Genomic DNA, 230686 nt, shown 5'->3' on the forward strand with positions numbered 1-230686 from the left:
GCAAAATAGAAAGGCGCTGTCGCCACTACCCCGTCCAGCCTCAGCCCCCGCAGCCGCTCGATCCGATCTTGCACACGGGCAATCGAATTATCCATCACGCCGACATATACCGAACGCTGCCCTTTTACCGCTTGCACCCCGATTTCAGCTACTTTGCCATATTGCTCATCCTTAATATTCGGCTGAATGCCCATCGACCCCATAATTAACAAGCCTTCAGCCTTGTGATTCATCTGATCCTCAATATGTTGAACAAAGCTGTTAACGAGCAAATTCCCTTCCTGATCAAGCGGCGTACCCAGCGCCGGATAAAAGCTGTGGCTCATGCTTTTTTCCTCCCTAATTGTAATTGACCTGTTCTATACATCCATCCGAATCGGACGTCCCTCATCACAGGAACGAATGATCGCCGCAGCGACGCGAATAACATTGAGCGCATCCTCAGGCCGCAAAATCGCGGAAGGCTCGCCTGTGCGCACACAATCGATAAAATGGCTCAGCTCCGACACAAGCGGTCCTTCCATCCGGTCATAGACATTGCGCACCGCATATAAGAAAGGATGATCATGCCTAGTTTCCGTACAAATGCTGACCGAATCAGGCGTCTGCATCCGCAATGCTCCCGCATCACCCATAATTTGCGTGAACTGATCCTGCGCTGCCGGCCAGCCTGCCGGGGTAAGCCAGTTGCAGTCGATCATCGCTACAGCTCCGTCCCGGAAGATGAGCATGGCGCAGACCATATCTTCCCCTTCCGCAGAGGAGGAGCTGCGAGCGTATACCTCCACTGGCAGCTCATTCATGACCCACAAAATTTGATCAATATCATGAACACCCAGAATCATAACGACAGGAGAACGCTTGTATAATCCAAAATACTCCCTCCGGTCGCTGCGCCGTGCATAGATCGAACGGATCTTGCCGATTTCCCCGCGCTCGATCGCCCGCTTCATCTCCATATGCCGCGGATCAAACCGGGTCACATGCCCGACCATCAGCAGCCGTCCGCATGCCGCAGCCGCCTGAACCATTTGCTCGGCCTGCTCAAGTCCGCTATCCAGCGGCTTTTCGACAAACACATGGCAGCCTGCCTGCAATCCTGCCATGACAGCCGCATAATGATGCTGCTCCGGTGTCAGCACATCAAGCGCATCCAGCTGCTCGCCTTTCAGCATCGCTTCCACATTCGTATAGCCGCTGCAGCTCAATTCCCGCTTGCACGTCTCTACCCGCTCCCGGTCAATATCGCATACGGCAACAATTTGCACGCCCGGCATTTGCTGCAAGCAAGCAATATGCAGCTGGGCAAACCGGCCAAGGCCGACAATCCCGATCCTTATCATCCTGTCTCCCCCGTCCCTCCGAATACTTACAGCTCGTCAACCGTCTTCAGCGGCACTTCCGCCGCTTTTTTGACGATCGCGCTCATCCGGTCGGCATCCTTGTAGCCAGCCCCGGACACGAGGCAGACAATTTGCTCATCAGCAGCAATGCGTCCCGCCTTTAATGCTTGCACAGCAGACGCCAAAGCAATCGCCCCGGCAGGCTCGCAGAAAATGCCCTCTTTGACCGCCAGCTGCTCCTGCCAATACCATGTATCCTCATCCGGCACCGCTTCGGCAAACCCGCCGCTTGCTCGCAGCGCCTGCAGCGCCTGCGCGCCATCCGGCGGATTAGGCACTTGAATGCCGGAAATTTTGGCCGTAGACGCCCCCGCTGCCGGCTCCGTCAGCCCTTGCTTCCATGCATTCGCCACATTGGCGCATCCGGTTGATTGGCAAGCGATCAATTTGGGCAGCTGCTTCATGGCCGTTTCTTGTACTAAATCGGCATAGCCCTTATAAATTCCCGTCAACAGGCCGCCTCCGCCGACCGGTATAAATACCGCATCCGCTGTCAGCCTTTCCGCCACCTCATAGGCAATCGTCTTGACCGCCTCCATGGCCAGCGGGGCAAAGGCATAAGCGGTAATCGCCAGTTCCCAGTTATGCTGCTCGGCATTTTCCAGCACTTTGCGGAAAACGCGATTGCCGACCTCCGGCTCGAAGCCGAAGTCCTTAACCCGAATAATGTCCGCCTGATGGACAATCATCGGCTCAAGCTTGGAAGCGACAATGTTTTCCTGCACATAGACATGATATTTTACCCCTGCCCGCGCGGCGTAAGCGGCAATCGATCCGCCGGCATTGCCTGAAGTCGTGCCGACACACCCCTTGCTGCCATGCTCCTTCGCAAGCGATACCGCCATCGCCGAAATCCGATCCTTGTACGAGCCCGTCGGATTAAGCGACTCCAATTTAAAATAAAGATTTGGCAAGCCCAGCTCCTGCCCGATCCGAACGCTTTTTACAAGCGGCGATTGTCCTTCACCAAGCGAAACCCGATTATGCTCTGCCACTGCGGGCAAATGATCGCTATATGCCCAGATTCCGTCTGTATTTATGGAACGCAACATCTGCAGCACCTCATTAATATATTATGGTATTACCAATATAATGGCTGGAAGGCCACATAACCTTCCCCGCTCAATACTTTCCTTGTTCAATAATTTTCTGCAAGGGACTTATATGGCGGATCATCGCTTCCTTCGCCTTGTCCAGCTGCCGCTCCTGCAAGCAGCGAACGATCTCAGCATGGTCATTCACAGTGCCGCCGTAGCCTTCCGGAGCGGATAGTCTGCTTTTGCGCACCTCGTCAAAAAACTGCACGATCACCTCACTCAGCTCATAAAAGGTCTGGTTGCCCGTCAGCTTGAACAGTAAACGGTGGAATTCAACGTCCAGCCCGATAATGGATTGCTTTCGTTCTATGGCTGCACGCATCTGCGCCATATTGGCTTCCAGTTGCTGAATACCCGCCGCCAGCTTTGCCGAATCAGCATTCCCTATAATTATCTCCAGCGCTGCCAGCTCCAGCATTGTGCGCGTTTCCAGCAGCTCCTCCATCCGCGACGGGTCCCGCAGCCAACGCAGCGAAAACTGGTTAACCAGATGCTCCACCGAAGCCTCACTTACAAAAATGCCATCCCCGGGCTTTACATGCAGCACGCCGACTGCCTCCAGCGCCTTGATCGCTTCCCGTACGACAGTACGACTCACGCCAGTCAATTGGATCATTTCCTTCTCATTCAGGAACCGGTCCCCCGGCTGCAGCTGATGTTCCGTCATATACTGCTGCAGCTTCTGAATGACGACATCCTTCAGGCTCATTCGCTTCAGCGGCTTCATCATCAGCCCTCCCTCGTCAAGTGTTGTTTGATCCATTCCGCCGCGAGCTCCTTGTCTTGCGATTGCAGTGATTGCACAATTAGCCGATGCTGACGAATCGTCTCTTGCACGCCTGGCATGACGCCCTCTTGCAAATTGCTTGTCTCCACCCAGTGGAAATAGCGATTCACTTCATCCGTTAATTGGACAAATAAGGGGTTGCCAGTGAGCCGCAGCAGCTCCTGATGAAACAAATAATCGAGCCGGATAAACTCGCTTGCCGTCGTCCCTGCCTGTTCAGACCGATCGATGAGCGCCGTTAATCGCTCATAGTCCTCCGCCTTCGCATGCTCAATAATCGGCGCTACCGCAGCCTGCTCCAGCAATACGCGAAATTGCAGCACCTGCTCGAAGCTTTGCTCATCCTGCTGCCATACCCCCATCATCTCATGAAACAATGCGGTAAAATTCGGATCCTGCACAAAGATCCCCTTACCCTGGCGCTTGACAATAAGTCCTAGCCCCTCAAGCGTGCCGAGCGCTTCACGAATGACAGGCCGGCTCACTTCCAACTGCTCAGCCAAATCCCGCTCGGTCGGGAGCCGATCCCCGGCTTTCAATTGATGCTCGGCAATATAGCTTTTAATTTTATCGCAAGCCATGCGGCTTAACATCTGGTATTCATCTTGAACAAACAGTTTCATCGTCCTCCATCACTCTTATGGTATGACCAATTCAGGTTATCATATGGCAGCCAAATGCGCAATGAAGTCCGACCGCAGATTACCAGCTGCTCCAGCCGCCGTCCAGCACCAGGTTATGTCCAGTCACATACTTGGATGCTGCCGAGGCCAAATAGACGATCGCCCCTTGAATATCGGTCTCATCGGCCATTCTGCCCAGCGGCGTCCGCTCCAAGTAACGCTGCAGAAACCCGCCTGCTTTAATCTCCTGCTCCGTATTTTCCGGATTGTAGCCCCCCGGAGAAATGCAATTAACGCGTATGTTGTATTTACCGTAGTAGTTCGCCAGCCATTTCGTTATGCCGACCATCCCCCACTTCGCATACGTGTACTCGATGCCGCTCGTCATCCCGCTATCCCCATAAACCGGAAAATGCGGCCCCAAAATACCTTGGATCGATGAAATATTAATGATGTTGCCCGTCTGCCGTTCACGCATCGTACTGACGACCGCTTTCGTCAGCAGCATCAGGCCGAGCCCGTTCACCTGCTCAGCGGCAAGCCACCCTTCTGCAGTCGTCTGCTCAATATCGGCAAGCCCTATACGCGATACCGAATTGTTGATCAAAATATCAATTTGCTGAAACTCATTTACAATTTGTGCCGTGAAATGTTGAATGCTGTGCTCATCAGCCAAGTCAAGCTGTCTTGCTACTGCGCTCAGCCCTCTCGAACGGAGCGTTTCCGCCTGCCGCTCGCAATTGTCCAGGCTGCGTGAAGCAATGACGACAAGCGCTCCCGTTTCAGCCAAAGCAGTAGAAATATGCGTACCATACAGCCCTGAACCTCCTGTGACGATGGCTACCTTTCCTTCCAAGCGAAATGAATCCATAACATTCATTGTTTTACCCCTTTATAGGTAATATGGTAATACCAATTTTCGTATATAGCGTATTCCTTTTTGTGTCATCTGTCAATAACTATGAGTTATCTGGACACACATACCGCTACATTGACGGCCGCTTCATACAGCAGAGTCTCGCTGCCGTTCGGATGGAACATGATAGTCGACGCTGTCGTATCCGCTTCCACACTCCATTCTACTGCTATTTACTTAAAATCGTTTGGCGAAGCCTTTTGATTAATTCCTCGTCATCAATTTCTAAAGCCCTTAATAAAATAATCATATAGACATCGGTTACAATACCCGTGTCAAACGTTTAAGCCCAAGATCCATCGGGAGATCGGTCTTTTCGAAGGGTTTTATGATCCACTCTATCCCTTTCACAGTATCCATCGTTCCGGCACCCTTCCTCCCGGTAAAAGCATCTTTAGGCTATACATATTCGGCTCCGCTATAGAGAATTCACAAGGGAGGGGGTAGATATCTTTTTTACAAGAAAACGCCAAATAACACCACTTGAAACGATTTGCAAGGAATTAAAGAAAAAAATGAAACACTCCCCTGTTGTCTCGAAAGAGCTAACTTTTTCAGAGCAAGAGCTTTTGAATAGAATTAGACGGATGACCCAAGAGCACAACCTAAATAATGTGACCCGAACAAAAGCCTATCTCGAGTTTTATCTTCGGCATCCTGAAATCCACTGGGCATTTTTAGGCCATATGGTATCACGGAACGGCGGATGGAATATGACCGATCTCAAGGCAATGAACAAAGCTACCTGGAACAAAGGGTCGTTCAAAATCCCCATTATCAAAAAGAAGTATTCAACAAAATCGAATTTCACCTTCAGAACTGGCTCTCATTTAATCAAATTGTTTTTCCTTCGGAAGGTAACCATCTAAAGGGGCAGACTCTTCATCAATTCCAGTCTCTCCATGAGCGAATTTTACTTGGAAAAAGGCTGTATGCCGTTTTATTTAAAAATACGGATTTTCATAGACAGGCCCTGGATTGGGCGAAATGTCATCCGCATACCGGATCAAGGAAAGATTACTGGCCGCATTTATTCAATGATGTAAAAGAAAGTATACCGGGAATTACTTATCCATTAAGGTTAAAATCGTGCCGGCTTCGCAAAGGAGCAAGGAGAATTTACAGCCCAAAACTTGAGTATGCTTGGAAAAATGTCAGCCAGCCGGAAGCAGAACCGGGGGATTGGTTTCATGATGTAACCGTGGTGGGTTATTTAGAGGATGACCTAGAAATGATAGACGGAGAGATTAAGAATGAATACTGTAAAACATTGGAGCGGCTCGAGGTTGCCGCACTTGCCAAAAAAACGATTGACTTTTTTGAACAAAGATAGTTTCGTATGTGCAGTGCTGGCATCATTGCTTGGCACGTATTCGGATCTATATTTTGTCGGTAAAGGGCTATATCATTTTCCTCACAGGCTGCTTCCGGACATCTTTTCGATTCATATCGTCTTCACTTTAATCGGATTGCCGATATTGACGATGGTTGTTCTGTACTGCCTTTCACAAGTGAATAAATGGTGGAGGGCAGGCCTTATCCTGTTGGTTAGCTTGTTGATGCCGATTTTGGAAAAATTAGCAGAGCGATTAGGGATGTTTGCCCATTCCGATCAGTGGATGCACGAATACAGTTTCTTTGGTTATTTACTGTTTTGCACGATCATTTGGGGAGGTTATTCTTGGTTATCCTCGGATCGCCTCCCTTACTAGATCGTCATTTATTGGTGATAACCCGACAACTCAGTAAGCCCGCTTCGGATCGAATCTTTCAATTCCGCTGCTTCCTGCAGAATGGCTTCATTTCCCAGGGCAATCATTCTATGTCACTGAAATCAGCAAAAAAATCAGGCTTCTAAAAATATTGTACGCTTTTAGTACGCCTGATTTCACCTATACTCATGCTATTTTTATTAGCAAAATCGTTTATTTAAGCTGCTTGGTTATGTCCATCTTAGCATACAAAATTCTGTGGATTTCCACAACCCATTCCTTCACAATGTAAAAGACCAGGTACTTATCAATCATACTGCTTCAGGGCTGTTTCTGGACTATATTCGGACAGGCAATCAATCATACCGCCCAAATCAATTCGAGCTGTGGGAGGCAGCTTAATTTTATAGCTTTTCAAGGAGTTTGTTCCTCATTTCAGATGCCACTTCATCAAAATCATACCGAACATCAGTTGTTTGGGCTTCAACAGCTGCTTGTTTCAGTTTCTCATAAATCATAACATCCAACTGCATCTTTTCATACGCTTCAATGCTCATCACAACCATATCGCCATATCCGTTCTTCGTCAGGAATACGGGTTCGGCGGTTTCATGCACCACTTTGGAAATGTCAGCAAAGTTGTTCCTTAAATCAGACACTGGTCTTATATGTGGCATGTTCTCACCCTCTCATGCGTTTATCATAATTTTGTCATAATCACGATAAATGTTCAATTAGATGGAAGCACTATACTTTAACTCTCTCCTTGTTCTACAGCTGCACCCAGACCATAGTCATGCATATCGATATCGGGCTCCATGCCGATTGCCAGCTTGGCAAGCTGATACCCGATATAAGGTCCCATCGTTAAGCCGGAAGCCCCGAGGCCATTGGCCGTAATAAGGCCTTCCCAGCCGGGGAAAGCGCCGATCACCGGAAGAAAACCGGGGGTAAAGGGACGGAAGCCAACTCTTACCTCGTGAAAGGTGCTATCTGCCAATCCCGGCGCCAAGGCCAGGCCCTTATTGAGAATTTCCTGCATGCCGCCTGGAGTTATCCTCGTATCATAGCCTGTGATTTCATCCTCATGAGTTGCTCCTATAACGATCCTTTGATTATCGAATGCGAGCAAATATTGATCGGAAGGAGGCATAATTACAGGCCATGCACCGGTGTCCGACCGATCGTCGACATGTAAATGCATAATTTGCGCTTTTTGAAAACGAACATTAAAGCGAATGCCTAAAGGCCGCAGCAGTTCACCTGCCCAAGCTCCCGCGCAAACAACAGTTTTGTCGGCTGAGTAGCTGTTTCCATTCACAATTACCCCGGTTACGCGGTTGGTGTGAAACTGAATGGAGGCTTCGCCGCTAATAAGGGATGCTCCATTTCTTTGAGCGGAGCGAAGCAGCGCATCGCGCAGAGCACGGCCGTCTACCCGGGCAGCGCCGCTAATTTGAACGGAATGATATCCCTCCCCCAAGAGTGGGAAGAGCGCTCTCGTCGCGCTCTCATTAAGCCGATTAATTTCTCCTATTTCCGGAGCATCCTCCCTGCGCTGCAAAGCTCGCTCCTCCATTTTGCTGAGCTTCCCAAGGTCGTGATGAATACTGAGTGCGCCTACTCTGGCATAGCCTGTCTCCGTCTCCCCCTCTTTGGTGAGCTCCTCGATCAAGCCGGGATAAAAACGCGCCCCCGCTTTAGCCAGCCGATACCAGGCTTGATTGCGCCGCTGTGATACCCAAGGGCAAATAATGCCTGCAGCGGCATCCGTAGCCTGCCCTGTATGTTTACGATCTATAATAAGGACATCTGCCCCCAGCCTCGCCAACTGATAAGCCGTTGACGCTCCTAAAATGCCGGCCCCGATAATTATAAACTTCTTCATCCTTAATCCTTTCTATATCAGCTATTTCTGTCATGCCGGATTAGCCGCATGCAGGGATGGCTGTATTTCTTAGCTTCTTTTCATACAGCTTATGGCGCTCCCGCTCTATTTTTTCACATGCTAGCTTTTCGCAATCTTAACGGCCGTCCCTTTGAACCAGCTTCATCTGCTCCTTGTTCGCCAAAAAATCCCGGTATTCGCCAGGCGAAAGCCCGGTTACCTTTTTGAACAGACGGCTAAAATAATGCGGATTGTCGTATCCGGCCATCTGGGATATTTGGTATACCTTGGCGTTCGTTGTGTGCAGCAGCTCCTTGGCGTAATCAATCCGCAGCTCGATCAAGTAATCGATAAACGTTTGCTCCGTCTCCTGGCTGAACATACGGCTAAAGTAGCTCGGGGAAAGCGCCAAATGATCCGCGACGGATTTCAGCGAAATATCTTCCAGAAAATGCGCCCTCATATACTTTTTTGCCTTTAAAATGACCAGCTTGTCGTCCTTGCGCAGCTCCACCAAGAGCAGTAGATGCTTGCGCAACCCATCGATCCACGTAATAAAGGACGACTTGGACTCAATCTCGCTTACCTGCTGGTATGGATCGCCGAAGCCTTCCCAAATATCGTCTCCCATAAAACGATTGCCGTTGCCGAACGCATTCATAATAAAAATAAGAACATGCCCAATGCCGATCATGCTTTGCAGCGGCAGCTCGTCCATCTGCTCAATACCGGCCGTAAACTGCGCAAGCAGCATATCCGCACGCTCAAGCTGACAGGAGCGAAGCATATCCTCCAATTGAGAGAGTTCCTTTTCGAGCGGCAAGCCGGTCATGACGATCCGCCGCGGCTCCTCCTGCTGCGAAATCATCTCTTTCTGGGCTGTCTGATCCAGCTTGCGCAAAGCTTGCCGATAGGCGGCGCCTGCTTCTGCATAACGATTAAAAACCCCGCTAATGCCAATTGTAATTTGCACGTTCAACACATTTTTGAGCAGTTCCCGAATGTTCGCAGCAAGCCGCGGCAGCATTTGCTCAGGCGCCCCATTATCCAGTGACAAAATGGCGGCAAACAGCCCGGTCCGCATGCTGCATGCCGCCCCCCGGCCAATATGCTGAATAGCATCCTCAACCATATTGATGACCGACTGCTCTCTCAATCCCCCGTCAAGCTCTCCCTCTTCCTCACTCTCCTGCTCTGCCTCTTCGCCTGTCCCTCTGTGAAAAGCGAGACAAGCCAGCACCTGGCCTTCAAACGGCAGCTGAAACAGCCGGCATTCCCTCTCCAGCTCGCCCGGATCGGGCAAATGCCCGAGCAGGACAGACTGGATAAAGCGGCGTTTGAACGAGGATAAATTCGCTTGCCAATTATGCTCCAATTGACGGTGCCGCTCCCGTTCTTCCCGTTCCTCTCTTAGCTTCGCGGCAATGCTGTTCAACATCTGCAGCAGCTTGTCCGGCTCTACCTCCATTTTCAGCAGGTAATCCTCCGCACCCAGCTTCATCGCTTCTTTTACATAATGAAAATCATCATATGAGCTCATAATAATAAATTTGATATCCTGGCCGCTTGCCCGCAACTCCCGCATCAAGTCAATACCGCCCAGCACAGGCATTTTGACATCTGTAATAATAATGTCCGGCTTAAGCTCTTTCGCCGCTTCGAGTGCTTTCCGCCCATTATCGAACTCGCCAACGAGGTGAAAGCCGTTCTCTTCCCAAGGAATCAGCACTTTCATTCCTACTCGGGCCAGCATCTCGTCATCTACTATCATCACCCGATGCATGCCTGGATCAGCTCCCATCATTCATTAATGCTGCCCTTTTCAAGCGGCAGCCGCGCGGTTACGACTGTGTAGATGCCTTCAATACTCTCAGCTGTTAATCCGTACTCTTCGCCGTACGCATGTTTGATTCGTTCATTCACATTGTAAATACCCATTCCGCCAAATCCTCTGCCGCTTCCATCTTTAGGCAGCAGCAGCTGCCCGAGTTGCTCCTGACTCATGCCAATGCCGTCGTCAATTACAGATAATAGACAATAGTGCTGTTCGCTCCGGACTTCAATCGTAATCGTACCCAGCCCTTCCTTAGGCTCGATTCCATGAAAAATCGCATTCTCCACCAACGGCTGCAGCAAAAACTGGATGCAAGAACAGTCCCTCATTTGCTCGTCAATCTGCCAGTTCACTTCAAACTTGTGGCCATATGCCAGCTTCTGTATATAAACGTAATCCTCAATGCTCTTTAATTCATCCTGGACCGTTACTGGCGACTCCTTCCTGCCTGTGCTATACCGCAGCAAGCGGGCCAGAGCATCCACAACCTGCTTAATATTGTCCGCCTTATGAATAATCGCCATCCATCTCACTGTATTTAACGTATTGAACAAAAAATGAGGATGGATTTGCGCCTGCAGCGCTCGATATTCCGCATCTTTCTTTTTAGAATGCTCGGCAATGACCGCAGCGAACAAGGCATTGATGCGTTCCAGCATATAATTGAACGATTTACCCAACCGGCCGATCTCATCATTGCCGACATAGCCTGCCTTTACATCCAGCCTCCCTTCCTGGACGACAGCCATTGTCTGCATCAGCCCTCTAATGGGACGCACCAGCCGGCCGGAAATGATATACCAGACGATACAGGCGAGCAAGATCCCAATGATCACAGCCTCGACCGTGATCGTAATAATATTATGATTGTCCCGGGTCAGCTCGTTAAGCGGAATTAAACCAACGACGCTCCAATCCCAGTCAGCCAGCTTATATTTCAAAATGAGATTTTTCCCTTCCGAATCTTCGATATAGGGACTGGCGCCACTGCTGGAATCAAAAGAGGCAAGCAGCGGCTTTACCCGGTCATAATCAGCCTGCTGCTCTGGCTTGTTGACGATTTCCCCATAATTGTTAATAATAAAAAGCTCACTCTTATACGTATCATCCAGCTTATCTAGCAAATACGTAAAAAACTTGCGGTCGTATTCAATATAAAGCATACCAATCTGCGCGCTATAGTCCGCATCCTTAATTGCGCGATAGACAGAAAGCGTGCTTCCATAGGTTCTTCCCGTCTCTACGCTGTGCGAATCCTTTAGCGAGGCCCACAGCGGTTTGCCATCATAAGCTATCGCTTTACGATAGACAGGCAGCTCCATCATTTGCGTATCGTTAAGAGACAACGTATTCTCATCGACCGCATAGCTGTATACTTCACGCTCATTTGAAAATAACTTTAAAGCAATGACGCTCCGGAACATATTCGATACCGAATAGCCCTGCAGTACCTGATCGACCGCCTCCCAATCCTTCAGCTGTTTATATTTCCCTTGCTTGCTATAATCAGTAATCAGCACCTTCTTTATATCCTTATTTACAAATAAATACTCGCTAAACTGCTTGACATGATTCAGCTCCTTCTCCACACTGCTGCTAATATACCTGACGGTCTGCGAAAAAGAATTGCTCACCTTATCCTTTAGTATGCCAAGCGACAAAAAATACGCGCTTAGCCCGATAATGATCGATGGTACGAACACAACGATTACAAAGGAGTAAAACAGTTTGGCACGTATACTTTCATTCCACCGCAATCGCTTTTGTTCTCCCATGTACGGCCCCCCATCTATAAATAAAGTAATTTTATCGAATCTCGACCGGAAAATCAACAAATTTTTGGAAATCCCGTTTCCAGAAATTGAGTGAGAAGAAGCCCTGTCCGCAATCAGCAGACAGAGCTTTTTCAGCTGTTATAAAGTTTGGAACCATGGCTGATCCTTCGCAATGCCATGCTTCAGCAATAAATGGATTTTCAGCAGCGCTCTCGGCAAATGGAAGCCTGCTTTTTGAAACCCGCCTTTATTGGTCAGCCGCGGCAGGCCCTCCCGATGCAGAACATAATACCATTCGCCATATACCTTATCATGGAACCTGTTCCAGCACCAGTCACTTAACTGGACAAATTTTGCTCCCAATCGCTCATTGCCGGTCGCGGTGGAGGCGAGCAGCACTGCATACAGCGCTTCTGCATGCGTCCACCATACCTTCTCATTACTTTGCAGCTCCCTGCCGGGCACCCAATCCTGGAACGAAGGTTTGCCGCCGCGCGCATCAAGCATATAGTAAATGCCGCCGTATTGCTCATCCCAGCTCCGTTCCAGCATTTTGCACACGACCTGGGCAGCCAATTGTACAATAGCAGGCTTGCCTGCGCGAATGCCTTCCTCCATACAAAACCACATCGACTCAAAGGTATGACCTGGATTAATCAGCATTCCTTCAGCCGAGTCTTCCACATTGCCCGCAAGATCAACCGCCTCATACAAGAGCAGCGAATCTTTCTTCACAAACGTCTCCATAATCGCATCCAGGCAATGATCCCTTAACGGAGCGACCCTTTCCTCGCCTAGCACCTTGCGGACGGCAGCAATCATATTGAGGCAGATCATATAGATACCATGCTTTTTCAGCTTCGGATTCCAGCTCATCGGCGCAACATTCTTCAATTCTCCGGCGAGCACCTTCCGCTCGATATGCCCGAAGGTTTCAATAATGTTCGCAAAATCCTCCGTCGTATTTGCCGCGATCGCAAACTCGCTTAAGCCGAGCAATACAAACATATCGGCAAAAATCGATACCGGTCCTTGAATAACTTCACCTTGACGCGTTAAAATGTAATGCCATTTTCCACCGCCGGCATCGCCGTACCGTTTTATAAATTCCCTCCCCCATATCGCAAGATTCAGCCACTCGGCCCTCTTCTCCACATAATTGTACAGCGCGGAGAACATCCATACCTGCCTGCCGTGCAGCCACATGTTTTTGTCCGTAGACGTCAACTGCCCCTCCCGGTCAAAATCTGTCAAAAAGCCGACAAACCTGGGATCCTTTGTCCGCAATTCCCAGAACGGCATGACATCTTCCAGCAAGTAACGACGGTAACCGGCAGCTAGCTGCTGCTGCACAGACCTGTCATGGATCATAAAGTCCAACTCTTCATTTCGCATATTAGCCCCTTCCTCCTTCGCTAATTGGATGATGAGCGCGCCCGAATTACCCTTTAACAGCACCGGAAGTAAGTCCGGCTATCATATACTTTTGCATAAACATAAAGACAAGCACTACTGGCATAGAGGCCAGCACCGACAATGTCATCATCCCTGCATAATCATGTACATACTCCCCCATAAAGCTTTGGGCGATACCGACCGGCAGCGTCTTCATTTCCTCGCTCCTCATAATGAGCAGGCCGAACATAAAGTCATCCCAGGAAGTTAAAAAGGCATAAATTCCGATCGCCGCCATCCCCGGCTTAATAAGCGGCACGACAATCTCGAACATCGTCCGCAATCTTCCGCAGCCGTCAATTTGGGCCGATTCGTCAAGTGTAACAGGCACAGTATCGAAAAAAGATTTAATAAACCAGATCGTAAACGGCAGTGAATACACAATGTCTGCAAGAATAAGGCCGGCAAACGTGTTGAGCAGACCTAAATCACGGTAAAAAGTAAACAATGATATCATAATGACCGTAACCGGGAATATTTGCACGGAGATAATCGCTGTCATTAAGGTGCTCTTAAACCGAAAGCGATAGCGCGAAAAGGCATATCCGGCAAAAATCGAAATGAACAGCGCGATTGCTACTGTCCCGCCAGCTACGATCACACTGTTTCTAAAGTAAATCAAATGCTTCGTTTCACCGAACAGCTTCAAGTAATTATCCCATGTACCGTCCAAAGGCAAAAAGCTGGGCGGGTAGCTCATTAATGCTGCATTGTCCCGAAAAGAAGAAACGACCATCCAATAGATCGGAAACATAAAGATTGCAATAATAACAGCAATGAGAAGGTACAAGAGCAAACGCTCCATGCGCTGCCTGACCGACTTATCCATCCCTCTCCTCCTCTATTGATCCGCCACATTTCGCTCTGCGTATCGCTTGTACATCCAGGTGACTGTTCCGAGTATAAGCAGCCACACGACGCCAATCGCCGCTCCGCCGCCGAAATCGAATGCTGTGAATGACTTTTGATAAGCTGCAATCGAAAAGGTCGTCGTCCTGTTCATCGGCCCACCGGCCGTCATATTGTAAATAATGGCGAACATTTGAGAATTCGTGATGACCGACACTAGAATAGCTGAGTCAATTACCGGACGAATCGATGGAAGCAGAATATGGCGGAAAAGCTGAAAGCGATTCGCGCCATCCATTTTCCCTGCTTCAAGCAGATCGCTAGGGACCGCCTGCAAGCCGGCAAGCAGCATGACCATCATATACGGCGTCTGCCGCCACAGCGCAGCAATAATAACAGACGCCATCGCAAGCTGCGGGTCCTGGACCCACAGCTGGTTCTCGTTGCTGATCAGACCCAGATGATAAAAAATATAGTTCAGCACGCCATATTGCGGCTGCAGCAGCCATACCCAAAGCAAAGCGGTAACGACCGACGGGATCGTCCATGGCATAAAAAGCAGGGAGCGCATCGCATTGCGCCCCTTTATGTTGCTGTTCAGCAGAAGCGCCACTATAATGGCCAGCATAAACTGAATGGTTACCGTAAAAAAAATATAAATAAATGTATTTTTCAAAAACACAAGCCAATCGCCGCTTGCAAACAAATCGATATAGTTTTCAAAATTGTTCCAGACGGGTGGATTTACATTGGTAAACTTATAATCGAATAAACTTATCCATGCCGCCTTTGCAATCGGGAAAAACACGACAATCGCCAGACAAAGAAATGCAGGGAGCAGGCAAAAGGCTACGAAAATCGCATCCTTCTGCGTTTTTCTGAGCCGCCTGCGTTCGGGCGGCTGTGAAGTGGAAGCCGTGTACTGCATTTTCACCGTCAATCACTCATTTGCCGTATATTTTTGCTACTTTCTTCTGCAGGTCTTTCACGACATTTGCCGGATCTTCTTTGTTAATGCCTACGCGCTGCACCGCCTCGGCCACTTCCTCCATCGCTTTCACAAATCCAGGGTGGCGCACCGGCAATGGCCGCGCTTGCTGAATGGCGTCGATGTAAAATTGCATATGCGCATTTTCCGGTTTTTTATAAAACTCGATTTCCGCTACTGAATCGCGCGCAGGCGAGCGGTTGCCGCCATTGGCATTATAGATCGCCATCCCTTCAGAGCTGCTCAAGTATTCAACAAATTGTGCCGCCGCTTCCTTATGTTCCGATTTTGGCGAAACGCCTAGTGCGTACTCCAGGAAGAAGGCTTCCGGAATGCGTACCATCCCAAAATCTTCGGCGAACTTTTCCTTTTTCGGACTCAAATCGAGCAGGATGCCGTACGCATCGATATCGATATGGAAGCCAAGTCTGCCTTGCGAAAACAGACTGCGCAAATCTTTAATTTCCAGTCCGGCAGGAGTCACCTCGTTGTCGAACAGCTTCCTCGTCTCGGTCAGCGCCTTCACAACTTCTGGCGTATCCAAAGTGACATTGCCGTCCGCATCCGTCAAGTCGCCGCCCTGCTCCCAAATATACGGCAAATAATAAAAGCCGGCATTGAATAACCGCTTACTCTGGATGCCCATGCCATAAATCGTATTGCCGCTCTCATCCTTGCCTTGCTTGGCAATTGCCGCCGCTTGCTCACGCAGCTCGGCAAGCGTAGCAGGCGGCTTGCTGATGCCGGCCTTTTTCAGCAATTCTTTATTGTAATAAATGACACTGGGAGCCGGCGTCCATGGCGCTGCTACAAGCTTGCCGTCATAGGTGACGTTCTGAATAATATTTTGATAGAAGTCCTTCTTGATGTCTTCAGACAGCAAATTATCCAGCGGCTCCAGCGCCCCGGCTTCATACATCGTGCTTGTCCATGTCCCGTGCAGCACCGATACATCCGGCGGCGACCCTCCCGCATTCATGACAAGCAACTGGTCAAGCATTTGATTAAACGGCACCCCGATGCTCTTGATTTTAATATTCGGATGCTTGTCCTCAAAGCCCTTAATCATTGCCTCGTAACCGGCTTTGGTTGCGGCTTCAACAGTGCCCCAGTTGACGAAAGTAAGCTCGATTTGCCCGTCATTCTGTTTTACAGCCGTTCCGTTGTTGCCTTCAGCCGGCGCAGGACTTTGGGAACAAGCTGCAAGCATCAGCGCCATTACACTAATACCGGCTGTAATCTTCACTTTTCCAAGCGTCTTTAACATCAAATTCCCCCTATCGTCTCTCAATATCTACCATTATATCAATCTGATGGCAATGGCAAAATAAAGCGATCCCGTCATTCCGTTCACTTTATTTGGAAAACAACTACGCTCACCCATATGGAGAATGATTGTCCAGGTATCAAAATTACTTTTTTTGACTTTTGCTGCACTATTATGACAAAATCGCAAAAAGATAGTCCACATCAAAGATAACCAAACATACGCCCAACTACAAATGGAACGAATGTTTGGTTATAAGTGACGAAACTTATTATTTATTGAGCTGTTCCTCTCATGCGTCTTGCGTTCCGCCAATGTGAATGCCAACTTTGCCGCCGAATCCGGCCAGGTTGCCGCCAAGGTCAAGGCCGGCGCCGTTGGCTCCAGCGTAAGCGCCTGTCTGCAAACCTGCCCCATACTTTCCGCCTACCTGCCCGCCAACATGGGCACCGATGCCATGTTCGCCGCCGATTTGTCCGCCGGCATGAACGCCTGCTCCATAATCGCCACCGAATTGTCCGCCAGTATGAAAGCCTATTCCGTTGCCTCCACCTATGTGCCCTCCTGCATGAAATCCGGGCCCATAGGCGCCTCCTACCTGACCGCCTGTCTGGAAGCCCAGGCCATTACCGCCGCCAAGATGACCCCCTAAATGATAACCTGGTCCATAATTGCCGAAAAGCTGACCGCCAAAATGAAAGCCGGGACTATTATTGATCGGCTGACTTTCCAGCGGGTAGATACCATTGTACGGCTGTGGATATGGATAACCATAATAGTAGCTTGGCTGTGCAAAGCGGTGACATGTACACATACAACTATTGAACATATTTTAGCCTCCATTCACTTCGTTGATAACAGACTATTCAGCACTCCCCCATCATGACACTCGCCCTATCAAGAAACTTGCTCAAAACGGATAAATCAATTATGCTACGTGAAAAGGAGGGATTACATAATGAAATATCGCACACTAGGCAGTACAGGCATGAACGTTTCTGTTATCGGCGTCGGCACCTGGCAATTCGGCGGAGAGTGGGGCAAATCATACAGTCAAGCGGAAGTAAACAGCATACTGGATACAGCCAAATCAGCGGGCATTAATCTGATTGATACCGCCGAATGCTACGGCGATCATTTATCCGAATCGCTGATCGGCGGTTACTTGAAAACGGCAAATCGGCAGGATTGGATTGTCGCCACCAAATTCGGCCATAAATTCCACAGCCACCTGAACCGAACCCAGCACTGGTCGGCGCAAGAGGTGCTCAAGCAGTTGGAAAGCTCGCTGCAAGCATTGCAGACCGACTATATCGACCTGTACCAGTTCCATTCCGGCACAGATGAAGTTTTCAATAATGACGAATTGTGGACGATGCTGGACAAGCAAGTGCAAGCGGGCAAAATCCGTCATCTCGGCCTGTCTGTCGGGATAAAAAATAATCAGCACCAAACGGATACGGCTTCGCAGGTAGGCGCCGAAACGATCCAGGTCGTCTACAACCGGCTCGACCGCCAACCCGAGGAAGGCGTCTTTCCCTCCTGCCTGCGGCAAAATCTCGGCGTACTGGCTCGCGTTCCGCTGGCCAGCGGCTATTTGAGCGGCAAATACAAACCAGGCGCCGTATTCGGCGAAAACGATGTGCGCAAAAGCCACGATCAGGAGGCGGCAGCCGCGCGGCTGCGTCAAGTGGAGGAGATTCAGCGGCAGGAAGTGCCGGCCGGAGTCGATATGGCGCAATGGGCGCTTGCCTGGTGCTTGCGGCACGAGGCAGTAACCTGCGTCATCCCGGGCTGCAAGGACGAAGCCCAGGTGCTCGCCAATGCCGCCGCGTCCGAGCTCGTCTCCGCCGAGCACCGGCAAGCTGCGGAATAGCACTTAGCCGGAAGACGGAAGTGCCGTTTCGGCTGCCGCTCGCTATGGCGCTTGGTTTCGGCAAGCGCGGGCCAAGCAGCCCCGAGCGGACCGGGCATGAGCGGACCGTAGATCCGTTATCTGTGAACAAATGCGCCCAACGGCTGGTCCGCGGACCGTGGTTCCGTTATTAGCCTCAAATCGCCCCATTAACCCGGTAAAATCAACGAATAACGGATCCTATGTCCGCGAGAGCTCCGAATGGACACGTTTTCGGCAAAATAACGGATCGTATGTCCGCATGACTCAAAGTTGGCCGCTCCCGCGACAAAAAATCGTTGTCCACAGAAAATCGACAGCCTTCGTAGACCCGTTATTGGCCGCAAATCGCCGCGAAAACCTGCAAAATCCACAAATTACGGATCCTATGTCCGCATACCTCAAGGCCTCTGCCTGGCTAACCAGCAGCGTTTTTTTCTTCAGACTAGCAGATTGCGCTGTGCTAGTGCAAGGCCAGCTTAATATCGCTCACTTCCGGGCTTGCCTGCCCGTTCTTCGTGTAGAGGCCAATGGCATATTGCACATGGTCAAAATCACCTGTAATTGCCTGTTCAGACGACACTTCGGCCCAATCGTTCCATGATTCTGCGCCCATCGATCGTGTTCGTAACCACGCCTTCACATCTGTCTGCTTTGGTTTAATTTCATTCCACTGCAATACCACAGAAGTAGTTCCCTGCTCCACTTCTATTTGATCGGATAACAAATAACCATGCGGAATTTTCGGCTGATAGACCTTCTGCGAGTAAGTGAAAGCTTCCGCCAGCTGACTCTCGGCATCAAGCTTGACAGGCGCAATTAACGTTCCATAATGGGACGCTGTTTCTTCATTAAACATGTAAAGCCGGATGTCCTTTGACTTTAACCCTCCAAGTGTACTTTTCCTTATTTTGAATTCAATCTCATCACCTGTTGGCGCTTTTTTATAGCTGACCTTTGAAGTGCCTACCCATTCCCATCCTGCCTCATCCTTGTCATCTGCTGCAGACTCGTTCCAGCGGTAAAGTCCATTATTCAGCAGCCGATATTTCGCCCCAAAGCTTGTATTCCACCAAGAACCTTTATAGCCGCTCGCATTGCTGGTATCCGAATCGATATAAACATTGTAGAAGTTATTGGAAACTATATTTTCGTAGTCGCTGTAATCCAGCTGCCCAGCCACTTTATATCTAATATATAAATACTTACTGTCGTCTGTCACCCAAATTCCTTGAGTGTTAACATCATCGCTAAGCTGCAGCCTCCATAGATGTGATGAGCCCCAAAAAGCAACTCCCTGCTGCAAGTTGCCGGCTCCGTCTGCCGCTGATGCTTTGCCGCTCAAGACAAGCTTGACTTGAAAAGCTTTAAATTGCTGTCCGCCTGATCCAGAAGGAGCTGCAGACCACTCGGACCAGCTGCCGTCATCATGCTGATATTTGATATAGTATTCTGCTTTCCCGTCACCGCTACTATTCCAGACCGTCTCATCCATGCGGTTGCTATAGTGATATTGATCTGCTCCAACAACCGGCCCTACCCAAGTGCCAGTTCCATCCTGCTCCAGCTCGATCCACTCTTGATCATCATGTGCAACAAGCTTGAGATTGTCGGCGGTACCGCTTGCAAACGAGCCGGACGTCAGCCCCCAATATTGCTGATAAGCTCCATATGCACCTTCCGAATTGGCGTATAATTGATCTGCATCCGCCCAATCGGACATATCTCCGTCGATCGTAACCGGCCTGCTATAGTAGTAGGCTGGTTCATCTCTAATGAGCGAAGCGGTATGGGAGCGATCATTAATTTTGGCAGTTGCTCCGGTAAAATAGCCGGTAGTCTCATTGCCATTCTGCTCTTTTTTTAGCAGCATCCCCAGCGGCTCTTCCAAAATCTCATAATGAGTCACTTCCTGCATCATCGGCTGGGCATAGTTCCAAGCATAGAAATCATGGATAAGCGAGCTAAAATAAGTGTATCTCATTTTTTCCAGGTCTGTTTTCTCCCCATAACTATGGGCAAGAATGTTGACTGGGCGATCAGCAGCCGTATTTTTCTTCGCAAGGAGATATTGGAGCTGGCTATTATTGTTGTTCCACATATATGGATTGTCATCCGCAGCGCCGTTTGACCGCTTCATGTCCCAGTAAGGATACACGTAGTCGAAGGATAACAGGATGCGATCAATCCGCAGCTTGAGTGCTCCGTCGAACTCAAATCTCAGCTTCAAATATTTTGATTTCTGTCCGATCCCGTCCCAGCTCTCCGGCTCCCCCTTCCACAGCTTCGGCAGCTGTTTCCAGGACAGTTCACTCCAATCCGCCTCAATAAATGGCAATGAATCTCCAATCCAAGCGTGAATGCTGACCGTTTCGTCATTTCCGCCTTCACCAAACCATTCTGTATATACCCAATCATACTGACCCCGCATATCTGCCGGACTGACGATTTCATCCAACTCAATGATCTTCTCGATCGCTCCCTTGCTTCCGCCTTCGATATGGTCGCCAGCATTGACCGCCGTCCCTTCAAAGGTCCAATCGTCAAATCTTCTACCATATGTAACTGCGCCATCCTCGCTTTCCTGCCTGGCGGCAGGCGTCGACGCATCCCAGCTGATTTGTTTCGTTCCCCAATAGCTCTGAAAACTTTCCCACAGATAATAATCGCCCAGCCCGGCGAACGCTCTTGTACCATTAATGACACTCTCCATACCTAGCGAGCGAATATAATCGGTCAATTCCTGCAATCTCGTATAGAAACGCTGCTGCTTGGCTTCATCCTGCGAGTATGACGGATCCCAATAGGCGATATCGCATTCATCGAGAAAGACACCGTCCGCCAATCCCTGCTCCTTGAACTGCTTTACTTGCTCTTTCGTCTCCGCCATAAATTGATCGGTATCTGCAAAACGGCTGCCAAAATAAATATATTGAAAAATTTTCGTGCCTTGCGCCCGCGCCTTCGCGACACTATCCGGATTGCGATCAAATACGATCATAAAATCGTAGACCGAATAGTCAGGTATGCCGCTATATTGCAACTCCCCATAGTAAACGGCAAACTGATGCAGCGGTTTATAGGCAGTATCAAGCGTGTAGCGCTCTTCCCTGCTTGCAGTTAACCCATGAAGCGTCACATTGCCCGCAAGCCTGTCCTCCTGACCAGGACGCTGCGCTTGCTTTTCAAGCTCCCGCTGCGGATTATTGATCAAAAGTATAATTCCGATGCTGGCCGTTACTGCCAACAAAACTGTCAGCGAAATCAAAACATTTCGTTTCACAAATGGACCTCCTATGGATGATTACCCACATTATATACATATAACCACAATATACCAACCCCTTTTTCACAAAAAAATTGGCCCAGCTTGTCCATACGCAGTTACGTATCCACAGCTGAACCCATTTTAGTTACACTTCAAAACCTACCTCTGCTGTCAGCTTTCGCTCCCATTCTTCAGCCATATCCTCATAATAGCGTTGAATAAATAAAACTTCATCCTCAGTATATCGCTCCAAAAAACGATAAAAGCGCTCCTCCTCCTGCTTGTGCAGCTTTTCATGCAAAATAAACAGCTTCTGCCCTTTTAAGCTTAAACGGTAATAAATCTCTTTGCGGTTGTTGTTCAAACGAATCCGCTTAATAAAGCCGTCCTCCAAAAGCTTGGTACTAATTTTTGTAATACTCGCTTTGGACAGCTCCATCTTCTCCGCGATTGCTGTATTGTTGATCGGCTCATTGTTGCCAATGCAATCGATGACGTGAATGCTCGTTATATTGCGGGGGCAGTTCTCAATTCCGGCTTCATCCGCACGCTGCAGAAAGGTTGTAATTTCCCTGCTCTCATATTGCTCCCGCAAATGTGAAATTTTCCAATAAAGGCTGTAAATATGCCGTCTTGTAGCCTCCGCTTGTTTCATAAGATGAACAAACTCCTCTCCTGTGAATAATGTTTACCAGTAAACATTATTGCGACAACATTAATGATAACGATTATCAACATCGTTTAAAATAAAACGAATAAGCTCCTTTGCCTCGATAGAGCCCTGAAGAACCCCGTCATTCTCAACCAGCACAATATTGGATTGTGTTCTTCCCAGCAAAGTGACCACTTCCTCCAATTCGTCATCCATCTGTACAATGATGACCTTTGGATTAATCAGATCGCTTGCTTGGCAAGCAAATAATCGGTCGACTTTAAAATGCAGCGCCTCCTGATCCATCCATACACCCGAAAAATATATAAAATCGCATATGGTATGATGCTTGCCCACCCAGCGTAAAATATCGGCAACGCCAATCATACCGCGGATCTCGTTCCTTTCATTCACGACGGGAATGACATTCATTTGATGTTCGAGCAGCTTGCTCAACACAGCACTTAACGGCTCATCTTCTTTCACTCTAACGACCTGCCTGTTCATAATATCCGCTGCTTGCATTTCCATCCCCTCCTTTTCTTATTTTAAATGATAACGATAACCATTATCAATAACTTCTTTTGATAAAATTCGATTCGTCACCACTTTATAAATTTCTACTTGTTTTAAATATATGTATGCGATATATTACATATTAATAATTCAAACTACTACTGTCAACGACATGAAAGGAGCTTTGCACGATGTCTTCTTCCAAAGATCTTCGTATTCGCAGTAAAGTTATCAGTGAAGGTGTCAATCGCGTCCCTAACCGCGCCATGCTCAGAGCGGTCGGCTTTAAGGATGAGGATTTTAAAAAACCGATGATTGGCGTAGCCAGCACATGGAGCGAGGTAACGCCTTGCAATATGCATATTGATCAATTAGCCGTTCAAGTCAAGCGAGGCGCGGAGCAGCATGGCGGGGCACCGCTCATTTTCAACACGATCACCGTATCCGATGGCATTGCCATGGGACATGAAGGGATGAGCTACTCGCTGCCCAGCCGCGAAATCATCGCCGATTCGATCGAGACGGTAGCTAATGCCGAACGCTTCGACGGCCTTGTCGCTATCGGCGGCTGCGACAAAAATACACCGGCCTGTCTAATGGCGATCGGCAGGCTGAATATTCCTGCGGTGTACGTATATGGCGGCACGATTCAACCCGGCAAGCTGGATGGCCAGGATTTGAACATCGTCTCTGCCTTCGAAGCCGTTGGGCAATATCATGAGGGCATCATCGACGAAAAACAGCTGCACCGCGTGGAATGCCATGCTTGCCCGGGCGCCGGCGCATGCGGCGGCATGTATACGGCCAATACGATGGCTGCTGCTGCAGAAGCGCTGGGCATGACGCTGCCGGGCTCCTCCTCCATCCCGGCGATTTCGCCGGAGAAAGCTGGGGAGTGCGCCGCTGCCGGACAGGCTGTCGTCGAGCTTTTGCGAAAAGAGCTGTATCCGCGCGACATCATGACCTTGAAGGCGTTCGAAAATGCAATAACCGTCGTCATGGCGCTTGGCGGATCGACCAATGCCCTGCTGCATTTGATCGCAATTGCCCATTCCGTGCAGGTCAAGCTTACACTGGACGATTTTGAACGTATTCGGATGCGCGTTCCTCACATCGCCGATTTGAAGCCGAGCGGGAAATATGTGATGCAGGATTTGAACGATGCCGGCGGTGTGCCCGGCGTTATGAAGCTGCTGCTTGAGCATGGATTGCTGCATGGCGATTGCCTCACTGTAACCGGCAAAACGCTTGCTGAAAATTTGCTGTCCTGCCCGCCATTGCAGGAAGGACAGCAGGTCATTATGCCGCTGGAGAAGCCGCTTAAGGAAACAGGACCGCTCGTCGTCCTCAAAGGGAATTTGGCACCCGACGGCGCTGTAGCCAAAATGTCCGGACTAAGCGTGCATCAGTTTTCCGGTCCTGCCCGCGTTTTTGACAGTGAGGAAGAAGCGACTGCGGCCATCACGGGAAATCAAATTCACAAGGGCGATGTTGTTGTCATTCGTTATGTCGGCCCTAAGGGCGGCCCGGGTATGCCCGAGATGCTGTCCGTCACAGCGATGATTACAGGCAAAGGGCTCGGCGGCGAAGTCGCATTAATTACCGATGGCCGTTTTTCCGGAGGCTCTCACGGCTTCGTTATTGGCCATGTCGCACCTGAAGCGCAGGATGGCGGTCCCATCGCCCTTCTGCAGGAAGGCGACCGCATTACCATTGACAGCGATACGCAGCAAATTACGTTTCACGTTTCGCCGGAACAGCTTGAAACGCGGCGCAGAAGCTGGAGCGCACCGCCGCTCAAAGCAACGGCCGGCGTGCTGCGCAAATATTCCCGGCTCGTCTCCTCTGCCTCGACCGGTGCAGTAACGGACGCTTAAAGTCAAAAGGCCGAATCCTGACTCGTATAGTCCTGGATTCGGCCTTTTTATTATTCCGCCACTAACCCTAGCGCTTTATTTTTCTCCTTGAATACTTCATTATGGGAAGAGACAAACGCCACCTCAAACGCTTCGGGATCCATAAACAGCTTGGCGCTGTTGAGCGCCAGCACGCCATCGGTAAAGGCACCGGCAATCAGCCGAACCTTGCTTGTAAAGTTCGCAAAATCGCCTGCGCCAAAAATGCCCGGTATGTTGGTCTCCATCTTCTCACTAACATAAACATTCCATTCGCCCATATTAAAGCCCCAATCGCGGATCGGCCCGTAATCGCTGCGCATGCCATGATTGACAACGACGGCCTCAACCTGCAGGCGCTCCTCTGCCTCCGTCTCCATATGCGCAATGGTCACCTCATTGATCCGCTTGCCGTCCTGGCTGTGCAATGCCCGCAGCCGATATGGCGTACGCACCGTTACCGACGATTCCTTCATGCGGGTCACATTTCGTTCCAAGCCGCCAAAGCTGTCCCGGCGATGAACAACCGTTACGCTGGCAGCGATTGGCTCCAGCTCGTTGGCCCAATCCACCGCCGAATCGCCACCGCCGGAAATCAGCACATGTTTTCCGCGGAAAACTTCAAGCTCCTGTACCGTATAATACAGGTTCGTTACTTCGTAACGATCCGCGCCTTCAATATCGAGCTTCGCCATTTTGCGAATGCCGTAGCCAATTGCCATGATGACCGTTTTGGTATAATGCTTTTCACCGCTGGCGGCTGTTAGCATGATCGTACCGTCCTCCAGCCGCTCGTAGCCGACAACCTGCTGGCCAAGCACGATTGTCGGATCAAATGTTTTCGCCTGCTCAATCAGCTGCTCGACCAGCTTCTCACATCGGATGGGCGTCATGCCGCCCACATCCCAAATGATCTTCTCAGGGTAAGTGAGCAGCTTCCCGCCCAATGCATCATGAGCTTCAATAATTTTGGTCTTCAATTCACGCATGCCGCTATAAAAGGCTGTGTATAAACCTGCGGGTCCTCCACCGATAATCGTTACATCATACAGCTCAATTTTCTCCATCCCTGTCTGCCTCCAATATACCAAGCCGCCGGAATGATCCCGAACACGGCAATGTAAATGATATTAATTCTCATTATCATCAAAGTATAGTGGAAAAGCTGCCCAATAGCAATGGATTTTTTATAACTTTTTATTGGACAAACCGCACAAGTATTTCAAGTGTCTTCCAGGCGGGCTCCATACATAGCAAAACACCCCTTGCACCATAAGGCGCAAGGGGTGTTTTCATTTGTCATGGATTACGACTGCTGCATTCCGCCGTGACCCAGGTTGAATTGCCAATGGATGCCGAACTTATCGACTAAGCTGCCGTAGCATTTGCTCCAGAATGTCTCTTGAAGCTCCATGCCAACTTTGCCGCCCTCTTTCAATTGGTCGAAGGCAGATTGAATCTCCTCTTGATTATCTGTAACAATGGAAAGGCTGACATTATTGCCTACTGTAAAAGGCATGCCGGGAAATACATCCGAAAACATCACATTGCTGCCGCTAATTTGCAGGCGTGTGTGCATGACAAGCGCTTTTGCCTCCTCCGGCAAAGTAAAATCAGGACTTGGAGGTACGTCGCCAAATGTCGTGATATGAGGCTTGTCTGTCTTGAATACTTGCGCATAAAACTCAGCGGCTTCTCGGCAATTCCCATTAAAATTCAGATAAACATCAACTGACATGTCGCTTCACTCCTCAATTTAGGGGTAGCATGTTCTGGCTTTTGTAGTATAGCATAAGCAAGCCGCAAAAAGCAAACATAAGTTCGCTTACGCCTGCAACCTGGCAATGAGCCGCTCTGCAGCATCCCGTAATTGATCATTTTCCGTGCCAATAGCCTTAAAGACAGGCACGGCCTCCAACAGCATTTGATAGCTGTAGTAATAATAGCTGGAGAAGTTCAGCTCATCGTAGCCCGGAGGCTCTTCCTCCGACCACCGCTCCTCGTCGGCCTCTTCATCGCTATCGCTCGGCCACAAACATTCTTCCCGCAGCAGGTCCCTCATATACTCGACATGCAGAGCATTTGCCACATCTTTGCCTACAAAGCTCGATGCTACAGCATCGTACAAGTCCAGCTCCGCCAAACTCACCTCTGGCGGCCGCTTCGTACGCAGCTCCTGCAGCAGGCGCAGCAGTACCCAGGGTGTCACCTGCCACAAAGTGCTCTGATGATCGATAAGCGAGGCGATCTCCGGATAGTTTTGCTGATCCATCAAGACTGGGAGCGCCGTTCCTCTCCCATACGGCGTCGTCATTCTATCCCAAGGGATATCGATACCTCTAGCTGTTTCCATTATTCCCGCCTCCCTTATACTAGAAACGTCCCGATTTCATAATGGCATAAATAAGCCATACAACCAATGCTCCCGCAATGCCCAAACCAACCTTGATCACCGGGAAATTCCACAAATCGGACTCCTGATTGCCGATCGACGATCCTATAATCAATCCGGCCATTATAATGCTAAGCGACAGCAATACAATGCTGAGCGACATTTTGTTGCTGATACGATCCATCTTATGCAAAAAAGCGTTCAATTCCGGGGCCGTAATCTCGACCCGCACCTTGCCGCGCTGCAGCAGCGTGCTCAAGCTTTTGAGACTGAGCGGCACTTGCGTCAGCAAATCCATATAGTCCGGCATCTCTTCCAGCCACTTCCGGCCGATCCGCACAGGATTGAACTGCTCGCGAAACAGCTTGCGGCCATAAGGCTCCGCAATGTCGATAATGCTGAAATTGGGATCAAGCTCCGTGACGACTCCTTCCATCGTCAGCAGCGTTTTCCCGAGCAAAGTAAGCTCGGCCGGCATGCGGATCCGATGGCGGAAGGCGACGGAGAACAGATCATTCACCGCCTCGCCAATGCTTACCTCGCTAAGCGGCACATCGTAATATTTGTCGCGCAGCTCATCCACTTCGGCGCGCAGCGCAGCTTCATCCACATCATCGGGGACGATGCCCATTTTGAATACCGCCCGCAGAATCGTTTTGGAGCTTTGATTGCGCAGACCAATGACGAGCAGGGCAAAATGCTGCTTCATTTCCGAGGATAGCCGCCCAACCATCCCAAAATCCATCAAGCCCAAATCGCCGTTTTCAAGTACCATGACATTGCCTGGATGAGGATCGCCATGAAATAATCCCTCAATCAGCACTTGATGCAAAATGACCGAAGCGAGTTGCTGCGCCAGTGCGGTGCGGTCATAGCCGGCTTCAACCAGCCGTCCATGCTCCGACAATTTGATGCCGGACATAAACTCCATTGTCAGCACTTTGCGAGAGCAATAATCCGGGTAGAGCGCAGGCACTCTGACATGATTCAGCTTGGCGCACTGCGCGGCGAACTTGACGCCGTTGCGCGCCTCTGCCGTGTAGTCAAGCTCCGCCTGCAAGGAGCGGGCCAGTTCCTCCACTATTTCCTGGAGACGGTAATTGCGCGCCCATTCCAGCCGCTTCTCGGCCAGACGGGCCAATTCCGCCAGCATATCAAGATCGGTCTCGATGACTGCAGCTATGCGCGGACGCTGCACCTTGACAGCCACAACGGTCCCATCGTGCAATTGTGCGCGGTGAACCTGGCCGATCGAAGCTGAGGCCATCGGGGTTTGATCGAAGGTAAGGTATAATTGCTCAATCGGAACGCCCAGCTCATCCTCAACGATCTGCTTCACTTCTTCATAGGAAAAGGGCACTACCTGATCCTGCAGATGCTTGAGCTCGGCAATCATATCTGCCGGAAGCAAGTCAGGCCGCGTGCTGGCGATCTGCCCCAACTTTACAAAGGTCGGGCCCAATTCCTCCAATATAAGACGGATCCGTTCGCTAATTGTCTTTTTGTGGATATCCTGCTGTTCATTGCTGCGGAACAGAGGGAGCGCATCCGGCAAGCCGAGCTCATGGACCAGGTAACCGAACCCGTTGCGCATGAGCGCCGTAGCAATTTTGCGGTAACGCTGCAAATGCCGAAATCCTTTTCTTACATTCATCGCCGCCTGCCCCCTCTTCTTGCATAATCCCTATTCCCCAAAATGCAATTTTTAGCTTTTGTCCTGCAGCAGCTCCTCCAGCTTGGCAATTCTTGCTTCGAGCCGCTGCACATCTTCCCTGGTCGCTGCGCCGCTCTCCTTGACGGCGAGCTGCACCTTCTCACGGACAACGGCTTCAATCTTCGATTTCAGCTCATCGCCCTTTTGCACCAGTCCGTTTACTACATCGGACGATTCTGCGCGGCTGACCTCTCCTTTCTTCACTAGCTCCTCTACCATTTTCTCAATTTGCTCCTTGCTTTCCGATACGACGCCAAAGCCAAGCGAAATAGCACGATTGACAAAATCCTTCATCATGATCAGCTCCTTTGTTTAGAGATTAGTTTAGTTTTCCGCATTTTTCAAGTGAAATACATCATCATTCGCTATCCTTTTTCAGGCTTCTGACCGAATGAATCGCAACCCGGATCAAGAGAAGCGCACTGATTAAAATAGCTGCATAACCGTCTCTACCAATTCGACATCTCTGTCGAATTTCCTGTTCTTGCCGCTTAGCTTTCGTCGATTCGCCTTAATCTATCCAGAAACGCCGTCCATGCGCAAAGCGGTTCCATCTTACGGAAGCCACGGACCTTATTTCGTCAATTACCTTCCTTTTTGAAATCTAACGGAAGTGGGCGATCTTAATTCGACGTTTTCTTGCGAAATCGGGCTCATCATCATCAAATAGGGGCTCGCAGTTCCGTTACAATTTCAAATCGGTCGAATTTTCGCAAATAGCGGCTGTGGTATCCGTTAGATTAGGCCACACCTAATTAATCGGCTGACGCCGTCCTCGAAAAAAAAGGCAATCCATACACCGGCTGCAGCGATAGCCGGTATAGGGATTGCCTTCCAAGCAGCCACTATTTAAGCGGTACCCGATAATACGAAATAATCCGGACGGGCCCCAGCAGGCCGAATGGAAAACGGATTGCGCTGTAAGGATCGCGCATTTCGCTATGAAGCGTGTTTGTAACGCGAATTTCCAGCTCATTACTGCCGGGGCGGATCGAATCTGACACGTGGTAACGATAGGGCGGGCATAATTTAACGCCAAGCTCTTTGCCGTTAAGGATCACTTGCACTGTCTCGCCTGCCTCGCCCAAATCCAGCTCCACATGCAGCCCTTCCGTTTCATGCGGAAAATGAAAGTTTTGCCGGTAAGCAGCCGTACCAGAGAAGGAATCGAATATTAGCGGGGCAATTTTGTTCAAATCACCTGCTCCATACAGTCCTGCGACCTCGGTAAACTGCGGGTATTCCTTGGCGGATGCCTTCGCTATTCGCCATGGAGCGTCAAGCGCCACCGGCGCTAATGCCGGTCCCTCTACTGTAAATATAGCAGGCTCTGTACGATCCGACCATTGCACCTCATACTGTCCCGGCTCCGCGGCGAGCCCTTGAACGGGCTGCGACAGATCAACAGCCAGCAGTTCAGGAAAGGTGGCCGCTTCAATATAAGCGCCCGCACCGGCCCTTTCCTCATGAACAACGATAAACAGCGATTGATAAGGCGCAAGACGAAGCTTTACATGGACCGCCCCTTCCTCCGAGCGATACATCGCCGCAGGCCGGATCGAGCCGTCGAGCGGCTGCCACAATTCCGGCGCACCATCGCACCGCAAGGTCACCCAGCCGTCGAACGTATCCTCCAGATGCTCATTATTTATGAAAAACGCCGTCAATCCTTTGTGCTCGACCGCATAGTATTGCAGCAGCGGAAACCGGCTCGGGCCTTCCGTTACGGCCAAATCCCAATGCCCCATCGCCCGCAGCCAATCTGCCGCCGCGGAAAGCTGGCAGACGGTGGCATTAGCCAGCCCGCTGCCCCATATGCGCTGCACCCATTCGCACGCCTTGTTGTGTTCGCCGCCGGTATCACCGGATGGCAGCTTATCCAGCACAATAACCGATACGCCGGCGAGAACCAGCTCATGCAGCTTGGCCAGCACAGCAACTGGCAGCAGCTTTACCGCTGGCACGACAATCGCCTCCAGTTCAAGCTGCCGGATACGCGCCGTCCCATGGCGATCGGGAGCAGCCTCGGCATGCAGCAGCTCATCGTAAGGGATAAACTCAAAATCGATTTGCCCCTGCAGCAGTTGGCGCGCCGCCGCATCCAGCGGCATGACGCTCGCGGTTCCGCCGGCCCATTCCGATTCGGCATGATACAGCAGCCCGACACGCGCCTTATGCCTTCCTCCTTGCAGCATGAGTGTGGAGCGATTAACATAATCCGACCATGCGCGCCAGAAGCGCCACTGCGGATTATGGCCTTGCGCATAAAAATGCGGCGGGCAATCTCGGTCAGGGAACAGCGGATCGAAAGCATGCGGCACAAAATAATCCGTCCCGCGCACAATTTGCCAATCGGACAGCCACTTCATCCAGCGCAAGCCCAAGCACCAGCCATAAGCGCCGAAGTTTTCGCACATGGTACGGCTTTCGGGGTTATAAAGATTGGTAGCCGAATCGGCCAGCTTGGCCATTGTCCAGTAGAAGAAACCGGCATTCCACTGCTTCCACGGCCCCCAGTCAAAGAAGCCCTCCGTCTGCCCGCCGGGAATAACCTGGGCGACAAGGTCGTAGCCCCCCATATCAAAATGCTGCAACGCCCGGAAGAAATGTCCCGGCCCGTAGCCATGATGGGCATGCGCCCCGTTGTCTTCAACAATGTGGCCGATAAACTGGACGCCATGATCATGACACCACTTCTGGATTCGGCCAAAGAAATTGGCGGCAAACAAGGTCGTCAGCACATCCATATAGTCATGGCGCACTTTCTCCGTATCTTCACCGAGCTGATGCCATAGGGCGGGCAGTTTCCGCTTCAAGCTATACCCTTTTTGCTCCTCGAAGAGCTGCAGCATCCGTGCCGTCCACGGCAAAGAAGGCACTGTCTCCCCGAACAACAGGTCATAGGAGGCGTAATTTTCAAAGCCGGTCTCGTCGCCGAAGAAGCCTTTGATGACGCCGCCAAATTCATCGCCAAAGCGGCGGTAGGTTTCTTCATAAGTGATTTCAATGAAAGCATCGGTCACTTCCGGGCGCAATAAATCGACGAATATTTCATGCGAGCGGCCTGAGAAGGAAGGGACGGCCGCATAATGCATAATGCGCCACTGCCCCTGTGCGGCTCCGGTTATCCGCAGCGTCTTCCCCTCTGCCGGATCCGCCGTCAAATCGAGCATCTGCGCTTCATGCAGCGTGCCATCCTCCTTTATTTTACAGGCTAAGATCGCAATCGTCGTATCGCCTTCAAGCACTAACCCTTCCAAAGGAATCGTCACTTCGCCATCGGCGCAGCAGACATCGATCCGCCGTTCAACGAGCACATGCTGACGGTAATCGGCATTGGCCGCAAGCACCCGCCCGCCGGCGATGCCCGACGGGAAAAACTCCTCGTCGAATATCCAGACCTCCATGCCGCGCCGTTTTGCCTCCGCGATCGATACTTGGAGATCGTCCCACCATTGTTTGCCAAGATAGTCGCGATGCGGCCGGGATTCGATCACAAAGCCACCGCAGCCCATTTCATCCATCCGGGCAATCTCTTCGAGAATGAGCGACTGCTCCTCGCCATGGTACCATAAGAGCGGCGCAATGCTGCGCGGCGGCTCCTTCGAGGAAAAAGCCGCTTTTAACGTGTTGTACATGACTGACTACACTCCTTTTTTAGCTCCCGCTTGCTGTCCGTTCAAGCACCAGCACCCAATCCTGAAACGCCGGCGTGCTGCCGGAGCGCCATTTGCCCTCTTCATTGGCAGCCGCTTGACCGAGATCGTATCTCCTGCCTGTAATCGGATCATAATAATAGGCCGTATAGGTTATATCCGGCTCCATATGATGAATGATCACGCCGCCCCACAGCAGCCCCTCCAAAAATGGGAGAAAAATGACGCGCGACTCACCGGGAATGCCAGCTGCATATGGAGCGATGATGCGCTCTTCGTCCGCGTGATTGCCCAGCCATTCCGGATGCGGCTCGAACCGCCACCACTCCAGACGCTCCAGCAGCTTTTTGCCAAGGCCGACATGCAATGAGCCAAGCAGTTGACTGGCCTCGCGCCAGGACGTATCCCCCCAGCTTTTTCCGTAGGGCGACTTGCCATACGGCTCATCGAGGCCATTAATCTGCCAAATGCCGTTTGCCCCATAAGAATGGCCGCAGGCGCCGCTCAGCACGCAGGACCAGAACAGAAAGCGCTGTACGTCATGGTAGCTGCTGCCGCCGATTCCTTCATAGCAAACCTCGGAGTTAATGACCGGCAGACGCGGCTCCCTCGCCACAGTCTCCCTGATCATACGTACCGTATCCGGGATGCTGGTAAAGCTGCTGTGTCCGGTTTGCAGCATATTCAGATCAAGCAGTGCGCTGTCGTCCACCATCTCATGGCCGTACTTCGTCGGATGAATCGTCAACAGCCGGCCGTAAGGATCCTCCCGGGCGATCATGCGGGCGATTTCCGTCCAACTGCTGCGGGCGGCAGCTTCAAAGCGCGCCATTTCATCCGGCTTGCCGACAGCAGGGTTGTTGTAGAAGGGCATAATTGCTTCACCGGCCACGCACCATACGATCGGGAGTGCGCCGTAACGGGCCAGCAAGTAACGCCAGTGCCGCTTGATGACCTCCTCTCCGGCGATCCCGAGATGAAAGCCCCAGCAGCCTACCAGACATGGCAGCAGTCCGCAATCGGCTAAAGCAAACATTTTTTCATCCATTTTATGGAAATAGCTTGGATTTATGCTCGTATAGTCCTTATCCCACGGAAAACCGGCTTCATTCGCTCCGCGCTCATCGAACGGCTCCATATCCGGATATAAACCGGCTACGATTTGGATGACCGAAAACCCTTTGTCAACCCGATCCGCTGCCAGCTCCATAAAATGATCCGGCCAGCTTAAGCGCTTCGTCAGTCCCATCCACCACGTATCGGCCAGCCAAAAAAACGGTGTCCCGTCGGCATGCTCCATATAACGGCTGTCAGCGCTTTTACGTATGGCGCCGTGGCGGTACAACGGATTATCCCCTTCGTATGGTGCAATTTCGATCTCTCCCGTGCGGTGATGCAAGACACTGTTTTCTTCGTCCGAGCACACTGTTTCATAGCGGTAGCGCCCGGCCTCAGCGGATGAAAATCGTATTTTCCAGACATTTCCGCCATCCCAGAAGCCAGGGTAGAGCCGTTCTTGCCCCTCCCCGCTCACCTTCATCGCCAATTGCACATCATGGAACGGATCGGCGTAGCTTTTTTCAGATTGGAATTGCAGCTCGATAACCCGGTTTTGCACCCCTTGCGCATTTCCGTCACGGCCGGCTTCTGCCTTCATGTTCTCCACCTCATCTCTATTCCTTCACGCTGCCAAGCACAATCCCTTTCACGAAGAAACGCTGCAAAAACGGATAGACCAGCAAAATGGGCAAAGTGCCCAAAAAGATTTGCGCCGATTTGGCCGTACGGTCGGACACCTCGGTCAATGTCTTCAAATCAGTCGTCGATACGACAGAAATATCCCTTTGAATAACAACCGTTTGCAAATAGCTTTGCAGCGGGTAATGATCCGGCGAATTCATCAAAATAAGCCCATCAAACCAGCTGTTCCAATGCCCTACCATCGCGAACAGAAGAATCGTCGCCAGCGCCGGCATAGAAAGCGGCACATAAATCCTCCACATCGTCGTCCAATGACCGGCTCCGTCAATAAATGCCGATTCCGCCAGTTCCTTCGGCAAGCCTCTAAAGAAGTTCAGCAGCAGGATAATATTGAATACCGGCACTGCACCAGGAATGATCATCGCCCAGATTGTATCAAGCAGCCCTGTAGCCTGAATGGTCAGATACCAGGGAACCAGACCGCCGCTGAACAAAATGGTAATGACAAAAATCCAGACATAAAATCCGCGCCAGCGAAAGCTGCGCGAATCGCGCGATAGCGGATAGGCCAGCATGATCGTAAGCAGCATGTTGATCCCCGTGCCGAGCGCGACACGCTCCAATGTAATGGCAAACGAACGCAAAAACTCCGGCTTTTTCAACACAAATTCATAGGAGCTTGTCGTAAAATCGACCGGCCAGAACGTAACGAGCCCGGCCGTAGCTGCACCGCTTGAGCTGAAGGAGACCGCCAAAACATGGACGATCGGGAAGAAACAAAGCGCTGCGAGCAATATTAGAAACGTATAGTTGCATGCGATAAAAATTCGTCTGCCTGCACTTAGTTGTTGGACCATGGTTCCTCCCCCCTTCCCTTGTTAGAAAATGCGATAATTGGCTAACCGATAAGCCAGCAAATAGGAAACAGATATAAACAGCAGTGAAACGAGCGATTTGAACAAGCCCACCGCTGTCGCCACCCCGTATTGGTAATCGATCATCCCGATCCGATAGACGAACGTATCGATAATATCGCCGCTCTCATACACTTGCGCACTGTACAGATTAAATACCTGGTCAAACCCGGCATTGAGCACATTGCCAAGGCTCAGCGTCATCATAAGAATAACAATCGGCAGCATTCCGGGCAGCGTAATATGCCAAGTCTGGCGCCAGCGGTTAGCTCCGTCCATGATGGCGGCTTCATACAGCGCCGGATTGATACTCGTCAGCGCCGCTAAATAAATAATGGTGCCGAATCCGAATTCCTTCCAAATATCCGAAATGACCAGCACATACGGAAACCATGCGTTATCTCCCAAAAAATAAATGGCATCAATGCCAAACAGGCCGAGAAATTGATTGACGATCCCTTTCAAGGATAAAATATCGATCAAAATACCGCCGAGAATAATCCAGGACAAAAAATGGGGCAAATAGATCAGCGTCTGCACACCGCGCTTGATCCAATGCTTGGCAACCTCATTGAGCAGCAGCGCCACTGTAATGGGAACGAACAAGCCTGCCGCAATTTTCATCGAGGCAATATAAACGGTATTCCAGATCACGTGGGGAACGTCGGGCAGACTGGCCACATATTCAAAATTTCCCAAGCCTGCCCATTCGGATTTGAAAAAACCAAGCGCCGGCATAAATTTCTGGAACGCGATTACTATCCCCAGCATCGGGCCATAGCTGTAAATTAAAACAAGCACCAGGCCGGGCAGCACCATCAAGTGCAGCGGAAGCTCGCCTGATCCTGACCATTTCCATTTCGCCATCTTTCCCGTCTCCCTTCTGCAATAATCAAGAAGAAACGGCTGACGCCGTCCTTGTGCTAAGGTGAAACTTATACTTTCTTATATTTCAAGAAAAGGAAAAGGGCGACGTATTGACTGAGCGCCCTTCTCCCTTGAACATTAAAGCCGCTTATTTGGAACTAGCCCATTCATTCACTTCATTTGTCCAGTCGTCTCCGCCAAGCCGTTTCCAATCCTCCACAAATTTATCGAAGTTCTCAATTTTGTCGCCCATAATGATTTTCGTGAACGTTTCGATCTCCATCTTCGACAGGGTAGAGCCTTTCTCAACCGCCGTCTTCGTTGGCGCCCCGTAGAACTCATCCATCATCGCCAGGTTTTGCTCGGCATACTTGTCATTGAGATCCAGTCCGGCACCCTTGGTGAAAATGCGTTCATACGCCCAGAAGCTTTTGTCGCCGGCACGGTATTTTTTAATCATTTCATAGTTGCTCTTCTCATCCGGGCTGAGCTTTGAGGTGTCATCCGTCTTCAGCGCCTCATCGATCCGGTCCGCAATACCCGGGACGGAAGGGAACAGCTGGAATGGCGCATATTTGAATTTCTCCACACCGTCGACATTGAAATATTTGGTAGGTTCCGCCGTCTTGCCATATCCTTTTTCCGGGAACATATTGAGCAGCTTTAGCAGCGCTTCCGGATTTTTCGCGTTCTTGTTTACCGCATAATAGTCGCTGATCGAGAGATGAATTTGCGGACGGGCCGGCTGATCATCGATCGAAACGATAGGGAAAGCTTGCCAGTCGGCATTCGGGTCATTGTCGATATTGGCCTGAATCGGCCAGATCGGTGTCCACAGCGGGCCGTAATACATGCCTGCCTTGCCGGCCGTGGCCATCTCGGCAGCTTTGCCGCCGTCCTTAACGCCGAACTCGCGGTCGATTTCGCCCGCTTTATACATTTCCTGCAGCTTGAGCAGCGCCTCGCGCGTCTCCGGCTGAATGGAGCCGTACACCAGCTTGCCGGAGGCATCCTTGATCCATGAGCCAGGATAAGCGTGGAAGCCATTGAAAAACCCGTCCAGACCGGCAAAGGAGCCCATCATGTTTTTATGAATAACTAGTCCGATTGAATCCGCCTTGCCATTACCGTCCGGATCGTTCTTCGTGAACGCTTCGGAAATTTTGAATACATCCTCCATCGTCTTCGGCTCCGGCAGGTTCAGCTTTTTCAGCCAGTCGGTCCGCACCCACAGCAGCGGGGCTTCCGATATGGCTGTAACCGAACCGGGGATAGCCATCAGCTTGCCATTGAAGGTCGCCGACTGCAGCACGCCCGGACCATTCGCATTCAAGGCATCCTTGGTAAAAGGTGCGGCAAACTTCTCGTAAATTTCCGTCAGATCCATCACCTTGCCGGCATCTACGAGCTGTTTCAGCTGGGTAGCGTCCACCGGAATAAAATCAGGCAGGTCGCCGGACATGATCGTCATATTCATCTTTTGCGCGCCTTGGCCGCCCGTATTGTTGACGACCCACATATTTTTCACTTTGACGCCCAACTCGTCCATATACAATTTGGTCCACACATTGTCATCGATCGTCTCGCCCTCGGCAAATTTGAGCGTATCGTTGACAATCCGCACAGTGGAAACTTCAATCGGCGGATCATATTTGCCGAACGGATCGGCTGGAACATCAGCAGTCCCTTCGGTCTTGTCTCCTTCCTGCTGCGCCGGCGGGGGCGTTCCTTTATTGTCAGTGGTCGAGCCGGAACTGCAGGCAGATGCAGTGAGCATAACAGCCATTAAGGCATTGATAAGCATTAATTTCCTTTTCATATTCATCTTTATGCAACCTCCCTTTTACGTTTCGAATGCGCTTACATGTTGATTATAGAAGGCTGACGCCTTGATGGTATAGCATAACTATTGTAGATTCCTTGCCCGATTTTTACTTTTTTGCCTCGTCGCGATACTCTTGCGGCGTTACTCCGCACTCCCGCTTGAACAGGCGGGCAAAATAAGCCGGCGAGTCAAAGCCAACCGCATGCGCAATCTCATGCACCTTCATAAAAGTTTGCGTCAGCAGCTTTTTGGCTGTCCCCATTCTTGCCGCAACGATATATTCCGTCAGTCCGCCTCCTGTAATTTGCTTATATAATCTCGATAAATAATAAGGATTTAGGTAAACCAGCTCCGACAGCGTCGTCAGCGACAAATCGCCATCCAGATTGTTATCGATATACTGGTGAATTTTTGTCACGACCTGATTGGTCCGTTCATTTTGCTCGTTTCTCTGCAGGGCAAAAAACTGCCCGGCGGCTTGCCGCAAATATTCAATCGCTTCAGCCGGAGATGAATAGCCTCTCGCATTCGACAGCCGCTCCAGATCGAGCGCCGGCTGCTTGCCCCGATTGCCCAGCCGGTTGAACTGCCTAATAATTTGTGCAGCCAGCGCATAATAAGCTTCCAAATACAAGCTGGCCTTATATCCTGTCGCTTCCAGCTGCTGCTGCAGCTGATCGAACAATTGCATGAAAGCCTCCTGCTGGCCGCCTTCAATTAACCGTTCGGCATCATCAAGCGTGTTGAGCCGGAGCAGACATTTCTCCTCCTCATCTGCTGCCTGACTGGCCGCCCTGTTCGCAGCGAGCAGGGCATCCGCCCCTGTAATCAGCATCTCCTGACTATAGCCGAGCCCAATGCCCAGCACCTGCCGCAGATCCGTACAGCCCTTGGGCAGCTCCTTCCAATCTGCCGGCATCGTGCCTGCGGCCAGCGAGACCGGCAGCCGCAGCAGCTGCTTGCTGGCCGATTGCACCGATTCCAGCAGCCCATGCACATATTTCGCCGTTTTCATCCAGGCTGACGAAGCGGGCTCTTTATAGTCAAACCCACCCTCTCTCACGGCTTGCGGCTGAACGAGCCAAATAAAGCGCCCGAGATCAAGCACCACCGGCTGAATCGTACAGGCAGCCATCACTTCGTCGGCAATATTATGCAGGGCATACAGCAGCAGCATTTTATCCGATACGTGCAGCTCTCCCTCCCACTGATCGACTCTGCCAATGATCGGCAGCACCGGGTGCTCGGCAGAAAGCGGAATATGCAAATCAGCAAAGCGCTGACTCAGCGTTTCGCGCGTCCAGTGCACCCCTTCGCATATGCCGAGCAAATATTCGCGCTGCAAAGTCGGAATCGCCCGGTCAAGCTGCCGCTTCGCTTTTTCAAGCGCATGATGATTGTATTTTTCCCATGAAATCGCCGCTATCGCTTTTTCTACGCTTGCGATAATCCGCTCATCATCCTCGGTTTTCAATACATAATCGACACTTTTATTGCGCATCGCCGTTTGAATATATTCAAAATTGCTGAAGCCTGTAAGAAACACTACCTTGCAATCCGGCCAGTGGGCGAGAATCGTCTCATGCATCTCCAGCCCACTCATCCCGGGCATGCGAATATCGGTCAGCACAATATCAAATTTGCTGCGCGCCAGCCAGTCCAGTGCATCATCCGCAGAGTAGGCATGATAGACGTCCAGCTCCAGATGCTCGCAATCCTCAAACAATTCGACTAAACCATTGACGATTACCGGCTCGTCATCTACGATCAATAATCGATACATCGATTTTCCCTCCCAGTAAACTATTGTATCGGGATAACCAGCTGCGCCTTCAAACCGCCAAGCTCACTGCGCGACAGCTGTAAGCCGCCCCTGTCGCCGAACTTGATCCGCAGCCTGCGGTGGACATTATACATGCCTGTGCTTTCCGGCGGCTCCTCCTGACTGTGCACCATGCGCTGCAGCTGCTGAAGCAAGCTGTCGGTCAGTTCCTCGCCGTTATCCTCGACCGCAATCAGGGCCAAACCGCCCGCAAGCTCAAAATGAATCCGGATAAGTCCTGCTTTTTTCTTGTTTTCCAAGCCGTAATGGTAAGCATTTTCAATCAAAGGCTGCAGCACTAGCCTTGGCACTTTGAGCTGCTGCAGTTCCTGATCCATTTCCCCAAACTGCACCTGTACCCGGTGAGCGAAACGGACACTCTGAATTTCGACATAGGTGCGGGCAAAGTCGGCCTCCGTTGCCAGCGGTATCTCCTGCTGGCCGTCACGCGTTATGAACTGAAAATAGTCGCCAAGGTGGCGGGAAAAGCGGATAACGCCCTGGAGATCGTCCGATTTGGCCATGCGATAGATGCTGAATAAACTATTGTACAAGAAATGAGGATTAATTTGCGACTGCAGCTGCCTCAGCTCGGCAAGCTGCGCGCGGTACTTCTGCTCGTACACTTCATGAATCAAAACCTTCAGCTGTTCCACCATAGCATTATACTGCACGAACAGGTAAGCAAATTCATCCTTGAAGCGATAGCGTTCCACAAGCGCCAGATTGCCCATCTCAACCTTTTTGAACGCTCTTACCAGCGTTTTGAGCGGCCGGTGAATAAAACGGTAAATAAGCGATGAAAAGAAAACAATGACGACTAACGAAACGAAAGAGAGCAGCCAAAACCAGCGCTTGTATTGATCCAATGGCCCAAGCACAACATGTTCCGGCAAATAAGTAAACAGCGTTGCGCCGATCTTCGCCGATCGCTCCATCGTCATCAAATATTCCTGACCGGACAGCCGTATGGAACGGATTCCTTCCGTGACGGCCGCATCCTCCTTCATCATCATGCGGTCCAGCGCCGCCTTCACTTCATCGGCCTCTGTATTTGACAGCTCATCGCTGCGTATCGACCACTGCTCCCCGTCGCCTATCAGCACAGCCCCTCCTTGCGGATTGCCGGCAATCTGCTGCAGCATGCTGCGAATCTCCGCAGTATTGATTTCAAGCGCGATGAGAAAAAGCGGCTGCGAACCTTCCGAGAGGAGCGCCGGCTCCGGGAAAGGGACCGTCGTATACATTTTGCCATCATACATAATAAAAGGAGCTTCATGCCGGTTGACCGACACAGCAAGCGCGGAAAAATCCTGTTGATCCATTTCTGTTATTAATTGATTGCTGGATATCGTGCGGTCAATAGCCGGAATAAGCAGGCTTGCATTGCTGACGTACGGGCTGGAATCCCGCAGCAGCACCAGTCTTCGCTGCAAGCGCAAAATCGCCTGCATCCGTTCGATATCATTCAAAGAATCGGCGGCTACGGCCAGCTTGCCCAGATCGTCATCATTCACATACTCCTGCTGCAGCTTAATAATCCGGGCAAATTCCAGCTCCAGAGCATTCATGTAAAACTGCACGCTCGACATCGTCGACTTGGAGATTTCGTTACGCACCGTATCTGAACTGGAATTGTTCATGCTCATGCTTAATGCATAGAGCGGCGCGACGGCCATTAGCAACGTAAGAACCAGCTTCGTGTAAATTGAAAATGTCAAATTAGCAGCAGCGACATTCACATTCATAGCCCTGTATCCCCTTTTACTTCAAATGTGCAGCGCCAAATCGCCAGCATAACAAAATTCGACATCTTCTTTCTTCATCCTTTCTTATAACAGCAAAAAGACGAGCCACCTGAGATGGCGGCAGTGCTCTGCACACCATACTCGTGACTCGCCTATTGCTTTAGCGCCTGACGATCAGTTCCCAGCTTCAGAAAAACTTTCGCCTGGACAACTGGAATGATTTTCACCAAGGAAAATTAATTTACCTAATGCAACATTTGATTCTGCCAATTAACTTAGATGAAGAATAATTTTCGCGATCGTAAAATAAATAATCAGCCCCGTACCGTCAACAAGCGTCGTAATAAACGGGCCGGAAACGACTGCCGGGTCCGCTTTAAGCTTATGCAGCACGAGCGGCAAAATTGCTCCGACAAACGAAGCCCAAATGACGATCGTCATCGCTGTTATGCCGACAACGAGGCCGATATTCGGCTCTACGCCCAGCATCCAAGCTCTTGCATAAGCAATGATTGAAATCGACGCCCCAGTCATCAGCCCTGTCGCAACTTCGCGGCGAATAACCTTAAAAATGTCGCGGAATTGGACTTCGCCAATCGCCAGTGCACGTACCAGCATGGAAACGGTCTGTGTGCCGGTATTCCCGCCCGTTCCGATCAGAAGCGGTATAAAGAAGGCCAGTGAAATGACCTCTGACAAAGTGTCCTCATAATGGCGAAGTACCGTTCCTGTATAAGCCTCAGCCACAAATAAAATAAGCAGCCATACGATCCGTTTGCGATACAGCTGAAAAATGGACGATTTAAAATAAGTGTCCGTCAGCGGCTGGCTGCCCCCGAGCTTTTGAATATCCTCGGTCGCTTCCTCATGGATAACGTCAATAAGGTCATCAACGGAAATAACGCCGACGAGCCGATTGTGATCGTCGATGACGGGCAATGCCACCAGGTCATATCGGGAGAGCAGTACCGCTACTTCCTCCTGCTCCATCAATGCCGGAACGGAAATGACTTCCCCGCTCAGCAGTTCCGAGAGCCGCGCATTCGGTTCAGCGAGAATGATTTGCCGCAGCGACACGGCTCCGATAAGTTCTCCTTTCGTGTCGATGACATACACATAGGATGTGATTTCAGCAGCCCGCCCCACCTTGCGGATATGACGCAGCGTTCGTTCAATCGTCCAGGAGCTTTGGGCGGCGATATAGTCGGCAGTAGCCAAGCTCCCGGCCGTATCCTCCGGGTACGTCATCAGCTTTTGCACGGTACGCCGGTAATCTTCAGGCAAAATATCAAGCAATTGGTCGGCCTGGTAACGATGAATGGCCAGCATCATATCTGCAACGACGTCACTGGCCATGCCGCTCAGCAGTTGAACCCTCATCTCCCGCTCCAGACGGTTCAAAATCCGGTATTGCAGCAGCGGCTCAAAATATTCAAGCATTTCGGCAGCATTGACAGTCGGCAATATACGAACGAGTCTCAACTGTTCGCTGCTGCTTAACTGCTCGGCGGCTTCTGCAAGGTCGTACGGCCTGTATGATTCGCAAAAAGCAACGATCGCCGCATCGTCATCGCTCTGCAGCAGCTGCTTCAACTCTTCGATCTCAATCATACCGGCTCACTCCTCACTTGCGGGATTCAATACTATTAATATTCATCTTGATGGATTTTGACACTTAGCACTAAACCGATGGCAATCATATTCGTCAATAACGAGCTTCCGCCGTAGCTTATAAAGGGCAGCGATATTCCCGTTAGCGGCAATAGCCCAATATGCATCCCTATATTAACAAATACTTGAAACACAAACATGCTGATGACGCCGACAACGAGAAAAGATCCGCCGATTGCCCCCTGATTTTCGACAGCGATCATAACCATCCGATACACTAACAAAAAATACAACACCAGCAATACGGCTGAGCCCAAAAAGCCATAAAACTCGCCAATTACGACATAAATCGAATCGGAATAAGCGTACGGGATATAGCCTTGGCGGGAGTAAAAGCCATCGCCGTCGCCGCTAAACCCGCCGACTCCAATCGCGCTCATCGCATTTTTGACATGCCACGCCTTGTCGGGATCGCTGGTCGGATCAAGAAAGGTCTCGATCCGCGACAACTGGTGCGGCTTAACGAACTTGGAAAGCAGATCAAGGTTTTCATAAAATAAATAGATGACTGCGACGACAGCCAATGTAACTGCGCCCAGACAGAGCATCATATAGATAGCCCGGATATTGCCGATCCACAGCATGCCAATCAAAATACCGACGAAAACGAGCGCGGTGCCCAGATCGGGCTGCTTGACGACAAATAACATCGGAACAGCAAATACAATCAAAATCGGCAAAACATCCTGAATAAGCCGCAATCGTTCGCCTGCCCGCCGCTGCAGCAAATGAGCGACAAGCAGCACAGTAAAGAGCTTCGCCATCTCAGAGGGCTGAATTTGAAAGCTGCCGATCGACAGCCAGCGCACCGCGCCATTCGCATCCTCGCCGCGAAATTGGACAAGGACGAGCAGACCGACACCAAATGCATACAATAAGTAAGAAATACGGCCCAGCAGCAGCCGGTAGTCAAACAATGCCACAAACAGCATCAGCACTGAAAATGCGCCAATCCAGATTAAATTGCTAATGTGGAGACCATCCAGTTTGGTTCCGTGTGTCGCCCCATATATAGCCACAGTGCCAATCGCCAGAAGACAGGCCACAATCAATAAGGTCACCCGGTCGACTTTATTAAGCTTGTGTAAAAAAATCATGTTTTCAGAACCTCTATTTTCCGTTGCGATTTTTTGGCGGGACTGACCGTTTTCCTTTTATTGTCCCGTGAAATGCTTAATAAAATACCTGAGCTAGCCATACATAGCACTAGAGAAGAACCGCCATAACTTATAAATGGGAGAGGAACGCCGGTAATCGGAAGCGTGCCCGTCACTGCACCGATGTTCAAAATAAGCTGAACGGCGATCATAATAACAATACCGATCCCGAGCAGCATACCGAATGAATTATCGCACCGGACAGCAGCCAAAAAGCCGCGCCAAATAAACAGAAGGAAGATCATCAGCAGCGCCGCGGTACCGAGAAATCCGAACTCCTCGCCGATAACCGCAAATATAAAGTCCGTATGCGCCTCCGGAAGATAAAACAGCTTCTGCACGCTGCGTCCGAGCCCGGTGCCGGTAAACCCGCCATGCCCCAAGGCATAAAAAGAATTGATGAGCTGAAAGCCGGAATCGGTCGGATCGTCAAAAGGATTCAAAAACGACGTTATCCGCTCCATCCGATAGCTCTTGCTGATTCCAACATAAACAATCGCCGGAAGAAGGCAGATGCTAATCAACAGCAAATGACGCCAGTCCGCGCCGCCTACCATAATAATCGTGCCGGAAATCGCAAACAAGATCAGCATTGTACCGAAATCGGGCTGCTTCATGACAAGCGCCAAAATAATGCCGATAATAATTAGCAGCGGCAGCAGTCCTTTACTGAAATTGCGCAGCCGTTCTCCCTTGCGGCTAATTAACGTCGACAGGTACACAATGATTGACAGCTTCGTAAATTCTGACGGCTGGAAGTTGAATCCGCCTAATCCGAACCAGCGCTTTGCCCCATTAGCATCTTTTCCGATAAACAGAACTAGAACAAGTGTAACAAGTGAAAACAGCAGCAGAAACGGCGCCGCTTTCTTCCAGGCCTGATAGGGCAAGCCCATAAAAAACAGCAGGGCTCCTCCGCCGATAACGGCAAATATGCCTTGTTTAATGACAAAATACCACGAGCTGTTATGCTTAAGTATGCCTAGCGGCGAGCTCGAGCTATATACCATAATCATCCCGATACAGACCAGCATCAAGGTTACAAATAACAATAGAAAATCGGGGCGGCCTCTTCTCTCCATCTTCAAAGACACCTCCCTCTATGTGGCATAGCATCTACTACCAGTAGACGCTGCAGCTGGAAAAAAAGTTCTATTTCACCCTACCTGTAGATCGTTTCTTTGTCAACTATTATAGTAAATCTTCATTTCTTTTTATAGGCTGCGGCTATTTTAAATAGAAACCAGGTCAATAGGATCGCACAAAGCATAAGCGCAACATTGATCCAGCCGCACACTTTTAACCACAGGTTATCCTCCATCCGGCTCGCAAGCACAAACTGAACGACAGCGGGAATAGCAAAAACAAGCCAACCAAGCACGATATATTTTTCCTTCTCTATCATCCGCCAAAACAACAAGACTGAAACCGGCAGTAAGGGCCATGTTGCAGCAACCGTCCAATCCCCATGCCGAATCATCTCCCTTATATGCCGGACCGCCACTTCGCGACCATGGTTCCGTTATCTGTGAACAAAATAGGAAAACGTCTCGCTCGCGGACCGTAGATCCGCTTAGTTACTTGGCCCCTCCAGCTGTTGTACTTTTCAATTGCTTTGTCAAATAATAATGCGTATGTCCGCCTGCATTCTCGATTTGGCCAAATACTTCATAGCCATGCTTCTTATAAAAGTCGAGCGCCTGAAAACTTAATGTATCCAGCTTGCTGAAATCGCAGCCCTTTTCTTTGGCAACTTGCTCTGCCTGCTGCAATAGCCGTGTGCCGTAGCCGCCATGGCGCAACGATTCGTCCACATACAGGATGTGAACCTCCAGCCAGTTCCAGCAAATTTCGCAAAGGATGCCGCCGCGCACCTCGCCCTGGCTGTCCTTGAGGAAAAAATGAACTTCCTCATAATTGCCGCTCAGCCTCTCCGGAAAATGCTTATGATTAAAAGCAATCAAGCCGCTGCGTACTTTACTCTTCAGCGCGTCGTCAACATCTCTTACAATTTGAATAGACAATATAAGCTCACCTTTCAGTTAAAGTATGGAGCAATCGCTCCCCTGCTGATTCGAACTTGCGGTTTTCCGTCAAAAAACACTCCACTTCATTCAAGCGCGAAGGCCGGTAACCGGGCCCGTTACAGCCGCAGGAATGATAGGCAAATCCCTTTTGATAAAGAATTTCAACCTTTTTCCACTGCTTCACATCGGACTGCTTTGGCGCTTTGAAATCATGGCCCATGTCATTCATAAGCTTGCCGCATTGCGGACAACTGTAGCAGACCTTGTCTCTTTCCATTTTGTCCAGCTCAAATTTTGAAGTTTGCTTATATACTTTACGGCATGAGAAACAGGCGTAAATATCTTTATAAGGGCCATACATAGCATACCGGCACATCGTTATCCACTTCCTTCTAGTCATCACACATTAGAAAACAAAGAGGACGTCTGCACCTTAATTTGGCGCTGCGTCCTCTTCATTATATTACTAGTTAATCGCTTGCCTCAACCGCTAACGAATAAATTGTCCCAAATACCGCTTCATCGTCCCGTAGGTCGTTTCAAATGTCTCATAAACATTAACCGTCAGCGGGTTTTGCACCTCCAGCAAATTCACTCCGCTGAAAGTGACATCGCGAATGCCGTCCGTCGTCTGTCTCGTCGTCGCCAAATTCAGCGTCTGCGTCCCGAGCAGCTTGCCGCTGCGATCCGTCAGCTCGAATTGAAGGTTGGCCAGCTCCGGCGCGGCCAGCAGCTCCGCCGTTTTCTCCAGCGCCGTTTCCAAACGCAAGCGCAATCTCATTGAGGATAACAACGTATAGACCGTTTCCTGAGTTACTGGCGATTCATAAAAAGTGTCAAACTCCGCTTTTTTGACTGTAAGCTGATATGGATACAAGGAAAATTGCTGCTCCCCTTGCCGGACAGACGGAACTTCCGCCGGTGCCGGCGGTTCGCCCCGCTCTGCGGTATGCAGCGGCAGCTTGTAGGAGGCCGCTGTCGATGTATACGGCGCCATCCGTTCGCCGTCGATAATGTTCAGCACCAAGCCTTCTGTCGGCGTCCCCTTAGGCAGAGCATAAGTAAACACCAGCATCCCGCCCATGCCTGGCGGCAGCTGTTCAAATGGCGCCGTGTGGCGCATGCCGCTATAGCGCTTGCCGTCGCGGGCTACGAGCTCGGTCTGGAAGACGGGGAGCTGCGCTGTTTTGCGGCTCTTATTGTCGAGGCGGAATTTAAGCTGTACTGCGCTCATTCCGCTTGCCTTGTCTGCAGTTGCCACGCCTGTGACGACCGACATCGTCATGCCGTCCGGGAGCAATTTACTTACTGCATCCAGTACGATGGGCGCGCCCCAATTGTACGGGAGCGCCGCTCCAAAATAACTGCCCTGCGGCTGCTCCGGTAAAGCGAAGCCAATGCGGCCAACTGAGTAAGACAACGGATTATTCGGATCTCCGCCTTCCAGCATGAACGTTTCCGGCGTCAAAATATAAAATGTTTTCAACTGCGTATCTTCAGGCGTTTCCATGACATAGCGGACAGTACGTTTCTCTCCCGGCAGCAGCGACAGCGCGCCTTGCTCCATGCGCGATCCGCTGAAGCTTAGATCCGACGTCCTTCCCTGCACCACCAGGTCCGGAATCATCTCTTTTCCGCTGCCGCGGTTTACAATTTGCATCGTTACAATGTGGGCGACCCTGACCTCCTTGCTCCTGCTCTCCCCTTCCTCCGGCGCTAAAGGAGCCGTAAACCGCTCGAACGAAAGCGGGGTATAGGAAAGCTGCGCTTTACGCCCCGGCAGCTGAAAGGTTTTTCCCCATTGAAGCGGCTGCTGTTCCCAAATGCTTTGCTTCGGGAGCGGTACAGACAGACGAACCGTTTCCTTCTTCGGGTAGACGTACTCATCGATGGCAATCCATAGCAGCTTCGCAGGGCGAATGGTCCGCTCTGTCTTGACTGCACAGCTGAATTGCAAGTTAACCGTACTTTGCGGCGGCACTGCCTTCACATTGCCAGTCGCTGGCAGCACATTGTACTCCGTACCGTCATTCATCCGCATACGCACTGTATCGCCAGGCAATCGCACTGTATGGCCGGATGGATTTTTCACATTGATGGCAACAACCATGCGGCGGCCCTGTCCCGTGTCTTCATTCCATACATGATCAAGCTCCGTTTGCAGTGAACGCACTAGCTGATTATTAGACGCCGTTGTAGCAGCCGCTGCAGCGTTTGCCGCACCGTCTCTCGCTGCATCAAGCGGCCATGCCGCCGCAACCAGCGCGCCCGCAACCAGCGCGGCAGTCAGGCGCGCTGCCTTGCGCCGTTTTGCGCCGCTGCCCCGGTACCCGGGCTTCTGTCCGGTCCATTTCATCGCAGATCCCTCCCTGCTTTATTGTTCATCCGCCTCTACCTTCTGCTTATCCTTCATGCGGTGCAAGCCGGAGACGATTACGCGCTCGCCCTCTTTCAGCCCGCTAACAATTTCCTGGTCATTGTCCTTAACCCGGCCCAGCTTGATCACACGGCGCTCAGCCGCTCCGTTATTCAGCACAAAGACGAAAGCGGTATTTTCCTCCCGCATAATGGCTGTTGACGGAATTGTCAGCGCTGTCTGCTCCGCTTCATCAGAGAGGCGGAGCTGAACCTTCATGCCAGGACGCAGCTCCCGCTGCGGATTGCTCGCCGCCAGCTCCAGCGTATAAGTTCTGGTCTGCGTATTCATAATTTCCGCCAAATAGTGCACCTTTGCAGCAACTAGCTGCTCCGGTTTGTCAGCCGTGTAGAAATACAAGCTGCTCTTCTTGTCCACGAGCTGCAGCGCCTGCTCGCTAAGCTCCGCCTTCACCGTAATCGGATCGATCCGCTGCACTTGTCCGCTTTTGCCACCTCTGCCGACCGGCATCCCTTTTTCCACTTCCAGCTCGGTAATGATGCCGTCCACAGGCGCTGTTACGACATAATGGCCAAGCGACCGCTCCAGCTCCTCCAGACCGATTTTGGCAGAGGCAATTTCGTTATCGGACGCAGTAAGCGAATTGGCTGCATCAAAGCCGGCCAGCTTCTCGCGCAGCAGCTCCGCTTCTTCCTGCAGGCCGGCCAGCTGCTGCTCCGCCTTCTCAACCTCACGGCCTTCGACGCTGCCTTCATCATAGCCGTTTCTCAGCTTGTTCAGTTCGCGCGCCTGATCATAGATTTGCTGCTCCATTTTAGTTATCGACCGTTTTAATTCCACTTTGCCTTCCTTCAGCTCCGTCTTTGCTTTCGCCCTCGCAGATTCCAGTGAACGCAAGGCCATCTCTGCTTTCTGTTGTTGAATCCGGACATCCCGCGTATCGAGCCGATAAATCGCCTCGCCGGCTTTTACCCGGTCTCCGCGGCGCTTCAGCACCTCCGTCACCTCGCCGTCGGTCTTCGGCACAATATCCATTTTGACCGATGCCGCCAGTTCGGCGACAATCTCATACGGCTCGCCAATCGCAGTTTTTTGCACGACGGCCGTCTTCACCTTCATCACGCTCGCCTCGCTTGCCTGCTGGCTGACATTGCCTGCGGCAGGCTCCGGCTGATTGCCGCCGCTGCAGCCTGTCGCCGTCAGGGCGAGGGCAGTGCCGATCGCGATCGCATACATCCGTTTATGCCAGACAGAATGCGGACAATGCCGCTTAAATCCGATCATCATTACGCTGACGCTCCCTTCCTTCTGAATAGCTGTGCCATGCGCTGCTTGAACGCTTCGATCCATTCATAGACAACCGGTACGACCACAAGCGTCAATAGCGTTGAGGTCGTCAGTCCTCCGATGACGACGACAGCCAGCCCTTTGGATATAATCGTGCCGTGCGCGAACCCGAGCGCAAGCGGCAACAGCGCCACTATAGTAGCCAAGGCCGTCATAATAATCGGCCGCAGACGGGACACCCCCGCCTCAATCAACGCATGCCGTACCGTATAGCCCTGCTGGCGAAGCTGCTGGGCGAGATCGATATAGACAATGGCATTGGTCACCACGATGCCGATCAGCATCATAAAGCCGATCATCGAGGTCACATTCAGCGACTCGCCCGTAAGCAGCAGCGCCAGGAAACCCCCGATAGCGGCAAGCGGAAGCGAGAACAAAATCGCAAATGGCGCGCTGGCGTTGCCGAATGCCAGCACCATAATCAAATAGACAATGAAGACGGCCGCTACCATAGCTACACCCAGCTGCATAAAGCTGTCATTCATGTCTTCCGCTACACCCGACACTTCTCTTTTTATACCTTCGGGCAGCGGAATTTGATCCAGCATTCCGGTCACCCGTTCCGTGATGCCGCCCGTATCGCTGCCGACTATTTTGGCCGATACCCGCACGACTTGCTCCTGCCGGTCACGCTCAATGGCGGCGGGAGCAGCTGCTTCGCGCAATTTCGCTACATCGCGCAGCAGCACCACTTCCCCCCCGCTTCCGGCAGCCCGCAGCTGAATGTCCGCCAGCTTGTCCAAGCTGTTCTTATCGTCATGCTCCACCGACAACGTCGTCCGGTACATGACATGATCAAGCTTAAGCTCGCCAAGCTCCTCCGCCGCAATAAAATTGCGCACAGCCGCGCGCACTTCGGCCACCGTATAGCCATATTGCCGCGCCTTTTGCGGATCGACGGCGATTTCAACCTCTTTCACCACATCGCTGAGCGAATCTTTGACATCCGTCAGCTCTTTTATCTCCAGCATTTTTTCCTTAATCATCGCTGCCGCCTGCTTTAATTGAAGCGGGTCGTCGCCTTTCAGCGCGTAAGCGAAGGCCGAGCCCGACGGGCCGTCGCCTGCCAGTGTGGACGTCTCTACCTCCGAGCCTGCCGGCAGCATCGCGAGCAGCTCCTCCTTGTACGCCCGGCGCACTTGTTCCACATCGCTGTCCGCGTTCACTTCGGTAAATATTTGCGCCCGGTATGGGAGCGCCTCACTTGACTGGCCATAGCCAACAAGCGACTCTACAAACAAAAACTGTTTATTCCCATGCTGATCCTTCGCATTTGACAGCACATCTTCAATTTCCTTCACCTTCAAATCTGTCGTGGCGAGTGAAGTTTCATACGGCAGCTTGACATTAAAATAAAACTGCGGCTGCGGCTTCCCTTCCGGCAAAAACGCCATTGCCAGCTGCGGAACGATCGTGACGATCGATCCGAAGAACAGCACGCCTGCCAGCAAAAGGGTGATAAAGCGGTGGGATAGCGACCATTCCAGCACTTTGCGGTACCATGCGGTTATCGCTCCTTGCTTCTCTTCATGGTGCTTGACCTTCCCGCCAAGAACGAGCAGCTTGGCCAGCATCGGAATGACGGTCAGCGCGACAAGCAGGGAAGCGAGCAGCGCAACCGACAGCGTAATGGCAAACGGCTGAAAGAACTGGCCGGCAATCCCGCTCACCATGCCAATCGGCGCAAATACGCCCACTGTTGTCAATGTCGACGAAGTAATCGCCGAGGCCACTTCCTTGGTAGCGAGCCTGATGACCGATTCATTGCGCTCCTGCGCCCGCTGCAGGTGGGAATAAATATTTTCAATGACGACGATGCTGTCATCGACTACTCGGCCGACGGCAATGAACATGCCGCCCAGCGTCATAATGTTGAGCGAAATATCCAAATAACGCATTACGAGCAAAGCAATCAGAATCGATAACGGGATCGACACGAGCACGATCAGCGTCATCCGGAAATTGCGCAAAAATAGCAGAATCATGAGCGAGGCGAGTAAAGCGCCGACGATCCCTTCGCGCAGCATGCCGGCAATCGACTCTTTGACTTCTACAGAAGTATCGAATATTGTTTTAAATTGCACCTCGGGCATCTCTGTCTTCCAGCGTTCAATCAATTGATCGACATCACTGGCAAAATTGACGGCATTTGCATGCTTCATTTTGAACAAGTTGATGCCCAGCGCCGGCTTATCGTCCAGACGGGCGATAAACTTGGACTGGCTCACCGCTTCCACTTTGGCCACTTGCATCAGCGGCACTTTTTCTCCTGTGCCGGTCTGCAGCTCCAACCGCTCCAGGTTGTAGACGCTGTTCGTTTCTCCTTTGACGCGCGCCATCATGCTATTGCCGTTGAAATCGACGCTCCCCGCCGGCCCTCCGGCAAATTCGGCACGCAGTGCACCTGCAACCGTCTCCGGGGAGAGGCCGTAGGCCGCCATCGCTGCCGCATCAAGTTTAATGTCCAGCGACGTCTTCCGGTCGCCGATCGCATCGAGATGATCAAGTCCTTTGACCGCTTGCAAGCCGGGCTTGATCGTCTCCGTGAAACGGTTGTCCAGCTCCGTCTGGCTCATGCCCTCCTCGGCATACAGCACCAAATAGTAGGCAGGAGTTGAGGCATTGCCGAACGTCGCTGCCTTCGGCCGGGTTGCCGCTTCCGGCAAATCAAGCTCCTGCAGCATACCGTCGATCTCCTGCTTTTTCTTCTCTGCGTCGGTACCCTCCTCAAATTCCAGCACCACGGTAGAGAAGCTGTCGCTCGACGTTGAAGTCATCGTCTTCAAGCGTTCCAGGCCGCTTACCTTTTTTTCAATCGGTGCGGATATTTCATCCATCACATCCTGTGGAGGAGCAGGGTAACCGGTTGTAATGACGACATAAGGCAGCGATATATCCGGCAAATTTTCCATCTTCAAGCCGCTTGTCGCCACCAGGCCGCCACCGAGCAGCATGGTCACAATAATGATGACCGCCGCTACATTTTTCATCGAAAATTGAATAAGCCTGTTCATTACTCCCCTCCTTCGGCAATCGTAATTCCGTTCATCCTTATCGTAAGGAATGAACATGAACGAGCGATGTACCGAATATGAACGGAATATGAACAGGCTAAATATTGTTGGTAACGCGCTAACCTTGCTTAGACCGCTCTGCCGCCGCCTGCCATGCTGCATGCCCCGGCAGCATAACCTTCACTGCAGTCCCCTTGCCCGGTTCACTGCTCACCTCGATTGTACCGCGATGCAGATCGACGATTTTTTTGACAATGGCCAGCCCCAACCCGCTGCCTGACTGCTTGCGATTGCGCGCACGGTCAACCTTGTAGAACCGTTCGAAGATATGCCCGATGCGGTCCGGCGCAATCCCGAGCCCCGTGTCTGCGAAACAGACGATAATTTCATCCAGATTCATTTTCATCCAAATGCGGATTTCCCCGCCCTCGGGCGTAAACTTGATGCTGTTGCCGAGCAAATTAAGCCATACCTGATTCAGCTGATCTTTATCAGCATTTATTTTGACGACCGGCAGCTGCTCCAGATCGATCCCGATTTGCTTTGCGGACCAAAGCGGCTCACAAGAGACGACAACATTGCGAATCTGCTCGTCCAGCCGGTAGGTGGTCGGATGAAACGGATGATGCTCCGATTCGAGCGATGCCAGCTTGAGCAAATTATCACCCAGCCGTGACAGCCGCTCGCTCTCGTTCATAATAATGTCCAAATAACGCTGCCGATGCTCCTCTGAAGCGACACCATTTTTGAGCGCCTTGGCAAAACCGGAAATCGAAGTAAGCGGCGACTGGATTTCATGCGAGACGTTGGACACGAAGTCCTGCCGCATCTGCTCAACCTGCTGCATCTCACGCGCCATATAGTTGAAGCTTTGTGCAAGCCCTCCGAGCTCATCTTTATGTTTAATATCCAGCTCAATCGAAAAATCGCCTTTGGCAAACCGTTTCGTTGCCGCTGTCATTTGGCGGACCGGCTTGGTCACGTAGCGGACAGCAATGACAAAGATGAGACTTCCCGTGACAAGCACAATGAGCAAAAAAAGGCCCAATATCTGATTCAGTGTCATACTGGCTTCCTCTGTCATCATCTGGAGAAACATCGCATACCGCTGTCCATCATACTCAAAGGGAAGTCCAACCATCGCATCCACGACGCGATCAATGTACACCCTGTCCGATCCTTCGCCTGAAAGCAGTGCCTGCAGCTTGTCCGCGGGAATATCGGCCATATTTTCGCCGGCAATAGCGGAAATAGCCGCTACTTCACCCGCTTCCGAGAAAACCCGCACCGAGTAATGCTTAATCGCCCTCACATTATTTTCGAATGCCCGGCTTCCATCTTTCGCTGTCTCCTTATAAATTGCAATCAATTCCTCACCCATCGCAACTGCATCCTCGCGCAGCTGCTCCGACAGCTTGTCGCTAAAGCTGATTGAAGTCACGATGAAAGCCACGACCAGCCCGGCTGTAACAGCGCCGAGAAACACCAGTACAAAACGGACATAAAGCGAACGGATCACCCGCCCACCTCCAAGCGATAGCCTAGCCCGCGCACCGTTTCAATGCGAAAATGCCGCTGGTCCTGAGCGAACCGCTCGCGCAGCCGTTTAATATGTACATCGACTGTACGATCGTCGCCGTCATAATCGATCCCCCAAATTTGCTCAATCAGCTGCTCTCTCGTAAAGATCTGTCCCGGATAGCTCGCCAGCTTATACAGCAGCTCAAACTCTTTCAGCGGCAGCGCAACCGAATCGTCGCCGCGGATGACCTTGTAGGTTTGTCTGCTCAGTTGCAGTCCGCCAAGCTGGACCGTCTGCGAAGCATGAATACGGTACCGTTTCAGCAGCGCCTTTACCCGCATTACTAGTTCCAGCGGGTCAAAGGGCTTGGTGACATAATCATCTGTGCCCAAACGGAAGCCTTTCACTTTATGCGCAGGTTCGCCATTTGCTGAAATCATCAGCAAAGGCAAATCGGGAAACTTCGCCCGCAAGGCGCTGCACAGCTCCCAGCCATCCATAAGCGGCATCATAATATCGAGAATGACGAGATCCGCCTGCTCCTTGATGACGGCCTCCAGCGCTTCCTCGCCATTTTCGGCTTCTATTACGTTGTAATGCTCATTGTGTAAAAACAATCCGATCAATTCCCGAATATGGGCATCATCATCTGCTACGACTATACTAGCCATCGATTGCTAAGCCTCCTATTCTCTTTCCTGAGCTGCAATATTTTCCCTCCAGCCGATTTCAAACTTCTTCAAAAGGAACCGAAATTCACCATGAGCCCTCCTATATTTCCGATGCTGGAGCATGATGCATACTAGTTCTATCATATCATAAAGAGCTGTGCCGGCGTCTAATAGAGGTCGTTTTAAAAAGTTGTCTTTTGATCATGAGGCAGGCCTCATAGTTCTCTATTATTGTTAACGAAAGAAGCCGGCACCGAAATACGATGCCAGCTTCTTCTTTTGCATTTATGCCTCAAATCTTACGTATTACGAAAATACCTATCTTACTTCCAGTTCATCTACAAAACTCCAGGCGCCGACGCTGTTCACTTCGATTTTCACATAGCGCCCAGTCACACCGCTCAAACCTTTCAGCTTGTACTCGATTGTTTGTGAATCACCGGATACATCAACAGGTTTCGCGACGTCGCCGATCTTCGTAAAGTTCACGTTATCGTCCGACACATAGTATGCCGTTCCTTGCGGCAGCATGACGCCTACGGGCAGATCCTGCAAAAAACCGGCGCTCACTTCCGTCAATGTCTGGCTGCTGCCCAGATCAACGGTCAACGTATACGGCTCTGACAAATAACGCCCTTGCCACGCCGTATCAGCATAGGTGTCAGATCCCCGCACACCGTCGGTCAGTTCCGATCCTCCCGTATCGGGGTAGTTGCTATGCGCCGGCACGCTGGCCGTGTACGGCTTGCCTGCCGCCAGATTCACCCGGAACGGCGGCGTTGTTGCCACTACATCCGCACTGCGCGCCGATTCATTACCGGCTGCATCCACCGCGCTAACCTGATACGTATAGCTCGTCTCCGCTTCTGCTGTCCGATCCACGTAATAGAGCGGCGCCACAAGAGAAGTGGTCAGCAGCACATCATCGCGATACACCCGATAGCCGACAACGCCCCTATTATCCTGCGACGGCGCCCAGTCAATCCTTACCGCAGAGTCGTTCTCCGCATCTGCCGTCACATTGCCCGGCACGGTCGGTGCCTCCGATTCCAGTTCTCCGGTACTCACATAGTCCACGTAGGCCCGATGATACGCTTCCTTCCCGACATTTGGGCTGTAGTAGTGGCTTTCATCCCCGGAATCCCTCTCTTTCAAAAGTTGATGACTCGTAAGGAAGGCAGCGTCTGTCTGTTAGCCGACGATTAACGGCAGCGCAGCCATTCGCTTCGCCAGTCTGGAAACCGAATCTTCAGTGAAGGTGCCCATGCTCGTAATGATTTTGTCATTGAACGGCGCCAGCCAGCGCGCTTCAAGATGGCCTGGCCCGAAATAAGCGCCAAGAATCGAACCGGAGGTGGCTCCGAAGCTGTCTGTATCATTGCCCTGGCATACCTGCTTGCAAATTCCATCTCCGATATTCTCTGCGAAGCGAAGCGTGTTGATCAGCGTCCCGACCTCCTGATAGATGTAGCAGGCAGCGTATTCCTTATATTTGTTATGAATCCGGTAATAGCCGTCAATCCAATCCGCAGCCCGGCTAATCTCCTCAAGCGAGTCTGCGACGATCCGGTAAAACCGGCTGCGGCGCGGAACGTACTTGAGCGCCGTATCGAAGATCGCAAGCCGGTCTTGCGCGACCGGCGCAACCGCAATGGCCGCCGCGATGAACATTGCGCCATAAATGCCTGTGCGGCGATGCGTCCAGCTCGCATCGCGCCAAGCCAGCTCAGCTGCCAGTTTCGGCTTGCCGAGACAGGCGTATCCATAGGCGTCGGCACGGATGAGCGCGCCGCAAAACTCTTCGCCAGGGTTAAGGAAGTCCGGCCACCCCCCAACATCAAGTCTCTCCTGCGGGACCAGCGACTCCAGCCCCGATTTCAGCAGCATATTGCGCTCCGGCCCCCAGGTTTGCTGAATCGGCAAGTAGTCGAGCCATAGCTTGCGAATATCGTCCCCGGCAAACGCAACGCCATGCTTTTCCAACAACAGCATGCCCATAATTGTGTACGTAATATCGTCATCCGGCGCCACGTAGCCAATCCGCTCGCGAACCGTTTCCCCCCAGCAAATATTGCGGCGGCCATAGACATCAAGCATCCGCTCCGTAATATAATCGTTCAAGGGCCAATCTCCGGTCGTCTGCAATGCGCTGCGAACATCATCGAGCGTGGCGAACGGGAATTCCTCTATAGGTTTTCCTAATACACAGCCGCACAACGATGAGAGAAAAGCCGTCTCGGCATGGGCTGCCTTCTCCTTCGCCGTCAGCGAGCCGACCTTAAGCGGCCGCGCCGGGTCGGACTCCGCCCGAATCTCCTCCAGGCCGCTCGGCTCTTCATACGGCCAGTCATCACGCATCGGCAGGCTAACCAGTTCATGAGCAAACGCATTCAGCGCATCGTAGCTGTCCGGCAAGGACGCCAGTCTTTCCTGCAAGCCGGCGACATCATGCCCTTGCTGCTCCTTATTTTTAATGACACTGCCTAATAGTCCTCGTAAAACGGGGTAAGACGGCAACATTTCCACATCTCCTCCTGCATGGTTCGTTTTAAACTCTTGCTTCTATTTCGCAAGCGCCCCATTAATTTCGCCCAGCACTGCGTTCACTTTGCCTTCGATCGACTTTTTCCACTCGGTCCACGACGTTTCGATCGACTTATTCTCCAAAATCATTTGTGAGATCGCATCGTCAATCACGACGTTAAATTTGTCTTTGTTCGGCGCAGACAGGAACATGACATCATAATCGGGCGGAACGAGATCCGTTATTTTTTCCTTCATGCGAAACATGTCTATAGCAGCTTTGCGGACGTTATCCGGCAGCGACGGGTCTTGCGCCGACCAGTTGTCCGGCAGAACGACCTTCGTATAGAAAAAGTAATAGGACGGGTACAAATCGCCAATATACTTGAAATTGCCTTGCTCATCCTTCTCGCGGGTAACGACAAGCTTGTCGCCTTCCATTTTGTAATCTTTGCCCTCGACGCCCGCATAGATGAGCCGCTGCCCTTCCGGTGAAGCAATGTGATCAAGTATGGACAATATCCGGTCGAACGTTTCGTCGTCGAGTTTCGGATTGAACAGTTCTCCCGCCCAATAGTTCAAAAGGTTTTGTTGCCCGTGATATTTGCCGTCCGGATCGACCACCGTTGCCAGCCCGATTGCTTCTTCCGGATTGACGCCAGGATTCGCTTTGGAAAAAGCCTGATAGCGCTCGTTGACATTCGCGGCGGACGCACCGTCGATAAACATACCGCTAATACCAGTGTTGAACTTGTCATAATGCTCCTTGCCTTTGAACGTGTAGTAATCTTTGTCGATAAAGCCTTGCTTGAAATATTCGGCAAAGCTCTTAATGCCTTCCAGCGTCGAGTCTTCTGTACCGCCCCAAATATATTTGCCGTCTTTCCCTTTATAGAACTGATTGTAAAATGAGTTATGCGTCTGAATAAATGCGCTATACAACTGATACGGCGATGAGGAGAGCCCTACCGTACGGCCCGCTCCATTCCCCCCCGGATCCTGCTTCACAAACGCCTTGCCGAGCTCCGCCAATTGCTCCGCTGTAATCGTTGCACCAACTTTAATGCCAACTTTGTCCGCCCAATCCTTGCGGTAATAGAGCACTTTGGAGTCCAGCACAAGATCGGTCGTCTCCGTAACAGGCGTATAGTAGATAACGTTCGGCACTATATAGATACGGCCGTCGGGATCGAGGCTTTTCAAGTAGTCCGCCAAGCCGGTTTTAGCCATCGCCTTCGCCAGATTCGGGTATTTCTGCTCATAGTCGTCCGGCAGCGCCTTGATCAAACCTTGCCTGGAATAGTTCATATAGTCCTTGAAATCGAAATTCCAGAACATCATGTCCGGCATATCGCCGGAGTTGATCCAGATGCGGTCCCGCTCGATCCAGTTATCCCAGCTAAGCGGAATGAGTTTATACTCGAAGTTGAACTTTTCATCGAACGCTTTGTAAATCTCGTCGTTCATATAATTCCCGTCATCGCTCAAATCGACGGACGTAGCCGAAAACGTAATCCGTTTCTCGAACCTGTTTTCCCGGACCTGGCCGTTGCCTGCATCCGTCGTCTCCGTACCCTTATTGCTCTGTCCGGTAGCTTTGTTCCCACCATTGCCATTGTTTCCAGAGCATCCCGTAATAACGGTGACGAGTGCTACGACGGCACAGCACCAAACGAACCATTTTCTCGACATGTTCATCTTGACTTCCTCCCCTTTTATATATATACACGAAACGATTGTCGCGCCTAACGCAAGCCCGATCAGGACTTTACCGAGCCAACCATAATCCCTTTCATAAAATATTTTTGCAGGAACGGATAGGTAAACATGATCGGCGCCATCGTAATGAAGACAGCAGCCATTTTTACGCCATCTTCAAACACCGTTTTGCGGATCGAGACGTTGCGGCTGCCGATATCGTCGATCGTGGACATGACGATGCTGCGCAGCACGAGCTGCAGCGGCCATTTCTCCCCTTCGCGGAGAAACAGCATCGCGTTGAACCATTCATTCCAGCGGTCGACGGAAAAAAAGAGTGTTATCGTGGCTACAATCGGCAATGAAAGCGGCAACATAATGCGGAGCAAAATGACCAGGTCATTGGCTCCGTCAATTTTGGCCGATTCCTCCAGGGCGGATGGGATCTCCATGAAATAGCTCCTCATCAGCAGCAGATAGAACGTATTGGCTCCATAGACAAGAATGACGGCGGCCAACTGATTCATCAGCCCGATATCGCGGACAAGCAAGTAAAGCGGAATGAGTCCGCCGCTGAAATACATCGTAAATACAACGAGCGCGGTGATGATCCGCTTGCCCGGAAACCGCTCGCGCGACAGCGCATAGGCGGTGAACGTCGTCGCCAACATATTGTAAGGGACGCCGATGAGCAAAATGAGCAGCGTATTGAAATAGCCGGTATAAATCCGTGAGCTGCTGAAAATGTACGTGTACGCGTCAAACGTGATGCGTTTCGGAAACAGCATGAATGGTGTTGTAACATATTCTTTTTGCGACACAAGCGATATCAGCACAGCATTGTAGAACGGGTACAATATTGTAACAGCCGCCAATGCCAGAATCGCAGCATTTACCGCATAAAACCAGTTGAACGACCGCTTTTGTCCGTCTGATCGCAGATGTTCGTCTTTCACTTCCCGCGCCTCCTTCCGTCAAAAAATGCCCCGTTCGCCCATCATTTTCGCCAATCGGTCGAACAGCACAAGCAGCGCAAAATTGATAAGCGCCTTGAATAAGCCGACAGCGGTGCTAAATCCGAAATCGCCGGAAGTCTGAAACGTAATGCGGTAAATATAGGTGTCCAAAATATCGGCGACTGGCAGGACGGCTGGATTGTACATATTGAAAATTTGGTCGAACCCGGCGTTCATCGTATTGCCGACCGACAGCAGCAGCATCAGTACAACAGCGGAACGAATGCCTGGCCAGGTAATGTACAGCATTCGCTGAAAGCGGTTCGCTCCGTCCATATAGGACGCTTCATACAGTTCCGGGCTGATCGAGGCGATGGTCGCCAAATAAATAATGGCCGTCCAGCCGGAACTTTTCCACGCATCCGAAATATAGAGCAATGGTCGAAATAATTCCTGGTTGGAGAGAAACATTTGCTCCTCGATACCGAACAGACTTAGAAAGTGATTGATTGCTCCTTGGGTGCCGAATACGTTTACAATCATCCCCGAGACGATAACCCAGGACAGAAAATGCGGGAATGTAAAAATCGTCTGGAGCGTTTTCTTGTACCTGCTTTCCCGCAGTTCATTCAGGAGAAGTGCCAGTACGATCGGGACTGGGAACTGGAACAGCAAGCGACTCAGGCTAATTACAATCGTATTGTTGAACGCCTGCCAAAACTCCTGATCCTGAAAAATGTACGTGTAGTGCTTCAAGCCGACGAACGGGCTGCCCCATATTCCCTCATTCGCGCGAAAGTCTTTGAACGCGAGCTGGATGCCGTACATCGGCGCATAATGGAATAGCGCGTAGTACAGAAGACCGGGCAAAAGAATCAAATAGATATACTTGTTTCGCATGATATCCCGAAGCAGCGTTCGTTTCGGCTGTGCGCCTGGCGCGGCGTCCGTCCTTATCAAACCTTTTCCTCCTTTCCTTAATGGCTTACCATCGACTATAGCCCGCTCCCGCATTACCCGGTAGTATCGATCTTTGCATCATATCCAGTCGCGATAAGGAAACAATGCTGAAAAAAAAGATAAGACACTAAAACTACCACCCTGCATGCCGCTTGCTATCAGCGCTGTGCGACGAAAAACGCCAGCCGGACAGCAACGGTCGGTCAATCGACCGGGGAATCCGATTTTTTGCCAAGTCTGAATTCGGTGCGATATTTGCCCGGCGGCATGCCGACAATTTGCTTGAACACGCGGGTAAAGTTTTGCGTCGTCGTATACCGGAGGCGATCTGAAATATCCTTGATGGTCATGTCCGTGTAAACGAGCCACTCCTTGGCCTTGGAGATCCGATAATGAATGACGTAATCAACGAAATTGACCTTTGTCGTCTGTTTGAAGAAACGGCTAAGCTGTGAGGAAGAAACCCCGAACACACCTGCAACCTGCTGCAATGAGAAATCGCTTTCAAAATGTTCATGAATGTAGTTCAGCGTCTCCTCGGCTATACGCCGGCTTTTATCCTGGGACATCCGCTCCAGTTGTTGCTTGACGGACGGGAAGAACACATGGCCAAACCATTCCCGCGTCTCGCCGAGCGACGGTTGACGGTACAGTTCCGTATAAGGGTTGCGGCCCAGCAAATCGTGCAGCGTGCGTCCTTGTATTTCGATCATCAATTGGTCGATCTCTTCCAGAAAATAACTTAGTATCCCTTTAATCATTCTAAAATCAGGCAGGTGCCTGGGCAACGCCGCAAACATCTGGTTGAATTGTTCCTCTGCCCTGCCGATATCCCCTTCTGACAGACTGGTCAAAATCTGTTTATACCATTGAGCCGTAATCCGGTCCGCCGGCTGAATGACCGCCGATTGTTCCACGTCATGTCGGGTTATCGTCATATCTGGGCCGAGCAAATAACGAAACCCGAGATATTCCTGAGCCGTCTGATAGCCTTGCCCGACCTCGTGCAAATGCTGCACTGCAGGCGCAACAGCTACAGATACGGTAAATTTGAACCGCTCGTGCGCTGTACGGCGAAGCTCCGAGGCGGTCTGCGCAATGCAATCATCGCTACCCGCATCGGAACGGCCGGATAACGTGATAAACGCGATTTGTCCCGGCTGCGGGCTGACAGTAACGCAAGAGAAGCGTTTGCCGCACACGGTGCGAATCATGGCCGCCAGTTCGTTCATCATCGACGTGCGGTCTTCTTGTTTATACATCTGAATAAATTCGTGCAGTGCGTCAATCTCGACGATGCCCGTGTAAAACCATTCCCCTTGAAACGTCAAATCCCAGCGCCGCATCCGCTCCAGAAGCTCATCCCCGGGCGCATTGCCGTACAGCAATTGGAGTATGACATTCTCCTGAACGAGCGGCAATTGTTCATATAATTGGGTGCTGAGCTGCTGGTTCTGCTTGATCATCTCGTTCATGAAGGTGTCGATAGCGCTGACGCTGTCCACCCCTTTGCTTGCCGCTGGCGAGAACTTGAGCAGTAAGCGCCGGATCGGCGAGTACATTTTCCAATAGACGAAAAGGGCAATGCCGCCCCAAACGGCGATGAGGATGCCGACAATTGACAAGGTCAGCTGTTCAATTTGCCCGGCTTTGCGGTTTAGCTCCTGTTTTGGCGTCATGGCCAAATACGTCCATGCCTTTTGCCCGGACTTGAATGAAGTGACGCTATAGGCGTCCCCACGCACTTCCGCACTGCCGGATTGCCCCGCTTCACTGTTCCAGTAAGTATACAACGCTGAAGCGCTCGACACCCGATCGCCAATTTCCTCCGATTGCGGGCTGAGGACAATCCGTCCGCGGTTGTCTATAACAAGCACTTTCGTACTGCCCATTTCAATCTGATTCAAATACTCATAGAAAATTTTGATATCGACATGCAGCACAACGATGCCGTCAATTGCATTTTCGATGGAAACAGGCTTGACGATAAGCAAATCTTTTTGGTTATGATATGTATTCGGCGAAATGACAGTAATCCCCATATATTTCGGCGTGACCGCCTTGACGAGGGAATCGTAATACCGATCCTTAATGGAACCCAGCCCCAATTGCGTAGAATACGCTCGATGGGAAAGCGGATACAAAAGTGTGACGCCGAAAGGAAAGCGAGTCACACTGCGATACTTTTGGAGCGTATTGATCATGTTCATCGTTACGCGGAAATGTTCGGGAGAAGGGCCAGCCATGAAGGATTCCCTCACGATCAAATCTTGGGCGATTTGCAGTGAAGACTCTTTCAAATCGAATAGAACGTTGTTGAGCTGATATTCAATTTGTTTGAGCATCATCCGCTGGTTTTTGTCTACCTCTTCCTGCACGCTCTGAACTGACAGGAAGGAGGAAACAAAGCCGAGCAAAGCAACGGGAAACAAGCTAAGAAACAACGTACATGCCAGCATCCGGGTCTGATATGTCATCCTGATCTCTCTACCTCCTATTCACATAAGATGACTGGATGCATTCGCAAATTCCGAGAATGTTTCGGCAAATGCGGATACATTACATTGTACAGGCTTGTTTTGTTGACGAGAAGGTTCAAAATTTCTCAAGCGGCCGCGCAAATGCGGAAACAATCCTGCAAACAAGGAAACAGGAATCACTTACAAGTTTGCAGCAGTAGTCCCCATAACAACATGGAGTATATACTTTCAAACACCCCGACTCCCGAAGCACACACCTACCTGTTTTTTAAATATTCCTTTACAGGAATATTCCTGGTATGGTATATTGGTTTTAAAGATAGACAAAGGGGCATGCTCACTATGAATAGCCAAACATTCAGCGCACTATCCGATCCGAGCCGTTTGCGAATCGTCGAGCTGCTGCTGAAAGGCTCCATGACGGTCGGCGATATAGCGAATCGTCTTCATATCCGCCAGCCTCAAGCTTCCAAACATCTTCGCACTTTGCTCGATTCCGGTCTCGTTGAGGTACAGGCGGCGGCCAATCGGCGCCACTACAAGCTTCGGCCGGAGCCGCTGCAGGAGCTCGACGCTTGGCTTGAGGATTATCGCGCCATGTGGAACGAAAGGTACGACAACTTGGACAATTACTTACAGCAGTTAAAGCAGCGGGATCGAGACCACAATGAACATTCAGGAGGAATATCGAATGGCAAACAAGATGACGTTTAAAACAGATGGCTCTATACTTTTTATGGAGCGGGAATTTGACGCTCCGCGCGAGCTTGTATTCGAGGCTTATTCTACTGCAGAGCATCTGAAGCATTGGTGGGGGCCGCGCGGATGGGTACTATCGTTCTGCACGGTTGACTTTCGGCCAGGCGGCGTTTGGCATTATTGCATGAAATGTGAGGATAAAAACCAGGGAGATTTCTACGGCTTTGAATCTTGGGGAAAGGCAGTATACAAGGAAATTGCCGCACCTGAAAGAATCGTCTATACAGACTACTTCTCGGATGCTGAAGGCAATGAAGCCGCAGGGATGCCGCCCTCGGAGATCGAACTGACCTTCGAACAGCTTGAAGGCAACAGAACGAAGCTGATCAGCAGAGCCAGATACGAATCGGAAGCAGCGCTGAAGCAAGTCGTCGAAATGGGCATGCAGCAAGGCATCAGCGAAACGATCGATCGCCTGGAGGAATACCTGCAGACGATTCGTTAAGACAAGAAGCTCTACTGAACTGCCGCGCGCTTCACGCTGGCGCGGCAGTTCAGTAGCTCCTTAGGAGTGCAGGCGAAGCTGACCTGAGCGGACCGTAGATCCGTTGATTTGTGAACAAAACAGCACATTGGCTTGCTTGCGGACCGTGGTTCCGTTATTTACCTCAAATCGCCGCGAAAACCCGCCAAAAGCGGCAAATAACGGATCGTATGTCCGCGGAACCTCACAATTAGCTGGGTTTCGACAAAATAACGCATCGTATGTCCGCACGACTCGCAGTTGCCCGCTTCTGCGGCAATAAATCGTTGTCCGCGCATAATCGACAGCCTCCTCAGGTTCGTTGCAGTTCCTCAGAATAAAAATGCATCCCCCATCCGCTGCAGCCATTGCTTGAGCTCTTGTTCCAGCCGCATCGCCTCCTCATGTTCATCTGCGGAAGCAAGATGAGCAGGCTGCAGCTGGAACGGATCGGCGCGCAAATCATAGAGCAAGCGCTGTACCGGTTCTTCCGGGGCATAACCCCGGTGAATCACGTACGTATGGTTGGCTGTCCGTATTGCCCGCCAGCCGTATGCCCGGTTATCCAGACCGCGGCTGCTGAACGCTTCGATCACTTCTTTTCTGCCCGGAAATGCCGCCAAAAAAGCAGCTGCAGCCCCAGCCGCCCCTTCTTCCCCTCTTACTGCAGCGGAATAGTCGCTGCCCTCCACCTGCTCAGGAATCGGCAGCTGCAGCAATCCAAGCAGTGTTGGCATAATATCTACGCTATTGAACAGCAGCTCGGTCTCCCCTCGCGGAATATGCCCTGGCCAGCGCATGAGACAGGGGATGCCGACCGACTCCTCATACCAGGCATGCTTGGCCATCAAGCCATGCGCCCCCATCAGCTCCCCATGATCAGCCGACAGCACGACTACCGTATCCTGCTCGAAACCGTGCTCCCGCAAGGCGGCCATCAAGCGGCCAAATTGTTCGTCCAAGCCGGAAATGGCCGCATAATAATCGCGCATATACTGCTCCAGCCGCTCCTTGCCGCCGGCAACCTTCTCGCCGGTATGGACATTCAGCTCCCCAGCCTGCACATTCGGCCGCAGCTGCAGCTCGCAACTGGCGTACAATTGCTTATACTTGTCCGGCACCAGCTCGAATGGACTGTGGGGCGGGTTCCACGATACAAATAACGCAAACGGCCGCTCATCGTCAGCGCTGCGCTGCAAAAAATCCAGCGCGACATCGGTCTCATGCTCAACCGACCACTGCTTCACTTCAATCATGCGCGGGCTGTCACGCCAGTAATGCGGCTCCAGATGGTGATCATAGGCGCCATAGGAATGCCAAAAATCAAAACCGTGGCGCTTCGGGCCAGGCGGGGTATAAGCATCCCATTCCCTTGCCCCTGACACAGGCCGCTCCGCCACGTTTTCCTCCGGCAGGTCGAGATGCCATTTGCCGATATATCCAGTGCGATAGCCGGCTGCCTTCAATACATCGCCAATGCAAATTTCATCCGGCCGCAGCATCACGTCCGCGCCAAGCTTGCAATTGGTATAGACCCCGTGGGACTGCGGATATTTCCCTGTCATAAGCGACGCGCGATGCGGCGAGCAAAGCGGCGTACAGCTTAGCGCCTGATTAAAGACGAGCCCTTCTTTGGCAAAAGCGTCGATATGCGGCGTCATAACCGGTTCCTCGCTGCGAAAGCCGACCGCCTGCCGTCGCCATTGATCGGCAAAGATATATAGTAGATTTGGTCGTTTGCTCATCGATGCATTACCCTTTTACCGCACCAGCAGTAATCCCTTTCACAAAATGATCCTGAGCCAAAAAGTAGACGATAATCGTCGGAATAACGGCCGATACTGCTGCAGCCATCAGCGGACCATATTCTGTGCTGTGCTCGGATTGAAAATGCTGCATACCAAGCTGCAGCGTAAACAGGCCGTCGGAGTTCAAATAAATAAGCGGCGCCAAAAAATCGTTCCAGGAATGCATGAAGGTAAAAATAATCAGGCTGGCAATTGCCGGACGCGAAAGCGGCAGCACGATGCGCGCGTAGATGCCGAACTCGCCCAAACCGTCAATGCGCGCCGCCTCCGACAGCTCCTCGGGCAGCGCCATATAAAATTGGCGGAATAGAAACACGCCGAACGGATTGAAGGCGCCAAGCAAAATTAAAGCCCAATGCGAATTTAGCAGATGGAGCTCCTTCATCAGCATAAATTGCGGAATCATCATCACTTGATACGGGATCATCATCGTCGCGACATAAAAGAAAAACAGCTTATCCCGCTCGGGAAATTTCACCTTGGCAAAGGCATATGCAGCCATCGAGCAGGTCACAATTTGCAGCAGTGTGGTCAGAACTGAGATTTTCACTGTATTAAGGTAATAAGTTGCAAAGGGCAGCTCTGTCCACACCTTCGCATAATTTGACCAGTGGAATGTTTCTGGAATCCATTGAATCGGAAAGCCGAAAATCTCCCCTTCAGATTTGAACGATGCCGACAGCATCCATAGAAACGGTATAATCATGGAGAGCGAGACAACGATCAAGATGATATAGAGCAGCAGCTGCGACCAAGAAGAACGGCGCCTGAGCCATTTGCCAACACGCCCGGGATCGCTGTGGATCGTCGTTTTCATTGCAGTATCCAAGCCGGTTCTCCCCCTTTCTGGCCGAATTAATAATTAACCCATTTTTTCTGTCCGCGGAATTGAATAAAGGTAATGATTAGAATCAGCACGAATAACACGTAAGCCATCGCCGAAGCGTAGCCGTATTCATAGCGCTGGAAGGCGGTGTTGTAAATATCGAATACGAGCACATGCGTCGCCCGCCCCGGGCCGCCTTGCGTCAGCACAAAGACGAGATCGAATACTTTGAAGGAATTGATAATGCCGATAATGACCGTAAAGAAAATGACCGGCGACAGCATGGGCAGCGTGACATGAACAAACTGCGATACTTTGCCGGCGCCATCGATTTCAGCCGCTTCGTACAAATCGCCGGGGATGCCCTGCAATCCTGCCAAATACAGCACCATGTAATAGCCGATTGAATGCCAGACGCTGACGATAATGACCGACACTAATGCCCAGTCCGCAGAAGCGAACCACCCTGGCGGCTGATCGATGCCGATGGCGCGCAGCATGCCGTTAATCGGCCCCATCGACGGATTGAACAGCAGCTGCCAGATGACAGCGACGGCAATCGTGGCCGTAATATGCGGCAAAAAAAGCGCCGTACGAAACCATTTTAGGCCGCGAATCCCTTTATTAAGGGCTACCGCTGCCAAGATCGCCAGCATGAGCGTTATCGGCACCGATACGAATGTCATGATTAAGCTGTTGAGCAATGAAATACGAAAGGTTTCATCCCCCAGCAGTCTTGTATAATTGTCCAGTCCAACCAGCTTGATTTCTCCAAAACCGTTCCATTCCGTAAAGCTCATTAAAAAAGAAGCGATGACCGGAAAGCAGATAAATAATGCGAACCCGACAATATTCGGCAGCAAAAAGCTATATCCGACCAATCGCCCTCTCCTTATGGTTCGGCTGGATGCCCGCTTGTTTTGCAAGATGTCCTCCTCCTATCTGTCTAACAGCGCTCACACTGATCAGGAATAGCAGTGCCCGCAGCAGGCTGAGTAGAGCTGCAGGCACTCGCGCGTCACAATTATTTCTCTTGTTCCGCGAACTCACCGTATTTGTCCGCCCATTCCAGACGAACGCGTTCGGCAATTTTCTGGATAGCCTGTTCAGCTGTCTGGCCGCCTGTCAAGGCAACCTCGCCCTCCTGTCTGTATACAGCGTCCACAAGCGCTTTCTTCGTTCCCGGCAGCAGCGGGTATTCCGGATATTCGCGCTGTTCCACCAAATAGTGAATGTTGGCCGGCTTTTTGCTCGCATCCCCCATATATATCTGCTTAATTTCATCGTTCATGTAGCCGGTCAAAAATCCGTTCGCAGCGAACTGCTTGGCGCCTTTTGGCCCCGTCATATATTCCAGCAGCTTGAAGGCTGCCTCCTTATGCTTCGATTTGCTGTTGATCATAATCGAGACCGGGGTCGCCATGCTCGTTCCGGCAGGCACGCCTTCCGGATGCGGGACAGGCACGATGTCCCAATCAAAATCAATCTTCTTCTCCTCTTCCGCCGTGCGCAGCTGTGCCACATGCCAATCCCCGATCAGGTTCATCGCCACATTGCCCTTTTGGAATGCCGCGTTGTAATGAGCGGAAGTTGTTATTTGCTCGCTCCAGGACATAATGGAGCCGTCCTTCTCCATATCCATCCGGAACTGCAAGGCATCCTTGAATGGAGACAAATCTTTGTCGATCACCGAGGCGCCGTGCTGCACCGCCTGCAAATACCAGGTTTGCGCCCAAGGCTGCAGAAACGCGCCATAAATTTTGTCTGCGCCTTCCCCTTTCGTCATCTGCTTCGCCAACTCGCGGAACTCCGCCCAGGTCATATCGTCTTTCGGGTACGGCACCTTCATTTGGTCAAACAGCGTTTTGTTGTAATATAAAATCCAGGTCGACTTCCGGTAAGGCAAGCTGAAGATCTGGCCATTTATTTTCATTTCGTCATAGAGCGGCCCGTAGCCCGATACATCGACATTGTTGCTTTTAATGTAGCTGTCCAGCGGTTCAATGATGCCCGTATCCAAAAAGACGTCCATATTGCCGCCGAACAGATCGATCGGTTCGCCTGAGGACAGCTGCAGCCGCAATTTTTCGTAATACTGCTTTTGCGGAATCGTATCGAATTTAACCTCAATATCCGGATTATCCTGCTTAAAGCTGCTGTAAACCTGCTGGAAGGTTTCGAGATCGTCGGGCAATACCGTCATGTTCAGCGTCACTTTTTCGCCTGCGGCAGACTCGCCGTCCGGCTTGCCCTCTTCCTTTCCGCCAGAGGAGCAGGCAGACAGCAGGCCGCCAAGCAAACCAACAACGAGTGCCAGAGGTAACATTTTTTTCATTTTACATTCCCCTTTAAGTTCAGTATGATTTGAATACGCTTTCTTGATTAACCTAGCACTCATTATAAGCAAAACATCACAACGAGCAGAAGGTGTATATTTTATACCCCCTCCTTGCTGCAATGATTGCCGAAAGCGAGGAACCGCATGATTTACGTCACATTGCTCTTTATTGTGCTTTCTTTTCTGCTGGGCTACAAACGGCTGAGCAGCGCCTCCATCCGCTTCATGTTCGGAATTATGATCGGCTGGGCGATGTCGTTTTTATTTTTCATTTTGTATTTGAGCAAATTCAACTATTACCACAACAGCATCAATGCCTTTTTCAATTTTAGCCCGGGCACCTGGAATCATCTTGTACTTACGAATTTTAATCCCATGCTCCTTATTCGTTTAATGAACGGCGGAGTGGCGCTTTTTCATTATTCGCTGCTTTGCTTTGCCGTTTCCTTTGTCGGGCTGCCAATCAAATGGCGCCATGCGAGAATTTATGTTGGCCTGGCAATCGTACCGGCCGCGCAGCTCATCTTTTTCGATCCGGCCTTTAATGTATGGCTGCAGCATGCCGCCGGCACTTCGCCTGACGGACTGCAACTTATGCTGCGGGCTCTGTCATGGGTGCTGCAAAATGCCAAATATGTCTATATGCTGCTCACCTTTGCGCTAATGATTCATTACTTGATCCGGTATCCGAAAATCCGTTTTTTAAAAAACTATACGGTTTATCATATCTCGATTTTGGCTTTCGTCGCGATTGTGCACACGATGCTGTTTGCTTGGGCGCCGCAAAATCTCGTAAGGGCAACCGTGCTGCCCTATTATCACAATTATTTGCAGCCGCCGATCAGCGCCTATCCGATGCTGCTTTCGATTTTCCCTTACGTCGTCTTTACAGCGCTCGCATTGCTCGTTTTTATGATTTACCGTTATAATTCGATCGAAGCTTATTATCGCAACAGAAACATCCATATCAATAAAAGCATCGATACCGCATCACTTGGCACGCGGGCATTCACCCATGCTTTGAAAAATCATCTGCTCGCCGTTCGTTCAGAAGCCGATTATTTGCAGGAACGCCATGCGGATGATCGCGAGACCTGCTACAGCCTGGAGCTTATCGATCGTTCCGTCGCTCAAGCGCTGCAAAGCATTGATCACGCTTCGCGCCAGCTTAGCGCGATCTCGCTCAGTCTCGTGCCGCTGCCGCTAAGCGGGCCCGTCAGGCAGGCGGTCTCGCGCATCCAGGCCGAGCATCCCGGCCTTCCGATTGCGCTGAGTGCGGACGCTGCCGAAATATACGCCTATGTGGACGAGAAGCAAATGACCGAGACGGTCTACAATTTGCTCCTTAACGCCGCGGAAGCGCTCGCCAAGCAGGACAACAAGCAAATTGCTGTCACCATCAGCCTTCATAATGGCTGGGGGATTATTACTGTCGCCGATAACGGCCCGGGAATTGCCGCAGAGCAGCTGGATACGATCTTTTCCCCTTTCTATTCCACCAAATCTTCGGTTAACAATTGGGGAATCGGCCTATCCTTCTGCCATAAAATTGTAAGCGGGCATGACGGGAAAATTTCCGTGGACAGCGGGGCCGGGCAAGGCACTGTCTTTAAAATTTATTTGCCGGTTCTTTAATATGAATGTGATTGCAGGGAGAGGGGATTGCGATGCAGGAGACGATAAATGTCCTGGTTGTGGACGATATGGAGGCACATCAGCGCAGATTACAACGCATCATTGCGGCCTGCGCGGATATGAACTGCGCAGGTACAGCAAGCTCCGGGACGGAAGCTGTGGCCCAAGCGGAAGCGCTGCGGCCTGACATTATTTTGATGGATATTGAGATGGAGGACAAGCTGGCTGGCGTAGAGGCCGCAAAAGCCATTCATGAGCGGTATCCGGATACGAAAATTATCGTGGTTACGGTGCACAAGGATGACAACATTATTTTTGCAGCGTTTCAGACGGGGATTATCGACTACGTGCTCAAATCAGCCGAAGCGGCTGAAATTGAAGAAGCGATCCGCCTTGCTGCCGCCGACCGTTCTCCAATCCGGCCGATGATTGCGCATAAAATTCGCGAAGAATTTGCCCGAATCAAAAAAACAGAGAGCAGCCTGCTCTATACGATCCAAATGATCGCCGGGCTAACCCCCAGCGAGCTGCAAGTGTTGAAGCTGCTCTGCGAGTTCAAGACGAGAAGGCAAATTGCCGAAGAGCGGATTGTCGAATATGAGACGGTAAAAAAGCAAATTCACAGCATTTTAAAAAAATTCAATATGAGCAGTACTGTTGACGTTGTCCGCATGGTCAATGAAGCAAAAATTTTCGATGTACTGAACAAGTTATAAAGCTGCATGCAAAAAGGCGGGCTGCTCGAGCGAACACGGGCAGCCCGTACTTTATCCGGCCCTTACATAAACTGAGGACAAGTGATGGATTAGCGGGCAGCCAGCCCGATCTCCTTTATCGCAAGACGGAATGACGCCACGCCATCTGTAAGCGATGCATTCACAATCGGTTCGCCGGCCGCCAGCCTATCCAGAAAATAACGCAACTCATACAAGTATCCGCCCAGGTCTGAAATATTGCCGCCTCGATCGGCGTTTGCTGTGCTCGCCTCTGTCTTTAAGTCCGGTACAATTTCACTGCCGTCATTGCCGTAAATTTTTAACGTTGGCGACTTTTGGCAGCTGAAGACGATGACAGCCTGCTCATATTTTACCCGAAACGACATTTCGAACGGGAAGTGAGCCGGACAGTCCCAAGTCGCCTCCAGTGATACGACTGCCTCTCCATAATGGTATTGGCTGAAAATATGCTCGATATTGGTGCCGGCATACACGGCTTGACTGCTGACTTCATCCGGCTCGCCAAGCAAATAGCGCACAAAATCCACATCATGAATATGCAGATCGAGCGCGACGGAGCCGCTGCGGCTTACATTATGAATCCAATCCTGCCAGCCCCAGGCTGGACGCGGACTTATCCGCGAGAAGACGCCGGATATAAATTTGCCGTAGCGCTGCCCGGTATGAATTTGTTTTAAGGCTGCGTATTCCGGCCAGAAACGCAGACAATGCCCTACCATGACGTTCGCCCCTGTACGCTTCTGCACCTCAAGCAGCTGAACAGCCTCCTCCTCCTCCAAGCAAACCGGCTTCTCGATAAATACATGGTAGCCGCGCTCCATCGCCAGCAAGGCATGGCGCGCATGCAGAAAGGTCGGCAGGCAAATATCAATCGTATTGACATCTGCCTGCTCAATCAACTGCGTACCGTCCGCAAACACTTTGGCGCCGAATTTGTCCGCGATTTTTTGCGCGCGTGCCGGATCGTCATCGGCAACAGCCGTAACTTGAAAATCGGCCGAACCCGCCAACGCTTCATAACAAAGCGCATGGGTCATTCCCATAAAGCCCGCGCCAATTAATCCGATTTTGATCATATTCATATTCCCCCTTTTTCTACTTTCGCCCCAAAATACAATCCATCGCCTTCGAAGTGTTGTATATGATTTGATCCGGATAATCGCGATAAGGGGGAATCATTTCGGCAGTCACATAGTCGTCATAGCCGATTGCCTGCAATTGTCCCATAACGGCCGGATAATCCACATCTCCTGCCAGCAAATCGACAAAGCCGTGCAATCCGCCCGCTGCCCGCCGATAATCCTTGAAGTGCACCTTGCGGATGCGCTTGTTCAAAATTTTGATCCAATGCTCGGGATAACCTGCATAGACGACATTGCCGACATCCAAATAAGCGCCGATATAATTGCTGTCAATCTTGTCGATAAAATCGCGGAATTCCAGCGGCGAGAGCAAAAATTTATTCCACACATTTTCCAGACCGATGTGCACCCGGTGCTGCTCGGCGATAGCGGCCAGCTTGACGAATGCTTCCAAGGCATAATGATAGGCGAGATCATAGTCCACCACTTCCGAGCCGGGAATAAAATCAACACCGACCGCTCCGGGCACGACCAATATCGTATCAACCCCCAGCGCCTCTGCATAAGCCAGCTGCCGCTTGGCAATTTCAAAGGCTTGATCGCGCTTTGCTTTGTCTTTACTCGTAAATGAATAATCCCAGTAAAGCCCGCATGCCAGACTGGCTACTTCAAGACCGATCTCCTCTGCCTCCCGCTTCGCATCGCGGAATGCCTGCTCGCTGCTTTCCAGACTTAATTCGCCGCATTCAGCCAAAGCCAGTTCGATCCCATCAAAGCCGGCCGCCTTCGCTAGCTGCATACATTCACGCACCGTCTTGCCTGAGCCGAATGACCATATATTAATTCCTTTTTTCATGCCTCCATGTCTCCTCCACTGCCAATTAATCCGCTTTCACAGTTCTATCTTAACGTCTCCGCTCAGCCGGATATTTAGCAAAAAGCGCAGATTATGTATCTAAAATGCTGACGTTCTATTCTCTCTAAAGCAAAATGCCGCTATAATAGAGAACACAATATCAACGACCCGGAGGCGAGGACAATGAACTTCGTCATGACGGAGCTGCAGCAAATTATCATCGTGGAGCGGCTAGTATCCCTTCATTATTTCGAGTTTTCCAAAGACTATATTTTCAAAGGCGAGAAGCATCACTTTTGGGAATTTTTGTATGTTGATAAAGGTGAAGTTGAGGTAATGGCCGATACGGAGGGCTATCAATTAAAGCAGGGGGATATCATTTTTCATCAGCCGGATGAATTTCATAGCGTGTGGGCCAACCGGCAAATTGCCCCCAACCTGATTGTCATCAGCTTTGAATGCCACTCGCCGGCGATGAATTTCTTCCGCAAAAAAATATTTCCGCTCGATCCGCAGCAGCGGGAGCTGCTGACGCAAATTGTCCGCAACGGGCTTTTGGCTTTCCAGCCGCCATTCGATGATCCCGGCGAGCATTCCTTGCACCGTCAGCCTGATGCCCCGCAAGGGACAGAGCAACTCATAAAAATCTATCTGGAGCTGCTGCTTATCAGCCTTATCCGGCATGGCGATGCCGCCCGGCCGGCACAGCGCCTGTCCTTTGCAGCAAAGGAGCGAAGCGAGCAGGATCTTATCGCTGAAATGCTTCGGTTTATGGAACAGCATGTCGAGGAGGAGGTTTCGCTGGAGCAAATTTGCAGACAATTCAATCTAAGCAGAAGTTATGCCAGCCAGCTCTTTCGCGAACGAACGGGGCTAAGTATTATGAAACAGTTCAAGCTGCTGAAAATAGCGAAGGCGAAGACATTAATTCGCGAAGAGCAGCACAACTTTTCGCAAATTGCCGAAATTTTAAACTACAGCAGTGTGCACAACTTCTCCCGCCATTTCAAAGCCGTCACCGATATGTCTCCATCTGAGTATGCCAAGTCGGTCAAGGCAATGCTCCAATAAAGCATCCGGCCACCGGTCGCATTATATAAATGCGACAACATCGTTTTGGAGGTTGTATCTCTATGATAAAAGGTATCCTGCACCCTGCCGAGGGAGAGACGAAGTACAAGATTAGCCGCCACGCCCCCTCCGCTCTTGCAGCGCGTTTCGTCCAGCATTATTGGGTCGTCGACTGGGATCTACGCGGTCAGCCAGCCTATATCCAGCAGGTACTGAGCCATCCGAATGTTAATCTCGTATTTGAGCCTGGCAATTCGCGAGTCTATGGCGTTTCGGAAGGAATAAGCACCCGGATCATCGAAGGCTGTGGGCGCGTTGTCGGCATTAAGTTCAAGCCTGGCGGCTTCCATCCCTTCCGGCCGTCCAATATGGCCGAGTTAACCGGACGCTCGCTTTCTTTTCAGGAAGTGTTCCAAATGGAACCGAAGCGGCTGGAGGACGAGCTGTTTGCGATTCCAGATCCGGACACTGCCGCGCGCTATGTCGACCGGTTTCTGCTGCCGCGCCTACCCGCTCCTGATAGCAATGCCGAGCTGGCCTGCAGCATCGTCTATCAAATACGCGATGATCGCACCATTATCAAGGTCGATGATATCGTCTGCCACAGCGGGCTGCATATCCGCTCCCTCCAGCGGCTCTTCGACCGTTATGTCGGCGTCAGTCCAAAATGGGTCATCCTGCGCTATCGGCTTCATGAAGCCGCTGAACGTATGCGGCAGCCTGAGCCGATCGACTGGCCTGCACTGGCGCTTGAACTCGGCTATTATGATCAATCCCATTTTATCCGCGATTTCAAATCGATTGTTGGCGTTACACCGGAAGAATACAGTCGTAGACAATGCGAAACACACCTGACGGCGTCGTTGGCAGAGGGGCCAAGGTAACGTTTTGCATCTCTCGTGGCCATTTGGCCCCCTTAGAAGAGCAGATTGATGCGTTTCGTACAACAAATGGCGGGCTTGCCGGCTCCCCCACCGTAGGTTTGTTGCACAAACTACAACATTTGAGCACGTTTTTCCGTTCGCCCGCCGGGCGGCTTCCCATTGAAAAACCGCTGGAGGATGCGTCAATAAACGCATCCTCCAGCGGTTTTTTACTTAGCCATGCTATTACTCTTTCGCCGGGTGGGCCGGCGGAAACTCTTCTTCCTTCGCCATATCCTGAGAAAGCACCGCGCCTACAATACTATCGAAGCCGTCTTTGCTTTCCAGTTCGGCAAGTTTGCTTTCCAAATGCTTGATCTCACGTTGGAGCTTGTACTGTCTGACAATGCCAAACAGCCCTACCGTCAAACCACCGAGCACTGTAGACACAAGAATGACGAGAATAAGCGGGCTTTGTGTTTCGCTGAATAAGAAGTTTACTTTGACGGAATCCATGTTGATAACTGCAAAAACCCCCGTCAGCAGCGCAAATAGCAGAGCTGCAATAATCGTCCACTGCACCCTCATGATGTTGACCCCTTTCAAGGATGGAAATAGCTATATTATAGCATAAAAAAGCTGTTTCAACCTGCAAAATTTGCAAGTTTGAAACAGCCTCTAAACCTATTTAGGTCGCAACCGCGTTGTATGTCATAATCCAGATTGAGCCTGCGACAATCGTCAACACGATGACGAGACCGAATATAAGGGTAATCAAGTTGTAGCGCGGCTTATCTTCCTCACGCAAATGCATAAAGAATAATAGCTGAACGACAAATTGCAGAACCGCTGTTACAAGCAGTACAACCATTGCGGCTGTGCCTTTGACCATATCATTCAAAATCGCTACCAAAGGAATGATCGTCAGCACGATAGAAAGTAAAAAGCCGATTGTGTAGGATTTCAGTGAACCGTGACCGCCATGGCTTCCCCCGCCATGAGCGTTGCCATGCGCGCCTTTTGCACTTTTCATTTGCTGTGCCATCCTACATCACCCCCATCATGTAAACGATCGTGAAGACGAAGATCCAGACAACATCGAGAAAGTGCCAGTACAAGCTGATGACATTGACTTTCCGTTTGGTTACGGGAGTCAGTCCGCGTTTGGCCAATTGGATCATTAGCGCAATCATCCAGACAAGGCCGATCGAAACGTGCAGACCGTGCGTCCCTACAAGCGTATAAAATGCGGATAAGAACGCGCTCGTGCTAATTGTCGCGCCTTCACCGACCATATGCACGAACTCCGTCACTTCAAGCGTAATAAACGAAGCGCCGAGCAGCACTGTAACGGCTAACCAGCCGATCAAGCCTTTCGTGTTGCCGCGATTCATCGCGAGCACCGCCAGACCGCTCGTATAGCTGCTGGTCAGCAAAATAAATGTTTCGGCAATGATGCCAGGCATTTGAAAAAGCTCTGCCGGTGTAGGCCCGCCATTCGTATTGCCGCGAAGTACAATATAGGTTGCAAACAGCGTCCCGAACAAAATGACGTCTGTAATAAGAAAGATCCAAAAACCGAAAGTTTTGAGCGCTTCATGCTCTTCTTCATGGTGCTCGTCATGGCCGCCGGCGCCGGCAGCGTGACCGCCATGGCTGGAGTCCGCATGCGCGGCTTCCAGCCTTTGGCGGATTAATGATTCTTTTAGCGATCCGAATGCCATTTTAGACAGACCCCCTTAACGCCGCTTCCGTTCGTTTCACTTCATCGACTGGAATATAGTAATCCGTATTGTACGAGAACGAGCGGGCCAGCATGCAAATCGCAACGCCGATCAAGCCCGGAATGGCAAGCCACAGCCAATTCTGCACGAAGCCGAAGCCCGCAAAGAACCAGCAGACCGACTTAATAAACGGAATACCCGAGTTGCGCGGCATATGAATAGGCTCGAGCTTCGGCTCCGCCGGCTTCTCGCCTTTCTCCATCCGCTGCTTTCTCTCCCACCAATCATCTTGAGAAGTCACTTGCGGCAAGGTAGCAAAGTTGTACATTGGCGCTGGTGAAGGAATCGACCATTCAAGCGTGCGGCCGTTCCATGGATCCCCGGTTGTATCGCGCTGCATAAATTTAATGCTGTGGGCAATTTGCCATACTTGGAACAGGAAGCCAAGCCCCATCAGGAAGCCGCCGATCGTCGACACTAAGTTGAGCGAAGTCCAGCCCAAATCCCAGCTGTATGTGTTCAGACGTCTGGTCATGCCGTCGAGTCCAAGGAAATATTGCGGCATAAAGCAGACATAGAAACCGATGTTCCACAGCCAGAATGCCCATTTGCCCAGCTTTTCATTCAGTGTAAAGCCGAATACTTTAGGCCACCAGTAGGCAAGACCGGCAAAGTAACCGAAAGCGACGCCGCCAATCAATACTTGGTGGAAGTGAGCGATCAAGAAGTAACTGTTATGGAACTGGAAGTCGGCCGGCGCGACCGATAACAGCACACCGGTCATACCGCCAACGATAAAGCACGGAATAAAGCCCATCGTCCACAGCATCGGCGTTTTGTAAGACACCCTGCCCCGGAACATCGTAAACAGCCAGTTAAAGACTTTAACCCCTGTCGGTATAGCAATAATCATCGTCGTTATCGCAAAGAATGTATTGACATTCGCTCCCGATCCCATCGTAAAGAAGTGATGGACCCAGGTAAAGAATGAGAAGAAGCTAATACTCATAAGCGCAAAGACCATCGATTTATAGCCAAACAGCTTTTTGCGGGAGAAGGTCGCCACGATTTCGGAGAAGATACCGAAGGCCGGCAGTATAACAATATACACTTCCGGGTGACCCCACATCCATATCAGGTTGATGTACATCATCGGGTTGCCCCCGCCATCAAGCGTAAAGAAGTGCGCGCCCAAATAGCGGTCGATAAATAACAGAGCGAGTGTGATCGTCAAAATCGGGAAAGCAAAAATAATGGTGACACAGCTCGACAAAGTCGACCAGGTGAACATCGGCATTTGCATCAGCTTCATGCCAGGAGCACGCATTTTCAAGATCGTTACGATAAAGTTAATACCGGTCATCAAGCTTCCGATCCCGGAAATTTGTATCCCCCATATATAGAAATCCTGACCGACGCCCGGGTTGTACATTGACCCTGACAGCGGAGGATAAGCAAGCCAGCCGGCATTCGGCGAGCCGCCAATGACGAAGGAGACGTTAAACAGCATTGCTCCCCAGAAAAACAGCCAAAAGCTTAACGAGTTAAGGAACGGAAACGCCACGTCGCGCGCCCCGATCTGCAGCGGCACTACAATATTGAACAGGCCGAACATGAGCGGCATCGCCATAAACAAGATCATAATGACGCCGTGTGTCGTAAAGACCTGGTTATAGTGGTCTGCATTTAAAAATTCCATTTCCGGCAGTGCCAGCTGAGCCCGCATTAGCAGCGCATCGACACCGCCGCGGAACAGCATCAGAATGGAGGCTATGACATACATAATACCGATTTTTTTGTGGTCAACGGTCGTCAGCCATTCGCGCCACAGCCATTTCCATTTTTTAAAATAGGTCAGTACAAATAGGATTGCAACCGATGTCAGCACAATTGCTGCGTCTGCTCCATAAATGAGCGGGTCGCCTGTTACAAAAAACTCTGAGGCGAAGTCTTTTATTTTATCCCACATGCGGTTATCCCTCTCTTTCCATCATTAATTGCCCGCATGATCCTGCGTCTGGACTGCTCCATCACCTGAATCCGGCTTAATCGGCATTGCATCGCTGCTCGTTCCTTCCGATTTTTGCGGTTTATTATTCGTTAAACCGTTGTCGCCATGCTGGTGAGAAGCAGCATATTTATGCACGATTTTGTTGAACAAGCCTTCCGGGATGGAGGAGAACGATTGTGTTTCCTCAACGCTCGGTTTGGCCAGCTCCAGATAGCCGTCCAATGTCAGCGGCTTGCTTTCGGACTTCGTCTTCACTGCCCATGCGTCGAAGTCCTCCTGCGACATCGCATTGACATTAAACTTCATCTTGGCAAAATCCAGACCGCTGAAGTTCGCGCCCGAGCCGTGATAGACCCCGACTTCATCAGCTTGCAGATGCAGCACCATTGCCATTCCGGACATCGTGTACATTTGCCCGCCCAGCTGCGGAATCCAGAAGGAGTTCATCGGTGCATCGGAGGTCAATTCAAACCGGATCGGCACATCGGCCGGAATATTAAGATAATTGACAGTGGCGATATCCTGCTCGGGATATTGGAACAGCCATTTCCAATCCAGCGAGGTGACCTGAATCGTCATCGGCTTCTTGTCCGATTCCAGCGGCTTGCTCGGCTCCGTAGCATAGGTGTACCGGGCCGTTATAGTCGCCAATATGATGATGATTACGATCGGAATGCCCCACCATGTCACTTCAAGCTTTGTACTATGCTCCCACTTGGGTGTATAGGCCGCCTTGTTGTTAGGTTTGTCACGATAGCGAATTGCGATAATTGCCGTCAAAATCAGAACCGGTACAATGATCACTGAGCAGAGCACTGTTGCAATAATAATCAAATCACGCTGCTGTGACCCGATTGGCCCCTTCGGATCCATGACCATCAGCTCGCCGCAGCCTGATAACAGTACTGTTACAAGCCCGAGCATCATTATAACCGTCATACGTTTCCATGATTTTGGCATTTTCAACTTTTTCATCTCCTTACGGCCATTCTAATGTTGAGACTGAACACTTGCGCATGCTAGCAAATTTCTCTCATGTCATTACCATACCAGAACTTGCCGCCATTTGAACCCTCGTTAACAAAGGAGACATTGAAAATTAGAATTTCTGTAATAATTCATTCACCATTTAGACGATAATGTAAACGCTATACCGAAAAAAGCCTCCTGCCGCGGCCCAAATAATAGCGAAAAAAGCCCATGATTGCTGGATTCGGGCAGCCTACTCCCGATTCCGTCATCATGGGCAAATATTAGACACAATTGATTCCAGCCAATCATTGAAGCTTTCGCGTTTCCACCATATTGATGGCGGTGGCAATTGTATAAATAAACACACTGCCGATCATAAAACCGATGCCCAGCATAAGCGGCAAATTAGCATCACTGAAGTAACTCAAATTGAACGCGCACATAACTACGCCAACTGCAAGACATATCCAGGCGATCACATTCATAAGTGAAAAAAGACGTTTTGTTTGTACTGCTTCATTTTGGTTCATGGTCAGGCTATTTTTCATCTTTGTCACATCCCCGTCACATTGTAAACGTTATTACAGTTATTATAACCGAAATGTGAACAAAAGTGTTCAAAAAATTTTCACTTTTTCTTAAAAAATCAGACAAATTTTATAAAAGGGGCTTATTTCTAATCCCCTTTCGCCCTATTATGCTGAAAAGGAATTGTAAACCAAATTACCGTTCCTTTTCCCAGCTCGCTTTCCGCGCCGATTTTTCCATGATGAGCCTCAACAATTTCTTTTACAATCGCCAGTCCCAGGCCGCTGCCTCCCCCGTAAACTTTGCGGGCCAGCTCCTTTTTATAGAACCGGTCAAAAATATAAGGCAGATGCTCCTCGGCTATGCCGCTTCCGGTATCGCATACCTTGATGACAACTTGCCCGCTGCTGTAATCCGCTCGATAAACGATCGTTATTTTCCCGCCTTCTGCTGTGTATTTAATCGCGTTAAAAACGAGATTGGCCATCACCCGCTCCATACGGTTCTGATCAATTTGCATGCTAATATTTTCAGCACTGGGAGCCCCCGCAGCGGCCCACTCCTCCTGATCCGATATGAACGAGTAATTAAAATCCAGCCGATGGTTGCGGATATCCAGCTCGAACAACTCGCGCATCCGCTCCATCCAATCCGCTAACAGCACCTCCGAATAATCAAACCGCATATCACCGGCTTCCAGCTTGGACAGCTCGAACAAATCCCGGATAAGCCGGTTGAGGCCGGCAACCTTGCCCAGCATCATGCGTATATATTTGCTTTGCTGCTCTTCCGTTTTGATCACGCCATCTTGCATCGCCTCCAAATACCCCTGCAGCAATGTGATCGGCGTACGCAAATCATGCGAGATGTTGGTCATTAAATGCCGGCGCGAATTTTCCACCTTGGCCAGCTCACGGTTTGTCCGCTCCAGCGTTTCATTTGCGGCCTGCAATGCCTCAGTCCGCTCGGCAATCCGTTCCTCCAAATGGGCGTTCAGCTCGCGCAATTCCTTCGTTACCAGCTCAACCCGATGAAGCGCATTGGAGAAGCGGCTGGATATAATAAATGATTGCATTAAAATGAAAAAGAACAAGCCCAACGGCACCAATTGATGACTGACACGCCATTCATTATAGAAGAGCATATCATTCATAATCGTCAGCACAAATACGGCTACACCAGCAAGGACAAAGCACGCTCCCTCCCGCTTTCTCCGCATGGCCATTACGAGTACGTATAGCGAATAAAAACATACCAGCAGGACAAAAATTTGAAAGAAAGGAAGCAGTCTGGAATATATCAGCGCCGGCAGTAGAAGCACCGGTATGCATGACAATATCCCGAGTGCGATGACCGCCCTCTTGATCTTCACTGAGGCATCGTGCGGAAAAAGGCCACAAATGTAAAGATAGCCCGTCACCGCGCTAAGCACAAAACTGATATATTCGATTTTCAGCCCGGTTTCCCAACCGATCGCGGGAAACATCTGCAGCAGATAGGCATCCCCTGTCACACTTGTCCGGGCCGCTACCAGCAGGCAGAGCAAACCGAAGTATAGCGTAAACTGCTCCTGACGGCGAAAGGCGTACAACCCCATATGATACAAGCCAATGATCACCAGACTGCCGAAAATGACCATTTCCTGCACCGCAGTCCGCATCTGAAATTTCACCATATCTTTGTTCGATCCAAGCGAGAATCCAATCCAGATTCCGCCTTTGCGGTGATGAAAGTTAGATACTTGCACAACTAGTTCCAGCCGCTCCTTATTGCCATCGAGAATAATCAGCCTCGGGTATTGCTCTGCTGAGCTGTTTTCCCTGCTCTTTCCGACAATCCCTGCGGACGCCATCAGTTTACCGTTAATCCAAAAATTATAGGCGCTGGAGATGCTCGGCACCCGCAATGCCAATCTTCGCTCGGACGGCGTCAACAGAATCGTCAGCTTATAGGTAGCAATGCCCTGCCCATCCTCAAACCCGTAATATTCGGGATAATTGTTCCAAGAGTGCGGCACTTCGGCAAACAATGCAGGTCCACTGGCAGCAGCTTCCTCTGGCGAAAGCAGCTCATGAGCGTAAAATAGCCATTCTCCATTCAGGTCGATGCGTCCATCCTTGTCAAAAGACCAGCCCCTTAAATCGAGAACACCCTTTTCAGCCGCCGGTTTGGCAGCAGCCTGGCCTCCGGCCAGCATCAGGCTATCAGCGGAGGAACTGGACGGAAACAGCAATGCGATCGGTATAAAAACAGCCATAAATGCAAGAAAACGATGCGTTTGACACAAAATAAGACTTCCCTTCAATATGTTATAAATCGCGCCATTGCCCATTCCTCCATACATTCGCTATAATATAGCGGAGAGAATGGCAGGCTGGATCGAATGTATAGCATCTGACAGCCCAGCTGCTGCGGGGGAGGAAATGTAATGAGCGGCACTACAATATTAGTCGTGGATGACGAGCCGGATATTACCGAGCTAATCGGGCTTTATTTGGAACGCGACGGCTTTGAGGTCCACGCTACAGATAATGGCGAAGATGCGCTGAAACTTGTTCAGCAGCTTCGCCCTGAGCTTATTTTGCTCGACATCCAGCTTAAAACGATGGACGGGATCGAAGTCTGCTCGCGTATTCGCGAGCAGTCCGACGTTCCCATTTTGTTCATCAGTTGTAAAAGCGATGATACCGATATTATACACGGTCTCGAAGTTGGCGGCGATGACTATATTACAAAACCGTTCAGTCCAAGCCAGCTCGTAGCAAGAGTCAAAGCGCATTTGCGGCGGCAAACTTCTGCAGGCAAGCGCATGGACCGCACGCCGCATGAGCTGCTGACCTTCGACGATCTCATCATTGATTTGGCCGGACGGACCGTCCATATTGGCGGACGCGAAATCGCGTTGTCAGTCAAGGAGTTTGAGCTGCTGCTATGCCTGGCTCAGTCGCCGAACCGCGCGTTTCCGCTTGACGTCTTGTACAATATTGTTTGGGGAGCGGAAAGTATGGGGGATACGCGCACCTTAATGGTGCACATTAGCAATCTGCGCAAAAAGATCGAGCCGGACCCGGCTAACCCGAGTTATATTGTGACTGTCCGCGGCGTAGGTTACAAATTTTTGTATAAGGAAGGACTTACTTATGTATAAAGCTGACCAATGGCAAGACTATGAATTAATCGACACAGGCAATGGAGAAAAGCTGGAGCGATGGGGCAGCTATGTGCTCCGCCGCCCGGACCCGCAAATTATTTGGCCGATTGCCAAGGAAAGCGGCCGCTGGACAACCGCTGACGGCCACTATCACCGGAGCTCCTCCGGAGGCGGGCAGTGGCAGTTCAGAACAAAAATGCCCGATCGTTGGACAATTGGCTTCAAGGAGCTGAAATTTCATATCCGCCCAACGAGCTTCAAGCATACCGGGCTTTTCCCGGAGCAAGCCGTCAATTGGGAATGGATGATGAACAAAATCCGGGGTGCAGGCAGGCCGATCAAAGTTTTGAATCTGTTTGCCTATACAGGCGGGGCTACAATTGCTGCCGCTGCCGCGGGAGCCGAGGTTTGTCACGTTGACGCCGCTAAAGGGATGGTGCAGTGGGCCAAAGAAAATGCCCAGCTGTCCGGTCTGGAAAACAAGCCGGTTCGTTATATTACTGATGATGTGTTTAAATTTGTTCAGCGCGAGCAGCGGCGGGGCCGGCAGTACGATGCCATCATTATGGATCCGCCCTCTTACGGACGCGGACCGAACGGTGAAATGTGGAAGCTGGAGGAGAACCTCTACCCTTTCCTTGAATCATGCACGACCATTTTATCCGATAATCCCTTATTCATCCTGATCAACTCCTATACTACCGGATTATCGCCATCTGTATTGCACAATTTGCTCCATCTTACGATCGGGCGCAAATTCGGCGGTTCCATAAACTGCGGGGAAATCGGGATACCAATTTCAGCCTCCGGTCTTTCTTTGCCTTGCGGAATGCTTGGCCGCTGGGAGGCGAACTGACGATGCTGACCGGCTATGGGGTAACAAGCGGCTCTCAGCCGCTTCCCATTTTGTATGAGGATAATCATTTGCTTGCTGTAATCAAGCCTCCAGGCATTCTGTCCCAAGCCGATCAGACAGGTGAGCCCGATATGGTCAACCTGCTCAAGGAAGACTTGAAATTTCGTTATCGCAAGCCCGGCAATGTATTCGTCGGGCTCGTCCATCGTCTGGACCGTCCTGTCGGAGGCGCGATGCTGTTCGCCAAAACCTCCAAAGCTGCCGGGCGCTTATCGGATTCCGTTCGCACCCGCAGCTTTGATAAAGTATATTTTGCTATCGTGCATGGCATGCCTGCGCCGTGCGCAGAGCCGCTGCGCCACTATTTGCGCAAGGATGCCGGGCGCAACCTTGTCACTGTGCACGATCATCCCGTTCCAGACGCCAAGGAAGCCCTGCTTTACTATGAAGTCGTCGCTTCCGCTCGTCATACATCGCTAGTTGCTGTCCGTTTGCTGACGGGAAGACCCCATCAAATTCGCGCGCAAATGTCCGCAATCGGTCATCCGCTATTATTTGACCGCAAATACGGAGCGCCAGCCGCAGAGGGGGCGCGCGATCTCGCCTTATGGTCTGCTGCCATCAGCGTGCCTCATCCGGTTACGAAGGAGCAGCTCATACTGCAAGCGCCGCTGCCCGCTGCCGAGCCTTGGCGGCAATGGCAGGATAGTCCGCATGAGGAAGCAATGTTCAGGCTGCTCGGAGCGCGCGCAAAGGAGAAACAATGAAGAGCCGTTACTGGGCACCTTTAAGTGTGCTTTTCGTTTGTCTGCTGCTTGGCGGCTGCCTCCCCTCCTTTACAGGGCAGCGGCCTGCCGGCGGGCCGAGTAAAACGCCCGCTGCCGTACCAACATCTCCTGGCGGCGTGACCGGTCAGCATAACGCGCCGGCACCCGAAGGAACAGAGCAGTATGAGCCGGAACCAGTACCAGAGCCCGAGCAGAACGAAGAGCAAGCATTGCCTGATAAAAAGGGGGAAAATAACGAGCAAGCCAAGCAAAAGCCGGCAAAAGCGGTAGTTACGAAAGCTGAGCTTATTGCTGTTGGCGATATTATGGTGCATATGCCGCAGCTTCCCGGCGCATATGACAGCAAGCACAAACGTTACCGCTTTGATCATTTTTTTAAAGAAGTTAAACCGGTTTTGGAGCAAGGGGACTGGTCAATGGCCAATCTTGAAGCGCCGATCGGCGGCAAAGCGCTTGGTTATTCCGGCTTTCCCCGCTTCAACGCGCCGTCAGAAATGGCCGAAGCTTTGAAAAAGGCCGGCTTCAACATCGTAACGAACGCCAACAATCATGCACTAGACCGCGGCTTTGCAGGTGTGGAGCGGACATTGGTTCATCTGCAAAAGCAGGGCTTGATTACAAAAGGAACCGCCCGCTCTGCCGCTGAAGCTGCAAAGCTGACGATCATTGAGCGACAAAAAATTAAAATGGGACTGCTTGCTTATACCTATGGAACGAACGGAATACCGCTCCCTAAAAACAAGCCCTACACCGTCTCCCTCATCAATGAAAACGCGATGATCAGCGATATAGCAAAGCTGCGCAAGGCGGGAGCGGACTTTATCACAATCGCACTGCACTTCGGCATTGAATACGAAACGAAACCCAATGAAGCGCAAAAACAGTTAGCCCGCAAGCTGATCGCCGCGGGAGCCGATATTGTGGCGGGTTCACACCCCCATGTCGTGCAGCCGTTCGAAATTTGCGAGGTTACTGCAGCTGACGGTACGACGAGACGCGGTGTGATTATTTATTCAATGGGCAATTTTATCTCCAACCAGCGGGGCGATCTGAAAGATTATGGTGTGATTTTCAAAGTCGCGATTGAAAAAAATCATACAGCAGGCCGAACCACAATCGGGAGCGTTACCGCCATTCCAACTTGGGTGCACCGTTACAAGCTGCATGGCCTATACCGCTATTCTATATTGCCGTTAGAGCAAAGCATCGCCAAGCGTTCAATACCGGCGTTCCCAAGCAGCGGCTATTCTACTTTGCAGCATCAATTGAACAGACTGAATAAACGGCTCCACTCCATGTCCGCGCAGCCTGTTCAACTTGCAGCACAATAATGAAGGGCTGCCTCGCAGATCGCTGAAAACAGCAGATCCGCCGGGGCAGCCCTTTCTTTCGCCGTTAATTTGCTACCTTTCCTAGCAAATAGACGAGCAATTGCTGATTATGTGAAGAGATTCGGTCAAGCGCCTCGCTTATGTAAGTATCACGTATTTCCATGCCGCGCCAGGCTTCAGCTTCACCAAGCTCCGTCAGATTGATCCATACAATGCGGCGGTCATGTTCATCACGCGTTCTAGTAACCAGCCCTCCGCGTTCCATGCGATCAAGCAGGGTTGTGATCGCCGCCGGTGTCGTCGACAAGTAAGCAAGCAGATTAGAAGGCTTCATCGGCTGGTGCTCTAATAGCAGTTCCAATACGTTAAGTTGCCCTTCCGTCAACGTCGGCGCAAGCGCCTCCTCCAGATGAACCTTCCAGTCTTTTGCAAATTTCATCCACAGTCGGGCAAATTCTGTAGATACAACCATTGTCCATCACCCGCTTTCTATCAATACTCTATTTTTATTATAACAATCGTTCATGTCGAATAAAAGATTAATGCAGTTAATATTTTGCGAGACGACTCGCGCTATCCGGACAATGCTAGACATAGACGGGGACAAATGCTGTTGGTAAAGCTCGAACTGTCGCCCCTCTCGACAAAATGGCGTGCAAAAATGGTTCATAATGGCCAGATCCTCCAGTGAATCTGTACCACTATGAACCATCTCTCTTCCCGTTCCCTTACATGCCGGAGCGAGGGAACATAATATGCAGGACATCTGCCTTATTAACGGCAGCAATCGCTTTTCCGACCGCTCTCCGATCCTCGATTGGCGCCTTCTCCGTGCTTGCCGTCAACTGCTCGCCTGACACTGTCAGCAATACGAGCTCGCGCTCTTCCTTCACATGCAGAGCCCCTACAAGCCGCTCGCCATTGGAGCGTACACGCTTGCCCTCCTTGAATTCGAAGCTTGCAACCCCCTTGCCGCCGCGTCCTTGAATCGGATAGTCCAGCAGCAGCGTCCGCTTCGCATAGCCGAGATCGGATACGACAAGCACTTCGCCCTCATCGCCGCTTACCCATTCCGCGGCAACGACCTCATCGTCATCCTTCAGCTGAATGCCGCGCACGCCGCCGGCGACCCGCCCCATCGTATTGACCTCATTCTCGGCAAAACGAATACTCATGCCTTGCTTCGTGACAAGCAGCAGTTCCTTGTCCCCTTCGCTTACCTCAACCTTGAGAATTTCATCGCCTTCATTCACTTTAGCCGCAGTTATCGCCGTCGAACGCGACGACTTGTAATCTTTCAACTCCGTCCGTTTCACTTGCCCTCGCTTCGTCACAAAAACTAGCGAACGGTTGTCCTCCTCAAAGCTGCTGACGGGAATCATGCTTACAATGGCATCGTCCTTCGGCAGCGGCACGACATTGACAATCGCCGTGCCTGTATCCTTCCATTTGAACTCCGGAATGAGATGCACCGGCAATTGATAATATTGTCCTTTGCGGGTAAAGAGCAGCAACTGATCAATTGTGCTTACTTCCAGCAAGGTGCGGATAACATCGCCTTCCTTGACGCCGGCATTGTTCAGTTCGCCGCCGGAGCGGGTGAACGACAGCATCGAGGTGCGCTTAATATATCCTTCATGGCTGAGTGTAAGGAGCACATCCTCGGCCGGAACCATCACTTCCAGATTCACCTTCAGCTCCTCGACCTCACCTTGGATATCAGAGCGGCGGTCAATTCCGTATTTGTTGCGTACTTCAAGCAGCTCGTCCTTAATGACCCCGATCAGCTTTTTCTCGCTGTTCAGAATGGAACGATAGAGCGCAATTTTTTTCTGTACGTCTTTTAGTTCCTTTTCGATCGAAGTAATTTCCAGATTCGTCAGCCGATATAGCTGCAGCGTCAAAATCGCATCCGCCTGCCGCTCGGTAAAGCTGAACAGCCGGATCAAGTTGTTTTGCGCATCCTGACGGTTTTTTGAGGCCTTTATCGCTGCAATTACTTCATCAAGCAGGTTGAGCGCCTTGGCTAGGCCTTCAAGGACGTGAGCGCGATCCTCGGCCTTCTCAAGCTCATATTGCGTCCGGTGGGTGACCACTTCTTTTTGGTGGTCAACATAGGCGGACAGCATTGCTTTCAATCCAAGCTGCACCGGTGTTTTATTAACGATCGCTACCATGTTGAAATTATAAGTCACTTGCAAATCGGTTTTTTTCAGCAGGAAAGCAAGAATTCCTTGCGCGTCTGCATCCTTCTTCAGCTCGATAACGATACGCAGACCAGCCCGGCCGCTCTCGTCGCGAACCTCGGCGATCCCTTCAACTTTCTTCTCCAGCCTTATATTTTCCATAGCTGTAACAAGCCGCGATTTGACAACCTGATACGGAATTTCCGTAATCACGATTTGCTGCTTGCCGCCTTTCAAATCTTCAATCGCCGTCTTGGAGCGCAAATATATTCGCCCCCTGCCGGACGTATAAGCGTCGCGAATGCCATCCTCGCCCATAATGAGGCCGCCGGTAGGGAAATCCGGCCCCTTCACTATTGCCATCAATTCATCCAGCCCGGTATCCGGCTTCGTCATTAGCGCAATGCAGGCATCGATTACCTCGCGCAAGTTATGAGGGGGAATCTCGGTAGCAAAGCCGGAAGAAATCCCGCTGACGCCGTTCACGAGCAAATTCGGATAGCGCGCCGGCAAGACGACCGGCTCTTTTGTCGTATTGTCAAAATTATCCTTGAACATCACGGTGCGCTTCTCAATGTCCCGCAGCAGCTCCATGGCAATCGGCGAAAGCCTGGCTTCGGTATAACGCATAGCCGCAGCCGGATCGTCGTCCTGCGAGCCCCAGTTGCCATGGCCATCGATCAGAACATGTCCCATCTTCCATGGCTGCGCCATCCGCACCATACCTTCATAAATCGACGAATCGCCATGCGGATGGTAATTGCCCATGACATCGCCGACTGTTTTCGCCGACTTGCGATAGGGCTTATCAGGCGTGTTGCCCGCATCGTACATTGCATACAAAATACGACGCTGCACCGGCTTTAGTCCGTCGCGAACGTCAGGAATGGCGCGGTCCTGAATAATATATTTGGAATAGCGTCCAAAGCGGTCGCCTACGACCTCTTCCAGAAACGCTGGCAAAAACTGTTCCAGGATTGTCATGCTTTTTTCGCTCCTATTCCTCGTATTCCGTAAAATCTACATTTTCTACAATCCATCGTTTACGCGGGTCCACTTTATCTCCCATCAGCGTCGATACCCGCTTCTCCGCTTTGGCCGCATCTTCGATTTGCACTTGCAGCAGGGTGCGCGATTCCGGATTCATCGTCGTTTCCCATAATTGGTCCGGATTCATCTCGCCAAGCCCTTTATAGCGCTGCAGCTCGAATTGCTTGCCGAATTCCTTCAAATAATTTTGCAGCTGCTCATCCGTCCAGGCGTAACGTATCGTCTCCAGCTTGCCGGATTTTCGCGATATTTTGTAGAGCGGCGGCTGGGCAATATAGACACGTCCGGTATCGATCAGCGGTTTCATGTACCGATAGAAGAAAGTAAGCAGCAGCACTTGAATATGCGCGCCGTCTGTATCCGCGTCGGTCATAATGATGATTTTATTATAGTTGCACGATTCCGCATCAAATTCAGGGCCGATCCCCGCCCCGATGGCCGCGATAATCGCTTTATATTCATCATTTTTCAAAATATCGATCAGCTTGGCCTTTTCCGGATTCATCGGCTTGCCTTTAAGCGGCAGGATCGCTTGGTATTTGGAATCCCGCCCTTGCTTGGCGGAACCGCCGGCCGAATCGCCTTCGACAATGAACAGCTCATTGCGGGTAAAATCTTTCGATTGCGCCGGCGTCAGCTTGCCGCCCAGATTCGAGCTTTCACTCTTTTTGCGGCCGCTGCGAATTTCTTCCCGCGCTTTGCGCGCCGCTTCTCTGGCCTTGGAGGCTTGCACCGCTTTTTTCAGCAGCATTTGGGCCACTTGCGGATTTTCCTCCAAAAAGACTTGCATTTTTTCCGTTACAATCGCATCTACCGCACTTCTTGCCGTCGCGCTTCCGAGCTGATCCTTCGTCTGGCCGACAAATTCCACGTCGCCCATTTTGACGTTAATGACCGCCATCATGCCTTCGCGCAGGTCGTTGCCGTCCAGGTTTTTGTCCTTTTCCTTGAGCATCGCAGCTTTGCGGGCATAATCGTTCATGACGCGCGTATAGGCCGTTTTAAAGCCGGTCTCGTGCGTACCGCCGCCGCGCGTAGGAATCGAGTTGACAAAGGAGGCGATCGTCTCTGTATAGCCATCATTATATTGCAGTGCAACCTCTACCTCGATATCCTCGCGTTCTCCTTGAAAGTGAACGACATCATGGAGCACCGTTTTGTCTTCGTTTAGAAACTGCACAAACTGCTTCGCTCCGCCTTCATAATGGAACACGTCCTGCTTGCCTGCCCGCTCGTCTTTTACCGTCACCTTCAGCCCGGAATTGAGAAAAGCGATCTCCTGCAGCCTTTCGGCAAGCGTCTCGTAGCTTAACGAAATATTGCCATGAAAGACGCGCTTATCCGGCTTGAACGTAACCTTCGTTCCGGTCCGGTTCGTATTGCCGATGACCTCCAGCCCCGTCACCGGCTCGCCAACATGCTCTTTACCCTGCTCGTCGACCCAATATTCAAACCGCTGCTTATGTATTTTTCCGTCGCGGGATATTTCGACCTCCAGCCACTCGGACAGCGCATTCGTAACCGAAGCACCGACGCCGTGAAGACCGCCGGATTTTTTGTAGCCGCCGCCGCCGAATTTTCCGCCCGCATGCAATATAGTAAAGACGACCTGCGGTGTCGGAATGCCTGTCTTATGCATCCCTGTCGGGATTCCTCGTCCATTGTCACGAACCGTTACCGACCCGTCGCTATGAATCGTTACATCAATGGCAGAACAATATTTTGCCAAATGCTCATCGACGGCGTTGTCGACGATCTCCCAGACGAGATGATGCAGTCCCGAGCTGCTCGTACTGCCAATATACATCCCGGGTCGTTTACGTACAGCGGTCAAACCCTCCAACACCTGTATGTCGCCTTCATCGTAATTGCGATTGTTTGTCGAAGAAGCGCCACCCGCAAACAGATCCAACTGCTCAGTCATACACGTCCTCCTAAAATTGATTGTAACTGTACCTTGACCATGCACGGCCTGGCCTGGCATGGCCTGGCCGGCATAACGTCAAAGCTGACAGCCATTTGTCCATTATACACGATGAACACATGTTCGGCGCAAGTTCTTTTGCACGCCGCTTCAAGCTATTTTAATTCAAGATGTCCTGTTTCGTAAAGACAGTGAACGAAACGATTAGCGCGGCAGCCGCCCAAACCGTCAGCGTCGCCAATGAAAAGCCGAGTGTCATCCCTTCGATCGGCGGCGGCGATCCGGCCAAATATCCTGTCATATTAATATTGACGGAAAATAAATATTTAGCACTTTGCCAAGAGGATGACATGTTGGCCAGTATAGTGCCGGCGATGACCGCCGCCATCATCGTCACGATGCTTGCGGAGGTGCTGCGGATGAGCACAGACACCATCAGCGCAATCGCCGCGACTACCATCTGGGCAAACCAGATCAGCCCTGCCTGCATCAAAATATAGAGCCACTGCGGAACTGCATGGACATAAGTGCTGTCCACATTAGATCCGCTTATTGAAAATCCGGTAAAGATCGGCATCTGCCATCCCCCATATCCAAAGATGGCGCCTGCAATAAGATAGCATAGAATGCCGCTCGCGACAATGATTAAGGATACATAAAATGTGAGTGCGATCCATTTACTTAATAAAATCTTCCATCTGCGCACCGGTCTGGTAAGCAGCATTTTGATCGTGCCTGTGGTGCGCTCGCCGGAAATCAAGTCGGAAGCGATCGCCAGTACGAGCAGCGGATAGAACAGCGTCACCGAATTGGCCATAAAGCCGCGCGTAAACGTTACACCGTCCGGCGTAGTCGGATTTACATCATGATCCAAATAATACTGCAGCTGCTGTACGGCAATTCTTCTGAATCGCTTCCACTCCTCCGGGACGCGGTCACTGGAAAGCGCATTCTGATAATCGTTAATTTGCTGCAAGGTTTGATTGCGCCAGTCGCTAAATTTCTCCCGGTTATTTTCAGCTACTTTCATTTGAGCGTATGTAAAAATCGGGATCAGCACCAACAGCACTAAAATGACGACATAAAACCGCTTTTTTCTCCAAATTTTCAACGTCTCGTTCTGAATGAGCGGCAGCAATCTATTCAATGCTTTCTCCCTCCGTCATGTTCAGAAATAATTGCTCCAGCGTCGGCGAAATATGCTGAACACTTCTTACCCCAATACTGGCCTGAACAGCCATCTTCACTACTTCTGGGATGCGCTGCTCGGGCATCACAGTGACGACCGGCTGCTCCATTGCCGCCAGCAGGCTCTCTTCAATTCTGTGTTCCCCATCTACAACAAATCGAATCTCTTTATCACTACTGAGCAGCTCGCGTCCCGCCTCCGGCTGATCGAATTGCCAGACTACATAATCCCCTGCCTGAGCGACAAGCTCCTCTACTGTACCGACTGCAAGCACTGTGCCACGGCTGATGATCGCTACCCGGTCGCACATTAATTGAATTTCACTAAGCAAGTGGCTGGAAATAAATACGCTCATCCCCTGATCGGCCAGCATGCGCACAAATTCGCGCAGCTCCTTGATCCCTTTCGGATCAAGGCCGTTGGTCGGCTCGTCCAAAATAAGCAGCCTTGGACGACCCAACAGCGCCTGCGCGATGCCAAGCCGCTGCCGCATGCCAAGCGAGTAAGTCTTCACCTTGTCATGGATCCGCTGATCAAGACCGACAATCTCCACCACTTCTTTAATCCGCGCCGTATCGATCCCTTCCTGCATCCGGGCAAATTGCTCAAGGTTTTCCCAGCCGGTCATATAGGTGTAGACCTCAGGGTTTTCTACGATACAGCCGATATGCCGCAAAGCTTGCTCCGGTTCCCGGTCAATGTTAAAGCCGCATACCTCAATCGTCCCGGCCGTCGGTTTGATGAGATCCACAAGCATCCGGATCGTCGTCGTCTTGCCAGAGCCGTTCGGCCCAAGAAAACCGAATATTTCACCCGCGTACACATCAAAAGAAACATCATGAATAATTGGCTTGCGGCGAATTTTCTTCTGCACGCCCTTGACATGCAATACAACATCCTTCATAACAACGTCCAGCCTCCCACATGCAAAATTCCTTGTCGCCTTCAATGAAGCGCTTGAACAATCCTTGCCGCAATTTGCGCATAGCCTTCATGATTCGGGTGAAAATGATCGGAAGACAAATAGTCGCTAATGGTCGCTTCGAATAAATCGAAGGTCGGCACCATCATCATATTCGGGTAGCGATGCACCATCGCGTAAGCTTGCTCATTCCATTGTTGAATAGTCAAGCTCCCTTCACGCAGCTCTTGCAAATCGTAAAACGGATTGTACAAGCCGACATAGACGATCTTTGCATCCGGATTAATTTCGGCCAGTTCCTGGGTTACCGTCTCAAATCGCTTGAGCCCGTCGGCCAGCCGCTCCTTCAGCTGCGCTAAATCAACCACTCCTGCAGCACTGCTGGCATTCGTCCCTGCAGCAAGCTGAAAGAGATCATTGCCGCCAATCGTAAACAAAATCAAATCGGACTGGGACAACGCATAATGGTACCCTTTGTCCCCCTTCAGCAGTTCGGCCAGCCGATCGGCGCGCATGCCGTTAATCGCCAGATTGTTCGTCAGCTGCACCTTCTTATCCAGCTTATCCGACAGCATCGCGATCACTTGTTTAACATAGCCTTCGCCGGTCGCATCGCCGGTTCCCTTCGTCAAGGAATCGCCGATAGCGGTTACGCGAATCGTATCGCTTGTTGCGAGCCGTCCCTGCTCCTCTGTCGTCGTGCTGCTCAAATCTCCGCTATAGCTGCTCGCTTGCGGCCATAGCATATCTTTGACCGCATAAGCAAAACCGGTCAGCATCAACAGTGTTGACAATACTGCCGCAATACTAACTCCCCTCCATAGCTTTGTCGATGTTTGCTTCATCCTGCCCCTTCTCCTCCTTTATCTAAACCCCCATGGCATCTTACCAATAAAATAATCGTTTCACAGGCAATTTGCAAATCAAGCGCGCTGAAAGTTCACTAATTGCAAAAGGCTGCCCGGAAGATTCCCTCCGGACAGCCCCATCATTTCCTAATATTTAATTGACAAGCATGCCGCCGCCTGGCGCGCCATCTCGCGCGCCTCCTCCGCGGACCCAGCAGTACTAAGCGCAACGGCCATCCTGCGTCCCGGCTTCGTAACCGGCTTGCCGAATATGCGCACCTGTGTGTACGGTATGGCCAGTGCTTCCTCTACCCCGCATATTTCAAATTGCTCCGACTCGCGATCCGCCTTCAAGGTGTGGGACGCTCCCGGCGCAAGCAGCCTGACCGCCGGAATCGGGAAGCCGAGGATCGCGCGGACATGCAGCGCAAATTCCGACAAATCCTGCGTAACCATCGTTACCATCCCCGTATCGTGCGGCCGTGGCGATACTTCGCTGAACAGTACGCCTGATGAAGTCAAAAACAGCTCTACCCCATAAATGCCGTAGCCGCCCAGTGCGTCTGTAATCGTCTTGGCAATCGCCTCCGCCTCGGAAATTTGCCGTTCCGACATTTGATGCGGCTGCCAGGACTCGATATAATCCCCGTCCTTCTGCACATGTCCAATAGGTGCGCAATAAGTCGTTCCGGAGACCGAGCGAACCGTCAGCAGCGTAATTTCCGATTCGAACTGGATAAACCCTTCCACGATAATTCGCTGTTTTTTCGCTCTGCCGCCTTCCATTGCATAATGCCAGCACGCCTCAATCTCGCTCTCTGTGCGGCATACGCTTTGTCCTTTGCCTGACGAGCTCATAATCGGCTTAATCACACAAGGCAGGCCAAGCTCGTCGACTGCCGCGCGCAGCTCGTCCAGCGAATCGGCAAAACGATACAGCGCAGTCGGCAGGCCAAGCGTCTCAGCAGCGAGACGGCGGATGCCTTCGCGATCCATTGTCAATCTCGCGGCACGGGCGGTCGGGATGATGCGGAACCCTTCACGCTCCAGCTCCACTAATGTATCCGTAGCAATCGCTTCAATTTCCGGAACGATCAAATCCGGCTGCTCCGCCAAAATAATCTGGCGCAGCGCAGCGCCGTCCAGCATATCAATAACATGGGCGCGATGCGCAACCTGCATCGCGGGCGCATGGGCGTAGCGGTCGACAGCAATCGTCTCTACCCCCAGCCGCTGTGCTTCGATAATGACTTCTTTGCCCAGCTCGCCCGAGCCGAGCAGCATTAATTTACGCAGCATAACAAGAAGAACCTCCAAGGAATGTTTTTCTTCCATTGTGGAGGTTCTTCCGCCAAATTGCAATCTAATTTTGTCAGGCGGTGCCGAGTCTGTCTTATGCGGACAGGAAGCGGTACTGCGCTTCAATAAGCCCGTTATAAGTGCCGCCGTAACGAATAAGCTCCTCATGCGTGCCTTGCTCGACAATTCGGCCATGGTCGAGCACGATAATGCGATCGGCATTGCGGATCGTCGACAGCCGGTGCGCTACGATGAAGGAAGTCCGGCCTGCAAGCAGCCTCTTGAGCGCTTCCTGGATTCTCAACTCCGTCTCGGTATCGATGCTTGCCGTCGCTTCGTCCAAAATAAGCACCTTCGGATCGGCGAGCAATGCCCGAGCGAAGGAAAGCAGCTGCCGCTGTCCCATCGACAAAATGTTGCCCCGCTCCTCAACCTGGGTGTCATAGCCATCCGGCAAATTCATAATAAAATCATGGGCATCGACGGCCTGAGCCGCCTTCACAACCTCATCATCCGTAGCGTCCAGACGGCCGAAGCGGATATTGTCCCGGATCGTTCCCGAGAAAATAAAGGTATCCTGCAAAACAACGCTGACTTGCGAGCGGAGGCTTTCCAGCGTGACGGTGCGAATATCAATGCCGTCCACCTTCACCGCTCCCTCTACCGGATCGTAAAACCGGCTGAGCAGGTTCATAATTGTACTTTTGCCCGAACCGGTATGGCCGACAAGCGCAATCGTCTGCCCTGCTTCAGCGTGCAAGGATATGCCCTTCAGCGCCTGGCGCCCCTTCTCGTATTCAAACACAATATTTTCAAAAGAGACATCGCCTTTAATCGGCGGCAGCACAATTGCTTCCTCCAGCTCGCCAACGGTCGGCTTTTCATCGATAAACTCAAAGATTCTCTCCGAGGACGCCATCGCAATCAACAATTGCGCGTACATCTGTCCCAAGCGGTTGATCGGGTCCCAGAAGTTGCCGACATAGTTGGCAAAGCCGACGAGTACTCCGACTGTAATAGCACTAGTCTGAATCAAATACGATCCATACCAGAACAAAATCAGTGTGCCGACTGCCGATGTTACTTCAATGATTGGACCGAAGGCCTGGTTTAGCGCAGATGCTCTATGCCAAGCTTTGACGTTAATGTTGTTCACATGATTAAAAAAGCTGAAATTCGCTTTTTCCTGTGTATAAGCTTGCGTTACGCGCATCCCTTGAATACATTCGTTCAAGTGCGCATTGATGCGGGATTGCTTCATCCGCACATCCTGCCAGGCGGAGCGGATCCGCTTGCGCAGCGCGGTCGAAACGACGAACATAAGCGGAACTGTAATCATAATCGCCAAACCGAGCTTGAAATTCCATACGAGCAAAATGATGACAATGCCGACCAATTGCACGCAATCCATCAGCAGGTTGACAACGCCATTCGTAAACAGATCCTGCAAGGCATTAACGTCGTTGGTAACCCGCACAAGCACCGATCCGGCCGGGCGCTTGTCAAAAAAACGGAAGGAAAGCTTCTGGATATGATTGAACAAATCTTTGCGCAAATCATAGATGACGCGCTGCCCGATAATATTTGTATACTTGATTCGGACCGTATTCGCGATCCATTGAATAATATAAAGCACGATCATCAGCCCGGCATACAGATACAGCTTGGTCAGGCTCGGGTCGACGCCTTTGGGCGGCGATATCGCCTGATCGATGGCCAGTATGATGAGTGCGGGGATCGCCAGCCGCGTAGCGGTCCCCACCACCATCATAAGCATAATCGGCAAAAGCTGCTTGTAATATGGCTTCATATAGTTGAACAAGCGGCCGATTTGCGCCCAGTTAAACGGTTTCTCAATAACCTCGTCGTCCTTGTAAATAAATCGTTCGCGATTGTCGGTGCGAACCGATTGCTGCTCACTCACTGTGCGACCCTTCTTTCCGCTCCGGTCCTGTCAGCAGCTGCTGCTACAGCCGGTCTGTCAGCGTATTGAATATTGTAGGTGTCCTGATACGGGCCTGGTACGTTAATTAGCACATCATGCTTGCCGCGCTGAACGACATGCCCTTTATCCAGCACTAAAATTTCATCCGCATGGCGCAAGGAGGAAATCCGGTGCGCAATGATGAACGTCGTCCGGCCTGCCATCACTTCCTTGAAGCCAGCCTGAATCTCATGCTCAGTCTCCATATCGACTGCGCTTGTAGCGTCATCCAGTATAAGAATACGCGGATTGATGATCAATGCCCGAGCGATCGCGATCCGCTGCTTTTGTCCGCCTGACAGCCCCATTCCCCGCTCGCCGACGACAGTCGCGTAGCCTTCAGGCATTTCCATAATAAAATCATGCGCCTTGGCGAGCTTTGCTGCGTGAATGATCTCTTCCATCGTTACATCTTTTTTGCCATAGGCAATGTTGTCGCGAATCGAACATGAGAACAGGAATGTTTCCTGAAAGACGGTAGCGATATGCGAACGCAGGCTTTCCAGCTTTATATCGCGAATATCGATGCCGTCGATTGAGATCGTGCCTTGCTGGACGTTGTAGGCGCGCATCAACAGTTGAATGACGGTTGATTTGCCCGAGCCAGTGCCCCCCAACAAGCCGATCACCGTTCCCGGAGGCGCATCCAGCGTCAAATCGGCGATAGCCGGCGACTTGTCGGCATAGTTAAAGGTAACTTTGTCAAAGCGCACATGGCCTTTCATATTGTTCTCATCCAGTTCGATTGCATCCGGCTTATCCTTGATGTGAATGTATTCATTAAGCAGTTCGGTCAAGCGTTCTCCCGACGCCTTTGATTGTGTATAGTTGTTGATATGGAAGCCGATTCCCCACATCGGTCCGATAATGTACCATATCATACTGAAGAAGGCTACCAGTTCGCCAAGTGTCAGCGATTTGTTAATGACGAGCGTGCCGCCGACAACGAGCAGAATAACGACACTGATGCTGGCCAGCAGTTCCATAACCGGGAAAAACTTGGCCCACAGGCCAGAAGCATGAATTTGATTCCGCTTGTACGCTTCGCTGCGAAGCGAAAACTTATCCATCTCGTAGGGCTCTCTCGCGAAAGATTTAACTGTACGCACGCCTGTAATATTTTCTTGGACGGATGTCGTCAGGTTGCTCATCGCCTGCCGCATTTCGCGGAAGGCCGGATGGATCAGCTTCTCGAAGCGCAGCGCTGTAATGACAAGGAGCGGCATTGCCACCAATGTAATTAAAGTCAGCTGCCAATGAATCGAGAACATCATTGCTGCACCGAACACAACCATCAGTATCATGTTCAAAATTTGGGCAAATCCAAAACCGATAAAGTTCCGAACCGCTTCCAAATCCGCCGTCAGGCGCGACATCAGGTCGCCTGTGCGCGCAGTATCGTAATACTGAAATGACAGCGTCTGCAGCTTCTCATAGCAAGCATTGCGCAGACGGAAGGCTACGCGGTTGCCGAGCTGGCCGCCAAAGAAGCCATGCAGAAATTGCATCGTGCCTTTCAACAAAACAACGCCAACGACGGTCAATGACAAAACAGGCACCAGATCGAAATTAAGCGGCAAAATGACTTTGTCGATCAGGTAGCGGAGCAAGTTAGGATACACAAGCCCCAGTGCGGTCGCGCATATTAAAAATAAGATCGATGCGACCAATCTTTTGCGTTCAGGCCAATAATACGGCTTCAATTGCCTAAAGACTTCCAAAGGTTCCCTCTCCCCAGTCGTGCCATATTGTGAACATGAATGAATATTAACAGCATCACTACACTTCGGCAAACAACGAACAATCGCGAATAGATGGCAATTAACGCTTACTTTCCCATCTTGACGAAAGGATGCGGGTTATTCTTCGTAATAGTCGAAATCGATGCCAAAAGATACGTTTTCCTCGGTTTTTGCACTTTTGACAATTAATTTTGCACGATATTTTTTCACTATTTTTTTGCTTATACGAAACATATTCCCCATACAAAAAAGGTGCCCTCAGGCTGCAAAATTCACCCCTGAAGACACCTTTCTTTTTACTTCTAAATTTCCGCCAACGCTGCACTTAACCGCTGCAGCTCAACCACATCAGCATCGCCGCTGAGCGATCGCACGCGCCCCTCTACAAAAACGGCAATATCGCTGCGCAATTGCGCACTGCTTTCGTCAACGGTCGCCTGCCATAATTGCGCATAACGCTGCTGCCACTGCTGCTCGGCATTCGCCAGCCAGCGCTGCAGCGGTTCCAGCAGCTCGGCTTCCAGCGCGCTGCGCAGCGCCGCCTTTCCTTCGCCTTCAAAGAAATGGCGCGGCGATTTGAAGCGGCTCCACAGCCATTTGGCATCAATGCGCTCCGCCTGCCATGCCGCAAAGCTTTCAGGTGCTTCCAGCCCCGAACGGCTGAATGGCGCCGCAGTAAAGCCCGGTAAGAGCTCAGCGACTTCTTGCAGCTGTTCGGCATATTTTTGAGCCGCCAGCTTGAGCAGCGCATTGTCCAGACGCAGTGAGGTGGCTTCCAGCTCCTGCGAGAGCTCGATCTGCAGCAGACGCTGCAATTCCAGCCATGCCGTCCACAACGCTTTACGCATATCGCGCCCGTCATCCTGCAATACAGACGGATTAAAAGCAAAATTGTAATGATCGCCAAACCGGTACTGCACCCGCTGAAGAACGTAGTGCAGCAGCTCCTTCAGCTCTTGCTCCAGCTGAGCATTGGCGCTTGCGGAGGTCATCTTGTCGAGCAGCTTGCTTGCATCATCCGCATACTTCAACAGGCGCTCCCGCTCCGCTTCGCGCGTGGCCGCATCGCCGGAGGCGGCGGCCAGCCAGCCGCTAATTGTCCCCCGTACCCGCTCCAGCTCCTGCTGAGCGGCTGAAACAGCCATTTGCCCCAAATCGCCCTGCGTAAAGGACATAAACGCCGACTCAAAGCCGTCAATGCCTGAACGCTCCCGCAGCGTTTGGTCCCCTGCAAGTTTGCCTTCTAAAGCTGCTAAACTGGAAACCGGGAACATCCGCGGAAAACGAATGCCGTGCTGCTGCAAATTGCGCTCCACGTGCGCAAGCACTCCCTGCAGCTCTTCCTCGTCTTCTGCCAAATCTGCCGCATTTACGATGAAGAACATTTTATCCAACTCAAATTGATCCTTCACGCGGCCAAGCTGCAGCAGAAACTGACGATCCGCCTGCGAAAAGGCATGGTTGTAATAGGTGACAAATAAAATGGCATCCGCATTTTTAATGTAATTGAACGCCACACCGGTATGGCGGGCATTGACCGAATCCGCTCCCGGCGTATCCACCAGAACGATTCCCTGGTCAGTCAGCGCATTTTTATGATGCAGCTCTATTTCACTGACAAAGCAAGAGCGCGACTCCTCTGCGACAAACCGGCGATACTCTTCCCCGTCAGTCGTCAGGCGCTGCCCCAGCTGAGCATGATGATCAGCCCAGCCTTGCGCGGCGGCCTTCAAAAAGCTGTAGTGCGGCCGCCCTCCTGCGTGAATGCCGTCCGGCGAGAGCTTGCCGATCGCCTGCAGCAGCTGCTGCTCATTCAGGCTATCCGCCTCTTCGCCTAACAGTTTCAGTGAATATTTCAGGTCGTCGATCATCGTTTCACGCGACTTCATAACGACTACTGCCGAATGATGCGGATGCTCCTCTGTCGGCGGCACGATGCGATTGACCGCTGCCGTTGTCGGATTCGGCGAAACTGGCAGCACGCCCTCCCCGAGCAGTGCATTGGCAAGCGACGATTTGCCGGCGCTAAAAGCGCCAAACAAGGCGATCGTAAAACGGCTGGCCTGCAAGCGCTCTGCCTTCTCCCGCATCGCTTGCACCGTCAGATCCAGCGCTTCATAGCCGGACAATAACGACGCAGCCCTCTGTAGGCGGGCTGCCGCCTCCCGCTGGGGCGCCAGCGCGTCTCCCTTCGCAAATGCATCCCGCTGTCCCGATGGCGGCGTATGACGCTGTGTTCCTTCCGCAACTGCAAGCGTAATCGGAACCGCTGCCGCCTGACCGTCTTGTATAGAAACTTCTGATGCTTGAGTTACTTGAGTTGCTTGAGTTGTTTCAGCTGCGCTGGAAGACTCCTTCTTCGGCGATACCGGCTTCGGCAGCTCAGGCCGCGGCACAGATGGCGGCATTAGCAGCTCAAACTGCGCTTTGTAAGCGATCATACGCTGATCGAGTGCAGCCAGCCGCTCTGAAGCCCCAGCCTGCGCACGGAGCGCGTTAAGCTCAGCTTGGGCAGGGGCGGCGGCAGTCTGTGCGGCTGCTGCGGCACGCTGCGCAAGCTGCTCGATCCAGCTTAAGGAACGCTTGCGGTACAGTTCCTTCAAGTCTGCAGACAGCTCCCGGCAATAATTCATTGTATATTCATTGCCGAACACGGCGCCTGCCTTTACATGGCTGAGAAACCAGTCGTCTTGGGCTTCCCAATGAATAGTCGCTTTGAGCTCCGCTTCCAGCGAGTCGTCTTTCCAGCCGACTGCAGCCGCCGCCTTGCGCAGCAAATCATTGAGGTGCCACTCGATCCCGGCAGCGGCCTGGGCTGCAAAATCATCGCCAAACAGCGCCAAACGCCGCTCCTGCTCGGCTAAAGTTTTAGCTCCGGCAAAAAACAGTCCCGCTTTAAAGCCCGGCTTGCGGCTCTCAAGAAAAGAGTGCGCCAGTTCCCGTGTCGTGGCCGGGATAATGTTCGCATTATCGAGCAGCTTGCGCGTCTCCCGCAGCAGCTCCTCCTGCAGCTGCTCGCCTTGCGATGAATAGGAGGCCAGCTGCGCTTCTAAATCAGCAATAGCAGTGCGCAGCCGCTGCAGCTCCTCTTCGCCGCCTGCTGCTGCGATGAGCTGCTCCCGTTCGTCCGCCGCCTGCTCCTCCTGCCATTTCAAATGCCGTTCGACCAAAAAACGGGCCGAATCATATACACTGCATATCGAGAGCGGCTTGCGGCGAACGGCCAGCTCCGTCAGCAGGCGCTCCAGCTTTCCCCATTCCGAGCCTGGGTGATGAGGTTGACGAAGAGATAAATAAATGATGCCTGCCGGCTCAAGATGCCAATTGGCGAAGCCTTCTTCCACGCTGGCGCGATATTGCTCAAGCGAAAGCTCGCCTTCGCGGTGCTTGTCGATTTGATTGACAATCAAATAGAGCGGTTTTCCCCAGTCCTTCAGCTGCTTGGCGAATGTGAAGTTGATTTCAGACTGGACATGGTTATAGTCCATAACATAGAAAACGACATCCGCCATATGAAGCGCAGACTCCGTTGCCGCGCGGTGGGCATCGTCAGTCGAATCAATGCCTGGCGTATCCAGCAGTACCGTATGGTTGCCGAGCCGCGGAATCGGATAAGTAATCGTAACAAAGCGAACAGATTCCCCATCCGCACAATATTCATCCAGACGATCAAGCGGAACTTCCTGCGACTCCATCTTTCCCGATTTTTGCCGGGCAATGACCGCCCGCGGCTCGCCATTTGCGATTGAGACAACATTGGCACTGGTCGGAATTGGGCTGGAAGGCAGCAGCTTCTCCCCGCACAGCCGATTGACCAATGTCGATTTTCCTGCTGAGAAATGTCCGCAAAAAGCAACCGTCAGCCGTCCTGCGGCCAGCTTCTCCCGCAGCTCGCCGAGTCGTCCTGCATTGTCTCCGTCGCCGGCCTGCTTCATTTGAGCAGCAAGCTTCTCCAGCGCGCCGTCAAGCGGGTGAACCAAGGTTTCCACTACAGACTTGCTCATTTCTACTCTCCCCATCTCTTCCCATTCATCGTACTGGCAGACAATGCGAATGAAGGCTGAACATAAACGTTCAGCCTGCACATTTTGTCCTATTTATGCCGTCTCTACTGACGGCAGGCAAATTTCAAATACTTCGCCATGCTGCAAAATCGTTACGTTGCGCTCTTTTTCACGCATGACTACAACCTCAGGCTTCAGACGCATGCGCTCGATATATTGTTCAGGCACGTCGCCTGCATCGCTTACCGTAACGCCCTCTACAACCTTTTCTTCATTATCGCTAGGCGGCGCTTCCATAACCTGCTCGTAAATATCCGAGAATAAACCAAAGTCCTTCGTGTAAACAGAAATACATCTCATCGATCGTTCATCCTTTTCGTTTTAATTTGGTGTCGTTTTCCTTAGACTTTCGAATTGAGGCTGGTTTCATTCGTCGCTGTCCTTCTTTGCAAATATCGAGCAGCGGACAAACCGGGCATGCCGGGTTTTGAGCCTTGCAGTGATATCGACCGAAAAAGATTAACCGATGGTGCGTTTCTGTCCACATGTCCTTCGGCACTAGCTTCATCAGCTTCTTCTCCACTTCAAGCACACTATCATCGGCTTTGGCCACGCCTAGGCGCTTGGAAACCCGATCCACATGGGTATCTACCGCGATGGCCGGAACGCCAAATGCATTCGATACGACGACATTAGCTGTTTTGCGGCCGACGCCGGGCAGTTTGGTCAATTCTTCATGCGTTCGGGGAATTTGACCCTCATATTCATCAATGAGTATGCGGCAAAGCTTCTGAATGTTCGCAGCTTTTGTGCGAAACAATCCGATGCGCCGTATATCCAGCTCCAATTCATCCAGCGGTACAGCCAAATAATCTTCCGGCGTGCGATATTTTTGAAATAATGTCGCCGTCACTTTATTTACTGTCTCATCCGTGCATTGTGCCGACAACAGCACTGCTATCGTCAGCTCAAAAGGATTACTGTGGTTTAATTCACAGTGCGCGTCTGGATACATGTCACCGATGACTTGCAAAATATGATCCATTCTTTCCTTTGCTTTCAACCGCACTCTCTCCCCTATATGGGCATTCGTTTCAAAGTGTAGCGAAAAATGTCACAATAATCAACAATATAAAGCGTTTACATTGTGATAAATAAATAAATTCTCGCTTTTTTTTTATTTCTTTTGCTGCAAGCGGCATTTGGCGCATAAATTTTTCCATTTTGAGCACTTTTTTATGCGTCTTAGATGCTATTGCGGACCGTATGAGGCTGTCGATTAATTATGGACATCTGTAAGCGCCGGCGAAGCGGGCATGAGCGGACCGAAGGAGGCTTTCGATTAATTGTGGACATCTATAATCGCGGGGGAAGCGGGCATGAGCGGACCGTAGATCCGTTATCTGTGAACAAATGTGCCCAAACGAGTGGTCCACGGACCGTGGTTCCGTTATTTGCCTCAAACCGCCGCGAAAACCTGGCAAAACCCGCAAATAACGGATCGTGTGTCCGCGAAACCTCCGAATGAGCCGGTTTTCGACCCAATAACGGATCGTATGTCCGCACGACTCTAGCCGCTGCTCAAAAACACGGGTTTGAAGCTGGAAAAAACCTGCCCCCGCAACAGCGGAAGCAGGCTGACTCATTTTAAGCGGTTTTTACAATCTCATAGATAACGCCTTGATACATATAAACCTGCAAAGCGTCGTTATCTTTTAATTGACTGATTGAGATCGATGCGCCATCGGCTGTCGTCACCTTCACATTCGGCGCAACCCGGAATTTATAGTTTTCATCGTTCAGGTTGCTTCGTTTGAAGGACAGCTCGCCAGCGGCTGCATCGTACTTCCAAAACTTGCGCGACTCGCCGTAGCTCACATTAATTTGCGTCTGGTTCGAACCTGTCCGCACTTCTACCCGGTCGCCAACTTTGAGAGTGCTTGCTGCCACGGTCGAATCGCCAATTTTAACTACTGTATTCAACTGGTTTAACGGAATCTCAACTGCTTCGCCGCTGTATGTCGTCACATTGAGCTTATCGGCAGTGACAGCAGTCACTTGGCCAGGCTTGACGATCACCTTTTTGATCGCAAATGGCGAGTTGCCGGCATAAATGACGCTGATGACTTGTCCGGCAGTCAAATTGCTCAGGTCGATTTTTTCTTCTTTTTCGTTATAGATCTCAAATGCAGCGACAGGAAGCTCGCTAATGACGGAATTAGCGCCCTTCACGCGCAGCTTTCGCGCGGCTGTATCAACCGAAGCAATTTCATACTGCTTGCTGGAGTGAACCTGCAGCATAACGACTTTATCCTGCTCGCCGTTCAATAAGGCGGAAATCGTATCGCCAATTTTCACATCGCTCAGGGTAGCGTTGGTCTTGCCTTGAATTTCAACACCCGGATATTGCAAGCCGATTGTAAATTTCGAGCCATTTGTCAGCGCCAGCGTCATTTGTCCGGACGTGCCGCCGGTAATCGCCGTCACTTGACCCGTATATTTGTAGACCAGCTCGAGGAATACCGCTTTATTGTCCGTATAGCCGACAGACACTCTGCGGTTTTTGATGAGCAGCGGCGCAGCTCCGTTAAGCGCTATTGTCGATCCCGAATTGGAGATCCGTGTATTGTCGGACAGCTGGACAGACAACGGAGCGTTTGTAGCTTCATCGTAGATGCTCAGCACCTTCAGCTTCTCATCATAATTGAGGATGACTGCGCCGTTGACGACTTTTATTTTCCGGTTCGTCGCCTTGACCGCTACAACTTGCTCTTTCTCGTTCAGCGTCACTTCGATTTCGTCGCCGGGAACAAGATCAGTCAGTGTAGCATTGCTCATGCCTTCAATCTGCACATTTACCTGGTCGGCAACATATTTGGCGATCAAATCGCCGTTCAGCTTAAATTGTATTGACTTGCCTACCACTGCCGATTCAAATTGACCGCGGACCGTCGTACTGGTACCGGTGGTAAGCTTTGTAATTTTGGTCACAATACTTTCCTTCACTTCAAAGGATATAGTATCGCCCACGACTAGCTGCTCCCAATTCGTCAATACTCGTCCTTGCCAAATAATATCGACGGCATTGGACATTTTATACGTTTCCTCGGCGCCCGCTTCATTCGTCACCTTTAATTCCGATGCGCTGATCGATTTAATTGTGCCTTTGGCCGATTTATTAACAGGGGCCGATTGCACATTAATCGATACAATCTCCGGCTTGTCACGATAAGTGTCGCGGACAATTTCCACCTTGCTGTTCACTTCGAGCGATGAGATCGGAACTGCGGCGCCCGCCGAATCTTTAATAACAAGCGATCCCCCGTAATTTAGTGTAATCGGATTCGGATCATTGTCTTTGGCAATCCAGATCACATTGGAGTCGGCAATGACGCGTGCGATCGTACCGTTCATCTTTTCGACTTTAGGCTGGTCGCCAAGCTGCTCGACATACAGCACTTTGCCCTCGCTGTCGCTGATAAGCATGATGTCCGTATGCGCATCCAGCTGGCTGAGACTCACTTGCTTCTCTGCATTGATCTTGTAAATAAAGGTATCCGGATTAATCGAATACTCGCGAACTTCCTTATCCTGATACACTGAAATGGATGAATCCTTAATAGCGGTAATGATACCCGTCGACTGCCCTGCATAAGCTACCGGGTAAATGCTCTCCGCCCGGCTAAAAATCGTGGCGATTGAGGCCCGCGTAATCAAGCCCTTCGGATCGAATTTTGTCGGTGTTACACCTTTGATCAAATCCAGCGAAACAGCAGCGTTAATATAGCCGCGATAAGCGTCGCCAATCGCCTGTGCATCTCCGAAATTCGTTACCGACTTCGCCATTTCTTCGGCCTTCTGCTGCTGGCCGATCGCTCTGACAATCAGCTTGGTCACCCATTCTCGCGATGCTTTGCGGGAACCCCACTCGGCATCGCCCGCCGCTTCAGCCGATTTGAACTCAACGTCGCTGTCGATCAATTTCAGCTTAATGGCCTCACCTACATAAGGCTTGGCATAGTTACTCACCTTAAAGGACTCCGGGAAAACATATTCCTGATTGCTTTCCCCCAGCTTGTCCTTGCCGATAAAACGAAGCGCCATAATGACGGCTTCTTGCTGGGAAATATTGTCATTCGGCTTGAATTGCCCGTTATTACCGAGCACAATCTTCTGTGCGCTCAGCTTGGCAATATGCTTCGCAGCCCAGTGCTCGGCAGACACATCAGAAAAGGAGGTAGCCGAGACAGTTGTCTCGGCTCCTGCGGCATGTTGTCCCCAGACAGCTGTACCTGAAAGCAATACAGCAGCGATTGTTACTGATGATAGAGTACGATTCCATTTATTCTGTATCGGCATGTCCGCCTGTTCCCCCTCATTGTTTCTTAAACGGATGCTCCAGCTCAACATGTCCCATCAAGCTTTCGACAGCTTCGCCGTCGACCAAAATATTCAGAGAGGTTACCTCTTCGAATTGGAACATTGTTTTTTGGATCGCATCCACAGCAAGCACCTCGCCAGAAGAGCCCAGCCTTGCCTCATCCGGCATATGGATGTTGAGCTCTGCTGCACCGTTGTCAAATTTGACATTGAGCAATTCAACATTATTCCAAAGTGACATTTTGCCTTCTTCTTTGCTTTGCGCCAAAGCTGCAAAAGCGGCTTTAAGCTTCGTCTCTTCGCTGTCGAAGGAAATTTCGGCATCCTGCTCGATCAGATCAATCAGCTCATCATCAGTGACATACACTTTGATTTGCTGCTTCTCCTGCTGGGCAGCCCCGGCATCCGGCTGCGCCTCAGGTTGTCCGGTTACGCCTGAATTCGTATTCGTCTCAGGCTGCTGCTCAGCATTGCCGGAATTCGCATCCGAATCAGGCTGTTCTTCGCCAGCCGGATTGTCCGGCGTTCCTTCAGCTCCATCTTCTACCTGGCCGCCCGAGCCGGTCACTGCATCCGGCTGAACGAGTTCCTTCTGACCGCATGCCGCAGTCAGCATCACCAACATCATAATAAGTGCGAACAACGTAGTTGAGGTGACATGTCTTTTCATCGAAGCCCTCCTAGCTCACCTTCAAATATTCCTTGATTCCGGCTACTATTTCGCGCGCGATTTCATTTTGCTTCTCTTCGCTGAACATGATTTCCACATCGGTTTTGTTGCTCAGGAAGCCTACTTCAAGCAGCACGGCAGGCATCTTTGTATACTTCGTTACAACGAAGCCCGCTGGCTTTACCTTGCGGTCCTTCAGCCCAGTCGCCTTCAGAAGATGCTTGTGCAGCACATCAGCCAACGCCTTGCTGTTGTCTCTTGTGTAATACGTTTCTGTCCCTGTAGCCGTCGGTGTAGCCTTGTTTCCGTGGACTGAGACAAAAATATCCGCGCCCAAATCGTTGGCGAATTTCGCCCGGTCCATCAACTCCACAAAGGTATCATCCTCGCGTGTAAAATAAGGTTGAATTTGCGGCTCCTGATCCAGCAGCGCTTTGATCTTCAATACAAGCGCCAGATTGAACTCCTTCTCAACTTTGCCATTTGCCGTAGCTCCCGAGTCATGGGCACCGTGCCCCGCATCAATGACAACCTTGAATTTGCCATTGGAAGGCTTGTCCTTTCCAGGAGTAGTTACAGGCGGCGGTACAACTACAGATCCCGGTTCGAGGACGTCCAGCCGGATATAGCCATCCTCCTGCACTATATTGACTGGCGTTTCGGCTGAGAAATCGAGCACGATGCGCACCGTAGTCGGCTTGTCCTTGAAATTGGAGTACCTGATCCCTGTAAACGAAGGATGAGTATCGATCGCAATGGATGATTGTCCGTTCTCCAAATTCGCTGTCAGGCCGCTGTCCATTACAGTATTACGCAAATCAACGACGAAACGTTCCGTATTATGTAATACTTGTGTCTCGATTTTGCTGATGTCACCACTGTATGGCAGGTACACGCTGCTAATGCCGTCAAAAGTAATGGAACTTAGCGTTCCAAGCGCGCCGGCATCATCTGGATTGTGCCCAGTCTCGCCGCTGCCGGTCGAACCTGATCCCTCTTCCGGACTTTTAGGCGACTCCTGCTGATACAAATGGACGGATTGGGTTTCCTTCTCCCAATACACACTCAGTCCCAGCTGCTGGCTTACAAAGCGCAGCGGTACAAGCGTCGTACTCTTGTCCGCAAATGGAGGTGCATCGAGTGTTACTTCCCGATCATTAACGACAGCAGTCTTGCTGTTAAGCGTCAATACAATCTTGTTGCTTCCATTGCTGATATTGACGTTTTTACCGGCCCACTCCACCTTAAATCCGAGACTCTCAGATACGATCCGCACCGGAACAAACGTGTACTGATCCACAAATCGCGGATCAACCGGTGTTTGCAGCCGCTCGCCGTTCAAAAACAGCTTGGGAACGGTTGTCGCGGCCGCCGCGGCTCCACTGCCGGTACCGATAATTAAAGAACATAGCAACGACAACAGCATTACAGCGGTTACAAACTTCTTCATCTTTCACCTCGATGACTGAATTTTTTCGCCTCCAAGAAGGCCTAAACAAGCCGATCCTTACAGACGATTAATTAGACGCTATTTGTCAGAAAAAGTTGCGTTCAGAGGAAAATTGTTCCCATATTTTTTCCCGCAGGCAAAAGGATCGGCACAAAATTCCGCTTTCCGGCAAAGTTCGCGTCTTGGGCAGCAGAGTGTCTCGCAACTCTATAAAACCTTCACCTTAAGAATTAGCCATCAATCGCCCAAATTCCTCTTTTTGTCACAAAAAGATGTATCGTATGGAAAGAAAAAGCCGTCTCGCTGCAGCTCTTTGCACTGCTTTTGAGACGGCTTCGATATTTTGTTGCACTTAAAACCGAAATTAGAATGCGATGCGGCTGGCTTCGTAAGCGGCGATTTTTTCCTCGTGCTTCAGCGTCAAGCCGATATCATCCAAGCCTTGCAGCAAAAATTGGCGGCGGTGCTCGTCAAGATCAAAGGCAATTTCAAGGCCGGCATTGTCCGTAATCTTCTTATTTTCCAAATCAACCGCCAATTGATAGCCTTCTGTTTGCTCAGTGCGCTCGAACAGCTCCTGCACTTGCTCCTCGCTCAGACGAATAGGCAGAATGCCGTTCTTGAAGCAGTTGTTATAGAAAATATCTGCAAAGGATGGGGCAATAACAACTTGGAAGCCATAATCGAGAATCGCCCACGGTGCATGCTCACGGGAGGAGCCGCAGCCAAAATTCGCACGGGAGAGCAAAATGGACGCGCCTTGGTAACGCGGCTGGTTCAGGCTGAAATCTTCGATTACATTGCCTTGCTCATCCCAGCGCCATTCGAAGAAAAGAAACTGGCCGAAGCCGCTGCGCTCGATGCGCTTCAGAAATTGTTTTGGAATAATGGCATCCGTGTCAACGTTAACGCGGTCTACCGGGGCCGTAAGGCCCGTCAATTTTGTGAATGCTTGCATATTGATGAACTCCTTTCAAATTGCCCTCGTTAGACTAGTTCAGCGCCTCGGATTTGACATTCCACTCGCGCACATCTGTAAATTTACCCATAATTGCTGCCGCTGCAGCCATTGCTGGAGATACAAGATGCGTACGTCCGCCGCGGCCTTGGCGTCCTTCAAAGTTGCGGTTCGATGTCGAGGCGCAGCGTTGGCCCGGCTGCAGAACGTCAGGGTTCATGGCCAGACACATCGAGCAGCCAGCATCGCGCCATTCAAATCCGGCTTCGACGAAGATTTTGTCCAGACCTTCTTGCTCCGCTTGGACTTTAACGCGGCCCGAGCCCGGAACTACGATCGCAGTAACGCCTTCGCTTACTTTGTAGCCTTTGGCAATTTCCGCCGCAGCCCGCAGGTCCTCAATACGGCCGTTCGTGCAAGAACCGATAAACACATAATCAACCGCGATTTCGCTCATTGGCGTACCTGGTTTAAGATCCATATATTCAAGCGCTTTTTCCGCTGCTTTACGCTCATTTTCCGTAGGAAGATCGGCCGGATTAGGCACGCTAGACGTAATGTCCGTACCCATGCCCGGGCTTGTGCCCCAAGTTACTTGCGGAATCAGAGAGTCAACGTCAAATTCAACTACAGTATCGTAAGCGGCGCCTTCGTCAGTGCGCAGATCGTTCCAGATCGCTACTGCGCGATCATAATCCGCACCTTTAGGCGCATATTCGCGGCCCTTCAAATAAGCAAAAGTCGTCTCATCCGGTGCGATCAGACCTGCGCGCGCGCCGCCTTCAATCGACATATTACATACGGTCATACGCTCTTCCATCGAAAGAGAACGGATAGCTTCACCGGTATATTCGATTACATAACCGGTAGCGAAGTCGGTGCCGTATTTAGCGATAACACCCAAAATCAAGTCCTTGGCCGTTACGCCCGGCTTGCGGCTGCCGTTAAAGCGGACTTCCATCGTTTTTGGCTTTGCCTGCTGCAGGCATTGCGTAGCCATTACGTGCTCAACTTCACTTGTACCAATACCGAAAGCCAGCGCACCGAATGCGCCGTGCGTAGAAGTATGGCTGTCGCCGCATACGATCGTTTTGCCCGGATGCGTCAGGCCAAGCTCAGGCCCCATAACGTGAACGACGCCTTGGTCAAGGCTGTCCAGGTCATACAAAGTAACGCCGAAGTCTTTACAGTTTTGCGTCAATGTGTCGATTTGCTGCTTGGAAATCGGATCCGAAATATTGTAACGGTCCTTCGTCGGCACGTTATGATCCATCGTAGCAAATGTCAGATCCGGACGGCGAACCTTGCGTCCAGCCATACGAAGCCCTTCGAATGCCTGAGGGGATGTTACCTCATGCACCAAATGCAGATCGATATACAAAATGCTTGGTTTGCCGCTTTCCGAATGAATGACGTGGTTGTCCCAAATCTTTTCAAACATTGTTCTTTTCGCCATTGCGATCACCTCGAAAATTTCATTAAAAATGAGTCAATAATCATTATAACAGCCGAGTCAACTATAAACTGTCTGCTTTCTTTTAATGAAGATAGCATAACATTTCTTTCTTCATTGAACCAAGATATAATATCTATAAGCGCAATAGGTTTAAACTATGGCAGACCATAGATGGTAAACTAGAGAACTAAGGAGTCGTTCATCATTGGAATTTCGTCAACTGCAGTATGTCATCCAAATTGCAAAAGAAAAAAACTTTTCACGCGCGGCTGAGAAGCTTCATATCGCTCAGCCTTCTCTTAGCCAGCAGCTGTCCAAGCTGGAAAAGGAAATTGGCGTACTGCTGTTTCGCCGCACCACCAATTCTGTGGAATTGACGCATGCCGGAAACGTATTTGTGCAAAAGGCGCAAACGATTATCGACAGCATTGAACAGCTGAAGCAGGAGCTCGATGATCTGGCCCATATGCGCAAAGGCAAGCTCGTCGTAGGCAGTCTGCCGATGACCGGCTCACATGTGCTGCCGCTTGTACTGCCGGTATTCGGCAGGCGTTACCCGGAAATCGAAATCGTCTTGGTCGAGGACAGCTCCTCACGGCTGGAGCAGCTAACTGCCAGCGGCCAAACCGACTTAAGCCTGCTGTCCCTCCCTTTAACCGACCCGACGCTGACCTGGGAACCGATTATTGAAGAAGAAATTTGCCTGGCTGTTCCGCCAACACATGCGCTCGCTGACCGCATAGACGCCATTCATATTTCCGAGCTTCAGGCCGAGCCTTTCATCGTCTTGAAAAAGGGGCAAGGCTTCCGCCAAATCGCGTTTGAATTGTGCTCAAAGCATGGCTTTGAGCCGCGAATCGTCTTTGAAAGCGGCAATATCGAGACTGTTCAGTCATTAGTCGCCGCAGGCATGGGAATCGCCTTTGTCCCTAAAATGGTGACCCGTGCAAAATGGAGCGAGTTTGCTCCCGTATATTTGCCGCTTGCCGAGCCCGCTCCTTCCAGAACGCTGGTTATTGCCAGCAAGCAGGGCCGTTACTTGTCCAAAGCCGCGGAGGCATTTATTGCGACGATGAAGACAACCTTGGAGCAGCATTATAACTAACTGCTGCTCTCCGCATCATTTTTAATATAGACCAGGCCGGCGATCCTCGAAAACCGGAATTTTACGGCGTACCTGTTCAACAAGCGACAAATCAATTTCCGCCCGGATAATCGTTTCGGAATCGCCGGCCTCAGCTATAATTTCTCCCCAAGGATCGATGATCATGGAATGGCCAAAAAAGACGCTATTGCCGCTCGTGCCGCAGCGGTTGCAGGCTACGACAAACATTTGATTCTCAATCGCCCGCGCCAGCAGCAGCGTCCGCCAATGATGCAAACGCGGATTCGGCCATTGCGCCGGCACGAACAGCAGCTCGGCTCCGGACAGGGCAAGCTTGCGCGACAGCTCCGGAAAGCGAATATCGTAGCAGATGACCGTTGCAGCTTCCCGCTCTCCTACCCGAAAACGTCCCAGCTTATCCCCTGCCTTCAAATGCTTTTCTTCATCCATCAGCCGGAACAAATGAATTTTGGAATAATCAGCTTGCAGCTCCCCCTGCTCATCAAATACATAAACTGTATTATATACGCCGTCATCGCGCCCTTCAGCTATCGAACCGCCAACAATTTGTACGCCATGCCTGCGGCTGAACGCAGACAGCAGTTCTTTGGCGCGCGCCCCGTTCGGATCTGCCAATTGTTCAATTTGCTCCAGCGCATAGCCGGTATTCCACATTTCCGGAAACATAATCAGATCCGGCTTATCTGCGACATTTACCGCTTCTTCCAGCATCTCCGCCAGACGTTCATAATTAGCAGACGGGTTGCCTGCATCGACATGCATTTGCAGCAAGGCAAGCCGCAATTTATCGTTGGACATGACAGTAACTGCCTCCCCTTAGTAGTAAACTACGTTTTTTCCTTATGATACCTTCTCATGCATTGATGTCAAGCTGGACAAATTAATATAAAGGCGACTGACATCATATAACCGGAGGCGAATTACCTTGTTCAAAACGAATACTGTCAAATGGCTGGCTGCTGTTTTGCTTGCCTTTTGCATACTGCTCCCTCAAGCCGGATTGGCTCAAGCTCAGCAAGATCCCCACGCTCCATCCGCCCTGCGCCCTGTTCAAGTTTTTGATGTAACTGCAGGCAAGGTTGTAAAGACTGTAGAAAATAACGTTAAATTCCAACGCATTGCCGGCGAATGGCTCCGTTCTGTGAGCGGCCCTGCGCCGCAAACGAAGATCGGCGACAAATGCGGCTATGTTTTTCGCCTTCCGCTTGCCACCCCTTCCGAAGTAAAGGTGGGCGACCATACAGTAACGGCAGCGGATCTTTTTATGTTCTATTGCCCGCAAAAGCCGCAGCTGCTGCTCGTTTTTGACCAAAACCGGAAGCCGTACCTATTGCAGTTTACAGCCGATATTAAGCCGTTCTTAAAAACGATGAACCTTTCACAATAATTCCGACCTCTCGACATGGGTTTAGAATCATGCTACATTGATTAGACATGATTCAGTTGCAAAGGACGGAGAGAAAAGCGATGAATAGCAAACCACCGATACAAGTTTCTATACACCCGGCAGATCGCATGAGCGGTCTGCCCGCTCAATTTTTTGCCGGTCTCGTGCGCAAAGCCAATGCCCAAACCGCCAAAGGCAGAGATGTCATCAATCTCGGCCAAGGCAATCCCGATCAGCCTACTCCAAGCCATATTGTACATAGGCTGCAAGCAGCGGCCGCCAACCCGCTTTATCACAAATATCCGCCTTTCAGCGGGTTTACCTTTCTCAAAGAAGCGGTAGCTAACCGCTATCAAGAGGACTACGGTGTAGAGCTCGATCCCGAGAAGGAAGTCGCCGTATTATTCGGGGGCAAAACCGGCCTTGTTGAAATCAGCCAATGCTTGCTGAACCCGGGCGACGTCTGCCTCGTCCCGGATCCGGGCTATCCGGATTATTGGTCTGGAGTCGCTTTGGCGGGAGGCGTCATGGAATATATGCCGCTTGTAGCGGATAACGGTTTTTTGCCTGATTACAGCGCTATTCCTGCTCCTATCGCCAATAAAGCCAAGCTGATGTTCATTAATTATCCCAACAATCCAACGGGAGCGGTCGCCGGGAGCGACTTTTATGCCCGGACGGTTGAATTCGCCGCCAAACATGGCATTGCCGTCGCCAGTGACTTCGCATACGGCGCCATCGGTTTCGACGGCCAGAAACCGGCCAGCTTTTTGCAGACACCTGGAGCAAAGGAAACGGGCGTAGAATTTTACACACTCTCCAAAACATATAATATGGCAGGCTGGCGCGTGGGCTTTGCCCTCGGCAATGCAGACATCGTCCATCTGATCAACCTTATTCAGGATCATTACTACTGCAGCTTATTCGGCGGCATACAGGAAGCAGCGGCGGAAGCGCTGAATGGCCCGCAAAATTGTGTTGCCGAGCTGAGCAGCATGTATGAAGCAAGGCGCAATACCGTATATAAAGCGCTGCAGCAGATTGGCTGGGAAGCGCAAAAGCCCGGCGGCTCTTTTTTCTGCTGGCTCCCTGTGCCATCAGACCACACTTCTGCTTCCTTTGCCGATCTTGTACTAGAGCAAGCTGATGTCGTCCTTGCTCCCGGAATCGGCTTTGGCAACCACGGCGAAGGTTATGTCCGCTTAGGCCTGCTGGCATCAGAGGCCAGGCTGGAGGAAGCCATTCATAGAATCGGGCGGCTGGGACTGTTCGGCTAAAGCTGCGGCGATGCTGCCCGAGGCCGCTTTACATGCGCTATTGCGGCATGATATGCTTAATAGAACAATTGAAAATGAAACGTAATGACGGGCCCAAGTAAGCAATGAAAGCCGCGCACAGAGAGTAATCCATTTGCTGGAAGGATTTACCGCGAGCCTGCTGAACCCCATCCCCGAGCGGCCGATGAAGAATCGGACAGTATGCCTGCTGTTATCAGGCTTATTAAGCAGGGCAGCTTTCAGGTGATATGAGATGCTGTCAACAAAGGTGGTACCGCGGAAGTGATCCTTTCGTCCTTTAATGATCTTTTATGATCGATTAAGGGGCGGAGGTTTTTTTATTATGTCCGAACAATTTTGCAGGCAGCAAGGGAAGGATCAGACCATGACGGAACGAATCGTAGTAAAAATAGGCAGCAGCTCGCTGACATCGGCTGAAGGCGGACTAAACCGCCAGCATATCGCGTACTTCGCAAGCGAACTGGCGGCGCTGCGTCAGCAAGGCTTAGATGTGCTGCTTGTCACATCCGGCGCTGTCGCCGCCGGCTTTCGGCCAATCGGGTATGAAGCGCGCCCCAAGCAGCTTCATGAGAAGCAGGCTGCAGCCGCTGTCGGCCAGGCTCTGCTTATGCAGGCTTATCAGGAAGCATTCTCCCGTTACGGCCATGTGACCGGTGTAGCGCAGATTTTGCTGACAAGAGCCGATTTTTCCAACCAGCGGCGCATTCAAAATGCGAAGATGACCATTGAGGAATTGCTGCGGCAAGGCATCATCCCGATCATCAATGAAAATGACACTGTTTCTACCGATGAATTAAAGTTTGGCGACAATGATATGCTGTCCGCGCTTGTCAGCAATCTGCTGCAGGCAAAACGGCTTATCATTTTGACCGACACCGACGGCCTTTATACAGATGATCCCCGCAAAAACCCGCTCGCCACCCACATCGCGCGCGTCGAGCAAATTTCGGAGGATATAATGAAGATTGCCGGCGGTGCGGGCTCTTCTGTCGGTACAGGCGGAATGCGCTCCAAGATTGAAGCCGCGCGCATCGCGATGCGCGGCGGGGTAACAGCATTCATCGGCCGCGCCACCGAGCCCGGCGATGTTTTGCTTGCGGCAGAAGGCAATGGCAGAGGCACTTATTTCGATACTCACTCGCATAATTTGACCGTAAAAAAACAGTGGCTCGGCTTCCACTCCCAGCCCAAAGGCGCAATCATCGTTGATGCCGGCGCGGAGGACGCCCTGCTGCACGGCGGCAAAAGCCTGCTGCCGGCAGGCATCAAAGCAATCGAGGGCGACTTCCATCCGGGCGATGTCGTGGAAGTAATCAATGCCGACCGGCAAACGCTTGGCCGCGGTGTCGTAAACTATGAGTCTTCACAGATTCAGGCTGTTTCCGGCCTGTCGACAGATGAAGTAAAACGGCGGATCGAAGTGAGCCGGATTGAGGTCATTCACCGCGATGAGTGGGTCACTTTAAAATCTTGAGGAGGAACTTGTATGAGTGAAGCAAAAGCAAAAGCCCAGCTGGCCAAGCAAGCCGCTGCGGCAATGAACCGGCTTTCAGTCGGACAAAAAAACACTGCTCTGCTAGTTATGGCTGACGCCTTGATCCAGTCGGCGGATGCTATTATCGCAGCCAATGCGATCGATATTAAAAATGGACGCGATAAAGGAACTAGCGAATCTCTGCTGGACCGGCTCGCATTGAACGAGTCGCGGATTGCGGCCATCGCGGAAGGTCTGCGGCAAATCGCAGAGCTGCCTGATCCTACCGGACAAACACTCGAATCCTTTGAGCGCCCTAACGGCCTTAAAGTCGAAAAAATCACCGTGCCGCTTGGCGTAATCGGCATCATTTATGAGGCAAGGCCGAATGTAACCGTCGATGCGGCCGGCCTCTGCCTGAAGACCGGCAATGCGGTCGTACTGCGCGGCGGCTCTGCCGCACTGGAATCAAACCGGCAAATCGTAGCCATTTTACGCGCCGCTCTTGAAACGGCTCAGCTTCCAAAAGATGCGCTGCAGCTCGTCGAGGATCCAAGCAGAGCGTCTGTCGATGAAATGCTCAAATTGAACGGCTTGCTTGATGTCGTCATTCCGCGGGGCGGTGCATCGCTCATTCGCAACGTGGTCGACAACGCTACCGTGCCTGTGATCGAGACCGGAGCCGGAATTTGCCATACTTATATCGATGCAAGTGCAAAGCCGGAAATGGCTTCCGATATTGCCTTCAACGCCAAAGTGCAGCGGCCTTCCGTCTGCAATTCAATGGAAACCTTGCTCGTTCATGAAGCGTTTGCGGCGCAGCATCTCGGGGCCATTGCAGACCGCCTGATGAGCGCTGGCGTGGAAATTCGCGGCTGTTCCCGCACGACAGTGCTCATTGCAGGGGCAAAAGCAGCAGCGGCTGAAGATTTCGCTACGGAATACAATGATTACATTTTAAACGTGCGTATCGTCGAAAGCCTTGACGAAGCGCTGGCTCATATTGCCCAATACGGAACGATGCATTCCGAGTGCATCGTAACCGAAACTGCCGAGCACGCTGCCCGTTTCCTGCAAGACGTTGATGCAGCGGCTGTCTACCATAACGCTTCCACTCGATTTACAGACGGATTCGAATTTGGCTTTGGCGCTGAAATTGGCATTAGTACACAAAAGCTTCACGCTCGCGGCCCGATGGGTCTGCCTGCGCTTACTTCTACCAAATATCGCATTTTGGGCAACGGACAAATTCGCGCCTAGTGCGCTTTATGAATGAAGGAGCTGGATAAAATGAGTGCATCGCCACAACGCCTCTGCTTCTACGGAGCTGGTTCCATGTCCGAAGCGATCGTCCGCGGGCTGCTTGACCGCGGCCTGACAGCTCCGGAACAAATTTCGATGTTTAATCGGCAAAATGCCGCGCGGCTTGCCGAGCTGAATAGCAGCTACGGTGTGCAAGTGTCGTCAGATGCCGCCCGGCAGCTGGATATGCTGCGCAATGCAGATGTTATTTTTCTCAGTATGAAGCCTAAGGATGCAGCCGCCGCTATCCGCAAGCTGGGAGAAATCGTCACAAGCAAGCAGCTGATCGTTTCGGTTATCGCCGGCCTTTCCATTCATACGATTGAGCAGCTGCTGGGACAGCCTGCCCCGATCGCGAGAACGATGCCTAACACATCAAGCACAATCGGATTAGGCGCAACTGGAATCAGCTTTTCCGCTGCGGTTACGCAAAAGCAGCAGCAAGCCGTTCAAGCGATGTTCCAGGCGATCGGCCTGACAGCGGTCGTCGAGGAACGGCAGCTCGACGCGGTCACCGGCGTTTCCGGAAGCGGGCCAGCATATATTTACTACATTATGGAAGCCTTAATTCAAGGCGGCATTCAATTGGGACTTTCCGCTGAGGATGCAAGAGCGCTCACAGTGCAGACAGTGCTCGGCGCCGCGCATATGGTGCAGCAGACCGGTGAAGCGCCTGAGCTATTACGTCAAAAAGTAACCTCGCCGAACGGTACAACAGAAGCGGCGCTGAAAGTATTGGCTGAGCAGCAGGTCGCTCCGGCTGTTATCCAAGCTGTTGCGACAGCGGCGGAGCGGGCGGCGCAATTAGGAGCCGAAATTGAAAGGAGCGCCTTGTCATGAATGAATCCGTATGTATTGCTACTTATCGCTGCTTTGACGATAAAGCAGATTTTTATAAAAAGGCGCAAGGGATCGCTGTTGGCCTGACGGTTGGCAGCTGGACAGATTTGCCCGAGGCGCGGAAGGCCGAGATGGAAAAGCATTTGGGCAAAGTCGTCGAGGTTACCGTTCACGAACCGGATCAAGCTCAGCCCGGAGAGCGGTATGCCGATTTAAAAATCGCCTACCCTGATGTGAATTTCAGCCGCGATTTGCCTGCTTTGCTCGTTACTGTATTCGGGAAGCTGTCTATGGATGGCCGGATCAAGCTGCTTGATCTTGATTTCTCCCCTGCTTTCTCCGCGGCGTTCGCCGGGCCCAAATTCGGCATTAGCGGGATTCGCGGCTTGCTCGGCGTACATGACCGGCCGCTGCTTATGAGTATTTTCAAGTCGGTGATCGGCCATGATCTTCCAAATTTGCGCGAGCAGTTTTACCGGCAGGCGCTTGGCGGAGTCGACCTTATAAAAGATGATGAAATTTTGTTCGAAAATCCGTTGACCCCATTGGAGAAGCGGGTTGAGGCATGTATGGAGGCCGCCAGAGCAGCCGAGCGGGAAACCGGGCAAAAGCTGCTTTATGCCGTAAATCTCACCGGCCCGACCTCTCAATTGGCCAAAAATGCCAAGCGGGCAATTGCCGCCGGCGCCAATGCACTGCTCTTCAATACATTAGCTTATGGCTATGACGTATTGCATGAACTAAGCAGCGATCCGGAGATTACAATCCCGATTGCCGCACATCCGGCCATGGCCGGCGCGTTCTACCCTTCACCGCATTATGGCATTAGCGCTTCATTATTGCTGGGCAAACTGATGCGGCTGGCAGGGGCGGATCTTGCGCTGTTCCCATCGCCTTACGGCTCGGTTGTCATGCCGAAGGAAGAAAATCTGGCCGTCAAGTCGGCGCTGCTGGACAGCAGCCTTGGGATTAAACCGAGCTTCCCGGTCCCTTCCGCCGGTATACATCCTGGACTTGTTTCGCTCATATTGCGGGATTTCGGTACAGAGGTTGTCGTAAATGCCGGGGGCGGCATCCACGGTCACCCGCAAGGAACCGAGGCCGGCGGACAGGCTTTCCGCCAAGCGATCACCGGCGTCATGCAAGGAATGTCTTTGCCTCAAATCGCCGAGCAGGCTGGGAACAGCGCTTTGAAGGCAGCTATTGAGTTGTGGGGGTACAAGGAATGATGACAGAAAGGCTAGGCGGGAGACGGAGGCAGCCTATCATTTTTTGTGATTTCGACGGAACAATTACACAAAATGATAACATCATCGCAATCATTCGCCATTTCAACCCTCCCGGCTGGGAAGCGCTCGTTGACGAAATTATTGGAGAACGCAAATCGATTAAAGAAGGCGTCGGGGAGCTGTTTCGGCTCCTCCCCGTTACGCTGAAGCAAGAAATGACCGACTTCGTGATCGGCAATGCTTCCATTCGTGCTGGTTTTCAAGAGCTGCTCGACTATTGCCGAAAACAAGAGATCGAGTTTTATGTCACGAGCGGCGGCATCGACTTTTTCGTATACCCGCTGCTTGCTCCCTATGGTATTCCACAAAACCATATTTACTGCAACGGCAGCGATTTTAGCGGGCCGCAGGTTGAGATCACCTGGCCGCATGCCTGCGACGACCACTGCCATAACAACTGCGGAATGTGCAAATCGACCATTATTCGCCGGTTTCCGAAAGAGCAGTACAAGCGGATATTGATCGGCGACAGCGTAACGGACTTTGAAGGCGCCAAGCTGGCTGATCTTGTGTTTGCCCGCTCGCACTTGACAACCAAGTGCACGCAGCTGGGGCTGCCGCATTTTGAATATATAACATTCCATGATGTCATTGCGATTTTAAAGCAGGAGGAGAACAACGACTGATGAATTTTTCACAACTTCCACTCGAGGAAAAGCAGCGCGCTTTAGCAGAATTGGCCGATATTAAAAGTCTTTTCGCTGCACGCGGCTGGTTCCCGGGTACGAGCGGCAATTTATCGATTCGTGTCGGCGGCTTTGCAGAGGATGACTTCCAATTTGCGATTACAGCAAGCGGCAAAGACAAGTCGCTCTCTACTCCGGAAGACTTTCTGTTCGTCGATCAGAGCGGCCAGCCCTGTGAGCCAACCCGTTTGAAGCCGTCCGCCGAAACGTTGATCCATTGCGAAATTTACCGTATGACAGGCTGCGGCGCGATATTCCATATCCATTCTGTCTTTAACAATATCGTGTCTGAACTGTTTTGGGAGCGGAAATCTGTGCCCGTCGACGGCGTCGAATTAATTAAAGGATTCAATATTTGGGATGAGGAAGCGCATATTGAAATTCCGATCGTTTCGAATTTCGCTCATATCCCGAGCATCGTGCCGGAAGTAACGGAACGGCTTGACGGCCGCATCCCGGGCATACTGCTGCGCAAGCACGGAATTTACGCTTGGGGGGCGAATGCTTTCGAAGCGAAGCGTCATCTGGAGGCATTTGAATTTATTTTTGAATATGTCTATCGCTGGGAGCTGCTGAACGGCTCGGCCCGCAGATAGCATAACAAGGGCGCTCACCAGCGCCCTTTAATTTATCGGCCTGTTCCGCTCACGCTCGGCTGCCTGCACGGCAAGCTCCAATTTTCTGAGGAGGCTGCAATGCTCTTGAAATACTTCGGAGCGCTCCGGCGCCGGCAGCCGGCGAAAATACGGGCATACCTCCTCCACACTGACAAACCAGTCCTCTTTGCCCCCTTCATCGCTTCCCTTGTATTCTGTATCCGGCCAAGCCTCTTCCAGACGCGGGCTATAGAGTGCTCGGCGCCCTTGAATGATGCTGCTCCCGATCAATTTTTGCTTATACCGCCCAAAGGTAATCGCCGATTTGTGAGCTGTAAACAAATCCGGCGCATAATCTGCACGCGAGCCGCTATGCGGAACGCCGCGCACGAAGGACAGTACCCCCTCATGTATATCCGCTAAGCCGAATAAAATGACATACAGCCGCTTCATGGCCTCAATTCGCACTTCCTCATGATAAGGCTGCTTAAACATTACGCCGGCCAGCTTCATCCCGCCGTCGAGCGAAGCGCCATACGGCAAAATGACGGAGAATGTTTCCGGCAGCAGCGGCCGGTTTGCCTCCTTTTTTAGCTCCCTGCTCATAATCCGCTGTTCATTGACAATTAACGCAGTTGTTAAAGCAGCGCGATCGAGCTTGTGCCAAAACAAATTCCATACTGGCTGCATAAATCGCGATATGCCAAAGAACGGCAGCAAATGTGTCAATTCCTTGCCTTCCTTCTTCCCTGCCTCGTACAGCAGCAACTGCGGATATGTATGCTTAAAAGCAGCTGCATCGAGACGCTCCAGCAAAAGAAACCATCGTTTCCGCTTCTCGGCATCGATCAGCCTTGGCAGCAGCTCTCCCTGCAGATCCGTCATGTAATAACCGATATTGCGCGTCATAATATGGGCGAGCAGCGCCCCATGCAGCTCCGGCCGGCGAAAATACAATACGCGGTAAGCCTCTGCACGCAATAAATTGCTGCGTATCGCTCCATTCGTCTCCGCTTGAATTCGCTCCACAATTGCCCGATCCTGTATCGTTATAGATGGGCAAACATTAGCCGGCTGCTGCTCCAAGGCGCACCAAGCGGTTGATAAATATCGTACTGAAACTTCCCGCAGCCGCGGCGGCTTTATTACGAGCGGCTCCTTCACTCCTGTTTGCTTGGGGCGCCATTTGGCGGCTACCGGCCGTATTTTCTGGAACGGAGCGCTTAGCAAGTGTTTAAAGCTCATAACTGTCGACTCCCTTTAACCATCTTAATACTTTCAGTATTGTCAATCTTGCAGCCGCTTAGCCGTCACTGCCATTCGTCAGTGCGGGACGATTCATTGTATAATGAAAGAAATACGCGAAAGGAGCCTGCATCATGTGCGGAAGATACACGCTGACTGTAACGCTGGAGGAATTGATGCTGCGCTATATGATTGGAGAAACTGCGATCCCGTTTCACAAACCGCAATATAATATCGCACCCCGGCAAATGATCGCCGCAGTCGTGCATGACGGAGCCAACAACCGCCTCGGACAATTGCAATGGGGACTTGTACCCTCCTGGAGCGACAGCCCGCAGCAAGGCCATAAAATGATAAATGCGCGCTCGGAGTCCGTCTTTGACAAACCGGCCTTCAAATCGCTCATTCGACGCCGCCGCTGCATCATTCCTGCCGATGGCTTTTATGAATGGAAGCTGGCCGCTGGCGGCAAACAGCCGATGCGCATCGTGATGCGCGACCGCAGCTTGTTTAGCCTGGCAGGTCTTTATGATATTTGGCAATCGCCGGATGGCAGCCGCCTAAGCACTTGTACGATTTTAACAACCGAGCCTAATGAGCTGATGGCACCCATTCACAACCGGATGCCTGTCATTTTGCAGCCTGAGGACGAACAGCTATGGCTCGACCGGAAACTCCACTCCTCAAAGCCGATCGAGCCGCTTTTGCGCCCTTTTCCGGCCGAACTGCTTGAAGCTTATCCCGTCACAGCCGCTGTCGGCAACGTCAAATTCGACACCGCCGTATGCATTGAGCCGGCTCTCATTATGGACGAGTTGTTTTCGGACGGCTAGCAAAAAAAAACGCCAACCAGACGGTCAGCGAAACGTTGCCCATAATTTCAATAGATGCATGGTGTTGTTGGGATCGATCTTCTGGCTCAGCACAAACGAAATTAATTGCTCCTCCTGCGCCTCTGTCAGCTTTTCATGCAAAATAGAAGCTGAAGAGCGTATAAGCCGCCGCACCTTGGCGCGGTCTTGCAAATCCGCCTTCGTTACGCCGTCCAATACCTGCTTTACACGATCCTTTACAGCCTTATTTTTCATTTTTTGCTTAACGCGCTCCACAAAGTCAGGGCGAATTCCATATTTCGTATAACTCATTTGCCTGCTAGCACCTCCGTCCGGCTTATTCAGCCATTCGTCCTACTATATGCCGGCAAATGCCCAAAATTATCTAGTCCAACAAATCCCCTTGAAAAATTTGATCTTTTTTTAAATGCTCATGCAGTCTGGACAAGACAGGATTTTTCCAAAAATCATCCCTTCTGGTCAGTTCGGCCGCATCGTCGCGCGCCTGCTCCAGCACTGCAAAATCAGCCGCCATATCGGCCAGTTTGAAATCCGGCACCCCGCTTTGCTTCGTGCCAAAAAAATCTCCCGGCCCGCGCAGCTCCAAATCTCGGCGCGCCACTTCAAAGCCGTCATCCGTTTCGGTCATCACCTTCATCCGTTCACGGCCGATTTCCGATTTGGGGTCGGCAATCAGGATACAATGCGACTGATGCTCGCCGCGTCCAACCCGGCCCCGCAGCTGATGGAGCTGCGATAAGCCAAAACGCTCCGCATCCATTACAATCATTAAGGTAGCATTTGGAACGTCTACCCCTACCTCAACGACCGTCGTCGCAACCAGCACGGGAACATCATTGGCGGCAAACGCAGACATCACCTCGTCCTTTTCGGCGGCAGTCAATCTGCCGTGCAAAAGCCCGATTCCGATATGAGGCAACGCCTGCTGCAGCTGAACATGCATATCGATCGCATTTTGCACATCCAGCTTTTCTGACTCCTCAATTAACGGGCAAATAAAATACGCCTGCCGTCCCTGCCCTACCTCGCGATTTATAAAGCCTAGCACACGGTCAAGCATGCTATGCTTTACCCAGTAGGTCTTGATCGGCTTGCGCCCCCTCGGGCGCTCTCGCAGCGTGGACACATCCATATCCCCGAATGCTGTAATGGCCAGCGTACGCGGGATTGGAGTCGCGGTCATCGTCAGCACATCGGGATTAATGCCTTTGTGGCGAAGGATACTGCGCTGGTTGACGCCAAAACGGTGCTGCTCATCCGTCACGACCAGCCCGAGACTGTGAAAGTGCACGCCTTCCTGAATAATCGCTTGTGTCCCGACGACGATATGGACGAGCCCCATCTGCAGGCCGCCCAAAACATCGCGCCGCTTGCGTTCCGTCATACTGCCAGTCAATAAACCGACCTCATAGCCCGTACCGGCAAACAGCTTCTGCAATGACCGCATATGCTGATCGGCCAAAATTTCCGTCGGTACCATAAGCGCCCCCTGATGCCCCGCACATACAGCGGCAAACAAGGCGATCGCCGCGACAACCGTCTTTCCCGAGCCCACATCGCCTTGCAGCAGCCGATTCATACAGTATGGCTGCCGCATGTCAATCAATATTTCATTTACAACCTGCTTTTGCGAATCGGTAAGCTCAAAGGGCAAAGTACGGACGAAAGCGCGTATCGATTCAGCATCGACGACATGCGCCACACCGTCCAACCGGTTGCGGTTCAAGGAACGATATGCCTGCAATTTAAGTTGGAACAAAAATAATTCCTCGTATACAAGGCGATAGCGCGCCGCCTGGCCCTCTTTCGTATTTTCCGGATGGTGGATCCGGGTAATCGCCTCATGCCGGGCCATCAAGCGATGCTTGTCCAGCAGCTCAAGCGGCAAAATCTCTTCAATCATCGAGCCGTATTGCATTAAGGCCTGGTTTATTATTTTTCGTATCCAGTTTTGCGTAATACTTCCGCCTATTGAGTAGACAGGCTGCACCGAGCCCGTCCGGCCGGCGCCGCGATCAGGAAACTCCGATTCCGCAACAGTCAGCTGCAGCCTGCGCTGTTCCCACTTTCCGCTCAGTACAATCTCGCGCCCAACCTCCAGCTGCTCCTTCAAAAACGGGCGATTGAACCAAACGGCCGTCAGCAGCACGCCGTCTACCGCAACTTTGCAGGATAACCGCGACTTTCCTTTGCCATAGCGCTGCAGTATTGCAGCACCGATGATTTTCCCTTGAATGGTAATCTTTTCTCCGTCCTTTGTCTCGCCAAGACTACGAATGCGGTAATCTTCATAACGAAACGGAAAATAGTCCAGCAAATCAGCAATTGTATGGACGCCAAAGGCGTGGAGCTCTTGTTCCTTCTGAGCACTCACGCCTTTAATTTGCCGGACCGGTAGTTGCTCCAGCTTCATTGTGACTATCCTTTCACGCGATGGACGAATATTGCCGACGTACCTGGGCCGACATGGGTGCCGATTACAGCCCCGATATGGGTATGGGAGGTGCTCCGGACATCCAGCCGTTCGGAGGCCAATCTGCCCAGCTCCAACGCCGCCTCGCTGCTTGTCGTCCAGGCAAGCGTCATCTCAACCGGATCATTGCCAAACTCGCTTGTCAGCAAGTCCAATATCCGTCCCATCGCTTTCTTTTGTCCGCGTACTTTCTCGATTGCGGTTACGACACCTTCTGAATCTAATGACAAAATCGGCTTAATATTTAAAATTGAACCGAATAACGCTGCCGCTTTGCCGATACGTCCGCCTTTTTGCAAATATTCCAATGTATCCACCAGAAAATACAGCTTCATATCGGCTTTCAACTGTTCGATCGCCTGCAAAATCTCATCTTTGGTGCAGCCGGCTTCCGCCATTTCCGCTGCCTTTACGACCAGCATTCCGATCCCGTACGAGGCCGATTTGGAATCGTAGACCGAAACATCGCACTCCCGCTCCAGCATCGAACTTCCCAGTATAGCCGACTGATAGGTGCCGCTTAGGGCAGCCGACAAATGAATGGAAATAATAGCTACGCCCGGTTCTGCATCGAGAATTCTCTCGTACATCTCCATAAAATCAACCGGGGAAGGCTGCGAGGTAGTCGGCAGAGCCGGCTCTTTCGTCAATTTGTCATAAAATTGCTCCTGACTGATCGTAACCGCATCCAAGTAAGATTGCTCCCCGAAAATCACTTTCAACGGAATCATCTCAATACCTAACCGTTCTCTGATTTCTTGCGGGATATCAGACGTACTATCCGCCACAATCCGAACCTTGCGCATGACCAGCCTCCTAAAAGTTTTGTTGAAGTACCGCTTTGCTTTACTGCTTAAACGTCACTATTCTACCGCAAACAAGTACGGGTACAACGGCTGTCCGCCCGCATGCACCTCTAGCTCAACATCCGGATACGTCTCTTCGATCCATTCCATCAATTGTGCCGTATCATCCTCTGCCGCCTGTTCGCCGGTCAGAATCGTAACGAGCTCCCCGCCATTATCCAACATCCGTGTCAGCAGATGCTGGCATGTCTCCTGCAAATTCGGCGTTGCGGCGATAATGCTCTTGCCGACAATGCCAATATAGTCGCCCTCGCGAATATCCACCCCGTCGATTGAAGTGTCGCGCACCGCATGAGTCACCTGCCCGGACTGAACCTGGCCTGCCGCCCGCTCCATCGCTTCCGTATTCACTTCCAGAGACTCGTCCTCTCTAAAAGCTAGCGCGGCTGCCAATCCTTGCGGAATGGTACGCGTCTCAATAACATTGACTGTACGCTCCGACAGCTCGGCAGCCTGCTGCGCCGCCAAAATAATATTGCTGTTGTTCGGCAGTATAAAAATTTTCTCCGCGGACAAAGTTTCGATCGCCTTTACAAAATCCTCCGTGCTCGGATTCATTGTCTGGCCGCCGGCCAATACAACATCGACATTGTTATCCTTGAAAATATTGCCGATACCAGGCCCCATCGAAACGGCTATAATGCCATATGGCGCCCATTCATGCGCCTGCTCGCCGGATACCTCGTCTACAGGCACCCCTGTAAGCAGCTCGGGCACTGCGGTCTCTAATCCTGCAGCATTCTGCTCCGATATCCCTGCCGTCTCTTCCCCATCAAGCAGCCCGCGATGCTGCTCGCGCATGTTCAAAATACAAATATCCGTCAGCTCGCCATATGGCAATGCCAAGTTCAATACATCTCCGGGTTTGCGTGAATGAACATGAACTTTGATGATGTCGTCGTCAACAATGACTAGAATAGAGTCTCCGTCTTTGGAAAGCGCACGTTTAAAAAACGATTCATCAAATGGTACAGCTTTACCGCCGGCCAATTTGCGATTTATAAAAAATTCCATATCATAGAGAAATTCGATATGCTCGGTCGACAGCTTCGCCTGGGCGCGCCCTTGCGGACGAGCTGCAGGCGCCGGTTTCACCGTTGTCAGGGGTGCCCCTACGTCCTCAGGCAGTGCCGCTTCACTGGCTCCCCAAGCATGCTGCTGCTCGCTTTGGCCGGTCAGCGCCTCAACAAAGCCCTCATAAATATGAACAAGACCTTGTCCGCCGGAGTCAACTACCCCAACCTGCTTCAATACCGGCAGCATATCCGGCGTTCTCTGCAAAGCTTCATTCGCCTTCTCATATACAGCGCGCATAAGCTCAGTCACATCGGTCGTTCTCCTGGCGATCGCGACAGCGTGCCGGGCCGCCTCCTTGGCGACTGTCAGAATCGTACCCTCTACCGGCTTGACAACCGCTTTGTAAGCCATGTCTACACCGTGCTGAAATGCTGTAGCGAGCTGAACGGCATCGACTTCCCGCTGCCCTGCCATACTTTTGGCAAATCCTCTGAACAGTTGGGACAGAATAACGCCCGAATTACCGCGCGCACCCATAAGCAGTCCTTTGGAAAGCGCTTCCGCAGCTTTGCCAATCTCCGTCGAAGGCTTGGCGCGCAATTCTGCCACCCCTGACCCCATTGTCAGATTCATATTCGTTCCTGTATCGCCATCCGGCACAGGAAACACATTCAACGCATTGACCCGGTCAACATTGCGCTGCAAATATTCAGCTCCCAAATTTACCATGCCGGTAAAGTCTGCTCCATTAATAAAACGCTTGCTCAATATAAATTCCCCTTCCTACCGAGATACCCGCACGCCCTGGACAAAAATATTGACAAAGTCGACCTGCAAGCCAATCACTTTATTTAGTACATACTTGACCTTCGACTGAATGTTGTGCGCAACTTCTGATATTTTTGTACCGTAGCTTACTATAATGTATAAGTTGATCTGCAAGCGTTCGTTCTCTCGGCGCACTTCGACGCCACGAGACAAATTTTCCCGTCCGAGCAGCTCGGCAATTCCATCCTTCAGCTGCTTGCGTGAAGACATGCCGACCAGTCCATAACATTCCAACGCAGCAGAGCCGGCAATGACAGCAATAACCTCTTCTTCAATCCGTATGCTGCCATACTCTCCTTGCAGCTCCAATAACATAGAGATACACCCCTTTTGTGTGTAAATCGAGTTTATTATGGACTAAACCATATTGTACTATAAGTTAGCCAGATATTGAAGCATATTCGATCCATCACGCCGGATTTCTTCCATTTTCACCGATTTTCTTCGTCTTGATCACTACACATTCTTATGATATTATATTTAAGTGTGTTTATTTTGCACGGACTTCCAAGGGAGGTGTATTTCATGTCTCGCAAATGCTATATTACAGGTAAAGGACCTGGCACTGGCAACCACGTATCTCATGCTAACAACAAAAACCGCCGTACTTGGGGCGTTAACGTTCAAAAAGTTCGCATTCTGGTAGACGGTAAGCCAAAACGCGTTTATGTCAGCACTCGTGCTCTGAAGGCTGGTAAAGTGACTCGCGTATAATTGCGCACAACCGTAATACCCGCTGGATGAACGCGTTTCGCCAATGTGGCGTTCGCAATCGCTGCACGCCATGGACAAAGAGCACCTGAAGCTTATCAGGTGCTTTTTTTGCTATAAGCGGATCATTTTATGCTTACACTGGTAGAATACAACCGGACAACGCATAGCCCTCCAAGCCGATGAACAGCCAAGCGTTAGCCCGCTGTTTTCCGGCTATGGATCAAAAGCGTGCTATTGTCCGATTGCGCTAAGGACGGCGTCAGCCGTTTCTTCTCACTTGCTTCGCCCAACGCAGATGAGGGCGGATGCGGACGGGCATCGCCATCCTGCGTAAACGGGCAGAATTTTAGTTTTTTTGAAAGGTATTCAAAATTGCTTTTACAAATCCGCCCAAAAATTTTGGCAGTTTAATCGTATAAAATTTCATCTCAATCCCTCCTAAAGCTTGCTCGGCATCGCTTTCCGCCCTCATGTTGGTCTGTTTCCAGCATCACATCCGCGAAAACTGCTTTTAAATCCTATAAAATCAAAAAAGGCTACAAGAACCTTCGTTCATGTAACCATAGTATGCACATCATAATTGTCCTATTCCAGTAGGCCAAGCCCATAAATATCGGAAGTTTAAGCAGCCGGCAGCGGGTTTTGGCGAATATAAATAATCATTGCGATCACGATTGTAAAGAGCATAAAAAAGATAAGCGATAGCACAAAAAACAAAATGCGGCTGCCGATCGTCGAAAAGCGCTTGAAAAAAAAGATACCGATCAGAAAAGCAAGCAGTGAAAAGACGAGATTAAAGGGGCTTTGCACCAGCGGAAAAATCGAAAGCATCAATCCGCAGCCAAATGTACATATAAACATCCACAAGCTATTCTTTAACCGTTCCCCCATGTGAGCCTCCTAACGCAGCGCGGCAATAGCCGCTGCCCGATCCTGCATTGTAAAGATGGCATTGCCGGCTACGAGCACATTTGCGCCGGCTTCACATACAAGCGGCGCTGTCTCGGCATTAATACCGCCGTCAACCTGCACCTGTATATGTCCGAGCCCTCTATCCGCCAGCAGCTTCCGCAGCATTCGGAGCTTGTCTAACGACTGCGGTATAAACTTCTGTCCCCCGAATCCCGGGTTGACGGTCATAATAAGCACTAGATCGATATCGTCCAGTATATGCTCAAGAGCGGATAGCGGCGTTGCCGGATTAAGCGCTACGCCTGCAGGAAGCCCGGCTTCCTTGATCATATGGACGACCCTGTGCAGATGCACGCAAGCCTCGGCATGCACCGTTATCCGATCAGCCCCGGAAGCTGCGTAAGCCGCAATATATTGCTCCGGATTTTCGATCATTAAATGAACATCGAAGGGTAATGCCGTCGCAGAACGCACTGCCTCTATAACAACAGGACCAAAGGTGAGATTGGGTACAAAATGCCCGTCCATCACATCAATATGTATCCAATCGGCCCCTCCGCGTTCTACGTCTTTAATATCGTCTGCAAGTGCGGCAAAATTTGCCGAAAGAATAGATGGTGCGATGATTGCCATCGTTTAGTACCTCCGCTTCTTGTCTTTCAGTTCCATCGTAAATTGCTTATAATGCTCATACCGGCTGGCCGCGATTTCCCCTTTGCCCAATGCTTCCAGTACAGCGCAGCCAGGCTCGTGCAAATGCGTGCAGCCGCGGAATTTGCACTGCTCCGCACGCTCTCTCATTTCACGGAAGCAGCCGGTCAGATCGTCGCAGCCAAGCGCAGTGAAATCAAGCTGGCTGAACCCGGGCGTATCGGCCACATATCCGTCGCCGACCGGAATCAGCTCTACATGGCGGGTTGTATGCTTGCCGCGGCCCAATTTGCTGCTAATCTCGTTAGTTTCCAGCGCAAGCCCCGGCACTAGGGCATTGAGCAACGAGGACTTGCCTACGCCCGACTGGCCTGCCAGTACGGCAAGGTGCCCCTGTAAACGATTGTAGAGCGCATCAGTACCCGAACCAAGCCGCGAGCTAGTCGAGAAAACCTCATAGCCGATCGGCTCATAAATCGCCTTCACCTGCTCCATCGCTTGCTGCGCTTCCTCCATATCAGGCCCGTGCTCAGCTAAATCCTGCTTGCTTAAGCATAGAATCGCCTGCAGGCCCGCATGCTCGATATGAGCCAGAAACTTGTCAAGCAGCTGCAGATTCAGCGCAGGCTCTGTTACCGAGAAAACAAGCACTGCCAGATCGATATTGGCCACTGGCGGGCGAACCAGCTCCGAGGTGCGCGGCAAAATAGAGTTGACGGCGCCTTCTCCATTGCTTGTGTGTTCGTAAGTAACCAAGTCGCCGACGAGCGGCGACTCCCCGCGTTTTTTAAAAATCCCTCTGGCCCGGCATTGAATCGGCACCGAATGCCAATCCATTTCTTCCGGCAGAACATAATAATATCCACTCAGCGCTTTAACGATGCGGCCAACAGCCGCGCTATTGCGTTCCGGCATTGTTGTTTCCTGCTCCTTGATCAGGCTCTCCCTGATTAGTAAAGTTATTTGTGGACGACTGTTCCGGACTGTCGGTGAAGCCGTCTACCACTCCGCCGTTGTTTCCTGAGTCATTGCCGCTGCCGTTTCCATTGCCCCCGCCATTGGTTGATCCGCTCCCTTCTCCTCCTTGTACAGGGATATCCGGCGGCGGATCGATACCAGGAATCGTTTCCGGCATACCATCATTATTATTTTTCACATCTTCATAGGTTTTCGTGAAAATATCGACCAGCTCGCCATCGCGCGTAATTGTGACTCTGGCCTCATCATTCGGACCCAAGATGACTTTGACCGGGAAATTTTCCGGTCTCGTAATGGTGCGCTTGGGCAGTTCTTTTTTATCCGTGGTGGCGTCCGAGTACGTAATGCCGATTTCGCTCGATTTGCCCGCGTGAGCCGGCGAAATATAGAACTTGAAGGTATACTCCACCGCTTCGCTAGGCAGACCGTCGCTAATCGTCAGCGTAATCTCCTCGTCCTTTGGCACGACGCTATCCGGTTCATAAGGGTACTGCTTGATGACAAGTCCCTTTTCGCCATAACTCGGCTGACGAACGGTATCCTCGGCCTTGACATCCAAGCCGAGCGATTTCAGCAGCTTGATCGCCTCCGCTTCCGGCTTACCGATCAAATTCGGCATACGGACGGTCTCTTTCCCTTTGCTGACTTTAAACACAACATGCGCCTGCTTCGGGTCGAACTCCGCTCCGGCCTCCAGCGACTGCTCCAAAATGGTGCCGACCGGCTCGTCACTGAATTCCTCTTCGGCCTTTATCTGGTCGTCTGGAACGCCTAGTGCGGTCAGCTCGTCTCTTGCCGTTTCATACATTTGGCTTACATAATTTAGCGCCATCTGCATATTCGGACCGGTACTAATATAAAGCTTGATCGGCGTGCCCACCTTAACGCGTTCGTTTGCTTTCGTTTGATCGTAGACGACATCCTTCGAGACGCCTTCTTTGTTCATTTTTACGACAGGCTCCTCTACCCGCAATCCAGCCTTCTCCAATGCGGCTCTAGCATCCGTCTCCGTCATGGTTACGACATAAGGCACATCGACTTCCTCTACTTCAAACCAACTGATCACGGTCATGGCGCCCCAATAAACAAGTCCGATGACGAGCAGCGTCAAGGTGACTGCAACCGTAGGCTTTACCCAGCGCTTCCGCTTGGGCTTTTCCTCCGGCTTGCGGGCATCCGCGCGCCCTTCCTGCCCTCCGTCTTCCTCGCGCTTGCGCTGTTGCACGGCAGGCGCGACGACCGTCTCCATCGCCCCTCCCCGGATCGCCGGCATAATTTTCGTTTCCTCGAAATCGCCGTTATCCGAATGGAATGTAATGCGCGGCTCGTTCAGCCTGTCGGGCATCAAGCAGGTCTCCAGATCGTGCAGCATATCCTCCGCCGATTCGTAACGTTCATTCGGATTTTTGCGCATGGCCCGCAAAATAATATTTTCCACGCTTTGCGGAATATACGGATTGACCGCCCGCGGATCCTCAAAGTTTTCCTGCAAATGCTTCAAGGCAACGCTGATCGGGCTCTCGCCCAGAAAAGGCAAACGGGCGGTCATCATTTGATATAATACGATCCCTAATGAATACAAATCCGATTTTTCGCCGGCATTGACGCCTTTGGCATGCTCGGGTGAAAAATAGTGAACGGAGCCGACTACCGATCCCGTCTGTGTAATCGTCGACGAGGTTACGGCCCGCGCAATGCCAAAATCGGTAACCTTGACCCGGCCATTATTGCCAATTAATATATTATGCGGTTTAATATCCCGATGAATGATTTGTTTATGATGGGCATGTTCCAGCGCGTCGCATATTTGGATAGCAATGTGAACCGCTTCCTCAGCCTGCAATGGCGCACGTTGCTGAATAACTTCGTTCAGGTTATGGCCTTCAACATATTCCATAACGATATAATGAGTATCGCCTTCTTGACCGACGTCATAGATACTGACAACATTCGGATGCGAGAGCGCCGCCGCGGACTGCGCCTCGCGGCGAAAGCGCCGGATAAACTCCTCGTCATGCGTAAACTGCGGCCGGAGTATTTTGACTGCTACATGACGGTTCAGCAGTAAATCCTGAGCTTTATAGACGAGCGCCATTCCGCCCCCGCCAACCCGGGTAATGATTTCATACCTTCCGCCTAATTCATGTCCAATCATGTCGCTCACCTCTCTTGCTCTGTGTCGTCGGCATGATGCAACAGAACGACTGTAATGTTATCGTCTCCGCCGGCCTGCAGCGCCAGTTCAACCAACTGTTCCGCTTTCTCGTCCAGACTGAGCCCGTCCGACTGCAATGTATCATGAATCTCTCTTTCCTCTACCTTATTGGTTAGGCCGTCGCTGCATAATATCAGCATATCGCCCGCCGTCCAAGAGATGCTGCGAATATCAACCTCCACTTGAGCGTCTGTGCCAAGCGCGCGCGTCAACACATTTCGTCTGGGATGATTAGCCGCCTCTTCCGGAGTCAATTGCCCTGATTTGGCCAATTCATTAACAAGCGTATGATCCTCGGTCAGTTGAGATAGCTCGCCATGTTGCAAAATATAAGCGCGGCTGTCGCCAATATGCCCGATAACGCCGCGCTCATTTTGCATGAGCGCCGCCACGACCGTCGTTCCCATATTATGATAGCGTTCATTTTGCCTTGCCGTATCGAACACCACTTCATTCGCTTGCAAAATCGCTTGCCGGACGAGCATTTTGCACTCGTCCTGCGACAATTGCCCGTCTTTATCCGCAAGCGCATCCCGAAAAGTATCCATCGCCAATTCGCTGGCTACATCGCCTGCCTGATGGCCCCCCATGCCGTCTGCAACAATCGCGACGATCAAACCGCCGTCCTTTTGCTCCGCCCATGCGCGATCCTCATTCACATGCCGAACTCTCCCGACATCGCTTCGATATGCTATTTTCATCATCGATCACCCCGTCGTCGATTGCATATGTTTCGCCCGAAGCTGTCCGCAGGCTGCCGCAATATCATGTCCCTGCTCTCTGCGGATCGTAGCATTTACATTATTGCGTTCCAAAATCCGTTGAAACTCAAAAATCTGTTCCCGCGGAGTGCGTACATATTTGCGCTCCGGCACATGATTGACCGGAATGAGATTGACATGGCAAAGCATGTCCTTAAGCACGCTGGCCAGTTCCTCTGCATGTTCGTTCTGATCGTTGACACCGCCGATGAGCGCATATTCAAACGTAATGCGTCTACCCGTCTTCGCAATGTAGTAGCGGCATGCTTCGATCACATCATCGAACGGGAAGCGTCTGTTAACCGGCATGAGCTTCGAGCGCAGAGCATCGTTCGGCGCATGAATGGAAATCGCCAGATTGATCTGCGTATTTTCTTCGGCAAATTTATACATGCTCGGCACAATGCCGCTTGTCGATACCGTAATATGGCGCTGGCCGATATGCAGCCCCTTCTCATGGATCATAATCCGCAAAAACGCCATCGTCGCGTCATAATTTTCGAATGGCTCGCCGGAGCCCATAATGACGATGCTTGACACCCGTTCATCGGTAGCATCCAGCATTTGCTGCGCTGTCACGACTTGGGCGACAATTTCGCCTGCTGTCAAATTCCGTTTCAGCCCGCCAAGCGTCGAGGCGCAGAAGGTGCAGCCGATCCGGCAGCCCACCTGAGTCGTGACACAAATGCTGTTGCCATAGTTATGGCGCATAATGACAGTCTCAATCGCATGGTTGTCGTGCAAGCCGAACAAAAACTTGACGGTGCCGTCCTTGGATTCAAAACGGGTAATTTCCGAAAGCGTTACGAATTGGAATTGTTCATCCAGCTTCGCGCGCAGCGCCTTCGGCAAATTCGTCATCTCTTCGAAACTTTTGACCCTTTTTACATAGAGCCACTCAAACAGCTGCAAGCCGCGAAAGGCTGGCTCGCCGTTTTCCTTCATCCAGTTCTCAAGCTGCTCAAGCGTATAATCATAGATGAATGGTTTCATCAATTTACCCCTGTTTCCTTCTAAAATAGATGCGCTCGCTGCACCGCATCGCTTTATTTTACCACAAACGCCTGTAGCAGACCACTGAAGCTGCCACAGGCGCTTATATTACTCAGCCTGACCAATCGCTTGCCGTTTTAGTCGGGCGATATAAAAACCGTCACTGTCAAAATGCTGCGGCAGCAGCTGAGCCTCACCGCGGAACGGCTCTGCGGCAGCTCCGGCTGCCTGCAACGGCAGCAGCACCGGCTCCGGCCAATCGCAGTCCAGCGCAAATTCCGCATGGCTGTCCAAAAATGCCGCGATTTGCCCTTCGTTTTCCTCCCGCTCAATTGTACATGTGCTATATACAAGCGTGCCGCCGGGACGTACAAGCTTGGCCGCTTCTGCAAGCAGCCGGCGCTGCAGTTCAGCGATCGCCGCAATATCCTCCGGCGACTTTGTCCATTTAATTTCCGGCTTGCGGCGAATGACACCGAGTCCCGAGCAGGGCGCATCAAGCAGTACGAGATCGAACGACCCTGCCGGATAACGGGCGGACAGCCCGGCCGCATCTCCGGTGACAGCCTCGATAATATGCAAGCCGAGACGGCTGGCCTGCCGCTCGATAAGCTGCCTTTTGTGCTCATGGACATCATTGGCAACAATACGCCCCCGATCGTTCATCCGCTCCGCCAGATGGGCCGCTTTCCCGCCTGGGGCTGCGCAGCAATCGAGCACAGCGCTGCCCGGCTCCGGGGCGCACACTGCCGCTACAAGCATCGAGCTTTCGTCCTGCAATGACCATAGGCCCTCGGCATAGCCGTCAGCTAATGCCAAATTTCCGCCGCCTTTGATAACTATGCCGTCGGGGGCGAGCTTGGAGGCCTCTGCCGAATATCCGCTTTGCGCAAGCTGCTGCTGCAGCTCCTCGCGCGAAAGGCGAAGCCGGTTGACGCGCAGGCTGGCACTCGGGGGCTCATTGCCTGCAGCGCATATCGTCTCGGCTTCGCGCTCGCCATACGCCTGCACCCACCGCTCGACCAGCCAGTCCGGATATGAATATGTTATTCCGATACGCTGGATAGGGTCCTCCGCAGCTACTTGCCCACGCAGCTCATCGCGTCTTCTTTCCATATTGCGCAGCACGCCGTTTACCATGCCGGATATTCCGGCATGCCCCCGCCGCTTGGCAATTTGCACCGCCTCATTTACAATGGCATGCGGCGGTATCCGGTCAAGGCAAAGCATCTGGTATGCGCTCATGCGCAGCAATTGCAGCACCCATGGATTAAGCTTATGAAATCCTTTCGTCACAAGCGCAGCCAGCCGGTAGTCAAGCAGTCGCCGGTGCTGGATGGTACCATAGACGAGCTCGGTCGCCAGCGCGGCATCCTGCCGCGACAAATTTGCTTCCTGCAGCACTTGATTCAGCTGCAAATTGCTGTAGGCTCCCGCTTCCGCCACTTTAATCAATATTTGCAGCGCCGCTTCCCGCGCTGTTCGCACCTGTATTCCTCTCGGCCTATTCAAGACTGCTCACCGCCAAATTGAGTGCCGGCCGCAAGGCGCGCGCCCTTCAGCCACTCGGCAGCAGCCATCGCTTTTTTGCCGGCAGGCTGGATGACGAGGAGGCGCAGCGCTCCTTCCCCCGTCTGAACCACGATGCCGTCAGTGTCTGCAGCCAGTACCGTCCCTGGCGTTTTTCCGGCAGACACTTCCGCCTCCGGCTTGCATCCCCACACTTTAAAGGGGGCGCCGTCAAGCATGGTGAACGCCCCTGCCATCGGGGAGAGCCCCCTCACTTGATTGAATAATTGCCGGGCAGAACGCCGCCAATCGATCTGTTCATCAGCGCGGGTCAAATTGGCGGCATAGGTCGCTTCGGCGTCATTTTGTTTTTCCGCCGTGACAGTGCCTTCTTCAAGAGCGGGAAGCGTCTCAAGCAGCAGCTTGGCTCCTGCCTCGCTCAGCTTGGCGAATATGGAGCCTGCCGTATCCTCTTCTTCAATCCGCACCACGACTTTGCTGATCATATCGCCTGTATCCAGCCCTTCGGCCATGTACATAATTGTGACCCCCGTCACTTCCTCGCCATTCATGATCGCCCGCTGAATCGGCGCGCCGCCGCGGTAACGCGGCAGCAGCGAGCCATGGACATTAATGCAGCCAAGCCGCGGTATGTCCAGCACCCGCTTCGGCAAAATTTGCCCGTATGCAGCAGTTACAATCAAATCAGGCGCCAGCTTCACAAGTTCGTCCACCGCGCTCGAGCCTCGCAGCTTTTCCGGCTGGTAAACAGTAAATCCGCGAGCTTGCGCAGCTTCTTTTACCGGTGGAGGCGTCATTACTTTTTTTCGCCCTTTCGGCCGGTCAGGCTGTGTCACGACTGCAGCAATCTGATGTCCGGCAGCAACGAGCGCCTCCAACGATGGAACAGCGAACTCGGGTGTACCCATAAATACGATTCGCATACGATCACTCTCCACGCGCCTGACGCGGTTTATCTGATATATCATAGACGGATTCCGCAATATCTGTGAACAAAACCCCGTTCAGATGATCGATTTCATGTTGAAAGGCCCGTGCCAGATAGCCCTCGGCTTCCATTTCGAATGCTTGGCCGTCGCGGTCAAAGCCTTTTACTTTAATGAGCTGCGCTCGCTTGACATCGCCATTAATATTCGGGATGCTCAGGCAGCCCTCGGGACCGATCTGCTCCCCTTCCCGATGGACGATTTCCGGATTAACCATTTCGACCAACCCTTGCTCGTCGCCGATATCTACTACAATGACACGCTTTGAAATACCGATCTGCGGCGCAGCGAGGCCTACACCTTGCGCATCGTACATCGTCTCCGCCATATCATTAAGCAGCTTGTGCAAATTGGCATTAAATTTTGTTACTGTGATCGCCTGCTCGCGCAGAACCGGATCGGGGTCCTTAACAATTAGTCGAATAGCCACTTCAATATCCTCCTTATGACAAGCCGCCGCAGCAAGCCTGACTACAATATCACTTGCGGGTCAACATCGACACCGATTTGGATTTTTTGTTGTCCCTTCGGGCCTGTCAGCAAAGCTAACGCCCGGTTCAATATATTTGTCGCATCAACATTTCCCCGATATTTTATCATACATTGAAAACGATAGCGATCTTTCATTCTGGCAATTGGTGAAGCCACCGGCCCTAAAATACTTATAAAACGATTGCCTGTTCCTTCGTCTCCTTCCGCTATTCCCGCCTTTCTGACCTGCTCCCGCAGCAGCTCCGCCAGCCTCTCGCCCTCAGTGATCACTAAAGCAAGCTGCTCATGCGACAGCGTAATCAAAATAAGGCGGCAATACGGCGGGTAAGACATCTGCCGGCGATGCCGCATCTCCTCATTTATGAAGGCGTCATAATCGTGATGCTGCGCAGTCGTGATGGCGTAATGCTCCGGATTGTAGGTTTGAATAATAACCTCGCCCGGCAGCTCATGCCTGCCTGCACGCCCCGCCACTTGCGTCAGCAGCTGGAATGTCTTTTCTCCCGCGCGGAAATCGGGCAAATGCAGCGACGTATCAGCCGCGATAACGCCAACTAGCGTAACGTACGGGAAATCAAGCCCCTTAGCAACCATCTGCGTCCCTAGCAGCACATCAGCCTTGCGTTCACCGAACAGGCTCAACCATTTTTCATGCGAGCCCTTCTCTGTGGTCGTATCGACATCCATACGAATGACTCTGATGCCGGGAAAAAGTTTGGACAACTCTTCCTCCACACGCTGTGTCCCGGTTCCGAAAAACCGGATATGTTCGCTTTCACAGGACGGGCATGCCGTCGGAGCAGGCTGGCCAAAGCCGCAATAATGGCAGCGCAGCAATCTTGATTTCTGATGATACGTCAGTGAAATGTCGCAGTGCGGGCATTGTGCAGTATAGCCGCACGAACGGCACATAACAAAGGTCGAATAGCCGCGGCGGTTCAACAGCAGCACAGACTGCTCGCCCCGCTCCAGTCTGGCGGCAAGCGCTGCATGCAGCTGCCTGCTAAACATCGAACGATTGCCGTTCTTCAGCTCGGAGCGCATGTCGACGATCTCGACTGGCGGCAGCGGACGCTGACCGACGCGCTGCCGCATCTGCAGCAGCGCCGATCCTCTCTCCCCGTCGCCGCTCCCCGCTTGATTGCGGGATGCCGCTGCCGCTGCATAGCTTTCCAGCGAAGGGGTGGCCGAGCCGAGCACGACAGCCGCCCCATGCTGGCGGGCGCGGCGCACCGCAACGTCGCGCGCATGATATTTTGGGCTTTCCTCCTGTTTATAGGAAGACTCATGCTCCTCGTCGATAATAATCAAGCCCAACTGCTCGAACGGAGCAAACACGGCCGATCTGGCGCCGATCGCCACCGTAGCCCGGCGCTCCCGTATTTTGCGCCATTCATCATATCGTTCCCCATGCGATAGCCGGCTGTGCAGCACGGCTACCTCATCGCCGAATCTGCCTTTGAATCGTTCTACCATTTGCGGCGTCAGCGAAATTTCCGGAACAAGAACGATTGCTTGCCGGCCATAATTGAGACAATGCTCGATCGCCTGCAAATAGACCTCCGTCTTGCCGCTCCCCGTCACGCCATGAAGTAAAAAGACCCGCGAGCTCTGCCTGTCTATCGCTTCCGCAATCGGTGCAAATACCGCTTGCTGCCCCTCTGTTAGCGGCAGCGGCTGCGTCCGTGCGAACGTCCTTCCCGCATACGGGTCCCGTTCCTGCTCCACCTCCTGCAAAACCAGGAAACCCTTATCCGCCACCGCACGCACCGTGGCAGAGGTCGTCTGCAGCTCCTCCACCACTCGAGCAAGCGCGACCGGCTCCTGCTGACTGATCATAAACCGCAGCACCTCGCGCTGCTTAACGGCTCTGGCAGGTATTTGCCCGATCGCAGCCTCAGCTGCCTCACGATCCTCCGGCGGGAAGACGGCCAGCACCTTTTTAATCTTCAACCGGTCGCGAATGGCAACCTGCTCGACCAGCGCCCCGGCGCGGATAGCCGCCTTCACCTCTCCAGCCGCAGCAGGAAAGCGCTCCTGCAAGGAAGCCAGCTTCACAGAACCGCCGCTTTTGCGAATATAATCGACCCAATCGGCAGAAGTGATAAAACGGCTCATCTCCTCCTCGGCTATCGTGACGACAGACTCGGCCTTGCCTTTAAGCGCCGCCGGGATCATCGCCTGCAGCGATGTTGTCATGGCACAGCAATATTTGCCGCTCATCCAGTCGGCCAATTCTATAAGATCCGGCGACAGGGGCGGCCAATGATCCAGCAATTCCGCCACCGGCTTGATTTTCTTTCTGTCAACCTCTGCAGCATCGGCAAAAGCGACGACAAAGCCTTGCACGACACGTCCGCCAAAGGGCACCGCAACTCGGCTGCCGATCTCCAGCCAACCCCGATAGCGCTCAGGGACTTCATAGTCAAATGGCCGATCCGTTTGGCGGCTCGGCACATCAACGATGATTTTGGCGATCATTCGCGCGCCTCCCTTGCCGCCATTCGCTCTGCAACAAGCTGCAGCAATTTCTCAGCCACTTCGTGCTTGGACAGCAGCGGCCAGGAGGCTACCCGTCCCTCGGCGCCAAACACTTGGACGATATTCGTGTCGACATTAAATCCGGCTCCTTCCGCCGTTACATCATTGGCTACAATCAAATCGCAATTTTTGCGCTGCAGCTTGTCCATAGCGTATGTTTCGATTTGTTCCGTCTCCGCTGCGAAACCGACCAGAAATTGCCCCTTTTTGCGCGCGCCGAGCGTCTGCAAAATATCCGTCGTCCGTTCTAATTCAAGCACCAGACGCTCACTATTTGTTTTTTTCATTTTGCCAGGCACTCTGGTTACCGGCCGATAATCCGCCACCGCAGCAGACTTAATTACGATGTCCGCATCGTCATAACGCGCGGCGACCGTCTGCAGCATCTCTTCAGCCGATTCCACATGAACAAGCTCTACATCCGCTGCCGGCATAGCTGCTGTCGTCTTTGCGGCAACAACCGTCACCTTCGCCCCAAGCCGGGCGGCTGTCTCGGCAATGGCAAATCCCATTTTGCCGGAGGAATCGTTAGTCAGATAACGCACCGAATCCAGACGCTCCACCGTTCCGCCGGCTGTAACAAGCACCCGCTTGCCTTCGAGCAGGCGGCTCGCGGCAAACCATTGAACGACTGCGGCAACAATATCCTCCGGCTCGGCTAGCCGCCCTTTTCCTACATATCCGCAGGCAAGCAGCCCCGTGCCCGGCTCGATAAAGCGGACGCCGCGCCGCTTCAGCAGCTCCATATTATGCTCTACCGCAGGGTGGGCGTACATATGCACATTCATCGCCGGCGCCACCATGATCGGTGCTGTCGTAGCCAGCAAAGTCGTTGATAGCATATCGTCGGCAAGACCTGTCGCCATCTTCGACAATATATTGGCTGTGGCGGGCGCCAGCAGCACAAGATCGGCATGGTCCGCCAAATCGATATGCGCGACTACTGCAGGATCGAACTCATCAAATGTATCGAGATAGACCGGATTTCTTGACAAGGTTTGCAGCGTGAGCGGGGTAATAAAGCGGGTTGCCGATTCCGTCATCACAACCTTGACCGAGGCGCCGGCCTGTACGAGCTTGCTGCAAATAGACGCTGCTTTATAAGCGGCGATCCCTCCGGAAATGCCGAGTACAATCCGTTTTCCTTCCAACATCTTCGGCTCGCTCCTCTCCTACTCTATTTTGAAAAAAATAACAACCGCAAGGGTTGTTATCGGTGTTCCTTTATGCTTCTGCCTGTACTTCATCTTTTTCAACATTCGTCTCGACCTGAACGTGATCATGGAAAATCTCTTCAAGCGCTACTCCGACAAATTTATGCGACTTTGGCTGGCCAAGGTCGCTGGCTGCTCCGTCGCGAAGCATCCGCGCTCTGCGCGAAGCAGCAACGACGAGCGAATATTTGGAGTCTACTTTTTTCATCATTTCATCAATCGACGGGTACAACATCTCTTTTCACCTCATTCAAGCTTTCTCGGTCGCCGCCGCCATTGTGTTCAGACCGGCCACGAAGCGGTCCTTACGGCAATGTTCAGCGGTTATTATAGATTGTATGCGGTGGCATGCCTGGTCAATCTTGTCATTAACGACCGCATAATCGTAATAGTGAATTAAATTCATCTCTTCCACCGCTACATTCATGCGATGATCGATGACATCGGAGTTTTCCGTTCCCCGTCCCGTAATGCGCTCCTTAAGCACATCAAGCGATGGCGGCAGCAGGAAAATAAAAACGCCCTCCGGAAACTTTTCTTTCACTTTTAACGCGCCTTGAACTTCGATCTCAAGGATAACATCCTTGCCGGAAGCCAGCATGCGCTCTACAAAATCGCGCGGCGTTCCGTAATAATTGCCGACATACTCCGCATATTCCAGCAAAGCATCGCTTGCAATCATCGACTGAAACTGTTCTTTAGTCTTAAAAAAATAATTGATCCCCTCAACCTCGCCTTGTCTGGGAGCGCGGGTAGTAGCCGACACAGAATAGATCAGCTCTTTGTCCTTTTTTCTCAACTCGGCGCATACAGTTCCTTTCCCTACACCGGAAGGCCCTGATAAAACAATTAACAATCCTCTGTTCATAGTACTCCCCGTCATTATTCGTCGTGATCGTCATCCTTGGTTGACAGCCGGTGTGCAACAGTTTCCGGTTGAACGGCTGACAAGATGACATGGTCGCTGTCGGTAATAATTACAGCGCGCGTGCGTCGACCGTACGTCGCGTCAATAAGCATATGACGATCCCGCGCTTCTTGGATAATCCGTTTGATCGGCGCCGATTCCGGACTCACGATCGAAATGATGCGGTTGGCGGAAACGATGTTTCCAAAGCCAATATTAATCAATTTAATAGCCATGCCTTGGTTCCCCCTCCGGTCCTTCTCGTGCATGATATTTGCAATGAATTCACGAAAATATGGTATACGCAAGAATGATACAAGCGGCAACCTTCAATAAATAACGGTTAAAAAAATAAAAAGAGCAGCCATTGCACTATTCTTAACGAAAAAAGTCCGGAGCATACGTTCGTTCTTTCCGGCGTCAGCAATAATGGCATCTTTTATATCAATCATCCGGCTTGTCCAGCCTGATTACTTATTGCCATTCGCCGTTATGGCAAGCGCACCCATGCTCTATAATAATTCATTTTCGAATGTGTAACAAGTGTAAAAGCTGAGTAAAGAAAAAAAACGGGCTTGCCTGCTCAGCAGCCCGCTTTTTCTCTTACATATTTTGTTAATCTAACCGTCATATCATAGAACATAAATGGAGTAATTAAATAAATGCCATTAAAATGCTGCATAGCTACATCTAGAAGCTCCTCGGCAATCTTCACACCTTCTGCGCGGCCGGCTTCCCCTTCCAGCCCGCTCATGCGCCGCCTTACTTCGTCGGAAAGCTCAATACCCGGAACCTCGTTATGCAGATATTCGGCGTTGCGTCCGCTGGCCAGCGGCATAATGCCGATAAAGATTGGAACCTTCAAATGTTTCGTACCTTCAGCAACTTTGACGATCAGTTCCGGATCATATACAGGCTGTGTCATAATGTAATCCGCGCCTGTTTCAATTTTCCGCTCAAGCCGGCCAATCGCCTTGTCCAAATATTTAACATTAGGATTAAAGGCAGCGCCGACAACGAAATTCGCTTTCTGCTTCAGCCCCTTGCCTGAAAAGGAGACGCCTTCGTTCAGCTGCTTGATCATGCGGATCATCTCGAACGATGTCAGGTCGTATACGGACTTTGAATCCGGCAGGTCGCCGAAGCGGGCCGGATCGCCGGTTACGGCCAGAACATGATTGATGCCCAGCGCGTCGAGCCCCATCATATGGGATTGCGTGCCGATCAAATTCCGGTCGCGGCAGGCAATATGCGCCAGCGGTCGGATGCCCACCTGCTGTTGAATGAGCGAGGCAAGCGCCAAATTGCTCATCCGGGTTACCGCCAGCGAGTTATCGGCCATCGTTACAGCATCGGCCCGCACCTCTTTGAGCGCGGCTGCGCCAGCCATAAATTTGCGGATATCCAGATCGCGCGGCGGATCGAGCTCTACGATGACAGTATGCCGCTGTTTGACCAAATCGACTAGCGTCGGCTCCGCCAGCTCCTTCTGCTCAGCATGTTGGCTACTCAGCTCTACTGCCTCGCGCCGGGGGATCGGCTGCTTCTCTACAATGGTAACCTGCTTAGCTTCATAGCCCTCCAAAGCCGCGGCGATTGCCGCTACGTGCTCCGGCGTCGTTCCGCAGCAGCCGCCGATAATGCGTGCGCCGCGATCGGCAAATTTACGCGCCGATTGGCCGAAATATTCCGGCGTCGCGGTAAACATATATTTGCCGTCTACATAGTCGGGAAGACCGGCGTTCGGATAGACGGACATCGGCAGGGAGAGTTCCTGTCCGATCGCCTCGATCGCCCGCATGATTCCATTCGGGCCGCTGCGGCAATTGAAGCCGATCATATCTGCTCCGTCCTCGCGCAGCCGGTCGCAGGCGTCGGCCAGCGTGTAGCCATCCTGAGTGACAGCGTCCTTTTCCACTGCAAATTGGCACAAAACAGGGATGTCGGACAGTTCACGCGCAACGCGAAGCGCCACCCGGATCTCATCCAAATCATAAAAGGTTTCCAGCAGAATGCCGTCAACCCCTTCTTCGAGCAAGGCGTTTATTTGCTGGCGAAACATCTGCTGCAGATTGACTGTCCGCATATTTTTGCGCTTGCCGGCACGAATCGCCCCGACTGCCCCGACAACATAAGCGTCCTTGCCTACTGCCGCTCGGGCGTTGCGCACACCGGCGCGGTTGATAGCTTCTACTTCCTGATCAAGCCCGTACTTGCTCAGACTCTCATGATTGGCCGAAAAGGTATTGGTCTCGATTACACGTGCGCCGGCTTCATAGTAGCGGCGATGCACATCCTCGATCACATTAGGGCGCGTAACGTTAAATTCCTCGTAAGATATGCCGATCGGGAAGCCCATCTGGTACAAATAGGTTCCCATCGCTCCATCACCGGTCAATATGCGCGTCCCCAGCGCTTCTCGCAACAAAGGTTTCATCTTCTCATTGCCCCCTTACAAATTCACCAGAGCCAGTCGAAATACCAGCTTTTCATCGCTCTATTAAGTAATTACCGGCCAGCAGCCAATAATCTCCAGTATTCACATCGCATTTAATTGATACATTGAAATAGCATACATCAAACTGCAGCAAAACGCCATTTAATTTTTTACAAACGAAAAAGGCTGCCTATAAGCCGCTAAAAAGCGACCTATAAGACAGCCTGACAGCGAGCTGGTTGTTAACGCATTGCTGCCCTGGAACCGTTGATCGGCCAGTTTGATTTTTTCTTTTTGGAGGTGCTGAGGACGCTGCCGATTCCCATAAAGAACGTCGGAATGCCGGCAGCGACAATTACCAGGCACCATTCGCGGAAGGAGAGCGGTACTGTCTTGAAAATCGGCTGCAGCGCTTCGATGTAAAGAACGCCAATCATCAATGCGAGCGAGGACAAAACTGCGAATACCAAGTATTTGTTCTGCAGGATGTTGCGATGGAAGATCGAGCGCGAGCTGCGGCAATCGAATACATGAATCAGCTGCGCCAGCACCAATGTGGCAAATGCAACCGTCTGCGCCCGCACCAGATGTTCCGGATTGCCGGGATCGGTACGCAATGTCAGCCAGAAGGCTCCCAGCGTACACACGCCGATCAAAACTCCGCGGCTAACAATTTTCCAGCCCAACCGGCGCGCAAAAATGTTTTCCCGCGCCTTGCGCGGCTTCTGCTGCATTAAATCCTTCTCCGCCTGATCGACCCCCAGCGCCATAGCCGGCAAACCGTCCGTTACCAGATTAACCCACAAAATTTGAATCGGAACGAGCGGCAGCGGAAGACCGGCAAGCATCGCCAGAAACATCGTCAAGATTTCACCTACATTAGAGGCCAGCAGGTAACGGATAAATTTGCGGATATTTTCATAGATGCCGCGCCCTTCTTCAATAGCTGCAATAATCGTAGAAAAATTATCATCGCTCAATACAAGTGCCGATGCTTCCTTCGACACATCGGTGCCGGTAATCCCCATCGCAATCCCGATATCAGCCGCTTTAATGGCCGGTGCGTCATTAACGCCATCGCCGGTCATCGCCACGACATGCCCCTGGCGCTGCAAAGACTTCACGATCCGCAGCTTGTGCTCAGGCGTAACCCGGGCATAAACATATACGTTATCTACAATTTCATCGAGCTGTTCGTCGGTCAACCCTTCAAGCTGCTGGCCGTTGATGGAGCGCCCGCCGCGCGGCATAATACCGAGCTGGCCGGAGATCGCCTCCGCAGTCAATTGATGATCGCCAGTAATCATAACGGTCTTGATGCCTGCCTGGCGGCAGGTGGCGATCGCGTCGCGCACCTCTCTGCGCGGCGGATCAATCATCCCCGTCAGACCGATAAAGACTAACTGGTTTTCTGCGTCATTCTCATCGTTGCATACTTCGTTTGTCTTCAGCTCGCGATAAGCAAAGCCCAACACGCGCAAGGCTGACTGCGCCATTTCCTCGCCGGCCTTCGTCACCTTCTGCCGCAGGCTTCCGGTAAACGGCACCACCTTGCCTTCCCACAAAATATAATTGCAGCGGCCCATCAGCAAATCCGGCGCACCTTTTGTATAAACAAGCTTCCCGCCTTGATGGGATACAAGTACGGACATCCGCTTTCGATCCGAATCGAAAGAAAACTCCATCTCGCGTGTATACAGCCCTTCCAAAGATTTGGCGCTCACACCGAGCTTGGCAGCCAGCACCGACAGTGCGCCTTCCGTCGGATCGCCCTTGAGCACCCACTCCTCAGCCGCCGCCGTATCCTTGCTCTTCTTACGTTTCGTTTGCTCGTCTGTATCTGCTCTGTCAACGGACGCATTGTTGCACAAGGCCGCTACTTGCAGCAGACGCCGCAGAGCCATATCATGTTTAACGTCGACGGCATCCCCATTCTCCGTCGCCTCCCCTACCGGCTCGTACCCTTCGCCCGTCACGTCCAAACTGCGCCCCCCGATCCACATCCGGGTTACGGTCATTTTATTTTGCGTCAGCGTTCCCGTCTTATCGGAGCAAATAACCGATGCACAGCCAAGCGTCTCTACTGAAGGAAGCTTGCGGACGATCGCCCGCCGCTTGATCATACGCTGCACGCCCAACGCCAGCGCAATCGTTACAATCGCCGGCAAGCCTTCCGGTATCGCGGCAACAGCCAGGCTTACACCGGCAAGCACCATCTGATACGCCGGCTGGCCATGGAAAATGCCGGCCAGGACAACCATTATCGTCAAACCGAGGGCGACAACGATCAAAATTTTTCCAAGCTGCTCTAATCGATGCTGCAGCGGCGTCGCCATCGTCTCCGTATTTTGGATCAAACCGGCAATTTTCCCCATCTCCGTATCCATGCCGGTACGGATAACGACCCCTTTGCCGGAGCCGCGCGTAATCATCGTTCCCAAAAAGCCGATGTTGCGCTGGTCGCCTAGCGGCAGCTCCTCTTCCCTCAGCGGAAGGCTGCCTTTTCCTACCGGCACAGATTCGCCTGTAAGCGCTGATTCTTCTGCATAGCAGCTGCTTGTCTCCACGAATCTTATATCGGCTGGAATGCGGTCGCCGCTTTCGAGCACGACTACATCGCCAACAACCAGTTGTTTGGCCGGCAATGCACTCATTTGCCCGCCGCGCAGCACCTTGGCAACTGGCGCCGACATCTCCTTCAGCGCGCGTAACGAGCGTTCTGCCCGGAATTCCTGAATGAAGCCAAGTATGGCATTCAATACAATGATAGCAACAATCGTAATTGCATCTAAATATTCGCCAAGCACGGCGGATACCACCGTCGCTCCAATCAGTACAAGCACCATAAAATCTTTAAACTGATTGAAAAATAACGCCACAGGCGATATTTTTTTGCCTTCCGACAGCTCATTGCGACCGTTGCGGTTCAATCTTTCCGCAGCTTCCGTTCCCGCAAGCCCAGTGTCCAGCGACGTCTGCAATGTTTGCGCGAGCTCGACCGCTCCCAGTTGGTGCCACTTACGTTGTTCCATCCCCTTCTCCCTCCCGTTACATATCGGACAGCCTTCATTGTCTAAATGTATTCGGACAAACCATAAATTATCCCAGTCCCAGTAAAAAGACTTAAGTTTTTACGCCAACTATGGCATGATAGAAAAGCGGGCATGGATGCCCAATGTCTTTTTTATAAGGAGAATAATACTACTATGGCACTGGATGGAATTGTAACCCGCGCGATTACCCGCGAGCTGCAGGCTTGCATTGGCGCGCGCATACATAAAATTCACCAACCGAATAATCATGATCTCGTCCTGCAAATCCGCGGTGCAAATGTACAGGGCAAGTTGCTGATCTCGGCCAACCCGACCTATCCGCGCGTTCATTTTACGAAGCAAAGCTTTATTAACCCGCTAGAGGCTCCCATGTTCTGTATGCTCATTCGCAAATACTGTGAAAGCGGCCAGATCGAGGATATCCGCCAAGTCGGCTCTGAGCGCATTATTCATATTAAAATCCGCTCCCGGGACGAGCTGGGCGATCTGTCCTTCAAGACGCTTATCATTGAGCTGATGGGACGGCACAGCAATATTATCCTTGTCGATGAAGGCACAGGCGCGATCCACGACGGCATCCACCATGTCACGCCGTCAATTAGCAGCTATCGGGTGGTCATGCCCGGGGCCAACTATGTGGAACCGCCGCAGCAGGGCAAGCAGGATCCCTTCACAATCGCGGATCAAGCTCAATTCCAAGCGGCGCTGCAGACGCATGCGGGCGGAGAGCAGGAAGCTGCGAAGCCGGACAAACTGCTCGTCGCCTCCTTTAGCGGCTTGAGTCCGCTGCTGGCCAAAGAGATCGTCCACCGCAGCGGCGGCCATACGGCGAGCTGGTCTGTCTTTCTTACGATGCTGCAGCAATTCTCCGCCCACCAATATGAACCTGAAATTGTCGAGCAGGACAACGGTAAGGCGGTCTTTTCTGTTACAAGCCTCACCCATGCTGAAGGCGGCAGAACCCGCTTCACCACTATCAGCGAATGTCTGGAAGCCTTTTACGGCGATAAGGCGGAGCGCGACACTGTCAAGCAGCGCGTGTCGGATCTGATCCGCTTTTTGCACAATGAACGCAACAAAAATGATAAAAAGCTCGATAAGCTCCGTGAAACGCTGCAGGATGCGCAGGCCGCGGACCGCTTCCGCATTATGGGCGAGCTGCTGACTGCATATATGCATCAAATCAAGCGCGGGGATGCTGCGATCGAGGTTGTCGACTACTATGATGAGGAGCAGCGAACAGTTACAATCGCGCTTGACCCGCAGCTGACGGCATCCGAAAATACACAGCAATATTTCAAAAAGTACAATAAATTAAAAAATAGCCTTGCAGTGGTGACAGAGCAAATAGAACGCACCGAAGAGGAGCTGCGTTATTTGGATGCTTTACTGCAGCAGCTGGATAGCGCATCGCTTGGCGATATCGAAGAAATTCGCGAGGAATTGGTCGAGCAGGGCTACTTGCGCGATCGCGCCAAACGCAACGCCAAAAAGCGCAAAAAGCTGCGTCCGGCCCTGCTCAGCTATGAATCTTCTGAGGGAATATCCATTTATGTCGGTAAAAACAATACCCAAAACGACTATTTGACGAATAAATTAGCCGCGCCTAATGAAACATGGCTGCATACCAAAGACATTCCCGGCTCCCATGTCGTCATTCGAGCCGCCGAATTTGGCGAAGCGACACTGGAGGAAGCGGCAATGCTGGCCGCCCATTACAGCCAAGCGCGCGGATCAAGCCTCGTTCCCGTCGACTACACGCTCATCAGGCATGTCAAAAAACCGAGCGGCTCCAGGCCCGGCTTCGTGATTTATGACCACCAAAAAACGCTGTTCATCACGCCGGACGAGCAACGCATTAAACAGTGGCCTTTTCAGATCAGAAATTGACGGGCAGATTGCTCGCCGTAGAGGCGCCGCTCCCGCTGGGCAGGGGCAGCTCTTCACGGCGAGCTTTTATTTCTGCGGCTTTAATGCCTGGAGGACATCCGCCCCTACAGTACGGCAGCCAATGGGGCCATGAAATACAGCCCCTTCACGGGCGCCATGAAAGTCCGAGCCCGCCGTTATAATGAGCTTATGCTTCGCCGCAAGCCGGGCGTAGCGCCGCTCATCGGCCTCCCCGTGATCGGGATGGTACACCTCAATCCCCTGTGCGCCTGAAGCGATGATCTCTTCAACCAGTTCATCATCGCCATAAAGGCCCGGATGCGCCACAACACTTGTACCGCCGGCCTCCCGGATCCATTTCACCGCCTGGAACGGGTCAAGCCGCGGCGGGGCAGCGTAGGCGGCCGCTCCGGCAGCTAGGTAACGGTCAAACGCTTCCTGCATCGTGGCTGCAGCGCCTTTGTCGATCAGAACGGCAGCAATATGCGGTCTTCCGATCGAACCGCCTTCCTTGCCTTGCAGCTTCGCTTTGGCTGCCACTTCCTCCATCGTAATGGCAATGCCCAGCTGGCGGAGCTTGTCCACAATCATGTCATTGCGCCGCTCCCGTACCTGCTGCACGCTTGCCAGCTTGCGCTGCCAGTCAGCGCTCTGCCAGTCCATATAGTAGCCCAATATATGAATATCGCGCCTTCCCGCCACCGTGCTCAGCTCCACACCGGGGACGACGACCAGCTGCTGGCGCTCTCCTTCCTCCAGCGCCTCGGCCATGCCGTCTACAGTATCATGATCGGTAATGGCCACCCCGGCCAGCCCGGCCGCCTTAGCCAGCCGTACATTATCGGCCGGGCGCTGCAATCCGTCCGAAGCCGTTGTATGGGTATGAAGATCGACTTGTTTTATAACCATTGCTGCAAATCACGCTCCCGCAAAAAAGTTAGGAAAGTAACGGCTGATATCGGCAATAGCGCGGATTTCAAATACATCGAGTAAAACTGCCGCAAAAATTTCACATCAGAAAGCGATACCGTCTGAATTAAGCCAAGCGCCACCTCATGCTTGACAGAAGCTGCTGACACGAAGGAAATGCCCAGCCCGGCCTCGACTGCAGATTTGACGGCTCCAGTGCTGCCAAGCTCCATCATAATATTCAAATCTGTCAGCTCAATCTGATGCTGCCGCAGCTGTTCTTCGATAACAAGCCGCGTGCCGGATCCTTGTTCCCGCAATACAACCGGATATTCAAGAATGTCCTGCAGCTGCACATTCTCTTTATTCGCCAGCGGATGGTTCTTGCCGACAATCAGCTTCAGCTCATCGCTCATAACCGCTTCCATATGCATATCAGGATGATTGACAGGAGCCTCGATCAAGCCGAAATTAAGCTGGTGATTTAAAATTTCTTCCATAATTTGCGCTGTATTCATCACCTTCATGCTAATCGAGATATGCGGGTATTCCTGCCCGAACGGCCCGAGCAAGCGAGGCAAAATATATTCCCCGATCGTCAAGCTTGCGCCCAGCTGCAGCTTTCCTTTGAGCTGCTTGGTAAACTTGGACATATGCGCGTCTGTTTCACGGATCAGCTCGATGCTGCGCTGTGCATATGGCATGAGCGCCCTGCCCGCATCCGTCAACTCGATCCGTTTGGTCGACCGCTGAAACAGCTTAGTCCCGAAATAGTCCTCAAGCGACTGCACCTGCATCGTCACCGCTGGTTGAGTCATATGCAGCGAAGCCGCTGCAGCTGAGAAGCTTCCTTTCTCCGCAACAGTAAAAAAGATATGCAATTGATGAAAATTAAGCGCCATCGTCACCCTCCCTCTCTTGCCACCCATTTAATTTTCGATGAAAAAAGCATGAGCCGCTTTACGCCCATGCTTTCTGTTGTCATTTTCTTTTTCTGCTATTTTTAATTAGCGTCATTCTCCGAGAGTGTCGCAGCCATGAATAATATGATTTCAAATCGCGCAATTCTATCGTTTCAGACATCCGCCCAAGAAAAGTAACGACGATCATCTTATGAAGCGGATTGCCGGCAATATCGGTTTCTTTCTCCAGCAAAGCGAACTCAGCGACGAATACAAGATCATCATCAATCAAATAAACGTCCTGTTCATTCCGATAATAGGGCTCAATCCGTCCCTGCTTTAAACATTGCCACATATATTCGGCTATATCCTCAAAACCGGTCTTCTCGCTTTCAACGCGATCCACCCATCGGTTTTTGGCGTGGTTCGTGATGACAATGTCTGCAACCTTCTTGTCGCCGAGTACAACGTGAAACGATTCGTAGGTCCCCCATCTTTCAGTCATCTTGTCCTTCATCGCGATCCACCCCCCAAAGAAGATTGGCTCCAGCGCCGTCCATCGGCACCGGAGCCTATGGCATCACAAACTGTAAAACCTCGTTTTGTCAGGCACACCGCGCGTGTACTCGGTTTTAATTTCGTTGCGGTAGGAACGTTCGATTTTTTTGACAAACGGAAGCCGCTGCATATTCCGTACGATATCATCGGCTTTATCCGCATTCATGTACATGACAACATAATGCATTCTACGTGACATGTAGTGGACTGTCCCATATTTGTCGAGTGAACGTGCCGCTTTCAAATCACTTACCCATATAATGTATCCGACGCGTTCAGAAAACATCCCTTCACCTGCCCTTCACAGCTATTATCCGCAGCCGCCTGAGCCGCAGCTGCATTTGCCTCCGCTGCCGCAGCCCCCGCCCTTAGGAAACGGGTCATTGCTGGCAACTTTGATCGTGTCGGATATCGAGCCGGCAATATTGCTGGCGACTTCGAACAACAATGTATCTACCGCCTGCTCCGCCGCCTCATAACGCCGAACAGGTTCAAGCGCTTCCAGCTCAAGCCGGATCGCCTTCACTCGCTTTCTTGCGTCGTGGTAATCGGGATGGTAACGGCCAAATCGCTCTGTTTCGGCAAAAGCTTCCTTCGCCTTGGCAAAACGTTCCTTGACCCGTCTGACCTCCTCATCCTCCTCGACAACTGCTTTCCAATATGAATACTCGGCGACTTCAGTCGACCGGTTGATCAAATCGCCAAGCTCATAAGCACGCTGGAGCAACTCCGCCATATCAAGCGTCCGGACTTCTCCGCCGACTAAATTCGGCCAAAGATCCCCCTCAATCGGCGCGTGCCCTTCGGTGTTTACCGTTTGCACAGCACCCACTCCTTCAAATATGTTTTGAGCCTCCGGGCCTACTCGTATCATAACATAGGAGTGATAGAAAAAGGTAGAGCTTAAGCAAGATCAATATAAATCAATCGGGATAAAAAGCTTCATTTCCTCCCACATATCCAATGATAGTATTTGCCGTTCCAATTTTCCCCGTTCATAGCTTCTTCCGCTTACCAGCCAAGCTTCGCCTTTTTTTTCCATAGTATCCGGGATAAACCGCGCGGTTGCGCCATTTCTCACAATTTGTACAGGAGTCTGCCAAGCAATCGCCTGTTCAACGAGCAGCTTTCTTGTCGACAGATGATAATTTCTCATCTCTCTTCTCCATATAAGCGGAATCGCATCCAGCCCCGGAAATATTACTTCGTCGCGCGGCGTTTCTGCCACTTGCTGAAATTGCGAGACATCGCCAGGATGGACAAATAACGGAGCGGCCGGCCGCTGCGGTGCTTGTTTGCCCGTACATGCTGCAGCACTTATTAGCCCGGTTGGCCGCTGTTCATCAGCCGCCCGGCTGCACCAGCCTTCAATAGCAATGCGAATCGAGGCAGGCAGCGGCTCCTTCGAGCTATTTTCCAAAATACGCACAATATCGCTAACCTGCAGTCCTGACGCTGCCGCTTCCTTCATCGTCTGCTCATTAAGCTGATAAACTGTCATTACATCACAGCGCTTCCGCTCCGCGATCATTTCCAGCTGCCAACGAACCTCGCCAGTTACCGGCACCGGTACGAAGATCTCGCCATCCGGCAAAACTTTTACTGGCTCGGGGTCATCGGGCGACGCCGTTTCAATCGCTGCCGGCAGTAGCGGATTGATTAACCAGCGGAAAAGCCGGTGCCCTGTCAAATCCGCCGCTTCCTCCAGCCAGCCGAAGGCTCTCATCAGCCGGCACCAGCCGACGATTGCACTGTACTCCTCTGCATTGCTCCACTGTTCCAGCCGGTACCACCGCCAAGGCTGCAGCCGGCTAAGGCGAAGGGCTGCAGCGGCGCTGGCCGCCGTCCAACTTGCATAGACTGCTGCAATATCTCCATAAAGCAGCTCCTCGCGCCTGTGATCCGGCAAAGCCAGCCACTGCCGCCACTTCCCGCTCAGCGCCATATGCCGCCCTTGTTCGACCAGCCATTCCTTTCTGGCCGCCAAATCCAGCATGAACATAATCGGAAAGCTGTATAGCTTCTCTCCGGCAACCGGCTTCCATGGCAGTACGCCGCTGTGCGCTTCATCGAAGGCAAGCTGTCTTCCGGCGCGATCAAGCGCTCTTTTGGGAAGGAGCCCTTTTGCCGTTCGCTTCATTCCGCACTTGAATAGCGCCGACCAGGCATGGATCAATTGCTGCCCTAACGGCGGAACAGTCTGCTCATCTCCGAGCAAAGCGATTCCCGACGGTTCGGCTGGTTCGGGCTCTGGACAATGCGCAAGTGCCAGCATCTGCCACTCTCGGTATACCGTTTGCGGGACATAATGATGCCTTTCTCCCCAGCCTTGCCTGACTGTCCGGACCATCCCCTGGCGGCGAAGCTCCAGCAGCGCCACGCGATGCTCGGCGCCGGACCGGTCCGCGGCCATTTTCAGCAGCTGCTCCTCTTGAAAAGGCAGCATGCCGAACAGCCGGATAATCCAATTCATAGTATGACTTGCGGCGCTTGAAAGCTGGCTGCTCACGGTGACACCGCCCTTCCGGACTCTCTTGGCGCCTGCCAATTATTAATATGGTAGCGATACCCCTGCTCCAGCAAAAACAGCTGGCGCTTGCGCGCATATTCCGTCTCTTTCGTTTCATCGCTTACCAAAGTATAAAACCAGGCTGCATTATCATCCTGCTTCGGCCGTAAAATGCGGCCGATCCGCTGTGCCTCCTCCTGTCTTGACCCATAGCTGCCCGACACCTGGATCGCTACCGCAGCATCAGGCAAATCGACAGCGAAATTCGCCACTTTGGAAACGACCAATATACGGGTATCGCCTGAGCGGAAGGATTCGTAAAGGCGTTCCCGTTCATCATGGGGCAGCGCTCCTGTTAAAAGCGGCGCATCCAATTCATCGGCGATACTGTGCAGCTGCCGCAAATATTGCCCAATAACGAGCGCCTGCTTCTTGTCATGCTTGTGCAGCAAATGCTTGATGACTTCTATTTTTTGTTTATTTTCCGCTGCAATTCTCGCTTGCTCTCTTGCAGCCGCAGCAGCCATCCGCTCCTTGTCCGCCGCTGCAAGCGGCACGCGGATTTCGGCGCATTCCACAGAGGCGATCCAATGGCGCTGCTCCAGCATCTTCCATGGCATTTCAAACCTTTTAGGGCCAATTAACGAAAACACGTCGCTCTCACGCCCGTCCTCCCGCACAAGCGTTGCCGTCAGCCCAAGTCTTCTTGTCGCCTGCAGCTCCGCAGTCATGCGAAAGACAGGAGCGGGAAGTAAATGAACCTCATCATATATAATCAATCCCCAGTTCCGCTCCGAGAACAGCTTCATGTGGGTGTAATCGTCCGTCTTTTGCCGGCGGCTCGTTAGTATCTGATAAGTGGCAATGGTTACTGGACGCACTTGTTTGAGCTTCCCGGCATATTCGCCAATATCGGCTTCAACTAAAGTCGTCTTGTCCATTAATTCATTTTTCCATTGCCGCACCGAGGTTGCATTGGAGGTTAAAATCAGCGTATCGCAGCCGAGCCGGGCAAGCGCCGCAATTCCGACTATTGTTTTGCCTGCTCCGCAGGGCAAGACAAGCACACCGCTGCCGCCGTCCATCCGTCCCTCGCAGTAAAACAGATCGACGGCACGCATTTGATAGTCCCGCAATTTGAAAGGCCGGCCGCTTGCCGCCGCTTCACGCAGCTCGACAGGCAGCGTCTCCCCGTGACGGTAGCCGGCTACATCAATGACCGGATAGCCCAGCCGAGTCAATTCCTGCTTCAGCACACCGCGAAAATCAGCTCTGACCAGCAGTTCTCCCGGGGCAGCTCCCTGCCGGAGCATTCCTCCCAATGAAGAAGCCTGCAAAGCTTCTAGCAGAGCCGCATCGCCGCGCAAAGCCAAATAACCGTCATCCGCTTGCTCCAAGCGCAGCTTGCCGTACCGCTCCATAATCGTACGGATTTGCTCCAGCACCCGCAACGGAATTTCATAACGGCTGAATTGCTCCAGGACGTGCATGATCTCGCCCGTTTGAACGCCGGTCACAGCCGCGTTCCACAGCGATAAGGAGGTAATCCGATACGTATGCAAATGTCCCGGCCGCTTGATTAATTCCGCAAACTGCGACAGCCATTCACGTGCACACTCGGCATCCTCATGCCGCTCGTCCAGCAGAACAGTCGAATCGGCCTGCACGATAATCGCTCCCTTTTCCCGTGTCATGCTTGATCCGCTCCTATCATTTCTGTCATTTGCTATATACACAGTATGAAAGAAACGATGCAAATTTATTCGTACCGGCTCAGTTTGACGTAGGCAGCAAAAACGCGCCACTGCAAAATCATGCAGTGACGCGTCCCACGCTATCAGTTGGTGCAGTTGCTCGCATAATCTTCGGCCATAGCTACCATCAATTCCGCCGATTGCAGCATAGAGTTCTCATCTAAATCGAATTTCGGATGATGATGCGGATGGACAGCTCCGCATTGCTCATTCCCGGCACCAACAAACATAAAGCAGCCTTTAACCTGCTGCAAATAATAAGTAAAGTCCTCTCCAGCCATGATGCAAGGCGATTGCATAACAGCCTGTTCACCAAATTGCGCAGCAGCTACTCTGAAAAAACGCTGCGCCTCTACCTCATCATTTACGACTGAAGGGTATCCGTCCCGATATTCGAGGTCGATCTGCGCATCATACAGCTGGCCGGTGTGCCGGACAATCGCCTCCAGCCGTGTACGAATTTGCATTCTTACCTTTTCATCAAAAGCCCGCACGGTCCCTTTCAAGCTGCACTGCTCGGCGATCACATTTGCTACGGTTCCGGCATGAAACGAGCCAACTGTAACCACAGACGGCTCAAGCGGATTAATATTCCGGCTGACAATGCTTTGCAGAGATTGAACAAGCGCCGACCCTACAAGTACAGCATCGATCGTTTCATGCGGCAATCCGCCATGCCCGCCTTTTCCTGTAATATTGATATAAAACTCGTCGGCCGAGGCCATTAACGGACCGCTTCTTGTCGCCACTGTTCCGCAAGCGAAAGGCGTCCACAGATGTACGCCATATATGGCATCTACCCCTGCAAGAGCCCCATCAGCGATCATTCCTTTCGCGCCTCCCGGCGTCACCTCTTCGGCCGGTTGAAACAGCAGCCTCCTTTCGCCAGCAAGCTGCTCTTGCCTCGCCATATAATATTGTGCGATCCCCAGCATCGTCGCCGTATGGGCGTCATGTCCGCAGGCATGCATAACACCGGGGGCTGTCGATGCATAGTCGCATGTTTTTTCATCCTGTATCGGCAATGCATCAATATCCGCCCGCAGTGCAATGACCGGACCCGGCCGCGCCCCGCGAATCGCAGCTACGATGCCGTAACCTCCGACCCCTTCGCGAATATCGCAGCCCATTTCCCGCAAATGGCTAGCTATCCATGCAGAAGTCTGCCTTTCCTGAAAAGAAAGCTCGGGATGACGATGCAAATGTCTGCGCCACTTTACCATATCCGGGTAAATCGCTTCCAGCGCCTCTTTAATCGCTGTCGACTTATTCGCCATACACGCAGCCTCCAGTCTGAACTGTATTGTTCTATATATTGTACCAGATCAATTCGTGCTCCTGAAAGTCGTTTGCTGCAAAGGCAGACATATTTTTCGTAAAAATGTCACTTTTGCCCCTTTTCCCGCCCTGGACAAAGGCTTGCACTGTATGGGGAAACATAATATCATGATAAATGTAATCAAGACAGGACGAAAGTAAGCTCCTCTGCTGCAATTAAGCAGCGGGTTAGCAACATTTTTTGTTCTTGACGGGGTCCAGCACAGCAAAAAGTAGTCCGCGCTTTCGAAGTAAGTTTTTGTTTGACTTCGTCATGCTTCGCTACAAAAACTTTTTAGGAGGATTTTCATGATTATTGAGAATACAGGTCTGAATGGAATTACGAGCGATCTCGCCTATCTGGACGAGTCTGCAGAAAAAGTCGGGTTTGTTCGCTGGCAGTGGGAATATTACCGTGCTACATACGATTTCAAAATCGAAGATCGCGAAAATCATAACGACTACTATCTCCGCATTAGCACGCGTGCCATTGAAGGCAAACTGGAATCCCCGCATGCAGTGCTGCAAATCGAATCAGTCTATATCGGCCGGGCTACTTTCCCTCACGGGCTAACTTATGATCTTCCTGTGCCGCAGCCTGTCATGAATGCTGCCAACCAGCGCATTCAAGAACTGAAAAAACTTCTCGCCTCATGAAAGCTGAGGAGCCCAAATGAAAACAAAAACACACGGCCTGCGAGGCAGGCCGGATTTTTTGCTTCTCGTGTTGACTTTAGCGTTAGTCGGTTTTGGGCTCGTTATGGTATTCAGTGCAAGCTCCAGTGTCGCCCTTGTTGCCAAAGGCGACTCACTCTATTTCACAATACGACAACTAATCTGGGCTGTTATTGGTATCGGGCTCATGTTCGTCATAATGAATATTCCTTATGCAAAGTTCAAAACGGGCTATCTGCTTTACTTTGTCCCCGTTCTTATTATGCTCGTGCTTGTACTTTTTATCGGCAAGGAGCTTAATGGAGCGCGGAGCTGGTTTCTAATCGGGTCGTTTGGCATCCAGCCGACGGAATTTGCCAAGTTGGGGCTTATTTTATACCTGGGATCTCTAATCGCTAAAAAAGGCGATAATTTTCGCGACTTCAAAAAAGGGCTTTTGCCCGTGTTTATTATCGTTGCCGTTGTATGCGGCCTCATAATGCGACAGCCTGATTTGGGCGCCTGCATCATTATCGCCGGCTTTGCTCTTATTATTATCGTCGCGGGCGGCGCCAATTTAAAGCAGCTCCTATATTCAGGTATTATTATCGCTGCAATCGTCGCTGCATGGGCGAGTGTAATGCTTTTAAGTACTGAGGACGGCACCCATTCCTGGCAATATCGGATTGACCGTTTTACCGCTTTTATGGATCCGACAGCGGACGAGACCGGCAGCACCTACCATCTGTCTCGCTCGCTTCAAGCGCTAGGGCATGGTGGCTTTACCGGAGTCGGTTTCGGGCACAGCGTACAGAAGCTCGATTATTTGCCTTACCCTTACAGCGATTTTATTTTTGCCATAATCGCCGAGGAATTCGGCTTTATCGGCAGTATGTTCTTTCTTTTGTTTTATCTCTTTTTTCTGTGGCGCGGCCTGATTGTCGCTCTGCGCTGCTCCGACAACTACGGGACAATCGTTGGCGTCGGCATTGTCGGCATGTTTGCTGTCCAAGCGGTCATAAATATTGGCGGCGTAACCGGCGCAATGCCGCTGACAGGCGTCACTTTGCCATTCATCAGTCATGGCGGCTCTTCCTTGCTCGTCTCACTAGCGGCAATGGGGGTTCTGCTCAGCATTTCAAGGGACAGCCAGACAAGTAGCAGTAGCGCCAAACCGGGCCAGACGCGCGGGCGCAGCCACATTAAAGCTGTCTGACACGGCCATTAAGGTTATCTCAAGTAGTAAAAGCAACTGCTGGAGATGGCCTTTTTTTTGATCCAGAAAAGCAGGCCAAAATTTGAGCAAACGGACACACGATCCGTTTTTTGTCGAAAAAAAGGCAAATGGGAAGTTTCGCGGATAGTCGAGGGGCGGTTGTTTTAGAACTGTTTGATTCGGCAAACTGTCCAAACAATCTGCAAGGGCTGAATTAAAAATAGAAAAAAGCTATCCTCGGGGGGACAGCTTTTCGTCAGATAGCAATACTAATTAAGTATGGCTTGCATGCAGCACACCTGTGATACTTATAAGCGGGGTGCCTTTTATTTAACACGATTCACATTGACTTCATCGAGTTCTTCTTCCTTGAATGCTACACCTTCAACCTTTACATTTACTTCAACAACTTGAAGTCCTGTCATATTCGCCACTGCTTCGCGCACATTATCTTGCAGTACACGGCATACTTCTTGAATGGGAATGCCATACTTTACAATAATGCGCAAATCAATTGCAGCTTCCAACTGTCCTACCTCAACGGAAACGCCCTTTTGCACGTTTTTTCCGCTGAGACGCTTGGCCAGCCCTTCCGAGATTCCGCCGGACATCGCGGCAATTCCTGGGGTTTCCAGCGCTGCAAGACCAGCAATGGTGGCGACTACGTCATCTGAAATACGAACAATACCATTTTGAAGTTCTTCGGTCATGCCACACACTCCTCTTCGCCTTATGCTTCCATTGTAATGGAAGCAAACAAACGAAGCAAGGCTCTAGGCGTTTTGTCGAGGTTAATTTTTCAGAAAGTAAAACATTACCATTCTAAAGAGCGATTGAGGTGCTTTTGATGAAAAAAAAGTGGGTATTTCCTGTATTGATCATTTTCTTTATTTTAAGCGCGGTTGGACACTATATGGAGTGGTCCTCATTACTCCAGTTTATTTGCTCGTCAATTGCCATTCTGTTTGTCGCGGCATTTCTCGGAAAAGCGACCGAAAGTGTCGCTCATTACGCCGGCCAGCGGCTAGGCGGCTTTCTCAACGCAACCTTCGGCAATGCAGCGGAGCTAATTATCGCCATATTTCTTGTCAAAGAAGGTTTATTCGACATGGTCAAAGCCAGTCTTACAGGAGCGATTATCGGCAATCTGCTGCTTGTACTCGGCCTCAGCGTTTTGATTGGCGGCTTGAAATTCAAGGAGCAGCGCTTCAATGTGCAGCTGGCCGGGCATAATGCCTCTCTCATGTTATTGGCTGTAATCGGCTTATTTGTGCCGGCCATCTTTGTAACCAGCGAGCATCTTTCTCCAGAAAAAAACGAGGTACTGAGCTTATCCGTAGCGGGCATATTGATCGTTAGCTATATCCTGTGGCTCATATTCTCGATGGTAACGCATAAGGACATGCTCGCTGATGAAAAGGCGGCGGCTTCAGAGGATGAGGGCACAGGCGAGGAGGAGACGCCGGAATGGTCCCGGAATCGTTCTATTCTGTATTTAATGCTTGCTACTGTTATGACCGCCTTCGTAAGTGAATGGCTTGTCGGTACTCTTCATACGTTCACCACGCAGTTTGGACTGAGCGAGCTGTTTGTCGGCGCCTTTTTAATCGCTATAGTCGGCAATGCTGCCGAGCACAGCGCGGCAGTCATACTCGCCATGAAAAACAAAATTGGCGCCGCTGTAGAAATTGCAGTCGGAAGCAGCCTGCAGATCGCTCTGTTCGTCGCTCCGGCGCTCATTTTTATCAGCCTGTTCTTTGGGCAGCCAATGGATATCGTCTTTACGACGATCGAGCTGGTGGCCATAGCCGTCTCTGTATTCATAGCGACCTCAATATCCCGCGACGGGCGCACGAATTGGTATGAGGGAGTTTTGCTATTGATGGTCTATGTCGTACTGGGCACCGCATTTTATCTCGTATAAAGGGCTGATTCTGCAACTTTAAATGCTATAAAATCAAAAAAAGAGCAGTCTCACCAGCGAGACTACTCCATGACTATCCTTTGCGATTTAGCGCCTCATACAACTGGGCCAGATTGCGCTCCAACTTGTTGACGATTTCCTTGCCTACCGCTTCTGGAACGAGTCCGGCACGGACAGCGAAATCTACTTCCCGTGAAAAACCGTACATCTGTGTGTCCAGCACTTCTTCATAGAGCGGACATTGCCTTGTCGTCAAATTCTCCATCTGGACTTCAATCAGCTTTTCGATTTTATTGGCATCTTCCTGAAGAAGATTGAGCGCTTTTTGGTTCAAATGGACAAGAACCTCGGATGAAGACATCGTACTCCCCCCTGTGCGTAATACTCGCGTCTTCTATATCTTTTATATTAAACAAAAAACCAGCAATATACAAGGAGAAAACAGCAAAGCACTGTGCTGTATTTATTCGCAGCACAGTGCTTTGCCTGAAATTGCCTTATTCAGAAACAATTTTGATGTCTAGATTATGCTTGGAGAACACTTCTGCCATAGCTGTTGCCGCCTCGGTCGCGTCAGGACCGTGAACGTGCAGTTCATAGGAATGTCCGCCGACCAACGTGGTGAACAGACCGAGAATGCTCTTAACGTCGATATATTTATTCTCGGCTTGAAGAACGATGGACGACCGGAATTTATTGGCCGTTTGTGAAATGTCTACGATTGCCGCGTTGTTGGACATAGGAATCCCTCCATAATTATCATTAGTAATACTAGGAAAGCTTTCCTCCATCATAACCCGATTTTTGCTCCTATACAAGAGGCATTTACAGCATTTTTTCTTTAATTTAACCGGAAGGTGCAAAGGTCATCTCCGCTTTCCGTCCTTCTTTCAATTTATTGCCGTCTACTTCGTAATGCAGCAGCGTTTGCTCATCCAATTTTAACGGGAGCAATCGTTTTCGGTCGATCGTAAGCTCATATACAGATTCTACTTGCAGAGAGCCCAACATTTTTTCCAGCTGCTTTTTCGAATGATCGAGCTCAGCCTTCCATTCCTTGAGATATGCCTCTTTGGAAGACTGCTGCAGCGGCTGCAAAGAGCGTTCCGCCTTCGCCGGATCAAGCTTCTTCTCGACCTCGTTCATCGATGCCGTCAATTGATCCTGCCAGATTCGTCGGGCTTTAGACGGATCCATCTCTATCCGCAGCACTGCTGTACTTTGACCGGACTTCGCCCCTACCACCTCAACCTTCGCTTTGCCGGCTTGTATCTTTTTGAGAAGGGCAAGAGGCTGGGATGCAAAGTGATCGATATATGTTTTCTCACTTGACTGTACTTTAATATTGTGGTGGTCTTCCACTTTTCCTTGAAAGATAACCGGCGGCGTCTGAACCCCTGCCGCGTTCCTGATCACGGTTTTTCCCGTGAATGAATACTGATCCACTCCTGCCAGACCCGAAATCGAGAGGGACAGCAGCTCCTCGGCCGATCTTCCCTGTGCATAAGGCTGGCACCCGCCTCCGCACAACAGCGCAAACCCCAGCAACATGAGCAAAGCTATGCAGGATCGCCCGCTTTTGGTGTATACGTTCAACATCAGATCGCTCCTTTGGCGAATGTCATTAAGTATGCAATTAGCGTCTGTCGGTCAGCGATACATTATTCATCTTTTTTAGGAAACAAAAAAGATCGCCAACCGCTAGTAAACCAGCGTTCGTTGACGATCTGCACTTCCGTTAGTTTCCGGCAAAAATTTGATTGCGGCCGCTTTTTTTCGCCTCATACAAAGCCATATCCGCCCGATAAAAAAGCGATTCTACACTAATTTTTTCATTCTCAAACGTCCACTCCGACAGTCCGCATGAAACAGTCACTGCCGGCTCTGTCCGTTCCTCTACGCGAGCCCGGATACGCTCCGCAATCCGATACGCCTGCTCAAGGCGAATCTGCGGCAAATATACAGCGAGTTCCTCTCCGCCCCAACGGGCAGCGATATCGGTTTCGCGGATGCAGGAACGGATCACTTCGCTTACTGCAATCAAGATACGGTCCCCTACTTGATGGCCGAAGGTGTCATTTACTTTTTTAAAATGATCGATATCGACTAATATTAACGAGCCGCACGGGTCCTTGCGCTGCCGGCTTTGAATTTGCTCATTCAAATAATGACGCGCATGCAGACCCGTCAAATTATCAGTAATTACCATGCGTCGAACCTCGGCATGCAACGAAGCGTTCGAGATGGCAAGACCGATATGGGTCGACAGGACTTGCAAAAGCTTATAGTTGTTATACGAGAAAAAATGCGGATTTTTATGTGTAATCTTAATGACTCCGACAACTTCGGAGCCAACCAAAATCGGCGTGGCAATGAGCGATCTGGAGCCTGTCGAATCCATCAATTTGGAGGCTGCCAGGCGATTGCTCCAATAATCGGAAACGATGACCGGCTCTTTCGTCTTGAATACAACACCGGAATAACCATGCTCTACTGAAAAAATCTCATTCGTAATGGCAGGCAAGTTGCTCGCCATCACCCGCAGCAGCCTCTCATTCGTCTGCAGCTGCAGGATAGAGCAATAATCGGCGTTAAAAATATGTAGCAGCTCATTCATCGCAAATTGAAAAATCTCATTCAAGCGCAGAGATTGATTCAAGCGCTTTGTCAGCTCATTGATCAGCTGCAGTTCGCCCACCAGCAAATTGGACTGCTCATACAGCCTTGCGTTCTCAAACGCGGAGCCTGCAGTGTCGGCCAGCATAATAAATGCGCGTAGCTCCGATTCATCCCACCGGTCGCCGCTCATGGCAATGCCGAGAACGCCATACACGGCTTGCTTGCCTCCCATCGGGATGCCCAGTCTTACGGTACCGTCCTCATCACGCTCCAAAGTCGGCTTGCTGTCTATGAAGGCTTTGGCATACAGATTATTGGCAGCATTCCGTATAATGAGCGGCTTAATCCGCTCATCGTCCTTGACAAAATCTTGTGACAAGTATAAATCGATTTCTGAATAAGGGTAGCAAGTTTCCAAATTTTGCAGCAACTCATGGATAACGGATGAAACGCTATGCTGATCATGCAGCCGCTTCGCTGCCTGAAACAATATATCGCGGCGCTTCGATTCCTTTTCCTCAAGCTGCTGCTGAATGATCATATCGCGCACAAAAACTTGCTCGAATCGATGGTAAAAAATCATTCTGAAATGAAGCGCCGCCGAATGAAGCCATTGTTCCATCCACCGGCCGCGGGGAATGCCGATCCAGGCAAGAGCGGCGAAATTCCCGGCATTCGACCGGCGCCTAATCGGTACAATGATAATATCTTCCGCTACCCGGCAGGACCCCTGAAGACAAGCTTCGGCAACTGTATCGGCATAAGCCTCTATTTCAATTTGCGGTATACTATCGTCGCAGCGCGCTATTATACGTCCATGAACATCAAATAAAATACAATGGCAATCCGCCTGCTCTGCCTGTTCATTCTCAGAGAGCCATTGCTCAAAGCTGTCCTCCAGCAAATGGACGATAAACGGTTCATCAGTCTCGTCAAGATCCTCTTCTTCATACCAGATAACTGGTCGCTGTGTTTGGCTCTCATAAGCCGGCAAACTGTCGCTACTTGTCTGCACACCGATGCGCATCATACTTTGCATAGCGCAGCGTACACTCCTTTTACATGGCTATATATCTCTATCATAACTTAATTTTCTAATTTGCGCACTACTATATAGGATAAAAATACTAGGTCTTTCGATTCATGAATATTTTCTTCCCGCTCGCCGCTTGAAAGTGCGGTGAATGTCCTGAAAATACCGGGATTTGGCTTGACATTCCAATAGCAGTTCACTATAATCTTCATAGTTGAACTTTGGGATCGGTTTTGTGTCACCCTCACGGAGACTGTCACTGGCAGAACTGCGGCTGAACATTTTTTGCCAGATCATTATTGATACGCACAGTACTCGGCGAAACGCCCATTTTCAAACATTCCATTTGAAGAAGGAGTTTTACGACACATGTCACGATATACAGGTCCTAAATTTAAATTGAGCCGCCGCCTCGGCATCTCCCTGAGCGGTACTGGAAAAGAACTGAAACGCGCATTCCCGCCGGGACAACATGGTCCGAACCAGCGTAAAAAGCTGAGCGGCTATGGCATCCAATTGCAAGAGAAACAAAAGCTGCGTCACATGTACGGAATGAACGAAAAGCAATTCCGCAACCTGTTTGACAAAGCCCTCAAGATGAAAGGTATTGCCGGTGAGAACTTTATGGTTCTGCTTGAGTGCCGCCTGGACAACCTTGTTTACCGTCTTGGCCTCTCGAACTCCCGTGCAGGTGCGCGTCAGCTCGTTTCCCACGGTCACGTTACTGTGAACGGCAAAAAAGTTGACATCGCATCCTATGCAGTAGCTGTAGGCGATGTAATCGGCTTGCGCGAGCGCAGCCGCGGTCTGAAAACAGTCAAAGAAGCACTGGCAGGCCGCAACTATCTTCCAAACTACTTGGAGTTCAATGACAGCGCAGTAGAAGGCAAGTTTATCCGCCTTCCAGAGCGCGCCGAGCTTCCGCAAGAGATTGACGAGAAGCAAATCGTCGAGTTCTACAGCCGTTAATAACAAGAGAGCCATTCTCCCAAACAGTCTCTGTTTGGAGAATGGCTCTCTTTCCTTATTCTTTTTCCGTAGTAAGCGACTTTATTACTTCGGTTATGACGGATGCTTCTGATCCGCTATCCTGCTCTTTTTTTACCTTGGCTGGGCTTGGAAGCGCTCCGCCCTTCTTGCTTGTCAAGCCTTGCACAAGTGCATTCAAATCAATACCGGACACATCCTTCAACATTTCCGGCGCCGTCGCCATCAGCGAGGTTACATAGTTGCTCACGCGCGCAGCACCTTCGCCATGACCAGTATCGACTACGGTCAGCTTGTCGATGCCCTTCAGCGGCTCGGCAACCTTGCCGGCCAGCTCAGGCAGCATTTTGACGATAATGTCGAGGACAGCAGCTTCGCCGAATTTCTCGAATGCTTGCGCCAGCTTTTCTTTCGCCTCTGCCTCGGCCAGACCGCGCAGCCGGATAACTTCCGCTTCCGCAGTACCTTTAGCCCGCTCCGCATCGGCAATCGCCAAACCTTCCAGCCGCTTCTGCTCGGCTTGCGCCCTCGCTTCCGCTTCGATCCGGTATTGCATCGCATCCGCTTCTCTTAACCGCTTCGCCTTATCGGCTTCCGCCGCTTGCTCGACCGCATAACGATCGGCGTCTGCTTTTTTCTTCACTTCCGAATCATACTGCTTCTCGCGGCGCAAAATTTCTTTTGCTTCCAAGTCGATTTCCCGTTCTTTGCGCACGAGCTCGACGCGCATCTGCTCTTCGACAACCGATTGCTTCGAACGTGCCTCCTGGACAGCATAAGCCTGATCCGCTTCCGCTTTCGCCAAATCCTGCTCTTTCTTAAAAGAAGCTACCTTCAGCTGGTTTTCTTTAGACGCCTCTGCAATATTCGTATCGCGCAGCAGCTCCGCCTTTTGCCCTTCTTCCTCCGCCCGCGCCTTCTGAATCCGCGCATCGCGGACCGCTTCCGCTTCGGCGATTTCGGCATCCCGCTTAACGGCTGCAATGCGCGGCTTGCCCAGCGCGTCCAGGTATCCGTGCTTGTCGCGGACATCCTTGATCGTAAAGGAGACAATTTGCAGACCCATCTTTTTCAAATCGCGGGCCGCTACACTTTGTACCTCCTGGGCAAATTTGTCCCGATTGCGGTATACCTCTTCGACTGTCATTGAACCGAGAATCGCCCGCAAATGACCTTCCAGCACTTCCTGCGCTTCACTTTTGAGCGCCTCTGTCGGCTTGCCCATAAATTGCTCGGCTGCTGTAGATACATCCTCAACTGCTCCGCCGATTTTAATAATCGCAACACCGTCTGCCATAACCGGAACCCCTTGCTCCGTGTATACTTCAGGAGTTGAAACATCCAATTTGTGCGACAGCAGGGAAATAAAATTGGAATGCTGGAAAATAGGCAAAATAAAGGCGCCGCCGCCGCGGACAATTTTTATTTTGCGGCCGCTCTCATCGGTATTGACATTTTTGCTGCCGAGGAACGAGCCTGTCACAATCATTGCTTCATCCGGGCCGACCGTCTTATACCGCGCCCAAAAGGCAAGTCCCAGCACAACCAGTACGCCAACTACAATTAGGGGAATGTATAAAGTATCTTCCATCATGAAATTCTCTGCTCCTCTCACTTATCAGGCGCCGCTAGATTTCTACGGGAGAAACCAGCAGCACGCCATCCTTGATTTCCACCACAACGACCCGCGCTCCGTCTGCAATGGCGACCGCTTCATAGCTTGCGGCGATCTGGTTCGTATGTCCGGCGCCAACCTTCACCAGCACTTCACCGTACCCCGTTGCCGGAATCGGCACCAGCACTTCCGCTAATGCACCTGACAAATCTTTCATCGAGTAGGCGGTAGAGTTCTCGCTTTGCTCCATCGGACGTATATACAAAAAGTACACGCCCGCGCCAGCTACGATGCCAATTAGCACCGAGAGTACAATAATCGTCCATGCAGCAAACGAACTGTAGCGGTACAGCAGCAAGCCCGCTCCGCCAAACACCGTAATCGCTCCGACAAGCGCTGTCGGCTGCAGCCATTGATGATTTTCCAATGAAAGAAAGTCCAAAGCCCCGTCCAGTGCCACGCTCAGCCAATCGCCAAATATAACGCTGACTACTGCAAATAAAATTCCGCCTGCCAAGCAGGCGATAAATAACGCCTCCATGCCTCCTCCCCCTTCATCAAATCGCTTCGCCTAATCTAACAACTTTACAATAAACAATACGTTGGCACATGCGTTAAGTTTCACAAATTTTACACTTTTTCGTCACATTTTGTCCACTTATTTTCTTCTTCCCAGCCTAGTAAAGAAAGCCGTAAAAGTGAATAAAGCGCCCCTTTTCGTTGAAACCTAGTCCAAAGTAGCATTTTTCCGTGAAAAATCGAAGAAAATCTTCAGCTCTGATTTGGCGTTTTATGCTATAATAACTCTGATTATCAGAGGAGGAGTATAACGTTATGGAAGATCAACACGAGCAGGACTCCGGTGGATACAGTCGATGGCGCACCGCCGGTCTCGTAATGCTCTTAACCATTAAGTGGCTAATCATTTTTGTTATATTGGGCGGACTGTTCGCAGGCGGCGCCGTCACGGGCTATGTCGCTTCTTTCGTCAAAGACGATCCGATTCGCTCCCAAGCTGAAATTAATGAAAAAATGAATGAAAATGCCATTACCGGATTTGTTTATTTTAATGACGGCCTGACGCCTGTCGGACAATTGCGTACAGAAGAAGACCGCAGGCTCATCGAGATGAAGGACATCCCTTCATTTGTTATCGACGCTGTACTCGCAACTGAGGATAACAATTTTTATGATCATATCGGAATTGATATGAATGGACTTGGCCGGGCAGTAAAAGAAAGGCTGCTCAACGAAGGGACGCAGACCGGCGGGAGTACGCTGACGCAGCAATTGGCGCGCCAGGTCTTTCTAAGCCTGGACAAGACGGATGCCCGTAAGGTAAAAGAAATTTTCCTGTCGCTCCGGCTTGAACGCTATTTGACCAAACCAGAAATTTTGACGGCATACCTGAACAAGGTGCAATTCGGCACAGGCGCTAACGGCTACAATGTGTACGGGATCAAAGCTGCAGCCAAAGGAATTTTCAATATCTCTGATCTGAATAAATTAAGCATTGCCCAAGCGGCATATTTGGCCGGTTTACCGCAGCGCCCTTCCGCCTATACCGCTTTTAACAACAAAGGCAAATTTAATGAGAAAGGCTTCACGCTGGCGATGGAGAGGCAAAAAATCGTACTGAGCCGTATGCTGGAGACAGAACGCATTACGAAGGCGCAATATGATGAGGCGCTCAAATTTGATATTAAAGCTTCGCTCGCACGCCCGACACAGAAAGCATATACTACATATCCTTATTTGATGTTGGAGGCAGAGCGGCAAGCAGCAGAAATTTTGGTCCGGCAGAAATATCCTAATCTGTCGCCGTCTGATGTGCGCAAAAAAGAAAATGCGCCGTTGCTGGCCGAAGCCCGCGAGCAGCTGCTGCGCGGCGGATACAAGATTTATACAACCATCGATAAAAGAGTGTATAATATCATGCACGAAATTGGCAGCAATCCGGAGAATTTTACGCCGGACAGTAAAGAAAAGGGCATCGAGCAAATCGCTGCTGTCATGCTTGATCATAAAACAGGGGCAATCATCGGCATGCTGGAAGGCCGCGACTTCTATGTTGAACAAATGAACTATGCTACGCAGATGACCAGACAGCCCGGCTCTACGATGAAGACAATCGCCGCATATTTGCCGGCGATCGAGAAAGGGCTTGTACAGCCTGCAAGCATTTTGGACGATGCGCCAATTATATTGAAAGACGGCCAGAAAGGCTTCCACATCCCAAAAAACGCGAACGGCTATTATTCCGGTCTTGTTACAGCGCGGGAGGCGCTTAATCGCTCCCTTAACCTGCCGGCGCTTAAAGTTTTTCTGGATAAGGTAACAATCCCGGAAGCATGGAAGTTTGTACGCAAATTAGGAATTACGACAATCAGGCCTGAAGATGATTACGCGCAGACGGGCGTTATCGGCGGCTTAAGCATTGGCGTCTCAGTCGAGGAGCTGACGAATGCCTACGGCGCTATTGCAAACAACGGCGTCTTTAATGACGCTTATATGATCAGTCTGATTACCGATTCCCGCGACAATGTCGTCTATAAGTACGATAAGAAGCCTACACGCGTATTTTCGGAGCAAACCTCCTTCCTTATGACCGATATGCTGCGCACGGTCATCGCTGACGGCAGAGGTACCGGCAATAAGGTGCGGTCGGAATTTAAAAACTACGGCAAAATTCCAGTTGTCGGCAAAACAGGCTCCACACAAGACTATGGCGATGTATGGTTTATGGGCTACTCCCCCGACCTGACTCTGGGGGTATGGGCCGGTTATGAAAAGCAGGCCAACACATTAACGGAAAATGGCCGCGCGCGCGCGCGGAAAATTTGGTCGCTCATTATGAGCCAGGTGACGGACGCCAAGCCGGAGCTCTTCCTGACCAAAGAGTTCAAAAAGCCCGACGGCATCGTTCAGGCATCTGTGTCCGGTGTCAGCGGCAAGCTGCCGACAGATTTGACCAGACAAATGGGCAGAACCGTATATGATTATTTCAACAAAAAATATGTGCCTACCGAATATGACGATGCACTTATGAGCATGTCCTACATTACGTACAACGGTGTTAACTATATTCCGCAAGCTTCTACGCCTTCGGATATGGTGCGGAAGCAAATTGTCATCAAACGCGATAAGCCGTTGGATATATTGATGCAGGAAATAGCCGCCGCGCAAGTGAAAATGCCGGGATCGAGCAGACGCTCATTAGACTATTACTTGCCGAGGGATGCCGGCAAAGATGCGCCAAGCAAAATCGATCCTCGCGGCGACGATGGCCGTGCGCCTTCTCCGCCAGCGAATGTAAGGTTTGATCAGAGTAATGGCACTTCTCGGGTGACATTTTCCAGCTCTCCGGAAAATGATGTTGTCGGTTACCGTTTGTACCGCTCCTTGAATCAATCCGGCTACGCCAAAGTCGGATCCTCTATCCTTGCCGGCGAAGGGACGCAATTTACAGAAGAGGTTAGTGCGAACGGCTATACCTACTATGTGACTGCTGTTGACGTTGCAGGGCGCGAATCCGCCCCAAGCGCTATTGTAGGGGCAGCGCCGCCGCCTCCGGACAATCCGGAAGAGACGGTTCCGCCGCCGGTGTCAGGCATTGGGCAGCAGCAGCCTGGGCAGGGAAATGAAGGAACCGGTCCGGAAACAAGCGAGCCGCCGGCAGCAAACGGCAGCGGCACAGACAGCTCTAATCAAGCCGAGCTGTCTGCGCCTTCAGCTCCTGCGGCAGTATCGGTTACTGCCACTGAGCAAGGCTATCGCCTCTCCTGGAGCGCTAACAGCGCAGCTGAGAAGGTAACCAGTTACATCGTTTATTTCAGTGATGGCAGCGGCAAGTATAAAGAGATAGCCAAAACCTCCAACACAAAGATTGAATATATCACGAATAAGACTACCGGCTCCTTCCGCGTGAAAGCAGTCAATGCCAGCGGACAGTCCGATTCGTCAGCTACAGTTCCAATTTCATAGCTCTAGGAGAACCGACTGACGCCGCCTTTGGCGCGGCAAGTTTCTTCCCTAACAAATATAAGCGAGAGTATAAGGTAACACTTGTACCTCGCTTATTTTACATTGAAAAGAACCCTCGAGGGATCCGCTCCTTATAGTGGAGCGAGGCTCGAGGGTTCTTTTATAACGAGTTAACAAATCGGTATTAGTCCTCAATCGTGGACAAGTCGCCTGTTGGCAGATTAAGCTCCCAGGCTTTCAATACCCGGCGCATAATTTTACCGCTGCGGGTCTTAGGCAGTTTGTCTTTGAACTCAATTTCACGCGGCGCAGCATGCGCAGACAACCCTACCTTGACAAATTTAGCAATATCCGCTTTCAGCTCTTCGGAAGGCTCAAATCCTTCACGCAGCGCTACAAAGGCTTTAATAATCTCGCCGCGCATCGGGTCAGGCTTGCCGATTACGCCCGCCTCTGCAACTGCAGGATGCTCAACCAGCTTGCTCTCAACCTCGAACGGGCCAACCCGTTCGCCAGCCGTATTGATGACATCATCGATTCGTCCTTGGAACCAGAAGTAGCCATCCTCATCGATATAAGCGGAGTCGCCTGAAATATACCAGCCGGGGATACGGAAATACTCTTCGAATTTCGCAGGATTATTCCATACCTTACGCATCATCGAAGGCCACGGTGTCTTGATCGCCAAATTGCCCATGCGGTATGGCGGCAAAATATTGCCTGCATCATCAATAATCGCCGCTTGCACGCCTGGAATCGGGCGTCCCATCGATCCTGGCTTAATATCCATGCACGGATAGTTACAAATAAGCTGCGCTCCTGTCTCCGTCATCCACCATGTATCATGAATGCGGTGGTTGTACACCTTCATGCCCCAACGCACGACCTCCGGATTCAGCGGCTCGCCAACGCTCAGTACATGACGCAGGCTGCTGAGATCGAATTCTTTCACTACATCGTCGCCTGCGCCCATCAGCATACGGAATGCAGTCGGCGCGCTGTACCAGACTGTAACTTTATATTTTTGCAAGGTGTTGTACCAATCCTGCGGGCTGAAGCGTCCGCCGCGCACGACGTTCGTTACGCCATTGAGCCACGGAGCAAAAATCCCGTAAGAAGTTCCTGTAACCCATCCCGGGTCGGCCGTACACCAAAACACGTCGCCTGGCTTCAGATCGAGCACGATGCGGCCGGTAAAATACTGTTGAATCATCGCATTATGAACATGGAATATGCCTTTAGGCTTGCCGGTAGAGCCTGACGTGTAGTGAATCAGCATACCGTCCTCGCGGTCCACCCATTCAATTTCAGTCTCGTCGGAAACCGCTGCCATCTCAGCGTTGAAATCGATAATTCCTTCTTCTTGCGGCACATTATCGCCAACGACAATAATTTGCTTCAAGTCCGGCAGCTCGTTACGCAAGATGCGCGGAAGCAGGGCAGGCGTTGTCACGATAGCAGAAGCCCCGCTGTCGAGCAGCCGGTCTTTAACCGCTGTCTCCATAAAGGCTTCAAACAACGGACCGACGATCGCGCCGATCTTTAATGCGCCCAGCAAGCTGAAATAGAGCTCCGGCGAACGAGGCATAAAGATGAAAATCCGATCGCCCTTGCCTAGACCTTTGTTGCGCAGTACGTTCGCAAAACGATTGGACTGCTTGGACATTTGCTCGTAAGTATACGATTCATCTCGCTGGCCGTCGCTATAATGGAGTGCGATGTTCCCGCCACGTCCCTGTTCCACATGCCGGTCGATCGCTTCATAGGCAATGTTGACTTTCCCCGTATTAAACCACGAAAAATGTCTTTCAATCTCTGTGAAGCTAAAATCCTTGCACGTCTCTTCATAGCTTGCCATGTTGGAGCCGGATACCATTGCCGGAATCCGTTCTTGATGCATGTCTGCCATACTCATCATCCTCCTACCCATTGTAAAGCCGTGTCTGATTCGGCTTGCGCCTGACGCTTGGCTTATTTGCCCAGCGACGATTTAGTTTGGAACCATACGGAAAAACGCCTCCTAAACGAATACGCTTTCATATTATATCACAGCTTACCGCAATTCATCCATTCTTTTCATAAAGAGAAATTAATGCTATAAGTAGAGTAGACCTCGAAAGGAGTCATGCAATTGGAACATCGCAAAATCATGCATACGGAACGCCTGCCGTATGAAGGGCGTGAAATCGTTATTGAGGGGCCGATCCCTGCCGATGTATTGGCACGGCTTCGCTTGCACCCCGATCTCGATGCCTTCCGCAGACCTGACGATCAGCACAAAGCGCTGATCGAAATTTCTGAACTGGAGGAAGGACGGATTATCGCTGCATACGACGGCGATACGATCGTCGGCTATGTCACTTTCCATTACCCCGATGAATTGGAGCGTTGGTCTGAGGGGGGAATGGATGATCTAATTGAGCTTGGCGCTATTGAAGTAGCGGATGATTACCGCTCGCTAGGACTGGGCAAACGCATGATCCGCATTGCCTTTGCGGGCGGTCAGCTGGAAAATGCTATTGTGTATACGACCGAGTATTACTGGCACTGGGATTTGGAAGGTACGAAGCTGAGTGTCTGGGATTACCGTTCCATGATGGAGAAACTGATGCAATCCGTCGATATGATCTGGTACGCCACCGATGATCCGGAAATTTGCGCTCATCCGGCCAATTGCCTTATGGTCCGGATCGGCAAGGAGGTCCCGCTCTCATCGATCGAGCAATTCGACCGCGTACGCTTCAGACAACGGTTTATGTATTAGAAAGGAAGGACGATGAGGACCAATGACGGCAAATGCCGTATTTATTCATCATCCGGGTTCGGCCCGGTACCAGTTTAACGAGAGCCACCCCTTTGATCCGCAACGAATCACCCTTTCGCTAGATTTGCTGCACAAGGTCGGCGCATTGTCTCCCGGCGATCTCATCGTACCGGAGACGGCTGCCGATGATATAATCGCACTAATTCATCGGCAGGATTATATTGATGCCGTCCGTCAGCTCAGCAAGGACGAGCCGCCAGCGGAATGGCTGCAGCAAGCGGATCGTTATGGCTTGCGGACCGAAGACACGCCTTTTTTCCCAGGCATGCATAATGCTGCCGCGGCTATCGCCGGCGGATCGGTGCTGGCTGCCGACCTCGTCATGTCCGGTCAAGCCCAGCATGCCTATCATATGGCCGGCGGACTGCATCACGCCTTCCCTGGGCACGGCTCCGGCTTTTGCATCTATAACGATGCCGCAATTGCCATTGAGCAAATTCGGCACCGCTACGGGGCCCGCGTATTGTACATCGACACAGATGTCCATCATGGGGACGGCGTGCAATGGTCATTTTATACCGATCCTGACATCTGCACTTACTCGATTCATGAGACAGGCAAGTATTTGTTTCCCGGCACCGGCTTTGTTTATGAGCGCGGCAACGAGCACGGGCTTGGAGCGACGGTCAATGTTCCGGTAGAGCCTTACACGGAGGACGATTCCTGGCTTGAAAGCTTCGAGCATTCTATTACAAAGGTCGCTGCCGCCTTCAAGCCGGACATCATTGTCAGCCAGCACGGATGCGATGCGCATGCCTTCGATCCGCTGTCCCATATACACTGCAGCATGCGTATTTATCAGGCTATGCCGGCAATCATTCACAAATTGGCTCATCAATTTACAAATGGCCGCTGGGTAGCCGTCGGCGGAGGCGGATACGATATTTGGCGCGTCGTACCGCGCGCCTGGGCGCTTGTATGGCTGGAGATGACCGACCACCCTATCGCATCCCGTCTCGCCCTTCCTGGCGTCAATGAGGCGCTCCCGGCATCATGGGTTGACCGGTGGCACAGCCTTAGCCCGGATCCGCTGCCCAGCTACTGGCTTGATGATACTTCGGGCTGGATGGCAATACCGCGCCGAAGTGAAATCGAGGAACGCAATCGTCACACGGTCAAGCTGGCTGTCCAAGAGATGTAGCTTGCCGGATGCAGCATCAGGGGGCGCCGCCCCCTTTTTTAACCTTTAACAACCCATAATGTGGTAAATCAACAGGCCTGCATATCATACAACAATTTGGAGCATACCTCCTTCCTCCAATCGACTTGTTGCACAAACTGCAACATTTGAGCGCCTTTTCCACTCATCCAATTCGGGGTTACCTCACTACATCAAGGGATACCTGTCTTTTTCGTGCCACGAAAGTTGATTTATAATTTCTATAAAAATCAAAAAGGACCAGAAGAGCTTTCGCTCTCTGATCCTTTTTTAAATCTATTCAAGGCATATGCTGCAGCATATCCTCGATAATGCGATGCGAGTTTACCGCCGCTTCGACTGTAAACTCGGCGAAATTAATATGCGCTGATCCATCCGCCTTATCCGACATCGCGCGGATCACGACAAATGGAATGCCGTTCATCGCGCATACCTGAGCCAGCGCCGCCCCTTCCATCTCTGTACAAGCGCCGCCAAGCTCCTTGTGCAGAAGACGAACCGTCTCCCGCGAAGCTATAAACTGATCGCCCGACAGGATTGTTCCGGCCACGCCGCGTCCCGGAAACAGACGATGGCAAGCATCAATCGCCAATGCGGCGATCTGCTTATCCGCTTCAAACTTCCAAACATCCTGATACGGAATTTGTCCGCGCGCAAATCCAAGCGGCGTACAATCCATGTCATGTTGGATGCATGTCGTAGAGACGACAATATCGCCGATGTTCAAATTCGGGCTTAGCGCTCCCGCCACCCCGGTAAAAAGGACGCAGTCCACGCCAGCATCGATCAATAACTGCGTGCAGACAGCGGCATTCACTTTGCCTACGCCCGACTTGCAGAAGATGACCTCGCGGCCATGCAGCGTGCCTTCCACGTACTCGATGCCAGCCTTAACGAAAGAAGCGCTCTTCTTGACATGCTTATGCAGCAGTTCAATCTCCTCAACCATTGCACCTACAATACCAATCTTGCCATACGTTGCCGTCATTACACCGAACCTACTGATTGACGAAGAACAATTTCATGCGGCAAGACTACTTTTGCCTGTTCAACAGCTTCCTTCTTCATCAATTTTGTCAGCAAGCGCATCGATACCGCTCCGATATCATACATAGGCTGGGCAACGGACGACAATTGCGGACGAACCATCGAAGCCATACGGCTGTTGTCGACACTGATGACCGAAATATCCTTCGGCACGGAAATCCCGGCATCCTGTATGCAATGAATCGCGCCAATGGCCATCTCATCATTCGCGGAGAACACCGCTGTTGGGCGACTGGACAAGCCAAGGAAATACTTCATCGCCTCAACGCCTGATTCATAGCGGTAATTCCCCATACGCACCAGGTTCTCGTCATAGGTTAATCCGGCAGTCTCGAGCGCGCGCTTATACCCTTGGAAACGCGCATAGCCGTTGGCAGGGTCCTGCAGCGTGCCGCTTATCATAGCAATCTGCTTGTGCCCTTGCTTAATCAGCTCATTAACCGCATCAAATGCGGCAGCCTCGTGATCGATGTCGACCGAAGGAATTTCTCCCTTCTCCTCTGTTGTTGCGCAAAGAACAATCGGTACATTCGCCGTACGGAAAGCTTGCATATGCTCGTCCGTCACTGCGCCGCCCATAAAGAGCAGGCCGTCCACCTGCTTCTCCAGCAGGGTGTTAATAACGCGAATCTCCTTGTCCTTCTTCTTGTCCGCATTACACAAAATAATGTTGTAGTGATACATGTTGGCGATATCTTCAATACCGCGTGCAACTTCCGAAAAAATTGTATTTGAAATATCGGGGATGACGACACCTACAGTGGTTGTTTTTTTGCTCGCCAATCCACGCGCGACTGCGTTTGGACGATAGCCAAGTCGTTCAATCGCTTCAAATACTTTCTTCCTTGTCTGGGGTTTGACATTAGGGTTGTTATTGACAACCCGCGACACAGTCGCCATCGAAACTCCGGCTTCTCTAGCTACGTCATAAATGGTTACCGTCACGGCCTTCTCTCCATTAGCTCAAATTTTCAGGTCTCGCTCCGCATTACTTTATCGTTTATGATACGACAAAATATTACTTTTCGCAATGATTCCCAGGATGCACGTCTAATTTCGAGCAACTACCGCCCTTTTCAAGGCTGTATTTCGCAGCGACTAAGTTGAGTCAAACGCTTATGTATATCTGCAATCCATTGTTCATCATTAACTGATTGCGCAATCGTATACAAATCCAAGAGCGTGTTGATGCGCTCTTCAATCATCGGCTTCACGATTGTCGCATCTGTACTTTTGCGAGCCTGATATGCTTCTACTAACAAATCTGCCCATTCATTCCATTCGTTAAACAGATAAGTTTGTTTTCCCGGTTCCGCCCCCAGCTTGCCGATCAATCCTGTCAGGTCCGGCTTCACTTCCGGATACACTTCGCTGCGATTGCATGACTCGCATGAATAAATCGGTACATTATCGATTTCTACCTTCCCGGAATAGATGACGGTTCGCAGCTTCATCGTCATCAACTGCCCGCAAGGACAACGTTTTTGCAAAATGGCCCACTCCTTCTGTTGAAATATAGGAATGCTCAACCTATATTTGTCAGGGAAGAAACCTGCTTCCGCGCTACGATCGCGTTAGTCGGTTCTTCTGCAAGCAACCTTCCTACCTGCAAGGATAAAAACGGCGCTTGACGATACGTATTCGACCTATTCTGCTGAAAGTCCTTCTTGCAGCGGCATTGTAATTTTTGCATGATTCGCCTTAAGACGCCAGCTTTCGCCAAAATTTACGAATTGGCGGAATCGCGATTACAATGACGGCAAGGGCGGCTCCGATCGCATCATTGCGCACATCATTAATATCGGGAGAACGCCGCGGTACGAAGGATTGATGAAACTCGTCGCTAACGCCGTACAAGGCGCAAAGAGAAACGATAATGACCTTCCAGACGATCCGGTCTCCTTTGGAGCCGATCGCATAATCAAAAGTAAGCGCCAATATGAAATACTCAAGAAAATGGCCGCTATCAAAGCTTTCCATACCGGGAAAAATCTTTTGAAACCATGGCATCACAGAATCCAGATCGTCACCTGTACGCGATGATAAAATGAAAATGACCGCCATCCATATGATGGCTGGCAAAAAGCGAAGCCAGCTCCGCTTTTTGCGCGCCGCTTGCGCCAAATCCGGGGAGTGGATTTGCTTCATAACAATCTCCTCCGTTACAATAAGAATGAATTTGCAAGTAATGATATGATACGTTTTTTCAGGGAGGGACAATCAATGACTGCTTTGCAAGGTAAACAGGTAATCTGCCTGCTTGACGATGAGTTTGAAGATTTGGAATTATGGTACCCTGTATACCGCGTTCGGGAAGAGGGCGCAACCGTCCTGTTCGCCGGTCCGGAAAAGGGGCGTACACATATTGGCAAATACGGCGTTCCAGCCAAAGCCGATCTCGCTTTCAGCGAGCTAAAGGCCGCGGAAATCGATGGCGTTCTTGTACCCGGAGGCTGGGCGCCAGACAAGCTTCGCCGCTATCCTGAAGTGCTGCAATTGATTCAGGAGATAGATCAGGCGGGCAAGCCGATCGGGCAAATCTGCCATGCCGGCTGGGTGCTCATCTCAGCCAAAATATTGCATGGCCGCACCGTCACTTCCACTCCAGGCATCCGCGACGATATGGAAAATGCCGGCGCCATTTGGCTTGACGAGGCCGTAGTCGTCGACGGCAACCTGATCTCCGCCCGCCGGCCGCCCGATTTGCCGCCATATGCCAAGGCTTTTGTTGAGGCAATGCGCGGCTGATTGATGCTATAAGTACAAAACGGATGGCCAGACTGTTCAGCTTGCTCGTCTGGCCATCCGTTTTTCAATCGCGGCAAGCCGGCTGCTTCTTGCTTAATCGGCTGTTAAAGCTTCGCAGCGTCTCTTTAATCGCGCTGCTTGTAGGGCAAGCGTACAGTCTGTCAAACAGCTGCCGGCTTTCCTTCTGGGTTATGCTGAGCAGCCGCTCTTTTATCGGCAATATCGACTGGGCGGACATACTCAGCTCATCAACATCGAGCGCCAGCCAGATCGGCAATGCCTGAATATCGCCCGCCAGCTCTCCGCAAACCCCTACATGGATATTCGCCCGTTTGGCGGCGTCAACCGTCGTCTTCAGCATGCGCAGCACTGCGGGATGATACGGTTCATACATATGGGAAATCTGGTCATTCATCCGGTCGACGGCAAGCGTAAACTGCACCAGATCGTTCGTTCCGATGCTGAAAAAGTCGACTTCGGCAGCAAGCAAATCCGCTAACATTACAGCTGCCGGCAATTCGATCATAATGCCAACGTCGATCGCCTCGTTGTACGGCTTCCCTTCCTTATCGAGCTCTGCCTTTACTTCCCGCAGCAGCGAATTGGCAGTCCGCACCTCATCAACGGAAGAAATGAGCGGATACATAATTTTCACATCGCCGTAGGCGCTTGCCCGCAATATCGCTCGCAATTGAGTTTTGAACAGCTCCGGCTTCTCCAGACAAATGCGAATAGCCCGGAATCCGAGAAACGGATTATCCTCTTCCGGAAGCTCGAAATAATCAAGGTGCTTGTCACCGCCAATATCAAGCGTCCGAATGATTAACGGCTTGCCGTTCAATTGCTCGGCAACGGTGCGGTACACTTCATACTGCTCCTCCTCGCGCGGAAACCGCTGGCGGTCCATATATAAAAACTCTGTACGGAAAAGCCCTACCCCGTTCGCCCCGCCGTTCAGAGCAATGTTCAATTCTTTCAATGAGCTTATATTCGCCGACAGCTCTAATTCTTTGCCGTCGATTGTAACCGAATGCACCTCGACAATTTCCTTCAGCCGCTGGCTGGCCTCCTGATCCCGCCGCTGCAGCTCCGTATAATAGGCCAGCTGCTCGTCGGTCGGATCCAGGTAGACTTCACCCTTGGCTCCGTCAATAATGAGCATATCTCCGGTTTGAATGAGCTCGCCGCTTATTTTCCCTTCAATTCCGATAACGAGCGGAATGCCGAGCGCCCTGGCCATAATCGACGAATGCGAAGTCGTACTCCCTGTAAGCGTCACAATGCCGAGCACATGGTTCGGGCTTAAATGCGCCAGCTGTGAAGGCGATAGCTCGCGGGCGACGAGAATAAACGGCATTGTATCGGAAGGCAGCGTAATTTCCGGGGCGCCCAGCAGATGCTTAAGCAGTCGATTGCCGACATCCTTTATGTCGAGCGCTCTTTCCTTCATATATTCATCATCAAGCAGGTCAAACATCGTAACAAAATGGTCGATCGCTTCCTTGACCGCCACTTCCGCCGCTTTATACTGCCGCTGAATAATCCCCTGCACTTCATTCATAAAAACAGGGTCTTCCAAAATAGCAATATGCGCATCGAAAATATAGCTTTCATCTGTGCCTACAACCTCGCGAAGCTCATCTTTCATTTGTTCGATTTCACTTTTACTCGTCTTGATGCCTTCATATAAACGATCGAATTCGCGGGCGAGATCTGCCACATCTATTTTTTGTTCGGGCAAATCCCATTCCCAGTTCGGCAGTACGAACGCTTTGCCGATCGCAATGCCGGTAGAGGCTCCAATTCCATGTATCATGCCGTTTCCCCTCCATCGCTTCTCTCTTTCAAGACTACCGACATGACCGATGATTGGCCACGCTTCACATGCTTAAACGGTGCAAAACTCCATGATTTGATTAAATCTGAATTTGTGATGACCATCGGTGTCGCCACTGATTTGCTGCCCGCCCGAATAAATGGCAGATCAAACTTTATCAGCAGTTGGCCCGGCTTGACCTGATCCCCCTCTTCAACTACTGCAGTAAAGCCATTGCCCTTCAGCTGCGATGTATCTATACCTATATGCAGCAGTACATCCAAACCTTCCGGCGTACGCAAACCGATGGCATGCATGGTCGGATAAATATGAATGACTTTGCCGTTTACTGGAGATACAAGCTCTCCCCGATCAGGTATAAAGGCAACCCCGTCCCCGACCAGCTTGCCGGCAAAAATCGGGTCTGGCACCTCGCTCAACGGAATCATCCGTCCCTGCATAGGCGAGCTGAACTGTACGCGCGACTGGTCGCGGCGTATCGCTTTATCCATTTCTTCGCGAATCAGCTCCGAATAAGTGCCGAATACAATCTGTACGTTGCCTCCACCAAGTCGGATCACACCAGCGGCCCCCAAATTTTTCAGGGCGTTCGTATCGATTTGCCGGTCGTTAGCTACTTTCAGCCTTAAGCGTGTAATACAGGCTTCCATTTGCTGTATATTTTCCTTGCCGCCAATTGCTTGCAAAATAAGCGGGGCGCGATAAGGAATATCGCCGGCCCATTCATCAAGGCTCGACCCTTCCTCACGTCCGGGCGTCGGAATACGGAATTTGCGAATAGCCCAGCGGAACAGCCCATAGTAAATGGCTCCAAATACAGCGCCGATCGGAAGCAGCAGCCAGCCCTTAGTCGCCAAATGCTCGTTGATGAAAAAATCGATGGCTCCGGCAGAAAATGAAAAGCCGTGCCGAATGCCAAGCTCGTAAGTGAGCCACATCATTAGCCCTGACAACAAAGCATGAACAACAAACAAGTAAGGCGCAACAAACAAGAACGCAAATTCGACCGGTTCCGTTACGCCTGTCAAAAAAGAAGCGAGCGCGGCAGACATAAAAGTTTTACGGATTTTCGGTTTTAAATCCTCCCGTGCCTCATGGATAATAGCAAAAGCGATGGCAGGCAGCGCAAACATCATCGTAGGATATAATCCGGCCATAAAGGCCCCTGCGCTAGGATCACCGGCGAAAAACCGCGGCAGGTCGCCAAATATAATTGAACCGTCGGCCAGCTCGTAGCCGCCTACTTGAAACCAGAACACATGACTGACGAGATGATGCAGCCCGAAAACAACTAATATCCGCAGCACGAAGCCGAAAAGAAAGACACCGAACCCGCCGCCGGATGAGACAACCTCACCAAGCTGCACCATCATGTCGCGAATGTTGGGGGCAATTTCAACCATCAGGACGCCCCACAAAGCCGCAAAAAAGCTGACAATAAGCGGAATAAAGCGCGGCCCGCCAAAAAATTGAATATATTCGGGCAATTGAATCGACTTAAATCGTTCATTGAACAGACTCGTCACAATACCGATTAATACACCCGTCAGTACAGTCGGCTCCAATTCGAACCGGCTGGCGCCGATGATGCTCGTATAGATGAACATGCCTGACAAGGCGGCAAGTCCGGCGGCAATTGCATTGCCGGTCATGCCCATGGCCACGCCGAATGCAAATAAATACGGCAAAAAAGCAAACAAAGCTTGCCCGGCAGTTTGCAGATGCAAAGGCATGCCGGGCATGCCAAAATCAGCCCAAGGCAGTGTGCTCAAACTTAAAAATATGGCCGCGGCAGGCAGCACAATCATAGGCAGCATCAGCGATCTTCCGAGCTGTTGCAATTGCCCCATTATATTCATACGCAATCCTCCTTTTCGACAAAATTGCAAGCAGAAACGGCCCGTACCGTCCGGGGTCTTTTGACGACAAACGGCGAACCAGCAGGTTCGCCGTCATTGTTGCCAAGCTTACTCGCCGTAGCGATGCGGCTTTACGCCAGGAGCTATGATTGGGCTTTGCCTTGCGGAAGCAGGATCGAATCTTCCACCTTGATACACCGGTCGGTCACGACCTGCAAGCCGCCGCGCTTGGCAATTTCCACCGCTTCATCGGAATGGATGCCCAGCTGCAGCCACAGCACGCGCGCACCGATAGCCGCAGCCTCTTCAGCTATAGGAGGAGTATGCTCGCTGCGGCGGAACACATTGACCAGATCTACCGGCTCCGGAATATCTTTCAGGGAAGGGTAACATTTTTCTCCTAAAATTTCAGAAGCATTGGGATTCACCGGGATAATGCGATAGCCTTTCGCCTGCATGGCTTGAGATACCATATGCGACGTACGTCCGGGATCATCCGATAGACCGACAACGGCAATTGTGTTTGTCTGCTCCAAAATTGCTTTAATCTGTTCGCGGGAAGGATTTTCAAAAGTCATCTTGGCATTCACTCCCTTTACGCAAGAGTCGTTATTCTGCTCCCACCCATTCAACTTGCGCGCCAAGCGCGCGCAAATGATCAAAGTAGATCGGGTAAGACTTGGCCACATGATGCGCATCGCGGATGCGGATCGGCTGCTTGGAGCGCAAGCCGACAACGGTCAAGGCCATAATGACGCGGTGATCGTAGTGGGCGTTAATTTCTACGCCGCCCTCTACGCCTTCCGGCCGGCCGTGCACAATAATCTCGCTGCGGCGCTCCTCGACATTGGCGCCCGCTTTGCGCAGCTCATTCAAATAATCTGTAATGCGGTCGCATTCTTTGTAACGCAGATTTTCCACATCATAGAAACGGGAGGTTCCTTCAGCGAAGACCGCTGCCGCAACCATCGCCAGCACCGCATCAGTCGCCTTATCGCCATCAAACTCCACCGCCTTCAGCCTGCCGTTGCCCTGAACGCGTACAATGCCGTTCTCATGTGTCAATGGCACTTCCATCATCCGCAGCACGTCGATAATCGCCCGCTCACCCTGCTTGCTGTCCTCTGTCAAACGATGGATCGTAACATCGGAATTCGTCACCGCAGCAGCAGCCAGAACAGCCGCCGATCCCGGATAGTCGCCTTGTACAACATAGTCTTTCGCTTTATATTGTTGTCCGCCCGGAATGCGATAATGCATCAAGTCTTCGCTTGCTTCGATTACGATTCCCGCTTGCTCCAGCACTTCGAGCGTCTGGCCTACGACGACCTTCGATTTCAAATCATGCAGCACTTCTATTTCGCTGTCTTCCGCAAGCAGCGGCGTCAGGAAAAGCAGCGCACTAAGAAACTGCGAGCTGACCGCCCCGGATACTTGAATTTTTCCGCCTTTAGGCTGTCCGCCGCGGATCGTAATCGGCAGCTTGCCTTCGCGGTGCGTGACCGTTACGCCGATTTGTCCCAATGCATCGATCAAATCGTGATGCGGACGTTTGCCTAACGAATCCGGATAATGGTTCACAAAAGTTACATCCTCGCACAAGGCGGCAATCGCCATCAAAAAACGCAAGACAGCGCCCGCATTGCCCACATCAAGCTCCTTCACATTTTTCGGCTTGCGTCCAAAGCCCGTGATGACGATTTTCTCATCGTCCTCTTCAATCAAAGCGCCTAGATCGCGGATACAACGGCGCATGGCATCGCTGTCCTCGCTGTGAGCCGGATAATAGATCGTGCTGGTGCCTTCTGCCAGCGCAGCTACAAGCAAGTAACGCGTCGTATAGTTTTTGGAAGAAAGTGCCTGAATCTCACCTTTTAATGCCGGTGTGGGAGTTACAATTACATCCATGTTTGCGTCTAGCTCCTTTAAATATAATCAACTGCGCCGACTGACATCAGACGCAGCCTTTGCGCTAATTGCCGGCTTCCTGCTGCCAGCGTTCCCAAATTTGATCAGCAACCTGTTCTGCAGTAAGCGGAGCGGTCTCAATCGCAAGATGGGCGAAGTCGTACGCATGCTTGCGATCCTCCAGCAGCTTGGGCACCCATACCTCCGGATTTCCTTGCAGAAGCGGTCTTGCCGCGTCCTTGCCAACCCGCTCAATTATACATGCTGGATCCGCCTTGAGCGCAACGACAAGCCCATGCGAGCTCATCAGCTCGCGATTTTCTGCAGCAAGGACAGCGCCGCCGCCGGTAGCAATCACATGGCACTCCTTTTCGCTCAATACAGCGCCAAGCACCGATGTTTCGATTTTACGAAAAGCCGCTTCCCCTTGCTCGGCAAAAATATCGCGAATTTTCCGTCCTTCGCGGCGTTCCAGTTCAGCATCCGTGTCAATTGCCTTGCAGCCAAGCCGTTCGGCTAACAGATGACTGACAGTCGACTTACCGGTTCCCATAAAACCGACCAGCACAATATGCTTTCGTGTTGAATGCTTGTCCATCTCGTTTGCCCACCTACTCGATTTGCCGTATTTCATACTACTATGCCAGCCCTTATCATACCATTATTATGAGTTGCCGGGTATAAAAATGTATATTTTGCCGTACAGATGTATAGTAGTTATAACTAAGGATGGGAGTTGTCTGCCTGTGGCTTCTAATTATAAGTCCTCCTTGCCCCGGAACCGCTTTGCAACTATGCTGCGCTCCGACTACCCGCTTTGCCGCGACGATGTAATCTGGATGCTGGAAACATTGAAAAAGAAAATGGCCGATGAAGCGTCCGCTTTGTCGGACCTTCCTCAGCCACAATTGCTGCGTATGTTTCAAGCCTTTGCTGAGGTCTCCATGATGCTTATCAAAAACCGGCATGGCTGCGACACAGAGATCGAGCGCCTGCGCAGCTCGTTACAAGAAGCGGCGCATGCGCTCGACCTATAGCCGGACTAGCCGTCCAGGCTGTTATATTAGGATTGCAGCCAGTTGAAGTGGAAGGTGCCTTCTTTATCAACTCGCTTAAATGTATGGGCGCCAAAGTAGTCGCGCTGCGCTTGCAGCAGGTTGGCCGGCAGACGCTCCGTACGATAGCTGTCATAGTAGGACAGGGCGCTTGCAAACGCCGGCACCGGAATGCCTTGGGCAACTGCGGTCGCAACGACCTCACGCCATGCGCCTTGGTAGGATTCAACGATTTCTTTGAAGTACTCGTCCAGCAGCAGGTTAGGCAGCGCAGAGTTGCGATCGTAAGCATCCTTGATGTTTTGCAGGAAGCGGGCGCGGATAATGCAGCCGCCGCGGAAAATCATCGCGATATCGCCATAGCGCAAATCCCAGCCGTACTCGTCGGAAGCGGCGCGCATTTGGGCAAAGCCTTGCGCATAGGAGCAAATTTTGCTTGCAAACAATGCTTTGCGCACGGCTTCGATGAAAGCTGCTTTATCACCTTGATAAGGCGCTGTCTCAGGCCCCTTCAGCAGCTTGCTTGCTGCGATGCGCTCTTCCTTCAATGCCGACAGGAAGCGGGAGAATACCGATTCCGTAATAATCGAGAGCGGCACGCCAAGGTCGAGCGAGCTTTGGCTCGTCCACTTGCCGGTACCTTTCTGGCCTGCAGAGTCCAAAATAACATCAACCATCGGCTTGCCGGTTTCAGGATCGTATTTGGAGAAGATGTCAGCCGTAATTTCGATCAAGTAGCTGTCAAGCTCCCCTTTATTCCACTCTGTAAAGATTGCCTGCAGTTCTTCCGTGCTTACGCCCAGTACACGCTTCAGCAAATCATATGCTTCGCAAATCAATTGCATATCGCCGTATTCGATGCCGTTGTGCACCATTTTGACATAGTGGCCGGCGCCGTCCGGTCCGATATAAGTGCAGCACGGATCGCCGTTCACATGGGCGGAAATCGCCGTCAGGATCGGCTCTACCAGCTCATATGCGGAACGCTGTCCGCCTGGCATAATGGACGGGCCTTTGAGCGCGCCTTCCTCGCCGCCGGATACGCCGGTGCCGATAAAACGGATGCCTTTTGCTTCAAGCTCTTTGCTGCGGCGCTGCGTGTCAGGGAAATATGCGTTGCCGCCGTCAATAATAATATCGCCTTGATCAAGATGCGGAACAAGTGCGTCGATTGTTGCGTCAGTGCCTGCGCCAGCCTGAACCATAATCAGGATTTTGCGCGGCGATTCAAGGGATGCTACGAACTCTTCAACCGAATATGTACCAACGAGGTTTTTACCGGCTGCCTCTTTGAGCAGATCATCCGTCTTTTCGCGCGAGCGGTTGTATACCGATACGGTAAACCCTTTGCTCTCGATGTTTAATGCCAGGTTTTTGCCCATTACGGCCAATCCGACTACCCCGATTTGCTGTTTTGACATTTGGTTCTTCCATCCTTTATCTATCGTTTTAGTTTACAATAAACCTATTTTACCCTTTTTGCCCCGGATTGAAAAGCTTTGCGTCAGGTTTGCCTGCTTTTTGTCCCCTGCTCAATGTTCGCGCTGAAAGGCAGCAAGCTCCCTGTAAGCTGGAGCAAGCGCGCCGTACAGCGAGCGATAGACCGGCCAGAGGCGGTCGTAGACAGCTGACGCCTCCGGCCGCGGCTCACAGCGGTCAGCGGCAGACACCTGCGCTGCCAGCCCGCGCAAGCTTTGCGCCTTGCCAAGCGCAAGCAGCGCCAGCATGGAGGCGCCGATGGCCGAAGCCTCTTGCGTGTCCGCCAGCGTGACCGGACAGCCGAAAATGTCGGCCATCAGCTGCCGCAGCGCGCTCGAGCGGGCAAAGCCGCCGGAAGCGCGAATTTCGCGGAGCGGGCCGCCGGCGGCCGCGGCCATCGACTCCGCCACAGCGCGCAGGCCGTAGACGATGCCCTCGAGACCTGCGCGGAGCATATGCCGCCTGTCATGGGCCAGCGACAGGCCGACAAAGGAGCCGCGCGCATCCTCGTCCCAATGCGGTGCGCGCTCGCCGGCCAAATGCGGCAAAAACAGCAGTCCGCCCGCTCCGGCCGGCGTCTCCATCGCCAGCCCGATGAGCCGTTCATATGGATCCGCCCCCTGCTGCTTCGCCGCAGCGGCATCGGCCGGCGCAAACTTCTCGCACAGCCAGCGCAAAATCACGCCGCCGCTGTTCACCGCCCCGCCGGCAAACCATAGCCCGTCTATAAGGGGGTAACAGAACAGCTCCCCCTTCTTGTCCCCCGCAGGCTGCAAAACGGCTACGCGGACAGCGCCGCTCGTGCCGACTGTAACAGCGGCTACTCCGCGATCGATCGCCCCCGCGCCGACATTCGCCAGCACGCCGTCTGCCCCGCCGACGATTACGGGAACCGCCGCTTTCAGTCCGAGCGCCCGCATAGCCTGCGGCTTCATTTCATTCATGATATGCGTTGCCGATACAAGCTGCGGCAGCCGGGACTCATTAACTGCCGCCAGCGCAAGCGACTCCTCGTCCCACCGCTCCTGCTCCAGCTGATAGAGCCCGGTCCCGCCAGCGACTGACCGGTCCATGACATAGGGGCCGCCGCACCAGCGATGCAGCACATATTCCCTGATGCCAATAAAAGCAGCGGCCTTTTGGTGAATATCCGGCTCCTGCTCACGCATCCACATGAGCTTGCACAGCGGCGTCATCGCATGCACCGGCACGCCGGTACGCGCGGCAATCGCCGCTGCTTCTCCGCTTTTTCTTAGCAGGGAAGCATACTTGGCCGCCCGCAGATCAGCCCAAGTTATGCACCCGGTCAGCCGCAGCCCGTCTGCATCGACCGCAATCAGGCTGTGCATGGCAGAACTGAAGGAAATGGCCAGCAGTTCGCCCTCGCCATCGTTGATCTGAGCATTGAGTTCTCTCAGCGCCTGTTCGGCGCATTCTGCTATATAGTCGGGATCCTGTTCAAAATGCCCCGGCTTCACTTCATTCAGCGGGTATCCTTTCTCCACTCTTAACAGCACTGCCCGGCGACCGGCAGCCGGCTCCAGCAGCGCGTCTGCGTCAATTGCCAATACTTTGACACTCGTCGTTCCGATGTCGACGGCCGCAATAACAGTTCTATCCTTCATCATGCTGCTACTCTCCTTCACTTACTTCCCCGATAGGATTTACTTTAACCGGAGCCGCCCATATTTTCAATGACGCCTAAACGCTTTCAAGAAAAAAAGCTCCCGGCAGCCATCGGCTTAACCAAGAGCTTATTATACAAAATGCAAGGCACAAATGCGGCACATTACAATTCAAGCTGCAGCATTTCGACCCGCAGCTGCTCCAGCTTTGTCCTGGACAGCTCCTTTTGCTGCTCATTTTCTGTCACAATCGCTTCGTGAAGCAGCGACAGCTCGTAATCCAGCTCATACCGCAGTACTGCCGCCCGTTCTTCCGCCCGCTTAGATTGAAAGGCCTGGATAACGTCCTCGACGGTCACATAAGGCTTTTTCTGGTAAATAATCCGATGTTCCATGCCGGACACCTCCACAAGTCGTATTATTTCACCGAACATAATGTTCTCAATGACAATTTGCCGATCCTTGAATCGTTTGACAACAGCATGCCCTCGCGAATCATTAATCAATTTCTCGATGAGTTCCGACAGTTTTTCATCCTTGATCAAATAATTGCCAACCAATTTGTAACAATTATGAACCCGATGGAACCGAAGCTTGACAAGTTTGCGTCCGCTGCGAATTGATGCAAGAAAATGTTCATCCGTTTCGCTCCAATAAAGCGAGTACCCTTCCTGAATTAAATCGCGAATCAGATTTTGGATTTGCCGCCGATCAAATCGCAGTTCCAGATTGCAAAACTCTACCCCGCAGCTCTTATTCACGGCAATCCCTCCCACCCTATCAAATAGGCGAAATGTTCTGAATATTCTCTCTTTGTCTTATATCTTATACTCCATCTTATGTAATGGCAACTTGGTTTATTGATTATTTTTCATCCAATTTGTTATCGCCAGGGCGGAAAAATCAGTCATAAACAAGTGGTATCGAACCAGCCTTGTATTCGCGCCATAAAACAAGCGTAAACGCTCTCATGAAACCATCCGGCAGTTGCATGGAGGTTAGCGCACAAAAATGGAGCAGAACAAAAATCGTTCTGCTCCATCATTGCCGGCTTGCCCTTGTTCAAACAGTCAGACAAACCATTGATCTAATATTATGCCGAACGTCACACCGCTGACGATCGCCCCGGCAAAGCTGAACCAGCCGGAACGGAATTTGCGCTTGAACATTTGCAAAATGCCGAAGCTAAGCAATGAAAAAAACAGTAAAATAAACAATGCCCCCGTAATAAACAAGCCGGCGGATATATCGCTGACATTAACCAATGTCAAAGGAAACACTCCCCTAGATTGCAGTCTTAACTTGCATTATAAGGGATAGTCCGCCTTATCGCCAACAATCTCCTACAGGAAAGTCAAACAATTTGGTGACAAATACTACTCAATTTCCACCTTGTATACCTTTTTACGCAGCTGCCGCTTGCGCATGCGGATTTTCAGCGCGCTTCCTTCTATATATGCTCTGGAATAGCGCGGCATAACAAGCGCCGGAAGCTTGATGATTTTCTTTTTTCCCTTTGCCAAACCGCAAATGCGGATACGATCCTCCCGCACCTGAAGACGCACATCCGCTATATAAGTCGATTTTGGCAGTTCCAGCTGCGCGAGCACATAGCGCTTCGTTTCCTTTACCGTAACCCCGCTTTGCCGCGGTACCGCCGATGTGGCCGAGAGCATCGCTGCAGCAACTGTTGGCACCGTCTCAGAAATCATTTGCATGACATAATTTTCAATCCAAGCAGGGTCGCGGAGAACTCCTTTCTCCCCCTTCCGTTGCTGACGCTTTATCCAATCCGTCAGCGGCTCAGTGCTTCGAGAGTGCAAGCTGCCCCACCTCCCATCTCCCCTATCGTATGCAGGGCGAAGGCCTGCTGCTACTAGTTTACACTTCTTGGAACATCTGGGCGTTCGCCGCTGAGTTACAGCAGTTCGCACTCCCGTCTCAAGTAAGCGATTGTACCCAAAATATTTGCCCCGGTACAAACATCCAGTCACCTCATCTGTACCGTGCATATATTGCATTATGTGATCGGCAAACACGACACATGAAACAATTATTTCGGGAGGTATGTACAGTGGGCTTTCCTGTAGGTGGTTTTGGCTGTGGACCAGCCGTTGGAGGCGTTGGAGGCGTTGGTTGTGGTCCTGGAGGAAATCTCGGGGCGGTTTTAGTGCTTTTCATCCTTCTTGTCATCATTCTTCGCACTATCTGCTTCTAATGTGCCGCAAAGCAAGTCTCTATCGGAAAATATAAGCTGATTATTTTGCAGTACCGTCACTTATATTTGGACACAAACCGGCCTGCCCCGTAGGGGGTACGGCCGGTTCCGTTTGCAATCGAGCGGACAGGCGTCATGTGCCGGATGCCGAAAGTTCCTTATATTTGGCCGTATATTTGCTGACACATTGGACAAAGGTGGCATGCGACCAAGTCAGCGGAGCGACCGATTGCGGGCTGCCGTCAAGCGGATGGAGCTGCTCAGGGAGCGCCCCGCCAGGCAGAGCATGGCGAGCGGCCCATTCCAGGGTGCGCCGCGGCTCCTCCAAATCCTGCAGACTGGAGGCGACGGCAATGTCGTAGCCGGCTACCCATAATGTACATATAATCCATGGATTGCCGGGTATGCGCTCAATATCGGCCGACTGTTGAAAATAATAGTCATTCGTATACCGGGCGATGCCGCCTACCTCTGTACGAATCGTCAGATGGCTCCGGATTGCTTCCATCGTCCGCTGAACGCGGCTGTCCTCGACAGGCAGCACTCCAAACTCCCATATGCCGAACAAGCTGCTTTCCACTGTCATATCCTTCTCCCATTGGTGGTCCCGCCATACCAGGCCGCGGGCAAAACGGCCGCTTTCCTCATCCCACAGATGCGTAAGCATCCCCTGCTTGATCCTCTCCGCAGTTGCGCTAAGCATATCGCTTCGCTCATAATCACCGAACAGTTCCGTGAAAAAAGCTGCTGCCTGCAATCCGCCATATACCGACGCCGTTGTATATGTCCAAATGCCGTACCGCTCTTCCCATAAATCATAGCTTGGCTTGGGCAGGGATAGCGACTCTTCAATATACCCGTTCAAAAATGCTGCGCCCTTGCGAATTAAACTGCTGTACAAGGACTGCGGCAGCTCGATCACCTGATGCCTCATGTAATCTTTCCATAGTGCGAACAGGACGAGCGCAGTCTCATCCTCCTGAATGGGCAGGCGGCGCTTCCCTTGCACGATATAAGGATGCCAGCTTGAGCCTACCGTACCGTCCGGATTGTACTTATGATACAAATAGCCGTCCCGCGATAAGGTCTGGGCGCAAAAATGGAAAAAGGGCGCAACGACGCTTTGATATCCGGCGAGCGACATCGCCTCGGCGATCAATGCGCCGTCGCGCGGCCACATATAGCTGTAATGGTCACGATTGTATTGCAAAATATCCGTATCGTTCGCCGCGATAATGGCCCCGCGCTCATCCGTCTGCGTCCTTACCAGCAGCAAGCTAAGCCTGAACAAACAGGCTACCTCCGGCGGCAGATCGCCCAGATCGGATTGCGCCCGGTTAAGCCAATGGTTCCAATAGATGACGATCCGGCTCAGCAGCTTTTCCGGCAGTTGCTCCTGCACATAGCGGTCGAGCTGCTTGACCTCCTCCAGATCCTGGCCGATCGACATCCAGTAATAGACCGTCTTCTCGCCGGATGCCGGCAAAGATGTCTGGAAGCACATCGTACTGTCCACCGAGCCCTGAGCAATGGCGTTTCCCATCAGTGCGCCGTCTTCGGCATCGCGCCATGTCCCTTCCGCTGACTGAAACCGCTTGATGCCTGTAGTATACTCGCTCATGCCGCCTTCATCAGAGGCGCCGTTAAACATAAAATACGATGAGCGCTTGTAATGAAAAATCGTATGATTTTCCGGATAATAGACTGCCGTATCTCCGACCTCCGTGCCATCAATCATCAAATCCTGATGAAAAAATAGACGGCAGCGCTTCGGCTGGTCAGATTGATTGCGGATGACCACCCGCTTCAAATAGATGCATTCCCGCTGGTGAATGCCGTCATTGATATGCAGCTCGATGCCCAAACGCTTATTTTTCGCTACTACGCATGTAACGAGGGAGTCTTCAATATAGCCCAGCTCGAACTGCCAATCCGGATCGGCCAGCCATGAAAATTGTCCCTCCGCCCAAATGCCGAATCGGCAGTATTGACCGCCGACATGATTGAGCTGACCTACATAAGGATAATAAATGTCGCGAATGTAACCGGTCCGGTCTAAATTGACGAGCAGCTTGCCGTTGCCGATTACGAGATGACGAGCCATGGTTGCTCTCCTTCCTTATTTCAACTCAGGCAAAAGGTTGCGGTAGAGAGCCATATAGGCCTGTGCGGATGCCTGCCAGCCCCAATCGAATGCCTCCTTTCCGCCAGCTATTCGCTCCCATACCGCTCGGTTGCAGTAAAAGTGCAGCGCTCTGCGGATCGTATACAGCATGTCGTCCGCATTATAGTGAGTAAAGCTGAAGCCATTCCCTTCACCGGTGTACTCATTGTACGCCAGCACGGTATCTTTCAGACCTCCTGTTTCGCGAACAATCGGCACAGATCGATAACGCAGCGCAATTAATTGACTTATTCCGCAAGGCTCAAAGCGCGACGGCATGAGATACATATCGCTGCCAGCATAAATCTTTCGCGCCAGCCGGTCGTCAAAGCCGAGTGTAACATGCAGCTTATCCTGCCATCTTGCCGCTGCTGTACGCAGCATATGCTCATAGCGCTGCTCTCCTTCGCCAAGCACGACCAGCTGCACATTCTCGGCCATCAATCGTTCCAATACGGCGGCTATAAGATCGAGCCCTTTCTGATCGACAAGCCGCGAGACGATGCCGATCATCGGCGTATCTTCCTGCACTGGCAGGCCAAGCTCGGCTTGGAGCGCCAATTTATTTTTCCGTTTGTCTGCCAGCTCATGCCGATAAGGCACAGCCAGCGCCGCATCATGCTGCGGATCGAACAGATCAAGATCCAGGCCGTTGATGATGCCGGTAACCGATCGCTGCCGCAGCAGGCCGTCCAGCTTTTCTCCATAAGCTTCCGTCTGAATTTCAGAGGCATAGGTCGGGCTGACGGTCGTCAGCTTGTCCGCATAGATCAGCCCTCCTTTTATGCAGCTGCCGGCCCCGTAAAACTCCAGCCCGTCCGCGCCGAACAGCTCTTCTCCCGCCCCCAGCAGATCCATGAGCAGTTCCTTTGCAAATACCCCTTGGTACATCAAATTGTGTATCGTGAATACCGTCTTGACCCCGCGGCAGGCAGGGTCATAACGATAGCGCGTCTTCAGCAGCATCGGCACGAGCCCGGCCTGCCAGTCATGCCCATGTATAATGTTCGGCCGGAAGTCGAGGTAACGCAGCGCTTCTGCAACAGCGAGCGCAAAAAAGACGAACCGTTCTGCATCATCCCCATAGCCATATAGGCCGCTGCGCTTAAAATAGTACTCGTTGTCAATCGTATAATAAATGATGCCGTCGAGCTCCATGCGCAACAGACCGCAGTATTGGCGGCGCCAGCCAACACCAACTGTGAAGGCGGCGACCGTTTCCATACGCTGCTGCAGCTCCGCAGGTATGGCCTCGTACTTCGGTACAATAATGCGTACGTCCGATCCCTCCCGCTGCAAAGCCCGCGGCAGTGCGCCCACCACATCCGCCAGCCCCCCGGTCTTGATGAGCGGCACCGCCTCCGAAGCAGCAAACAAAATATTCAATCGTGCCTCCTCCTTCAAATCACTTTGCGTTTCATGGCCAAAAACGGTGCGAGGGCAGCGCCGCATAGCTCCTGCTGCTGCTCAATTGTCACCTCTTTGTCCAAAATCGCATAATCCAGCCGGCTGCCGGCGCCGACACGGCCGTTTTGCATCACGATACTGTTGCGCACGACCGCTCCTTTGCCGATATGCACGCCGCGGAATAAAATGCTGTTCTCCACTGTTCCTTCAATGACACAGCCGTTGGCTACAAGGCTGTTGCTTGTGCTTGCCCCGTTCATATAACGGGCGGGCGGCTCATCTTTTATTTTCGTATAGATCGTTTCCGGCTCTTCAAAAAGATGCTGGCCGACCGCCGGCAGCAGCAAATTCATGCTGTGCTGATAATAGCTCCCCACCGTGTTCACAATGCCCAAATAGCCCTCATACAAATAGCGGCGCACGTGAAGCCGGTCCATCCACCCCATAATCGCATGTCTCACCAGATGGTCCTGCCCTTGCGCCAGCGAGGTTTCAACGAGCTCCAGCAGCAGCTCCTTGCGCATCACAAACATTTCCATCGATACGAGGTCGCTCTGCACGCGGCTGTAATGATCGCACATCGCCATAATCCGCCCGTTCCCGTCCGCCAGCACCTTGCGCGCCATACCGCCGCTAAGCTCCGTCTGCCGCTTGCAGACGACTGTAATATCCGCGCCGCTCGCCTGATGCTCGGCCAGCACTGGCGTAAAATCGATATTGCACACCATATGGCTGCGGGCAATCACGACATACTCCTGCACGCTGCGCGTAAAAAAATCCCGGTTTTGATAGAAATGAAACAAGTCGCCGCGCCGCGTCTCATTCACATCATTCGTAACCGGCGGCAAAATGAACAGCCCGCCATGACGGCGATGCAAATCCCAATCCTTGCCTGCCCCCAAATGATCCATCAGCGAGCGATACTTGGTATGCGCGAATACCGCGATCTTTTTCATGCCCGAATTGACCATGCTGGACAATATAAAGTCGATCAGGCGATATCGGGAGCCAAACGGCACAGAGGCAAGACAACGGCTCGCAGTCAAAGCTTCCATCTCATCTGTTTCGTGAATTAAATTAATAACGCCGAGTACATTGGAATTCATGGTTGCTCTACCCCCATAAAAGTTTGATTGGCAACGACATATTGCTCGCTGCCGACTACCGTAACGCCCTCGTCCTCCCGGTCGGGGCTGCCGATCACTACGTAATCCTCGATAACGGCTCCTTCGCCGATAATAGCCCGATACAGCCGGACGCCGCGGCCGATTTTCACATTCGGCATAATGACGGATTCAGTAACAGACGACCCTTCGCCCACATGAACGCCATAGGACATAATAGATCGATGCACCTCGCCCTGCAGAACGCAGCCCTCTGTAACAAGCGAATTGACGATGACGGCATCTGGGGCGATATAATGACCGGGACGATGCGGGTTGACCGAATATATCCGCCAATTGCGATCGAATAAATCCAGCGAAGGCTGGTCGGCAAGCAAATCCATATTCGCTTCCCACAAACTATCAAGCGTTCCAACGTCTTTCCAATAACCGGAAAAGCGGTAGGCCTGCAAATGGGCCTGATCGCGCAGCAGAGCCGGAATGATATCTTTGCCAAAATCGTTGCTGGAGGCGCGGTTTGCCTCATCCCGGACCAAATATTGCTGCAACAGCGGCCAGGAAAAAATATAAATCCCCATCGAAGCAAGATTGCTGGTCGGCACTTTTGGCTTCTCTTCAAAGGCGACGATTTTCCCCTCGTCATCGGTATGCATGATGCCGAATCGGCCCGCTTCGCGGTAATCGACCTCGATGCAAGCGATTGTCGCATCCGCTCCCGACCGCTTATGCTCCTCCAGCATCAAATCGTAATCCATTTTATAGATGTGATCTCCGGAAATGATCAACACATATTCCGGATTATAGCGTTCAATGAAGCTCATATTTTGATAGATCGCATTCGCCGTTCCTTTGTACCACATCCCGCCCTTTTGCTTCATATAGGGAGGCAGTATCGCCATTCCGCCATCCCGCCGGTCCAGCCCCCAGGGACTGCCGATCCCCAAATAACGATTCAATTCGAGCGGCTGATATTGAGTCAGAACCCCAACCGTATCGATGCCGGAGTTCGCACAATTGCTGAGCGTAAAATCGATTATGCGGTATTTCCCCCCGAAATGAACGGCAGGCTTGGCCAAATCCTTCGTAAGCACGCCCAGCCTCTTCCCTTCTCCACCGGCAAGTAGCATCGCAACCATCTCTTTTTGGCTCATCGTACTCTTCTCCTCTCAATTTGCGGTTCTAAGCTTAATAGTTGGAACGAAAGCGGCGGAATATCCAGGGTCACGCTTTGCTCCCGGCCGTGCCAAGGAAGCTTTTCTGCTGTAACAGCCTCAGCGGGCGCCGCTGTCCCGCCACCGTATGCCTGATTATCGCTATGAATAACAAGCCGGTAACGGCCATGCTCGGGAACGCCCAAACGATAGTTTTCATAATGGTCTGCTGAAAAATTGCATACGATGACAGCCATATTTTCCGTCTCCAGCCCGCGCCGCAAAAAGATAATGATGCTCTGCGCCGCATTGTGCACGTCAATCCACTCAAAGCCGCCGCTATCGCAATCTCTTTCCCACAACGCACGCTCCTTGCGATAGGCGCCGTTCAATGCCTTTACATAATCGCGGAGCTCGCGATGCTTGTCATACTCCAGCAAATTCCAGTCAAGGGCGTCGCCATCCTTCCATTCATCAAACTGAGCGAATTCTCCGCCCATGAAGAGCAGCTTTTTGCCGGGATGAGTCATCCAGTAGCCGTAAAACAGCCGCAGCTGGGCAAATTTCTCTTCGTAGCTGCCAGCCATTTTATTTAGCAGTGAACGTTTGCCATGCACAACCTCGTCATGCGACAAGGGCAGAACATAATTTTCTGCAAAGGCATAGAGAAGCGAGAAGGTGATCAGCTGATGGTGATGCCTGCGGTTGCGGGGGGCAATTGCCATATAGCGCAGCATGTCATTCATCCAACCCATATTCCATTTGAAATTAAAACCGAGGCCGCCCATGTAGGTAGGTGAGGTTACGGCAGGCCAGGAAGAGGAGTCCTCGGCAATCATAAGCGTATCGGGGAAATAGTGAAATACCGTTTCATTCAGCCGTTTCAAAAAGCGGATCGCATCCATATTTTCAGAGCCGCCCAGTTCATTGAGCGTATGCAGCTCCGGCGGCTTGTCTGCGTGGAGGTCGATCATGTTGGCTACAGCATCGACGCGCAAGCCGTCAATATGGAACACATCGAGCCAAAATACTGCATTCGAGAGCAAAAAGCTTTGTACCTCTGTCCGCCCAAAATCGAAGGCCAGCGTTCCCCATAGCGGCTTAACTGCCCGCTTTTCATCCGTCCCCTCATAAATGGGAGTGCCGTCGAACAGGCGCAGTCCGTGGTCATCCTTGCAAAAATGACCGGGCACCCAGTCGAGAATGACTCCAATCCCTTGCTGATGGCAGCTGTCAACAAGCTTCATAAGCTGCTCCGGCGTGCCATACCGGCTAGTCGCCGAATAGTAGCCTGTCGTCTGGTAGCCCCACGATTGATCAAGCGGATGCTCGGTTACAGGCAGCAGCTCTATATGCGTATAGCCTAACTCCTGCACATATCGAATTAAATCGCCGATCATTTCTTCATAGGTCAAAAACTGCTCCTTCCCTTTCGTCTTCCACGACCCCAGATGCACCTCATAAATTAACATCGGCTCGTCGTAAGGGCTGCGCTCCTTCTTGCGCTGCTGCCATAGTTCGTCTCCCCAGCGGTATCGTGTCAAATCCGCTACAACAGATGCCGTCCCCGGTCTCCGCTCGGATTGAAAGGCGTACGGATCGGCCTTCAGCTGCTGAACGCCTGATTGCGTTTCAATCTCATATTTGTACAGCTCGCCAATTTCCAGATTCGGCACAAAAAGCCCCCATACACCTGTTTCTCCTATCCGCTCCATCTGATGATGCCGAGCATTCCAATTGTTGAAACCGCCTGCGATGCCTACACGTCTGGCATTGGGCGCCCATACTGTAAAACGGACCCCTGTCTCGTCGCCAAGTCGAATCAAGTGCGCACCGAATGTTTGATAGCTATGATGCAAATCGCCCTTGTTGAATAAATACAAATCTCTCATTGATAGTCCGATGCCTGCTGCATTTACCATAAATTTGCGCACACCTCCTTGCATTGCAATCCTGTCTTGCCCCGCGTCCCTTCTGGGAGTCCGGTAATCTATTTGTATACAGCAATTCGCCCTTTAATGACCTATGAATGGAAAAACTTGACGTGGAACCGTTTTTATCGATAAAATTTAATATATTGCATAGAAGAGTCCGTTTCATCCGAGCGTTTGCCGGATTTATGAAGGCGATGAAATTGACCCTAGACATCCTCTATTAGTCCGCTCAAAAAGAATTGCCCTATGACAAGCTGCAACTGTTGTAAAATAATTTGAAGGAGGCGATGCTAGATGGCCACATCCATTGCAAGTCGTACCGCTTTGTATAACGGTGTGGAAATGCCATGGCTCGGACTTGGCGTGTGGAAAATGAATGAAGGATCTGAGGTCGAAAAGGCGGTAAGATCCGCTATTGACGCCGGGTATCGGAGCATCGACACCGCTGCGATTTACAACAATGAAGAAGGAGTCGGCAAGGCAATCCGCGACTGTGGTGTCCCCCGTGAGGAGCTATTCATTACGACGAAGGTGTGGAATGCTGACCAAGGCTATAATGCAGCGCTAAATGCATTCAAGGCCAGCCGCGAGCGACTTGGGGTGGAGTATATCGATCTTTACCTCATCCATTGGCCGGTCAAGGAGAAGTATAAGGAAACTTGGAAGGCGCTGGAGAAGCTTTATGAATCTGGCGTAGTACGGGCAATCGGCGTTTCCAATTTCCATATTCATCACTTGCAGGATATTATGGCAGGCAGCAATGTAGTGCCTATGGTCAATCAGGTGGAATATCATCCGCTTCTCAATCAGCAGCCGCTGCGGCAGTTTTGCGAAGCGAACCGCATTCAGCTTGAAGCATGGAGCCCGCTCATGCAAGGACGTTTGAACGAGCCTGCCCTGATCGAGTTAGCGGAAAAATATAGCAAGTCTCCCGCTCAGATTGTGCTTCGCTGGGATTTGCAAAACAAAGTCATCACCATTCCAAAATCGGTATCGCCGGAGCGGATTGCCGAAAACGCGAATATTTTCGATTTTGTCCTGGCTGACGAGGATATGGCGAAAATTAACGCCCTCAATCAAAACCAGCGTTTCGGCGCTGACCCAGACAACTTTAATTTCTAAAATAAAAAGAGCCGTCTCAGTGCGTAGTGGTTAACTACTTAGACGGCTCTTTAAGTTTTACATTTCGCGCAATGTTTCCTCTGGACAGTTTCCGAATGTGCAAAATGGACAATACTGCACGGTTTGCATCCATCTCGCCCTAATCTATGTATTGCGTGCAACTTGTCGTCCTCAGCCTGGCTGCTTCTTAACACGCAGCATGCGGACTTCCCCATAAACGACCGCTTATTTACTGTTCCTCATTCATCCGCCGAACGATGGTGCGCGGCAGAGAGTTGCCGGTATATTTTTTACGGTATAAAAGCGGAGTAACCCCGATATTTTCGGAGAAGGATCGGGAAAAATGCGGAGTCTGCTTAAAGCCGGTCTCCTCGGCAATTCGTGCAATCGGCCAATTTGTCTTCAGCAGCAGCAGCTTGGCCTGATCCAGACGGTACGACAACAAATATTGCTGCGGTGTACAATCGAACACCTCGCTCATACATCGGGCAATATAATTGGGATGAAGCCCCAGCGCCTCTCCCAGCTTGCCATTCGTAACAGCGGTCCGGTAATGCAGCTTCAAATAAGCAGCCGCTTCTTCTGCTACGGCGATTGGCGCCTTAGCCGCATCGCTGCGCCAGCCTTCATCCAGCAATTGAAGCAGATGCAAAAACCACTGCTGTCGCTGCCAAAAAGCAGCATGCGATGTTCCCATCGCCGCATCATGCAGCTTGGCAAACAAGGAAGCAGCCTCATCCGGAAATGCCAGCGACATCGACTTAGGCAGGCGAATCGCATACGAATAATAATCGCCGCGCAAGGAGCCGGCCTGGCTGTCATCTACTTCCTCCCAAGGCCCGGAAGTCTGAAAATGAACCCAATCAAGCACGGTTTCCTCGGTACACGGTTTGACTGAGTAATGCCATCGATCTGGACGCAAAATAAGCATTTGTCCAGCTCCCAGCGCCCAAGTGCGATCTTCCTCACCGATATAAAGCGTGCCCTTGTTGACAAACAACAGGTCGAACACCCCTAAATGATGGCGATTCGGATGTTCCATCCCTGGCTTATATGTTTTTCGGTTCGATTCAATGAAATAGGGCAGCGGCGGCGATAAAAAGGTAAGCAGCGGAACGGACGACACACGATGACCCCCTGGTTGAATTTTCAGCTTTTGCTTATTGCCCGTATATTTTAACAGACTATGCACGGATAAGAAATAGTAAATCGGCGCAATTTTTTGCATTTTATTGTTTTTGCACGAAAAACTGCCCCCTATTTCCGTCCAAAGACGAAACAAGGGGCAGCCGGGTAACCATAAGCATCAGCCGCTATTCAACCATCATTCTTAACTGATCCTTTCCTTCTTCCACAAAGCCGTCAAATGCTCGCTCGAATGGATCAAGCTCCGAGATCTTCGCACCGGCCTCCTCCAATTTCTTGGCCGCTTCTTTCATCACCTGTTTGAATTCTTGCACCGCTTCGGCAAGCGTGCGCTTGCCCTTATTGTACAGAGCGATCTTTTCTTCTTTTGTCTCAGCACTGATGTACTGGATGGCAAGAATTGTAAACTTCATCTCATATTTGTCTTTCATTGCCTCAAGCTGCTTTCGCGTATCTTTCAAAATTTTGTTAATCTGCCCTTGGTTTGGCTTCTGGGAACCATTACCGTTGCCGTTGCCGTTACCATTACCATTGCCGTTTCCATTGCCATTGCCATTGCCATTACCATTACCGTTGCCGTTACCATTGCCATTGCCATTGCCATTGCCATTGCCATTGCCGTTGCCGTTGCCGTTACCATTGCCATTTCCGTTGCCTTTACCATTACCATTATTGCCGTTGTTGCCGTTGTTGCCGTTGTTACCGTTGTTGCCCTTGCCGTTACCATTATTTCCATTGTCGTTCTCTTGAAAGCTGTTGCTACTCTTCAAAGCTATCATTAGCATGCCTTCGAGATTGTTGGATTGATTAATCTCTAAAATCTGCTGATAAATTTCATCAGAGCTGGCCGCTGGCTTTGCATTTACTGAAAGAGGCGCAGCAACTACAGTGATACCCAGGCAAGCAATGAGCAGCTTGCTCAAACGCCATTTCATTTTTAATCACTCCTTGTATTGGTTATTGCGGAAGTTGCAAAAAGATTCGGCGGGCCTCTGCTCCACTTCATATCCCGCGCCGGCCGCTGCTTAAAAATTGACCGGACGGCTGTCACTCTCAGCTACATTCACCGGCAGCCGGCCGATCGAATGATATTCAAAGCCGCTGCGGCGCATCGTCTCCAGATCAAAGCAGTTGCGGCCATCGATAATAACCGGCCGCTTCATCCGCTCCCGAATCCGCTCCAAATCCATCGTCAGCACCTCTTGCCACTCTGTCAAAATGATACATACATCACTGTCCTTTACCGCCTGCTCGATACTGTCGCAGTATTGTACACCTGCCGGCAGCAGCGCCATGGCGGATTCGCGCGCGATTGGATCAAACGCTGCTACAAACGCCCCTTGTCTCAGCAATTCAGGAATTATCGTCAGCGCCGGCGCATAGCGCATATCATCGGTGTTGGGCTTGAACGCCAAACCCAGTACAGCTACTTGTTTGCCTGTGAGGCCGCCGACAGCATCATAAAGCTTGTCCAGAATCACATAGCGCTGCCGTTGATTCGTCTTAATGACAGCCTGCAGCAGTTCGAAATTGTAGCCCACCTTATCCGCAATATGTACGAGCGCATTCGTATCTTTCGGAAAGCAGGAGCCGCCATAGCCGATTCCGGCCTGCAGAAACTTCCCGCCAATCCGGCTGTCAAGCCCCATCCCTTCAGATACTTGCAGCACATTGGCGCCCACTCGCTCGCAAATGTTAGCAATGGCATTAATAAAAGAGATTTTAGTAGCAAGGAAGGCGTTCGCGGCATATTTAATCATTTCCGCGCTTTCCATATCGGTTAAAAAAATCCGCGTATTGAAAGGAGCATGAAGATCGGCAATTTCTTTGGCCGCCTTCCCATTATCGGATCCGATCACCGCCCGATCCATCGCCATGCAGTCGGCAATTGCCGATCCTTCGCGCAGAAATTCGGGATTGGACACCACATCGAAGCTGATCCAAGGATATTTTTTGTTCGCTTGCACTACTTCCCGGACCAATTCCCCCGTCCCTACAGGGACAGTGCTTTTGTTGACGATAATTTTATAACTATTCAAATGCTCGCCGATTTTTTTGGCGGCCGACATGACATAGCGCATATCGGCCTCGCCCGTCTCGGACATCGGCGTGCCCACGGCAATATAAATAATATCCGACGCTTCGATGGCTTCACCAATATCAGAGGTGAAAAAGAGATGATCTCGCGCTGTATTTTTTGCTACCAGCTCCTCAAGCCCCGGTTCATAGATCGGCACCTGGCCGCGGCGCAATTGATCGATCTTGTTCTCATCCACATCGCAGCAAATGACCCGATTGCCGACTTCAGCAAAGCAAGTACCTGATACAAGTCCAACATAGCCAGTTCCAATAACTGCAATTTTGCGCATCGTTATTTCGCCACCTTATTGATTAATGGAAAATGCTGCTCATAAACCCCCTGAATATAGCCAAGCACATCCGACTTCAAATCTTCCCGCTGCAGGGCAAAATCGAGCGTTGCCTTAATAAAGCCAAATTTATCTCCAACATCATAACGCGAGCCTTCAAAGTTGTATGCAAGCACCGTCTTCTGGTCATTCAGCCGCTTGATGGCATCGGTCAGCTGCACCTCGCCGCCCGCTCCCGGCGACTGATGCTCTAAAATATCGAAAATTTCCGGTGTCAGCACATAGCGCCCCATAATGGCATAATTTGAAGGCGCCGCTTTGCGGGACGGCTTTTCTACAAGTGTATCGACGAAAAAGACCGAGGGCTCGATGGAGGAGCCGCGTGGGGCAATAATGCCGTATTTGGATACATCTTCGTCGCTAACCCGCTGTACGCCGACTACTGAGGAAGAGAATCGGCTGAACACCCGGATTAGCTGGCTGAGGCAAGGCGTCTCGGATTGTACAATATCGTCCCCCAGCAGCACCGCAAACGGCTCGTCGCCAACAAAGCTGCGCGCGCACCAAATGGCATGTCCCAGCCCCTTGGGCTCCTTCTGACGGATATAGTGAATATTCGCCATATCTGAAATCGCGCGAATTTGTTCCAGCTCCGTCTTTTTCCCTTTTTGTTCTAACGTCTCCTCCAGCTCGAACGATTTGTCGAAATGATCCTCAATAGCCCGCTTTCCGCGGCCGCTCACAACTAAAATATCCTCAATCCCGGAAGCAATTGCTTCCTCGATAATATATTGAATCGTCGGCTTGTCGACGATCGGCAGCATTTCCTTCGGCTGCGCTTTTGTCGCCGGCAGGAAGCGGGTGCCTAGTCCTGCCGCCGGAATAATCGCTTTGCGTACTTTCATAATCGAGTAGCCTCCTCGTTCCTGATTTAAATGGTCTGCTGCAGCCGCCCGGCCATATGCTTGAATTGTTCGGCAATGCAGTCGATCACTTTGCCTTGGGCTTGGACCGTCATGCTGGAGCCGGAAGGCAAGCATATGCCATGTGCAAATAATTGATCTGATACACTAAATTGAATGGAATGAGGGAAATATTGGTATTTCCTGAAGAGCGGCTGCAAATGCATCGGCTTCCATACAGGCCTGGCCTCAATGTTTTCCGCCTCCAGTGCCCGTACCAGCATCGCAGGCGTCAGTCCCGTTACACGCGGATTGATCGTCAGTGCGGTCAGCCAGCGTGTAGCGCGGCCAAACGAAGCTTCCGGCATAAAGGAAATGCCTTCAAGATGCCCTAACTCGCGCTCATAACGTTCGTATACTCCTCTTCTGGACGCCACCCTCGCTTCGAGCTGCTGCAGCTGTCCTCGTCCAATGCCGGCAAGCACATTGCTGAGCCTGTAATTGTAGCCAAGCTCGCTATGCTCGTAATGCAGTGCCGGCATACGCGCCTGTGTGGCCCAATGGCGCGCCTTGGCCAGCGCGGCTCCGTCATCCGATACAAGCATCCCGCCTCCGGAGGTTGTAATAATTTTATTGCCGTTGAATGAATATACGCCGTAATCGCCGAGCGTGCCGCTTGCTTTCCCTTTATAAGTTGCGCCCAGCGACTCAGCCGCATCTTCAATTAGCGGAACGTCATATTGGCGGCAAAGCCCGATAATCGGCTCCACGTCTGCGCTCTGCCCGTACAGGTGGACGACGATGACCGCTTTCGGCAGCTTCCCTTCTGCGCTTGCAGCTGCAAAGGCGCGTTCCAAAGCTTCCTTGGACATATTCCAGGTTTCGAAATCCGAATCGATAAAAATCGGCTCCGCACCCAAATATAAAATCGGGTTCACACTGGCTACAAAGGTTAATGTAGAGACGAACACCGTATCGCCCAGCCCGACGCCAGCCAGCTTGAGCGCCAGATGAAGACCGGCTGTTCCCGAGCTTAAAGCGACTGCTCCGCCAGCCTGCACGTAACCGGCAAGCTCCTGCTCGAACGCATCGACATTGGGTCCTAGCGGAGCGATCCAATTCGTTGCGAACGCCTCCTCGATATATTGCTGCTCGGCTCCTCCCATATGTGGGGGAGATAAATAGATTCGCTCGTTGTTGGCCACTCCCATCGCTCCTTATTTAATAATTCTTACTAATCCGTTTATAAGTCGTGCGGGCACGCCGACAGCCGTTTCTCCATCCGGTATATCGTCAATTGCCGTTCCGCCCGCCCCTAAAATGCTCCAGCGGCCGATTTGTACGCGTGGTATAACAGCAGCTCCGATGCCGACATGAGCCCCCTCCATGACGCAAACACCTCCGGCAAGCGCTGCCCCTGGCGACAAATGGGCAAAGTCGCCAAGGCAGCTGTCATGCTCGACAATCGCACCGGAGTTTACGATGGCATGCTTTCCGATTGCTGCTCCATGATTGATAATCGCCCCTGGCATGACAACCGTTCCTGCGCCGATTGTGACATGGGGAGAAAGGATTGCCGACGGATGAATGAGAACAGCATAGCGCTCGGCAGCAATATCGAGATACTCCGCCATCTGCTTGCGAATCCGATTGTCGCCAATCGCAATCACGACCATCATTTCCAGCTCGACGCCAAGCATGCCGCGAATGACACGGGGGGGACCGTAATAAACGCCTTCGTGCAGCGCGAGCTCCGCGAACTTATCGTCGGCAACCGCAGCGATCCGGAATAACCCGTGCGCCTGCACAATATCCGCAATCACCTTGCTGTGTCCCCCGTTCCCGATGACGCATAAAGGAATTTTCGGGATTGTGTTATATGTGTCCCTTTTCACAGAACCCTCTCCACCTCTCGCTGCTGCGCGCCCGTATTGCTCCCGGTACTCCCGCTATATTTGCATACTGTTGACTGCCCTTCCTGCTGAATTCCTTCCTGCTTGAGAACCTTTTTGACAGTCCAGAACATTATTTTCAAATCAAGCCAGAGAGATCGGCGGTCAACATACTGAACATCGAGCCGGAATTTATCTTCCCAGGCGACCGCATTCCGCCCGCTCACTTGCGCCAGGCCGGTAATGCCAGGACGAACATCATGTCTTCTTGCCTGCTCAGCTGTATATAATGGCAAATACTCCATTAGTAATGGACGGGGACCGACAAGACTCATATCTCCCCGAATCACATTGAGCAGTTGGGGCAGCTCATCCAGGCTGAGCTTGCGCAGCAGCTGCCCGAAAGCAGTCAGCCGTACGCTGTCTGGGAGCAGTTGCCCGTCCGTATCGCGCGCATCCGTCATCGTGCGAAATTTGTAGACATGAAACGGCACCCCATAGCGTCCAGGACGCTGCTGTTTGAACAGAACTGGCGACCCCAGCTTGATTCTCACGGCCAGCGCAGTTAACAGGATGATCGGCAGCAGCACAATAAATGCCGGCAGGCTGATCGCGATATCGGCGATTCGCTTTACCGCGCTGTACAGCCGTTTCTTCCCTCTGTTCTGCGTGCGCGCTTCAGTTTCGCCATACATCTGGATCATTCTTTTCACAACAGCCGCTTCTGTGAAATGCTCCTCGATTCTTGCGCGTCCCGCAGCCCCCATTCGTTTCCGCAGCAGCGGATCGCTCATCATCCGGTCCAGCGCGTCAGCCAGCGCCAAGGGTTGATGCCTTGGCACTAATATGCCGGTCGAACAGCTGCCAGCTGCAGCAACCAACTCGCGCGTGCCCAGCACATCTGTCGCCACTACAGGCTTGCCAAAGGCCATCGCTTCCATTAATGACCGTGGGATGCCTTCCTTTTCACTCGTCAAGGCGACACAATCTGCCATCAACAGCCACGGGACAAGCGGTGTCTGCTGTCCGACCAGCACTACATCGTCTGCCAGGCCTTCCGCAGCAATACGTTCGCGGATAGCTGACTCAAGCGGCCCCTGACCGGCCAGCACCGTTACCCAGTGCAGTCTGTTTTCCCGTTTGGCAAGGGCAAGTGCATCCAGCAGCAGGTTATGATCCTTGACTGGTTCAAAACGGGCAGCCATCAGCAGCATCGGTACATCCCTGGGGATGCCATAGGCTCGCTTCAGATCATCCGCTTTCAATTGGCACAGCGCTTTGCGCGAAGCAATCTCAAGCCGTTCCAGATCGACGCCGTTGCCTTCAAAGTAAAGCTTCCGCCATGGGGCGAGGCGCTGCATGACTTGTATGTCCTCGCTATTTTGCGAAGCAAGCGCATCGCAAAATAGCGCCCCTGTCTTTTCCATCAGCCGATAGATCGTATAGGTGAGCCGCGACTGTCCCGTGTAAAAAGGCAGTCCGTGACTCGTATGAATGACGACTGGCACACCGGCCAGCTTGGCTGCGATGCGGCCAATAATGCCCGCCTTCGCAGTATGCGTATGCACAATGTCATACCGTTCGGCTTTGAACAGCTTTCTCATGCGCCATATCGACAACAGGTCCTGAAAGGGGCGAATGGCCCGATGCATCGCTATTGTCCGCCATTGAAACGGGTAAGCCTCCTTGATCTGGGAATCAAGCCCGTCGCCGGCTGAGACGAATGTCACCTCATAGCCAGCCTCTTGCAGCAGCGCCAGCTTGTCGCCCAAAATTTTATAACTGATACCCGACGTACATACATGTGCTACTTTTTTCTTCATGCCCCTCCCCTTCCTTATCAAATCACGTTGTAATAAGCGGTATACCAGTCAATAAAGCGTCCGATCCCCTCCTCAATCGTCGTCGTCGGCTTGAACCCGATCTCTCTCGTCAAATCATCAATATCGGCGAATGTCGCTTTAACATCGCCCGGCTGCATCGGTTGAAATTCCAGCTTCGCCTTTTTGCCAAGCTTCTGTTCGATCGTCTGGATAAAATGCATGAGCGCCACTGGCTGATGATTGCCGATATTGTATACCCGGTAAGGAGCATAGCTCGTGCCCGGATCGGGACGCTCCCGATCCCATGCCGGGTCAGGCTTAGGCGGCCGGCCATGCAGCCGGACAATTCCTTCAATGATGTCGTCGATATATGTAAAATCGCGTTCCATCCGGCCTTCATTGAATACTTGAATCGGCTTGCCTGCCACTATATTCCGGGTGAAGCTGAAGTAAGCCATATCCGGACGTCCCCATGGCCCGTAAACGGTAAAGAATCGCAATCCAGTTGTGGGCAAGCCGTACAAATGACTGTAGGTGTGCGCCATAAGTTCATTGGCTTTTTTCGTAGCCGCATATAGGCTGACCGGATGATCGACGCCGTGGCGGACACTGAATGGCATCGTTACGTTGGCGCCATAGACAGAGCTGGAGGAGGCGTAGACCAGATGACTGACTTCATGTCTGCGGCAAGCTTCCAGCATGTTCCCGAAGCCGAGCAAATTCGTATCCAGATAAGCAAACGGATTGGTCAGGCTGTACCTCACCCCCGCCTGTGCCGCCAAATGTATGACCTTTTTTATCTGATATTGGCCGAATAATGCATTTAAGGCATCGTACTGAGCGATATCCGCCCTCACGCCGCTGAAGCCGGGCTGTTCGGACAAACGGGCAAAGCGATCCTCCTTAAGCTGCACTTCATAATAATCATTAAAATTATCGAGCCCGACTACCTGCTCTCCCTCACGAAGCAGACGCTCACACAGATGATAGCCGATAAAACCGGCCGCTCCTGTAACTAGAATTGTCATTATGCACCCGCTCCTTTTGATTCCTTCGTACTATAGCGGCCTTCAATGCCTGCATTGCCTGCATAGGCTTTTCTTGCAGCATAGTCCTGGAACGCTTTCCAGAAAGCCAGCCGTTTCTGATCCAATCTCGTTTTCGTATAATGCTGGGCACGGGCGAAATTACGTCCTGCCTGCTCAGTCAGCCATTCCTTATTGCCAATTGCATGCTGCAGTTTTGCCGCCAGCTGCTTCACATGTCCAGGCTTGTGCAGCCATTCGCCCGGTATCAGCTCAGGTATGCCGCCGGCCGTCGAACCGATGACCGGACAGCCCCGGCTCATCGCCTCAATCGTCGCTCGCGGAAGCCCCTCCTGGAAGCTCGGCTGGATATACAAATCTAATTTGTCCAGCCATTCGAAGACCGCATTGCCGCTCGGCAGAACACCGCAAAATGTCACCCGGTCGCCCAAGCCGAGCTTTACGGCGAGCGCCTGCCATTTCTCTTTAGAACCGTCGCCCAAAATATGCAGTTCAAACGGCGGCGTGTTTCCGGCAATTCGCGCTAATGCCCGCAGCGCCGTATCAATCCCCTTCGTCTTGCCGTTCAACGACCCGATTAAGCCGATACGGAACTTGTCGCCGCTATTTTTTTCAGAGATACGGCTCAATCTCGACGTCAGAACAGACTCCGGGACAGCAGGCAATTCGACATTGGAGCAGGCGCCTTCAAACCCGTTTGCCGCAAGCGGGTAGCGCTGCTGCAAAAATCGTTCCGTGACGTAGATCCCATACGGCGCCTTCTTGATCATCCGTCGCGTGCGCCACATCGAGATCGGCGCGTACATTTTCCCTTGGACGCTGCCATAATTCCATAGCCCATCCCATGCGCAAGCGACAACCTCCACCGCATACGGCTTACCGAGCCTTTGCGCAATGCGGATCGCCTCTGCCCCGATCTCGCTGGGCATGCGGGCAATGACGGCATCCGCTTCGCGGATCGCCTCTGTCAAGCATTGATCGACATACCCGCGCTTCGTCAATTTATTGACCGGGTTGCTTAATGACGGCAGAACAAGAAATTCTACCTGGGGACCGCTCGACAGCGTTTTCCCGCTCATATCCGCATCGGGCTGCGTGCGCTGCCCTCTACAAGCGACGGTGATATGGTCAAAAACAGCTAAATACCGCTCCCAAACCGCATATGGCAGCTTGCCTCCCGAGTAAAATTTCCCGCTTTCATTGAAATAAAAAGTATGGTCATGCGCCCAAAGAACATGCATTTTGCAATACCCTCCCGTTATAATGGTCATCCCCCGTTCTGCTTGGGCCTGCGATCCGAAGCCTGGGCTTCGATCACTCTCAAGGTTCGAGCGGGGACGCCCGCTGCAATGACGCCCGACGGCACATTACGCGTAACGACAGCCCCCGCCGCAATGATCGACCGGCTGCCGATTTCCACGCCGGCCATAATCCGCACGCCGCAGCCGATCCACACATCTCTTCTAATCTGGATTTTGCCGCAAATTAGCGGATTGTCCCGAATGGGACAAGAGCTATCGCTCCAAGTATGCTGAAAGGAGACGAGCGAGCTTTGGTGTGCGATCGACACCTCGTCTCCGATGTCCAGCTCCCCGTAAGCATCAAGATAGCATTGCTTATGAATGCTTACATTTGTGCCGACAGACAGACGCTCCGGATATTTCAGCTCCACACCGCGCCCGACGCGTACATTGTCGCCGCATTGCCGTGCCAGCCGCTTAAGCAGGCAGTAGCGGAAGGCCACGCCGAGCAGCTCCGGCAGCCAATCGCTTATGGCCCAAAGCCACAATGCGGCCGGTCGCGGTACAAGGCGCAGACAGGCGCTTACCCCGTTCAACAACGGTTTTGCCCGATAAAACAAATCTCTCCCCCGCTTATTAGCCATGTCCCTCTCCTTTCATTTTTCTCGGCAGCAGCCATTTTCGTCCCCATACAAGCGTGTATGCGCTAATGACGTAGAGTATCGGCAGTACCGGAAGCTTTTTGCGTACCATGTTGTCGCCCACAGTTCCAAGCCCGTACTCCAAATCGCGCCCGGTTACAGTAACATAACCGACAAGCACCAATGCGCATGCGTAAGTGAACAATATAAGCAAGGCAATAATGTAAAATGAGCGCACTGCCCTGAATTTCATAAAATTAATGATGGATACGATCAGCACCGCGCTCATCCAAAGCGCCTCCAGCGTGCGCATGATCACTTGCGAATCCCAGTTACCCGGCTGGATCGGGTTCGGGCTAATAAACAGAAACAGCATTAGCAATACGGCATTCGATACGCCAAGCGGGCCAATCTGCGTGACGAGCACGCCTGCCGCTATCAGCATAAACAACGTCGCCGTCTTCACTTTGCGGGCATATAAAAAATAAATGCCAAGCGTATAAATGATCGAATAGTCGCGCAGTCCAGTAGCGTATGCCGCAATGATTATGAACCATATATATTTGCGGCGCAGCAGCAGCCCTGCCCCATACAAGCCAAGCAGCGCACAAGCTACATCCTTGGCGAATACAGAGGAAAGCAGCATAAAAGAGGGGCTGGCCAGCAAGCCAAATATGATAATGGCATGAAAGGAACTGCCTTGACGCTCTTCTGCTTCCCGCTCAGCCAAAGCGGGCATTTCGTAGCGAAAATATTGCGCACTAATGCGGTACGTCTGATTGACGACAAGCATGAGCAGCAATGAATTCAACATAATGATGGCAAGCGGATCTTCCAGACTGAGCCATTTAAACAATGGCATATACAGCATGCCGAACATCGGATAAGCAGAAATGTTGCCCCATTGCGTAAAAAAATGATCAACGGCGTAGCTCATAAATTCCGAAAGGTGCTGAAAGGCGCTTACCTGTTCGTAATAGTGAATTTCATCCGGGCCGCTTGCCGGACTTGTCGTGAGTGCATACACCAGCTTGCCCGCAAACATGACACATAAACCGCCGAATAAGGCACCTGGTGTATTCGGCCAACGCAGCAGCACGAAAAAAAACGGCAGCAGCAATATAAAAAACAGAACGATCCCCAGCTTATCATCAAGCGGAAACCACAGCTTGGCCGCCAGCATCAGCATAACAAAATACATGACGGCCAGCAGCGGATGCTGAAAAATACGGCCGGATCTAGCTTCCATACAGCATCTCCAGGCGACGTACACTGCTTGTCATATTGTAACCGGCATGGTCTAGCGCCTGGCGCCTTTTATCCCAATCCGGCTGTGAACTATGGAGCAGCTGCTGCATCGCTTCCACCCATAGCTGCGGCGTATCATCGAGCCGCAGCTGACGGACAAGCCCCAGGTTCAGATCCGCTTCTTTCGGCACTGCTTCCGATACAAGGCAAGGGACACCTGCTGCCTGAGCTTCGATGACTACAATTCCCAGCCCTTCGATCAGAGAAGGCAAAATAAAGCCATCGACCGCCCCGAGAAGCTCGGGTATATCTTTGCGCTGCCCGAGAAATACCACCTGACTGGCAAGCCCCAGCTCGCGCACGCGCTCCTCGATGTGCAGGCGCTGAGGACCGTCGCCAATCAAGATCAGCCTGGCGTCAGGGGAAGACTGCGCAAACTCGGCGAAACGGTCAAGTAAAAAAGGATGATTTTTCATCTCCTGAAAACGACCGATATGTGCAAATAAGGGAGCCGCCCCCTTGTCCAGGCCAATTCGCTCCCGAAGTGCCGAACGTTCTGCCGGTAATGTTGCGTAAGGCTCCAGTGCAATCGCATTGGGAAACACGTCAACACGGGGATCGTTCCAGCAATCGGCGCCAAACAGCGACTCGCAGGAGGTGCGCGAACAGCCTAGCAAATGCGTGGCATTGCGGCGAATAAGATGCCGCATATATGCAAGATATGCTTTGCGCAGCAGCGATTTCACTTCGCTGCGGTGTACGGTATGACTGTGACTGATCCGGACTGGTATCCCCATATCTTTACAAATCTTCAGAACATAGCCGCTAAAGCTGAATATATGACTGTGGACGGCATCATAGGGGCCGTGGCGGCGAATATTCGCTTCCAGCTGCCGGCGAAAGCGGGCGAGACCTTTTTGCGGATGAGGCTGCCGGATGATCGTTCCGCCCAATTGCTCAATCTCTTCATCATAAAAAGCGCGTTCCTCTGTTTGCACCGCAAAATGGAATTCAAATCGTTCCCGGTCAATATGCCGGTATACATTCATGAGCAGTGTTTCGATGCCGCCTGGATGCATTTTGCCCACGACATGAAGAACTTTGATTTTACGTCTCATCCTTCTCTCCTTCCGCAGTCATTTTCTTTTCGAATTTTCTCCACAACGAGGCCGGAAGCCAGGCAACCGTAACGATCTGCATCTTGCGATAAACAAAAATGACCATAATGACATTCCAGCAAATCAATCCGGCTGAAGTAGCCAGTGCCGCCCCGATCATCCCCCACAATGGAATCAACGCTACATTCATTACAATATTGATAAGGGTGGAGACGACGAGTGCCTTGGTGAGCGGATTCTGATATCCGGTCATTGTGGCAATCATGCCATTTTGCCCGCAGTAGGCATTGACGACTTGCCCGAATGTCATAATCAGCATTGGCCAGAATGACGCTTTGAACTCTGCGCCGAACAAACCGAGCAGCGGCTGACCGGCCGCAGCCAGCACGAGAAATAAAAAGGCCGCGAACAGAAAGCCCGACCAGCCGGTCGTCACACATACGCGCTGCAGTTGGGCACGGTTGCCTGTAGCATAGAGCTCGGAAAGCAGCGGCGCCGCAGTCATATTGACAGCTGTCAGTGCGAATGCCGCCAAAGTGGCCAGACGGACGGCTGCGGAAAACAAGCCCGACTCGGTCTCGGAATACATCATTCCCATCATCAAAACGCCAAGCTGGCCCAAAATCAGGTACATGCCGGCATTCAGCATAAGCGACACGGACAATTTGGTCCATGACCGCGTATCAAATTGCGGCACGACCCCTTGAAGCTGCGAACCGATGCGTATGCGCATAACAACGGCCCCGATAAGCCAGCTCGCCAGCACCGCTGCCGCAAAACAGAGCATCGCCGTTCCGGCATCCGCCTGCACGCCTGGCAGGGCGGCACAGCCAATAAGAATCGCCATCGTAATGACAGGACGGCCTATTTTTTCCGGCATTTGCGAAAACATCACGTCTTTGACCGCCTGTAATACACTTTGCCGCAATGTTGCCAGTGTCAGCAGCGGGACTGTCGCCAGCCCCGCCGAATAAGTCCACAGCTGCTCGGCTGTCATCCCGTCCGCTTGCAGGATGAGAAACAATACCCCTGCTGCAGTTATAACAAGCGATAGGATGAGTCCAATTTGATTGGCTCGTTTTAATAACCCTTTAATGAGCCCCCATTCGTTCATAGCTTTGTAAGATGCCACGAGCCGCACAATGGATGTATCGAACCCGAGCTTTGCCGGAAATACGAGGAAGGTCATCAAGGTCGAGACAAAGGTGAATATTCCATAAGATGCTGCGCCCAAAATCCGGGCAAGCGTCACTTGCATGAGCAGCGCCAGCCCCATCCCGCATGAATTGATGAGAAAGCTGATGCTCCCGCTTCGTGCCAGCATCTTTTTCATCGCTGTATTTGTCGCTTGTTTTGCCATAATTCACTCCGTCTCTACGATACATTGCGATAGGTCGGAACGAGATGCTTCAAAATCTCGCGGATTTCAGCCGGAGGCTGTCCAATCACTTGCTCGAGCTTGCGGATTTCAAATTCCAGCTCTGTCCGGTTGATTTGCATCGGTTTGCCTATAAAAATGCGATTATGCTTGGTTGAACTCATTCCTTCTTCATTCGTCAGCAGTTCCTCATAGAGCTTCTCTCCTTCACGAATGCCAGAAAACTGAATGTCGATATCAAGATGGGGCTCATAGCCGGACAGACGGATCAAATCGACAGCAAGATCATAAATTTTCACCGGCTTGCCCATATCGAGAATGAATACTTCTCCGCCTTTGGCGAACGCGCCCGCTTGTATAACAAGCTGCACGGCCTCCGGTATCGTCATGAAATAACGCACCATGTCCGGATGGGTAACGGTAACCGGCCCGCCTTTAGCAATTTGCTCCTTAAACCGCGGAATGACGCTTCCCCTGCTGCCAAGCACGTTGCCAAAACGCACCGCGACGAATTTCGTTTGACTATGTTTATCCAAGCTTTGAATGAACATTTCGGCGATTCGTTTTGTCGTGCCCATTATGCTGGTCGGATTGACCGCTTTATCCGTGGAAATAAGCACAAAACGCTCTGCGCCATACCGGTCGGCGCACTCGGCCACATTTTTCGTTCCAAATACATTGTTTTTGATCGCTTCGGATGGATTTCTTTCCATCAATGGTACATGCTTGTGCGCTGCAGCGTGAAAAACGACCTGCGGCTGGAACTGCTCAAATACGTCTTCCAATCGTTTGCGGTCCTGGACATCTGCAATAATTGTCGAGAGCTGCAAATGCGGGTACAGGCCGCGAAGCTCCATCTCGATCAAATAGATGCTGTTCTCGCCATGCCCCAGCAGCAGCAAATGATCTGGATTGAACAGCGTTATTTGCCGGCATAGTTCCGATCCAATCGAGCCGCCAGCACCGGTGACGAGCACCGTTTTCCCTTCTACATAATTCGCAATCCCATCTAAATCTGTTCGGATCGGATCTCTGCCCAGCAAATCCTCGACAGACACATCGCGAACTTGTCCGGATGCGTTTCTTCCTTGAATGACCTCTTGCAGATCCGGAACAATTTTCAATTTGGCTTTCGTCGGTTTACAAATATTAATGATGGCAGAAATTTGCGCTTTTGATGCCGAAGGCATCGCGATAATAATTTCATCGATTTTTTCAGCTTCAACGGTATGGGCGATCACGTCCCGCCCGCCGAATACAAACAAGCCGCAGACAGTAAGATGCCGTTTGTACGGATCATCATCGATAAAACCGACAGGTACATGACGGGACATCGTGTTTTGCAGCAATTCTTTGGCGATCATCGTTCCGCAGCTCCCTGCCCCGATAATTAGCGTCCGGTAGCCGCCTGCCTGCCGGCGCGAGCTGTATTTATCGCAAAAAGCGCGCCAAAGCAGTCTCGGCCCAGCCATCATGAAGACGATGCCAATCATATGGTGCAGCAAAATCATTTTCGGCAATACAATGCCATATGCCAGGCATACAATGATGTAAGGAATGATGCCCGTCCAGACAGCGGCGGCGATGATGGCAAAAGCCTCGCTTATCCCGGCATATTGCCATATCCGCCGATGAAGCTTCAGTCTCATCATGCATATTAGCCCCGTAAGGCCCGTTAACAGCATATAGACTAGCCCGATTCCAGTCGGCATTCCATTCCAGGGGTCGGCATACTGCAGCTTCAATGCGATACCCAAACTAAGCATCACTGCCGTTAAATCCAGAGCCACCAATAAATGTGTACGATAAGCGGTGATCATCGTTACTACGAACCTCCTGACTATAGTGTGGCAATTAATTATTGGGAATAAGTATAGTACGGGTTCATCTCGCGGCTTGATATTTGATTCAAGGCAACGCCTACTATTCGCGCTTGTACAAATTGCAATGCATCCCGCGCCTTTATAGCATGCTGCCGTTTCACAGAGCGGGCATTGACCACGAGCAGGACACCGTCGCAACGGGTCGCCATGATTTGCGCATCGCTGACGGCAAGCACTGGCGGAGTATCGATCAAGAGCAAATCGAAGCGGTTACTGAGCTCCTCGATGATTTGATCCATTTTTTTGGAGCCGAGCAATTCCGACGGATTTGGCGGAATCGGCCCGGAGGTCATCACATGCAAAAAGGAGTTGGATGTTTCCTTAATCGCCTCGTCAACTTGAGCTTGTCCGGTCAATACGTTCGTCAAGCCGCAGCGATTGGACAATTTGAACGTTTGATGAGCGGTTGGCTTGCGCAAGTCGGCATCGATAAGCAATACCGACTTTTCACTTTGGGCATAGGCGACTGCGAGATTGTTGATCGTTGTCGTCTTCCCTTCCCGCGGATTGGCCGACGTTACCATAAGAACATGCAGCTTGTGATCTACATTCGAAAAATGTAAATTTGTCCGCAATGTCCGGTAAGCCTCGGAAATCGGCGATGCCGGGTTAAGCTCTGTAATAATAGGGCGAGACTCAGTTTGTGACATGAGACGTTTCACCTGCTTTCTTCGACAGAGCCTCATGCTTGCGGCGGTCTTTCAGATCACCCTGCCTGATTGCCGGAATAAGGGCAAGCGTCGGTAAGCCCAACACCTGCTCGACATCCGCTTCTGTCTTAATACGATCATCAAAATAATCGAGCAGTAAAACTACTCCTATGCCAAGCAGCAGGCTAAGTACGAACGAAATCATCATATTCAGCTTCGGGTTCGGCTTGACAGGCGCAGGAACCTTGCTGACCTTTGCCATGTGCAGTAAGTAAACATTATCCACTTTCATAATGATCGGAATCTCTTCCTGGAAAACTTCAGAAATGGCATTGACGATCAATGCCGCCTTTTTATAGTCCGTATCCGAATAGGTCAATGTGAACACTTGCGTTCCGTTTACTGAGCTGAATGTAACGTTCCGCATCAATTCCTCTGCGGTTACATTAAATTCCGGGTGCTCCTGTACGACCAGATCCATTATGGCTGGTGTGCGTATAATTTCTTTATAGGTATTGATCAGGCTGATATTGGTATTGATCGCATTCAGATCAAGCTGGATATTGCCTAACTTGCCGCCAGGCTGATTAACAATCAGCTTGGTATATGCCTGGTATACCGGTTTCATGAACATGTAGCTGACTACACCTGCAGCTGCGGTGCCGATCACGACGATCAGCCCGATCAGCCAAAGCCTCTTGCGAATTATCGACAAATAATGTTTTAAATCCAATTCAGTTGTCAATGGGCTATGATCCTCCGTCCTGCGTCTTAAAGGGCGACCATCCTGCAAATAGCCGCAATTGTCGCACATAATTACTCATCACTCTCGGCTTCAACGGCTCCAGCGGAATATTATGCAATACGGCTTGGGCATTACTTAGATAGCTGTCTGCCAGTTCAGCCCCAATTTTGGCTGCTGCCGTCTTGTAGGCTGCAACCAGCTCATACGGCCGCGTCGTCTCATTATGCGCATCGGAAGCGATAAAATGAACGATATTCCTTCGCCCCATTTCAATCGCGAGCGATTTCACTTTTCTCCCAAACCTTCCTGTCAAAGAATGTGATGTCACTTGACAATACGCCCCTTGCCTAACAAGCTCTGCAAGCTTTTCCGGCGCCTCCGCAATTTCTGCATTTCGTTCAGGATGCGCAATAATCGGCCTCCAGCCGGCAATAAGCAGCTCATGCAGCGTATCCTCAAAGCGATAAGGCAGCAGAGACGACGAAAATTCCAATAATACATATTGGGAATTTCCGAGGGGAAGCACTTTACCCGCTTCCAGATCCTCAAGCAGGCCTTCATAGACTCGAATCTCCTGGCCGGCAAGCACCTGCAGCGGAATTTGATTATTTTTCAACTCGGCATTCAGCTCCGCTGTCTTTGCGCGGATTTGTTCCGGTGTAGTATCAAATCGTCCTGCTCGATAATGAGGGGTTGCAAATATTGTCGTAATCCCGGTATTGCAAGCCGCCCGTGCCAGCGCCAGAGATTGGTCCATCGTTTCCGGACCATCGTCGATACCATGCAACAGATGACAATGAAGATCGATCAATTCCATCTCCTCCCTGATCTCGATCTCAAGCACGATTTGATTATGTCATAAAAATACCAATTACAATGAGGGGATAAGGTAATATTTTCAATTAGGCGTACATGTTTATTTTCTGATTTGAAAAATAAGCATCTTTCCCTATACCAAGCTCGAATTTACACTAAATCAATTAACATATAATTACATAGTTTACTTTGTTAGATGTATTATGGGTAAGGAAATACGATGAATTTATTCTTATTTACTTCTCATAATCCTCATCTAAAAGTCTTACATAAACCTTACAAATAAATTGATAAATTTTGCCGAAACCGTTCTGCTTAGTGCATTTTCAGCAATTTTAATTATTCTAATTATTTCGGGCCCGTTTCTCATTTACGGCTGAAAGTAAGGACTATCGACCGATATGCTTCTAATTCGGGATAATTGGATCAGATTTACAGCCGCTTCATATCTTTGCGGCTAGTCCAATCCTAGACCTAGTTCTTTATTAATTCGGGTAATTCCGACTAGAAAACTGTAAATTTGATATAGTTGTTTGCTTCCCCTGATCCTTTTGCCCTTTATCCCGAAGAGTCAGGTATTCCCTCAACCTTACATTTACTTACTGGAGAATTCGCGTTGACAAAAGGAATATATGTTTGGTATATTGTTGTTAACGGAAACGTATGTTCTTATTTTTAAGGAGTGCTCCTTATGGCATCAACATTATCTTTTGAGCAATTTAGTCAGATTTATAGTTCTGAACAAACATGTTGTGCTTCTTTATACAGCGCCAAATGGCCTAACGGTTATCGCTGCCCCCGCTGTTCGCACCATATCGCTTCGACCATTCATACCCGCAGGCTACCACTATATGAATGCCAAGCTTGTCGCTATCAAGCTTCTCTTATTTGCGGAACCGTGATGGAAGGCAGCCGCACCCCTCTGCCCAAATGGTTTCAAGCGCTCTTTCTCATCTCTTCCGAAGGCACTGGCATTAATGCGGTTAAGCTCGCCAAGATCATTAAAGTCACTTATAAAACAGCCTGGCTAATTCTTCATAAGCTCCGCGGCGCAATGAGCGCTTACGATCAGCGGCAATTGCTGGAAGGCATCATTCATGTCAATACAGCTAAATATGGCAAGCCACATAATCCAACCATCTTCCGCCATCCTCAAGAGCACCCGATTCTCGGCGGCGCGGCCATTAATATGAGAGGCGATATCCAGTATATGAAATTGAAGCAGATCGCCGATCACTTTTTATCAAATGCTCATGTACTGCCTGCAGGCGTTGAATATTTCAAGCAGGAACATGTCGCTCCGCAGCCGGCCGATTTTATCTGCTACACCGGCCGCCGTCCCGGTTTTCTTTTTCAACCATTAATTGCACACTGCAAGAGAGCCTGCCGCTGGCTCAATGACACATTCTGCGGGATTGGCGCCAAGCATTTGCAAGCCTATCTTAATGAATACTGCTTCCGCGTTAATCACCTTATACAAAATAAATCCCCTTTTGAGGGACTCTTTCACAGCTGTATTGCCACCAAAGTGACCACTTACCGCGCCTTGGTACAAAAATCGCCGCAGTCCGCCGCAATCGCAACTAGACCTATGACTGTAGCCTCTGCTTTAAAGCTGTTTTGTAAGCAGCGATTCGCATAAATTGAATAACATGGAATAGCGGATGCATGAGCAAAGTCTGAGTCGACGGGATAATAGACATAAGGCTGCGGAACGCAATATATGAACAAAAAGAAAAACCTTTCAGACCGCATGTGTCTCCATGCAGATGAAAGGCTTGTCCAAATCTTTATTTTACAAATGTATTTTTAACCCTTGCAGACTTGATAAAATAAGGGATAAGCACAGCGCTGGTCGCAATATTTTGCATCACTTTCCTTGATGACATCCCTGTTCGCTGAGCAGCTAGCATGTCGCTCGCTTGAACTAAGCCATAGGCGACAATAGTTACAATAATGATCGCAATCAAGTAGGCAATTATGAGCGATATGAACATGCGCTTTTGCTTATAGAAGCATATGATAGACAAAGCAAGCAGCAAAAGAAGCGCAAGATTGCCATAGACTTCAAAACGGATAATCGTCTTCCACATCGGATCATAGGCTGGCGAACCCGGCGTAGTCAGCCAGAGCCATTTTTCGCCGCTTTGAATCGGCAGCAGGTCTACGAGAAAATGCATTGCCGTTCCGGCAAATGACAGCCACAAAACAATTTGCACTAAAATAAGCCATCCGCCAAAGCCCTTAACCGGCAAACTTGACTTGCCGGCCAAACTTTTGCCTCTCCCATATTCAAGCATAGTGCCGCACTATCCCTTCATCATCTGCTCATACTCGCTTCGTAAAATCGACATTACGATAATGTCTGAATATATGCCGTTTCGGTAATGCCGCTGGCGGAGCCGCCCTTCTTCTGTGAAGCCGCATTTTTGATAGCAGCGAATCGCTCTGGCATTGTAATCATGTACTTCCAATTGCAGCCGGTTCATATTTAGCTGCTCGAATACAAAGCGCTGCAAAACGCCGATCGCTTCAGCCCCATAGCCTTGCCCCTGCCATTGCCGGCTGCCGATGACGATGCCAAGCTCGGCTGCCCGATTTTTCCAGTCGAACTTGAATAAATCAATTTGCCCAATATAGGCCCCGCTCTCCTTATCAGCGATAACAAAGCCGCGGTGCTCGCCTTCTTTATCCAAAATCGATTGCAAAAAGGATTCTGTTTCGCCCATTGTATGAGGATACAAAAATATATCGGATAAATTGTTTACCACTTCCGGATCATTTACCCATTCCCGCATATGAGCCAAATCCTCTGCTTGATATTCGCGCAGCATAATTCGTTCACCATACAATCTCGGCATACTAAAGTCCCTCCCATACGTACAAGCTGCTATCGCTGTGCGCCAACAATCATTTTCCAATGCGTCCAAGCTGCCAAATAAGCATTCAAATCTTGCGGATGATGGTAGGTGCAGATGACGATCCGGTTGTAGAGGGCTATAGCTACCTCTTCATACAAAGTCGTCAAATCGCGGGTGAACGGCCAGTCTTCATGATAGACAACCTCAGCAATAACATCCGGCGTCAAGCCATCCGGCGTAGAACAGTAAGCAAAGGCCAAATCATAGAGCGGCTGGCCTATTATCGGAATCGGATCAATAACCGCCGCCAGTTCGCCCTCGTCATCGAAAATAAAATTATGAATGCCGCAATCCCCATGCAATTGATAAAAAGGGCCAGTAACCCGGCGCGGCTTTGCTACAAGCTCCGCAATGAAGCTGTGATCCTCGTCCGTCAGCAAATCTCCCGCTTCCCGCCTCGTTCCTTCCACCTCGGCTGCCAAATAGCGCTGCCATGTCTTGTAATGGGTGCCCTCCCACTCAGCTTCACGGTATTTGGCGATTAACTGACGAGCCACGCTTAGCAATACCGCCCCTTTTTTTCCCGGACGATAGCGCGTGCTCCCTTCGATATAGGGATACAAATAGTAGCGCGAGGACCGATCAACATAACGTAAAGAAGGCACGATCGGCAGCCGCTCATACATTTGCAAAAAACGAACCTCTGCCGCAATGACATCCGGCTTGTTTATTTTGCAGACAAGTCTTCCGCTATCTCCGCACTCCAATACATAAACCTCGCTAGCAGTACCGCCTTGCAGCTTGTCCATCACAAGCTCGCCGCTGGGCAAAACGCCAGCAGCAAACAATTCAGCGGCAATAAGGGTCATATTCATACGTTCAGCCCTCCTTATCGATATTACTGGTTTATCTGTTTCTGCTCATAGCCTGCCCGCACCTTGCCAACCTGCGTACTCAGCGACAATATAAATAAAAGCAGGATAACACCGATGCCAATTACGGACCAATTGACCGAAACCTTCATTTCACTCAACGTCAAATAAATAATCAGTCCGGTGACAGTCAGCGCATTTTCCGTAAAGTTTTGCACCGCAATTGTTTTGCCTGCACCGATCAGTTCCTTTCCTTCCTCTTGCAGCATCGTATTAAGCGGAATGACGAAAATGCCGCCAAACAAACCCGTAAAGAATAGCAGCGTCACCGTCAGCCAAATTGTGTAAGTGAAAGTCGCAATCATTACGGTCGTTACCATCAGCAAGCCATAATAAAAGGCGCGATGCAGCTTGCCGGCCGGTACCCAGCGCGGGGTAACAAAGGCGCTGGCTACGACGCCGAGCGCCGTTACGCCAATGATCATGGATTGCTGGTCGGTGTCGGTAATCCCGAGATTCAGCGGCAGCCATGCAATGAGCGCAATGCGCAGCACAGCGGCCGTCAGCCAGAAGGCACCAGTGCCGATCAGCGAAAAACGGCTGCGCGGATTCGCAAATAGCACCTTGCAATCGCGGAAAAACTGCAGCGCCTCCGCACCGTAGCGGATCGAGGCGTCTCCCGCCCGCGCAGGAATAAGCAAAGTCATAAACAAAGCAATTAAATAGATCGCTAGACACGCCAGTATAGCCGGCATATCCGAATTTTTCGCCAATAAACCGCCAGCTACCGTTCCAAGCAGGATTGCAAAAATTGTCGAGCCCTCCACCTTCGCATTGGCTCGCAGCAGCTCATCCTCAGACTTCGTTAACTCTGTCAAAATGCCGTATTTGCCCGGCGAATAGACAACAGCGCCAATGCCAACGAACAAATAGCATAATGCCGGCGGCAAGCCAAACAGCAGCAGCGCAATGCCAATTGCCTTCAAAATGCTGCCGATCAGCAGCACATGAGATTTAGCCTTTTTGTCTGCCAAAGCCCCGACAATCGGAGCCAAAATAACATATGCGCATAAAAACGCCATTTGTATATAGGCTACCATTCCATCCGGATTGTCCACCCCTTGGCGCTTCACCATGCCTACAATGAGAAAAAAGTTCAAATTATCGGCAAACGCGCTTAAAAACTGGGTCAAAACAACCGTGTTCAGCGGCGTCAGCCACTTGCGCAATATCAACTTCCCCACCCTTTCTCTTTCTATCGATCTTCCTATTATCTTATACCGCTCCCTATCATTGCAAATCAATAGAATAGAAAAAAGATTGAGCAGAACGTGCTTATCCGCCCAATCTTCTTCTTTTCGCAATCAGCGGCGCCTTATAATTCGCCCGAAGCCGCTTTTCGTTTTCGGTTTTTTCGATTTACCCGGTGAAAAAATGCTGCCGCCCGACTTTTTACTTTCTGACCCGTTGCGCGTAATTTTACCGCTTTTTTCGGACGGTTTGCTGAATATGCTTCCGCCACCGCTTCCCAAATCTCCAAATCCGCCGCTCCCGGCATCCTTGGAGCGCTTGAAAATAGAGCCTTTGCGTTCAACGGTCAGCGGAGGCGTCGCTTTTTTCTCTTTGGCTGTCGGAGCGTGGAATGTCCCCGTTTTCGGTTTATACGTATCGCGGTCATTGTAGCCGCGGTAATTGCCGCCGCCATAACGGCCTGCATCGAATAAATCGCTTAGCAGACTGGCTAGCAAATAGCCTTCCAGAAAGCTCATGCTATAATTTTTTTTAACGTATTCCTTTGAATCGACCTCGATTAAAGTATCCTCAGGCTGCTGCTTATCCTGCTGCAGATGGACGATCCGGTCGGAATAGACCAGGAACATCCGATCATCCGCTTCTTTGGATTGCTGCTGCGGCTTGGACTGTTCGCTAAGCTCCTTCGCCACCTCTGGGACTGACTTATTGGCGGCGCGATACACATAAGATGTCTGATTGCCGCTCCCATTAACGGACTCCAGCGGGTAAGTTTCCTTAATCGTCTCGTTAATGCCGCCGCAAGCGGCGAGAAGCGGGACGATAAGACTGAAGACGAGCAGCAGTTTAAGTGCATAAGCGCTTATGAAGCCGGTTTTGTTCCGCATTCTCTGCCTCCTTCCGGTTATGAAGGCTGCTCTCCGCGCAACACACGGACATCAGCCGGCAGCACAGTCTCGCCTTCATAAAGCATAAAACGGCCATCCTGCCACTCAATTCTAAGCAGCTTCATATCGTCCGATTGAAATTGCCACACATATTGTTCACCGCCCTGGACAAATGGCGTTTTGCCCGCGGCTGTAATAAATCCTGAATACTGCTCTTCCAAATGATACGTGCGATCATCCAGCTCTAGAACGGTCGGAACCTCATCTACCGCATCCAGGCGTCCGTCGATCGGCTCGTACAGGGCAAATACGGTGCGCTCACGCTCTTCAACGGTCAAATATTTAATTTGCGAGCCATCCTGCAAAGTCAGCACAATCAAGTTGCGCTGGCGATTTTGTGTCCGGCCGACGACCTGATACGTAACGAGCGAGACCTCGCATACATCTCCGGGACCGATCGTTAATACACTCGGCGCAGCCTTCAGCGGCTGCGGCTTAGCGAATACCCTTTTCAAACGTTGAAATATACTCACCCTGGATTTGCTCCTTCCCTATGGCTGTGCAATTATAAATAGGCGCCGATAATTAACGCTCCAGCTACATGAATCGAACCGGCAAACAGGGCATGCGCAATTTTTCCGTCCTGTGTCCCCTGCTCAATATGCAGCTTGAACCACGTGCGCAGCACAACGCGCATCAAGCTTTCCAGCAATAGCAAAATAATAAAGGAAATAAACGACACGACCAGCGCTTGCAACAGGTTGTTTGCAGCGGAGATCGACTGAGACAAAATATATGCCTGCGACAGCAGCTTCATAATAAAACGGGTCGTCACGGCTACATTGCCATTGCGGATCTCTTGCATGTCGTTATATTTCGTAAAGAGCGAATCGGCCAGCATGAGCAGAAAGAGCAGCACGGCCCCTGAGCTGACCCACACGACCATTGACACGATATCGTGCAGCATAGACTCACATCCTCCAATATTTACGGAATGAAAAAACGCCGAGGACCTGCCCGTCTGATGCTATCGCGGGTTCATGGTCGCCGGACGTTTAGTCTTCTTACTTACAAGCGGATTATGAATTGCCGTTGTTTTCGTATTTTTTCATCAGTGCTGCAAGCTCATCCTCTACACCGCTGTCGCGATGAAGATTGGCAAATTCATCATCAAGCGACTTGCCGCGGCTGGTCATTTCGTTGCTCGCTTCCGCTTGCGCTTCCATTTGCAGCATCTTCTCTTCCATACGCTTCAGACCGGCAGCTGCTGTGTCCGTGTTGAAGCCTGCCAGCGATTTATTGATTTCCGCTTGTGCCTTGGCTGCATTGTAACGGGCAATGAGCGTATCGCGCTTGCTGCGCATTTCGTTCAATTGCTTGCGCATCTCTTCCAGCTTGACGCGCAGGTTGTCGGCAGAAGCTTTATTAGCCTCATAGCTTGCCTTGTACTCGTTCATCTTCGCTTCAACAAGCTTTTTCTCTTCGAGCGCGCGGCGGGCCAGATCGATGTTTTGCATTTGTACGGCAGTATGAGCCTGCTCCTCGCGCCGCTTGAACAATGCCTCCTGCTCTTCATAAAGCAGCTTGAATTTCTTCTCGATGGCAATTTGGGCCGCTACAGCCTTCTCCGCATCCTCCAGGTCTTCTTGCATATCACGAATATATTGATCTGTCATTTTAACCGGGTCTTCCGCTTTATCAATCAGGGCATGCACATTGGACATCGTTACATCACGCAAACGTTTAAATAGAGACATCTCTCATTCCTCCTCAAATCACTTCAGCTTATATCTGTATGTACGTTGGAAATCCCGGGACGTTTCATTTCCCGCCAATATTTTTTATCGTACCATGACTTTAGTCCTTTTTCACCACTGAAAAGGCTGAATTATGATATAATTAATCATATCTTTAACAATCAAAGGAGTGTATTATAATGGCCAAAAGTGAAGCCAGAAAAAAACGCCAGCAAGCAGTGCGCGGCGGTAAAGCCGATCC

200 protein-coding genes and 2 pseudogenes (2 of these 202 only partly in view) are annotated in these 230686 nt (G+C 51.4%); 39 read left to right on the forward strand and 163 right to left on the reverse strand.

Annotated features, from left to right (window positions below):
- From ACFQ0N_RS16680 to ACFQ0N_RS16705, 6 genes are all read right to left on the reverse strand, one after another.
- A protein-coding gene (locus tag ACFQ0N_RS16680) for a dihydrodipicolinate synthase family protein (RefSeq protein ID WP_379328089.1) crosses the window boundary here: on the reverse strand, window positions 1-326 show its 5' end (the start). Its footprint begins 553 nt before the window's first position; 326 of the gene's 879 nt are visible here — the first part of the coding sequence; its start codon is at window positions 324-326; its stop codon lies off the left edge, out of view.
- 33 nt (window positions 327-359) lie between these two features.
- Window positions 360-1343, reverse strand: a complete 984-nt coding sequence (locus ACFQ0N_RS16685; RefSeq protein WP_379328091.1) for a Gfo/Idh/MocA family protein — start codon at window positions 1341-1343, stop codon at window positions 360-362.
- Between the two features lie 26 nt (window positions 1344-1369).
- On the reverse strand, window positions 1370-2455 hold the full coding sequence (locus ACFQ0N_RS16690; protein WP_379328093.1) for a threonine synthase: 1086 nt from the start codon (window positions 2453-2455) through the stop codon (window positions 1370-1372).
- A gap of 70 nt (window positions 2456-2525) precedes the next feature.
- Window positions 2526-3263, reverse strand: coding sequence for a FadR/GntR family transcriptional regulator (locus ACFQ0N_RS16695; RefSeq protein ID WP_379328095.1), 738 nt, complete (start codon window positions 3261-3263; stop codon window positions 2526-2528).
- Window positions 3230-3910, reverse strand: coding sequence for a FadR/GntR family transcriptional regulator (locus ACFQ0N_RS16700; RefSeq protein WP_379328097.1), 681 nt, complete (start codon window positions 3908-3910; stop codon window positions 3230-3232). Before ACFQ0N_RS16700 ends, ACFQ0N_RS16695 begins: the two co-directional genes overlap by 34 nt.
- Before the next feature lie 79 nt (window positions 3911-3989).
- Window positions 3990-4790 (reverse strand): SDR family NAD(P)-dependent oxidoreductase, encoded by an 801-nt coding sequence (locus ACFQ0N_RS16705; protein WP_379328099.1) that lies wholly within the window; start codon window positions 4788-4790, stop codon window positions 3990-3992.
- Between the two features lie 551 nt (window positions 4791-5341).
- Here ACFQ0N_RS16705 and ACFQ0N_RS16710 point away from each other — a divergent pair.
- Together ACFQ0N_RS16710 and ACFQ0N_RS16715 are read left to right on the forward strand one after the other, a co-directional pair.
- A pseudogene (locus ACFQ0N_RS16710) lies at window positions 5342-6159 on the forward strand (DUF2515 family protein).
- On the forward strand, window positions 6146-6538 hold the full coding sequence (locus tag ACFQ0N_RS16715) for a CBO0543 family protein (protein ID WP_379328101.1): 393 nt from the start codon (window positions 6146-6148) through the stop codon (window positions 6536-6538). Before ACFQ0N_RS16710 ends, ACFQ0N_RS16715 begins: the two are co-directional and overlap by 14 nt.
- A gap of 404 nt (window positions 6539-6942) precedes the next feature.
- On the opposite strand, the gene ACFQ0N_RS16720 is transcribed toward ACFQ0N_RS16715, so the two are convergent.
- The 9 genes from ACFQ0N_RS16720 to ACFQ0N_RS16760 form a co-directional block, all read right to left on the reverse strand.
- A complete protein-coding gene (locus ACFQ0N_RS16720; protein ID WP_379328103.1) occupies window positions 6943-7215 on the reverse strand; it encodes a type II toxin-antitoxin system Phd/YefM family antitoxin in 273 nt (90 codons plus the stop codon).
- Between the two features lie 77 nt (window positions 7216-7292).
- Window positions 7293-8426, reverse strand: a complete 1134-nt coding sequence (locus ACFQ0N_RS16725) for an NAD(P)/FAD-dependent oxidoreductase (RefSeq protein ID WP_379328105.1) — start codon at window positions 8424-8426, stop codon at window positions 7293-7295.
- A gap of 136 nt (window positions 8427-8562) precedes the next feature.
- Window positions 8563-10209: a response regulator gene (locus ACFQ0N_RS16730; protein ID WP_379328107.1), complete on the reverse strand. Its 1647-nt coding sequence runs from the start codon at window positions 10207-10209 to the stop codon at window positions 8563-8565.
- A 17-nt stretch (window positions 10210-10226) separates the two neighbouring features.
- Window positions 10227-12035, reverse strand: coding sequence for a cache domain-containing sensor histidine kinase (locus ACFQ0N_RS16735; RefSeq protein ID WP_379328109.1), 1809 nt, complete (start codon window positions 12033-12035; stop codon window positions 10227-10229).
- A gap of 138 nt (window positions 12036-12173) precedes the next feature.
- Window positions 12174-13430 carry an AGE family epimerase/isomerase gene (locus ACFQ0N_RS16740; protein ID WP_379328111.1) on the reverse strand — a complete coding sequence of 419 codons (1257 nt, stop codon included), beginning with the start codon at window positions 13428-13430 and terminating at the stop codon, window positions 12174-12176.
- A 46-nt stretch (window positions 13431-13476) separates the two neighbouring features.
- Window positions 13477-14319: a carbohydrate ABC transporter permease gene (locus tag ACFQ0N_RS16745; protein ID WP_379328113.1), complete on the reverse strand. Its 843-nt coding sequence runs from the start codon at window positions 14317-14319 to the stop codon at window positions 13477-13479.
- A 12-nt stretch (window positions 14320-14331) separates the two neighbouring features.
- Window positions 14332-15267, reverse strand: a complete 936-nt coding sequence (locus ACFQ0N_RS16750) for a carbohydrate ABC transporter permease (RefSeq protein ID WP_379328621.1) — start codon at window positions 15265-15267, stop codon at window positions 14332-14334.
- 16 nt (window positions 15268-15283) lie between these two features.
- The gene (locus ACFQ0N_RS16755; RefSeq protein ID WP_379328115.1) at window positions 15284-16594 is read right to left on the reverse strand and encodes an ABC transporter substrate-binding protein; all 1311 of its coding nucleotides are present in this window, start codon (window positions 16592-16594) and stop codon (window positions 15284-15286) included.
- A 292-nt stretch (window positions 16595-16886) separates the two neighbouring features.
- Window positions 16887-17423, reverse strand: coding sequence for a hypothetical protein (locus tag ACFQ0N_RS16760; RefSeq protein WP_379328117.1), 537 nt, complete (start codon window positions 17421-17423; stop codon window positions 16887-16889).
- A gap of 129 nt (window positions 17424-17552) precedes the next feature.
- On the opposite strand from ACFQ0N_RS16760, the gene ACFQ0N_RS16765 reads away from it, so the two are divergent.
- Together ACFQ0N_RS16765 and ACFQ0N_RS16770 are read left to right on the forward strand one after the other, a co-directional pair.
- Window positions 17553-18470, forward strand: a complete 918-nt coding sequence (locus tag ACFQ0N_RS16765) for an aldo/keto reductase (protein ID WP_379328119.1) — start codon at window positions 17553-17555, stop codon at window positions 18468-18470.
- Between the two features lie 20 nt (window positions 18471-18490).
- Window positions 18491-18643 (forward strand): hypothetical protein, encoded by a 153-nt coding sequence (locus tag ACFQ0N_RS16770; RefSeq protein WP_379328121.1) that lies wholly within the window; start codon window positions 18491-18493, stop codon window positions 18641-18643.
- Window positions 18644-18951: 308 nt separating this feature from the next.
- Here ACFQ0N_RS16770 and ACFQ0N_RS16775 read toward each other — a convergent pair whose 3' ends face one another.
- The 3 genes from ACFQ0N_RS16775 to ACFQ0N_RS16785 all read right to left on the reverse strand — a co-directional run bounded on the left by ACFQ0N_RS16775 (window position 18952) and on the right by ACFQ0N_RS16785 (window position 22933).
- Window positions 18952-21771, reverse strand: a complete 2820-nt coding sequence (locus tag ACFQ0N_RS16775; protein ID WP_379328123.1) for a hypothetical protein — start codon at window positions 21769-21771, stop codon at window positions 18952-18954.
- 130 nt (window positions 21772-21901) lie between these two features.
- The gene (locus tag ACFQ0N_RS16780) at window positions 21902-22411 is read right to left on the reverse strand and encodes a MarR family transcriptional regulator (protein WP_379328125.1); all 510 of its coding nucleotides are present in this window, start codon (window positions 22409-22411) and stop codon (window positions 21902-21904) included.
- A 60-nt stretch (window positions 22412-22471) separates the two neighbouring features.
- Entirely contained in the window at window positions 22472-22933 is a 462-nt protein-coding gene (locus ACFQ0N_RS16785; protein ID WP_379328127.1) for a CBS domain-containing protein, read from the reverse strand.
- 182 nt (window positions 22934-23115) lie between these two features.
- Between ACFQ0N_RS16785 and ilvD the strand changes: the two genes are divergently transcribed.
- Window positions 23116-24801: a dihydroxy-acid dehydratase gene (gene ilvD, locus ACFQ0N_RS16790; RefSeq protein ID WP_379328129.1), complete on the forward strand. Its 1686-nt coding sequence runs from the start codon at window positions 23116-23118 to the stop codon at window positions 24799-24801.
- 50 nt (window positions 24802-24851) lie between these two features.
- On the opposite strand, the gene ACFQ0N_RS16795 is transcribed toward ilvD, so the two are convergent.
- The 29 genes from ACFQ0N_RS16795 to ACFQ0N_RS16935 all read right to left on the reverse strand — a co-directional run bounded on the left by ACFQ0N_RS16795 (window position 24852) and on the right by ACFQ0N_RS16935 (window position 63858).
- Window positions 24852-25886 (reverse strand): NAD(P)/FAD-dependent oxidoreductase, encoded by a 1035-nt coding sequence (locus tag ACFQ0N_RS16795; RefSeq protein ID WP_379328131.1) that lies wholly within the window; start codon window positions 25884-25886, stop codon window positions 24852-24854.
- Between the two features lie 239 nt (window positions 25887-26125).
- Window positions 26126-26557: a VOC family protein gene (locus tag ACFQ0N_RS16800; RefSeq protein WP_379328133.1), complete on the reverse strand. Its 432-nt coding sequence runs from the start codon at window positions 26555-26557 to the stop codon at window positions 26126-26128.
- Window positions 26558-26644: 87 nt separating this feature from the next.
- Entirely contained in the window at window positions 26645-27172 is a 528-nt protein-coding gene (locus tag ACFQ0N_RS16805; protein ID WP_379328135.1) for a hypothetical protein, read from the reverse strand.
- A gap of 19 nt (window positions 27173-27191) precedes the next feature.
- The gene (locus tag ACFQ0N_RS16810; RefSeq protein ID WP_379328137.1) at window positions 27192-28865 is read right to left on the reverse strand and encodes an ABC1 kinase family protein; all 1674 of its coding nucleotides are present in this window, start codon (window positions 28863-28865) and stop codon (window positions 27192-27194) included.
- A gap of 51 nt (window positions 28866-28916) precedes the next feature.
- Complete coding sequence (locus ACFQ0N_RS16815; protein ID WP_379328139.1) at window positions 28917-29222, reverse strand: phasin family protein; 306 nt, start codon at window positions 29220-29222, stop codon at window positions 28917-28919.
- Between the two features lie 548 nt (window positions 29223-29770).
- A complete protein-coding gene (locus ACFQ0N_RS16820) occupies window positions 29771-32563 on the reverse strand; it encodes a glycosyl hydrolase (RefSeq protein ID WP_379328141.1) in 2793 nt (930 codons plus the stop codon).
- A 19-nt stretch (window positions 32564-32582) separates the two neighbouring features.
- The gene (locus ACFQ0N_RS16825) at window positions 32583-34238 is read right to left on the reverse strand and encodes a glycoside hydrolase family 140 protein (RefSeq protein ID WP_379328143.1); all 1656 of its coding nucleotides are present in this window, start codon (window positions 34236-34238) and stop codon (window positions 32583-32585) included.
- A gap of 16 nt (window positions 34239-34254) precedes the next feature.
- Window positions 34255-35139 (reverse strand): carbohydrate ABC transporter permease, encoded by an 885-nt coding sequence (locus ACFQ0N_RS16830; RefSeq protein ID WP_379328145.1) that lies wholly within the window; start codon window positions 35137-35139, stop codon window positions 34255-34257.
- 21 nt (window positions 35140-35160) lie between these two features.
- Window positions 35161-36063, reverse strand: coding sequence for an ABC transporter permease (locus ACFQ0N_RS16835; RefSeq protein ID WP_379328147.1), 903 nt, complete (start codon window positions 36061-36063; stop codon window positions 35161-35163).
- A gap of 148 nt (window positions 36064-36211) precedes the next feature.
- The gene (locus tag ACFQ0N_RS16840) at window positions 36212-37888 is read right to left on the reverse strand and encodes an extracellular solute-binding protein (protein WP_379328149.1); all 1677 of its coding nucleotides are present in this window, start codon (window positions 37886-37888) and stop codon (window positions 36212-36214) included.
- 106 nt (window positions 37889-37994) lie between these two features.
- Window positions 37995-39671, reverse strand: coding sequence for a response regulator transcription factor (locus tag ACFQ0N_RS16845; RefSeq protein ID WP_379328151.1), 1677 nt, complete (start codon window positions 39669-39671; stop codon window positions 37995-37997).
- A gap of 20 nt (window positions 39672-39691) precedes the next feature.
- Window positions 39692-41458 carry a sensor histidine kinase gene (locus ACFQ0N_RS16850; RefSeq protein ID WP_379328153.1) on the reverse strand — a complete coding sequence of 589 codons (1767 nt, stop codon included), beginning with the start codon at window positions 41456-41458 and terminating at the stop codon, window positions 39692-39694.
- Between the two features lie 270 nt (window positions 41459-41728).
- On the reverse strand, window positions 41729-43060 hold the full coding sequence (mgtE, locus tag ACFQ0N_RS16855) for a magnesium transporter (protein WP_379328623.1): 1332 nt from the start codon (window positions 43058-43060) through the stop codon (window positions 41729-41731).
- A gap of 44 nt (window positions 43061-43104) precedes the next feature.
- Window positions 43105-44226, reverse strand: a complete 1122-nt coding sequence (locus ACFQ0N_RS16860; protein ID WP_379328155.1) for an FtsW/RodA/SpoVE family cell cycle protein — start codon at window positions 44224-44226, stop codon at window positions 43105-43107.
- Window positions 44223-45368 carry a putative lipid II flippase FtsW gene (ftsW, locus tag ACFQ0N_RS16865; protein WP_379328157.1) on the reverse strand — a complete coding sequence of 382 codons (1146 nt, stop codon included), beginning with the start codon at window positions 45366-45368 and terminating at the stop codon, window positions 44223-44225. The genes ACFQ0N_RS16860 and ftsW (ACFQ0N_RS16865) overlap by 4 nt, the downstream gene beginning before the upstream one ends.
- Before the next feature lie 122 nt (window positions 45369-45490).
- Window positions 45491-45766, reverse strand: a complete 276-nt coding sequence (locus ACFQ0N_RS16870) for a hypothetical protein (RefSeq protein ID WP_379328159.1) — start codon at window positions 45764-45766, stop codon at window positions 45491-45493.
- Window positions 45767-45863: 97 nt separating this feature from the next.
- Window positions 45864-46310, reverse strand: a complete 447-nt coding sequence (locus tag ACFQ0N_RS16875; protein ID WP_379328161.1) for a GNAT family N-acetyltransferase — start codon at window positions 46308-46310, stop codon at window positions 45864-45866.
- Window positions 46311-46317: 7 nt separating this feature from the next.
- The gene (locus ACFQ0N_RS16880; RefSeq protein WP_379328163.1) at window positions 46318-46689 is read right to left on the reverse strand and encodes a hypothetical protein; all 372 of its coding nucleotides are present in this window, start codon (window positions 46687-46689) and stop codon (window positions 46318-46320) included.
- 114 nt (window positions 46690-46803) lie between these two features.
- Complete coding sequence (locus ACFQ0N_RS16885; RefSeq protein ID WP_379328165.1) at window positions 46804-48669, reverse strand: hypothetical protein; 1866 nt, start codon at window positions 48667-48669, stop codon at window positions 46804-46806.
- A gap of 18 nt (window positions 48670-48687) precedes the next feature.
- Window positions 48688-49977, reverse strand: coding sequence for an efflux RND transporter periplasmic adaptor subunit (locus tag ACFQ0N_RS16890; RefSeq protein ID WP_379328167.1), 1290 nt, complete (start codon window positions 49975-49977; stop codon window positions 48688-48690).
- Complete coding sequence (locus ACFQ0N_RS16895; RefSeq protein ID WP_379328169.1) at window positions 49977-53051, reverse strand: efflux RND transporter permease subunit; 3075 nt, start codon at window positions 53049-53051, stop codon at window positions 49977-49979. The genes ACFQ0N_RS16890 and ACFQ0N_RS16895 overlap by 1 nt, the downstream gene beginning before the upstream one ends.
- 118 nt (window positions 53052-53169) lie before the next feature.
- On the reverse strand, window positions 53170-54570 hold the full coding sequence (locus tag ACFQ0N_RS16900; RefSeq protein ID WP_379328171.1) for a sensor histidine kinase: 1401 nt from the start codon (window positions 54568-54570) through the stop codon (window positions 53170-53172).
- Window positions 54567-55244, reverse strand: a complete 678-nt coding sequence (locus ACFQ0N_RS16905; RefSeq protein WP_379328173.1) for a response regulator transcription factor — start codon at window positions 55242-55244, stop codon at window positions 54567-54569. The genes ACFQ0N_RS16900 and ACFQ0N_RS16905 overlap by 4 nt, the downstream gene beginning before the upstream one ends.
- A 318-nt stretch (window positions 55245-55562) precedes the next feature.
- Window positions 55563-56399: a discoidin domain-containing protein gene (locus ACFQ0N_RS16910; RefSeq protein WP_379328175.1), complete on the reverse strand. Its 837-nt coding sequence runs from the start codon at window positions 56397-56399 to the stop codon at window positions 55563-55565.
- A gap of 36 nt (window positions 56400-56435) precedes the next feature.
- Window positions 56436-57764: an ADP-ribosylglycohydrolase family protein gene (locus ACFQ0N_RS16915; RefSeq protein ID WP_379328177.1), complete on the reverse strand. Its 1329-nt coding sequence runs from the start codon at window positions 57762-57764 to the stop codon at window positions 56436-56438.
- 42 nt (window positions 57765-57806) lie between these two features.
- Complete coding sequence (locus ACFQ0N_RS16920; protein WP_379328179.1) at window positions 57807-59465, reverse strand: extracellular solute-binding protein; 1659 nt, start codon at window positions 59463-59465, stop codon at window positions 57807-57809.
- 62 nt (window positions 59466-59527) lie between these two features.
- Window positions 59528-60421, reverse strand: coding sequence for a carbohydrate ABC transporter permease (locus tag ACFQ0N_RS16925; RefSeq protein WP_379328181.1), 894 nt, complete (start codon window positions 60419-60421; stop codon window positions 59528-59530).
- An 18-nt stretch (window positions 60422-60439) separates the two neighbouring features.
- Window positions 60440-61381, reverse strand: a complete 942-nt coding sequence (locus tag ACFQ0N_RS16930; protein ID WP_379328183.1) for an ABC transporter permease — start codon at window positions 61379-61381, stop codon at window positions 60440-60442.
- A 203-nt stretch (window positions 61382-61584) separates the two neighbouring features.
- Window positions 61585-63858: a helix-turn-helix domain-containing protein gene (locus ACFQ0N_RS16935; RefSeq protein WP_379328185.1), complete on the reverse strand. Its 2274-nt coding sequence runs from the start codon at window positions 63856-63858 to the stop codon at window positions 61585-61587.
- A gap of 345 nt (window positions 63859-64203) precedes the next feature.
- On the opposite strand from ACFQ0N_RS16935, the gene ACFQ0N_RS16940 reads away from it, so the two are divergent.
- Window positions 64204-64575: an ArsR/SmtB family transcription factor gene (locus ACFQ0N_RS16940; RefSeq protein WP_379328187.1), complete on the forward strand. Its 372-nt coding sequence runs from the start codon at window positions 64204-64206 to the stop codon at window positions 64573-64575.
- Window positions 64553-65065, forward strand: a complete 513-nt coding sequence (locus ACFQ0N_RS16945; RefSeq protein WP_379328189.1) for an SRPBCC domain-containing protein — start codon at window positions 64553-64555, stop codon at window positions 65063-65065. The genes ACFQ0N_RS16940 and ACFQ0N_RS16945 overlap by 23 nt, the downstream gene beginning before the upstream one ends.
- A 158-nt stretch (window positions 65066-65223) precedes the next feature.
- Here ACFQ0N_RS16945 and ACFQ0N_RS16950 read toward each other — a convergent pair whose 3' ends face one another.
- The 5 genes from ACFQ0N_RS16950 to ACFQ0N_RS16970 form a co-directional block, all read right to left on the reverse strand.
- Complete coding sequence (locus ACFQ0N_RS16950; RefSeq protein ID WP_379328191.1) at window positions 65224-65382, reverse strand: hypothetical protein; 159 nt, start codon at window positions 65380-65382, stop codon at window positions 65224-65226.
- Window positions 65383-65415: 33 nt separating this feature from the next.
- Entirely contained in the window at window positions 65416-66828 is a 1413-nt protein-coding gene (locus ACFQ0N_RS16955; protein ID WP_379328193.1) for a sulfatase family protein, read from the reverse strand.
- A gap of 7 nt (window positions 66829-66835) precedes the next feature.
- Entirely contained in the window at window positions 66836-67720 is an 885-nt protein-coding gene (locus ACFQ0N_RS16960; RefSeq protein ID WP_379328195.1) for a carbohydrate ABC transporter permease, read from the reverse strand.
- 26 nt (window positions 67721-67746) lie between these two features.
- Complete coding sequence (locus ACFQ0N_RS16965; protein WP_379328197.1) at window positions 67747-68643, reverse strand: carbohydrate ABC transporter permease; 897 nt, start codon at window positions 68641-68643, stop codon at window positions 67747-67749.
- 98 nt (window positions 68644-68741) lie between these two features.
- On the reverse strand, window positions 68742-70052 hold the full coding sequence (locus ACFQ0N_RS16970) for an ABC transporter substrate-binding protein (RefSeq protein ID WP_379328199.1): 1311 nt from the start codon (window positions 70050-70052) through the stop codon (window positions 68742-68744).
- Window positions 70053-70199: 147 nt separating this feature from the next.
- Between ACFQ0N_RS16970 and ACFQ0N_RS16975 the strand changes: the two genes are divergently transcribed.
- Together ACFQ0N_RS16975 and ACFQ0N_RS16980 are read left to right on the forward strand one after the other, a co-directional pair.
- The gene (locus tag ACFQ0N_RS16975; RefSeq protein WP_379328201.1) at window positions 70200-71690 is read left to right on the forward strand and encodes a sensor histidine kinase; all 1491 of its coding nucleotides are present in this window, start codon (window positions 70200-70202) and stop codon (window positions 71688-71690) included.
- Between the two features lie 32 nt (window positions 71691-71722).
- Window positions 71723-72406 carry a response regulator gene (locus ACFQ0N_RS16980; RefSeq protein ID WP_379328203.1) on the forward strand — a complete coding sequence of 228 codons (684 nt, stop codon included), beginning with the start codon at window positions 71723-71725 and terminating at the stop codon, window positions 72404-72406.
- 89 nt (window positions 72407-72495) lie between these two features.
- Here the strand turns inward: ACFQ0N_RS16980 and ACFQ0N_RS16985 are convergent, their stop codons facing one another.
- Together ACFQ0N_RS16985 and ACFQ0N_RS16990 are read right to left on the reverse strand one after the other, a co-directional pair.
- Window positions 72496-73503, reverse strand: a complete 1008-nt coding sequence (locus ACFQ0N_RS16985) for a Gfo/Idh/MocA family protein (protein WP_379328205.1) — start codon at window positions 73501-73503, stop codon at window positions 72496-72498.
- Window positions 73504-73522: 19 nt separating this feature from the next.
- Window positions 73523-74365 (reverse strand): sugar phosphate isomerase/epimerase family protein, encoded by an 843-nt coding sequence (locus tag ACFQ0N_RS16990; protein ID WP_379328207.1) that lies wholly within the window; start codon window positions 74363-74365, stop codon window positions 73523-73525.
- Between the two features lie 183 nt (window positions 74366-74548).
- On the opposite strand from ACFQ0N_RS16990, the gene ACFQ0N_RS16995 reads away from it, so the two are divergent.
- Both ACFQ0N_RS16995 and ACFQ0N_RS17000 read left to right on the forward strand, forming a co-directional pair.
- On the forward strand, window positions 74549-75436 hold the full coding sequence (locus tag ACFQ0N_RS16995; protein WP_379328208.1) for a helix-turn-helix domain-containing protein: 888 nt from the start codon (window positions 74549-74551) through the stop codon (window positions 75434-75436).
- Window positions 75437-75498: 62 nt separating this feature from the next.
- On the forward strand, window positions 75499-76320 hold the full coding sequence (locus ACFQ0N_RS17000; protein WP_379328210.1) for a DUF6597 domain-containing transcriptional factor: 822 nt from the start codon (window positions 75499-75501) through the stop codon (window positions 76318-76320).
- A 225-nt stretch (window positions 76321-76545) separates the two neighbouring features.
- Here the strand turns inward: ACFQ0N_RS17000 and ACFQ0N_RS17005 are convergent, their stop codons facing one another.
- The 7 genes from ACFQ0N_RS17005 to ACFQ0N_RS17035 form a co-directional block, all read right to left on the reverse strand.
- On the reverse strand, window positions 76546-76887 hold the full coding sequence (locus ACFQ0N_RS17005) for a LapA family protein (RefSeq protein ID WP_379328212.1): 342 nt from the start codon (window positions 76885-76887) through the stop codon (window positions 76546-76548).
- 100 nt (window positions 76888-76987) lie between these two features.
- Window positions 76988-77332 carry a cytochrome o ubiquinol oxidase subunit IV gene (gene cyoD / locus ACFQ0N_RS17010; protein WP_379328214.1) on the reverse strand — a complete coding sequence of 115 codons (345 nt, stop codon included), beginning with the start codon at window positions 77330-77332 and terminating at the stop codon, window positions 76988-76990.
- Between the two features lie 13 nt (window positions 77333-77345).
- Window positions 77346-78023 carry a cytochrome o ubiquinol oxidase subunit III gene (gene cyoC, locus ACFQ0N_RS17015; protein ID WP_379328216.1) on the reverse strand — a complete coding sequence of 226 codons (678 nt, stop codon included), beginning with the start codon at window positions 78021-78023 and terminating at the stop codon, window positions 77346-77348.
- 1 nt (window position 78024) lies between these two features.
- A complete protein-coding gene (locus ACFQ0N_RS17020) occupies window positions 78025-79992 on the reverse strand; it encodes a cbb3-type cytochrome c oxidase subunit I (RefSeq protein WP_379328218.1) in 1968 nt (655 codons plus the stop codon).
- Between the two features lie 24 nt (window positions 79993-80016).
- Window positions 80017-81000: a ubiquinol oxidase subunit II gene (gene cyoA, locus ACFQ0N_RS17025; RefSeq protein WP_379328220.1), complete on the reverse strand. Its 984-nt coding sequence runs from the start codon at window positions 80998-81000 to the stop codon at window positions 80017-80019.
- A 311-nt stretch (window positions 81001-81311) separates the two neighbouring features.
- Window positions 81312-81554, reverse strand: coding sequence for a hypothetical protein (locus tag ACFQ0N_RS17030; RefSeq protein WP_379328222.1), 243 nt, complete (start codon window positions 81552-81554; stop codon window positions 81312-81314).
- Window positions 81555-81682: 128 nt separating this feature from the next.
- Window positions 81683-83866 carry an ATP-binding protein gene (locus ACFQ0N_RS17035; protein ID WP_379328225.1) on the reverse strand — a complete coding sequence of 728 codons (2184 nt, stop codon included), beginning with the start codon at window positions 83864-83866 and terminating at the stop codon, window positions 81683-81685.
- A gap of 96 nt (window positions 83867-83962) precedes the next feature.
- On the opposite strand from ACFQ0N_RS17035, the gene ACFQ0N_RS17040 reads away from it, so the two are divergent.
- From ACFQ0N_RS17040 to ACFQ0N_RS17055, 4 genes are read left to right on the forward strand one after another with little or no spacing between them, the layout of a single operon-like run.
- Window positions 83963-84682, forward strand: a complete 720-nt coding sequence (locus tag ACFQ0N_RS17040; protein ID WP_379328227.1) for a response regulator — start codon at window positions 83963-83965, stop codon at window positions 84680-84682.
- Window positions 84675-85541 (forward strand): class I SAM-dependent methyltransferase, encoded by an 867-nt coding sequence (locus ACFQ0N_RS17045; RefSeq protein ID WP_379328229.1) that lies wholly within the window; start codon window positions 84675-84677, stop codon window positions 85539-85541. The genes ACFQ0N_RS17040 and ACFQ0N_RS17045 overlap by 8 nt, the downstream gene beginning before the upstream one ends.
- Before the next feature lie 2 nt (window positions 85542-85543).
- Complete coding sequence (locus ACFQ0N_RS17050; protein ID WP_379328231.1) at window positions 85544-86308, forward strand: RluA family pseudouridine synthase; 765 nt, start codon at window positions 85544-85546, stop codon at window positions 86306-86308.
- Complete coding sequence (locus ACFQ0N_RS17055) at window positions 86305-87660, forward strand: CapA family protein (RefSeq protein ID WP_379328233.1); 1356 nt, start codon at window positions 86305-86307, stop codon at window positions 87658-87660. The genes ACFQ0N_RS17050 and ACFQ0N_RS17055 overlap by 4 nt, the downstream gene beginning before the upstream one ends.
- Window positions 87661-87724: 64 nt before the next feature.
- Here ACFQ0N_RS17055 and ACFQ0N_RS17060 read toward each other — a convergent pair whose 3' ends face one another.
- The 17 genes from ACFQ0N_RS17060 to leuC form a co-directional block, all read right to left on the reverse strand.
- Window positions 87725-88132, reverse strand: a complete 408-nt coding sequence (locus ACFQ0N_RS17060) for a MarR family winged helix-turn-helix transcriptional regulator (protein ID WP_379328235.1) — start codon at window positions 88130-88132, stop codon at window positions 87725-87727.
- Window positions 88133-88388: 256 nt separating this feature from the next.
- Window positions 88389-90830 (reverse strand): DNA gyrase subunit A, encoded by a 2442-nt coding sequence (gene gyrA / locus ACFQ0N_RS17065; protein WP_379328237.1) that lies wholly within the window; start codon window positions 90828-90830, stop codon window positions 88389-88391.
- Between the two features lie 13 nt (window positions 90831-90843).
- Window positions 90844-92820, reverse strand: coding sequence for a DNA topoisomerase IV subunit B (gene parE, locus ACFQ0N_RS17070; RefSeq protein ID WP_379328239.1), 1977 nt, complete (start codon window positions 92818-92820; stop codon window positions 90844-90846).
- Between the two features lie 160 nt (window positions 92821-92980).
- Window positions 92981-93967, reverse strand: a complete 987-nt coding sequence (locus ACFQ0N_RS17075; RefSeq protein WP_379328241.1) for an ABC transporter permease — start codon at window positions 93965-93967, stop codon at window positions 92981-92983.
- Window positions 93960-94913 carry an ABC transporter ATP-binding protein gene (locus ACFQ0N_RS17080; RefSeq protein WP_379328243.1) on the reverse strand — a complete coding sequence of 318 codons (954 nt, stop codon included), beginning with the start codon at window positions 94911-94913 and terminating at the stop codon, window positions 93960-93962. Before ACFQ0N_RS17080 ends, ACFQ0N_RS17075 begins: the two co-directional genes overlap by 8 nt.
- A 41-nt stretch (window positions 94914-94954) precedes the next feature.
- A complete protein-coding gene (locus tag ACFQ0N_RS17085; protein ID WP_379328245.1) occupies window positions 94955-95776 on the reverse strand; it encodes a GDSL-type esterase/lipase family protein in 822 nt (273 codons plus the stop codon).
- 150 nt (window positions 95777-95926) lie between these two features.
- Window positions 95927-97078, reverse strand: a complete 1152-nt coding sequence (gene purT, locus ACFQ0N_RS17090) for a formate-dependent phosphoribosylglycinamide formyltransferase (RefSeq protein WP_379328247.1) — start codon at window positions 97076-97078, stop codon at window positions 95927-95929.
- 94 nt (window positions 97079-97172) lie between these two features.
- Window positions 97173-99002 (reverse strand): ABC transporter ATP-binding protein, encoded by a 1830-nt coding sequence (locus ACFQ0N_RS17095; RefSeq protein WP_379328249.1) that lies wholly within the window; start codon window positions 99000-99002, stop codon window positions 97173-97175.
- Window positions 98999-100783, reverse strand: coding sequence for an ABC transporter ATP-binding protein (locus ACFQ0N_RS17100; protein WP_379328251.1), 1785 nt, complete (start codon window positions 100781-100783; stop codon window positions 98999-99001). Before ACFQ0N_RS17100 ends, ACFQ0N_RS17095 begins: the two co-directional genes overlap by 4 nt.
- 323 nt (window positions 100784-101106) lie before the next feature.
- The gene (locus ACFQ0N_RS17105; protein WP_379328253.1) at window positions 101107-104808 is read right to left on the reverse strand and encodes a dynamin family protein; all 3702 of its coding nucleotides are present in this window, start codon (window positions 104806-104808) and stop codon (window positions 101107-101109) included.
- 93 nt (window positions 104809-104901) lie between these two features.
- Window positions 104902-105168 (reverse strand): NAD/NADP transhydrogenase alpha subunit, encoded by a 267-nt coding sequence (locus ACFQ0N_RS17110; RefSeq protein ID WP_379328255.1) that lies wholly within the window; start codon window positions 105166-105168, stop codon window positions 104902-104904.
- Window positions 105169-105175: 7 nt separating this feature from the next.
- Window positions 105176-105853: an endonuclease III gene (nth, locus tag ACFQ0N_RS17115; protein WP_379328625.1), complete on the reverse strand. Its 678-nt coding sequence runs from the start codon at window positions 105851-105853 to the stop codon at window positions 105176-105178.
- Window positions 105854-106455: 602 nt separating this feature from the next.
- Window positions 106456-109167, reverse strand: coding sequence for an S-layer homology domain-containing protein (locus ACFQ0N_RS17120; RefSeq protein WP_379328257.1), 2712 nt, complete (start codon window positions 109165-109167; stop codon window positions 106456-106458).
- Window positions 109168-109183: 16 nt separating this feature from the next.
- Complete coding sequence (locus ACFQ0N_RS17125) at window positions 109184-109858, reverse strand: GerMN domain-containing protein (RefSeq protein ID WP_379328259.1); 675 nt, start codon at window positions 109856-109858, stop codon at window positions 109184-109186.
- Between the two features lie 10 nt (window positions 109859-109868).
- Window positions 109869-111308 carry an N-acetylmuramoyl-L-alanine amidase gene (locus ACFQ0N_RS17130; protein WP_379328261.1) on the reverse strand — a complete coding sequence of 480 codons (1440 nt, stop codon included), beginning with the start codon at window positions 111306-111308 and terminating at the stop codon, window positions 109869-109871.
- 364 nt (window positions 111309-111672) lie between these two features.
- A complete protein-coding gene (gene leuD / locus ACFQ0N_RS17135) occupies window positions 111673-112266 on the reverse strand; it encodes a 3-isopropylmalate dehydratase small subunit (RefSeq protein WP_379328263.1) in 594 nt (197 codons plus the stop codon).
- 34 nt (window positions 112267-112300) lie between these two features.
- Window positions 112301-113722, reverse strand: coding sequence for a 3-isopropylmalate dehydratase large subunit (leuC, locus tag ACFQ0N_RS17140; protein ID WP_379328265.1), 1422 nt, complete (start codon window positions 113720-113722; stop codon window positions 112301-112303).
- 205 nt (window positions 113723-113927) lie between these two features.
- Here leuC and ACFQ0N_RS17145 point away from each other — a divergent pair, with 205 nt between their 5' ends.
- Window positions 113928-114827, forward strand: coding sequence for a LysR family transcriptional regulator (locus tag ACFQ0N_RS17145; RefSeq protein WP_379328267.1), 900 nt, complete (start codon window positions 113928-113930; stop codon window positions 114825-114827).
- Window positions 114828-114848: 21 nt separating this feature from the next.
- On the opposite strand, the gene ACFQ0N_RS17150 is transcribed toward ACFQ0N_RS17145, so the two are convergent.
- Window positions 114849-115646: a carbon-nitrogen family hydrolase gene (locus ACFQ0N_RS17150; RefSeq protein WP_379328268.1), complete on the reverse strand. Its 798-nt coding sequence runs from the start codon at window positions 115644-115646 to the stop codon at window positions 114849-114851.
- A 127-nt stretch (window positions 115647-115773) separates the two neighbouring features.
- On the opposite strand from ACFQ0N_RS17150, the gene ACFQ0N_RS17155 reads away from it, so the two are divergent.
- The 8 genes from ACFQ0N_RS17155 to mtnB all read left to right on the forward strand — a co-directional run bounded on the left by ACFQ0N_RS17155 (window position 115774) and on the right by mtnB (window position 123720).
- Window positions 115774-116235: a hypothetical protein gene (locus ACFQ0N_RS17155; RefSeq protein ID WP_379328270.1), complete on the forward strand. Its 462-nt coding sequence runs from the start codon at window positions 115774-115776 to the stop codon at window positions 116233-116235.
- An 80-nt stretch (window positions 116236-116315) separates the two neighbouring features.
- Window positions 116316-117512 (forward strand): pyridoxal phosphate-dependent aminotransferase, encoded by a 1197-nt coding sequence (locus ACFQ0N_RS17160; RefSeq protein WP_379328272.1) that lies wholly within the window; start codon window positions 116316-116318, stop codon window positions 117510-117512.
- A 385-nt stretch (window positions 117513-117897) separates the two neighbouring features.
- Window positions 117898-119007 carry a glutamate 5-kinase gene (gene proB, locus ACFQ0N_RS17165; RefSeq protein WP_379328627.1) on the forward strand — a complete coding sequence of 370 codons (1110 nt, stop codon included), beginning with the start codon at window positions 117898-117900 and terminating at the stop codon, window positions 119005-119007.
- Between the two features lie 12 nt (window positions 119008-119019).
- On the forward strand, window positions 119020-120267 hold the full coding sequence (locus tag ACFQ0N_RS17170) for a glutamate-5-semialdehyde dehydrogenase (RefSeq protein WP_379328274.1): 1248 nt from the start codon (window positions 119020-119022) through the stop codon (window positions 120265-120267).
- A gap of 30 nt (window positions 120268-120297) precedes the next feature.
- Window positions 120298-121149, forward strand: a complete 852-nt coding sequence (gene proC, locus ACFQ0N_RS17175) for a pyrroline-5-carboxylate reductase (RefSeq protein ID WP_379328276.1) — start codon at window positions 120298-120300, stop codon at window positions 121147-121149.
- Window positions 121146-122378 (forward strand): 2,3-diketo-5-methylthiopentyl-1-phosphate enolase, encoded by a 1233-nt coding sequence (locus ACFQ0N_RS17180; RefSeq protein WP_379328278.1) that lies wholly within the window; start codon window positions 121146-121148, stop codon window positions 122376-122378. The genes proC and ACFQ0N_RS17180 overlap by 4 nt, the downstream gene beginning before the upstream one ends.
- On the forward strand, window positions 122375-123064 hold the full coding sequence (locus ACFQ0N_RS17185; protein WP_379328280.1) for a 2-hydroxy-3-keto-5-methylthiopentenyl-1-phosphate phosphatase: 690 nt from the start codon (window positions 122375-122377) through the stop codon (window positions 123062-123064). The genes ACFQ0N_RS17180 and ACFQ0N_RS17185 overlap by 4 nt, the downstream gene beginning before the upstream one ends.
- Window positions 123064-123720 carry a methylthioribulose 1-phosphate dehydratase gene (mtnB, locus tag ACFQ0N_RS17190; protein WP_379328282.1) on the forward strand — a complete coding sequence of 219 codons (657 nt, stop codon included), beginning with the start codon at window positions 123064-123066 and terminating at the stop codon, window positions 123718-123720. The genes ACFQ0N_RS17185 and mtnB overlap by 1 nt, the downstream gene beginning before the upstream one ends.
- Before the next feature lie 27 nt (window positions 123721-123747).
- Here mtnB and ACFQ0N_RS17195 read toward each other — a convergent pair whose 3' ends face one another.
- Complete coding sequence (locus tag ACFQ0N_RS17195; protein WP_379328284.1) at window positions 123748-124965, reverse strand: DUF2515 family protein; 1218 nt, start codon at window positions 124963-124965, stop codon at window positions 123748-123750.
- 134 nt (window positions 124966-125099) lie between these two features.
- On the opposite strand from ACFQ0N_RS17195, the gene ACFQ0N_RS17200 reads away from it, so the two are divergent.
- Entirely contained in the window at window positions 125100-125798 is a 699-nt protein-coding gene (locus tag ACFQ0N_RS17200; RefSeq protein ID WP_379328286.1) for an SOS response-associated peptidase, read from the forward strand.
- A 24-nt stretch (window positions 125799-125822) separates the two neighbouring features.
- Here ACFQ0N_RS17200 and ACFQ0N_RS17205 read toward each other — a convergent pair whose 3' ends face one another.
- From ACFQ0N_RS17205 to ACFQ0N_RS17225, 5 genes are all read right to left on the reverse strand, one after another.
- Window positions 125823-126110: a stage VI sporulation protein F gene (locus ACFQ0N_RS17205; protein WP_379328288.1), complete on the reverse strand. Its 288-nt coding sequence runs from the start codon at window positions 126108-126110 to the stop codon at window positions 125823-125825.
- 73 nt (window positions 126111-126183) lie between these two features.
- On the reverse strand, window positions 126184-128232 hold the full coding sequence (gene recG / locus ACFQ0N_RS17210) for an ATP-dependent DNA helicase RecG (protein WP_379328290.1): 2049 nt from the start codon (window positions 128230-128232) through the stop codon (window positions 126184-126186).
- Between the two features lie 5 nt (window positions 128233-128237).
- Window positions 128238-129098: a DegV family protein gene (locus ACFQ0N_RS17215; RefSeq protein ID WP_379328292.1), complete on the reverse strand. Its 861-nt coding sequence runs from the start codon at window positions 129096-129098 to the stop codon at window positions 128238-128240.
- A 57-nt stretch (window positions 129099-129155) separates the two neighbouring features.
- Complete coding sequence (locus ACFQ0N_RS17220) at window positions 129156-130904, reverse strand: DAK2 domain-containing protein (RefSeq protein WP_379328629.1); 1749 nt, start codon at window positions 130902-130904, stop codon at window positions 129156-129158.
- Between the two features lie 54 nt (window positions 130905-130958).
- Window positions 130959-131318, reverse strand: a complete 360-nt coding sequence (locus tag ACFQ0N_RS17225) for an Asp23/Gls24 family envelope stress response protein (protein WP_379328294.1) — start codon at window positions 131316-131318, stop codon at window positions 130959-130961.
- A gap of 210 nt (window positions 131319-131528) precedes the next feature.
- Here ACFQ0N_RS17225 and rpmB point away from each other — a divergent pair, with 210 nt between their 5' ends.
- Complete coding sequence (rpmB, locus tag ACFQ0N_RS17230; protein WP_379328296.1) at window positions 131529-131717, forward strand: 50S ribosomal protein L28; 189 nt, start codon at window positions 131529-131531, stop codon at window positions 131715-131717.
- A gap of 346 nt (window positions 131718-132063) precedes the next feature.
- Here rpmB and spoVM read toward each other — a convergent pair whose 3' ends face one another.
- From spoVM to ACFQ0N_RS17315, 17 genes are all read right to left on the reverse strand, one after another.
- The gene (gene spoVM, locus ACFQ0N_RS17235; RefSeq protein WP_010345573.1) at window positions 132064-132144 is read right to left on the reverse strand and encodes a stage V sporulation protein SpoVM; all 81 of its coding nucleotides are present in this window, start codon (window positions 132142-132144) and stop codon (window positions 132064-132066) included.
- Window positions 132145-132338: 194 nt separating this feature from the next.
- On the reverse strand, window positions 132339-132608 hold the full coding sequence (locus tag ACFQ0N_RS17240; RefSeq protein WP_379328298.1) for a hypothetical protein: 270 nt from the start codon (window positions 132606-132608) through the stop codon (window positions 132339-132341).
- Window positions 132609-132617: 9 nt separating this feature from the next.
- A complete protein-coding gene (gene rpe, locus ACFQ0N_RS17245) occupies window positions 132618-133262 on the reverse strand; it encodes a ribulose-phosphate 3-epimerase (protein WP_379328300.1) in 645 nt (214 codons plus the stop codon).
- Window positions 133263-133265: 3 nt separating this feature from the next.
- On the reverse strand, window positions 133266-134195 hold the full coding sequence (gene rsgA / locus ACFQ0N_RS17250) for a ribosome small subunit-dependent GTPase A (RefSeq protein WP_379328302.1): 930 nt from the start codon (window positions 134193-134195) through the stop codon (window positions 133266-133268).
- On the reverse strand, window positions 134179-136413 hold the full coding sequence (gene pknB / locus ACFQ0N_RS17255) for a Stk1 family PASTA domain-containing Ser/Thr kinase (protein ID WP_379328305.1): 2235 nt from the start codon (window positions 136411-136413) through the stop codon (window positions 134179-134181). Before pknB ends, rsgA begins: the two co-directional genes overlap by 17 nt.
- A gap of 5 nt (window positions 136414-136418) precedes the next feature.
- A complete protein-coding gene (locus ACFQ0N_RS17260; RefSeq protein ID WP_379328307.1) occupies window positions 136419-137177 on the reverse strand; it encodes a Stp1/IreP family PP2C-type Ser/Thr phosphatase in 759 nt (252 codons plus the stop codon).
- 3 nt (window positions 137178-137180) lie between these two features.
- On the reverse strand, window positions 137181-138227 hold the full coding sequence (rlmN, locus tag ACFQ0N_RS17265) for a dual-specificity RNA methyltransferase RlmN (protein ID WP_379328309.1): 1047 nt from the start codon (window positions 138225-138227) through the stop codon (window positions 137181-137183).
- 108 nt (window positions 138228-138335) lie between these two features.
- Window positions 138336-139715: a 16S rRNA (cytosine(967)-C(5))-methyltransferase RsmB gene (gene rsmB, locus ACFQ0N_RS17270; RefSeq protein ID WP_379328311.1), complete on the reverse strand. Its 1380-nt coding sequence runs from the start codon at window positions 139713-139715 to the stop codon at window positions 138336-138338.
- A gap of 20 nt (window positions 139716-139735) precedes the next feature.
- Window positions 139736-140680 carry a methionyl-tRNA formyltransferase gene (gene fmt / locus ACFQ0N_RS17275; protein ID WP_379328313.1) on the reverse strand — a complete coding sequence of 315 codons (945 nt, stop codon included), beginning with the start codon at window positions 140678-140680 and terminating at the stop codon, window positions 139736-139738.
- Between the two features lie 4 nt (window positions 140681-140684).
- Window positions 140685-141173 (reverse strand): peptide deformylase, encoded by a 489-nt coding sequence (gene def, locus ACFQ0N_RS17280; RefSeq protein ID WP_379328315.1) that lies wholly within the window; start codon window positions 141171-141173, stop codon window positions 140685-140687.
- A gap of 41 nt (window positions 141174-141214) precedes the next feature.
- Complete coding sequence (gene priA, locus ACFQ0N_RS17285) at window positions 141215-143716, reverse strand: primosomal protein N' (RefSeq protein WP_379328317.1); 2502 nt, start codon at window positions 143714-143716, stop codon at window positions 141215-141217.
- Window positions 143713-144930 carry a bifunctional phosphopantothenoylcysteine decarboxylase/phosphopantothenate--cysteine ligase CoaBC gene (coaBC, locus tag ACFQ0N_RS17290; RefSeq protein WP_379328319.1) on the reverse strand — a complete coding sequence of 406 codons (1218 nt, stop codon included), beginning with the start codon at window positions 144928-144930 and terminating at the stop codon, window positions 143713-143715. The genes priA and coaBC overlap by 4 nt, the downstream gene beginning before the upstream one ends.
- 70 nt (window positions 144931-145000) lie before the next feature.
- Complete coding sequence (gene rpoZ, locus ACFQ0N_RS17295) at window positions 145001-145225, reverse strand: DNA-directed RNA polymerase subunit omega (RefSeq protein WP_379328321.1); 225 nt, start codon at window positions 145223-145225, stop codon at window positions 145001-145003.
- A 15-nt stretch (window positions 145226-145240) separates the two neighbouring features.
- Window positions 145241-145858 (reverse strand): guanylate kinase, encoded by a 618-nt coding sequence (gmk, locus tag ACFQ0N_RS17300; protein WP_379328323.1) that lies wholly within the window; start codon window positions 145856-145858, stop codon window positions 145241-145243.
- A 14-nt stretch (window positions 145859-145872) separates the two neighbouring features.
- Entirely contained in the window at window positions 145873-146133 is a 261-nt protein-coding gene (gene remA, locus ACFQ0N_RS17305) for an extracellular matrix/biofilm regulator RemA (RefSeq protein ID WP_020615370.1), read from the reverse strand.
- 347 nt (window positions 146134-146480) lie between these two features.
- Window positions 146481-148334, reverse strand: a complete 1854-nt coding sequence (locus ACFQ0N_RS17310; protein WP_379328325.1) for a bifunctional homocysteine S-methyltransferase/methylenetetrahydrofolate reductase — start codon at window positions 148332-148334, stop codon at window positions 146481-146483.
- Window positions 148335-148576: 242 nt separating this feature from the next.
- Window positions 148577-151366: a calcium-translocating P-type ATPase, SERCA-type gene (locus ACFQ0N_RS17315; RefSeq protein ID WP_379328327.1), complete on the reverse strand. Its 2790-nt coding sequence runs from the start codon at window positions 151364-151366 to the stop codon at window positions 148577-148579.
- A 174-nt stretch (window positions 151367-151540) separates the two neighbouring features.
- On the opposite strand from ACFQ0N_RS17315, the gene ACFQ0N_RS17320 reads away from it, so the two are divergent.
- Window positions 151541-153277: an Rqc2 family fibronectin-binding protein gene (locus ACFQ0N_RS17320; RefSeq protein ID WP_379328329.1), complete on the forward strand. Its 1737-nt coding sequence runs from the start codon at window positions 151541-151543 to the stop codon at window positions 153275-153277.
- A 66-nt stretch (window positions 153278-153343) separates the two neighbouring features.
- On the opposite strand, the gene ACFQ0N_RS17325 is transcribed toward ACFQ0N_RS17320, so the two are convergent.
- The 8 genes from ACFQ0N_RS17325 to ACFQ0N_RS17360 all read right to left on the reverse strand — a co-directional run bounded on the left by ACFQ0N_RS17325 (window position 153344) and on the right by ACFQ0N_RS17360 (window position 161186).
- Window positions 153344-154186 (reverse strand): PHP domain-containing protein, encoded by an 843-nt coding sequence (locus tag ACFQ0N_RS17325; protein WP_379328331.1) that lies wholly within the window; start codon window positions 154184-154186, stop codon window positions 153344-153346.
- Window positions 154177-155088 (reverse strand): selenium metabolism-associated LysR family transcriptional regulator, encoded by a 912-nt coding sequence (locus ACFQ0N_RS17330; RefSeq protein ID WP_379328333.1) that lies wholly within the window; start codon window positions 155086-155088, stop codon window positions 154177-154179. The genes ACFQ0N_RS17325 and ACFQ0N_RS17330 overlap by 10 nt, the downstream gene beginning before the upstream one ends.
- 79 nt (window positions 155089-155167) lie before the next feature.
- Window positions 155168-155605 carry a hypothetical protein gene (locus ACFQ0N_RS17335; protein ID WP_379328335.1) on the reverse strand — a complete coding sequence of 146 codons (438 nt, stop codon included), beginning with the start codon at window positions 155603-155605 and terminating at the stop codon, window positions 155168-155170.
- 63 nt (window positions 155606-155668) lie between these two features.
- Entirely contained in the window at window positions 155669-155932 is a 264-nt protein-coding gene (locus tag ACFQ0N_RS17340; protein WP_379328337.1) for a YlbG family protein, read from the reverse strand.
- Window positions 155933-155956: 24 nt separating this feature from the next.
- Window positions 155957-156382 carry a YlbF/YmcA family competence regulator gene (locus ACFQ0N_RS17345; protein WP_379328631.1) on the reverse strand — a complete coding sequence of 142 codons (426 nt, stop codon included), beginning with the start codon at window positions 156380-156382 and terminating at the stop codon, window positions 155957-155959.
- A gap of 177 nt (window positions 156383-156559) precedes the next feature.
- Window positions 156560-158155, reverse strand: a complete 1596-nt coding sequence (locus ACFQ0N_RS17350; RefSeq protein WP_379328339.1) for a helicase-associated domain-containing protein — start codon at window positions 158153-158155, stop codon at window positions 156560-156562.
- A complete protein-coding gene (locus tag ACFQ0N_RS17355; protein WP_379328341.1) occupies window positions 158152-159849 on the reverse strand; it encodes a DNA repair helicase XPB in 1698 nt (565 codons plus the stop codon). The genes ACFQ0N_RS17350 and ACFQ0N_RS17355 overlap by 4 nt, the downstream gene beginning before the upstream one ends.
- Before the next feature lie 143 nt (window positions 159850-159992).
- On the reverse strand, window positions 159993-161186 hold the full coding sequence (locus ACFQ0N_RS17360; protein WP_379328344.1) for a M20 metallopeptidase family protein: 1194 nt from the start codon (window positions 161184-161186) through the stop codon (window positions 159993-159995).
- 349 nt (window positions 161187-161535) lie between these two features.
- Here ACFQ0N_RS17360 and ACFQ0N_RS17365 point away from each other — a divergent pair, with 349 nt between their 5' ends.
- Window positions 161536-161883 carry a YugN family protein gene (locus ACFQ0N_RS17365; protein WP_379328346.1) on the forward strand — a complete coding sequence of 116 codons (348 nt, stop codon included), beginning with the start codon at window positions 161536-161538 and terminating at the stop codon, window positions 161881-161883.
- Window positions 161884-161899: 16 nt separating this feature from the next.
- Window positions 161900-163096, forward strand: coding sequence for a putative lipid II flippase FtsW (ftsW, locus tag ACFQ0N_RS17370; RefSeq protein WP_379328348.1), 1197 nt, complete (start codon window positions 161900-161902; stop codon window positions 163094-163096).
- A 326-nt stretch (window positions 163097-163422) separates the two neighbouring features.
- Here ftsW (ACFQ0N_RS17370) and ACFQ0N_RS17375 read toward each other — a convergent pair whose 3' ends face one another.
- Window positions 163423-163806, reverse strand: a complete 384-nt coding sequence (locus ACFQ0N_RS17375) for an Asp23/Gls24 family envelope stress response protein (RefSeq protein WP_379328350.1) — start codon at window positions 163804-163806, stop codon at window positions 163423-163425.
- Window positions 163807-163943: 137 nt separating this feature from the next.
- On the opposite strand from ACFQ0N_RS17375, the gene cax reads away from it, so the two are divergent.
- Window positions 163944-165020 carry a calcium/proton exchanger gene (gene cax / locus ACFQ0N_RS17380; RefSeq protein ID WP_379328352.1) on the forward strand — a complete coding sequence of 359 codons (1077 nt, stop codon included), beginning with the start codon at window positions 163944-163946 and terminating at the stop codon, window positions 165018-165020.
- Window positions 165021-165093: 73 nt separating this feature from the next.
- Here cax and ACFQ0N_RS17385 read toward each other — a convergent pair whose 3' ends face one another.
- The 4 genes from ACFQ0N_RS17385 to ACFQ0N_RS17400 form a co-directional block, all read right to left on the reverse strand.
- A complete protein-coding gene (locus tag ACFQ0N_RS17385; RefSeq protein ID WP_379328354.1) occupies window positions 165094-165381 on the reverse strand; it encodes an Fpa/YlaN family protein in 288 nt (95 codons plus the stop codon).
- Window positions 165382-165517: 136 nt separating this feature from the next.
- Window positions 165518-165760, reverse strand: a complete 243-nt coding sequence (locus tag ACFQ0N_RS17390) for an HPr family phosphocarrier protein (protein WP_379328356.1) — start codon at window positions 165758-165760, stop codon at window positions 165518-165520.
- 106 nt (window positions 165761-165866) lie between these two features.
- Entirely contained in the window at window positions 165867-166619 is a 753-nt protein-coding gene (locus ACFQ0N_RS17395) for a hypothetical protein (RefSeq protein ID WP_379328358.1), read from the reverse strand.
- A gap of 139 nt (window positions 166620-166758) precedes the next feature.
- Complete coding sequence (locus ACFQ0N_RS17400) at window positions 166759-168678, reverse strand: diguanylate cyclase domain-containing protein (RefSeq protein WP_379328360.1); 1920 nt, start codon at window positions 168676-168678, stop codon at window positions 166759-166761.
- A gap of 363 nt (window positions 168679-169041) precedes the next feature.
- On the opposite strand from ACFQ0N_RS17400, the gene rpsD reads away from it, so the two are divergent.
- Window positions 169042-169641, forward strand: a complete 600-nt coding sequence (gene rpsD, locus ACFQ0N_RS17405) for a 30S ribosomal protein S4 (RefSeq protein WP_379328362.1) — start codon at window positions 169042-169044, stop codon at window positions 169639-169641.
- A 55-nt stretch (window positions 169642-169696) separates the two neighbouring features.
- Here rpsD and ACFQ0N_RS17410 read toward each other — a convergent pair whose 3' ends face one another.
- Window positions 169697-171250 (reverse strand): flotillin lipid rafts scaffold protein FloT, encoded by a 1554-nt coding sequence (locus ACFQ0N_RS17410; RefSeq protein WP_379328633.1) that lies wholly within the window; start codon window positions 171248-171250, stop codon window positions 169697-169699.
- 37 nt (window positions 171251-171287) lie between these two features.
- Window positions 171288-171815, reverse strand: a complete 528-nt coding sequence (locus ACFQ0N_RS17415; protein WP_379328365.1) for an NfeD family membrane protein — start codon at window positions 171813-171815, stop codon at window positions 171288-171290.
- A 293-nt stretch (window positions 171816-172108) separates the two neighbouring features.
- Here ACFQ0N_RS17415 and ACFQ0N_RS17420 point away from each other — a divergent pair, with 293 nt between their 5' ends.
- Window positions 172109-175258 carry a transglycosylase domain-containing protein gene (locus ACFQ0N_RS17420; protein ID WP_379328367.1) on the forward strand — a complete coding sequence of 1050 codons (3150 nt, stop codon included), beginning with the start codon at window positions 172109-172111 and terminating at the stop codon, window positions 175256-175258.
- 184 nt (window positions 175259-175442) lie between these two features.
- On the opposite strand, the gene acsA is transcribed toward ACFQ0N_RS17420, so the two are convergent.
- Window positions 175443-177167 carry an acetate--CoA ligase gene (acsA, locus tag ACFQ0N_RS17425; RefSeq protein ID WP_379328369.1) on the reverse strand — a complete coding sequence of 575 codons (1725 nt, stop codon included), beginning with the start codon at window positions 177165-177167 and terminating at the stop codon, window positions 175443-175445.
- Between the two features lie 222 nt (window positions 177168-177389).
- Between acsA and ACFQ0N_RS17430 the strand changes: the two genes are divergently transcribed.
- Window positions 177390-178022 (forward strand): GNAT family N-acetyltransferase, encoded by a 633-nt coding sequence (locus tag ACFQ0N_RS17430; protein ID WP_379328371.1) that lies wholly within the window; start codon window positions 177390-177392, stop codon window positions 178020-178022.
- A gap of 22 nt (window positions 178023-178044) precedes the next feature.
- Window positions 178045-179223, forward strand: coding sequence for an acetoin utilization protein AcuC (locus ACFQ0N_RS17435; RefSeq protein ID WP_379328373.1), 1179 nt, complete (start codon window positions 178045-178047; stop codon window positions 179221-179223).
- Between the two features lie 298 nt (window positions 179224-179521).
- Here ACFQ0N_RS17435 and ACFQ0N_RS17440 read toward each other — a convergent pair whose 3' ends face one another.
- The 4 genes from ACFQ0N_RS17440 to ACFQ0N_RS17455 form a co-directional block, all read right to left on the reverse strand.
- Window positions 179522-180229, reverse strand: coding sequence for a 5'-methylthioadenosine/adenosylhomocysteine nucleosidase (locus ACFQ0N_RS17440; protein ID WP_379328375.1), 708 nt, complete (start codon window positions 180227-180229; stop codon window positions 179522-179524).
- A complete protein-coding gene (ccpA, locus tag ACFQ0N_RS17445) occupies window positions 180229-181233 on the reverse strand; it encodes a catabolite control protein A (protein WP_379328377.1) in 1005 nt (334 codons plus the stop codon). The genes ACFQ0N_RS17440 and ccpA overlap by 1 nt, the downstream gene beginning before the upstream one ends.
- Before the next feature lie 131 nt (window positions 181234-181364).
- Entirely contained in the window at window positions 181365-181778 is a 414-nt protein-coding gene (locus ACFQ0N_RS17450; RefSeq protein WP_379328379.1) for a hypothetical protein, read from the reverse strand.
- Between the two features lie 211 nt (window positions 181779-181989).
- Window positions 181990-182436, reverse strand: coding sequence for a VanZ family protein (locus ACFQ0N_RS17455; RefSeq protein WP_379328381.1), 447 nt, complete (start codon window positions 182434-182436; stop codon window positions 181990-181992).
- Window positions 182437-182511: 75 nt separating this feature from the next.
- Here ACFQ0N_RS17455 and ACFQ0N_RS17460 point away from each other — a divergent pair, with 75 nt between their 5' ends.
- On the forward strand, window positions 182512-183036 hold the full coding sequence (locus ACFQ0N_RS17460) for a type 1 glutamine amidotransferase domain-containing protein (protein ID WP_379328383.1): 525 nt from the start codon (window positions 182512-182514) through the stop codon (window positions 183034-183036).
- 64 nt (window positions 183037-183100) lie between these two features.
- Here the strand turns inward: ACFQ0N_RS17460 and ptsP are convergent, their stop codons facing one another.
- From ptsP to ACFQ0N_RS17485, 5 genes are all read right to left on the reverse strand, one after another.
- Complete coding sequence (gene ptsP, locus ACFQ0N_RS17465; protein WP_379328385.1) at window positions 183101-184852, reverse strand: phosphoenolpyruvate--protein phosphotransferase; 1752 nt, start codon at window positions 184850-184852, stop codon at window positions 183101-183103.
- Window positions 184849-186732 (reverse strand): glucose PTS transporter subunit IIA, encoded by a 1884-nt coding sequence (locus ACFQ0N_RS17470; protein ID WP_379328387.1) that lies wholly within the window; start codon window positions 186730-186732, stop codon window positions 184849-184851. The genes ptsP and ACFQ0N_RS17470 overlap by 4 nt, the downstream gene beginning before the upstream one ends.
- Before the next feature lie 143 nt (window positions 186733-186875).
- On the reverse strand, window positions 186876-187310 hold the full coding sequence (locus ACFQ0N_RS17475) for a CoA-binding protein (protein WP_379328389.1): 435 nt from the start codon (window positions 187308-187310) through the stop codon (window positions 186876-186878).
- Between the two features lie 31 nt (window positions 187311-187341).
- Complete coding sequence (gene aroA / locus ACFQ0N_RS17480) at window positions 187342-188640, reverse strand: 3-phosphoshikimate 1-carboxyvinyltransferase (protein ID WP_379328391.1); 1299 nt, start codon at window positions 188638-188640, stop codon at window positions 187342-187344.
- Window positions 188641-188704: 64 nt separating this feature from the next.
- Window positions 188705-189238 carry a shikimate kinase gene (locus ACFQ0N_RS17485; RefSeq protein ID WP_379328393.1) on the reverse strand — a complete coding sequence of 178 codons (534 nt, stop codon included), beginning with the start codon at window positions 189236-189238 and terminating at the stop codon, window positions 188705-188707.
- 148 nt (window positions 189239-189386) lie between these two features.
- Between ACFQ0N_RS17485 and ACFQ0N_RS17490 the strand changes: the two genes are divergently transcribed.
- A complete protein-coding gene (locus ACFQ0N_RS17490; protein ID WP_379328395.1) occupies window positions 189387-189677 on the forward strand; it encodes a hypothetical protein in 291 nt (96 codons plus the stop codon).
- 26 nt (window positions 189678-189703) lie between these two features.
- Here ACFQ0N_RS17490 and gndA read toward each other — a convergent pair whose 3' ends face one another.
- The 10 genes from gndA to glgB all read right to left on the reverse strand — a co-directional run bounded on the left by gndA (window position 189704) and on the right by glgB (window position 202785).
- Window positions 189704-191116 (reverse strand): NADP-dependent phosphogluconate dehydrogenase, encoded by a 1413-nt coding sequence (gene gndA, locus ACFQ0N_RS17495; RefSeq protein WP_379328397.1) that lies wholly within the window; start codon window positions 191114-191116, stop codon window positions 189704-189706.
- Between the two features lie 111 nt (window positions 191117-191227).
- Entirely contained in the window at window positions 191228-192802 is a 1575-nt protein-coding gene (locus ACFQ0N_RS17500) for a gluconokinase (RefSeq protein WP_379328399.1), read from the reverse strand.
- A gap of 161 nt (window positions 192803-192963) precedes the next feature.
- Window positions 192964-193560 (reverse strand): hypothetical protein, encoded by a 597-nt coding sequence (locus ACFQ0N_RS17505; RefSeq protein ID WP_379328401.1) that lies wholly within the window; start codon window positions 193558-193560, stop codon window positions 192964-192966.
- Window positions 193561-193869: 309 nt separating this feature from the next.
- The gene (locus ACFQ0N_RS17510; RefSeq protein WP_379328403.1) at window positions 193870-194070 is read right to left on the reverse strand and encodes a hypothetical protein; all 201 of its coding nucleotides are present in this window, start codon (window positions 194068-194070) and stop codon (window positions 193870-193872) included.
- Between the two features lie 105 nt (window positions 194071-194175).
- The gene (locus tag ACFQ0N_RS17515; protein WP_379328405.1) at window positions 194176-194622 is read right to left on the reverse strand and encodes a hypothetical protein; all 447 of its coding nucleotides are present in this window, start codon (window positions 194620-194622) and stop codon (window positions 194176-194178) included.
- A 528-nt stretch (window positions 194623-195150) separates the two neighbouring features.
- Window positions 195151-197121: a glycoside hydrolase family 15 protein gene (locus tag ACFQ0N_RS17520; protein WP_379328407.1), complete on the reverse strand. Its 1971-nt coding sequence runs from the start codon at window positions 197119-197121 to the stop codon at window positions 195151-195153.
- 15 nt (window positions 197122-197136) lie between these two features.
- Complete coding sequence (glgA, locus tag ACFQ0N_RS17525; RefSeq protein WP_379328409.1) at window positions 197137-198567, reverse strand: glycogen synthase GlgA; 1431 nt, start codon at window positions 198565-198567, stop codon at window positions 197137-197139.
- A gap of 14 nt (window positions 198568-198581) precedes the next feature.
- On the reverse strand, window positions 198582-199694 hold the full coding sequence (gene glgD / locus ACFQ0N_RS17530; RefSeq protein ID WP_379328411.1) for a glucose-1-phosphate adenylyltransferase subunit GlgD: 1113 nt from the start codon (window positions 199692-199694) through the stop codon (window positions 198582-198584).
- The gene (locus tag ACFQ0N_RS17535) at window positions 199691-200863 is read right to left on the reverse strand and encodes a glucose-1-phosphate adenylyltransferase (protein ID WP_379328413.1); all 1173 of its coding nucleotides are present in this window, start codon (window positions 200861-200863) and stop codon (window positions 199691-199693) included. The genes glgD and ACFQ0N_RS17535 overlap by 4 nt, the downstream gene beginning before the upstream one ends.
- The gene (gene glgB, locus ACFQ0N_RS17540) at window positions 200860-202785 is read right to left on the reverse strand and encodes a 1,4-alpha-glucan branching protein GlgB (RefSeq protein ID WP_379328415.1); all 1926 of its coding nucleotides are present in this window, start codon (window positions 202783-202785) and stop codon (window positions 200860-200862) included. The genes ACFQ0N_RS17535 and glgB overlap by 4 nt, the downstream gene beginning before the upstream one ends.
- Before the next feature lie 306 nt (window positions 202786-203091).
- Between glgB and ACFQ0N_RS17545 the strand changes: the two genes are divergently transcribed.
- Entirely contained in the window at window positions 203092-203919 is an 828-nt protein-coding gene (locus tag ACFQ0N_RS17545; RefSeq protein ID WP_379328417.1) for an aldo/keto reductase, read from the forward strand.
- A gap of 229 nt (window positions 203920-204148) precedes the next feature.
- Here the strand turns inward: ACFQ0N_RS17545 and ACFQ0N_RS17550 are convergent, their stop codons facing one another.
- The 18 genes and pseudogenes from ACFQ0N_RS17550 to ACFQ0N_RS17635 form a co-directional block, all read right to left on the reverse strand.
- Entirely contained in the window at window positions 204149-205045 is an 897-nt protein-coding gene (locus ACFQ0N_RS17550; protein WP_379328419.1) for a helix-turn-helix transcriptional regulator, read from the reverse strand.
- A gap of 187 nt (window positions 205046-205232) precedes the next feature.
- Entirely contained in the window at window positions 205233-206000 is a 768-nt protein-coding gene (locus tag ACFQ0N_RS17555; RefSeq protein ID WP_379328421.1) for a hypothetical protein, read from the reverse strand.
- A gap of 90 nt (window positions 206001-206090) precedes the next feature.
- Window positions 206091-207434, reverse strand: coding sequence for a UDP-glucose 6-dehydrogenase TuaD (tuaD, locus tag ACFQ0N_RS17560; RefSeq protein ID WP_379328423.1), 1344 nt, complete (start codon window positions 207432-207434; stop codon window positions 206091-206093).
- A gap of 2 nt (window positions 207435-207436) precedes the next feature.
- Entirely contained in the window at window positions 207437-208339 is a 903-nt protein-coding gene (gene galU, locus ACFQ0N_RS17565) for a UTP--glucose-1-phosphate uridylyltransferase GalU (protein WP_379328425.1), read from the reverse strand.
- A gap of 26 nt (window positions 208340-208365) precedes the next feature.
- Window positions 208366-209547: an aminotransferase class I/II-fold pyridoxal phosphate-dependent enzyme gene (locus ACFQ0N_RS17570; RefSeq protein ID WP_379328427.1), complete on the reverse strand. Its 1182-nt coding sequence runs from the start codon at window positions 209545-209547 to the stop codon at window positions 208366-208368.
- Window positions 209548-209553: 6 nt separating this feature from the next.
- Window positions 209554-210231 (reverse strand): acetyltransferase, encoded by a 678-nt coding sequence (locus ACFQ0N_RS17575; protein WP_379328429.1) that lies wholly within the window; start codon window positions 210229-210231, stop codon window positions 209554-209556.
- Window positions 210228-210923, reverse strand: a complete 696-nt coding sequence (locus ACFQ0N_RS17580) for a sugar transferase (RefSeq protein ID WP_379328635.1) — start codon at window positions 210921-210923, stop codon at window positions 210228-210230. The genes ACFQ0N_RS17575 and ACFQ0N_RS17580 overlap by 4 nt, the downstream gene beginning before the upstream one ends.
- A gap of 63 nt (window positions 210924-210986) precedes the next feature.
- Window positions 210987-212051 (reverse strand): annotated as a pseudogene (locus ACFQ0N_RS17585) (glycosyltransferase family 4 protein); the annotation flags it as partial.
- A 17-nt stretch (window positions 212052-212068) separates the two neighbouring features.
- Window positions 212069-213079, reverse strand: coding sequence for an NAD-dependent epimerase (locus ACFQ0N_RS17590; protein ID WP_379328431.1), 1011 nt, complete (start codon window positions 213077-213079; stop codon window positions 212069-212071).
- The gene (locus tag ACFQ0N_RS17595; protein WP_379328433.1) at window positions 213079-214338 is read right to left on the reverse strand and encodes a glycosyltransferase family 4 protein; all 1260 of its coding nucleotides are present in this window, start codon (window positions 214336-214338) and stop codon (window positions 213079-213081) included. Before ACFQ0N_RS17595 ends, ACFQ0N_RS17590 begins: the two co-directional genes overlap by 1 nt.
- Window positions 214339-214364: 26 nt before the next feature.
- Complete coding sequence (locus ACFQ0N_RS17600) at window positions 214365-214982, reverse strand: acyltransferase (protein ID WP_379328435.1); 618 nt, start codon at window positions 214980-214982, stop codon at window positions 214365-214367.
- Window positions 214975-216228, reverse strand: a complete 1254-nt coding sequence (locus ACFQ0N_RS17605; protein WP_379328437.1) for a hypothetical protein — start codon at window positions 216226-216228, stop codon at window positions 214975-214977. The genes ACFQ0N_RS17600 and ACFQ0N_RS17605 overlap by 8 nt, the downstream gene beginning before the upstream one ends.
- Window positions 216218-217345, reverse strand: a complete 1128-nt coding sequence (locus ACFQ0N_RS17610; RefSeq protein WP_379328439.1) for a glycosyltransferase family 1 protein — start codon at window positions 217343-217345, stop codon at window positions 216218-216220. Before ACFQ0N_RS17610 ends, ACFQ0N_RS17605 begins: the two co-directional genes overlap by 11 nt.
- Window positions 217335-218705 carry an oligosaccharide flippase family protein gene (locus tag ACFQ0N_RS17615; RefSeq protein ID WP_379328440.1) on the reverse strand — a complete coding sequence of 457 codons (1371 nt, stop codon included), beginning with the start codon at window positions 218703-218705 and terminating at the stop codon, window positions 217335-217337. Before ACFQ0N_RS17615 ends, ACFQ0N_RS17610 begins: the two co-directional genes overlap by 11 nt.
- Window positions 218706-218719: 14 nt before the next feature.
- Window positions 218720-220543, reverse strand: coding sequence for a polysaccharide biosynthesis protein (locus tag ACFQ0N_RS17620; RefSeq protein ID WP_379328442.1), 1824 nt, complete (start codon window positions 220541-220543; stop codon window positions 218720-218722).
- A 38-nt stretch (window positions 220544-220581) separates the two neighbouring features.
- Entirely contained in the window at window positions 220582-221256 is a 675-nt protein-coding gene (locus ACFQ0N_RS17625; protein ID WP_379328444.1) for a CpsD/CapB family tyrosine-protein kinase, read from the reverse strand.
- Complete coding sequence (locus tag ACFQ0N_RS17630; protein ID WP_379328446.1) at window positions 221243-222001, reverse strand: YveK family protein; 759 nt, start codon at window positions 221999-222001, stop codon at window positions 221243-221245. The genes ACFQ0N_RS17625 and ACFQ0N_RS17630 overlap by 14 nt, the downstream gene beginning before the upstream one ends.
- A 4-nt stretch (window positions 222002-222005) precedes the next feature.
- Window positions 222006-222812, reverse strand: a complete 807-nt coding sequence (locus ACFQ0N_RS17635; protein WP_379328447.1) for a tyrosine-protein phosphatase — start codon at window positions 222810-222812, stop codon at window positions 222006-222008.
- 696 nt (window positions 222813-223508) lie between these two features.
- Between ACFQ0N_RS17635 and ACFQ0N_RS17640 the strand changes: the two genes are divergently transcribed.
- Complete coding sequence (locus ACFQ0N_RS17640) at window positions 223509-224459, forward strand: transposase (protein ID WP_379328449.1); 951 nt, start codon at window positions 223509-223511, stop codon at window positions 224457-224459.
- A 148-nt stretch (window positions 224460-224607) separates the two neighbouring features.
- On the opposite strand, the gene ACFQ0N_RS17645 is transcribed toward ACFQ0N_RS17640, so the two are convergent.
- The 8 genes from ACFQ0N_RS17645 to ACFQ0N_RS17680 all read right to left on the reverse strand — a co-directional run bounded on the left by ACFQ0N_RS17645 (window position 224608) and on the right by ACFQ0N_RS17680 (window position 230445).
- Entirely contained in the window at window positions 224608-225090 is a 483-nt protein-coding gene (locus ACFQ0N_RS17645) for a DUF2569 family protein (protein WP_379328451.1), read from the reverse strand.
- 36 nt (window positions 225091-225126) lie between these two features.
- Window positions 225127-225678 carry a GNAT family N-acetyltransferase gene (locus ACFQ0N_RS17650; protein WP_379328453.1) on the reverse strand — a complete coding sequence of 184 codons (552 nt, stop codon included), beginning with the start codon at window positions 225676-225678 and terminating at the stop codon, window positions 225127-225129.
- A gap of 29 nt (window positions 225679-225707) precedes the next feature.
- A complete protein-coding gene (locus ACFQ0N_RS17655) occupies window positions 225708-226553 on the reverse strand; it encodes an aminoglycoside phosphotransferase family protein (protein WP_379328455.1) in 846 nt (281 codons plus the stop codon).
- A 23-nt stretch (window positions 226554-226576) separates the two neighbouring features.
- Window positions 226577-227794, reverse strand: coding sequence for a lysophospholipid transporter LplT (gene lplT / locus ACFQ0N_RS17660; protein WP_379328457.1), 1218 nt, complete (start codon window positions 227792-227794; stop codon window positions 226577-226579).
- Between the two features lie 120 nt (window positions 227795-227914).
- Window positions 227915-228688: a DUF4247 domain-containing protein gene (locus ACFQ0N_RS17665; protein WP_379328460.1), complete on the reverse strand. Its 774-nt coding sequence runs from the start codon at window positions 228686-228688 to the stop codon at window positions 227915-227917.
- A gap of 17 nt (window positions 228689-228705) precedes the next feature.
- Entirely contained in the window at window positions 228706-229221 is a 516-nt protein-coding gene (locus tag ACFQ0N_RS17670) for a DUF4178 domain-containing protein (protein WP_379328462.1), read from the reverse strand.
- Between the two features lie 32 nt (window positions 229222-229253).
- The gene (locus ACFQ0N_RS17675) at window positions 229254-229655 is read right to left on the reverse strand and encodes a DUF350 domain-containing protein (protein ID WP_379328464.1); all 402 of its coding nucleotides are present in this window, start codon (window positions 229653-229655) and stop codon (window positions 229254-229256) included.
- A gap of 112 nt (window positions 229656-229767) precedes the next feature.
- Window positions 229768-230445 carry a PspA/IM30 family protein gene (locus ACFQ0N_RS17680; protein ID WP_379328466.1) on the reverse strand — a complete coding sequence of 226 codons (678 nt, stop codon included), beginning with the start codon at window positions 230443-230445 and terminating at the stop codon, window positions 229768-229770.
- Between the two features lie 179 nt (window positions 230446-230624).
- Here ACFQ0N_RS17680 and ACFQ0N_RS17685 point away from each other — a divergent pair, with 179 nt between their 5' ends.
- Window positions 230625-230686, forward strand: the start of a protein-coding gene (locus ACFQ0N_RS17685) for a hypothetical protein (RefSeq protein ID WP_379328468.1). Its footprint extends 253 nt past the window's final position; 62 of the gene's 315 nt are visible here — the first part of the coding sequence; the start codon lies at window positions 230625-230627; the stop codon falls past the right edge of the window.

Origin of the sequence: Paenibacillus sp. GCM10027626 (assembly GCF_042676285.1) — a bacterium.
GTDB lineage: Bacteria > Bacillota > Bacilli > Paenibacillales > Paenibacillaceae > Paenibacillus_Z.

Bases quoted from the DNA above. Each gene is read 5' to 3' on its own strand.
- ACFQ0N_RS16995 (WP_379328208.1), top strand. From the start codon at position 74,549: ATGAACTTCGTCATGACGGAGCTGCAGCAAATTATCATCGTGGAGCGG.
- ACFQ0N_RS16745 (WP_379328113.1), bottom strand. From the start codon at position 14,319: ATGGATAAGTCGGTCAGGCAGCGCATGGAGCGTTTGCTCTTGTACCTT.
- gmk (WP_379328323.1), bottom strand. From the start codon at position 145,858: ATGAACAGAGGATTGTTAATTGTTTTATCAGGGCCTTCCGGTGTAGGG.
- ACFQ0N_RS17080 (WP_379328243.1), bottom strand. From the start codon at position 94,913: ATGAAGGATGTTGTATTGCATGTCAAGGGCGTGCAGAAGAAAATTCGC.
- ACFQ0N_RS16750 (WP_379328621.1), bottom strand. From the start codon at position 15,267: ATGCAGTACACGGCTTCCACTTCACAGCCGCCCGAACGCAGGCGGCTC.
- ACFQ0N_RS17620 (WP_379328442.1), bottom strand. From the start codon at position 220,543: ATGATCACCGCTTATCGTACACATTTATTGGTGGCTCTGGATTTAACG.
- ACFQ0N_RS17085 (WP_379328245.1), bottom strand. From the start codon at position 95,776: ATGAAGCAAACATCGACAAAGCTATGGAGGGGAGTTAGTATTGCGGCA.
- ACFQ0N_RS17200 (WP_379328286.1), top strand. From the start codon at position 125,100: ATGTGCGGAAGATACACGCTGACTGTAACGCTGGAGGAATTGATGCTG.
- ACFQ0N_RS16800 (WP_379328133.1), bottom strand. From the start codon at position 26,557: ATGTCAGTTGATGTTTATCTGAATTTTAATGGGAATTGCCGAGAAGCC.
- ACFQ0N_RS17460 (WP_379328383.1), top strand. From the start codon at position 182,512: ATGACTGCTTTGCAAGGTAAACAGGTAATCTGCCTGCTTGACGATGAG.
- ACFQ0N_RS16940 (WP_379328187.1), top strand. From the start codon at position 64,204: ATGAATAGCCAAACATTCAGCGCACTATCCGATCCGAGCCGTTTGCGA.
- fmt (WP_379328313.1), bottom strand. From the start codon at position 140,680: ATGCGAATCGTATTTATGGGTACACCCGAGTTCGCTGTTCCATCGTTG.
- ACFQ0N_RS16885 (WP_379328165.1), bottom strand. From the start codon at position 48,669: ATGAAATGGACCGGACAGAAGCCCGGGTACCGGGGCAGCGGCGCAAAA.
- ACFQ0N_RS17680 (WP_379328466.1), bottom strand. From the start codon at position 230,445: ATGTCTCTATTTAAACGTTTGCGTGATGTAACGATGTCCAATGTGCAT.
- ACFQ0N_RS17385 (WP_379328354.1), bottom strand. From the start codon at position 165,381: ATGTCTTCATCCGAGGTTCTTGTCCATTTGAACCAAAAAGCGCTCAAT.
- recG (WP_379328290.1), bottom strand. From the start codon at position 128,232: ATGAAGCTGGAGCAACTACCGGTCCGGCAAATTAAAGGCGTGAGTGCT.
- ACFQ0N_RS17050 (WP_379328231.1), top strand. From the start codon at position 85,544: ATGCTGACCGGCTATGGGGTAACAAGCGGCTCTCAGCCGCTTCCCATT.
- ACFQ0N_RS16950 (WP_379328191.1), bottom strand. From the start codon at position 65,382: ATGCGCGGACAACGATTTATTGCCGCAGAAGCGGGCAACTGCGAGTCG.
- ACFQ0N_RS17555 (WP_379328421.1), bottom strand. From the start codon at position 206,000: ATGAAATGGCGTTTGAGCAAGCTGCTCATTGCTTGCCTGGGTATCACT.
- galU (WP_379328425.1), bottom strand. From the start codon at position 208,339: ATGAAAGTACGCAAAGCGATTATTCCGGCGGCAGGACTAGGCACCCGC.
- rlmN (WP_379328309.1), bottom strand. From the start codon at position 138,227: ATGAAACCATTCATCTATGATTATACGCTTGAGCAGCTTGAGAACTGG.
- ACFQ0N_RS17615 (WP_379328440.1), bottom strand. From the start codon at position 218,705: ATGGCAAAACAAGCGACAAATACAGCGATGAAAAAGATGCTGGCACGA.
- ACFQ0N_RS16895 (WP_379328169.1), bottom strand. From the start codon at position 53,051: ATGAACAGGCTTATTCAATTTTCGATGAAAAATGTAGCGGCGGTCATC.
- ACFQ0N_RS17020 (WP_379328218.1), bottom strand. From the start codon at position 79,992: ATGTGGGATAAAATAAAAGACTTCGCCTCAGAGTTTTTTGTAACAGGC.
- remA (WP_020615370.1), bottom strand. From the start codon at position 146,133: ATGGCTATTAAATTGATTAATATTGGCTTTGGAAACATCGTTTCCGCC.
- ACFQ0N_RS17590 (WP_379328431.1), bottom strand. From the start codon at position 213,079: ATGACAATTCTAGTTACAGGAGCGGCCGGTTTTATCGGCTATCATCTG.
- ACFQ0N_RS16935 (WP_379328185.1), bottom strand. From the start codon at position 63,858: ATGACATATCAGACCCGGATGCTGGCATGTACGTTGTTTCTTAGCTTG.
- pknB (WP_379328305.1), bottom strand. From the start codon at position 136,413: ATGATTGGACATGAATTAGGCGGAAGGTATGAAATCATTACCCGGGTT.
- ACFQ0N_RS16970 (WP_379328199.1), bottom strand. From the start codon at position 70,052: ATGAAAAAAATGTTACCTCTGGCACTCGTTGTTGGTTTGCTTGGCGGC.
- ACFQ0N_RS17320 (WP_379328329.1), top strand. From the start codon at position 151,541: ATGGCACTGGATGGAATTGTAACCCGCGCGATTACCCGCGAGCTGCAG.
- ACFQ0N_RS17160 (WP_379328272.1), top strand. From the start codon at position 116,316: ATGAATAGCAAACCACCGATACAAGTTTCTATACACCCGGCAGATCGC.
- ACFQ0N_RS17665 (WP_379328460.1), bottom strand. From the start codon at position 228,688: ATGCGGAACAAAACCGGCTTCATAAGCGCTTATGCACTTAAACTGCTG.
- ACFQ0N_RS17390 (WP_379328356.1), bottom strand. From the start codon at position 165,760: ATGTCCAACAACGCGGCAATCGTAGACATTTCACAAACGGCCAATAAA.
- nth (WP_379328625.1), bottom strand. From the start codon at position 105,853: ATGGATCATATTTTGCAAGTCATCGGTGACATGTATCCAGACGCGCAC.
- ACFQ0N_RS17325 (WP_379328331.1), bottom strand. From the start codon at position 154,186: ATGGTTATAAAACAAGTCGATCTTCATACCCATACAACGGCTTCGGAC.
- ACFQ0N_RS16705 (WP_379328099.1), bottom strand. From the start codon at position 4,790: ATGAATGTTATGGATTCATTTCGCTTGGAAGGAAAGGTAGCCATCGTC.
- ACFQ0N_RS17500 (WP_379328399.1), bottom strand. From the start codon at position 192,802: ATGATGAAGGATAGAACTGTTATTGCGGCCGTCGACATCGGAACGACG.
- cyoD (WP_379328214.1), bottom strand. From the start codon at position 77,332: ATGAAAAGTGCAAAAGGCGCGCATGGCAACGCTCATGGCGGGGGAAGC.
- ACFQ0N_RS17150 (WP_379328268.1), bottom strand. From the start codon at position 115,646: ATGTCCAACGATAAATTGCGGCTTGCCTTGCTGCAAATGCATGTCGAT.
- aroA (WP_379328391.1), bottom strand. From the start codon at position 188,640: ATGGATGTAATTGTAACTCCCACACCGGCATTAAAAGGTGAGATTCAG.
- ACFQ0N_RS16990 (WP_379328207.1), bottom strand. From the start codon at position 74,365: ATGAAAAAAGGAATTAATATATGGTCATTCGGCTCAGGCAAGACGGTG.
- ACFQ0N_RS17340 (WP_379328337.1), bottom strand. From the start codon at position 155,932: ATGTTTTCTGAACGCGTCGGATACATTATATGGGTAAGTGATTTGAAA.
- ACFQ0N_RS17365 (WP_379328346.1), top strand. From the start codon at position 161,536: ATGATTATTGAGAATACAGGTCTGAATGGAATTACGAGCGATCTCGCC.
- ACFQ0N_RS17520 (WP_379328407.1), bottom strand. From the start codon at position 197,121: ATGGCTCGTCATCTCGTAATCGGCAACGGCAAGCTGCTCGTCAATTTA.
- ACFQ0N_RS16810 (WP_379328137.1), bottom strand. From the start codon at position 28,865: ATGAATGTAAGAAAAGGATTTCGGCATTTGCAGCGTTACCGCAAAATT.
- ACFQ0N_RS17335 (WP_379328335.1), bottom strand. From the start codon at position 155,605: ATGAAGGACAAGATGACTGAAAGATGGGGGACCTACGAATCGTTTCAC.
- ACFQ0N_RS17415 (WP_379328365.1), bottom strand. From the start codon at position 171,815: ATGGAGGCGTTATTTATCGCCTGCTTGGCAGGCGGAATTTTATTTGCA.
- rsgA (WP_379328302.1), bottom strand. From the start codon at position 134,195: ATGCCGGAACGCAATAGCGCGGCTGTTGGCCGCATCGTTAAAGCGCTG.
- ACFQ0N_RS17580 (WP_379328635.1), bottom strand. From the start codon at position 210,923: ATGTATGGCGAAACTGAAGCGCGCACGCAGAACAGAGGGAAGAAACGG.
- ACFQ0N_RS17185 (WP_379328280.1), top strand. From the start codon at position 122,375: ATGATGACAGAAAGGCTAGGCGGGAGACGGAGGCAGCCTATCATTTTT.
- ACFQ0N_RS17030 (WP_379328222.1), bottom strand. From the start codon at position 81,554: ATGAAAAATAGCCTGACCATGAACCAAAATGAAGCAGTACAAACAAAA.
- ACFQ0N_RS17195 (WP_379328284.1), bottom strand. From the start codon at position 124,965: ATGAGCTTTAAACACTTGCTAAGCGCTCCGTTCCAGAAAATACGGCCG.
- ACFQ0N_RS16880 (WP_379328163.1), bottom strand. From the start codon at position 46,689: ATGTGCCGGTATGCTATGTATGGCCCTTATAAAGATATTTACGCCTGT.
- cyoC (WP_379328216.1), bottom strand. From the start codon at position 78,023: ATGGCATTCGGATCGCTAAAAGAATCATTAATCCGCCAAAGGCTGGAA.
- ACFQ0N_RS17225 (WP_379328294.1), bottom strand. From the start codon at position 131,318: ATGTTATTGGAGCTGCAAGGAGAGTATGGCAGCATACGGATTGAAGAA.
- ACFQ0N_RS16920 (WP_379328179.1), bottom strand. From the start codon at position 59,465: ATGAACATGTCGAGAAAATGGTTCGTTTGGTGCTGTGCCGTCGTAGCA.
- ACFQ0N_RS16890 (WP_379328167.1), bottom strand. From the start codon at position 49,977: ATGATGATCGGATTTAAGCGGCATTGTCCGCATTCTGTCTGGCATAAA.
- ACFQ0N_RS17125 (WP_379328259.1), bottom strand. From the start codon at position 109,858: ATGAAAAGACATGTCACCTCAACTACGTTGTTCGCACTTATTATGATG.
- ACFQ0N_RS16915 (WP_379328177.1), bottom strand. From the start codon at position 57,764: ATGTTGCCGTCTTACCCCGTTTTACGAGGACTATTAGGCAGTGTCATT.
- ACFQ0N_RS17260 (WP_379328307.1), bottom strand. From the start codon at position 137,177: ATGATGAAAATAGCATATCGAAGCGATGTCGGGAGAGTTCGGCATGTG.
- ftsW (WP_379328157.1), bottom strand. From the start codon at position 45,368: ATGGAGAGAAGAGGCCGCCCCGATTTTCTATTGTTATTTGTAACCTTG.
- ACFQ0N_RS17345 (WP_379328631.1), bottom strand. From the start codon at position 156,382: ATGGCGGAGTTGCTCCAGCGTGCTTATGAGCTTGGCGATTTGATCAAC.
- ptsP (WP_379328385.1), bottom strand. From the start codon at position 184,852: ATGATACATGGAATTGGAGCCTCTACCGGCATTGCGATCGGCAAAGCG.
- ACFQ0N_RS17180 (WP_379328278.1), top strand. From the start codon at position 121,146: ATGAATGAATCCGTATGTATTGCTACTTATCGCTGCTTTGACGATAAA.
- glgB (WP_379328415.1), bottom strand. From the start codon at position 202,785: ATGGTAAATGCAGCAGGCATCGGACTATCAATGAGAGATTTGTATTTA.
- proB (WP_379328627.1), top strand. From the start codon at position 117,898: ATGACGGAACGAATCGTAGTAAAAATAGGCAGCAGCTCGCTGACATCG.
- rpe (WP_379328300.1), bottom strand. From the start codon at position 133,262: ATGGCAATCATCGCACCATCTATTCTTTCGGCAAATTTTGCCGCACTT.
- ACFQ0N_RS17655 (WP_379328455.1), bottom strand. From the start codon at position 226,553: ATGAATATGACCCTTATTGCCGCTGAATTGTTTGCTGCTGGCGTTTTG.
- ACFQ0N_RS17675 (WP_379328464.1), bottom strand. From the start codon at position 229,655: ATGCTGCACGATATCGTGTCAATGGTCGTGTGGGTCAGCTCAGGGGCC.
- parE (WP_379328239.1), bottom strand. From the start codon at position 92,820: ATGACTGAGCAGTTGGATCTGTTTGCGGGTGGCGCTTCTTCGACAAAC.
- tuaD (WP_379328423.1), bottom strand. From the start codon at position 207,434: ATGCGCAAAATTGCAGTTATTGGAACTGGCTATGTTGGACTTGTATCA.
- ACFQ0N_RS17120 (WP_379328257.1), bottom strand. From the start codon at position 109,167: ATGCCGATACAGAATAAATGGAATCGTACTCTATCATCAGTAACAATC.
- ftsW (WP_379328348.1), top strand. From the start codon at position 161,900: ATGAAAACAAAAACACACGGCCTGCGAGGCAGGCCGGATTTTTTGCTT.
- ACFQ0N_RS16870 (WP_379328159.1), bottom strand. From the start codon at position 45,766: ATGATTCGGCATGGGGATTGGACGGTTGCTGCAACATGGCCCTTACTG.
- ACFQ0N_RS17105 (WP_379328253.1), bottom strand. From the start codon at position 104,808: ATGAGCAAGTCTGTAGTGGAAACCTTGGTTCACCCGCTTGACGGCGCG.
- mtnB (WP_379328282.1), top strand. From the start codon at position 123,064: ATGAATTTTTCACAACTTCCACTCGAGGAAAAGCAGCGCGCTTTAGCA.
- proC (WP_379328276.1), top strand. From the start codon at position 120,298: ATGAGTGCATCGCCACAACGCCTCTGCTTCTACGGAGCTGGTTCCATG.
- ACFQ0N_RS16945 (WP_379328189.1), top strand. From the start codon at position 64,553: ATGGCAAACAAGATGACGTTTAAAACAGATGGCTCTATACTTTTTATG.
- rpoZ (WP_379328321.1), bottom strand. From the start codon at position 145,225: ATGTTGTACCCGTCGATTGATGAAATGATGAAAAAAGTAGACTCCAAA.
- ACFQ0N_RS17625 (WP_379328444.1), bottom strand. From the start codon at position 221,256: ATGTCACAAACTGAGTCTCGCCCTATTATTACAGAGCTTAACCCGGCA.
- ACFQ0N_RS17420 (WP_379328367.1), top strand. From the start codon at position 172,109: ATGGAAGATCAACACGAGCAGGACTCCGGTGGATACAGTCGATGGCGC.
- ACFQ0N_RS16765 (WP_379328119.1), top strand. From the start codon at position 17,553: ATGAAATATCGCACACTAGGCAGTACAGGCATGAACGTTTCTGTTATC.
- gyrA (WP_379328237.1), bottom strand. From the start codon at position 90,830: ATGACAATCCTGGAACAGTTTTTGCCAGCGTTTCTGGAAGAGGTCGTA.
- ACFQ0N_RS16830 (WP_379328145.1), bottom strand. From the start codon at position 35,139: ATGGTCCAACAACTAAGTGCAGGCAGACGAATTTTTATCGCATGCAAC.
- ACFQ0N_RS17310 (WP_379328325.1), bottom strand. From the start codon at position 148,334: ATGAAACCTTTGTTGCGAGAAGCGCTGGGGACGCGCATATTGACCGGT.
- ACFQ0N_RS17130 (WP_379328261.1), bottom strand. From the start codon at position 111,308: ATGAAGAAGTTTGTAACCGCTGTAATGCTGTTGTCGTTGCTATGTTCT.
- ACFQ0N_RS16815 (WP_379328139.1), bottom strand. From the start codon at position 29,222: ATGATGAAGGATTTTGTCAATCGTGCTATTTCGCTTGGCTTTGGCGTC.
- ACFQ0N_RS17110 (WP_379328255.1), bottom strand. From the start codon at position 105,168: ATGAGATGTATTTCTGTTTACACGAAGGACTTTGGTTTATTCTCGGAT.
- ACFQ0N_RS17060 (WP_379328235.1), bottom strand. From the start codon at position 88,132: ATGGTTGTATCTACAGAATTTGCCCGACTGTGGATGAAATTTGCAAAA.
- ACFQ0N_RS17005 (WP_379328212.1), bottom strand. From the start codon at position 76,887: ATGAGGGTGCAGTGGACGATTATTGCAGCTCTGCTATTTGCGCTGCTG.
- ACFQ0N_RS17170 (WP_379328274.1), top strand. From the start codon at position 119,020: ATGAGTGAAGCAAAAGCAAAAGCCCAGCTGGCCAAGCAAGCCGCTGCG.
- ACFQ0N_RS16725 (WP_379328105.1), bottom strand. From the start codon at position 8,426: ATGAAGAAGTTTATAATTATCGGGGCCGGCATTTTAGGAGCGTCAACG.
- ACFQ0N_RS17545 (WP_379328417.1), top strand. From the start codon at position 203,092: ATGGCCACATCCATTGCAAGTCGTACCGCTTTGTATAACGGTGTGGAA.
- ACFQ0N_RS17605 (WP_379328437.1), bottom strand. From the start codon at position 216,228: ATGGAAGCTAGATCCGGCCGTATTTTTCAGCATCCGCTGCTGGCCGTC.
- ACFQ0N_RS17535 (WP_379328413.1), bottom strand. From the start codon at position 200,863: ATGAGCCAAAAAGAGATGGTTGCGATGCTACTTGCCGGTGGAGAAGGG.
- ACFQ0N_RS17595 (WP_379328433.1), bottom strand. From the start codon at position 214,338: ATGCATGTTCTTTGGGCGCATGACCATACTTTTTATTTCAATGAAAGC.
- ACFQ0N_RS16700 (WP_379328097.1), bottom strand. From the start codon at position 3,910: ATGAAACTGTTTGTTCAAGATGAATACCAGATGTTAAGCCGCATGGCT.
- ACFQ0N_RS16805 (WP_379328135.1), bottom strand. From the start codon at position 27,172: ATGGAAACAGCTAGAGGTATCGATATCCCTTGGGATAGAATGACGACG.
- ACFQ0N_RS16985 (WP_379328205.1), bottom strand. From the start codon at position 73,503: ATGATCAAAATCGGATTAATTGGCGCGGGCTTTATGGGAATGACCCAT.
- ACFQ0N_RS17040 (WP_379328227.1), top strand. From the start codon at position 83,963: ATGAGCGGCACTACAATATTAGTCGTGGATGACGAGCCGGATATTACC.
- ACFQ0N_RS17330 (WP_379328333.1), bottom strand. From the start codon at position 155,088: ATGGCGCTTAATTTTCATCAATTGCATATCTTTTTTACTGTTGCGGAG.
- ACFQ0N_RS17435 (WP_379328373.1), top strand. From the start codon at position 178,045: ATGACGGCAAATGCCGTATTTATTCATCATCCGGGTTCGGCCCGGTAC.
- rpsD (WP_379328362.1), top strand. From the start codon at position 169,042: ATGTCACGATATACAGGTCCTAAATTTAAATTGAGCCGCCGCCTCGGC.
- glgD (WP_379328411.1), bottom strand. From the start codon at position 199,694: ATGAATTCCAATGTACTCGGCGTTATTAATTTAATTCACGAAACAGAT.
- ACFQ0N_RS16820 (WP_379328141.1), bottom strand. From the start codon at position 32,563: ATGTACAACACGTTAAAAGCGGCTTTTTCCTCGAAGGAGCCGCCGCGC.
- ACFQ0N_RS16825 (WP_379328143.1), bottom strand. From the start codon at position 34,238: ATGAAGGCAGAAGCCGGCCGTGACGGAAATGCGCAAGGGGTGCAAAAC.
- ACFQ0N_RS16905 (WP_379328173.1), bottom strand. From the start codon at position 55,244: ATGGCTAGTATAGTCGTAGCAGATGATGATGCCCATATTCGGGAATTG.
- cax (WP_379328352.1), top strand. From the start codon at position 163,944: ATGAAAAAAAAGTGGGTATTTCCTGTATTGATCATTTTCTTTATTTTA.
- ACFQ0N_RS16695 (WP_379328095.1), bottom strand. From the start codon at position 3,263: ATGGATCAAACAACACTTGACGAGGGAGGGCTGATGATGAAGCCGCTG.
- ACFQ0N_RS16785 (WP_379328127.1), bottom strand. From the start codon at position 22,933: ATGCAAGCAGCGGATATTATGAACAGGCAGGTCGTTAGAGTGAAAGAA.
- ACFQ0N_RS16780 (WP_379328125.1), bottom strand. From the start codon at position 22,411: ATGAAACAAGCGGAGGCTACAAGACGGCATATTTACAGCCTTTATTGG.
- ACFQ0N_RS16685 (WP_379328091.1), bottom strand. From the start codon at position 1,343: ATGATAAGGATCGGGATTGTCGGCCTTGGCCGGTTTGCCCAGCTGCAT.
- ACFQ0N_RS17400 (WP_379328360.1), bottom strand. From the start codon at position 168,678: ATGCAAAGTATGATGCGCATCGGTGTGCAGACAAGTAGCGACAGTTTG.
- ACFQ0N_RS16850 (WP_379328153.1), bottom strand. From the start codon at position 41,458: ATGAATGTGAATGTCGCTGCTGCTAATTTGACATTTTCAATTTACACG.
- ACFQ0N_RS17440 (WP_379328375.1), bottom strand. From the start codon at position 180,229: ATGACGGCAACGTATGGCAAGATTGGTATTGTAGGTGCAATGGTTGAG.
- ACFQ0N_RS17410 (WP_379328633.1), bottom strand. From the start codon at position 171,250: ATGGAAGATACTTTATACATTCCCCTAATTGTAGTTGGCGTACTGGTT.
- leuD (WP_379328263.1), bottom strand. From the start codon at position 112,266: ATGCAAGCATTCACAAAATTGACGGGCCTTACGGCCCCGGTAGACCGC.
- ACFQ0N_RS17205 (WP_379328288.1), bottom strand. From the start codon at position 126,110: ATGAGTTATACGAAATATGGAATTCGCCCTGACTTTGTGGAGCGCGTT.
- ACFQ0N_RS17035 (WP_379328225.1), bottom strand. From the start codon at position 83,866: ATGGGCAATGGCGCGATTTATAACATATTGAAGGGAAGTCTTATTTTG.
- ACFQ0N_RS16740 (WP_379328111.1), bottom strand. From the start codon at position 13,430: ATGCGAAATGAAGAGTTGGACTTTATGATCCATGACAGGTCTGTGCAG.
- ACFQ0N_RS17470 (WP_379328387.1), bottom strand. From the start codon at position 186,732: ATGAATATAATGGGGCAATTGCAACAGCTCGGAAGATCGCTGATGCTG.
- ACFQ0N_RS17395 (WP_379328358.1), bottom strand. From the start codon at position 166,619: ATGTTGAACGTATACACCAAAAGCGGGCGATCCTGCATAGCTTTGCTC.
- ACFQ0N_RS17360 (WP_379328344.1), bottom strand. From the start codon at position 161,186: ATGGCGAATAAGTCGACAGCGATTAAAGAGGCGCTGGAAGCGATTTAC.
- ACFQ0N_RS16760 (WP_379328117.1), bottom strand. From the start codon at position 17,423: ATGTTCAATAGTTGTATGTGTACATGTCACCGCTTTGCACAGCCAAGC.
- ACFQ0N_RS16845 (WP_379328151.1), bottom strand. From the start codon at position 39,671: ATGTATCGATTATTGATCGTAGATGACGAGCCGGTAATCGTCAATGGT.
- ACFQ0N_RS17000 (WP_379328210.1), top strand. From the start codon at position 75,499: ATGATAAAAGGTATCCTGCACCCTGCCGAGGGAGAGACGAAGTACAAG.
- acsA (WP_379328369.1), bottom strand. From the start codon at position 177,167: ATGGCAGACATGCATCAAGAACGGATTCCGGCAATGGTATCCGGCTCC.
- ACFQ0N_RS16735 (WP_379328109.1), bottom strand. From the start codon at position 12,035: ATGGGAGAACAAAAGCGATTGCGGTGGAATGAAAGTATACGTGCCAAA.
- ACFQ0N_RS17475 (WP_379328389.1), bottom strand. From the start codon at position 187,310: ATGACTTTTGAAAATCCTTCCCGCGAACAGATTAAAGCAATTTTGGAG.
- ACFQ0N_RS16795 (WP_379328131.1), bottom strand. From the start codon at position 25,886: ATGGAGAAAATTGAGCTGTATGATGTAACGATTATCGGTGGAGGACCC.
- ACFQ0N_RS17220 (WP_379328629.1), bottom strand. From the start codon at position 130,904: ATGGTAAATTTGGGAGCTGAATATTTGCAGCGCAATGTTGACCGGGTC.
- ACFQ0N_RS17045 (WP_379328229.1), top strand. From the start codon at position 84,675: ATGTATAAAGCTGACCAATGGCAAGACTATGAATTAATCGACACAGGC.
- ACFQ0N_RS17610 (WP_379328439.1), bottom strand. From the start codon at position 217,345: ATGAGACGTAAAATCAAAGTTCTTCATGTCGTGGGCAAAATGCATCCA.
- ACFQ0N_RS17375 (WP_379328350.1), bottom strand. From the start codon at position 163,806: ATGACCGAAGAACTTCAAAATGGTATTGTTCGTATTTCAGATGACGTA.
- ACFQ0N_RS16975 (WP_379328201.1), top strand. From the start codon at position 70,200: ATGATTTACGTCACATTGCTCTTTATTGTGCTTTCTTTTCTGCTGGGC.
- priA (WP_379328317.1), bottom strand. From the start codon at position 143,716: ATGATCGCCAAAATCATCGTTGATGTGCCGAGCCGCCAAACGGATCGG.
- ACFQ0N_RS16860 (WP_379328155.1), bottom strand. From the start codon at position 44,226: ATGATTTTTTTACACAAGCTTAATAAAGTCGACCGGGTGACCTTATTG.
- ACFQ0N_RS17315 (WP_379328327.1), bottom strand. From the start codon at position 151,366: ATGGAACAACGTAAGTGGCACCAACTGGGAGCGGTCGAGCTCGCGCAA.
- ACFQ0N_RS17650 (WP_379328453.1), bottom strand. From the start codon at position 225,678: ATGCCGAGATTGTATGGTGAACGAATTATGCTGCGCGAATATCAAGCA.
- coaBC (WP_379328319.1), bottom strand. From the start codon at position 144,930: ATGTTGGAAGGAAAACGGATTGTACTCGGCATTTCCGGAGGGATCGCC.
- ACFQ0N_RS17355 (WP_379328341.1), bottom strand. From the start codon at position 159,849: ATGACACGGGAAAAGGGAGCGATTATCGTGCAGGCCGATTCGACTGTT.
- ACFQ0N_RS16955 (WP_379328193.1), bottom strand. From the start codon at position 66,828: ATGAGCAAACGACCAAATCTACTATATATCTTTGCCGATCAATGGCGA.
- ACFQ0N_RS16690 (WP_379328093.1), bottom strand. From the start codon at position 2,455: ATGTTGCGTTCCATAAATACAGACGGAATCTGGGCATATAGCGATCAT.
- ACFQ0N_RS17055 (WP_379328233.1), top strand. From the start codon at position 86,305: ATGAAGAGCCGTTACTGGGCACCTTTAAGTGTGCTTTTCGTTTGTCTG.
- ACFQ0N_RS17215 (WP_379328292.1), bottom strand. From the start codon at position 129,098: ATGCGCAAGGTTCGGATTGTGGCGGATAGTACGTCTGATATCCCGCAA.
- rpmB (WP_379328296.1), top strand. From the start codon at position 131,529: ATGTCTCGCAAATGCTATATTACAGGTAAAGGACCTGGCACTGGCAAC.
- ACFQ0N_RS16840 (WP_379328149.1), bottom strand. From the start codon at position 37,888: ATGAATATGAAAAGGAAATTAATGCTTATCAATGCCTTAATGGCTGTT.
- ACFQ0N_RS17600 (WP_379328435.1), bottom strand. From the start codon at position 214,982: ATGGCTAATAAGCGGGGGAGAGATTTGTTTTATCGGGCAAAACCGTTG.
- ACFQ0N_RS16835 (WP_379328147.1), bottom strand. From the start codon at position 36,063: ATGGCGAAATGGAAATGGTCAGGATCAGGCGAGCTTCCGCTGCACTTG.
- ACFQ0N_RS17455 (WP_379328381.1), bottom strand. From the start codon at position 182,436: ATGAAGCAAATCCACTCCCCGGATTTGGCGCAAGCGGCGCGCAAAAAG.
- ACFQ0N_RS16720 (WP_379328103.1), bottom strand. From the start codon at position 7,215: ATGCCACATATAAGACCAGTGTCTGATTTAAGGAACAACTTTGCTGAC.
- ACFQ0N_RS17240 (WP_379328298.1), bottom strand. From the start codon at position 132,608: ATGGGGGAACGGTTAAAGAATAGCTTGTGGATGTTTATATGTACATTT.
- ACFQ0N_RS17570 (WP_379328427.1), bottom strand. From the start codon at position 209,547: ATGGGAGTGGCCAACAACGAGCGAATCTATTTATCTCCCCCACATATG.
- spoVM (WP_010345573.1), bottom strand. From the start codon at position 132,144: ATGAAATTTTATACGATTAAACTGCCAAAATTTTTGGGCGGATTTGTA.
- purT (WP_379328247.1), bottom strand. From the start codon at position 97,078: ATGCTGCGTAAATTAATGCTGCTCGGCTCGGGCGAGCTGGGCAAAGAA.
- ACFQ0N_RS16755 (WP_379328115.1), bottom strand. From the start codon at position 16,594: ATGTTAAAGACGCTTGGAAAAGTGAAGATTACAGCCGGTATTAGTGTA.
- ACFQ0N_RS17485 (WP_379328393.1), bottom strand. From the start codon at position 189,238: ATGGACAAGCATTCAACACGAAAGCATATTGTGCTGGTCGGTTTTATG.
- ilvD (WP_379328129.1), top strand. From the start codon at position 23,116: ATGTCTTCTTCCAAAGATCTTCGTATTCGCAGTAAAGTTATCAGTGAA.
- ACFQ0N_RS16730 (WP_379328107.1), bottom strand. From the start codon at position 10,209: ATGCATCGGGTGATGATAGTAGATGACGAGATGCTGGCCCGAGTAGGA.
- gndA (WP_379328397.1), bottom strand. From the start codon at position 191,116: ATGTCAAAACAGCAAATCGGGGTAGTCGGATTGGCCGTAATGGGCAAA.
- ACFQ0N_RS17640 (WP_379328449.1), top strand. From the start codon at position 223,509: ATGGCATCAACATTATCTTTTGAGCAATTTAGTCAGATTTATAGTTCT.
- ACFQ0N_RS16980 (WP_379328203.1), top strand. From the start codon at position 71,723: ATGCAGGAGACGATAAATGTCCTGGTTGTGGACGATATGGAGGCACAT.
- leuC (WP_379328265.1), bottom strand. From the start codon at position 113,722: ATGGCGAAAAGAACAATGTTTGAAAAGATTTGGGACAACCACGTCATT.